Here is a 230,686-nt window from a genome sequence, read left to right as displayed (position 1 = left end):
TCTTGAAAGGGGCACGAGAGGGGCTTGAGTTGGTTGCTGAGCTGTTCAAGCATAAAGTTGGTCGTAGAGGTGGCGAATTACTGACTGAGTATGGTAGAAATCGCAGCGAGAGAAATGCAAGAGCAGTATGTTGGCCTAAGCCCCTCCGTTTTAATGTCTGAAAGGGAATAAAATAGGGTAATTTCTTTACCCTATTTTATTTTTAAGCAATTATGGTGAAATTAAAAATAATAATAAGCGGAAAGAGAGGAATAAAATTGGTGATCATTTGATATAATGGGGGAGTTTTTAATCTCATTGCCATATAATACCCAAGAGGTTGAATTGATTATTTGCCACTTTGAGGAAAACTCATAAGAAAAATAATAAGAAAAATCTACTGCAATTTCACTGTCTGTGGAATAACGGGGGCGACTAATATTTTCCTCATTACTCTCTATCCCAAAATAATATTGAGTAAACTTTTTAGAAAAATAATGAAGGCTCATGGATGGAGTGAATGTAATTTTACCCATATCGATCGGAAAGAACTGAGTGAGTCCTAGATTATAAGATTTATATCGGCCCATAATGTCGTGAGCAATGTAGGCGGAAGACACGCCCCAAGGTGTGTAAAAGTCGCTCACCAAGCTCGCATCATAAGTAGCTTCTCGTTCTTGCATTCCTTTAAGAAATTCAGAGTCGTCAGCCTCATAACCACTGTGGCTTAGATTGACTTTGACACTTAGGTTAATAGGACTGGTGTCGCTACCGAGGAATCGATAGCCTAAACCCGACGAAGTTAAAGAGAAATCGTTGCCAAGATATCCAATATCTACCTCAGGTATCCATTCATTCTCAGTGCCACGATACAATTCTTGGCCAAAAGACAGTCCCGCTCCTATGAGCCACGTATTCTCGTTCGTATACACGTTGCCATGCTTGATGTGCACAGTTGCATGGCTCGATGCACTCACCAGCAAAGCGCAACCGCCTAGTATGATTGGAGTGTAATTCATCATCGTTAATTCCCTTGGTTCATGAAGATGCGGGGACTCATGCTACGTTGTTTTTGTTGCCTGTTTTGGCCCAATGTCGTGCAAAAAAGGACAGAACAGTTTGACCACCTTTAGGCTGGAGGGTTTGCTGAGTGGGGAGGCTTAGGGAGAAACGAGTTCGGTTCCACTGGCGGATAGGAGAGGAACCCTTGATAGAGATGCACTCCAAGTTTTTGAATCAATGTTTTGTCTTCGGCGTTTTCAATACCAACTGCGATAACCTCAATGTCGCGATCGACGCTGAACTCAATCAGAATCTGCAGTACCTGATAACACGTTGGATCGTGCTGGGCACTTGCCACCAACCCTGGGGCGATTTTGATGTGTGATACGGGGAGTTTAATAAGGTGGGTTAATGATTGCAAACTGGTGCCAAATTGGTCAATTGCTAAGCGGAATCCGTGGCGGTGCAGTTGGCTCAACTGATGGAGGATTTGAGTATCAAAATCCTCCAACTGAAGTTCTGATAACTCCAGAACAATATAGTGGGGCTGGAGATTAAACCGCTCTACTGTATGCCTGAGCAGGAGCGCAAACTGTGGGTTGAGCAACTCAAGGATAGAGATGTTCAAATGGACAGAGAATAGTTCAAAATGATGTACTTCCAATGTAGAAAAGTATCGGCAGGCTTGCTGGAAAATAGAGTTTCCTAATGACTGTATGAGGCCTAATTGTTCAGCGACGATGACAAATTCGTCTGGTTCGAGCAAGCCCAGCTCAGGATGAACCCAACGGGCGAAGACTTCATAGCCAGTGACCTGAGTCGTTTCAAGACTGAATATTGGTTGAACTTGGAATGATATGGCTTGAGTCTGGATGGCTTGAGGCAATGTGGCCCGAATGACAAAATAGCGTTCAATATTCGTTTGAATTTTTCCGGTATACAGTGCGACACGGTCGACCGGAAATGACTGGGCGTGCTCACAGAGTTTACTCAAGGTATCGAGTAGCCGATCTGGTGGCATCTTGATGTTCGCAGTCATAATGCCGATGGCAATGTCCTGAGAAGTTAGCCATTTCTGTTCATGGTCTTTGACAAAGTATGACGCAAGCAACTTCGAGGTAATATTTTCCAGTTTACTTCGAGAGTAGTCTCCCGCGGCGCGTACGACAAACATATCGAGAGTACAGCGGTAGATTCGATAGGGTGCATGACCGAAGGTGTCCTTGAGTCTTGAGATAAGATCGTAAGCGATTTCCGAGACGATATGATGGCCCCAGCGACGGATAAGTTCGCCCATTTTAGGTATGCGAAGGGCAAAAACGGTATGGGCGTTGACGTCAAAGTCACTGTCATCCAGTAACTTACGCCGATTGTATACTCCAGTTTCTTCATCGTGGTAGGCAGCGTGAGTCAGGTAATCTTCAACCCACATTTTTTCAGAGACATCGCGATGGTTACCGACTAAATAGTGTTCCCCGTCGGCGTCATAGACGACCAAACTGGTGGCCTCAATCCAAACAAAACGTTGCTGACGATTTTGAACGCGATAATGCACCGTGATCTTGTCGAAACCGTATCGAATTTGTTCATCCAATGTACGAGAGAAGTGTTGAAGATCGGCAGGGTGGATCAGTGATTTCCAATGTGCCAGCGTTACTCGGCCAAAGGGTAGAGAGAATTGTTGATAGAACGTATGATTGTAAAACGAGAGTTCGTTGTCGCCAGACATGGACCACAGGCCTTCTTTGGTCGTGTTGAAAATCTGGCATAGGTTAGTGTTGCTGTATACGTCGCGCGATTCTTTGCTCATGTGTCATCCAAGTTTGCGTCGACGATTGTATTGTGAGTGAGCCTTCTGCCGACGATATCACTTCAGCACATCGCCTTCGGCAATGCTACCTCACCTCTTGTCGCTGACCGAAAATGCGCATTTGTTGTCAGGAAAGGCGCTTTACACTGGCGTTGTAACCATCGCTTTAATCTACATAGTGTTGGTGAAACCAATGGTAAATACAGCGCCGCCGTGTTGATGATTGTTCGCCTCTATCTGCCACCCATGCCGCTCGATTATCCCTTGAGCGATGTACAGTCCAAGCCCATAGCCGGGTTGAAGACCACTTTTTGGGGCACGGAAGAAGGGTTGAAAAATCTGCTCTTGTATCGGTTTGGCGATGCCTGGACCATCATCTCGAACCGAAATAGATAAATGAGCTGAGGAGAGGGACCACGAGACTTCAACGTAGCTGTGGGCATGTCTAAGCGCGTTGTGGAGTAAGTTATCCAACGCTCGAGCTAACAGATGCCCATCAATAAGGAACTCTGTTTCCAAGCCTGATGACTGGCGCAAAATCGGAATAGTCCGGACTTGAGGCAAAGGTTTGAAATTGTCCAACCACTGGTGTAAGAAAGTGGAAGTGAGAAATTCTGTGGGCTCGTGAGTATCGTAAGTCATATGTTTAGCGTAGAGGAGAGACTCATCCACTAAGGCCTCGAGTTCGTTAAAATCGTCTTCAATGCTGATGAGTGACTGACTACAATCGCTGTCCGTGACTGGTTGACGGGCGTGTTCCAGCTCAAATTGAATACGAGCTAGGGGGGCTCTCAGTTCGTGTGATACGCCTATTGCTAAGCGCTGATTCGTTGTAATGGCATCTTCTAGACGTGATGCCATGGTATTAAAGTGGGCATTGAGTGTTCCGAGTCGTAATCCATCTTTTGTTGATGCTCTAGCACTTAACTTTCCACTTGAGAAAGTTTCTAGGGCCTGCTTTAAGTGCTGTAGTTTTCGTTGCAGTGACCATGTCCAGATTACAACTCCCACAGCGAATAGTCCGGTGAGCCCGATCGCAGAAATGTACTGATGAATAACCAGCGTTTGGTGCGTGCTGACGGGGCCAAATTGAAGAGTTCGACCATCAGAAAGCAGTCGTTTGATGATGATGGCGTGTTCGACATCAGTGACGACGAGCTCGCCATTTAACCAGGCCATTTTCTGGCTCGCAGTCAGTGCCTGTGGAGTGACGATCTTTACTGGTATGTTCGGCGAGGAAATAGTGTTCAGAAGTGAGCCCCAATCTGCTTCAGGCGTTTGAAGCAGCAACTGTTCTGCCATGGCCATGCCCCCGGAAAAATCGTGCCGAATGTCACTGGCAACGGATTCAGGGAATAGCGTGATGACGGCTTCTTTGAGCAATAACCCACTGGAGAGCCAAGTCGAGAAAATACACAAATATATTGGGAAAAACAATTTAAACATAGTAGGGTGAGAGTCTTATTTACGTCCAGGCACTGGTGATCAATCGATAGCCTCTATTCCTGTGTGTCACAATTTTTTCTGGCTCATTTCCTTGGTCGCGAAACTGTTTACGTAGAGCAGCTACTTTGACGTCCACGGAACGGTCGAGTCCATTGTAGTCAATACCTCTAAGCGCTTGAATAATATGCTCGCGAGTGACTGTCTGATCGGCATGTTTTGCCAGAACAACAAGGACCTCGTATTCCGCTGGGCGAAGGCTATGCAAGGTATTTCGGTAACTGACCGTTTTGGCATCTAGGTTGATAGTCAATTGATTCACAGTGAGTACATTGTGATGTTTGAATGACATGTAGCTCTGGGTAGTTGTCTGCGCCCCAAGCTGCCGTTCGAGTAGGCGGATATGAGCCAAAAGAACCTGCGGCTTGATCGGTTTCACAAGATATCCGTCAGCCCCCAATTCGAGTCCCGCTATCTGATCAAAGTCTTCGTCGCAACCCGTTAGTACCAAAATTTTACCTGTGAATGTAGGGCGGATGGAGCGACAGACCTCGAAGCCACTCATTCCAGGTAAGACTATATCCAGTAAAACAATATCCGGCTGCTGGTGGTTAATTACGGATAAGGCTTCCTTACCATTATTGATGACGTCGACATGATAGTGGTGGGTCATTAAAAAACGAGTGATTTGCTGCGCGTATTTAATATGGTCTTCAACGACAAGTATATTAGTTTTCATATAAACGCTCACCTAAATATAGACATAAATAACTTGTGATACATATCACGTACTAATATTACATACGATAACATATTTGTGAATGAAAACGTCCACACTAATTAATATTATCAATTTTATTGTTAATAACACACACCGTCGAATCTGTGGTAGTGATATTTAATAAAGTGATGTATGGCTAAGAAACTGATATTTTTTTGTGAAGAAAATTTTAATTTATTGGATTTGGCAGGACCTATAGATGTATTTTCCATTGCAAACCAAGTGATGCCAGAAAACTTGTCGCAATTTGGAATGATCATCTGCAGTGCAAATGGGGGTAAGATAACTTCACGCTCGGGAATTGCGTTTGATAGCGTGGCGTTAGATACGGTCGAAGTATTCGAGAACGACATTGTTTGGGTCGTCGGTAGTGAGGACCACCTGGCGCAGGTAGAGCCGAAATTGGAGCTTTTCATTCAACAAAGGTTTCGACAGGGAGTACTGATTTGTACCTCCTATACGGGCATCTTTTCGGTCGCCGCAGCCCTAATCAATGAACAGTTGACGGCGACGACTCACTGGCGTTTTACCAAAAACCTAGAAAGCCAATACGAAAACGTGCATGTAAAACATGATATCTCTTATTACGCTACCGGGCCCATTTGGTCATGTGCAGGCAGTTCCACAGCCATCGATATGAGTCTGCACCTCTTGAATCTTTTTGGTAGCCGGAAGCTATTCAATGTTGTTTCAAAAAAAATGGTGATGCCTGGGGTTCGTCGAGAAAAGGAACAACAATTGCCGCTTCAAATGCAGATTCAAACTTCTAGCAGCGAGGAACGATGGCAGCAATTGATCCCTTGGATCAGACAAAATATCTCACGAGCCTTGACGGTCGATGTATTAGCAAACCATATGGCAATGAGTCCCAGGAATTTCACTCGCCATTGTCATCAAAAGTTCGGTCAATCCCCAAAAAAATTGATCGACCAAGAGCGTTTCAATGTGGCGGTGAGCTTGGTAGAGCAGTCAGATCATTCTCTGAGCTATATCGCGTCTTCTTGCGGTTACTCAAGAGCTGAAAACATGAAGCGCGCTTTCATAAAATACGCAGGACGCTTACCCAGCGAATATAAGCAAGCTCCTGCGGCATAGAGTCTAACGATACACGTCCCCAAATGCTTGGGAGGCTATTGCTTGGAGTGACGAATACGTGTGCGTAGTGTTAACTCGACGGAGGTAATACAATAGTCATCCAATAAATATGATTGTCCAAAAGTCGATTAGTTCAACTACGTAAACTTCGTCAAACTAAACCGCCGTTGACTCGCAGGACCTGGCCATTGACCCATTCGCCTTCAGGGCCACAGAGGAAAGCCACGATCGAGGCGATGTCTTCTGGGGTACCAAGACGCTCCATCGGGGCCATGTTGGCCAACCGTGCAATCTGCGCCTCGGATTTGCCTTTCAAAAACAGCTCTGTGGCAGTAGGCCCAGGTGCGATCGCATTGACGGTCACCGACCGACCTCTGAACTCGTTGGCGCCGATGCGTGTCAGGCTCTCTACGGCCGCTTTCGTCGCGGCATACACGCCATACCCTTCCAGATTTAATCCCACCACCGACGTAGACAGGTTGATAATGCGCCCGCCAGAAGGCATGCGTTTGGCCGCCTCTCTCAACCCATAGACGGTTCCGTTCAAGTTGATGGCGATCTGCCGGCTGAGCGCTTCGTCATCGACTTCCGCTAACGGAGCGAGGTGCATGATCCCTGCGCTGTTGACCAAAATGTCGATCGGCCCATGTTGTTGTTCGATGTCATCAAACATCTGCGCCATGGCATGGGGATCGGAGACATCCGCTTGATGCAGGAAGGCGTGTCCGCCGTTAAATTGGATTTCTTGTGCGACCTCCTCAGCAGCGGTCTTATTGGTAGCGTAGTTAAGGATAACGGTCACCCCGTCCTTGGACAGGCGCTGAGCAATCGCGGTACCAATGCCACCAGAGGCACCAGTGATGAGAGCAAGAGAAGTGGGCTGAGTCATGATTGAGCTCCGTTGTTGAAAACAGTACGTGCACTCTACCATTGAGAATTAATCGGATAATGGGGTATAAATTGTTATCTGTGTTCGGAGAATACGAATAATCATGGACAGAATTGATGCCATGCGGGTGTTCACCCGCGTTTTGGAACGGCGAAGCTTTACTTTGGCCGCAACGGATTTGGGGTTGCCACGATCGACCGTCACGGACGCCGTCAAGAAGTGGGAGACCCGACTGGGAGTACGGCTGCTTGAACGCACCACCCGTCATGTGAGCCCGACCTTAGATGGGGACAATTTCTATGCGCGCTGCGTCCAAATTCTACGTGATATCGATGACGCCGAGTCTGCGTTTCAAGATGAAAATCCCAAAGGGGCGTTGCGAGTCGATGCCCACGGCTCTTTCAGTCGGCATTTTATTTTGCCAAGGCTTGGGGCGTTTTTACAACGCTATCCCGGTATTAACCTGTTTCTGAGCGAAGCAGACCGAAGAGTGGATCCACTCAGAGAAGGCATTGACTGCGTGGTGCGTATTGGCCACTTGCAGCAAGATGATGTGGTGGCGCGCCAGATTGGCCTGCTCGAAGAGGTGACCGTTGCTTCGCCAGCCTACCTGGCAAAGTTGGGTACCCCGAGATCGTTGAATGCGCTCAAGGATCACCAGATGGTGGGGTATTGCGCGTCCGGTCAGTCGGTGGCGATACCCCTTGAGTTTCAGGTGAACCGCAAAGTGACCACACAGCACTTAGCCGCGTCACTGTGGGTCAATTCGGCCGAGTCTCTCGTGGAGGCGGCCAAGCGCGATCTGGGGATCATTCAAGTGCCTCGCTATCACGTGGCGAACGCCTTATCACAGGGGGAGCTGGTGGCGTTACTCGAGGCGTATCCGCCTGAGCCCTCTCCTGTTTGGGTGTTGTTCCCGCCCCATCGTCAGGCGTCTTCACGCGTGCGGGTGTTCATCGAGTGGCTCCAACAGACGCTGGAGTTTTAGAAAAGATTGATAACGAGCGGCTGTGCACTGTGTGGTCTGTGGCGGTGACACGGTGGATCATCAAGCCCCAACGGAGGACGTATGAGCCATGCTCGAGAGATAGCGCCTTAGGCCGGGGTGTTGATGGTCTGGTGCCCATACGAGCGCCACGTGACTGAGTAGGCCGTGGCCTTGCAAAGGACGAATGCAAACTGAGTCGTCTAAGCGTTCGGTCAGAGAAGCGGGCGCAATGGCAATGCCAAGGCCTGCTTGGGCCATGGTGATTGCCGTCCGCAATTGAGGAGCGGTGTAGGCACGATCGATCCCCACTTGCGCCGCGGCAAAGGCCGCTTCAAGCTGATCACTCAGCGCCGGGCCGGTTTCTCGCGGAAACATCAACACCGGTTCTTGGTGCAAGTCGGACAAGGTGACGAAGGGGACGAGCGACAACGGATGTGCAGCTGGGATCACGGCAACAAACGGGTCATCAAATAAGTTCTGGTGTTGCAGCGTGGCACACGCGTAGCACGGCAGCCGCATCACGGCGACATCCAATTGGTGCGTGGTCAATCGCTGCGCCAGCTCGGGCATACTGTGTTCTTCGGCGTGTAGGACCAGGCCAGGATGCTGCTCACGAAGCTGTCGCAGAGCATCGAGGACGCGTCGACTGCAGGTAGTGGAAGACGCAAAGCCCAATCGCAGAGACCGATGTTCTCCTCGTGCGCGCTGCTGCAACGTATGGCTTAACTGCTCGACCTTTGCCAAGATCTCCCGGGCTTCGTCCAACAATAAGTGCCCAGCTTCAGTGAGTGTGACACCACGCGAACGTCGGACAAATAAGGTCACTCCCAGTTCGCGCTCCAGTTTTTTGATCTGCTGGCTTAGCGGCGGCTGAGCGATCCCTAATTGTTCTGCCGCACGGGTAAAATGGCGAGTTTCAGCGACAGTGACAAAATACTTGAGATAACGAAACTCCATCACAGACCTATATATTTTTCATATCAAAATAAATCTTTTTTATATTGGATTCCATCAAGGATAAAAGTCAATCTAAATACACACTTTGATGCATATTGGAGCAAAGGTATGGAGAAGGTGACGCACGGATCATCGGTGCCGCTGGCCAGTCAGATAGGCAGGGAAAATATAACCCCACCACACACCTGGGGTGAAGGCGTGATATACCAGACGTCGTTAATGAGTGCGCTGATCGCAGGTGTCTATCAAGGCAGCACATCGGTAGGGACTTTGTTGCAACAAGGCGATTTTGGCCTAGGCACGTTTCACGAGTTGGATGGGGAACTGGTGGCATTAGATGGGCAGATCTACCAACTTCGAGCGGATGGCTCCGCCTGCGTGGCGCCTCCTCATCAGCGTGTCCCCTTTGCGGTCATGACGCGTTTTACCCCTCATCAGCAGCTCGCCGTCAGGGAACCGATGTCGCGCCAGAAGCTGCATCAAGAGATCGATGCACTGGTGCCCAGTGATAACCTGTACTGTGCCATTCGTATCGAGGGCCGCTTTATACAGGTTCGCACTCGGACCGTGCCCAAGCAGGTGCGCCCTTATCCTCCTATGGTGGATGCCATCAAAGGCCAACCCACGTTCACATTCGAAGGGCAGGATGGGTCGATTGTCGCGTTCCGTAACCCTACCTATACGCAAGGTATCAACGTACCGGGGTATCATGAACATTTCGTGACGCACGATCGTACGGGTGGGGGACACGTTCAGGACTATGTGTTGCAGTCAGGGCAGGTTCAGATTGAGACCTTGTCACGCGTGGTGATCGAGACCCCGACTACGACGGATTTTCTTCACGCCAATTTGACACCAGAACACCTACACGCGGCCATTGAACACGCCGAACGTTGAGTTAACACGAGGAGAATGGTCATGATGAACACACCGCTTGAAGCGCGCACAGGCGCGCAACTGATGGCACAACAACTTGAAGCAACAGGAGTTCAATACGTCTTTGGCCTCCCCGGCGCCAAAATTGACCGATTGTTCGATGCCCTAAACGACACCAGCATTACAGTGATCCCCGTTCGTCATGAGGCCAACGCCGCCTTTATGGCGGGGTGTGTGGGCCGTCTGACAGGGCGTGCAGGTGTCGCGTTAGTCACGTCAGGTCCCGGGTGCGGCAACTTGGTCACTGGTGTGGCGACGGCGAACGCGGAAGGAGATGCGATGATCGCCATTGGAGGGGCCGTCAAACGGTGCGATCAACATAAACAAACGCATCAAAGCATGGCTTCGGTCAGTATTTTTCGCTCCATCACACAGTTCAGTGCCGAGATCAGCCATGTTGATGCCACCAATGAAGTACTGGCCAATGCGTTTCGTATCGCTGAATCCGGCCGTCAAGGCGCGTGTTTTGTCAGTGTGCCTCAAGATGTTCTCGACGCAAGAACCACTCGTACGCCTATCGTGCCCACGCCGCTGCGCCCCCAAGCCACACTTGATCGGGACCGTGCCTGCGCCGTAGCGGAGCGGATCGCCCAGGCGGAGCGAGCGGTGGTACTGGTAGGGTTAAATGCGAGTGTGCCGCGCGTCTCCCATGCACTGACTTCCTTTCTTCAACGAACCCAACTGCCCGTTGTCGGCACTTATCAGGCGGCTGGGGCGGTGAGTACGCATTACTATCACCGGTTTGCCGGTCGGGTAGGGCTGTTTAACAACCAACCTGGTGATGTGTTACTGCGCGAGGCGGATATGATAGTGGCAATTGGTTTCAACCCCATCGAGTACGATCCTGAATTGTGGATGCCAGCGCATCATGAGCTGATCCACATCGATATTGATCCCGCTGACTATCAAAATCACTATCGGCCCTGTTTAGAAATCGTCGGTGATCTGGCGCACAGTCTTGAGCAAATCAGTCAGCAGGTGAGCGCAGTCACTCCTTTATCCCAACGGGTCGGACAGGTGTTGGACATCGTCGCCGCGCAGCGCCAGCGGATCCAAACGTATCCCGTGACTTGGGGAGCGGGCGGTTTTCATCCCTTGACGTTGGTGAAAGCCTTACAACGTCTGATCACACCCGACACGACCTTGTGTTTGGACATGGGCAGTTTTCATATTTGGATCGCTCGCTACCTGAATTGCTGCCGGGCTCGACAGATGCTGGTGTCTAATGGTCAGCAAACCATGGGTGTCGCGTTGCCTTGGGCCATCACTGCGAGTTTGCTCAACCCCCATGAAAAAGTGGTGTCCGTGTCAGGCGATGGTGGTTTTTTGCAATCGAGTATGGAACTGGAAACGGCCGTTCGTCTTAAGAGTAACCTGTTGCATCTGGTGTGGGTAGATAATGCCTACAATATGGTCGAAATGCAGGCGTTGAAAAAATATCAGCGCAGCTCGTGCGTCAAGTTTGGTCCGCTGGATATTCAGGCTTATGCTGAGGCCTTTGGCGCGACAGCCTTTACCGTCACGTGCGCCGAAGCGCTGATGCCGACCTTGCAACGTGCGATGGCGACATCAGGTCCCGTGGTGGTCGCTCTGCCCGTGGACTATTCGCACAACCCTGAGCTCATGGCCCCGTACACCGCGTTGATGGAAAGAGGGGCTGAGCAAGGGGCTCCTGTCCTCTGACTATGGATTACCCCCTTCGCGGAGGGCGGCCGTTGCGATGGCGTCCTTCGCGCTTTTTGCGCCCCTCATACCAAAGCGCCGATTTGGCCATGATGACAAGAAAAGGCTGAGGGTAAGCACTACAAAAAGACCGATACCTCGGCGTCAGTTTTGTTCAAGGCGCGTCACAAGTTTGAGGATTGGTCACAAATGGTCACACGAGTTGGTATTTTCTAAAGGTATAGTTCGATGTGAAAACATTCACTAAAAGGTGATTATGAAAGTGCCAACGCCCTACCGAGTCCTGCTCGTTGAAGACGACCTGGAACTCGCCGAATTGATCCGAGACTTTCTCCAGAACTACGAATTTACCGTCACGATTGTGACCGACGGCCGAGAAGCGGTTGAACGTATTCTCACCGACTCCCCAGACTTGGTAGTGCTGGACATCATGTTACCCGGACAAAATGGGATGGAGGTATGCCGCGCCGTCCGGTCGCATTTTCAGGGCATGATCTTAATGCAAACCGCGCTGGACGACGATTTGGATCAGGTCATGGGTCTTGAGTTGGGCGCCGATGATTACATCGTTAAACAGGTGAAGCCGAGGCTACTCCTGTCTCGCATTCGCGCCTTACTCCGTCGTCACGAGCGCACTGTCGCGGGAGAAACGGCAGACGAACTCAGAGTGGGGTCATTGGTGATCAATCTGCACCATCGCAGTGTGGCACTCCACCAACAGGCACTGAAACTGACGACGTCCGAATTTGAACTGCTGCTGTTGCTTGCCCAACACGTCGGCCAAGTAGTATCGCGCGATGACATTGCTCAGCGACTCCGCGGCTTTGAGTATGATGGGCTTGACCGCTCGATTGACCGGCGTATCTCTCGCCTGCGGCGAACACTCCATGACGATCCCCACGACCCGGCTCTGATCAAGACCGTACGGGGCATAGGGTACCAATTGTGCCTTGCGACTCAAGGAGTCTAATATGATCCGTGCGTTTTCTGTGCTGTGGTTGGCGGTCTTTATGCCCATTATCTTACTCCTCCTCCCGACTCAGTGGAACCCCATTCAACGTCTCAACGAAACCTTTTCCGAAGACTTCTATCAGCAAATCTACGCCAACAACGTGTCGACGCTAACACAAACATTGCTGACTTATCCGCAAGCAGAATGGTCATCGGTGGTGCACCAATACGCCCAGCATTTTGCTTACCCCCTCCAGCTACAAGCGCTGGCGGATTACCAAGAAAACGACGTCAAGTACCTATCTCTTGTTAAGGGACAGATGACATTTCTCTATGACGATCCCATGGCGTTGCTGCAGCGTGTCGGAGACAGCGATCAACTGATCTATTTTGCCCTGAATGAATCCACGCAACAGGCGGCGCTGAATCAAGCCAAAGGCACCTTGTATCTAATGGCTGAGTCTTTGCGGGCACAGCCTACTTCGCTATGGGTGTCGCATCTGGCCGAACACACGGCCTCGATTCCGTTTGTGGTCACGCTGAAAAGCGATGAGCAATTATCGTCGCAGGCGAAGACAGCCATTGCGCTTGCTCCGGGCGAGGCGGTGAGTTATCTCAACGAAGAGGGACTGGTGGAACTCCTAGCCCCAGTAGGGCAAGGGACCTGGTTGCAGGTGGCAGACCACTTGTCTCAGACCACTCAAGTCAAACTCACCGGCGCTGTTGGAGGGTTGTTCTTCTTGTCGGTCTCTCTGGCTTTGGTAATTTGGGTCTATCCGCTGTGGCGCGATCTCAAGCGTTTGGTGATCACCGCGACGGCTTTCGGCCAGGGGCAGCTCTCCCAACGGGCCAGTGCCAGCCGATTATCTGTGGTGTCCCAGTTGAGCGTTTCCTTTAACGCCATGGCCGATAACATTGAAACACTGATCGCGGGCCAGCGAGAACTGACCAACGCCATTGCCCACGATTTGCGTACGCCCCTGTACCGTTTGCGCTTTGCGCTGGAAATGCTTGAGGATGAGACACTCTCGGCAGCACAAAAGAGCAAATATCAACGCTCGGTCCAAAACAGCATTGAGGATTTGGACCACTTGATCAACCAAAACCTGCTCTTGGCGCGCTATAGCCGCATGACTGACTGGCGCCAGTTTTCACACGCGCGCTTGGTGCCGGCCTTGCGTCAGGAAGTCGAAGAGTATCGCTTGGTGCACCCACACCTGACCGTGGAGTGGTTATCTCCGCATCCCCTCGACCAACACACGCTATTTCTCGACCACTCTGGGTTGATGCGAGCCGTGAAAAATATGCTCGCGAACGCGGGGCGGTACGCACGCCAATCCGTTCGTCTGACCTTTGAGCAACACGAGACCGAGTACGTGATCGGTGTGGAAGACGATGGGGTAGGCATTCCACCCGATGAAGTGGAGCGAGTATTTGAGCCCTTTGTGCAACTCGATAATCAAACGCGCACGAGCGGCAAAGGACACGGATTGGGGCTGGCGATCGTGAAACAAATCATGCTGTGGCATGAGGGCAGTGTTCAGGTGCACACCTCCTCACTGGGAGGCGCGAAATTTGAGTTACGCTGGCCCTGTCAAACGCCACCGCCGAGTAAAGGTGAGAGGATTGTGACCAAATCAGACACAATCAGTCCATAAAACGCCAACGATTTATCAATATTGTGAATGGTAGTTTTGAGAGACCGTTTATTCAGTGACTCAAAAGGACCTCACATGACACTAGGACGCTTGGCCCGACTGATAACCCTCGCTTGCAGATCCGTGACCTCAACAAGGGGCCAATTGGCCCACTTCCTGGCAGGTTTGTCTCTGCTGATGGTATTCCCCCTGTTGGTGGGCTGTGTGGACGATGCCAGCGATGGTGAAAAGTACACGAAGCCCACCGTAAACGCAGGCAGCGATCAAGCGCATACGCTGCCCGTCGAACGTCTGACCCTGAGCGGCTCTGCCAAAACGTATCCTGCTTACTTATACTCCATTAAAACCACGCATTGGCGGCAGGTTTCGGGACCTCAGCAGTTGGTGTTGCTGAATGAAGACGAGCTGACGGCGATGGCCCTCAACCCAACGGCAGCAGGCACCTACGAATTTGAACTGTATGCCAAAGATAGCCTGGGCCGAACAAACACCGATCGTGTGACGGTCGTTTTGCGTGAGGTGGCGGCGCAACAGAGGGCCGCAAGCACACAAGGTTATGCAGACGACTTTGACGTTATGTGGACGTCCGTGACCGAGCATTACGGCCAGTACGAGGTCATTCAAGATCAATGGCAGCAGATCTATCAGCCCTATTTGCTCAAAGCCAGTGCGATAGAATCAGAGACACAATGGGAGCAGCTATTGATCGATCTTCGGGCGCAGGTGCAGGCCGAGACGGTGGCATGGTCGAGTTCGGGAGTCTGGGTAGAGAGTCATATGACAAACGGTATTGTGACGCTGCGTATCTTAAGTGTTCCGAATGGGCAGCCACATGAGCTGGAACAGGCCATCCGCCATGAACTGCGGCGATACTCTAATGTTCAGGAATGGGTACTGACAGGGCTGACGGCGTCTGCCCGCGATCTGCAAACGGAGTTAACCCTTTTCAAGCTTTTTGCCTATCAAGACACGTCAGTGTGTCTGTGGCGTCGCTCCGCTGAGCCTGAATGTTATGCACTCCGGGCCAATGCACTGCTTGGAGGCAAGCCTGTCCGGATGGACAGGGAGGGTAATAAAGAGACCAAGTTAACGCGATTTTTGGCCGCGCAAGAGGCTGGAGGGCCTCCGGTCTTGCTCTACCCTGATTGGGCGTTGGGGCGTCACGGAGAGAGTCTAGAGACCAGACTATGGGGCGCAGCGCCGCTCAATTCTGAGCCACGATAATGCATTTTAAACGCTGGCATAGGTTAGCTCAAAGGGTGGACATGATATAAGCTTGGTTTCATAATAATAACCAAGCACTTGTGATAACCCGCGAGTCAACTCTGAGCAGAAGGAGGAGAGTGAGCATGAGCCAGGCGTTAAATGCGGACGTGTTGTATCGGACGATTGAGCCTTTGTTCACGTCACTAATCCACGCGCATCAGCACGAATCTCTCTATGCCTTGGTCATTGACCAAGGCGCTTTATTTATCCACACCGAAGCCGGTTGGCAACGGACGTGGAAGGCGTACCAGCGTTGGTGGGCTGAAGAGCATGCACACCTCGAAGACTGGGCGAGCTTTGAAGACAGTCAGGGGTGCAGTCTCAACTCCTGGAGTGACTTAGAAGCTCTGAGCGCACTGTTTCCGCTGCTGCCGTCAATCAGCGGGGATTCCGCGCATTTGAGGGCGTCGGACAAAGCCGCGGTGTTGGCTGCGGTCAATACCAGAAGGCAAGCGCTGCGCCAGCCTCAAAGTATTGAACGGCTCGCTCTCAAACAGCATCTTCGCCATTGCCCCGAGAGTTGGGAGGCGCAATACATGCTGCCGTTTTATGGATTGGATGGGTTCGAGGAAGCGGCTTATCAGCACCACTGCCAGCAAACCAATAGAATGCGATGGAAGAGCGAGTATTATTGTGCCATGGAGACACTGCTCACGCGCTTATTGAGTGCCCCTGTGCTGGCCAAGATTAAATCGTCCGAGGCTTTCTATGCCCTGGTAATGGAGGCGGAAGGTGTGTGAACGTCACCGAGCTTCCGACATGGTGCTGGGTGAGAAGCATTGTTGTGCAGCGGCGCTCGATGTGAGGTCATCTAATCCGCCAACGAGTGCTGTGTGGGCTTCAAAGGTGCCCCCAACGCCGTGACTCGGTATTCAACCTGCAATGGCATTTCTGGGTACACTGTTCGTTGCACCAGCCCCAAAGACTCAAAGGCTCGCAGTTGTTTGGTGAGTTCTTTTTGCGTGATGCTGCCCATTGATCGTTTTAACACGCCAAAGCGTACGTCCATGACGGTGACAATCAAGCGGTAGAGCACGGGGATGGCCCACTTACCTGAGACAAAGTTAACGAAATCGAATTGTTTAAAGGTCATGTGCGACATGATCCCTCTTGCTTAGACAATGTACAAGCGCTAAGCGGAAACAGGCGTCGACTCCGCGGTCGACGCCTTTTTTTCTGTGCGGATATTTCGGGAACAACGGAGTTAGAAATGGTAGCTCACACCCATTGATAGCACGCTGATTTCCGCGTCAATGCTTGCTGTAACACTGCCCACTTTTAGCACATCCAATTCCGGCTTCATATACTCCCACTCGGCCATCAAGCGGACATTTGGGGTGATCGCGTATTCGGCACCAAGGCCAAATTTACCCGTCACCGTCTCATCCGATACAGTAGTATAGAAGCTCGATTTAAACTCCGCCCCAAAGTATGCTACACCGCCTTTGGCAAATAGGTTGAACTGCTCGCCGATTGGCAACATGGCTTTCGCTTGTACCGCCGCAAACTTCATGTCGCCTACCGTTACTGACTGGCCATCTAACGCGTCGTAGCCGCCAATTGAACCCTCAATCGCGATGTACTGGTTGAACTCATAACCGCCAAACAGTTTGATCGCCGGGCTGTTGTCGTCAGAGATCTCAAAGGATTGACTGGCCGAGAAGTTCGGTGCAGATGCGTGACCTTGGATGTTGTCAAAGTTCGCTTGACCAGCTGACAAACCCAGATAGCCGTTGGCGCTGGCTGCGGTGCACGCGGTCAAAAGTGTTGCTGCAAGTATGGTTTTCTTTAACATTGTGAATAACTGCCTATCGTTTATTGTCATTTATCAAAAGTCCACGTCCTTGGGCAGCCAATGTTGTCCTTCTCATTGGGTTTCGAAACGCAGTGATAGTAATCAATCGATATCCGTTAAAACATGTAGAATTTGGATGATTTTTTGCCTTAATTCGTCACAATTTTTCATAAATCGTCATCAAAAGACTGGTTGGGAGTGAGGGAGTGCGGTGCGTAGCATTAGAATTTTTGATAGTATTGTCAGAGGGTTAGAGTTGAGCTCTGACGAAACAGACACCTCATAAATGAGGCGAATACCCGATAAGAGGACGAATGTACTTAAAACCAGCCACAGTGGAAGACGCCCCGCTATTCGTTCGCATGGAACGTGCCAGCGGCACGAAAGAGTTTGTGATCCCATATGACTTAGAGACACATCAGACCCTGATCGTCGATCAGGACGTGACCTATTTGTCTGTGATGGATCAGGATGAATTGGTCGGCTTTATGATCTTGCGCCAAGACGACACAAAGTCGGTCGAATTTCGCCGGATTGTGATCGAGAAACAGGGACGAGGGTATGGTCAACGAGCCCTGCAAGCGATGGAGCACTATTGCTTCCATCAATTGGGTTGCTCACGGATTTGGCTCGATGTGTTTGCTTCCAATGCACGAGGCGTACATATCTATCGCAAATGGGGCTATACCGAATTCGGCTGTGATGTCCATCAAGGGCAACGTCTGTTGCTAATGGACAAAACGCGCTCCCCCGCGCTCCCCCATAGCACCAATCATACAGGTAGGAATCGATGAGAGAATTTCACGACATACAAAGCGGCGCGACGCTGCGCTATCACGATCTCCCGGGTGACGAGACCCCGATTGTCTTTATTCATGGCTTAGGGTGCGCCTCTTCGCTTGATTACCCCCAAGTGGCGGCGGCCCGTGGTTTGGAGCGCCATCGTTGCATTCTTATCGATATGCTGGGCTCTGGGTTTAGCGATCACCCTGACACGTTCAGCTACACCATAGATGCTCACGCCGCGTTGCTGGCGCGCTTTATCCAAGACTTGGCGCTAGGTGGCTTTTTCCTCTTTGGCCACAGCATGGGCGGCGCTGTGGCGACCAACGTCGCGACTCGCCTCGAAGGACAAGGCTTACGGGGGCTCATTCTCAGTGAAGCGAACTTGGATGCGGGAGGTGGATTCTTTAGCCAACAAATTGCCGCGTATTCAGAGGCCGACTATCTCCAAGTCGGGCATGCGCGACTCATACAGAGCAGTCGAGCTGAGGGCAATGGCAATTGGGCAGCCGGTCTTGCCACCAGTGCACCACTGGCCATTCATCGCGTTGCGCAGTCGTTGATCGCCGGGCAATTGCCCAGTTGGCGCGAGCGTTTGTATGCGCTTTCTGTGAGCAAAACGTATCTGTTTGGCGAGCATTCACTGCCCGATCCCGACAAGGCCATCTTGGATGCCGCGGCCATTGATATCGGTATTGTCCCAGACGCCGGACATTCGATGGCGTGGGAAAATCCCCAAGGGGTGGCGGACGCTCTGCTGACGGCGATCCAGCGGGCTGATTGCAAACCTCAATAAACCGAGATTAGGAGAGTGCTACGTGTTTAGAGTGATCTACGAATGGCGTGTGGCTGCCGAGAAAATGGCCGATTTTCAACACGCCTGGCAAGCGGTGACGGACGCCATACATGAGTCGGTGCCAGGTGCGCTGGGCAGTGCCTTGTTCCGGTCGATGCAGAACCCAGATAAGGTGCTGACGATAGCCAAATGGCGGACTCAGAAAGATTGGGAGGTCTTTTGGGGACAAAGCGACCCGGTGCCCATGCGGCCCTTGCACCAGTTGGGTGAGCGCATCGGTGTGGAGACGTATGACGAAGTCGAGGATCGTACTCGATGAGGGCGAGCTACTGCGCAGGCCGACGTTTTCACTAAATGGTCAGTACTTATGCCTGTTTTATTGCGAATGAGAACAGGATCACTGAGTCAACAATTTCAATACTGCTAGGATTTCTGGCCTGCTGACGCGGGATCACTGTCGTCAGCTCAGCTTGAGGAGGACCTCAACGTGGCTGGGACCATTCGGTCGCCCACTCGGCCTCCAATCAGAGAGGACAGAGCGTGACGGTGACGAGAGTCACGGACCGCTGTTAACGTCGATCGTCAATTGGTATGTCTGTAAACCTATGTTGGATATGTTTGTTACTGCTCACAGTGAGCAAAGGGCTGTGCTCTACGCAGGCAGTGAAACGCTGTCTGATAAGACGGCCAGGATCATGCTGCGTCGCCTTGACACCGAGTATTACACGCGTTCAGAACACCGACGAGTGAAAGAAGTGCTCACCAAACTGGGGTATTTGGTCCCAGAGAAAAGTCGGGAAGCGGATCTGCTCGACAAAGCGAATGAGACGATCCGCAAAGCCAATGCCCGTATTCATGAGCTGAAGCAGCAACGCGATAAGGCCGAGCGCAGCGCCAGCGAATTAAAGTTACAAAACCAGGTGTTGCAAGGCCGTTTAATGTCAGCGGCGTGTTCCCTGTCAGATAAAGATATTTTGGGTTATGAGTCCCTGCCTTCTGGGCCGGAATTAAGGAAGCGCTACAAAAATCTCGCAGCGATCCATCACCCGGATAAAGGAGGCAGTAAGACCATGATGCAACGGTTAAACGATTCCTACGAAAAACTGAAAGCGCAAGTGGCTTAAAAGCAAGCGCCTCGTGGCTTTGCGAAGGGCAGACCACGGTGTTTGGTATAGGCCTCGTCAATGAAACGGGAGGGTGGTATTATGCGCCGCTTTAACGATAAGTGGATGTATTTTCATGGACGACCAACAACGTATCAAGAATGGCTCAGTACGCTCTCGCATTGTGCTTAGCGGGGTGTTGCTCTCATTGGCCGGCTGCGCCAATCACTACCAATTAAGCCCGGAAGCGGCGTACGCTGAGGTGATGGTAACGTCGACCAATGACTCAACACGGACGCTGCTGCGCGATAGTGATGTACTGATTTTCAGTCCGGAGTGCCAATTGATTGGGAACAGCCCTGTGATGGCTACACAAGGGGGAAACGACGAAAGCCATGTGTTTCCGGTCTTGCGAGTGCCGGTAGGTCAAGCCATTGCCTTAACATTGGCATACCGAGACGCACGACTTGGTGAGAATCGTGCTTGTGCCACCACCTTGATTTTTACGCCACAGAGCCACCATCGTTACACCCTCACACATACGGTCTCGAACCAGGTTAGGCAGTGCCGTGCCGACATGGTCGACGATACGACCGCTGCACAACCATCGTATGCGCTTGCGGATTATAGCTGCTCAATGCAAGGAAAAACCGCCGCGGGGACGAACTCCAAACCAATCAGGCATCGGATGAAAATGGAGAACGGCGTCGCCATCGCTGTCAAGGACGAGAATTGGTGAGACGCTTGCGCCCGCCTCCCCGCTGTTAGAAGTGACAGTTATTGCGTGCGTTTATATGCACTGTTTATCATATAAATTTCGCGAAAGCGTCTAGACTGTGACCGTCTTTCTAACGGTAACAGGATGAAAGTATGACGGTCGCAACAAGAGCCGCCAAGCGGGTGGAATGGATCGCGCAATGTCTGCCTTTGGTGTGGTTTGTGCTGCTCGTTCTGGTGCAGCATTCATAAGGGGCAGTGCAAGCCTAGGCAAAGCCTGCGTCAAAAGGCTTTGCCGGGTCTGTGAGGGCTCAATCAGACAGATAGTACTGCACGGTCGATACGACCCGTACTTTCTTTATGTAGGGCGTGTTGCTGTCGCGATCATAAATCGAAAATTGCCCTTGGGTGGCGCGTTTGATTTTCCCCAGCGAGCTGTCTGAATCCTTGGCAAATTTCTCTGCTACTTCACGCGCATTTTTGGTGGCTTCTTCAATCATGTCGGGCTTGATGTCATTTAATTGAGTAAAGCTGTAGTCAACCCGGTTAGTGTAGGGATCTTGATTGAGCAGCACGCCTTGCTTGCCCAACTCGCCGATTTCGTTGATGGCCGCTCTCACCACTTCAATATTCTGACTGTACACGGTGAGGGTTCGAGTGGCTAAGTACCGGTACTCGATGTTCGGTTCCCCACCGTATTGCTGGGCTTTGCGATCAGTGACCGCAGGCGATGAGAGAGAGACGCTGGATGGGGCTAAGCCTTTGCGACTCAGAAAGTGCTGGACCAGGGCCGTCTGTTTATCAATCTCGTCAAACAAGACAGCCATATCATTCCCTGCGACCGTAAACTGAATCGGCCAAATCACGGTGTCTGCAGGGTATTCGCGTTCCGAGAGTCCCTTGACGGTGACGACACGCTCGTACGCTTTATACTGGATGGCGGTTTGCTGGATAAAGAATCCCAGCACCCCCAAACCGATAATCAGACACAGGCCTAACCATATTGATGATTTCGTGGACATTCGCTCCATTTCTCCTCCTCGTCGCGTCGCTGTCAATCGATAGGATGGCGATCATAACCAGGGCATGTCAATGCTGTGGCATAGAAACGTTAAGATTGACCCCAATGATGGGTTGCAATCAGGGCTGCCAAGCAAACGATGTTTAACCGCTTTTCTTGGCAGTCGCATCAAGTTGATAGGCTCGGGAGAAAGCGCTGAAGCCTGTGGGGGTAAACGCGATGGCTCGCGAGTCCAAATCACGGATGGCCCACTCGCGTGTGAGGAGATCGTCCAATATCCATTGCCCCAAGCTGCCCGCAAGGTGGCTGCGGCGCTCACTCCAATCTAAGCAGGCCTTGCAAAGCGGACGCCGAGCTGAGGTGAGGGCGTCAACCTCAGCCCCCAAACGTTCGAACTGACGGCGCCCTTCATCCGTTAGGTGGGTGTGATTGCGGTCTTCTGTCAGCCATCCGTTCGCGATCAAGGCATCGAATAGGTGCACCCCCAGTTCCCCCGCCAAATGGTCGTAACACACGCGCGAGCGCCTCAGGCGTGCGTCCGTCGTCCCCCGTAAGCGAGGTATTGCAGCGGTGACGGTCAGCAACTGCTCTAACAGTTCGGCCACCTGTGCGTCTTTTATCTGAAAATATCGGTGCCGGCCTTGTTTGCGCACAACGAGCAGCTCACCCGAGACTAACTTGCTCAGATGGCTACTGGCGGTTTGAGCTGTGATGTCGGCTTCTAGCGCCAGTTCAGTAGCGGTTAGCGCTTGGCCACCCATCAGCGCGGTCAGCATCCTAGCGCGCGCTTGATCGCCGATGAGGCCAGCCACCAGGGCAATGTTCGGTTCCATGGTCGTCAATTCGATGTGCATCGAAGCATCAATGAGTGAGGGCAGTAGACTGCCTCAAAAACCATAAGGAGACAACCACCATGACCATTACCTGTTTTATTGAGTATCGCATCGACCCGTTTCAACGGGAGGCGTTTGCCCATTATGCCGAACAATGGGGTGACATCATTCCCCAATGCGGTGGCGATTTACTCGGCTACTTCCTCCCGCATGAAGGCACGAACGATAGAGCTTATGGCCTCATCAGTTTTCCCAATCTGGCCGCGTATGAACGCTATCGCGAGCGGCTCGTTCGATCCGAAGCTGGCCGGGATAATTTTCAGTTTGCCCATGCCGAACAGTTCATCAAGCAAGAAAAGCGTTCATTTCTGCGTGTGCTTCCGGCTACCTATATGCGCCGAGCAGAGGGGGATGTGCATGATTGCCGTAATATTTGAGGTGACGCCAAAAAGTGGGGCGGCGCCGCACTATTTTGATTTAGCCAACCAGCTTAAGGAGGCACTACACCACATGGAGGGGTTTGTATCAGTGGAGCGATTTCAAAGCCTCAGTCGGCCCGAGACTTTTCTCTCTCTGTCATTCTGGCGAGACGAGCAGGCGGTGGAAGCCTGGCGCACGCACTTCGCCCATCAACAGGCCCAGCAGCTTGGCCAAGCCTCGCTGTTTGCTGACTATCGCATTCGGGTCGCGCATGTCGTTCGTGACTACGGTGTAAAGGACGGGGCTGTTACTAGGAGGACTCAATAGCCTCAAGTCACTCAGAAATCGTCATTGTTGCCGCGGTAGTCTGGCTCTTTCCATTCCAAACCGGGAAAGAGCCAGGCTACGGATGTTGCGCTTAAAACAGAGGGAGTGTCAGTCTGCTGCCATCTGGATCACAGTTTGAAAAAGGAGTCGGGTCTATGCCCGAGCCTGCACTACGATTAAGCGGTCAACCTATCATTAATGATCAACGTCAAAGGGAAAGCGCATGAGTCGTTTCAACTTGAGGGGCGTCCAATGGCACTGGCTGCTGACTGTCTTGCTGATCAGTACGCTGGGCGCGCCGATAGCGAAGGGGGCACCCCAAGCGGCGGACGGCACCTTTGTCGCCAGCCAAGCTTGCCCGGCTTACCAGAGTAAGAATAAGCAGACCAATCCAGGTCAATGGCTGACCCAACCCCAGCGTCAGTATGCAATCCATGAGATCATTGGATCCCCGTCGCTCTCTTGGGTTCGGATCACAGTCCCCGGCGCAGAGCCGGCGTTACGTTGGGTAGCCGCCACCTGTGGAGAAGCGAACTATCAAGTGCGAGGAACGGAGGAGCGTGACGCTCTTAACGCCTTTTGCCGCACGCCCGGGATGGCGACGTCCTATGTGTTTGCGGTGTCTTGGCAGCCGGGGTTTTGTCAGACGGTGCCCCAGTACGATCCCAAGCAGAAACCGGAATGCGAAGTGCGCGATGACAGCGTTGGTTTTGCCCGTCATTTTGTTATCCATGGTCTATGGCCCAACCACCCTAAATGCGATGGACAGGGTCAGCGCCCCTGGTATGGCTATTGTGGCGAAGTCAAAGGTAAGCCCGCAAAGAACCCAAATGCGCCGACCTTTTGTGATTACCCGCCCATTGAGTTATCGGAAGACGTTCGTCGCCAACTAGGTCAAGCGATGCCAAGCGCAAAGTACGGTTCCTGCCTGCAACGACATGAATGGCACAACCATGGTACCTGTCAGACGGTTTGGTCGCCGGACGGTTATTACCACCAGTCCATGCGCCTGCTCGATCAGATTAACACATCGTCGTTTGCTCACTTTGTTCGATCCCACATCGGCCAAGAGGTGGCCGTCGTGGATCTCAGAGCAGCGTGGCAAGCGGCGTTTGGCCAAGACACTGATCAGCAGATAAGGCTCCAGTGTCGACCTCACGCCCAACGCTCCTATTTAACAGAACTTCAGATTGCCCTGCCGCTGGAGGTGGAAAGGGAGACTGATCTGGCGGCGTTGCTCCAGATGGTCACACAGGGGCAATTCGAGCAAGGGAAGTGCGGTAAAAAGGTGTACATCGACCCTATTGGGCGTTGATCTGACGCGCTTTGAAGACGGTCATGTCAGGCACTGCAACGCTAAGAAGGAGAAAGCGTATGCGGTTGATAGTCGGAGTACTGATCACTGTGGGGCTGATCTCTGTTTTGAGTTCTGAGCCTTGGTCTGCGTTATCTGCCGCCAAGAGCGTCACACCATCAGGCGAAGCGGATCTCGCGCCCGATGGCCTTCACGTGATCTCTTGGAACATCCAAGTATTTGGACGCAGCAAAGCGAGCAAGCCTCAAGTGATGGCCCACATTCTGGAGACTCTTCAACATTATGACCTGATAGCCATTCAGGAAATCCGTGACAAAAGCCAAACCGCGATTCAGTAACTGCTGGAGGCGCTGAACAACGCGAGCCAACACACCTACACCATGATTGTCGGTGAGCGGCTTGGGCGCAGTGCCAGCAAAGAACAATACGCGTATGTGTACCGCGTTGAGGTGCTCACGCCGCTGCGTTTCTATACGGCTGATGATCCCGACGATGTGTTTCTCCGCGAACCCTTGGTGGCGCATTTTCAGTGCCCAGCCTGTGTCTCACCAAACTTTATTGTGGTCAACGTGCACACCGACCCCGATGAGGCGCATGAAGAAGTGGATGCGCTGAGTGACATGGTCACGACTGCGATCCAAGCCTCCGCGATCCAAGACGTCTTGGTATTAGGGGATTTGAATGCCGACTGTGGCTACATGAACCAACATGAGCGCGAGACTTCTCCGTTGTTTGGAGATGGGTTCACTATGCTCATTGGTGATGACGTGGATACCACCACAGGTAAAACGCATTGTGCCTATGATCGGCTGGTGGTGACCAACAGCTTGCTTCCTCGCATTGAGCACGCTCGGGTGGTGGCATTTGATGACGATCTTGACTTGGATGAGGCACAGACCAAGGCCGTCAGTGATCATTACCCTGTGGCGCTCACACTGTACTGAGGCTCGGCGCTTGAAGACGATCACAGTTCCGTGTTGAGAACGCTGGTCAGGTTGCGCGTGTGGAGGAGAGCCGGCACAAAGTCAGCATCGGATTCAGAACTAGAATGATATTAAACATTATGCATATTTAAGTGGTCTACGCTTAAAGTGTCCGATGACAAAAAGCAAGTGACGTCTGTCACGTATGGATTGAGCTGGCTCTCCCTAAGCCAGCTCTTTTTTTCCCTAAGATCACGTTTCCCAAGGCGTCGAATTCCTTCGATATTGGGTGGATTGCAGACGAAGACGGTCGGCAAGCCCGTGACTTGGCCTGAAACTCTCGGCATTGGTGTACCAATGGTTCGATGGGCATCGAAGTATCATCTTATTTGATAGGTACACTGACTCAACGATGACTCAGCGATGACAACCAGGATGACGCCCTTGAAATCTCTCTCCCTGCAAGACTACTTAAATACCCACTTTCTTCGCCGCAGTGAACTGGCGAAGCGGCTCAGTGTCCGCTCTGACACGCTGAGCCAACTTATCGCGTCTGGTATGATCCCGTCGTGGTCATACAAAGTGAACCAAGGCGCTGTGTACACACAGGTGTTTGGCCAGCATGAAGCGCGCGATTGCCACAACGATGAGTACTTTTCGCCCAGCGTCCTTGACTGGTACCGCCACCACCGGGCGCAGTTCCCTGATCACAAGACCGTGCCGCCTCTGACCGACCAGCTGTGTGGTCAGTTTGTGGCGACGTTCGTAAAGACGGCACAAGCAAGCGAGACGTTTCGGTGGGCCTTTGCCGAGGCGATGAGTGAGCCCGGCGCCTTGCAAGCGATGGCAACCACCACTTGGCATCACCACCGACAAGGTACGTATGGCGTATGCGTGCGCCAACCGTCGAGTGTGGCTGCCATTATCGAAAAACAAGTCGCCGTGGCGGCGCTTACACGCATCACAAACCATGGTCAGAAAAGCCGCTACACCGAGCAAGAATGTGGTGAGTGGCGTCAATGGGCCGAGGTGTACGATAGGGTGGCCATGCCTTTTTCTCCCGTCGACTATGCGCAGTCCAGTCGAAAACGCCTGATCGATGACGTGCTGGACAGTTTACCGCCTGACTAAAGGGCAAGGAGGCTCGCAAGATGACGAGATCGGTTTTCTGAATCGCAAATAAGGGCATAACGGGCTTAACGTCTTGCTAAGGCTTCAAGACACCAACGAAACGGCGAGTTCAAACGCCCTGATGACAACGCTGCAGTGTCCAGAAAAAAACGCGTGGTCATGCTATTTCCGATGGTAGCCTTCGGCAGGAACGGGCTCGGTGAGGCAAGGTGTGATGGCGACGAGATTTCTATTAGGGCGAGATGACGGCGACGGCCATCTAAGGCTATGGTCATGACATCGGGCTCATGCGGGTTTTATGGGACGCTGGGCGTGATACCACGTAGGTAAGGACATCACACCAAAGGACGATGCGTTGACGATACTGATAGTTTGCCTGATCGGAGCTGCGTTGCTGCCCTATCTCGCCAAAATTCCTGTGGCGATCGCCATGCACCAAGCAGGGGGCTACGATAACCACCATCCCCGTGAACAACAGGCTCGGCTTAAAGGGTGGGGCGCAAGGGCCATGGCGGCTCATCAAAATGCGTTCGAATCCCTGTTGATCTTTGCCATCGCTATCCTGCTCGCTGTTAGCACATCGACCGTTCACGACACGGTTCAACTGTTGGCGATGACGCACATCGGGTTTCGAGTGGTGTACCATATCCTGTATTTGCTCAATATCGGAGTGTGGCGCTCCGTGGCTTGGGCGATCGCCATCGGATGTTCATTTGCCATTATGGGGTTATGTCTGGACTACTAACCTTCGGCGTTTCGACGTCATGGCAAGAGATAAGAGGGCGTCCACACGGTACCTGTCAGTGGCCACTGGGTCAATGAATCACGATCAGCACACGACACCAATGCGAAGAGGAGTGTATGGAACATATTATCAGTCAGGCGATTGAGCTTCGTCAAAGTGAGAAATATCGGGAATCAAGAGCGTTGCTTGGCACCTTGTTAAGCGATGAGTCTTACGCCGCTAAAGCGCACCTGCAGATCGCCTGGGCCTACGACAATGAAGGCAAAGAGCAAGACGCCATTACGCATTACCTGGCGTCGCTGTCCGGACCACTGTCCAGTCGTGAGCGACTGGACGCCTTGTTTGGTTTGGCCAGTACCTACCGAAGCCTAGGTGAGTACGACCAGGCCTTGACGTATTTTGAACAAACGCTGACGGAATACCCCGATGCGATAGAGGTACAGCCGTTTTATGCGATGTGTCTGTACAATGTGGGCCGCCCTAAAGAAGCCATTGCACTGTTATTGGAGTTGCTCGTCACGACCACCAATAGTGATGCCATTGCGGCTTATCAGCGCGCGATTCTGCTGTACAGCGAAGACTTGGACAGAACGTGGTGACAGCGAGTGCAGGCAACCGCCAATGGTGCAAAATCAGTAAACCTGGTGAATCAGAATAAGGAAGATTGACCTGATCAGAGAGGGGGCGCGTATACAGTAAAAAACTACTGAGGACGCGACCGATGCTTTCGCTTTTTAAACGTAATCCAATGAAAAAACTCAAGAAACGCCATTCAATATTGCTCGAACAAGCGATGCAAGCGCAGCGGCGAGGTGACATCCGTACCTACTCTCGTCTGACCGAAGAGGCGGAAGCGCTGTATGGTGAGATCCAAGCCTTGCGTTCAGAGCGCTAACCCTTCAAATGCCCTGCCCATCAGGGTTTAACGCGCGAGTAAGCTCGCCATCCCACGGCGTCAATGTCAACCAGAGACGCCCCGCGGCTTTTGCTTAACATTCCCTGGCTTGAGGGGCATAATTAGTCGCGGTGAATGACATGGAGCGCGCGATCGTGCAAACCCTCTTAATGATACTGGCTTTACTGACAAGTGTGTGGAGCGGCGCTCTTCTGGCGAACCCGCAGGTGAGTGAGGAAGTCACGACCTCATACCAACCCAAAGGCGCTGCCTGCGTGATTCGGGATGAGGGTGGGCGCATCGTGTTGGTTCAAGACTATTTAACGCGAAAGCTCTCTTTACCTGGGGGCTACATTGGCGATCACGAAGCGTTTCACGTCGCGGCGAAGCGCGAAACATGGGAAGAAACAGGCATTGATGTCCATGTTGGCCCACAGCTTGCGCTCAATGCCTATCGAGTGGTGTTTGCCTGCCAAGCCACGACGCCCGTCGGCGTCATGGTACCTGCTTGGGCAAACGCGTTTGACGCGCCCATTATTCCAGCCTTCAACGCTCCACATTTCGGTAAAGAGATCCGCCAAGTCTACCTGACCGCACTCGCCCCTTCGGTGAAGGCGGCGTATCGTTATCCTGACGACTGGGAGGCACTGAAGGGCTGGAGACGTGACAGCTCAGCCAGCCCGTTTTATCACCGTGATCTCCGACTGGAGCACGCGGATACGCGCCAGGCCTCTGAGCTGGCGATGATGACGGCGTTTCAATCGTGGGTGAAATTGCATTCACCGATGACAGGACTGCTGGCGTTTGGCAACGGATTGGGAGATGGCGCATTGGCAGTGGGAGTCTTGATCGTTTGTTTGCTGCTGTTTCCGCTGCGTGTTGGGCTGACACTGGCGTTTGTGCTGCTGGCGACGGCGTACTCGGTGAATTTACTCAAGATGGCGTGGGCGATCCCAAGGCCTTTTTATCTGTTGCCGGCCCTACAGCAGGCCGCCGCCAGTGGTTTTAGCTTCCCCAGTGGGCACACCACGCAAGCCGCCGCTCTTGTGGGCACGCTGTTCGGTTGGCTGGTCAGTCGGGGTCAAACCCGATCGCCGCTCACCATCACTGCGGCGTTGCTTGGGTGGCTGGTCCTGTCTGCTTTGGCGGGCGCGGCGCGAGTCTGGCTCGGCGTGCATTATCCCACCGATGTTTTGGCAGGGATGGGACTCGGCGGCTTGATTGCGCTGGTGGCGATGGGTCTTTATCACTGTCGGTATGCCGGTCGAAAGCGCGCCATTGAATCCAAGCGGTTATGGGGGCTGCTGCTCGTGCTGTGTTTGTATGGCACGCTGCAATTGCTCCAGCCCCTCTACCTCTTCGCGTGGTTCGCCTGCCTCGGGCTCGTCCTCGCGCTGTGCTTGGGTGAACCATCCCAAGAGGTGAAGGGTCTGAATCCTTGGCGACAGGTGCTGATCGCCGTCGCAGGACTGGTCGTAGTGGCCATGGCCGCTAAGATGTTGGTGACCCCTGCGACTACCAGCGTGGTGATCCTGACCACGTATTCGGTCGCGATCCTTGTGGGAATGCTTTGGATGGTTGTCGGGGCGCCGAAGCTGAGCCGAAAGAAAGGCACAATAGGTGTGCCCTGATCCCGATACGGGACCGAAGAAAAATGTTCGTATGTCCCTGCTTTAGCACCGCTGACGACCAAGGGCGCTAAACCCCTTGCTTGAGGTAGAGCCCCATTCGGATCAGCAGCTCTATCGTGTTGTTGTCACAGATGTAGGCCATGAACATTTTTTTGTTGCTGACGTTGAGCAACTCGAAGGCGCGCTTGAGGTGGGTTTGCACGGAACTGTCTTTGATGCTCAGCGTCGAGGCGACTTCTTTGACTGACAAACTCAGTGTCGAGAGCGACAAGCATTCGACTTGGCGGCGAGTCAAGAAAGGGGAAAGTAATTGCGGGATGATCGCATACAATTCTTCCGATGCACTGCTGGGCTTAACTGGTTCAGAGCTCGATGCATTGCGGCCTATGAGCTGGCTGAGCAGGCCTTGTGTGTCGACCACCGAGGCATAGTGACTGACTTTATTGTTGACGAACGTCAATTGGGAACGGCCCTGATAAATGACATCTTTACCTGTCGCGGACACCCCTAAAAACTCCCCCAAATGTGTGCCTTTAGCGCTCCATTCAATCTCGATGTTGTTGTGCCGAGTGGTCACCCGGTTTTCCTTGTATTCAAGCGTGGGAAAGGCGCGTTGCCACACTCTGAGTGTCTCACAGAAAGAGTCGGAACCGACCGACAGTTGCAGCGGACTTTCGATCACGGTGTGGGAAGTCATCACATCGGTCACGGCCGCTGTGACTTTATCATTCCAAATGCGATTCATGAGCTGACGTGCGGCCTGAACGCACGGTTGACGATGAGTGAAGATACGCACCTTCCTTTGTTGTACGCGTCGGCTTACGCTTTTCTCAGACGCAGAGCGAGCGTGGTGAACTTAGCGGCAGGCAAACTGCCAATCAACAGCCCTAAGGCAATCAGGGCACAGCTTACCACTTTTTGGGTAGTAATCCCTTCATGAAACCAAACACTTGAGCCCAACAAGGCAAAAATGGGCACCAGAAGTGTAAACGGTGCAACGTGTGACAAACGGTAAGCCATCACCAACTTGTTCCAGATCCAGTAGCCAAACAAGGTGGTGAAATACGCCTGATACACAATGGAAAAGGCCCCAGACAGCGTCATGTGCGCTATCAAGGCGTTTATCCCCTGAGTGTCGACCTGAAGATAGGAGAGGAGACACAGCGGCAGAGGCGCAAAAAGCATCGACCATACACTGAAGGCGAATACCTGTTTCGTTTGGGATCGCTTAAGTATCACCCCAGACAGCGACCAACATAAGGCCGCCACCAGGATCAGTCCCACCCCCGAAGCGGTGACAGAGCCGTCAGTGACCGTCAGACTGAGCGTCAAGCCACATAAGGCGATCGCGGCGCCGAGTGAGCGTCGAGGACTTACCGACTCTTTGAGTAACCACCAGCCCAGCCCCAAGCCGAACACTACGTTGGTTTGGATCAGTAAGGCTGCCATACCTGGGGATAAGCCCTCACCAATGGCCCAAGTGGACAGCCCCCAAACCCCCACGGCAAACGTCAGGCCATACGCCGCGAGGTATCCCCAGTGGACGTCAGGCTTCTTGACAAAAAAGATCGCGGGGATCGCTGCCAAAGCAAAGCGCAATGCGGTCAGCAACATGGGATCCAGCGCTTCTAACCCCAGTTTGACGACAGAAAAATTCACTCCCCAGATAGCCATGATGAGCACACATAAGGTGTAATCTTTTAAGCTCATGGTTTACTCCACGATTGGCATGGTGTCGGCTTGCTGCCAGATCGCGAACTGTTTGGCAAAGTAGGTGACGATGAGATCCGCGCCAGCTCGTTTAAAACCGGTGAGGGTTTCTAACACGGCTTCCTGCTCATTGACGATCCCCATTTCCGCCGAGCATTTGATGGCCGCGTATTCTCCACTGACCTGATAGGCCGCCAGAGGAAGTCGTGTTTGAGTGCGCAACTGAGTTAAGACGTCAAGGTAAGGCGTTCCGGGTTTGACCATCAAGATGTCGGCGCCTTCTTGCTCATCGAGTAAGGCTTCGCTGAGGGCTTGACGCCCGTTAGCGTAGTCAAGTTGATACGTGCGCCTATCGCCCTCTAGCTCACACTCCACCGCTTGACGAAATGGGCCGTAAAACGCTGAGGCAAATTTGGCGCTGTGGGCGAGGATCGCCACCTTAGTAAACCCAGCGGCATCCAACCCTCGGCGGATCGCTCCGACCTGGCCATCCATCATGGAGGAGGGGGCGAGCATATCGGCTCCAGCCTCGGCGGCATTAATGCATTGTTTGACTAAGTTCGCCACCGTTTGGTCATTGTCTACGTCATGTTTGGAGAGGGCCCCACAATGGCCATGTGTCGTGTACTCACAGAAACAGATATCAGGGATCACCAACATGTGTGGGCACGTTGATTTGATCGTGCGAATCATGCGACTGAGCAAGCCGTCTTGATGCCACGTATCACTGCCGATGTCGTCTTTGTGGTGGCTGACCCCAAATGGCATGACGGCGCGGATCCCCAACGCATCCAGTGCACGGATCTCATCGGTCAGTTGAGACTCCGGGATCCGCGTCAATCCGGGCAAGCCAGCGATGGGCACCGGTGATGCGAGGGCTTCTTCCACAAAGAGTGGATAGATTAAATCGTGCAATTGCACGTCATGCTCGCGAACCATCGTGCGCATGATGGGGGTGGTGCGTAAACGGCGAAGACGTTGGGTGATCCCCAGTTGTGGGGAAGGAATAGAGGACGATTCCACTGCGGCGACTCCTAAGTATGGGTAATGGAAAACAGCGACGAAAGGCTACGAGGCAAGACGCCGCCTGGAGAAGAGCACGAGTCAGACGCGCTCGATGATCATGGCCATGCCTTGGCCAACGCCAACGCACAGGCTACACAAGGCATACCTTCCCTGTTGTAAGGTCAACTGATTCATCGCGGTTCCGATCACCCGGGCCCCACTCATGCCTAGAGGGTGCCCGAGCGCAATCGCGCCACCATTGGGATTAAGGCGCGGGTCGTCGGGGACAATGCCTAAGTGGTTGACCACGGAGAGCACTTGAGAGGCGAAGGCTTCATTGAGCTCAATCACGTCCATCTGATCCAGTGACAGTCGAGTCAGTTCCAGAACCTTTTTTATCGCGGGTGTGGGACCAAACCCCATGAGGCTGGGCTCAACGCCTGCGCAGGCTGTCGCGACGATGCGCGCTTTCGGCACCAATTGGTGATCGCCCAATGCCGACTCTGATGCTAATAAGAGTGCCGCTGCCCCGTCGTTAATGCCCGATGCGTTGCCCGCTGTGACCGTACCTTGCGGCTGTACCACGGGCTTCAATTTGGCCAAGGTCTCGAGACTTGATAGCCTAGGATGTTCGTCAGTGTCGACCACCAATGGGTCCTGACGCCGACGCGCCACCTCGACTGGAACGATTTCATGGCGGAAAAAGCCGCGCTCTTGCGCCGCCACGTATTTGGTCTGGCTCCAGCGGGCAAACACATCCTGATCGTGTCGGCTGATACCAAATTTGACCGCTAGGTTTTCTGCCGTTTCAGGCATTGAACAGGCCCCGTATTGCGACTCCAGACTCGCGTTGATAAACCGCCAGCCCATAGTGGTGTCATAGAGTTCCGTATTGCGAGCAAACGGAGCGTCGGGTTTGCCCATCACGTAAGGCGCTCGTGACATCGACTCGACGCCTCCAGCAATGATCAGGTTGGCTTCGCCCGTTTTGATGGTACGAGCGGCAATGGACACGGCTTCCATGCCAGAGGCACACAGCCGGTTGACGGTGGAGCCCGGTACGTCAGTATCCAGTCCGGCGAGCAGCAAACTCATCCGTGCCACGTTGCGGTTGTCTTCGCCCGCTTGATTGGCACAGCCTAAAATGACATCGTCGACGCGACGCCAATCGACCGTGGTATGACGCTCTGTCAGAGCTTTTAACGGAATCGCCGCCAGATCATCCGCTCGGATCGAAGAGAGGGCACCAGCATATCGGCCAATGGGGGTTCTGACGAAGTCACACAGGTAGGCGTTAGACATGGGCGGCCTCCTCATGTGTAGGGGCGTAGCAAGCGGTGATCAAGGCTCTGGCCTGTTCGATTTCCGATTGACTCACGTGATGCGCGCGCTCGGCAGCAATCTCCAGATGGACGTGTGCCCCGAGTTGGTCAAAGTAGGCGGCCGTTTGCGTGATGCGCTTGGCCGGCACCCAGGTATCAGTGTGACTCCCTGATAGCCACAAAGGCATGCCTTCAAACACCGGCTTTTGAACGGGGGCCACTGGGCACTGAGGACCGAACAGGCCGCCGGTGAACACAATGACACCGCCCAGTGGTTGCAATGCGCGTCGGACAAACTCCGCGGCCATACACCCACCTTGAGAAAAGCCCATGAGCCAGATCCGCTGGCGGTTGACTCCTTGTGAGAGGAGGGCTTGAAGGATCTGGTCGATGACTTTCAGCCCCTGATCCAACTGGGGTTGGTTGTCGTCCAGCTCGCGAGTGAATCCACGTGGATACCAGGTTGCTTCCGGGGCTCTTGGCAGGCAGTAGGTGGCCTCTGGGATAGCCAGTTTGTCAATCAAGCTCGCCATGTCGTCGGCGGTTTGTCGGCGACCATGTAAAAGGATCACCACAGGGTTGTCGTCACTCAGCGGTGCGCCTTCTATGCACATTGTATACGGGTGAATGTCAGTTTGAAGAGGTAACACAGTCGTTATTCCTTGTCTTGAGGGGTTATATTGTCGCCGCTGCGATAGGGTTGGTTTGGGGTTGGGAGCGGCTGAGGCCTAACAGGGCTCTGGCTTCGTTCACGGTGGCTACGTCTCTGCCCAGCTCATGAGACAGTCGGACGACACGATCGACTAACTGGGCATTGCTGGTGGCGAGCTCACCTTTTCGGTAATAGATGTTGTCCTCGAGTCCGGTGCGCACATGCCCCCCGAGTAAAATCGAGTAAGTGTTGAGCGGCAATTGCGCCTGACCGATGCCGATGGCTGACCACAAACTGTTGGTGGGCAGACTGTCCACCAGGTGCAGCAGATCTTTGCAGGTTGGGCGGACCCCACCGTGAATGCCCATCGCAAAGGCAAACACCAGCCTTTCACCAAGGTAGCCTTGTTGCTGGAGCGTGACGGCTTCGTGAATGACACCGGAATGGTAGATCTCAATCTCCGGCATGACCTGATTGGCTTTAAGTGCCTGCGCGAGTTTTTTGGCGAGCGCGGGGCTGTTGATGAAGGGCTTATCACCGTGATTGACCGAGCCACAGTTGAAAGAGGCGATTTCTGGACGGTACTCGAGGTGGTTCCAAGCCTCCTCTTCCGGGCTATTTTTTGGCAGGTTTAGGCCCGAAGTGCTGAGGTTAAGAAGGATGTCGGAACGTTCGCGGATTCGCTCTATGATCTCGCGCCACACAGCTTGGTCATAGGAGGGCCGACCAGCGTCATCCCGAGCGTGAATGTGGGCGACGCTTGCACCAGCTTGGCTGCACTGGATGACGGCGTCAGCAATCTCTTTCGGTGTGTGTGGTATTGCCGGTTGCTTACTTCTTGGGGTGATCCCGCCGTTGACGGCGGCGGTGATAATTAATTTGTCCATAGGTTTCAATTGTTTATATTATTCAATCACCTTCATAATAAATGTATAAAATTAAAGTAATGTCCCCAAAAAATGGTGACGCAGAAGGGTTTATTGAATGAAAGCGGCAAGGCGCGGCGATTCGAAGCGCCTGAGGCAGGGGAAGCGCAAAAAGTTACGAGGAGAATGAAGACAATCCGTGTATGAGCGACGAAGCGGGCACAAGCGAGCCTTTTACGTCCGTGTTAATTGGAAGGGCAACAAGGTCATCAATAATTCGAGGGCCAATGTCGAGGATATGATTGTTCTGGATGAGCCATTCATAGATGGCCTGAGGTATGGCAAGGGAGCGAGCGCGGTGATACCTAGGCGCTCACCAACAACCCTGAGTGAAAGGCACTTGGCACCCTAGTTTAAAGGCGCGCCAAAGAGATGGGCAAATTTTTCGACATCGGTGATCACATTGTTTTCCATCCAGACAAAGTACTCACATTGCCAACGCTGTGTTCGCTTGGCCGACTCAGAAAACACTTGAGACTTCACCTCACCCCGACTCGAAGTCCAGGGAGGGAAGACCCGCAAGGCCATTTTCCCTTTCGCTTTCTCTGACCTGACCACCCCTTTCTTTAGCAGCACCGTTAAGGGAAAGATAAACATCCCTTGTTTGGAGGTTTGGTGATCATGGACCTCCACAAACAGATAATCCAAATCCGGCTTCTCAAAAGGCCTCGTCTTTTTCGAGTCGGGACCTTCCCCAGCAGAGCGCTTCCAGATGGTGAGGAAATGCCCCGGCCTATCGGGCGTAACGTGGCCCTTTCGATACAGGATTTGTTGGCCATCAATGGAGAACGCGAGCGCTTCATACTGACTATTCTGAGGGTAAGGGTCTAACGCGATGGGGCGGGTTAAGGTGTAGCCATTCGCCAAGATGTTGTGACGCAAAAACCAATCCAACGCCTGGACATACGAATTCTGTGACAAAAGTATTTCCCCTTGAAACACGCCCGTGGCGCACATTCATGATCAAAGGCGTGCCGGGCAAAGTGAATGGTAGAGCGCCCGCGAAAAGCGTGAGTGGGGCGCTCAGTTTGGTGACGTGACGGTCAACGCATTGACCTCACCTCCTTTTGCGTGTCTATGACACGGAGAGATCGCGCGATCGCTTGCGTTTATCTCGTGACCAATAATGCGCGAGTATTGAACCTGACAAGTTGTGCCAGATAGAAAAGAGCGCCGCAGGCAGTGCTGAGATGGGGGAGAAAAATTTGAGCGCCAATGCCGTAGCCAATCCAGAATTTTGTAAGCCAACCTCGATGGCAATCGTCTTACAGGTCACATAGTCAAACTTGAGCGCTCTGCAAACCCAGTAACCCAAAACAAGCCCCATGGCATTGTGCAAGATGACCGCCAGCGCGACCCCCAATCCGACGATGGCAATCTTATCATGGTTAAGGGCGACGATAATGGCGATGGCCATGACAATCGAGAGCATTGAGACAAGTGGCAACACAGGGGCTATAGCCGTCACTGGACGACGAAAGAAGTGGTTGAGGGCGATCCCAATGGTGATCGGGATAATGACGATTTTCACCAGATTGAGCACCATTGGTCCAACGGGGACGTCGACGTTCACGCCCAGAAGGGCATCGACTAAAAACGGGGTCATCACCACGCCTATCAAGGTGGAAAAAGCGGTCATGGTGATGGATAAGGCGACATTACCCTTAGCCAGATAACAGATCACATTTGAGGCGGTGCCTCCCGCGACACTGCCTACCAACACCATACCAATGGTGAGCGCCATATCCATATCAAAGACGTGAGCAACAAACAGAGCACTCAGTGGCATGACGGAGAACTGAAGAATGAGCCCGGCTGTTACCGCCTTCACACTGGATGTGACACGTTTAAAATCATCGAGTGTTAGCGTTAAGCCCATGGACAACATGATGAGCATCAACAAAGGGACGATTTGGGGTTTGAGTGGTGTAAATATCGCAGGTTGCAGGTAAGCGACAACGGAACCCAATACCACCCAGAGTGGAAACGCATTGATTATAACTCTAAGCATAAGTTGTTTATTCTGTTCTATTTTCGTCTCTCAATAGTACACGATTGCGTGTGCTAAATAAGCGCTAATTGGCATATTGATATCGGATGATTCACAATTGAATGATAGTCTTGGCGTGTTTTATCGTGCGAAATGAATCATGGTCCGTTCAACAACGCGAGCCTCTACCCCAATACCAAAATGGGGCGAAACTGGAGCGCCCCCTGCGTGTGAAACTAGCGTGGCTGCTAGTGTGAAGTTCGAGGTGTCTGTCTCTTACAGTTTTAGAATGAGCTTGCCAATGGTGTCGCCACTCTCGAGATCTTGATGAGCCTTGATGCCCTCTTCGAGTGAGTATACCTTGTGAATCGGTATATCCACCTTACCGTCTATGATCAAACGCTCTACGGATTTTATCGCGGAAATATTTTCTGCTTGGCTGTGGATGCCTCCGTTAAACAGTTCGAGCTTGATCGACTTCATAAAGGCGTTTTGTAACGCTGTTTCTATATCGGGGGCGTGATCGCTTTCAGCGAACCCATACCAAATCAAATGCCCATTTTTGGCGAGAAGGTTGATATCTCTTGCAATAGAGTGGCCGCCTGTGGCATTGAAAATCGCGTCTAAACCATCGGGATAGGCGTTTTTAATCACCTCTTGTACATCGTCCTGCTTATAGTTTATCACCTGAGCTGCGCCCAATGACCGCACATACTCTTCCTTTCTCGCAGATCCCACTAACGCAATAACGTCATGGTTTTGAGCGCTCAGCAGCTGAACAAGAACGCTGCCCACACTTCCTGCCGCGGCATGGACGAGGACGCGGCAGGAAGTATTGGACAAACGCTGCGTCAAGAGCATGGCCGTTCGCGCTGACATCCCAATGCTACTGGCTGTCAAAGGAGGCAGGGCGACTGGGACCGCAATTTCCCACTCCAATGAACTGGTCGTATCGACAACCACGTATTCAGCGTACGATTGACTGGCTGAAAAGGCGACGAGTTGCCCCTGCTCATAGCCACTGACATTGGACCCTATCTCCTCGATGATGCCTGAGCCTTCCATTCCTAACGTAAAAGGCGGCGTGGGCAACGCAGGGAAGGCGCCCTTGCGAATGTACGTATCGGCTAAGTTAACGCCGCTATATATCACTTTGATTAACAACTGATTATTACTGATCCGTGGTTTTTCAATGTGGTTGACGGCGAGCACGTCCGGATTTCCAAATTTGGTGACTTGTAGCGTCTTCACTGTCTTTCTCCTTTGTCATGTTTTGGCTGCGAGTTGAGCGCGTTCTTAGGTCCCGCCAACGGCAGCGCTTTGATCCTATTCCCGTCATGTTCAGGGTCTGTGGTGATGGTATTGAATCGAGTGACTGAAAGAAATTAGCGACTAAAAGGTAACTAGGTTCGCTATGGTAACTGGTTACCTCAAAGTGCCTGCTCAGTTGATGTACTGATGAGATGAAAGGAAGAGTGAACAAGGTAAACAAACCACCTGAGGGCTATTGCAGTATGGATCGATGTTCAACTTTCGGCTCTAAATTGTACATCGATTGTGTGCGCTAACTAAGCCATAATTCACCCTCTAGTATGCTGGGCTTCTTGCTTGATACCCGTGTAGCAAATTGGCTCATTGTCGAAAAGGCTGAAAGTTAACCACCAACAACACGGCGATGGTATCGGATCATTGTGACAGGGAGACAGAGATGTTGATTACGCTTGATATTCGTTCATCGTTTCAACTAAGTTATCCAATGAAAATCCACGATATTCAATGTCATACCCCTTTAGATTTAACTTTTTCAAAAGGTGATGAGATTTCTCTATTAATTTGGCCTCACTGTAACGCTTCTGTTGCCTCTTTACTTCGGCAATGAGTATTGTCTTATCTAAGTCATTGATCGCCACTATGTCGATCTCATTGTGGCCTTTGGCATCCCAGTATCCACCAATCTTTCCAAATTGCTTGGATTCAACCAAGATAGCTTTGAATAGGCTCGCTAATTCCAGACCGGAGTAAACGGTGAAGTCTCGTTCAATGTATCTTCGGATGTATTCGTAGTTCTCCATCTCAACAGCACTTTTGTTGGCATGAATGAATCGAAACCAGAAGTTTAGAAAGGGATCGGAAATGGCGTATCGAATATCTCGCGAGTTCTCTTTTGAGCTGATCGGACGCAGTTTGGTTATCACATCAAACACTTCATCCAGCTTTTCCAGATGAACGCCAACGCTCATATCTAAGAAGTTTTCAATTCGCGCACGGCTGGTGTTGCCTTTTGATATCGCACCGAGAATATCGAAGTAAATGCGATGTTCTGAACCAAAATCTTCAACGAGTCGATGCGTTCCTTCTTTTATGAGTGGTGAAAATTCGGAGATGACCGCCTCAAAGCGATCATCGCTCTCCGCAGAGAAGCGGGTTAACCACTCAAGGTATTTGGGTATCCCGCCAGATAGACACCACCATCGAAGCATGTTTTCAGCATCAAATTGATCGTGATCTTTCATGACCTCGGCAAGATAAGAAGGTTGCAAAGGCTGAATGTTAAAGAAGCGGTCATCGCGATTGAACAGAGGTTCATCTTTGCCTTTGAAAATCTTTGTCATCATGCTGTAGAGGGAGCCACAGCATACGAGGTGCATCATCGAGTCTCGCTTGTTTGCATCCCATAAATTTTGAATGTCGGAAAAGAGAGCAGGGTTGACGATGTCGATATCTTGAAACTCGTCCAGAATGATTGTCATCGGCTTTTGCTTGGTATAATCCAACAAGAACTCAATGATATCTCGCAGTGTTTGGGGCTGGAAGAACTTAACACCGAGCTCACTATGGATGATTTCTGCGAATTCAGCCACTAAGGCGCTTTCACTCTTTCGACTAATGAAAAGGTAAAGAAATGGGGTATTGTCTTGGTGAAAAGCTTCGTTTAAAAGACGGGTTTTACCGACGCGTCTTCTCCCAACCATCACGCTAAGTTGGCCTTTTGTATCGACTATCTGCTCCGAAACAGTTTGTAGAGCGTTTAGCTCCCTCTGACGGTTATACAATTTTTTCATGGCTGTCTACTTTAGCGTTCATGTATGAGCGATAAAATAGGGCATAAAGGTGTTACTGTAAAAATGATTACAGTAACTAATTTTACACTAATGAAAAGACCATGAAAGGGTCTTTAGGCACTAAGGGGTGTTGGTTTTATTGACCCCGTTGTTTGGTTTGACCTGTCTCTCTCGATAGATTGATTGGGCACCGAAATACGCCTCATCAAATTGAAAGAAACATTACTTACGCTAAGTGTGTGTTTAAGGATGAGGGCTGAGTTAAGCTTATCAAAGTACCTGTTCAATGGATGTAACTTCAGGCTCAGACGACGTTGTCAGGACTTTCACGTTTTCAAATCACCGACGGTCTCATAAAGCATGAGAAACTGGCGTAATGAGAGGTTGCCCGTTGACTCAAACTTTCTGATTGTGGCACACGGCACGCCAGAGAAGTCGGCCATTTTCTGAACACGGAGTTTGTCTTTTTTTTCCGAGCGGACTTGATGAACGCTTTGAGTTCCAACTGCAAATCATAAGCGGTATAAAGCGATCACATACAGGTCAATGAAGTTGCTACTATGGTAGCAATTTTACCCCTAAAAGATGGCTAAATTGCTATTATTGTAACAAACATAAGGTGCTGTTTATCGTCATGGTTTATTCACCGCAGTAAACAAGGCGACATAATGATCCCTAATTTTATGCTCGCCATACACGGGAGCGATAGAATCCTTGCCCATTACCGTTAAGAAAAACTCCGCAGGGCCTCCCCATTTTTCAGGTAGATGGTTCATTAGACGCAAAATGGCACGCCTCAGACAATCAGGCAGCCGGACAATACGCACGTTTTTACACTGCGCTTCAAAAGCCAATTGTGCAATCTCAGTCGTGGTGAGTATTTCAGGTCCCCCTACGTCGAGCTCTTTTTGATTCGACGGGATAGCTTCAAGGCAAAATGTCGCGAGATCTTCACCGTGAATGGGGTTTAATTTCATTGCTGACGCGCCAAACTGATAAACACGGCCTTTGGTGGCCATGTGATAGATGGCTTCCAAATCTGAAAAGAAGCCGTTGGGTCGAATCACGCAGGGTTGTAACTGTTCTGAGTCGAGCAGGCGGGAAGCAAATCTTTCTTTGGCTCTCAGCAGGCGAACATTGGAATAGGTTGGCGCATTGAACGCTGAAATATAAATAAATTTCTCGACGCCTGATTTTTCTGCTTCAAGTAAGATATTCAGGTTAGCTTGGTAATCGATATCCATGTACTTCAAACCATCTTGTTGACGAGTGATCCCCAAGCAAGAGATCACCACATCGACACCATCGCAAATCCCTTCAAGCTGTTGAGGGTCGGTCACTTGCGCCTCAAAAATCTGAGAGTCATGGACACCGTTCGCGAGTAACTTTTGTTTGTTGCGCGCCAGCGCAACAAAGTCCTGGCCGCGCTCCTGTAATTGCTTAACGATGTACAGGCCTAAGTAGCCTGTCGCCCCTACAACTAAAACCTTATTCGATGTTGTCATCATGCTTTCCTTACCATTACGGCGAATTACTCTGTGAGTGTAGGGCGGTACGGCTCTTCTCTGACGCCATGAGAGAGCACGAGCTTAATCATGAAAATAGGCGCCAACCACTCAAGACCCACAGGAGAGGGGATTATCTGAGCAACAATGATCGATAGCATGACGATCAACAACGCGACAGGGCGCTGTAGGTATAAAGGGGTAAAATGAACAATGACAATGGAGACCATCATCATGCCATACCAAAAGAAAGCATAGGACCATACGATGTCAAAACACAGCGGCACCAAAAATAATTGAAAATGGATTGCCGGGAAGAGAAATTTGCTTCCGACCAGTCTCCCAAGCCAATTCACATCTAAGTTTTGATTGGCATGAAGATACCGCTTCATAGAGCCGAGTGAGTTTGTGAGAACGCCACCAATCATATCTAAGGTCAAAATGGCGGCTACAACGATTTGTGATCCACTCCAATCCAACTCTTTCCATACCAAAACGTATAGGAGCACTGGCGCAATGAATGCGGCATAATTGGCTATGGCACTTTCTGCTTTCGTCGCGCCATAGCCTGTTGAGAAACGAAACTTCCCCTTGCACTGCCAGTTAATTGGTGCCTCTTTTAACGTGATTTGATCGTTTGTCATGGTGTCCCCCTTGCGTGGAATTCATTACCGACGAGCAATGAGATCTTTTTTAGTCCATTTGGTCTATATAAGGTTAACCGCTCAAATTTTGTCTTGTCAATTTTTTTAGTCCATGTGGTCTATAAAGTTTGATTTTTATCGACCAGTGGACTTTTAAAAGGTGTCAGCATATAGTCCAAGCGGACTTCAAAAGAGGGGGAAACCATGCCAAAAATCGTGGATCGAGAAGCATATCGCAACGAACTTATCGCCAAAGCCGTTGATATTTTTTCAGAACACGGCCTGAACGGTTTAGGCATGCGAGGCATTGCTGGCGCATTGGGTGTGTCCAAAACTGCGCTTTATCATTACTTTTCCAGCAAAGAAGAGCTATTTACCGCCTGTACTGAGTTCGTGCTAGAGCCACACTCACTTTATGGCATAGACAGTACTTCGCCCCTTCCTGAAGATAAGGAGCAAGCCATAGTCCAGTTGATCAAGACCCTAGATAGCCGCTTTAAGGGCGAAATGACGGTGGTTCTAGATTATGTCAAAAATAGGGACAGCCGAGACATAGCCAATGATGAGCTGCTAAAAATGGCGGACAATCAGTTCCTCGTCGAGCTAAGTAAAATTGTCGGGAGAGAGCATGCCAATCAAGCGTACGCTTTGCTACTGGGTGGTTTAATGACTCGACTACTAAATGGCAACCAAACTAAAGTTGAAGAGATAGCGTCTTGGATCCTCCAACTTTCAACGAGGGAGAGCAGCTAGATGAGATCCTTTTTGGCGTTGGAAAAGAGAAAGCAAAAAGAGTCACGTGTTTTTGCTCAGAATGATATCCTGCTTTTTCTCTAACTGGCATCAACAAGCACGACTTAACGCGTCCACGTTGAGCCTGTATGTTTATCGTATAGTCGCTTAAGAATATATAAACGAACGGTTTGAAAGCACTGGTGATGGCGGTACCAGTTGCGCTTTCAGTGATTTAATTGCCATAGTGAAGCAGGATTGAAGTATCGGGCGGCCGTTACAACACCATTTCGATGCGTTCACCACCAGGTAGAGTCGCTTGAATCGTCGTGTGATGCCCTCCACACGCAGCAATATAGCGCTCGACCGTTTCCACCTTCAAGTTAAGCCCGTTCGACTCCATGCTTGAAATAGTGGGTTGGGTGACCCCCATGATCTTCGCGACATCACTTTGCGTTAGCCCTAGACTTTCACGAAGTTGAGCCAGTTGCATTCCAAGAAGTATGTCTTTTGCTCTGTGCTTCGCCTTAGTAAGTGCTTCTGGTGACATAAGCGCATCTAATTCTGCTAAAGTGCCAGTTTTGCTCGTCATGTTACTCTCCTTTCAAATGGTCGCTGTATTCCTTGTCTGCGATCTTGATCTGTTCTTTATAAAACCGCTTCTGATTTGATTTATCCCCTCCACAGAGAAGGATGCCCGTTCGATTTGGGTCAAAGACAAAGAATATCCTTATTGGATTCCCCTGACTTTGAACAACTAATTCTTTCATATTCGGATGTGCAGACCCGTTTATCTTGCCAACACGAGGCCGTCGTAAAGTGGGTCCGTATTCCCTTAGGACGTCGATACAGGCGCGAACCTCTATTTGGTCCGTTTCATCTAATCCAGAAAACCATTCTTTGAAGATTTCCCTTGGTTTTATTTCATACATGGTAATTAGTTGCTCTTTCTTGGGTGGAGTATAGGTTGTGGTCTATATAGATTTCAACCTATGTTGTGATTGTTGGAGTCACTGAACAATCAACAGAAAACGGATATACCCAGAATCAACTTTATTGTTTATCAGTTCAAGAGTGTCGGAATCAGTAGTGATTCTATTGGGCACGAGTTGAACTTCTATAAAAGAAGATAAGTTACATAAAATCAATTGGTTATTAAGTTTTTTCAGTAAAGGACTTAACCAAAGGGGAGGAAAAAATGAGTCAGTTAGTCACAAATTTGTGACTAGGTTATGCTTAGCTCCGAGCGTACAGTGGTTTGGCCTTTTCTCCACCGCTTTGAATAAAATGAATCGACATGTCGCTTGATTTCTCCTCTGAATGTTATCCATCGAACACCCAACGCCAACATGGCGACAACAATTACAGTCACTCTCGCGAATCCCTGACTTTCTCCCATCAAGGGCCGCTCTTTACGAGCATGAATTATCGTCATATTCCATTCCGACATCCATAAATGGAACAATCTGATCATGAGCCAACAGCATTAAGGTGGACTATTATGGCGAACGCTATCGAGTCGAATGTCGTTACTCTGTCTGAATTTATTGGTAGTGAGGTGGACGCGATGTTGTTTACCGACCACATTTTGAAGTCTATGTCGTATCGTAATAGGTTGCTTACGCAGAATGAATGAGTAAAGATACGTATCTAAAAATTATTGATTTTCTTAATCAAAATTGAATCGTCCCTCGTCCGTTATCCCATCTTCTCGGTTTGCCATGAAGTCATCATTAGCCTCTTCTTGGTTACCAAATGAAAGCCAATCGGGCCGAACTGGACGCAAAGTAATCACATCTCCCTCTTTGTGTATTTCGAGCTCGTTAACTCCGTCAAACTCAAAGTCCTTTGGCAAGCGTATCGTTTGATTCTTGCCATTTCTAAAAATAGAAACTGTTCTCATAACACCCTCTCTGTTAGGCATATGTTTGTATTGGTCGCTCCAAGTATATGAATGAGTATCGCGGCGAAATGTCGGCCATGAACCGGTTTACTGACGTTCGATAACCGTTCAAGTGTCGATTGTGCTCTAAATTAGTTAATCACTCCTTATACCACAACGGTTTTAGCGAATAATCATCCCGATATGCCGGTCTGAAAAGAATTGGAATACAACCACAACTTATGCCGCTGGGAGGCCGACGCGCTCTATTCCTTTAGATGGCTCGCTGGAGCAGTCACGTTTTCTACTTTGGAGCGATGAGTAAATGTTCACTGAGCGCTTCCCATACACAGGTGACTGCGCGGCTACGCCCCTTCTTGCCTAAACACACCAAATGGATTGGCTGCTTATCTGGGTGCGTGTAGTCGGTTAAAACAGGGACTAACTCGTTTGAGCGTAGTTCTTGGTCGATGAAGGCAGGATCGACCATGATGATCCCTTGTCCTAAAGTAGCTAGCTGAACGAGGCCTCTCGCGTCGTCACTGATCATCGCCGGGGTGACATTGATCGCATTGACGCCACCGCTGGGATGCACAAAGACCCAATTATCCAGCGTCACCGCCTTATTTTTAAACACCAGACAGCGATGGTGAAGCAGTGACTCCGGCGACTCCGGTGCGCCGTTTTGAGCCAGATACGCCGGACTGGCATACCAACCAAAGGTTTTTTCACCAATCTGTCGCGCCAGCAGCGAGGAGTCCGGTAAATGGCCAATACGAATAGCAATATCAACGTGGTTATCGATGAGATCAACGACTTCGTCAGTGAGATTGAAGTCAAAGCAGATATCGGGATAGGTATCGCTAAGCGCATGAATGTGCGGGATCAAGAGGCGATGGGCCATCAGCGTTGAGCAGCCAATGCGGACTTTGCCCTGCGGCCGAGCATGAACTTGTTCGCTGAGCGTTTCCGTATGATGCAGTACCTGTTGAAGCGGCTCGGTGCTTTTGAGCAGTTCATGGCCACTTTGTGTTAACGATAGCTTTCGCGTGCTGCGTTCAAGCAAGCGAAGGTTCAGCGTTTGCTCAAGCTTCGCAATGCGTTTGCTGACCGATGAGCGTGGCAGTCCGACTTTGTCCGCCGCCCCTTGAAAACTGCCACTCAACGCGACCAGATGAAAGAGGTATAAGTTTTCTAACTGTTTATGAAAGGCCACAGATTGTTTCTCTTTGGGAACATATAAAGTTCATTTTTGGTATCTAATTAGATTTAATACGAATTGGTATTCTGAAGCAACCAAATAAATGGAGGGTAAGGAATACCATGTCTTTTCAAACGATTTTAATCACAGGCGCAACCTCAGGTATTGGTTTTGAAGCGGCAAAGCAGTACGTAAAACAAGGTTGGCGCGTGGTGTTTACCGGCCGTGATCAAGAGAGAATTGCCAGCGCCACCGCGAGGCTACGCGATGACGCCCATTCGCCGGATCAGATACTTGGCCTATTGTGTGACAATGCGAACGCCCAGCATTACCCGGCACTTGTGTCTGACATTCGCCACAACGTCGGCACACTCGACGCGGTGATTTTGAATGCGGGGGTGTTTCACCCCAGGCACTTTAGCGAAACCACACAGAGTGAGCTGATGACAACAATGTCGGTGAATTTCACCGGCCCAGCGATGCTTCTTCAAGCCTTACTGCCTGTCCTCAATGATCCCTGCAGCGTGGTCTATGTTTCAAGTATTGTCGTCGAGCGAGCCTTTCCAACCGCGTCGAGCTACAGCGCCAGTAAAGCGGCCTTCGAAGCGTACGCGAACGTTTTGAATCTGGAACTGGCTCCCCAAGGCGTCCGGATCAACTACCTCAGACCGGGCGTGACGGCCACCGAGATCCAAAGTAAGGCAGGTATGAGCGAGCATCAAATTGACGAGCTTAACGCAAGCTTAGCGAATTTGCCTTTAGGCCGAATGCTAGAGCCGACGGAAATGCTGTCGAGTCTTGAATTTCTCACCAGCTCAAGTTCACTCGCGCTGCGAGGGGCCCACATCACCGTTGACGGCGGTTATTGTTTGTAAATGGTGTGGTGCTGTCCATCCAGTGAGAGGGGACGGTCATTCGTCGAGGATGGTCAACTCCGCCGCTAAGAGATCAAACACGCGGCGAACCCGTCTGTTCGTTTTGAGTTCCTCATGACAGACGAGCCACAGTGGGAGCTGCATGGTTGGAAACAAACCGTCCGGCGCTCGCATCAACTGTGGCTCTTGTGCCGCAATGTCCTCTGGCAAATACATCACACCCAAATGTTGTTTGCACAGCGCGAGTTGTGCAGGCTGAAAGTCGGTAGAAAGCTTGAAGTTATCCTCGTTCAACGACCAGCCGTGATGGGAAAATTGCGTCATAATGGGCCCGTTGTTGCCAAAGCCGATGATTTGCAGTTCGGGGACATCCTCAATGGATTGGGCCTCGATGAACGGTGTCAGGTACGCTCTGGTGCCGTACAAAGACACCCGTTCATCGCCGAGCTTCTTTGCGATGAGACTTGGCTGAGTGGGTTGCGCGCTGCGGAGCGCGATATCGGCATCCCTGCGTTTGAGATCACTGACCTGGTTTGTGACGACCAGGTCAATGGACAGTTTGGGCTCGACACGTCTCAACTTGGCCAGGATCGAAGGCAGCCGATACATCGCATCAAGCTGACAAACGGATAGGACCACCACGCCGTTCAGATCTTCTGATTGACCACTGGCCACCATCGAAAACTTGTGCGCCACATCGCCCATTTCGCGCGCGATATGAAGCAATTCTATACCACTGCGCGTGAGAGTTAATTTCTGCGCTGAGCGCTCAAAAAGTGCCACACCAAGCTCATGTTCTAGGGCGGAAACCTGGCGGCTTAGGGTCGGTTGGGTCACATTCAAAGAGTGAGCGGCCGCCGACAAGCTGCCAAGCTCAGCTGTCGCCAAAAAGGCGCGGGTTCGATTCCAATCGAACGAAATGGCTGTCCAGTTCATACAAATTTGTATGCCTTTATGCATTTTTCAGTAATTACTATTAACTATATGCATGGATATAGTGTCAGCACAATGGTTTTATTCGAGGCAGGTTATGGCAGTGTTGGTTTTAGGTGCAACCGGGGCAACCGGACGGCTCGTGGTCAGAGAGCTACTCTCGCGGGGTGACCGCGTTAAAGTCGTCGTGCGCGCGCTAGAGCGCGTGGACAGGGACCTGATCGCTTGTGAGTCTTTGGACATCGTGGTGTCCAACGTATTGGATTTGTCAGAGGCACAACTCATGGGCCATCTGCGCGAGTGTGAAGCGGTCATTTGCTGTTTGGGACACAATTTGACGTTGAACGGCATTTACGGCCAGCCTAGAAAACTGGTCTCAGACACGATCAAACGGATATGCCAAGCGGCGGCCCAACTCAAACCGTCGCAGCCGATCAAGTTGGTGTTGATGAGTACGACGGGCTTTCAAAATCGACGAAGAGGGGAGGTCGTGTCGTGGCGACATCGCATGGTGATCCAGCTCATCAGACAACTCCTCCCGCCCCATGTGGACAATGAAGAGGCCGCCCGATACCTGCAAGACCAGGTGGGCGATACTTCCCCGTATTTGGAGTGGGTCGCCGTCAGGCCTGACAGCTTAGTGGATCACCCATTCAAGACCGAGTTTTCGGTTCATGCATCGCCCACGTGTGATCCGCTGTTTGCCCCAAGGAAGAGCAGCCGTATCAATGTAGCGCACTTTATGGTCGAATTGGTTGGTTCGCCTCAAACGTGGAGCCGATGGAAACAGGACATGCCCGTCTTGTATAACAACCCGTAACGCAGACGAATCACTCAAAGATAGTCAACATACTTAGCATCAGGAATATACCCGTATATTTTAAAGCCACTGTCTAGCTCATCGGCAGGCACATGGATTTTGCGTAACACGGTTTTGACGGACTGGTGCTGAGAGGGGGTGTCTGTCGTGATTTCTACCCATTCAATGGTGCGAAAACTGGATGCCCTAAAATGGTAAAACCAGTCTCTGTCCCAGTCGGAAACATAACCACTGTCTACCTCGCGCGTTCGCCATCTTGGACGCGGATGCAGGGTACACATCGCTGTCCATAGCTCATTCCATTTTGTCGTATTCATGACACCGTGCATCTTCAGGCTCCTGCTCGATAACGGACTGCTAAGTGGTGAGCAACGCCAGCCATAAGACTTGAGCATCCTGCTATCACAAGCCCAACATAATAGGGCTGAATGTCCTTTTCAGTCGATGGTTAGGCCAAAACGCGCCACTATTTTCTTGAGGGTTCGTGCCCTTCATACCTTGGTAACGTTGTGTCGAGCTCTTCCCAGTTGCCTTTTGAGGTGATGAAGTTGTGTGAAATGGGCCTTTCGGTGATGTCACTGTCGATAGCGCCGAGACGGATCCTCACTTTGTCCGGGGTGGCCGAATTTGAGCTGTAGATTGGCGCACCGCATGTCGAACAAAAGTACTTCCGTTTTCCAACACTGCTCTCGTAATAGGTCAGCGTGCCTTTTTCATCAGTCAGTTGGAGTTCCGACGTATTCACATACCCATTAGTGGCAAAGGCGCTACCACTCGCTTTTCGGCATCGAGAGCAGTGGCAATAGATGGGGTCGGTAATTCCACCGTGTAGCTCGAATTGGATTGAGCCACATAAACAACTTCCTTTGTACATTTTGGTTCCATGGTGTCTAAATCAAGATGTGGCTTTAGCCGCATTCAGTTAAGAGCAACCATTGTGCCTTAAACACGGGCGCCGATTCAAACGTTCAGTGCCCCACCAAATACACGGAAGAGAGAAATGGCGAGAATCACCCAACCTTTGTTCCCTATCCAGGTCAGTAAACCTAAAGATCGAAACTACTCACTAGGTGATGGCAACGGACTCCTGCTTCGAGTAAAGCCAAATGGAACTAAGTCATGGATATTCAACTACATACACCCAACCACAAAGAAGAGAAAAAACAGTGGGCTAGGCGTTTTACCTGATATGATATTAGCGTCAGCCCGCGAAAAAACCGTAATTTTCGTTAGTCTCCCACGAATGGGAGATGCCCCATCCCTACTAAGATTGAAATGTGTTCATTAATTTAAAGTGTTCATTTTATTTGAACGCTATGAAAAAACGAACAAAACGTTCATTTTTAAGGAGTTGACAGACATTGGCCCGATAGAGTGCACTCACGGGCCGTTGAACAAAGTGCGACCACACGTGCTGAAACACGGCATGCTGATTGGGAAAGGAGGCGAGCGTTAAGGCTTCGTCGAAACTGCACCACTTGTAGTCCGTATCCTCCTTATTGAGCACCACCACATTCGAACTCGACCCATGTCATGAAGACAACTTGTTAGCACGCCTCCGAGTGATTGACGCACTCAGCTATCTGGCGGAACATTCAGGCGATGCTCTTCTGCCCCAAGATTACAGCCGATAAAACCCATGCAATGCGTGCTTTGTGTCTACGCATTTTAACAACGCTAAGAAAGCGCTCGGTAGACAACGGATTGTACGTCAGCAGACTGGACTGGTCGCTGGTGAATCAGATTGGCCGTGGCGGCGGTGATTTCCCCTGATCCCTACCATACAAAAAGAGGCGTAATCCTACTCATTGCTCCCCTTTAGGTGCTCAGGTAAGTATTCGGTGTAGTACAGAGGCATCACAATATGTTTGGTCTCAGTAGCTGGCGAGCCTTGAGTCCCCGTAAGCTTAATCGTTTTGTGAGGGCGGCACTTCTCGATATACGATTGCAATGATTTGGCTCGTGTGCGTTTGCCACTTTTAACTTCAACGGGAATGACGCGGCCGAGATCATCAGTAACGATGAACTCGATTTCTGCGCGGGCATCCCCCCAAGAAAAGCTAGGCTCAATGCCGAGTGCTGCGATTTCTTGTTGAACATAATTTTCCGCGACATAGCCTTTATACTCATAACCTTGTTGCTTGATTTCACGATAACCAGTGCCCAGCATATGGTTAAGTAGCCCGACATCAAACAGGAAGAGTTTGACCGTGTTTTCCTTCTGATAGGCCGCCATTGGAGTTCTTGGTTGCCCTTCTATTGGGTGATTTTTTAAAGCGAGTCTGCATTTATGAAGCCAGGCGATGGCGCTTTCATATTCAGCATAACGCGATTTGCGTTCATGGACCCCTTTGAATTTAAAACGCTTCACGGAGTCGTCATAGACTGATGAAAGTTGGGCTGGAATGCTTCGAAAAACGGACTCAATTAACTGTGCATCGACTTTTCCAGAGTATTTTCCAAAGTCACGCATGTAACCTTCGATTAAGTTTTTATGTACCTCCGAGACCGCTTCAAGACGCTCAATGACGCTAAGTTCAGAATGTTCGAACCAGGAGCGAACGGCTTCAGGCATACCGCCAACGAAGTAGTAATCGGTAAGAAGATCGAACAGTTTGGTGTGTGCGGCTGGTGCGTTTAGCTGTCTTTCAAAGGCGTTCAGCAGTGCATTTTCACCTGATGCCCAGACAAATTCTTTAAAGGTCAAAGGCCTTAAGTTGTGCTGTTCGACTTTGCCCACAGGAAAAGACGTGAGTAAGCCGATGTTGAAGCCACTCGCTGCAACATAAGCTTCAGGGGCTTTTTCAGCAAAGTACTTAAGCGCCGTCACTGCTCTTGGACATTCTCCGATCTCATCAAGGATGAGCAGATCGGTGGAAGGATTGAAGACGTTTCCTGTGAGTAGTTCAATATTGGTGATAATGTCATCCGGAGATAGCGATCCGGAGAAAGCGTCCATGAACTCTGGGTTTTCCAAGAAGTCAATTCTTAGCACGTTTTCAAACGTTTTTCCGAGCAATTCTTGCAATAAGAACGTTTTCCCTGTTTGTCTAGCACCATCAATCAATAAAGGCTTTCTAATCTTCTTGCTCTTCCAAGCGAGCAGGTGGTCAAGCAGCGTACGTTTCATCCAATCACTCTTTCGGCAATGTATCGTCAATGTCACATTACTCTTTTATGCGCATTAAAAGGAAGATGAACCACTAAAGAGGTGCGAGTCGTCAGGTGAAAGGCTCATCACCATCAATGTGAAAGGGTCGTGTTCAAGCTAAAACGGTCTCTGATCTACTCTACAGATTTGGACACAGCATTCACAATCTCAAGGGATGTAATATGACTAACAATTGGTTCTCGTCAACTCATGCCACCGCTCTTAAAGCGAGAATTTCGACAACAACAGTTACTTTATATGGCCTGTGCCACCAGAAATATTGACGACAAGGGTATTTGAGTCTTGGTTCAGTGTGTTTTCTACAGAAACCACTTTGGCGTCTGGACGAGTGCGCCAGCAAAAACAGAATGGGAGCAAAGAATCGGCGTCATTGTGATGAGTCTCTTCGTGCTAACCCTTATTTACGTTTGAATGGGATTCTATACTTATCGAAAGTAACCTATTCATTCAATTAATATTTTATGGTTATTGTGCAAAAGCTTAGGATGGAGCTAATCGAGGCCACCGACACGGAGTCAGCACAGTACGCGCTGACTGACTTTGATACCGTGGGAATGGGTGATTTACTTGAGACTGGCTTGGATGATCAATAGCTCGATGTCATGGTTTGAGGTATTGACCAAACCATGGGTGCCAAAGCGTTGATTGACGATCATGTCCCCATCGGACACCGGTCTTTTCTCACCTTCAATGATCATAGTGCCTTCGCCTTTCAAAATGATGTACATTTCTTCATCATCGCCATGAGTATGTTCGCCCATCGAGCTCCCCGGTGGCATCACGACACGAATCGCGAAATCCCAAGCACCATCGAAATCTTTCCGCCTGAACGCACGATAGATGTCGATAGCCCCTTCTCCATCATGGCTATTTGTATCTACTTCTTTGTCGCAAGTGTAAAAGTTACGTATCACTTTCTCTGAATTCCTTTTTGATCATGGCCCCAAAGCGGTAAGGCCTCATCACGCCATGCACCACCAGAGGGAAGTGCGACCCTGGCAGGCGACGAATCTCAGCCTAAATGATCAGGGGTATGCAGGGAAGTGCCACACGCGGTACATTGATAATCGCCGGTAGCTTGCCCTTCCATCAGGGCACTGGCGATGGCCGCGAACAGGCCCGAGAAGAATCCGTTGACGCTCGTGTCCTTACGTTCGTGAGACGAAGAGAAGCCTTGATACTTGTGAAGCGTCACTTTTTTACAATGACAGCAGAAGGCTTTGGTTTCTTGAGAACCGTATATTTGAACCAATGTAATGAACTCCAAACTGTAGGGGCTACCCTGATGCCGATTCAGCGCGGGGAGCGATGTTTCTGCCGAGTACGTGAAACCAAGGCCAAGGGTCGTCATACTTATTGATTTTCCGCGTACATCTGTTTGTAGGATTTTGTCTGCAAGGCCGACTCTGTCAGTCCAAACTGGCAGGCGAGCGCTTCAAGCTGTGACTTATAAGTCACTAACATCGATTCCTCGTCTGTCATGATGGCAAACTCGGCAAAATCCCCAATGCCGTCTAACGTGTCGACCGTGATGTGAAACTGACCGACGAAATAAATGCTGCGAGTTTTGGTCGCCTTTAAGACTATTTCGTACCCCATGGTTTCAAGCATACTTCTTGCCTTGGTGGCATCGGTGATATTGGTGGCCTCGCATCGGTCTGCTTCTGGGCCTTTCACGATCCAAAGTTGGATGCCCGAGGGCTGCATGGTCCGAATACAGACACTTTTGTTCTGCTGGGACAAGGCTTGGTCTGGGGTATCAAAATACCAATCGGATTCCAGATTGTCCTCTATCATAACCTCATGGGGTATGTTTTCCAGGATGCCCAGGAAAGCTGCCTTCGACGCTAGGCGATACTTAAGCTCGACCTCGTATTGACCTTGAAAATGCTCATTGTTCATGTGGTGGTCCCCAAGCAAAATGAGAATGTTACCACAGGAGAGAAACAGGCGTTCAGGCAAAACAACGCATTAAGGTGTGGGTTAGGTTATCACGTCACCTCCATCTCTGCGTTGTAACGACGACACCCAAGGTGGAATGCAGAGTGCCCGTCGTTGGGTATCGACCTGACACGCCTCGTGCCGGGAATAGGGGTTAACGGTTGTACTTCACCTTGTTTAGTACTTCCTTGAGTTCATGAGTTTGCTCAAGATCCACCTCATAGATATTGGCCAACGCGCAAACATAATACAGGACATCATATAACTCTTCGGCAATGGAGCCCTTAAGATCCTCTAAACTGGGTTGACCCCGTTTTCCATGGCGAATCGATTCTGACAATTCCCCCATTTCTTCGACTAATTTGAGGAAGTAATGGTCTGGTAATTCCGGAGCATGGTCGAACATTTTGATATGACTTTGTAACTCAGATAACTTCATAATTTCCTATTTACGTTTTCCATTAGCTGCGTCTAACGCCACGTTAAGATGCAAGAGAGGTGACTTCAATTCTAACAATGAATTACAACAGACCAAACGTGTTACCGCTTGGCATGCACATTTCAGCGAAGGCGGACCTTGCCAATTTCATTGATACGGCTGTACCTGTATTTGGGATAATACACCCAAAAGATATGCCTATTGTCGGAATCTTCGGCAACGAGTAACTCGATTTCACCATGCTTACCCGCGATCCTGACTTTGCGCTTAGACAAGGGCCGTGTTCTATTGGTGGTGACATACCTTTTGTGGGTGAGCGCATCCAGTAATTGAGTGTCGTCAATATCGGCATCGGACTCGATAACAAAACTGGATGGATTGAGCTCTTCGGCCAGTATCGTTCTGATTTGGTACGTCTGGGAGAAAAACAGTATCCCGCTTAAAAATGCCACCCCGGTCAGTACGAATAAGGCGAGATTGCTTTTACCCCAGCACCCCATCCCCAGCGCCGATAACACGCTAAGAACAAAAACCGCTGCGGTAACCAAAAACCAAATATCTACGTAGTTATCCATCTGTTCTCTTTACATAACGTCAAGTTAAGGTGTGCCTATGGCTGACGCCGTATCTAAACCGTTGGGCTACCAACACAAGACAGGCTGAGCGAAGGGTGCCTATTGCAGTGGATCACGCGACCATGTCTTGTGAGGGGCAGGGTATTATCGCGGTTTATACTGGGTAGGACAATAACCTCTCATGATATCAGAGCGTCGCAATTTCTTGTGCTTGGTTTTACGACCCGACACACGCGCACGCCACAATTTAAAACTGCTCGGCTTGAGCCGTCCACGCATTAACAGAATCACTTTGGATTCATTCAAACCAAATTGCAATTCGATGGCCTCAAAGGGCGTGCGATCTTCCCAGGCCATTTCTATGATTCTGGACTCTATCTCCGGGCTCAGTTCCATGTCAAATCCCCTCTCGCTGAAAAGCATTCTTCTACGAGGGAATCGGCGGATCGGTTCAAAGACCACGTATCCCTGGTGCCCGTTAAGCGTTACCATGAATGGTAAAGGCCAAGTGTAGGGCGTCAGTTTTGCCGGTTCGCCTAGTAAGATTGTCTACACCTGCGTACGCATGGGAAGAGTTTGTCTACAATTGTAGACGGAGTTGCTATTTAGCTGCTCGTTTTTGAATTCAATTTTCAATACAAACTATGGGAGACAATGGATCGCGAAGTACCACCCTAATAAAGACATTAATGATGTCATTGTTGATGCTGTCAAAAATGGATGGGATTGGGTACCAAAAGGAACGCGTCATTGTAAAGGCGTATTGCGTTGCACTAAAACGGCAGCCAACCACCGGAACTGTTTATGCGAAGTTCGCATTGATTCGACACCGAAAGCCGCATAAATTTGCGGCTATCTTTTCAGCTTATCCCGTTGCAAACTAGCAGGAGTAACAATATGAAATATTACGAGTTTACCCTCGTAGCAAAGGGTATAGAAGAATACCAAGATCCCATTGTAGAGATTGGAGACGACTTGATTGATGCCGGTGTTGATGATTGTATCGTTGTCATGAGGAACAATGCAGTGCTTTTAGATTTTGATAGAGAGTCCATCAGTTATATGGAAGCTACTCTTTCAGCCATAAAGCAAATCGAAAAAATCACAAAATTGGTGGTGATTAGTATAGATGCAGGCCAGTATATAGGGCTATCAGATGCTGCAGAATTGTCTGATATGACTCGTTCTGCTCTATCAAAATACAGTACGGGTCGAAGAGGAGATGGTACTTTCCCCTGTCCTTATTTAAGAGTATCGGGCAAGACTCCGCTATATGATTGGGCTGAAGTCTCAGAGTGGTTAAGTTCTAAAAGGATTATTGAAAACGAATTAGCGCAGAATGCAAGAATTACATCTAAAATAAACACATCGCTAAAAATAAGAAACCGTAATGAACTGGAAGAGATAAAATCCATTACAAATCAATTATTGGCTAGTTAGCCGATGTACTTATAATAACAACCATAGGTTATTAAATTTGAACTCGCCGCCATGTCAATGGCGGTTTTTTTTTGCTTCACACGGTGTAAAGGTGTGTGCAACCCACCCATCATGCCTGAACTTGGGCGTCGCAGACACGAAACCCAAACTTGCACTGGCCTTACTCAATTGAAGGCTTGATTGGTAGTGTTCTACAGCATGGCACGATTACAATACGTCGCTTGTTCAAAGTCACTGATGTTCATCGCGATATTGGGAACCTTCGGAAACAAGGTGACCAGTGTGGACACGACTTGCTGAGAGAGCCTCGCCTTCTCCTCCGTCGTTCTCCCTTGCATGATAGACGCAAACACATGAATAAACGCTTCTCGCTTATTACCCACTGAGTATTGTTGGAAAGGGTTGATTCTGATCTTGATGTCATTGGCATCAAACAACCCTGTCGCGTGCGTCACCAAAAACATCTGTTCGAGAATATACGCTTCATCGTGAACAGCTAAAATACTGTCTGAACAATCGAGAACAAAATGGGGCATCATTCCTCCTTACTAGGGTGGTATGGCTCATCTTCTCTGAGCCGCGTTAGGCAAGCCGCCGCCGGCCACCTTGATATGCTCAACGCCTGATCATCATGCCACGTGTTGTGGGTCTGTGTCGCCCAGTTCTGCAATGATGTCGTCGGGGGTAACGATCTTGTCCAACAAATGCGTAATATCAGGGTCTGAAATCGGCTCTAGCGCGTAGACTGGCTTTCCCAGCCCAAGTGCATAGCCTATGTCCATAGCAACACTTTTGCCAAGGTAACCGTTGAAATTTAGAATGTAGGTGACGTCAGCTTCACGGATGCGCTGCAAGCAACCGTCGATACCATTGTGTGGCGAAGGCTCTGACATCGTTGTTTGAATACCTGCGTCGAGTAGCGTGTCGCGTACCGCCTGCATTTGTTCCAGGCTCTTGAAGCTCCCGGCCACATAAACGGATTTTCTCATCATATTCCTCTCAATGTATCGAGTGTGATTGTAAATACTGACACCCGGTTAACGGGTAAGTACGGGCATGTCGACGCCGTCGAAGCCCAGTTCAATGGTCAACCTTCGGACAACAAAAAAGCCACCCGCTTGCATCGTTTGTTGTCGATCAACGCCAAGAGAGCACCTGTATTGTCTGCCACCTAGCCTTATAGCCAGCGGTCATTTTGTCGTAGTTCGCTTCGGTCATAGCTTGCTTGTTCGGCTTAATCAACATAGCAAAGGCGTCTTCCAATCCGTAGGGCGCAAACAAGCGAGGGTGGCCTGACTTATCAAGAGTAAAGCCAATCGCGAAAGCGGATAGCCAAGATTCGATACCTTGCTCGACACACTCATATGGCTCGATGGCGCAACCAAACTTCTTCGCATAACGCTCATGTATGATGGCTTGGTTTTTGACATCAATGTCGATGTTATGCGTTAACCGCGAACGAATACGACGTTTAAACGCCGCTTCAGAGGTGAGCGCAGAGCGATCAAAGTAGACAACATCAACGTCTTTCACTTGAGCGAGAAGCGGCTCATTGATGAGGCTATTCCAGATGACTTGAGTAATGGCACCGCCCGCGATGTAGAAATGTGGTAACCCGACGTCACGACACGCTTCGGCGGTTTCCATTAACTCAGGAACTTGCTGGATCAGATGCCGGAGCTTTTGTTTAAGCATCTTGACTTACTAAACATTGTGGAGCGGTGTTCAACACCTTGATTTGGTATCGAGCGACGTCAAAACCATACATTTCTTGTCTATCGACAAACTCAAAACCAAATTGCTCATAAAAATGGCGCAGACGCACTCGGCCACCATGACAATCACACCGTAACCATTCGCAGTTCCATTGCTTCGCGAGTGACAAGATTTCAGATAACGCCAACGCTCCCAACCCTTGGGCGCTAGAAGCATCGATAAGCGCGAGTTTGTGAAAAAATAAACTGTTTGAATCGATGGGCAGCTCTTTCCAGAAGTCATCGGCGCCAAGGGAGAGAAATACACACCCCACATACTCGCCGCCATGTTTGAGAAAGTACAAGCTGTCTAACGAGTATGCGGTTTTTAAGGCGGTGATCTGCACTTGTTCGTGCGTCCACAGGGGGACTTGACGGGCATTACAACGCTCGACAACTTCGAGCAACATATTCGAAGCTAATTCCCAATGTGCTTCATCTGAAGCTTTGCATAATTCCATTTATTCTCCATTCAGAAGGCGAACGACCGATTAAGGGGTGAGCAAGGGCAATCCTTTCACCATAAACGCCATACACCGAGGATCGGCGTTAAGCGCCGTGTGCGGTGAACTCTTTATTAAACGCCACATAGGTACCTTGGAAAGTGGCCACGACCTCATCTCCACAAAGAATATCACTGCTGACGTTAATGCGTCCGCGGCCACGTCGAGCAAAAGCACGATGAAACGTCGACCAGTCCTTGCTGTCTTCATAAAAGCTGGTGGCCGTAAATGGGCCATGTGCTGGCTTCAAATAGGTCATGGCACTTTCCTGAATAACGATTTCATTATGAACACCATTTAAGCGCATATAAACCAATGACCAACCGGCTAAGATGGCGATGACAGAAAGGCTTCCGCCAAAGGCTGTATTCTTATGGTTAATATTGGGTTCAAGAGGCGCCAACAATTCTATCTTTTGTTGACTGCAACTCGTAACCCCTATCTTTAATGCCTTGGAAGCGGGGATTTGTGCATGCAAATAGGATTCTAGTTCGTGTTCTTTCAAGTTGTGATCTCCAGTTAAAGGGCGAACAACGCACTGCCGAAACTTCTGTATACCACCTTAAAGACAAAACGCAAAAGAGGAGGTCAATCGATGACCTCCAAAATGCATGTCATTCAGGCGTTTCAAGAGGGGGATGCTCTGAAAAGTTCCCCTCTTTAGGTTCCGTGATCTGACAGTCGAATAAATCGTAGAGTGCTACTGCCTTCATTTCGAGGTTGTCTGGAGCATTGTCAACCATGGCAAAAGTCGCGACAAAGTCCGTGTTGTGTCTCGGAGGCCTGTTTTGCTGACCGAGACAACGATTGATTTTCACGAACGGATAAACACTCGGGTTAAAATCCTCAATGGAGGATATCGATACAATCTCACCTTCGTCATGCGCAAACAAAGACACAACTTTTGCATACTCAAACGTACTCGTCGGTTGAGCAGGCGTCAAGCCTAAGTTGATTCGAACCATTTCACGGTTGAGATCGATGCCCAGTTGATATTTTATGGCTTCAACGATACCGCTTCCAACTGCTCTCAAACCAATTTCACAGAAACAACGGTGTCTTGGTAGTAAAAAAACTCAAAATGGAAAACTTCGCAAAGCAATTTCACTCAAAATAAGTGATAATTTTGCGAATAGTCTTTTTTACCAATGTGCCATAGCGGTCGCGTGATGAAACCGTTGAGTGGCTCAAAAAGCCCGCCTCTGACCCCCTGCGCCGATCAGAAAGGCATAAAGGCATTCGGGCTTGTATTTAGGAGATCCCGTATTTGTTTGAGTCCTTCAATCAGTTTACCTTCTTGACTGATTGAGGTAAGTGAAAGCCGGATGTGCTGCGTGCTGGAGCCATCTACACTGAAATAACTGCCGCTGGTGACAATTAATCCGCGGTTCTTGGCTTCCATCGTAAACCTATCTTGTTGCCAATGTTCGGGTAAAGATAACCAAACATGGTAGCCAGTAGAATGGACACCATTCAATGAAAAAATCTCGCGAGCGATTTTTTGTCGGCTCGACGCCATGTCTCTTTGATTCGAGGCAAGGGTGAAGGCTTCACCTGACTCGATAAGTAACGTTGCGGCAATGTAGTTGATAGGCGATGACAGCCAGATATTGGCTCGTATGTGAGCGTTTAACAAGGCAATCTGACTATCCGGTGCTTTAATGAACCCACACCGCATGGCCGGGCTAATGGCTTTAGACAACGCGGTGACATGAAAGGTGTAATCGGGTGCAAAGTTAGCAATGGGGGGAATGGGCCGTTCATCTAAGAAGCAATAGATGTCATCTTCCACCAACCAAACTTGATGCTGATTGATGATCTGAGCGATTTCTTTTTTTCTGACTTCGGGCATCGAAACGCCAGTGGGGTTCTGATGGCACGGAATGACAATGATGAGAGTCGGTGAGTATTGTTGAATCGCGCTGTCCAGCGCTGATGGACAGAGGCCATGTTCGTCTAAGTCAACGCCGACAACGTTGCGGTTAGATAAATTCGCAATGGCCAATATTCCTGGGTAAGTCAGGGATTCGACTAAAATGGTATCACCGGGCTCAGTTAACGTTTCTACGAGTAGAGAGAGGGCATGTTGAGCCCCATTGGTGAGTAGGGTGTTATCGATACTCCCGCCTTCCAACCCATACTGTTGGGCCCACTTTACGGCCGCTTCTCGGTGTTTTTCATGCCCCGAATCCTCACAGTACCCAATCAGCGTTTCAGTGAGGAGGTCAGACGCTTGTCGATAGGCGTTCTTTATCGCAGGAATGTTCTTATGCAAACAAGGCTGTAGAAGAGAGAAATTGTAATTGGCGTCTTCATTGACCACTTGAATGGCTTCATTCAGATCAGAGTGAGCAGCCACAAACGTGCCTTTGCCAACAAACGATTCAAGCCGGCCTTTGTCACTAAGCAACTTATAGGCCTTCGCGACCGTCGCTGGGGTCGTGTTAAGCTCATCGGCTAGCTGTCGATGGGTCGGTAGTTTAGTGTTGGCCGCGTATTCGCCACTATCAATTTTTTCCTCAATAGTGTCAGCAATACGCACAAATTTGTGGTTATTCAATCTACTTCTCCTTAATTATCCTCTTCAATTATAAAGCATAACGTATGTCTTTTCGCGATGAAATTAAGAAGTTCGTGATGTAATTTTAATATTGACATATGTCAATTTGATTAATAGCATGCGTCAAAATAATAAGGAAATTATATAACACACAGTAAAGGCTAAAAATAATGTTAAATCAGGAAGCTCAGATTCACTCATTACAAAGCGTAAAGGAGATGCATGTTTCTTATGAATCTGCCCAAAAAATAAAAAGTGCGATTCATCACTTAAGATTGTCTGAAGACCAGTCGTGGTTGGACGCTAAAGATTGGCTGGGAAACGCCATTAAACACAGCCTTCCTCAGGAGCAGATAAAGACGATCACCTCGTTTGCACGCGATGATTCCAAAAGCGCTTTAAGTATCCGAGGGTTTCCTGTTGACCACGACTTATGTGCCACGCCATACAAAGGGTATCTTTCGCCATCAAAAACGCCTTTGGTCAGTGGTATACATATTGGCATATATCAATTGGCGGGAATTGAACCAATATCTTATCAAAGTGAGAACAATGGGTTCCTATTTCGACATGTCGTGCCTGTTCAACATGCCCAAAACGAGAAGTCCTCACATGGCTCCATTCATACGTTTGGGCATCATGATGGATCATCCTGATTTGCCTCTGGTTTGCGAGGACATGATCGAACACAGTGGTTGCCCGGAGTTCTTGTCATTGATGGCATTGCGCTCGGATCTCAGAGTGAATTCGAATTTTATTCTAGTTGATGAACTGCTTGCCAATATTGGCCATGGGTGACAATGGGGTCGTTTACTGTCGATATGATAAGGAAAACACGACCCCTCTGACGGAAAGTGCTGCGGCAGCCTTAGTTATGCTGGAAGCTCAGCTCGCCAATGAATCCCTTGAACGCCATCAGGTCTACCAACCCGGTGACTTGCTCATGATCAAAAATCAACGTGTGGTACACAGCAGAGAAGAGTTTTACCCATGTCAAGATGGCGCTGATCGCTGGTTGGTAAGACTCTTTGGTATGAGCTCGCTTGATCAAATAGTGCCGCACGGAAATTCAAAACATATAGGAAAGGACTAAGGAGAACACGATGAAAAACAATGTTGCCTTTATTGGATTAGGTGTCATGGGCTATCCAATGGCAGGGCACCTCTCTCGCCACGGTTACCCAACCAAAGTGTACAATCGCACCACGAAAAAGGCTCATGATTGGGCGAAGGACCACCACGGTGAAGCGTGCTCCTCGCCTGGTGCTGCCGCTCAAGATTGCGATTTGGTCTTTGTGTGCGTTGGTAATGACGACGACGTTCGTAGCGTGGTTTATGGTGAAACGGGTCTTATCAACAATATGAAACCAGGAAGTATCTTGGTCGACCATACCACCACATCCGCTGAATTGGCGGTGGAACTCAGTGTGGCCTGCAAACAAAAAGGGATCGCATTCATTGACGCACCGGTGTCTGGTGGGCAAGCGGGGGCTGAAAATGGTGCGCTGACGATCATGTGTGGTGGTCAAAGTGATGCGTTTGAGCAGGCAGCACCTGTGATGAGCGCTTATGGCAAACAATCCAAGTTGATGGGAGAAAACGGTCAAGGTCAACGTTCGAAAATGGTCAATCAGATCTGTATTGCTGGCGTTTTGAAAGGCTTGAGTGAAGGACTGACGTTAGCAAAACGTTCTGGCTTAGATATCGATGATTTGGTGGAGGTCTTGAAGCATGGGGCGGCGGGCTCGTGGCAAATGGAGAATCGCTCCTCAACGATGTCGAGAGATGAATTTGATTTTGGTTTCGCAATTGACTGGATGCGTAAAGATTTAGGCATTTGCATCGATGAAAGTAAAAGGTTGGGGATAGATCTGCCCCTCACGACGAAAGTAGACGATGAATATCGTGAGCTACAGAACAGCGGTTACGGTCGTATGGATACGTCTGTACTCATCAAAACTTACCAAGAAGCCTCATAACCGGAGTAAGACAACATGGAATTTTTAGGAAGCGATATTACAGTGTGGATTCTCATTGCACTGATGGTGTCTGCATTTGCGGCGGGGTTTATCGATTCGGTTGCCGGTGGCGGGGGGCTGATCCTGGTGCCTTCTTTCATTCTTGCCGGTCTTCCGCCACACATCGCGTTGGGGCAAGAGAAGATAGTCAGCACCATTGGCACAATTGCGGCGATCCGTAATTTCGTCAGAAATAAGTGCGTTATCTGGACTGCGGTGGCGACGGGCATTCCGGCAGGCTTAGTGGGGGCCTATGCAGGGGCAGAAGCGATACTGTATTTCGACCCTGATACGATTGGCAAGATCATACTCGCCATGCTGCCGTTTGGTATTGTGCTATCGTTTATTCCCAAAAAGAGCAAAGCACACGATACGGATGCGCCCATCAATAGATACGTCATCTTGTTGGGTGTCCCTGCTGCCGTATTTGTGATTGGATTTTACGATGGTTTTTTCGGGCCGGGAACGGGCAGCTTTCTGATCCTCGCGCTGCATTACTTGTTAAAGTTCGATTTGGTTTCCGCTTCAGCGACGTCAAAGCTGTTTAATTTCGCCTCCAATATAGGTGCTCTGATCGCCTTCATGTTAGCAGGGAGTGTGATGTACGCGTTAGCGGTCCCATTAGTGATGATGAACTTATTAGGTAACCATGTCGGCAGCTCTTCAGCCATGAAGTATGGTCCAAAACTCATCCAACGAACGATCTCCATCTCTCTGAGCCTGTTGATGATCTCTTTGGGCTATAAGTTCATCTTTTAACGGGTACCCATATACCTTAGCCCTTTATGTCAATAGACGTCAGGGGCTTCTTAGGCGCATCAAGAAGTATCGACATTCGGGAAGGTCCTTTTTAACTTTTGACGTATGAGAGGTGGCGAACGGAGCGATCGCTTGTGGTGCTCAAGAGCGTTAAATCGCCCCTTGTTCGCGAGGGGCGCTGGCAAGGCGTGACGCCTGCCAGCCGGGTCTCAGTGGCGATATCGGCTGGCACGTCATTCCGCTTTGCCGCCACACCAGTGATAAAGTGGGCGATCCGCATAGTCAGATCTTGGCTCACATTGCCATGGGAGTGCCGCATTTGTGCACCCCCAACATCCCGCACCTAACGAGTTTCCATTTCTTAAAGGTCCGCTCACTTCTTATTATTAGAAAGCTTGGCTTGAAAAACGAGAGTATTGCAATGCATCAGCCACTTCTTCCGCTTTCGAGGGAGAGCTCATCAAATTTAATAATTTGAGAGCCGCTTGGTAGCTCACTAGACTGCCGTTCGACGTCAGTACCTTATCATCAATGACGTAGTTTTTGTCGCTCAGCACGTTAACTTTTGGGTAGTCACTTTGGAAATCACGCTCGCCCCCTGCCCATGTTGTGGCTTGTTTTCCATCCAATACGCCGGCTTCGGCTAACAGATAGGCACCAGAGCAATTGCTTGCCATCCATTCAGCCTGTTTTGCTGTGGAGGCGACGTATTCAATCAAGCTCCGATTGTTGATCAGGGGGTCCATGTCATAGCTTGATGTCAGTATCAGGACATCTAATGGGGGCGCTTCCCCGATCCAGGTATCTACACCGATTTTTAATCCTTCTTCGGTGGTGACGGTGTGCTTGTCCGTCACAGAAATCGTCACGACGTCATAATCACTAAACCAAGTTAATCGACTGGCGACGCCAAACACCTCGAGGGGAGCCGTCACATCGGAGGTAAGCACACCATCGTAAACCAGAATACCAATGGTCTTATCGGCAGCGGAGACGGTCGGCGTCAGAGTAACAAGCCCGAGAATAAGTGTTGATAGAGTAATAGTGCGGCGCTTCAGTTGACCATTAAACATTGTTTCACCTCGTGATTAGACTGAAAGAGTTCGCTCTATCTTATCGAACCTGATTCATGATTGAAGTGCTTTACTGGCTCATCTATAGTGAATTAAATTCATGAATTATGAGGGCATAGGAATGGATAAGATACGTACTTTACGCTTTTTTGTTGCGACGTTAGAGCGAGGAAGCTTTGCAGCAGCCGCGAAAAAGTATGGCACTGATCCATCCACGGTGAGTAAGGCGCTGCATCGGTTAGAGTCAGAGCTAGGGATCCAGCTATTTCAACGCTCCACACGTCAGCTCAATCTAACCTCTGCAGGTCATCAATACGCTCGGACGGCGCGATTGGTGCTCGATGAACTCAGTGCCTGTGAAGAAGCATTGCAACAATCTAATCGCCTTCCATCAGGGACATTAAAGGTGAACCTACCGGTGTCTTATGGGCGAAGGTACATCCAGCCCTTACTCGCAACATTTCGTCATTTGTACCCTAACATCGCCCTAGAGATTCAGTTTGATGACGCTTACCTAGATATGATCGAGCATGGCATTGATGTCTCGATTCGTTCAGGGTCAGTCCAAGACTCACAACTGATCGCTCGTCAACTGAGCCCTATCGACTATTTGATTTGTGCAAGTCAAGACTATCTCAATCAACACGGAGCCCCAAGGGGACCAGATGAATTTCATCACCATTCTTGGATACGCTTTCGTTTTAAACAAACAGGAAGATTGTTGGGGCTGAAACTGGCCTCGAGCGACGAAGCAAAACTACCTGAAATAGCCCAAAACATGGTGGTCAATGATGGAGAATCAATGGCTGAGCTTTGTGCTCAGGGCCTTGGCTTAACCCAAATTCCTCATTTCATCGCTCGTGACTGGATAAAAGCGGGGGAGATAATGCCCCTGTTTCCAAGCTTTCGTCCGCGAGATGAAGGTGTCTATATACTCTATCACCGCCGTGAACATGTACCTCTCAGGGTTAAGCTGTTTGTCGATTTTGTCATCGAATCTATACAAGCTCAAGGCGAGAGCCCTCGTCGCACTTGGGTCAGCGAACTTGCTACGATGTAATTTGGTTAGGTTATTGATGTCTATTAATAGATGTCACCTAGCATAAAGGGTGCCGCTTCAGAGGTAGGTAATTCACTGACCAGCAGAGAAAGGCGTCATTATGCCCACTGAAAAAAGAACGTCTTGTTAAGGGACGGAGCAACGCAATCTCGAATTAAACGGATTTTACCTAATCCTGAGCCATGAAATTCTTCATGCACCTCTAGCTGAGCTAATAAAAACGGGAATGGGATATCTAGCTAACCTTTTCGCTAATGTCGCAAGTAAAGCGTCTCGACGGATTGAACTAGGAGCAACACTGTAAAAAGCGCAAATAGTCTATTTTTGATTTAGCAGTGACTGAGAGCTTGGTAAAACCATCGTTCGGCTGATACCTACTAGTTTGCGTTTTAATAAACGTATTTAACTCTAACTCACCAGATAGCGCACTGACTAGCAAGGCGTCGACCATGGCCTATGAGAGCCGAGGAAAGCCGTCTGGTATCATGTTCCACTCGGATCAAGGTTGCCACTACAGGAGTAAGAAATATCGTCAGTTACTATGGAGATATCAAATGACTCAAAGTATGAGTCGTCGAGGTAACTGTTGGGATAACAGTCCTATGGAGCGAGTGTTCAGAAGCTTGAAGACGGAATGGGTACCAAGGGATGGCTATAGAAGTTTTACAGAGGCGTACCAAGCAGTAACGGATTATCTGGTGGGCTATTACAACCAGCATCGTCCACATCAATATAATGGAGGATTAACACCAAATGAATCAGAACTACAGTTCTGGTTCTCTCATAAAACTGTGGTCAGTTTTACTTGACCACTACATCTGTTTTCAGTTGACACAACTTTGCATATCTCTCGTTACTCATAAATCACCTGATCAAATTCCCTGTTGAATGTGTTTATGGAGGGATATTTGCCTCCTAACACCACATTATGCAAAGGGTTTTTATCACAGCTGGTTGATATGCAAGCAGTTTAATTGTTATGTGCTAAGAGGTGGTTCTGTGAGGCAGGTAACTGTAACAACGAGAAATAAAAAAGGCCGCTTGAGCGACCATTTATTATACAAGAGTGAAATGCTCTATGTGTTCAGAGTCAAATCTCGCAAACTGCTTAATCTTTTCACTATCGTTTGCATTGAAAACTTTAACGCCGAGATCTTCCATTTGAGATCTAATAGTTCTAAACGTGGAGATAAACTTCGTAGCGTTTGTTTCAGGTTCTTCAACAGCGAACAGAAAATTGTCTGGTTCAATAGCATTTTCATTAAGTAGATGTTTAACTCTAGCCATCCAAAACTCACCGTGATCAAACAACTTCAATGTGGTTTTTTGATTAAAGCTCATAGGTTTTATAGCTTTTGTTTCTTTTTGGTCAGTCGCGACTAAAGGAAATTCGACAGAAATGTTCTGCGTGTTTATTTTGGCAGATTTGAACTTGTACCTAGAATAAGCGTTAAGCTCCTGCTTTAGCTCTCTAACCAATAACTGCTCACGATGTTCTTTTGTATTGAAGTTTCTACCAACAAGCTTATCGAATAGCTTTTCTAGAGTTACGTCAATATCATCATGAGATAGAAGGGAAGCTGTATCGCTATAAACCAAGAAACCTTCTCTTGTTCTTGTTACTTCAGACATGAAGTCCGCAAGGCTTGAACCTTTAAGCCCAAGAGCCACGTTTTGGATTCTTGCCAATTCGTACTCAAACAAATTAATTGCACTTGTATAGAGTTTCCCATCCAAGTCATCGAAGAAGTTAGATACACGAGAAAAGCGTTTGGCGGCAAGCTTATATCTTACTTCTCCTGATTCAGGAGCGTAAGCGACTATGCCTACATTCGCAAATTCTTGTGTTTGCGCAAAAGGCATAAAACGGATTACTGCGAAACGTACGAGATGTTTCATTTTATACCCTCCCAAAATTCTTCTGTCTCATATCGGGACAATGTTAATCTAATGTCATCGATAATGCTATCATTGGGGCAGTTTTCGAGCCACTCATCAGGGTACTCTATCTTATCAAACTCCAACATGGCAGCTTCCATAAGCTCCATAAAATGCTGCTTATCATACAAATCTAGCTGCTCTTGGTACCATGCGCTAGCTCCGACATGGTAGATTTTTTTTTCTTCCCACTCGTCATCGAAAGTAGGGCAAAAAGCCAAATTATGGTCAAGAACAACAATTGAATGACCATCAGGTTTAATAAAAACGTTAGGGTTTCCGCCTTTTTCTGTGAGCGTTCGGTCATTGTTTTTGATCCAGTAGTCAAAGATAAAAAGCAACTTCATCATGTTTGGATCAAGGTTTGGAATTGCTGAGTAAACTAAGTCTTGTACGTTAGGCTCAAACTGAGAAGCGAACCAATCACCCTCTTCAAGAGAATAGTCGCCATATCTGACTAGCATTCTATCAATATAAGCAATATCAAAATTAGGTATAGGAAGTCCTACTGCCTTACCGATAGTGGCACATACAAGCTCATGCACTAGGCCTGTATACGTTGTTCTCGGGCCTTTAACTATATACTCTTTGTCATTTTCATCTGCACACAGATACGGGCCTGTCTGTCCTTGAGTCATCTCTTTGGAGATACTGCCGATTAATATCATATCAATCCAATAATGAAGTCCTACTAGCGGCACTTTACCATAAGGTTTATCGGGTTTTCTAATGTTCTGATTAAAATGGAGTTATCGCGTATAGGGCTATTTAGGGCTATTGGCGATATAGGAATGTACTACATATCACTTACATGTAATTTTTGAGTAGCTACGCTTACTTTTCCATCGCCAAGAATCTTGAAAGTACTTTGATTAGGTTATTAATGTCTATTAGTAGGCGTCACCTTGCATGTAGGGGGCCGCTTCAGAGGACTCTATCAGCGGTATAGAGGGCTTTTGGGCGACGTCATCGCTTTATTTAAGTCATAATTTGGATGTTTTTGTAAGCACATTCATCATGTGAATGGTACACTCCCGGCATGGTTATTTTTCATAACTGTCTGTTTTGTCAATAAATTGCCGCATGGCTAGCCCTGACTAAAAATAAAACTCGGTGTACATATGTTGGGTTCTGCACTGGAGAACTAAGCATAGGTATATGAGTGAAACAGCAACGTCAGGTTTTTAATTGAGGTTTTATGCTTACATCTATATTTGAAGCACTATTGAAGGGTGCAAGTGCTACAGTAATAACGGATCTATTTCTGATAACGTTAGCAACGATTTTTTTCATGTCGATGTGGTGGAGGAAGGCAGATAAACACCATGCTTTTACCAACTACACCCCAACTTTATTAACATCCTTAGGCATATTAGGGACCTTCACCGGGATAATTTCAGGCCTTTTGGACTTTAATACCACTGATATTGACAATAGCGTCGGCCCATTATTGGAAGGGTTGAAAACGGCATTTGTGACAAGTTTGGTGGGGATGCTGCTTTCAATAACCTATAAGGTGATTATTTCTTCGGGAATATTTAGTAAGGTCGTCGACGGCAGCGTTGTGGAAGAAGATGTTGATGTAGTCGATTTATACAAAGTAATGAACCTCCAGGTTGAGGGGATCAATCAATTACGTAAATCGATATCTGAAAATGACGAATCGAGTTTGGTGGGGCAGATTAAGCTCACTCGAGTCGACCTCAATGAAAATCATAAATCGGCTGAACAATTACTCACTCGCCTCTCGGCGACACAACAAGAAACCTTCACTCAGTTTGAAAAAGAACTTTGGAATAAGCTTGATGACTTTGCAGACATGATGTCCAAATCGGCGACAGAGCAAGTCGTTGAGGCCTTAAAACATGTCATACAAGATTTTAACAACAATCTGACAGAGCAGTTTGGTAGCAATTTCCAGAGACTCAACGATGCCGTAATTGAGTTGGTGACATGGCAAGAAAACTACAAGACTCAACTGATGGATATGAAGCATCAGTATGACCAAGGAGTCTTGGCAATATCCAAAACGGAAGAATCCGTAGCCAATATCAGTGAAGATGCCAAAGCTATACCAGATACAATGAACATTCTGAAAGACGTAATGCAGGTGAACCAGCACCAAATTCAAGAGCTGGATAGGCACTTAAATGCGTTTAAAGATGTGAGAGACAAAGCGGTAGAAGCTGTTCCTGAAATTCGAGAGCAAATTGAACATGCCATTGCGGGAGCGAAAGAAGCGAACGACAGACTCGCTGTCGGAATCGTTGAAAGCAGTGAGCACATCAGAACTGTCATATCAGAAGGTGCGGACAACTATCGCGACACTGTGGATCGAACGCGAGCGGCTTTGACTGAGTCAGCGCAAGCTACAGCAAGTTCAAGTGAGGAAATCAAGGACAGACTCGCGTCGGCACTAGAAGATATTAACACTCAGATGCATGGACTCATCATTGAGTTGCAACAGGGAAATCAGACTCTCACCAAGAATTATAAGGAAAGCAGTCAACAATTCATCTCTGATACAGACAGAGTGAGAGAAACGTTTACTGAGAGTATGGACTTAATGAAGCGGAGCTTAGCTTCCACCATTGAGGAGCAAGCGAAGGAACATAAGAGGCAAGCAGATAGAGTTTTTGCTGGTCTAGAAAAAACGATAGAAGAAACGCTCTCACAGACAGGAGAATCTGTCCAGAAACAGGTCAATATGATTGATCAGACTATGGGAGAAGAAATAGAAAAAGTGATGCAGTCTATGGGCACCGCTCTGGCTTCAATCAGTGGCCGTTTTACTGAGGACTATAGTCGACTAGTCAAAAGGATGTCGGACATAGTGACCCAGCAAGCTTAGGACAAAATGAATGAACTCAATTTTTGAACGTAAGCAAACGGAACAAGACGAGTCCCATTGGCTATCTGTGTCTGACTTGATGGCAGGCTTAATGATGGTGTTTCTCTTCATTGCCATTGCTCTTATGCAGAGTGCATTTAAAGAAAGAGACAAAATTAAAGAGGTTGCCGTCGCTTATCAGGAAAACCAAGTGGCTATTTATGATGCATTAATGTTGGAGTTTAACGATGATCTGAAAAGATGGAATGCGGATATCGACGAAGAAACGCTAACATTCACTTTTAAGGCCCCCGAGGTGTTATTTAGCGAAGGGAGCTCAGAATTGAGTTTGGCTTATAAGACGCTATTGGATGAGTTTTTTCCGAGATACATGGAAGTCTTAATGCCATTTAAAGCGTCTATCAATGAAGTTCGGATAGAAGGGCATACCAGTAGCGATTGGAAAGGACTTACAAAAGATCAGGCGTATTTTGAAAATATGCGATTATCTCAAGAAAGGACTCGAACCGTACTTAACTATGTCTACAAACTTGATACGACAAAAAGCTATGCTTCTTGGCTGAAAAGCCACTTTTCTGCTGTTGGCTTATCTTCGTCAAAGCTCCTTTACAACCAAGATGGTACCGAGAACAAATCAAAGTCAAGACGAGTCAGCTTGCGTGTGTTAACAAACGCCGATATTCAAATTAAGCAAATTCTACAAGGTGGAGCAACGTGAAACTGGATGTGGATTTGTCTCCACTGTGGGCGAAAGTGCAAGAAATGGGCGCAGAGGCGACCGACTTTGATATTGGGGTCGTATGGCAAGATGGGGATATTGAATTTGATGATGAGTTAGAAAGTGGGGTCGAGATTGACATCTTAGATCTTTCCTCTGAAGCAGGGCTTCTCAGTGTCAAAGGAAGACAAGTTATTCTCTTTATCCCAGATCATACTTTTAGAATAGAAAAAGTACTCAATGATGGTGCCGCTGGGAATAAATTTCATATTGCAGATTGCCAAAAGTTGGATGAGATGCGTCGAAAAAATCGTTTCGAGCAGAGGTATAAAATTACAAATAACCTATCAGGGAGTTTTCCCATTTATGGTGACTCCAATTATAAGGGGCGGTTGGAAGGTGAAGCTCAACTCAATGTGTGTAAATATTGCTTAAGCCAGCTTAATTACCAAGGTGCCGCTAATGTGAGCTCGAGAGAAAGGGACACTATAGTTAACCGATTTAGCATTGAAGAGTTTTTTAAAACTTACAGCTCACTGTTTAGAAAATTACCCAAGCAGTATGTTGAGCTCGCTAAAAAAGGTTACGCTGAAAACTGGGGAAATATCTCATCAGAAGTAAGAAAGAAAGCGGGCTATGTGTGTCAGTATTGTTCAGTCGATTTGAAATCGGCGAAAAGGTTGCTTCATGTCCATCACCGTAATGGAGAAAAAAGCGATAACTCACCGGACAACTTAATTGCTTTATGTGCAGATTGCCACAGAAAAGAACCATTTCACGGACATATGTTTGTAAAACATGAAGATATGGTAAAGATAAACCAACTGCGAAATGAACAAGCGGTTTATGCGTTGTGTGACTGGGATACAGTCAAAAGAAAAGCGGATCTATCGTTGCAAGGGGTTTTAGACCACTGTGAGAAGGGAGGCTATACGGCTCCAGAAGTAAGCTATCAACTCACAACAAATAATCACCTAGCCCCCGTGGTAATGGAGCTAGCTTGGCCCAAGCGTAAGCTTGGTGTTGCGCTTTCGGACCCGGTAGAAGTTGAAGGTTGGACCATTTTGTCGTTGAAGGAAGCACTGATATATTTTGGCAAAAGAAGCAGTCGCAAGCTCAAATAGCATCAGTAACAAGGCAAGGTTTGTTTAGGTATTTACCTGAGCTGTGGGCTTGGTATCGTGAGGCCATATGAAGGTATGGATTTAAACTCCTTTTTGGGCAGGTACGAGTCGATTCATAAAAGCTCTAAGGCACTTAATAAAATAGGCCTCCCAAGGGGCCTATTTTATAGATTATCGACGCTACCGTATCTTGTTTACTACTTAGCTCCAACCCCAGTGCCTAGATTTGAACGCACAAAATATGGGTCACATCATGGACACTAGAATTCCGTTTGGTATTGATGACGAAACGAAACGACTAGCTCAGCAACTGGCTGATCAGAAGAGAAAGGCTTTATTTCACGACGCTCGGTTAACGGAACAAGTTAACTTAGCTTTTGAGAAGTTTGACTCAAAAAAAGTCACTTTTGTCGACCACGAGTCAGCCAAGTCTTGCATGGCGGAACGCAAAGCTAAAATCTGTAACCGAGACAAATGATGATTTTGGGGGAATAAGAGTCTCTACCTATCGCGAAAATTCTTTGAGTTTCTTTACGACTTCAACCCCGAAGCAACCGAAAAAAACCGACGACATAATTGAGGCAAGAGTGGAGAACCTTCTAGAGCAACCACATATGGGAGTCCAACGAGACGGAATTAGAGGGCGATTGCTCAATACTCCTAAGATTTCAATGATGGTTTCCTACTGTGAAAGCGATACCATTCACATCATGCGTGTGCTGCACCAAAAACAAAAACTCCCAGCGGCTTGATGATGTCTACTGGAAAATGAACGCCTTGTTAAGGGGCGGAGCAACGCAATCTCGACGCTTCCGCCTCCCACCAAACAATACATAGCAAAAATACCAAGCGTTAAGGATCCTCCTGAAATGGCGAGGTTAGGCGATGTTGCTCCCTTACTCATACAGGTACTGTCATCCGACCTAGCCTAATACCTACCGTTAATCTGAGGTCAACAACCCATGTCTTCGATCGCATTACAGCGTGATGTTGGTGTTTGGATTGCGTCTTAACGCCGCCTGATCATTCCACCTTTCCATGGCTTCGAGAAATTGCGGCGTCACCTTCCCGGGTTTAAAGGTGCCCAATTTGAGCGGCGAGATAACGCCTCGGACAATTTTGTATCCCCAGGTCAGTGAGCCAAGGTGGCGCATGGATATTTTGCCTTCTCGTTCACGAATTTCGATGGCGGCCGTTTCAAATTCGTGGCTGATGGTGCCGTGAGCCGGCACGTAACGACAAGGCATGTCGTTTAAGCTTGCCAAGGCTTCGCCATAAGCGATCTCACAAGCACCCGTGGAAAGTGAGGCCATCAATGTGGACGTGTCATCAGCCAGATCTAGGGCGCCATAGATAGGGTTTTCCGCTGTACAGCGTCGGTCAAGATAATAGCCCATGGCCGTGTCTTGCGTCATACGGTTAAGTTGGCGTTCACCAGAGGACATGAAGGTGACTTTATTGTCTTCTATTCGGATAGGACGACTGGTTTGCACCAAAGCAATGCGGACCTGATCTTCATCGACAATGCTGTCGCGCTTGGGCGTAAAATTAATGGTCACTCTCAGTGATCCTCGTTTGATGTTTCGAGGATTGATCTGTGGGGTAATGTCACCTTCTTCTGTGAGTTGCTCGATGGTTGCTTTTGATAGCACCGTAGCGCTCACGTCTTCCCCTTCGTCGGCCTGACGACAATCTTCAATATTGGCCTCGTATTCCGTGACCTCAAAGGTGCCACTACCAACATCGAAACGGGTGGGGTCTCCGGCGAGCTGAGGCTCAGTTTGCAGCCGCAGTCGCCGGATTTCCGTTAATACCTGCGACAAGCCAGGGTTTGCGGATTTCTTACTAAAGGGTTTGTTGCTGATCAGATATTCATCCGCGGCGAGCTTCTTTATTTTGGTTGCGGTGATGGCCTGATCGCGGAACCAAACGAGGTTTCTATTCATCGATGTATTCTCCATGACGCAGCGACATTAAGGGTTGCTCAATACCACAAACAATGAGCTGTAAATGGGAACTAGCGTAAGGGGTAACACGCGCAGTGGCTCGGTGAAAACCATGGAAAATGTGGGGCATCTTAGGGAAGGCATGCGCCGCCACAAAAAGTCTCGCCGGCAAGGGCACGCAGACCCATCACATCAATATGGCTGGCCGAGAGTGCACTTAGGGCGCTGCCAAGGGTCCAGGCCGCCCAGTGTGAGAAGCCGAGTTGTTTCAACCGAAGGGCTAATGCAGGAGTGGTTTTTATATAAATATGAGTGCACATATCACTTAAAGCAATTCTTACTCTCAATGATATGTTGCGAATAAATGTTGTTGAATATGTTGATATTAAAATCAGAAAAGCCATCGCGAACAGCACACCTATTGAAAAAGGGTTTTGAACGCGATGGCTTAAACTGATAGTTGGCTAATTAATATTCAAATTGAATGCTAGCCATATAATTTCGACCCTCACCAATATCAACATCTTCAGCACCTAATTGAGTGCTTCTTGTATTGCCGCCTCCATCTAGATAATCAGTATCAAATAGATTTTCAATATTGAAGCGAGCTACGATGTTGAGGTCATTGTACTTCTGAGTATAAGAGATACCAGTATCAATACGCGTATATGCATCTTTCTTGAAAGTGTTACCTGAGTCACCGTAGCGGCTTCCGACATGGACAACGCCTAGATTTAGATTGGTGTCATCTCTAAGTTTGTAATTGGACCATATCGACGCTGAAAACTTAGGTGTATTCGCTGGTACATTGCCCTTGTAAGAAGCGCTATTTGTTATCTCAGCATCAAGATACGTAGCAGATCCTGAAAGACTTAACTGACTACTAATAAGACCCTGTGCTGCGAACTCAGCCCCTCGATGAACTTGTTCGCCATCTTGAGTCAAAATATCTTCATCTGCATTCGCTGGGTTTTCAACGCTTAGTTGAATGTTCGATAAAGTTGTCTCAAACAAAGCTCCAGTCAAGAATAAGCGACGATCAAATAGTTCCCATTTGGTGCCGACTTCATAAGATTTACCTAATTCAGCGTCGAGCTTTTCACCTTCGTTTACATAAGACGTGCCCACTTCACCTTGAGGAACGAAACTTTCTGAGTACTGGACATAAATAGAGCTATTGTCTGAAGGGTGATAAATAATCCCTGCTTTTGGTGAGACTTGACTTTCAGTTATATCATCATGTTTTTCGTCATAACGAATACCCACTAGCAGATGCCATTTATCATTAAATTTTGTGAAGTTTTGGAGGTAAGTACCCCAAAGATCATAAGAAGACGCTCTTATGCTGGTATTCAACGATACAGGGAAGTTGACCGACTCTCCAACACTTGCACTGACTGCATCACCTTTATGACTTATACGATCGAAAGAATACCTCAAGTAGTTCGCACCAATTAATAGAGTATTCTCAGTTCCAGCTAAATCGAAGTTATGGGTGAGATCAACATAAGCAGTATCATGGTTCCACTCGTCATACTGTTTGCCAGGGGTCAGAGTGACAGTCCCATTTTCCTCATAGTTGCTAAAGTTAGTCCAGGTGTAACGATAATCACGTTCATATCTTTGGACGTTGTAGCCCGTCTTTATGTTAGTGTCATAGCTTGGTGATAGGAGCAGGTCAAAACCGTAGTTTTGAACTTTAATATCAGTATTCGCCCAATCAGCGTCCCAAATATACTGGCTGCCTGCAACTGGCTTACCATCGATAATGTAAGAGCCAGTATCCACTCCACCTTCATAATCAAAATAGTCATAATGCAGAGATAACATCGCTTTTTCATTGATGTCATAATCAACCATTAGTGCGCCGATCATGCGTTCGGTTTGAGGGTTACTGCCATCTGCATATTCGCGCCAAGAGCTGTAGCTATCCTTTACTAGGATAGTTCTCGCGCGCAAAGATTGATCTTCGTTAAGTGAGCCACTGACATCGATCATAGTTTTAGATTTATCGTTAGAGCCAAGGTCTTGGCGCAAAATGAGTTGTGTCTCAGAGGTTGGTTTTTTTGTCACCATATTAATGAGACCACCAGGCTCTGATTGACCATAAAGTAAACTTGATGGACCTTTTAACACCTCGACTCGTTCTAGTAGCTCGGTCGGTTGTGGGTAATACGACCAGAGTTGATGACCATCTCTCATGATCCCGCTACCACTGCCAACATCAAAACCACGCATGGTAAAGTACTCAATGTTGTGCCCTTTGGTACTTCCTGTTGTTACACTTGACTCATACTCTAAAACTTCTCCAAGACTACTTGCCCCTTGCTCTTCGAACATTGAACTATCGATGATCGTAACTTGCCCCGGCGTTTCTAATTGAGTCATCTCCATACGCATGGCGGTATTGTTAGTATCATTCTTATAATGAGTAAACTCGCTACCCATAATGGTCATTGTCTCAGTTTGCACCACTGATTCTTCTTTCGTATGACTTTCTGCAAATGCTTGATTCGCTAATACGGCACTGATTAATAGCGATGCCTTTGTTTTGAAGAACACTCTAGTTTTAACTCCTATTGATTATCGTCGTTAGATTTTTTCGTCGCGTAACCAGTTTCGCTAATGCTAAAGACTGACCGTATTGGCTTCCGTAGCCCTGTCGTTGTTTAAGCGATAGAAGAAGCAAACTATCCGTAATCTGAACCGCGCTCATTCTTTGATGATGTCTAACGAGTCGTTTATTCCCCCGTAAATTAAATGACAATGATTTACATTTGCATTTAATTTGCGTTTTTTACATTCGCCTATATTTTTCTGTGCTTGAATCACAGCTTTTTGGTTGGTGTAAAATTGTCCAAAAAGACACAACGACGACTCAATCTGAAAGGCACGCGTTACTAATGTCGTATGGTTTAGAGGTAAACTAAGCAAGTGCAGGAATCGGAGACAGTAAACAACGCCACCTATAGTTCCTATTCATATTGATGGGCAGTTTGTAATTGCTCGGTGGGTTGGCCACATTTATTCAAATCGGCTTCGGTGTTTAGGGCACACATTTTAAGTTGGGTGGTATAGCGTTATCGTTCGTTAGCAAGGTGTTAGCTGGTAGGAGGTTATATGGAGTTTAATACCAACTTTGAGAAGATGAGCTTTCATGATGTATCTATCAAAGACGTTTCCAGAAATGACTCCAAGGTGGTGGCTGGTTAGCCTAATAATGTACTGGCAAAATCCAGTGCCGGGATCAACACCCCGTTGAATTGCATATAGCACATAGCGCATCGATTCAGATTAACCCTCTGACAATGTGTGGCTTAGGCACACCCGTAAGTCGTGAATGCATTCGAGATAATCACTTCACGCCCGTTTTATGGTGAGCTGGCCGTTACTATGTGGACGGTAGGTCCAACCTTGTTCAGTTCACCACCCTTTATTTAGGTTGAGGCCTTGGGTGGTTTGGGTTCTTCCACTGGGAGGTTGCTATGCCCCATGCGATACTCGAACACCTTGACCATATTTGTCATCAAGCCCTGCAACACACATCCACTCAGCCGCGCCAACTGCGCGACATTTCCAATGCCTTTGATACCCTTAAGCACCAAGAAAACACGCCGTGCCCCTGGCTAGAAACCGCCGTGGAGTATGGGGTGCTGTCCCGCTGGTTACAAAGGGAGCTGCCGAGCGCCCCCACGAAGCGGCCCCGGTTCGCGTCGGATTGCTCCACGGTTTGTCGCGCCAGGCTTACCAATTGTGCCTGAGTCGCGATATTGACCGGCGCATCATTCAGCTTCGCCGCCGCAGCGGTGAGAAGGTCGAGCTGGTGGCGGTTGGGCAGGCAGGAGAAAGGGCCGATCCGCTCAGTCAGACCTTAGTGCACATTGCCACGCGAGGCGAGAAGTGGTTTTCATTGTCGAACCACGAACGTCAACAGCTTATTGAGGCGTTAAATCGGAGTCGGTGAGGCGACTAGACATCATCTTTTGTGATATTCGTTGCCTTTAGACTAAAAAGCTGTTCTACCGTTTTCATTGGTAAAAACATACGTATACGCCCATTATGCTCACACAAAACCTCAAAGCCAAACTTAGTATAGAATGCTTGTGCGGAGTCGGTAAGGCAGTCCACAATAATGGCATAAGCTCTCATGTGGTGATTCACTTCCCAAAGATACTTTAACGCTCGAATTAAACTGATTTTGCCTAATCCTGAGCCATGAAATTCTTTATGCACCGCTAGCTGAGCTAATAAAAAAACCGGAATGGGATATCTAGGCAACTTTTTCGCTAACTTAGCAGGTAAAGTTTCACGACTGATTGAACTAGGAGCAACACTGTAAAATGCGCAAATAGCATACTTCTGATTAAGCAGTGGTTGAGAGCTTGGTAAAACCATCGTTCGGCTGATGCCTGCTTGCATGTGTTTTGCTGCTAGCGTTTTAATAAACGTATTTAACTCTGACTCACCACAATCAAATGAGCTGCGATCATGCATGGATTTACTAAGTTCAACGAACTCGTTTCCCCAACTCACTTGATGCCACTCTCATTGGTCAATTTCGCTGCATCAAGTAAAGCTTGATTGGGAGCCTTTGCTTTGTCACATGCCATCATGAATTCATCGAAGACACTCTCTTTGACTACGATACTTTCGTGCTGTTCAATTACCTGAGTGGCGTCTTCATCCATAAGTCTTACTACATACTCAGTAAGGCTTTTAAGACCCAGTAAAGCCGATGCTTTCTCCGCTTTTGCTTTGATCTCTTCGTCAAGGCGAATATCTAAACGTGCTGTTGCCATAAAATCTCCTTCGTACGGATAAGTTCCGTAATGATGAATATTGTATCGCAAAGTTTGGATTTACACAATTTGTACGGATAATTTACGGAAATTAAGTGACGCCGTATTAAAGTGCGAGCAACGCAATAATGACGTTCATGCAAACTACTTTAAACACTAACGCATAGCGAAAATACTAAGCGTTGGAAACCACTCTTCAATGGCAGCTATACCAATTTCTCGCGGCGCATTGTGGTTATCGAATAACCCATTTCACGATACTTTTCACAACGTTCTTGGAGAAACTCAGGATACTGATTTTCTTCAACTTCTTTGAATCCGATGTGTTTGTAGAAATCAGTCACGTGGGCGAGAGGCATACAATAGGCTGTGCGCGAGTTTAAAACCGGCTCAATGTGCTTTAGAAACTTGAGCCCTAAGCCTTGACCCTGAAAATCACTGGCAATGTACATACCTCTGAGGATGGTAACGTTGTTGATAAGCTCAACTTTGACAGAGCCGATAATCGCTCCATCGTTAAGGCATATAAAGGCTCTTTCTGTCTGAGACCACGCACTGTGATAGCCTTGCTCTTTGTAGAATTGACCGACCGCTGCTTTCATAGAACTATCGGCTTCAACTATTCTCATTTTAACTCCATTTTCATCCCCGCTGTGCTAAGGCATGAGCCGCGCCATCGCCTTACCTAACGTATTGTGCACATTCACTAAACTAACAGTCAGTGGGGCGAGGGGGTGAATCACGCTTAACTTGTGGTTAGGTCAGTTGTTGATGATGATGCAAAGCTGCTTTTATCTCCGGTACGACTAAATAGGTGATTGGCGTACACTTTTCTGGCAACTCGTTGACATTAAACCAACGTAATTCTCCACACAAGTGAGGCTCTGCGTTCTCGATTTGGCCTATCCAATCAGTGCAGAGGTAAAAGTAATGGCAGATCGGCAAGCTAGGGTCATCCAATTCAACCATTAAACTTAATGCTCTAGGGGTCACCGAAGTCTCCTCCAAAGCTTCACGCTCTGCCGCATTGATAGGAGACTCACCGTCTTCGATTCGTCCTGAAGGAAAGCCCCAGTGCTGATCAAACGCTTCGGTATTTTGTCGATAAGCCAGCAATAACTGATGCCCTGAAACAAAGACAATTTGCACGACGTTTTTCATCGATATTATAGTCTCTTTGGAGGTTGTAACGTTCTATTAAGTTGCGGATTTTGCCACCACCTAGCCGAATGCATGGCATCGTAAACACCAGCACTCAACCTAGGATTCAGAATGCCAAGCGTTGAGAATCACGCTGTCATGCTTGTTACAACGTAGCGCACCTCGCTCTGACAACTGAAAAACCATTACAGTGGATGCAATCGTTTCTGATAAACACTATAAGTTGCTGAGGACATAGATACGAAGCCAAATAGGAACACCGCAAACCAACGGTAGTGAAAATACTTGGTTACAGCGCTCATAGCGTCAACTGGCTCGGGAGAGCGCCATGCAATAATAAAACTGATACAACAAGCAATAAACAATATACAACTTAAAGCGGTTCCTAGCTTTACTTTCCAATCGAATAAATAGTACATAATTTCCCTATACTTAATACCGTCACGCTAAAAGCGCTCGTGATATGAATTGTCGCGTTGGTACTCTAACCAAGATTTAATGAGTAAAGCTCGGTGTTTAACGATTGGACTGATCGCTTGATCTGCATCACCTGCTCTCATCGCTATATACATCGTGCCCACTTTATCTTTGTATCTTTCATCCAGTAAAAAGCCATTAAACTCAATCGCTTTATCCCTCGTTTTCAACCATGATAACTGACTGTTTTTCAGGCGCTTTTGTCCATCGTCACTTAAACTTTTATAAAGAAGTTGATAATAGTTGTTCAGTTCTCGATCCCACATTTCGTAACTGACAAAGCACCTCACCGCAAGAGAGCCGCCATAGCTATGATCCAAACAATCTTGCACATAGGTATCAATATATTGTTCAAACTCAGCAACAGATGGAAATTCACTAAGGCTTAAGAAGTCATCCGTCGGTCTTTCTTCAAATGACTGAGCATAGGGTGAAAATGGAAACATCAATAAAAGAAAGAACAGTTTGAATATCTTCATATTTAGCTTTCCTACTATCACACCCGATTACGGGGTGAGTCATGCGATACCGAAGCCGCTGCATTCCGGCTTAACACTAAAACCAGCGCATAGTGAAAATGCCACGCGTAGCGAATCCCTTTGGAACAGTTTGTTAACTGGCTGTCTCAAAGTGGATAAAGTACATGACCAGATCCACGTCATTTGCCTTTGACAGCTCATAGTCTTCGCCTACGATACTGGAAACCGCCGACTTCCAGAAACTGAGTGCCCCTGAGTTTTCCAGAAGAATTCGAATTTGCCATTTGCCCGGAAAAGCGTTAACAACTTGCGCCAAAACACGCTTACCGACGCCTTGGCCTTTAAACTTGCGAAGCACAAAAAATTGGGCAACGTCATACCGTGTCAAGTCACTAGGGTAGCGACGAATCAGAACAAACCCTGCGAGTTGGTTATCCACCTTGATGAAATATGGAACATGGTCGTCTCGATTCCAATAAGGGTCGAACTTTGAAACATCGTACCCTCCAAACGTCCCATCTTCAGCTGGATTCCATTTCATATACTCTGACATGTCGTATACGTAGTAGCAGAACAAATTCTCAAGTACATGCCGCTCTTCTCGTGCAATTTTTACTAGCTGAACTTCCATGTTTCTCCTTGCCAGTGAACGCCCTAAACGCTGTGGGTTAAATGGTTTGTTATGTGCTTGGCTACGATGTACAGAGCCTCTTGATTAGGGCTTGCGTCAGTTCTTTAGAGAAATACTCCCCCGTTTCTTCTTTCGTCAATACAATCGAAGTGTACAGTAAGCCCGTTCCCTGAACTTCTAGTGTTGATGACCGACAGTCAAGCTCAATCGTGGCTTCAAATGAACCTGACTTACCTTCACGGTGAACGTGAATATTGTTCAACTGATTCAAGTTGCCCCTCACAAACCACTCGTCAACATACGGTCCACTGACCACCTCTTGATACACAAACACCTCATCTAGACTGGAAGAGGCTTCTTGTGCAAAGGCTGGCATTTGCAAGCCGCTAAGAAAGAGTGCGGCGATACCAAACCTAACTACTTTGTACATAGCTCATCTCTAACTTTGCCGATATATAAAGCCTTGATAAGGGGGGAGGCACGCACTACCTTAATCGTGAAAACCAACGCATGGTAAAACTGCCACGTGTTGCGAACCCCTCTGGACAGTTTGCGATGGTTACATTATGCCGACTAACCCGAAAACGCCGATGGGTAAAAGCAGTGTCCACTGAGGCAATGTTGTAAACGCTTTAAGGTTAAAAAAATACCAACCAACACTAAGAAACACGACAGAGAAAATGATAAAGGCAATAGAGATGCCAATGACAACATTTTCAAATGACGTTACGTTATGCCAGCCCACATAGGTCAATACCAGCCCGCAAATAATCAGAGTGGCTGACACCATATGCCAACAGGCTAACAAGGTGGCTTTAGGGATGTCTGGCAGATCTGACTTTAGAAATGGTCTAACCGGGTCCAGTTGGCCCGCAAAAACATGGACACAAGACGTAAACAAGCATATTAGGCCTGCAATCAAAACCCAAGTATTCATACAAACTCCTTGTAAAGATAACGCTCTATTAAGGTGTGAACAACGCTAATACCAGCTCTAACCCATTGTGCCGTAAACACTTAAGCTGAATCAAACTGAAAATACCAAGCGTTGAGAGTCCGTATTACACGTTTGTTATGCCGGCGCCAACGCTTTCAAGGAACTCGGGACGATGAGCTTATGAACGGGAGCAACAAAAAACATGTACACTTTGCCAAGCTGGTTATGGACATGCACCACCGTGGTGGCGTGTACTGTGATGTTATCGCCAACGACGTCCAGTAAAAACGACACTCTGACATCAAGATGTTTATCGCGGTCCTCTAAGACAATTTCCGTATCACTCTTGCTGTGTAACGTGAAAATACCGATCCTTTCACCAACGCGAATGTTTGCGGCCTTTTCTTTAGACACCGCATCCTGAAGTCGGCCTAAGTGCTTTAAACCAAGCCGTGAGACGATGCGATTTCTCGTTGCCATTAAGAATGAAACCCAGGCTGGCGTTTGCTTTGCGATTTCAAGATAAACATCGAGTGCGGTCTGATTATTGTTGGGAATTTCGCGTGAAAAGCTATCAGCGAAATAAGCCCCTTTGGCATAAGCAAACAACTTAGAATGTTTTGGAATTGACATAGTTTTCTCCTGAAAGGCACAACGCCCAAACCATACCACCGCAAAACCCAACGATGGCGTGAGAGAGGCCAAGCATGGCCAGTCACGCTTAAATGCCGGCTATGTGGTTCTGGGCGCAAACATTATGATTGCCATGCCCAACATCGCGACCGAAACCCCAACGATATCCCATAAACTAGGACGAATACCGTCAACAACCCACAGCCACAAAATGGCGACAAAAATGTAAACACCACCATAAGCGGCATAAACTCTCCCTGCTGCGGTAGGATGTAAAGATAACAACCAAGCGAACAGAGCAAGACAGAAAGCGGCAGGCACCAAAAGCCAAGCGGATTTATCTTCCTTTAACCAAAGGTAGGGTAAGTAACAACCGAGTATCTCCGCTACGGCTGTTACAAGGAAAAGCCCGATGGTTTTTAACTCTAGCAACTGAATTTCCTATTGTGACGAACACCGGATAACGTTGCGTTAAGGGCAACGCTACGACGGAACCTAACCATACCATTTTAAACACAAAACCCAACGATAGAAGGCGCAATACCAATCAGCGTGATGGAAACCTCGACACCACACCAGTTGCTCGTCAGTAAGATGAAGACTATGGAGCGCAGCATTCTACCTCTCTCGGACAGAAGGATGTAATGTCGAAAAAATCGGTTCTGCCAAGCATGTGAAGGGGGAAGGGCGTCTGTTTTAGGTACTTGGATGGTTTGGCCTGTGATATTGAAGGTTTTGCTGGTGGTTTTGACTGAATTTGCCGGCAGGAAAGCACGGGCTTTGTGATGACGACCTCAATCTCTGTCCGCCTCCTCGCTGGGGGCCGGCGCGGCGTAAACGCTGATGGGGCAGACAAAGGGAGAGGGGCGCTCAAGATGAACCGTCGGTTAGGTGCGAGAAATAGGGGGAGTGGCCCCCTTGTATCGGGTGGATAAGCGTCTAGCGTCTTACTGCCGTGACGGTAACCTCAATCAGCACATCCCCCTCTAACGCAACGCCAAGACACGCTCGTTGAGGCCAATGTTCCGGATTGTCCCCCAACCACTTACACCATACGCTGTCCATTTTGAGTTTATCGCCCATATTGGCAATATAGACTTGAGCGCTGACGATGTGAGTTTTACTGGAACCCAACTCCTCAAGATTTCGTTCAATCGTATCTAGTGTCAGTTGGGTTTGGCCAATGATATCTATGCTTGTGTCCGATGAGGTGGCGACCGTCCAAACCAAGTCTTTATACGCCGATGACTTATTTCGACCTTGATACAGGCCTCGACTGCGTTCTATCACTGTGTTCTCCATTCAGGCAAATTGCCAAGCGTGGGGCACCATGTTCCCACGCTTGGTATAATCGTGCCACGGTATCAAACCACTTCGCCAGTTTCATCCTCTTCAACCGTGTCTTCTTCTAAACTTGCGTCTTCCAACCATTGTTGCAGTGAAGCGCTTGCCAAGACCTTGTGTTGATAGGCCCTCGCGCCCTCAGACAACGCAATGCCGTACGTTTGAAAGCGCAGCGCGACCGGCGCATACATGGCATCGGCAATGGACCAGTCACCAAACAGCCAGCCACCTGGGTACTGCTCGGCTTGCTCTGACCATATTGCGTCAATACGCGCGATATCCTGCAAGGCGCCTTCACTTAACGCCACCTTTCGGCGAGCGCGAATGTTCATGGGGAGCTCGCTTCTTAAATCGAAAAAGCCCGAGTGCATTTCAGCCGCAATGGCACGGGCTTTGGCTCTCTCAACCGCCGCACTTGGCCAGGCTTTGCCTTGCAGGTATTGCTCATTCACAAATTCCAAAATGGCAAGTGAGTCCCACACGGTGACATCCTGATGCACCAAGGCGGGCACTTTAGCCGTTGGGGTGATGCCCTCTAACGTTTTGTAGAATTCCTGAGTGAACAAGGCCAATTTGGTCACTTTCACGTCCAAATTGTATTGAGAGAAGATCAGCCACGCGCGTAGTGACCAGCTTGAGTAATTTTGGTTGCCAATAAACAGTTCCATTGAAGTCTCCATACTGTGTGTGTTTGCGATTTTGTCCTGTTGGAAATCACAATAGCCGATTGCTTTTCAGCCGACTAACAGATAGTTTTGATGGATTAGTTCAACAAAAATGATGGATAGTTTTTATATGGATATCGACGCGCTACGAAGCTTTCTCGCCTTTGTGGAAACCGGCAGCTTCACGCGCGCCGCCAAGCAAATCAGCCGTACCCAGTCCGCGTTTAGCGCTCAAATGCGTAAGTTGGAAGGTGAGCTAAACGTGAGCTTATTTGAAAAGGATGGCCGTAACCTCATATTGAGTGAGGCCGGATTGGCACTGCGGTCTCATGCTGAGCAGCTCGTCAGCCTACACAACCAAGCCCTCAAGCAAGTCAAACGATACGAGAACAAACGCCCGCTGCGCCTAGGCTGCCCAGAAGATTACAACGACACTATTTTACCCAGCGTTATTCGTGTGCTTCAGCACGCCGAGCCCACATGCTCTATCCAGGTGTTTAGTGAGCCCAGCACCAGTCTGAGAGAGAAGCTCGATGAAGGCAAGCTGGACGCGGCCATCGTCACTCGTACGCCGGGTAGTGAAGAGGGCTACTGGCTCGCCAGCGACAAAGGGGTGTGGATCAGCCATCCAGATGGTGACGCAGAGGCCTTCCAGTCTGTACCGCTCGCCTTGTTTCATACCGACTGCCAATACCACGCAGCCGCCATTGATGGCTTAACCAAAAGAGGCTCGTCGTATCAATTGCTGGCCTGCTGTAATACCGCCTCAGCACAGCGCGCCATTGTTCGCTCTGGGATGGCCATTGGTGCAATGGGCAGGCTCAGTGTGACAAGCGATTTGAAGATCCTCGATAACATGCCACCATTGCCAGCCGTCGACATCGTGTTGCTTACCGGCATTGAGCCTCATCCCGTGTTAGATCAGGAATGCTTAACGCAGTTGCTTGAGATTGATGCCGGCAAAGGGCCATTGGGCTAACCACGGAGGCTAGCTCGGTCTAGGAGAGGAGCCGTGAGGACAATTCAGAAGACGTTTCTTGAACAATCCGACACTTGTGATGTGCATTGGGCTTGGATGACGTTCAGGGTGTCTTTTGTACTGGTATGCAAAAGGCTTTCAATCCCCAACGTCTTTGCCGCCTCCACATTTCTGGAAGTATCGTCAATAAAGAGGCACTGCTCCGCTTTGACGTTGAGGCGCTTCATGACTCGTTCAAAAAACGCCACATCAGGTTTGGCGACCCCGATTTCTGAAGAATTGACGATGTCATCAAATGCTTGCTCTAAACCTGCGTGAGCAAGGTCGCGATGTAGTCGGCTGGTCGCATTGGTGACCAAAACAAGCCTCCCGTCAGAAAGCAGGCTTCGGATGTTGTTCAGAAACTCATGGTCGATTTCTCCGTTGAGTGAGCGCCACTTGTTCACCAACTTTACCGCCGTATCGTCGCCATACACGCGCGATAAATCCAAGCACACATTGTCACACCATTCATCATGAGAAATCTGGCCCGTAATAGCGGGAAACAAGTGCTGCGCTGAAAAGGCGCAGGCGAACAAAGGATTGCTGACAAGCCCCAACGTCGCGGCGTACTCTTCCATTTCGATATTGGGCCAGTGACGGATGACACCGTCAAAATCTATCAAGACTGTTTTTCTCACTTCACTCTCCATGTACATAACGCCTTTAGTAAGGGGTTCGCTATGATTCCACAAAGCACACTGAGCTCAATACCCAAAATGCGAAGTAAAACGCATGGCTCTGATGGCCTTGTTAGGTCATTTCTAGCGCACAATTTATTTCTTCAATATGAGTGCTGAGCTTATTTAGTGCGATATTTATGTCATCACAGGTGAGCGTATTTCCGTCAGATAAAACCATACGTTCTTTGTCTAAGTTACGATTAGCAGAGACATAATATTTATCTTCCCATGACTTTACACTCTGGTTGGGGTAACAATCTAATTGCATACTAAGTGTTTTCACAGACTCTAAGTCTTTGGAAGTAATATATGGAAAAACTCCAAGCCAAAAGTGTTTGTATATCTTGACCCACAAACCAGTAGGCCATGAATTCAGTCTTACATCGATATCGCAAGCTATTAAGTATTTGCTGTTTTCTTCATAGACGGTTTTAATTTCGAGATCACTCCGATATTGAGAGAAGGCTGCATCACTTTGTATGCGAGCTTCAATGTCAGAAAAACTTTCCTCAATTTTACGGCGGATACAATAATCATGTGCCTCAACCATATGCTTATAAGCCTCTTCATGCTTGCTAAAAATTTGCCAGCACAACTCTTTTAGTTCACTACTACCTGACATGTAACCCTCGATATGGCTAATAAATTGATTAATAAAACTTCTAGCCGATACATTGGCTTGAGATTGCACTAAGCTCAACTGATTCGCTATTTCACCATAAGACATACAATAAACGGGTACACTCGAGTTGGAATCGAGTGTCTCTGGTTGGCGTCCATCCGTTGTTAAAAAAACTAAAGCAACTCTCTGATTTGGGTAGCGGGAATAGAGTGTTTCTTGGTACCTAGCTATTTGTTTTTCTTGTTCTTTTGCCCAAACTTTATTTTCAATCGCTATTACCAATCTACTACTAGGGAATTCGATAACTAAATCTATGTTCTCGAGTTCTCTGAATACTCTTACATTATTGTCAGTCGCTGAAATTAATGCTGACAAAGGTAGAGGTTTACCATGTGCAAGGTTTAACTTTGCAAGACCTTTTATGAAGCTGTTCAAGAACGAAAACTGTAAACCATGTGGATAGGTAGGCTGAAGTAATGCCGCTAAGATGTTTGAATGAACATGCTCCTTACTCCGAACACCCATCACCTTGAAAAGGTCAAAGTTAGTTGAGTACGACGTTATTTCTGAAAAATCTTTAGAAAGAAAAAGTCGCTCTATTTTTTCTAATTCTGTATTCATTTCCTCTACCTAGTCATCACGATGATATTATTCCCAACGAGGATGCAAGACACACAATACAGCTACATACCACATTAATCACTAACACTGGCGCAAAGTAAAAAATGTGTTGGGATTCACTCTCTAACACTTGGAAGTTCTCTTTTTTGGAAAAATAACCTTTCTACCTTTCGTGTGCCATCTCGAATAATATCTGAGCCTGATTCTGACCACTGCAGATAATACCCCCCGCCAACAGATTTAGAACAGAAATGATTCAAGTTATTCGAACGAGATACCTCTAGCTTTACGGAAGTACCATCAAACATCAAGACTGAATGCCTCGACTTCGAAGGAACTTCCCATGAGCCTAAATAAGCGTCAAAGCAATCAACTAACGTATTAAGATCGGTAGTCCAAGCCAATTTACCTACTTCGCTTTTTTGAACATTTTTGTTAGACAAAAATTTTTCAATGCTAAATCTAGATAACGGGCTATTTGAGTTAATTTCAGTAACTATTAAGGTTCGAAATTTCGTGTGAAAAGCCAAGGCTGGCAGCTTTAATATGTGAAAAACGCTCCCTTGTACTCGGTTATTTTCGCAATAGTCTTTAGCTGACGGTAGGTTTGGGTGCATACATCGATTAGTATATGTAGCGCTGTATGTTGAATGCCAAGCATTGAGGCCAGTGTAAACATAGTAAATGCTAATCTGCTTCACACCGTTAAGGCGACCATTCTTATTCAGATTTACATTCTTCACAAATTGTTCGAAATTCATTGCTACCTCTGAAAACTATCGCTCAATTAAAGTTTGAACCGAGCCACCACTGCACTCAATTTGGTAACGTAAACATTGAAATAAACCGAAAGTAAAAATGCCAAACGATTGTGAATCGCTTATAAATAGTTTGTTATGTTCGTAGCCACTTGTGCATGATGTAGCTATCAACGAACCCTAGATGAGCGTGCTGATATGCTTTCGGAATTGTACCTATGATTTGAAACCCCAGCTTCTCCCAAAGTTTCACCGCCACTTCATTGGTCGAAACCACGCTGTTAAATTGCATGGCATCAAAGCCAAGCGCTAGCGCCGTTTCCTGAGAATGTTCACACATAAGGCGTGCAATGCCTTTACCTCGAGCTTCGCTTGACACCATGTAACCACAATTGCATATATGGCTACTTGGCCCCATTGCATTGGGTTTAATGTAGTAAGAGCCCAGTACCACGTCATTTTCTACGAAAACAAAAGCTTTCAGTGGCGATTCACACCACAGAGCGAATGCTTGTTCTAGCGTCATATTGGGGTCAAAAGCATACGTTTCTTGGGCCTGGATTACCGCTGAAAAGGTAGGCCAAAACGACTCGAAATCGGCTTTGGTGATTTCCCTAATCATGAATTCCCTCCTATAACATAACGCCCAATTAAGGTGTGAGGCTCGCCATATCGATGCTTCCACCTTAACCACTACAACCGGCGCCTATCAACAATGCCCAGCGCGGCGAATCACTCTTAAATGGCGTATTCTGATTTTAACCTTAAGCGTTTAGCCAACTGACTCAGAGGCGCCTCTAAGGTTAAGACCCCATTAGTACGACTTAACTCTTGAAAGCCAGCAGCATAATACAAACTTTCAGCAGGGTTATTTTCAAACACACAGCATCTAACATTTTTTACTTTAGATAGCGACTGAGTGTGTAGAAGCGAAGCTTTAAGTAAACGACTACCCAGAAGTCCATTTTGATGTTGTTTAACCACTTGTAAGGAGTCGATGAAGTGGAAATCATCACTTTGATGGAAAGCAATGAAACCAAGAATATTGTGGTCTTGCTCTATAACGATAACGGACTTTCGTTTGTAGAATTTCAGGATGGCTTCTCCATCCCATTTCAGCCCTAGTTCAAGCTGCATTTCGAGCATATTATCTTCCATGAGTTGATACACCTGATCCCAGTCTGACTCATGAATTTCTCGTATTTCCATTATCTCTCCCAAACACAACGCCACTTTAAGGTGTGAGCAACGGCAACACCGACGCCTCTGCAAACCACCTTAACCTCTTAAAGCCGCGCCTGGCGAAAATGCCACGCGTTGCGAATCTCTATCAAACCGATGGTAATGTTTATTTTGCCAAATCTACCCACTGGCCTTGTGTTAGTTCACCTAATTTCTGCGGATTCAGTTTAAACACTGAGTTAGGTGTGCCCGCTGCTGCCCAGATTTCAGAATACTGATTCAGATCGTTGTCCAAAATGGTGTGGACTGATGAGTGGTGAGCGACTGGGGGGACACCGCCTATCGCGTAACCCACTTTTTCACGGACAAAAGAAGCGTCTGCTTTGGTAAGAACAATTCCTGTCGCTTCTTTGACTTTGTCAGCGCACACCATATTAGCGCCAGACGCAACAACCAGCACTGGCTCACCGGTTTCTCCATGCTTAAAGATGACCGACTTCGCTATCTGAGAAACCGTACATCCGATAGATTCAGCGGCATCAGATGCGGTACGAGTAGAGCTCGGCATTTCCTGCACGACAAAATCTTGGCCGTTTCGGGACAAAAACTCTTGTACTTTCAATGACGAAGACTTCAATTCCATTGACATATATCCTCCTGAATCTCGCTCATTCGACGATGAACATAACGCCGCCTTAAAGTGTGAGTAACACCACCCGAAAACGTAACCTTACCACCGCAAACACTAAACTCAACGGTGGAATGAAAAATGCCAAGCGTTAGGAGTCACTCTTAAACAGATTGTATGAGAAATTCTTCGATGCTAACGGGGTCTTTTAACAAATTAACCAAAGGCAGGAATAGTGGTTCAGGAAGTTGGTCTAATTCGAACCATTTCCACTGCTTACACTTATTTGGTTCCGTAACCTGAGGCTCTCCACTAGAGCAAGAAGCTATGACAAACAATGTGACATAGTGTTTGCCTTCTTTTTCAAAAATATCGTTAGTGAAACTTAGTTTCTTGAACGCCTCTACAACTAAGCCCGTTTCTTCTAGTGTTTCACGCCGAGCACATTCTTCGATGCTCTCACCCATTTCAAGATGTCCACCTGGAGTTGCCCAAGTATGGGCTCCATGAGACCCAATTCGCTCACCAAGTAAAATACGCCCTTCACGTAACACAACGGCTGCAACACCTACTCGTACTTCCTTATTCACTCTATACTCCTTCCGACCACTTGGTTATTTGGTTTTCCCACGTAGTCCTATTAAGTTTCCAAACGGGTCTTCAACTTGGCACATCGACAGCCCATCTTCAATTTCCATTGGTCCACGATAGAGATACGCACCTAGAGTTTTAAAATGAGCTAAAGCAACAGCTAAATTATCTACTGACCAGTAAACAACAGTGCCACTTTTACCATTACCAACCTTTTCGTCAGCTTGGACTATTTCTAGCGAGAAACCATTTAGGTCGAGTACCGTGAAGTCAAAGTCAGGGTGGTAAACCGGAACCGCTTCAGGAAAAGCTTTTTTGTACCATTCAAGCCCTTTAGTTACATCAGGGACATGGACAAGAACCGCTGATGGATTCATAGTTTTCTCCAACCACATAACGCCCTGTTAAGGTGTGAGCAACGCTACACCGAAGCTCCCGCATACCACCTTAAGCGCTAAACGCAACGTATAGCAAAAATGCCAAGCGTTGGGAATCACTCTTAAATGCTTTGTTAGGTTTCTTTTTCGATATCACTAATTAGGGCTTCTGGGGTAAGTGCACCGTTAAATAAGTGAATCAACAAAATATGTACTCGGAGTAAGAATGCAAAATTTTGTATATCTTCCACTTTAGGCTTAGCCGCCTTGTCCAGATTAACTTCTATGATTTCTGAACCTAGGGTAACTTCAATGCTAGGTTTGTTAAAGTCTACCCGTGAATTTAAACCTGTATTAATAGTCGAGCCACAAAACTCTACTTCGTAGGTGCTCATAAGATTGGAGACTAAATTTTCGCCAATAGTTACAAACGCACTAACTACATCAAAATATGCATCGACATCTTGAACTTCAGGAATTTCATAGTGATGCTCAAGACGGTTTCTAAATTTGTTTAATTTTTCAAGTGACCTGGCGTTGAATACTCCTGCTGCTTTAAAAAATCCAAGTTTTCGATCTACACCCAACCTTTTTTGGCGATATAGTTCATCAAGCCCCAAAAAGCTAAGAAGTACATCCAACTGGCAATCAACTGCTCTCTTCAAGTTCGATGTTGCATTTACTAATTGATAGGATGTAATTTGTTCATTCTCAGCCTCAAGGTCTTGCTCGGCAAAAGAGACAAAATCTCTTGGAGTAAGCTGAAATTTTGGTAAATGCGGATAGCCGCCACTTGTATGATCACGTACAAAATCAACAAGATTACTTCGTAAATATTCTACTACTTTATCTTTCACCGGAACCCCATATGAAACTTAACATTTGTATACTGAACAAGCACATTTTTCCTGTTATGTGTGAGTGCGTATTAACAATCTTATGCGGGATTTTAATCGATTGATATAGAAAGATTAATTATCGAAATCACACAAAAAATGAGACAGTGTATTTTATTGTCCATCATCCACTCCGGTTAGTGTGCTACCAGCCGTCAATATATGAAGAGTGTGTTGAGGAAGGTCTATGTTTTGCAGTTGAACGGCTTGGCTTTTGACGTAACGACTGATGCTTATTTAGACGTTAAGACGGTGTGAAGTCGCTGACTAAGGTAAAAAGGAGAGTGACGATGGCAGATGCAGAGTACTTTAATTGGGTGTTGAAGTGCGAAACAGATAAGTGATATTGATGAGTCAGTTACTAGTGATGACAGAAGAAGGAATAACAGTCACATTCTGGCGCATTACTGAGAACAAGTTGAGGTTATCAACCCTTCTCCCTCTATGGATTGAGTAGAATACGCCTCTTTTTAAAAGTGGCGGTAGAAATAACAGTGAGTTATAGAGTAGTACGGCTAACTGAACTGATGGCGCACGAGTTCGGCCAAGTCGAAGGGGATATAGAAAGGTTAACGGAAAGGGCACTTAGTTCCGCTCTTCCTTATGGGATGAGTTTTCCTCGTTTTAAGGACAAACTCAAAAGTGGTGAGTTGGCCCTGTTGACGGAGACGCCATCTAAGCCAGTGATGCTCAGAGACGGAATGAGCAAATCGTGGAGCTTGTCTATTGAAGGGCAAGAAGCATTATCACCAGAGGCTAAAAGTGCGTTCCTTGCTAAAGCAAAGATGCCTCGTGGGGCGGTAAGTGGATCTGCATCAAGTCAAGGTAGTGCGGCATACGCTCCCAGCATCGAAGAAACCTATGTCCCAGAGCCCGTTAAACCCGATACTTCGGATGCTCAGCCCCAAGTCAATTATGAATATTGCTTTGAGATAGCGTGCTCTGAGGACACATTCAAAAAAAGTGTGGGTTGTGCGTTTCAACTGGGTAAGACCAAACAGGAAACCATGATTGGTCGCTGGCAAACGGAGCCCACGGAACATGGCACTAAGTATATCGCTCATACGGCCTTCGATGAACCGAAGAAATTGGTTATTAAAGTGGCTGAAAGTTCAATGGGCATCAGTGTACCTGACCGCGTGCAAGTGAACTCAATAGGCTCAGGTGTCGTCGAAGAAGCGTTTATCCCAGTCGTCCCATCGGTACAGCTAGGAGAGCGTTTAGGATTGCCGACAGAAGGTTACTATTACCATTTTCATAACGACCGATTAGTGCAAGAGTACAAGCTGCTGGGTGAGGGCAAATGGGCATTTTACGCTACTTGTTCCACGCATGAGCAACTGAATGATGAGCAAGGCTACAATCGACTGCAAAGTGCTATCTTAGTGTACTGGAAACGGACAGGCCAAGACGTTGAAAACCAGAGCCTTGTTTACCTTGAACAGCAAATCACCCGAGAAGAGCTTGATAATCTCAATGATGACTGGGTGGCTCAGCACGGTATCAAGGTTGATATCAATGAACTGCTTTCGGTGTCGAAAGAAGCTCACGTCGAACGACAGCCGGACTCAGCGCAGGATAAGCCTAGTGCTGAAATAAAGATATACAACAAGCTTGCCAATTCAATTTATGATTACTCAAGGCCTTACCTCCTTGGTTCCACTGCAAAAGCTGTCAATTCGGAAGCTGTGGTTCATGAAGATCTCGCCATCGCTAACTTAAAAGAGGTTGAAGAGCAGATAGAGTTCCAATTGGGCTTTGCGAGGGTAGAAGAATCTCAGTCTCTCAGTGATTATTGGAAACAAGAGCTAAGTGGTGTCCCATCGAAAACGAAATCTCTGATCCAAGAACATAACCAACATCTGAATGATCCCTTAATTCCTGGAGAAATGGTTATCTTCCTAACGAAGGCGCCGTCTTCAAAAGAGGAAAAAGCCAAGCTAACATCATTAAAAGAGAATTCAGAGTTAGCCAGTGAAGAGCTGGGTAAGTTGAGTCCCGACCAAGTCGAATTGCATCAAGCTTACTTTGAAGTAATAGAAAATAAGCTGGTGGAATATTGGAATACAGGTCAGCCGTCGGACGCATTCGCATACATGGGAGCTGGTGTTGGAACAATCGCGCCTGCAATGCAGAAAAATCTGGAAAATGTATCTTCATCACTTAAAAAGATGGATCGTCTATACCTCGATCTTCTAGCCAAAAAAATCGATCGTTCAAGCTTTACTCGACAAAGGTTAGGTTTGAAGAAAATCCTCGATAAGCAGTTGGATAAACTTACGCAACAGACTCTGAAGATACCAATCGACCAAGGGTTTAAGGAAAGTTTAGGGATAAATTCTACTAAGTCACTCATTCACAATGCCGATGAGATATTAAAGACAGGCTCGGTTCCTGAGCTGGGAGCTCGTGTAGCGAATACTGCTAAGTGGATCACTTATGCGGAGAAAGCTGGAAAAGTTGGTATAGGACTCAGTGTAGCTAGTGGTGTGTATAACGTGTCTGAGAATTGTGGCAGTCTAAAAGCTTGTGCACGAAGCACAGTTAAAGAGACTGGCGGAGTAATTGGAGGCTGGGCTGGTGGTACCGCTGGTGCTGCGGCCGCTGGAGCTTTCGTTGCTTTTGTTGGGATAACTTCCGCACCAATTGTTATGGTTGTTGTTGGGGCAGCAGCTTTGGGTGGGGGTATTTTTGGCGGTGGTGCAGGTAAAGATTTCGCTACGAGAGTATATGATCTATCACCGATAGATGAACTTCTTGAACAATTTGAAAATAGTGTCGATGAGCAAGCTCAAGATAGGGTGAGTGAGTACATATTGAACTCAAGATTCAATAATTTTTCTGTAGGGCAGTCAATTAAAGGTTTTTAAATATGACAGATACGATAGTTTCTAGCGTAGCAATGTTTTCCCTTGTATGGATGTTTGTCTATTTTTATCATCTTGTCGTCTATTCCTTAGGCGACAAAAAACATATCAATCAATTAGTAGACAACTTGGCGAAAGAGCCTGAAAGCTTTAAGAGCAAAAACTACATTGCTATGAATAGTATGGGGGCGGGTGGTTTATTCTCATACTTCTGCTTGGTTTATCCTTTTGTAAGACATCGAAGAAGAGAAAAGAAGTGGTCTTCTGACATTTTTATGTGTTTAAACTGGTTGTTTTTTATGACCGTGCTTTACATCTTTGTTTTCGTATAAAAGCTTAATATCACTATCATTTTGGTAGGAATACACGCTTTTTACAGGGAGCACCTTTCTTCAAAAAGATTTGCTGAGACAAAAATGGGGAGCGTGGCTGCTCCCCATCGTCATTTTTAGCTTTGGTTGGTAGCACTACGTTTGTGTGATAGCTTCACAGCCTTATCGAGGGTAGAGTATGAAATAGCGGCTCCAATGAAATAGTTAGGTCATATCAGTCTGTAACGTCTTCATCGGGTACGCTAGGATAATCAAGTGGTATATCTATTAATAGATAAGGTGTTTTAAGGTATGACGAAGTGGATTGCTGTTTTATTTGTTGTGATTTTATTCCCTGCAGCGATGTTTGTGTCATTTACAGAAATACTTCTTTATTTGAAATACAACATGTCCCTCGAGTGTGACCCTGAGAACTATTTATCGGACATTGTAACGAGAACACTAGCAATATCATTCATTGGATACTTTGTGTCCATTGCTACGACGGTGTTTTTTACCCTTAAGATGAGACAATCAAAAACACAAAAATAAACTACTTCTATTACTTCTTCTCGTCACTCTGAGTGGGCGTTGTTGATCAAATCAATTTGAGGTTCAACGATGCCATATAAGACTGGCCATCAGCTTCTGACGGCATACAGAGCACTATGACCCTTTTGAGTGCTTTGATATTCGCCATGATTTTGCCCACTTGAGCGTTGCAATATTTCAGACACATTTCTGGACATAAATGAGTCAGTGATTTTGCTAAATTAACATTTAGAGTATTACCGCAGGTATTGTAAAACCTCTAACTAAGTAGCCAATTTCACTCTGCCACTACAGCTTAAGGGGCGCTAAAGCAACACCCATTAAGAAAATCAATAGATGGCATCTTGGTCAACAACTCTACTTTCCTTACTCTTGACCGTTTACTAACTCCTGTATGTCAGAATACAGCTGATACAAGCTATGAGCGGACATATCCAAGATTGGTTCATACATGAATGAGTTCAAATGAATGTTCTCTGGAGTCATCAAGTTAACTTGATCCAGCAAACTAATGGTGTCTTGCTCAGCTTGGTGTAGTTCAATGAACTTGTCGTAAAGTGCACGAGTTTGGTTCGAACTAATCTCCTCAACAAAAGCTGGGTCGGCTATTCTTGTGATCATAAAGTGCTCAGCTTGTAACCTGATAGCCATAGCCAAAATAACTTTACATTCAAGCTCGGGAGACTCTTGAGGCTCAGCTACGAGAGTATCACTATGCTCTATTATCTTATCAAACACCAATGACTCACTGTTTGGCAGATCTAGTGCAGGCTGATCAACAAAGATCTCACGATACATCGCTTGCAAATCGCTAACTTTGATGTCTTTGGTATCTGCTTTTAGGTGCAAAAGAGATGTCAAACTACTGTAGTGATTTTCATGACCACAATACTCTGCAAGATTTCGAGCAAATGGGATACTAGCTAACATGTAAGCTTCATTTGTAGCTAAGCTTTGCTTCCAAGTATTAAATACATCTTTTTGATATTTTTCTGGCTTTAGAGCAATTTCCGTTGATGACTTTGTTGCCATATGGCGATTCTGACGTTTCGCACCGAGTCGACTACTCACAATTCGATGAAAATCGAAGTTGTGAGTAAGCAATAGCAAGCTGAAATGAGCCACTTTTGCAATATCACGGAGATACTCAACAATGGCATACTTGTTCTTATAGTCAAAAGAATCGGCAATATCATCTATCACAACCAAGAGTGGCTGAATATTGTTTCGTTTCACTTCAATTTCAAAAAGTACGTTGAGGATATAAAGTGCACGCTTTTCGCCTTGACTCAAAGCGTCTACCAAACTTGACTGACTAACGACCTCTGACTCACCTCGTCCGTCATCAAATTCGAATTTTATAGCTGGAGCGGCGTTATTTAGAATCACCTCATCCTGATTTTCTACGCTAAGTTTAAATGGAACCTTGAAGCGTTTATTGAAAGTATCAACGACGGTTTCCCAAGTTGTTTTTTGTTGTTGTGCTTGATAGACAATATTCGCCACCAATTCCTGATTAGACTTGTATGTCGCAACTAAGTCAGCCCAAGCTGATTGATTAGATTGTAAGTACCCGATTAGAACCTTTCTTTTAAACTTATCAACATCGGTAAATTCACCTAGCAAGTCTTGATGTTCTGAAATTAGATCTCGAAAAGCTTGAGTTTCTTTGTTTTTCAACTTGTTATCAACACGGCTAAACTTTTCTTTTAATTCGGGATTTTGTAGTACTTTATCTTGCTCGGATTGTAGTAAGTCATTTAGTTCTTTTTTTGAAGACACCTCTTGCTTAGAACCATCGACTGAAATATTGACACTGTGAGAAGCATTAAAGAAGCCGTTATCTGTTAAACTTTTTGAAACGACATCAGCCTTTTGGTGATTAAAAGTTTTGGATAAAACTGTAGAATTTTCAATCAATTTGTCATAGGTGTCGACATAATCTGCAAGGTCTTTGCTTAAGTCTTCTGAGGCAATTAGCTGGAGAGCTTTTGGATTAAACAAGGTATCGTACTTATATTCTCCATATTGGGTATAGTCGGGGTGTGTCTGCTCAGAAAGTGTTACGAGTAACCCTAATAGTTCTTTTTGAGGAACCTCAAAAGCTTCCGTGAATAGACTCGGGACATCTCGTTTCCCCGACTTTTTAGCAACCCCGCTTATAAGAGTTGAACGTTTGCCATCAACTTCCTTTAGAGCCGTGTCATACTGCTGTTTCAGCTCTTCGTTAACCAATAAAGTTGAAAGTTGTTGAGAGCTATAGCTTTCATTATAAGAGTCAATCACCATCACTTGGGTTGACGCTATATCGGTACCATCAATTTTGATATTTCTTACCGTTGTACGACTTGGAAAGATAAGATCCTTTGTATGCTTGTTTTGTTCCACATCCTTAAAGGTCTTCGCTAGCGAAGTTTTTAATGTTCCGTTTGGAGCGTAGAGCGAATTAATACCATCGTTAGTAGCTGACTTTGTAAAGTCTAACTCTTTAGATAGTTGGTTGATGCCATAACAGTTAGCCAAATCAAGCTGAAGTTTCATGAATGATCCTCAATTTATCAGTTACTACTGAACATTTATTGTGGTGCCTTTGATATGATGAATGTGGCATATTGCCATGTAATGCTTTTTATAACCACAATAAAAGTAAGTTAATCGTTACTTTGGTTGAGCGGCTGTTGAATCAGTCGAAACAAGAAACGGGGGCAAATGCGAGTCAGAGTAGTTCGCCCTGACTCGTCGCTGAAAAGAAGTCATTTAGGCCTGCAGCTAGGAATATCTCCAAAAACATTAGTTTTTATCTATCCATTAGTCACTATTAGCCAAATATTCGTTGAGTTAATCATTGAATTCATATGGCATTGGGAAATAGACATTAATACCCCTCCAATTCTTCGACAGATCGAATAGTCATCATCCGTATGGCTCGAACGTCGCCGAGTAAGAAATTGTTCAAAGTTCTAGCAAAAAACACTTCATTGGTAATAGAGTATTCGACTAAAATCAAACGCTTAACGCAAAAATATCAAGGGCTGGGTATGAATAATCAGGGTTGGATTCACTATTGGCGTAATTCTCTTGCCGATGCCGATAGCGCGAAAGGTGCATTAAAAAAGCAAGAACTGAAGAATTATGTGCGAGTGACAACCGACGAGTTCAAAGAAGGTCAGCTTAAACCTGATTCTACATTGCTGAAAGATCTGTTTCGCAATGAGCCGGATACCCTAACCGCCGTACAAATTCATCATCGACCGGTCACCTATTATCTTCGGAAAGTTCATGGCAAAGATTACAGCGGTAATATGCCAGGGGTACTGACACCGATTATCTGCTCTTTGTGGGTCAATCGTGAAGGGCGACTATTTCCCAACATCACGCCATTCATACCTCGTGACTTGCTTGCTCCTCAAGGAAATGACACCTTTACTATCGCTGACGTCGACAAGCTCGATGAATTCCTGACAACAAATGAAATTCCAGCGCAGTCTACTGAAAGTATTCCAGCCAAATTCGAACAAGAAGAGCAGTATCAGAACCATCAAAAAGATTGGAATCACTACTACGGACTCACCCAAAAACTATTTGCTGATTACTGCGATAGAAAACGAATCGAGCAGTTCTACGAAGACATTGAAAGTCGTGGTTTAGTCAACAAAATCAGTGAGTGCTTGGGAGCTTCAAGGCATATTTTAAAACTGTACGATAACCTGAGCAATTCAAGCACAACCTTGCCTCTACTAGATAGTTACGCGGCAAAAACAGTGACCAACAACGATGAATGTATTGATGTATCTCAGACAGTGAATTTGCGTTTTGGCCACTCAAATAGTCAATTCCCGCTAGCTAAAGCGCAATGCGATGCCTTGGCCCATACGGTAGCCATGCAAGAAGGTGATATTCTTGCAGTAAATGGCCCTCCTGGCACAGGTAAAACAACATTTGTTCTATCTGTAGTCGCATCACTGTGGATTGAATCTGCACTAAAAGAGAGTCAGCCACCATTAATCATTGCGGCATCGACTAATAATCAAGCAGTAACCAACATCATTGATGCGTTTGGTAAAGACTTCGATGAAGGTGACGACGAGCTATCAGGCCGATGGATACCCGACATTTTTAGCTATGGTGGCTACCTGCCATCGGCGTATGGAGAATTGGAAGCTGCCAAAAGTTACCAAACTAAGCATTTCTATGAAAAAATCGAGCAGTTGGATTTTCTCGATCAAGCCCAAGCGCATTATTTGGATAGAGCAAAACAGGCGTTTCCACAACAGAATTTTGCTGATGTAACGCAAGTTAAAGCGTATCTCCTTGCCGAATTGCGCCAACATCAAAACCAGTTAGATCACATCCAAAACAATTGGCATCACTACAACCGCCAACTAAATGACATCCATTCTCGGCTGGGGGACAATCCCCAACAAACATTAGCAGATCAACAACAAGCCGTTTCGAATGCGCAAGTATTGAAAGATAACGCCAAAGAACGGTTAACTGCGTGGCGAAGCTACCTCGGTAATGAATCTACATGGTTAACTCTGTTTAAGTGGTTACCGCCCATCAAGAATAAACTTGAACTCCAGCGCAGGAGTTTCATGTTTAATCTTTTTGAGGACGATGAAGAGCAAATTGAAAGTCTGTCATCAGATCGATTTGATAGTGTACTCAAGCAACTATTTTCCAGTAAAAAAGACAATTTTGATGATCAAAAAAATCGCTATCAATCTTGGTTAAAGCAATATCAAGAGTTTGAGCAATCACAACTAAATTGGCTCGATTCTATCAACAGCTTTACTGAAGACTCTCCAAAGCAAACTATTCCACAACTGACCGACATCGATTCAGCTTTAGATATCACGACCCGTTTTCGAATGTTCCGCTTAGCTGTTCATTTCTGGGAAGCGTGCTGGCTGCTCAGTTGCCGAGGTTTGGGCCAAGAGCTAAACAAGCAGGCCCAGAAAACAGGCTTGAAAACGGTTCGTCCTCGCTGGCAACGTAGAATGATGCTCACTCCTTGCATTGTATCAACGTTCCATTCTCTGCCTTCTCATATGACTTACCAGTCTCACGTTGGAAATAACGAATTTGAAACTGACTATCTTCTCAAGGAAATCGACCTTTTGATCGTTGATGAAGCAGGCCAAGTAGCTCCAGAAGTTGCCGCAGCCTCGTTCTCACTGGCCAAAAAAGCGTTGGTGATTGGTGATATTTACCAAATCCCGCCGATTAGGAATGTGTGCTCATCAATTGACCGGGGCAATTTAAAGCGGCATAAGGTTATCAGCTCTGATGATGAATACACAGTCATTCAAGAGGAAGGTCGAAGTGCAGTGACTGGCAGTGTGATGCATGTAGCACAACAAGCTAGCCGCTTTCATTATATGCCAGAAGCTGAGCCTGGAATGTTTTTGCAAGAACATAGACGCTGCTATGATGAGTTAATCTCATACTGCAATGACCTTTGCTATCAAGGTATCCTGATCCCCAAGCGAGGACAAGCGACTAAAGATAGCCTCTACTCTCCTTTCAGTCATTTGCATGTCGACGGTATCGCGGAATCATTTAGTGGCAGTCGACGCAATAAGTTAGAAGCAGAAACTATCGCTGCATGGCTACATGCCAATAAAGTTGAAATAGAGAATTACTACGGCGAACCACTGGCCAAGTGTGTGGGTATCATTACTCCATTTTCAGCTCAAGTGAAGCAGATCGAGACCGCGTGTGCTGAGTTCGATATCGAAGCAGGCAAGGAAGATGACCAACTAACCGTTGGCACCGTTCACTCTCTTCAAGGTGCTGAACGCAAAATCGTTATTTTTTCCCAGGTGTACACCAGACACAACGATGGTGGGTTTATCGATATGGATCCGTCAATGCTCAACGTGGCTGTTTCTCGAGCCAAAGATGCATTCTTGGTGTTTGGTGATTTGGATATCATTGAAGCTGCGCCATCAGCTTCTCCACGAGGATTACTCGCCAAATATCTCTTCACTGACGAGCGAAATGAGCTTGAGTTTAGTGTTGGCCAACGCCCCGATTTATTACAAATATGCGGCCATCCTAAACTACTGACCAATGCCGAAGAGCACGATGCGTTCTTGTCAAAGCTGCTGAGGGAAGTGCAACGAAAAATAGATATCGTTTCGCCCTGGTTACTGCTCGAAAAACTGCAATCAACGGGGCAGTTAGAACTACTAAAAACAGCACTGCACAAAGGTATCCAGGTAACCATACACACCGACAGACATTTCAATACCACGGTCGCAAATCACCCGGACACCAATAAAGTAAAAGCGTTTCAACATTGCTGTGCGACCTTGGAACAGCTTGGTATCGTTATCAATGTGATAAATGGTGTTCATAGCAAAAGCGTTTTTGCTGATGATCGATATATGGCGGTGGGGTCGTTCAATTGGTTTAGTGCAAGCAGAAGCGGAAAATACGCCAATATCGAGACATCATTAATCTATGTTGGTGAGTTAGAGAAGGAGATCAAAACTCAACTTGATTTCTTAAATAGCCGAAGCTGTAACACAAACAAGCAGCCCGTGACGTAGACACAAGGTGTCACTCTTTTGTCCCGAAGTGAGTAGCATGCCATTCACATGATTCTTATTGTGGAAAATTTGAAGTTAGAAGAGCAGGCCATTTTATGAGGGAAAATGACAAAGGAGCAAAAATGTGTTGGTTACAAATTCAAAGGGATATGGGATCAGGTAGGCAAGCTAGGGCCAAAAATGAGCTAAGGTTCAAAAGAATCGTAAGGTGGGCGCGTTGACTCTAAGGTGGTGGCTGGTTAGCCTAGTAAAGCACTGGCAACATCCAGTGCCGGGATTAGCACCCCGTTTTTGCTACAGGTGCATAGCCATCAGCGGTCTCATGCTGCATGCTATGTGGTGTTTCGGCGCATCTGTAAGTCGAGAACGCTTTAATCGAGCGTTACGGACAGTCATTACGGTGAGCTGGGCAGGGCAGCTTCCGGGCTGGCCGATACCTGTGGGTCGGTAGTGCTAACCTTGTTCAGTTCACCACCCTTTAGTGGGGTTGAAGCCTCTGGGTGGTGTGGGTTCTTCCACTGGGAGGTTGCTATGCCCCATGCGCTACTCGAACACCTTGACCAAGTCTGTCATCAAGCCTTGCAACACACATCCACTCAGCCGCGCCAACTGCGCGACATTTCCAACGCCTTTGATACCCTTAAGCACCAAGAAAACACGCCGTGCCCCTGGCTAGAAACCGCCGTGGAGTATGGGGTGCTATCCCGGTGGTTACAAAGGGAGCTGCCGAGCGTCCCCACGAAGCGTCCCCCGGTTCGTGTGGGATTGCTGCACGGTTTGTCGCGCCAGGCCTACCAATTGTGCCTCAGTCGCGACATTGATCGGCGCATCATTCAGCTTCGCCGCCGCAGCGGCGAGAAGGTCGAACTGGTGGCGGTCGGGCAGGCTGGGGTTGTGGCCGATCCGCTCAGTCAGACTCTGGTGCACATTGCCACGCGAGGCGAGAAGTGGTTTTCATTGTCGAATCATGAATGTCAGCAGCTTATTGAGGCGTTAAAGCGAAGCGGGTGAGCATTCTCCGAGTTCGCCTCAGGGCTTGATTAAAATTGCCGGTGAGGCGACCTAAATGCTGGGTTTCTACAAGAGGTAGTGCCAGTGTCCCTAACCAGTTTTTGCCTGTTCGATTCCTTACTTGAGCAGGGGGACTTGGGCTTTGTGGCTTACCGATTCCATCCAATGTTTCACGGTGGGATCCCATTGGATGGCTGCGGCACTGAAGAACCCTCGCAATATAGAAAATACGATCGCTTCGTCTACCAAAGTTGCACGCTGGCAGGCCCCGAGATCCAACACACTTTTCGCCCGTTCGATGAGCACTTCGACCTCTTTGGCTATCTTGGGGGTGTCTTGCAAAAGCGCATCAAAATTGAGAGCGTCCGTTTCCTTTTTCACGCGCCAAGCATGTCGCGCAGACGCCGTCGTAAACTCTGGCAAATTCATAGTTGACCAACGCGGGTACCCCACCTTTTGCAGTGGCAGAAACGCGATGTTTTGCCAGTCCAGCACCGGCTGAGAGGGTTGATTGGTTTCTCCAGACTCAGCCAACTCAAGGAAGTAAGCGATGATATCTAGGCTTTCTGCCATTACTTCACGGCTGTCTTTGACAAGAAGGGGGACTTGCTTGGTGCCAATCAGATCTGTTGTGGTGGTGTTGTCGTCATAAGCAAGATTGATGACGTCGAGTTGGATATTCAGCATGCCTGCCACATAGCGGACACGAGCACTAAAAGGGCAATGTTCGTAAATGTAGAGTTTCATTGTGTTTTCCTCATTATTGTCTTGGTAAACCCAGTTGCGACTGGGGGAGTGGACAACTCATGATCTTGAAAGGAGGTGAATGCGTTGTTGATAATCATCGACAAGACTTGGCTCACCATCCGCAGCAAGGGCTTTGGTCAATGATTTCCACTGGTGTTAGCAAAGCAGTGCGCCCCCATCGACATCAATCACAGCGCCGGTCATGTAACGGTTTTCTATCAGAAGTCGGTAAGCTTTTGCTATGTCACTCGCTTCGCCCACTGTGCCGACGGGCAAACTGTTTTTTGTGCGTTGATACATGGCATTTCGGTCGTCCTCGCTCATGCCTTGATAAGCCTCAGTTTTGGTTAACCCTGGGCTGACGGCATTCACTCTGATCGGCGCCAATTCCTTCGCCAGTACTTTCGTGGTGGATTCAATCGCCGCGTTGATGGCGGTTTTGACGTAGGTGTTAGCCACCACTTTGCGCGCTAACATGCCAGACGTTAGCGTGATAGAGCCGCCTTTTTTGATGTAGCGTGCGCCATGTTTAGCCGCGTTGATGGCGCCCCAAAACTTCGTATCGAACGCGCATTTTGCTTGGGATACGTCCACGTCCACCACTTTGCCTGCCGGAGCATAAGATCCAGCGGTGACGATAAGGTGGTCAAAAGCACCAAGGGCTTCGAAGTAGTGGTAGACCGATTGTTCATCGCTGATGTCTAAACCGGTTTTACGGCTGGCGACGTGTACGACCGCATTGTCGCTGGCAAGTTGTTGACTCAGTTCAGCCCCAATACCTGATGTGCCCCCTATTACGACATAAATGGTTTTGTCTGTTTTCATGATTTGTTTCTCCAGTCTCGTGTCAATACAGCGGATGGGATCAGTATATTGATTGGAGTGAATCTGATAATTGAGTAATATTTAAATTCATTATTCGGTTTAGATAAACAATGAAGCGCAAGGAGGGAAGATGGATAAGTTTTCGGATATGACGCTGTTTGTCAGCATCGTGAAGAACCAAGGATTGGCCGCGGCCGGCAGAGAGCTTGGCTTATCACCGGCATCGGTAACGGCAAGATTGCAGTCGTTGGAAGCGCGTTATGGGGTGAAATTGCTCAATCGCAGTACCAGGCATATCTCGCTGACGGACTCGGGTGCGATGTACCATCAGGCCTGTCTGGACATCATTGACAGCGTTCAAGAGACGGAAAACTTACTCCAAACGGGCACCAATGAAGTGCGCGGGACACTGAAAATCTCAGCGCCTCGCGATATTGGCAAGCAATACATTTCGCCCATATTATCGGAATTTAGTCAGCGCTATCCTGATGTGATCCCTTATCTGTATTTGAATGATAACTTATCCAACTTGGCGGAGTCTGGTTTGGATATCGTGATCCGATATGGGGAGCTCGCCGACAGCAATCTTATCTCGCGCAAACTGGCATCCAGTCGCCGAGTCCTTTGCGCCTCGCCTCAGTATTTAGCCAGAAAAGGCACGCCGATCACGCCACAAGATTTAGCACAGCATGATTGTTTAGCCATGGTTCGCAGTAATGAAGAGTTGAAAACATGGCATTTTCAAGATCAAGACCAACATAACATCATCACCGTCGTGCCAAAGCGCTTTTCTGACGATGGGGAAGTGATCCGTCAATGGGCGTTAGATGGGGCGGGTATCGCGTTGAAATCGATGCTAGATGTACAAGAAGACATCAAACAGCAGCGTCTGGTGACGGTGCTAAATGGCTATATGAAAAACTTCAACGCATCGACCTCTTCATCCGGTTCTGATCTGAATGTGATTTACCTGAGCCGTCAGTATCAACCCAAGCGACTTCGTTTATTTTTGGAATTTTTGATGGAACATTTTCAAGAATAGGTTGCCGTCGACCGCTTTTCAGTTCCAGAGTTTGGGTTAAGTACCTCAGGCAACTAAGTGACGTTGTGGATCGTGAGAATAACGAGAGATAAGCAAGAAGAAAGAATGGCCTCCAACGTGGCCAGCAACAGGGCCTTTTGCCACCAGGCTGTGAACGCTGACATGGGGTTCGCAGGTACGCGCCCAGGTGTGGAAAACGTGCATGTGTTTTCGATTATTCGGCTGAGATAAATAGTTAATTCACAAATTACCCAATTATCAAATTTGGCGTAAGCCTTACACTGTTCTTATTCAAGGGCAGAAAACGGCACAGGATAAGAATACATAAAGCCATGTGGGGGAACTGGGAGTCATGGTTGTGATAGCGGATGGTTACCTGGCATCGGAAGGCACGCATTGTCTTGGGTGTCCTAGCGCTTATAAACCCTCTCTCTTATAATTAATTCATTATAAAGTTTAAGCGGTTTTCTTTCTTGATTAATTATAAAGTTTAGGATATTTAAATTAGTTCCTTTTTTAAATCATTATAAAGTTTAGAGTATTTAAATAATTGCCGTTTTTGATTTTTGTAGTGTAATCACTCAAGGTTAATTAGAACTTTCTTTATCAGGTTAATCTTAATAAATAACAAGGTTAATTAATCTTGATGTAGTTCAAATTTTTTTAAATATACCCATTTTTAATTCTTGTAATTATACGCATTTGCTGGTTATTTTTTATACACGCATTGCTTTGGTTAACTCATTCTATTGTTTTTGGTTTATTGAAGTTTCTTGTGTTGAGCGAGAGTAAATATAACTAGTCTTTTGCTCTACGTGTACAGATAACGGTTGGTTTTCTGTATACCCGCACCACTTAGGCTACAACCAGTCGTCTCATCGTACTCGATTGGCAGGCTTTTCGTGACATAAGGTCGTTGAGATATGGAAGTCTCGTTGAGTTAAGGTTCTGTGAGCTTAGTTCGCTGATAAAAGGGAGAAGCGTTCTACTCCGGATGGGGTCCGAGTACGTGTAAATGAGGAAGTCTAATAGACAATGGGATAGTATTGAGTGTGAATCGCTTATTACCTGTTTTAATTTACTTTTTAATTTAACAGGACAAGAAATTAATCAAAATAAGTCACAATTATCCGCATCGAATTGTCGCCAATTAATCACTGAATTTAATCAAGCTAATACCGTTAGTTTGACATTAAAGCGTGTTAGATTCTCTAATATTGAGAAAATACCTTTGCCCATTGTTTATTTCGATAAAAACTATGGCAGTGTGGTTCTGGCCAACCTATCGACAGAGAAAGCGTTAATTCAATCTCCTGATGCGGCTTCCCCAGAAATAATCTCGAGAGAAGAATTAAAAGCGCGTTGGTCAGGGGAAGTGATATTAAATACAACAGGCGGGAGCCGGTTTGATGTGTCCTGGTTTATCCCCGCTTTTGTTCACCATCGTCATCTTATTGGTGAAGTCCTCCTGTTTTCTTTGATGCTGCAGTTTCTTGCGCTAGCGACCCCGCTGTTTTTTCAAGTGGTGATGGATAAAGTCTTCGTGCATAAAGCGTTGTCCACACTGGATGTGTTGGTCGTGGTGTTAGTGGTGGTCGGTGTTTTTGAAGTGATCTTAAAAGGGCTGCGTGAATACCTGTTTGCGCATACCACTAACCGCATGGATGTGGTGCTGGGAGTGAAGCTATTTAAACACCTTCTAGGCTTGCCACTGGCCTACTTCAAACACCGTCAGGTGGGCGCCATCATCACCCGAGTACAAGAGCTGGACAGCATTCGTGATTTTTTAACCGGGTCGATGCTGACGTTATGCGTTGATATGGTGTTTACCGTCGTTTTCTTTGCGGTTATGGCTTGGCTATCTTTGCCATTGACGGCGTTAGTACTGGGTGTACTTCCCTTGTATTTTCTGCTGGCTTGGCTGAGTACTCGCCCTTTACAGCAGCGTATTGAAAAGCAATTTCAAACGGCCGCTCAGAATACCTCCTTTTTGAATGAGTCGGTCAGTGGCGCCGAAACGATCAAGAGCTTGGCGGTCGAGCCGAGAATGATGAGACGTTGGGAAGCGCAAACGGCCGATATGGTCGAAGCGGGCTTTCACACCCAAACCTTGAATAGCTTTGTCAGTCATTGCGTCATGGTGTTGCAAAAGACCACGAGCGTCGTCGTTATTTGGCTTGGCGCGAACATGGTGATTTCATTGGAGCTCACCATTGGTCAACTGATAGCGTTCAATATGATGGTGTCTCATGTGAGTCAGCCGATCGCGAAACTCATCGATCTATGGCAGCAGTTCGTTCAGACCCGAGTCGCTGTAGACAAGTTGGGCGATATCCTCAATCTCCCCGTCGAACAAGAAATGGGTAACCATCAACCCAACACCGCGATCAACGGTGAAATAGAAATGCGCAATCTGGTCTTTCGCTATCAACCCGATCAGGCGCCTGTACTTGATGGCGTGTCGCTGCACATTCAGCCGGGAGAAACACTGGGTATTGTCGGGCCATCAGGATCAGGCAAAAGTACGTTAACGCGCTTACTGCAAAAACTGTACGTGGCAGATGAAGGCGACATTCTTATTGATGGACACCCGTTGAGCCAGCTAGCGCCGGGTTATTTGCGGCGCAATATCGGGGTGGTACTCCAAGAAAACTATCTGTTTAACCTGAGCGTCCGTCAAAACATTGCTTTTAAACACCCAGCCGCCTCTTTGGAAGACGTCATTCATGCCGCCAAGCTGGCCGGAGCGCATGCCTTTATTTTGCAGCTCCCATTAGGCTATGACACTGTCTTGGCGGAGGCGGGAAGCTCATTGTCAGGAGGGCAGAAGCAGCGTCTGGCGATTGCCCGTGCCTTAATGGGGGATCCGCGTATTTTGATCTTTGACGAGGCGACCAGTGCGCTCGACGATGAATCTCAAGCCCTGATCCAAGCCAATATGGCGGAAATATCATCGGGGCGAACGGTGGTGACGGTGGCGCACCGACTGTCTACGGTCCGTCATTGTGATCGCATCATCACGCTCGAAAAAGGCCAAATCACGGAATCAGGCAAACATGAGCAATTGTTGGCCCTTGACGGTTGCTATTCGAAGCTGTGGCAGCTCCAACAAGAACTGCGTAAGGACGCGTTATGAGTCTACGTCAACACATTAAAACGGCGATGCGCGCTTGGCAACGAGAGCGGAAAAGCGCCCCCAAGGCCAGTTACACCCGAGACGAGCATGATTTCCAGCCCGGTTATTTGGAGATCGTTGAGCGACCCCCTGTGCCTTGGGCAAGACGTACCGCCCTGGCGTTAACCTTGCTGCTTGTGATTGGGCTGATATGGTCCATTGTCGGACGGTTGGACATTCATGCCAATGCCACGGGCAGATTGCTGGTGTCGAGTCATTCGAAAATCATTCAATCGCTGGAAGCGGGCGAAATCCAACGTATTCGAGTGCGAGATGGTCAGAGAGTCAAAGCGGGTGAGGTATTGATCGACCTCAACCCCATTGGTGTGGAAGCCGAATGGAAAGAGCTCGAAGCGCAGCTGAGGTATCGTCAGTTAGAGCGAGCCCGATTGGAAGCGCTTCTGACCGATACGCCGTTAGAGGAATATAAGCCACCCGCAAATATCTCGCCTAGCCAAGCGGAATTGGCCAAAGCGCATTTGCGAAGTGTGTGGAACGAAGTCTTAGCAAATTTGGCCAGTATTGATGGGGAAATGGCGGTCAATAGGGCGAATCAGCAGGCACGAAGTGACGATATTCAATCGTTAGAACGACTCTCGGCGAACATTCAGACTCGGTTGCAAGCCAGAACTGCCCTGGCTGAACATAAACTCTTACCCAAAATAGAACTGCTAGAGCAGGAAAAAGAGCGATTGGAGCTAGAACGCTCACTGTCACAACAACATGCCGATATGGCGGTGCTCAAAGCCGAATACCAGAGCTTGGTTGAACGTCGCGAAAGTTTCCTCGCGAAAACACGTCGTGAATATTACGACAAGTTGAACTCCGTTCGCTCAGAAATCGCGGTCATGAAGCAGCAGCTCATCAAAGTGGGCGAGAAGCAACGACTGCAGAGATTACGAGCCCCGGTTGATGGCGTGGTTCAGCAACTGGCTGTGCATACCAAAGGGGGCGTGGTGCAACCGGCTCAGCAACTGATGGTGATTGTCCCAGACGATGCCCTGCTCGAGGCCGACGTCATGGTGCTCAACAAAGACATTGGTTTTGTCCATGCCGGGCAATCCGTTGAAATCAAAATCGATTCCTTCCCTTACACGCGCTATGGGACGATCTCTGGCAAGGTCGGCCATGTGTCAAAAGATGCGGTCAAAGACGAGCAGCTCGGACTGGTGTTCCCCACCCGAATTCAACTGAGCCGTTCGACGATTGCCGTCGAAGATCAGGCCATCCCTCTCCAAGCGGGCATGAGCACAACCGCCGAAATTCGTACTGGCCAGCGCAGAGTGATCGAATATTTGCTAAGCCCACTTCAGCAATACCAATCTGAAGCGTTGAGGGAGAGATAATGTCTGTGACGGAATTGGCCGAAATGCCCCCAGAACCGGTCGTGCAAACCCAAGACAGTGGTATCAGCGCCTTAGTGCACGCCGCTCGTGGTTTCCAACTCGCGATCGAACCTAACCAATTGATTCATCGCCTGGCGCGGGCGGAAGGGGCCGCGGACAGTCAGGACCTGTGCCGCTGTGCGCGATGGATAGGCCTTCGGGCCAGACAGGCGACCGTGTCGGTGGAACGTCTCAGCGCCTTATCATTACCTGTACTGTTGGACACCACTCAGGGCTGGCTATGTTTGCAAGACGTTGATGACGCGTTCGTGACGGTTTATCAACCCCATAACGACAAAGTTCGCCGTTACCCGATCGAGGTATTAGCCCAGCACTGGCAAGGGCAAACGATTTTGCTGGCGGAAAATGTCGAGCCGCAAAAACGCCAAGCCTTCGGCTTATCATGGTTTTTCCCCTCTGTCCGCAAGCATGTGGGCCAATTTAGAAATGTCTTGTTGGTGTCGCTCATGCTGCAATTGATCGCCTTGGTCACGCCGATGCTGTTTGAAAATGTCATTGATAAAGTGTTGGTCAGTCGAAGTCTCTCAAGCTTACAAGTCTTGGGCTTTGCCATGCTGGTGTTGGCGGTGTTTGAGCCTTTGTATGGGTTCTTGCGTTCATGGCTGTTTGCCAACCTGGCCAGTAAGGTCAATTCAGAGCTGTCTAGCCGGTTGTATCAGCATTTGGTCGGGCTACCGCTCCAGTATTTTCAGCAGCGCCAAACCGGAGAGGTGATCGCGCGGATCCGGGAAATGGGGCAAATCCGCCAATTTTTAACGGGCTCGGCGTTAACGATGGTCATGGATCTGTCCTTTGTCGGCTTATTTATTGCGGTGATGTTTTCCTACGCGGTTGAATTGACGTGGCTGGTCTTAGGCTCACTGCTGATCTATTTCGTTTTTTGGCTGGCGATTGGACCAATATTGCGTGCCAGAGTGCTGCGCGAGTATGAAATCGGCGCGGATAACACGGCTTTTTTAACCGAATCGGTGACTGGGATTGAAACCATCAAAACCAGCGCAACCGAAGCGGATTTCCTCCATCGCTGGCAACGACAGTTGGCCGCTTTTGTTCGCGCGTCTTTTAAAGCCAAAATCGTCGGCATTTGGGCCGGGCAAGGGATTGGCCTTATCCAGAAAATGACGGCGGCCGCTTTGTTGTGGTGGGGCGTCAATCTGGTGATGGAAGGCAAACTCACACCAGGAGAACTGGTGGCATTTAATATGTTGTCAGGCCATGTAACGCAACCCATTTTACGCCTCGCTCAGGTCTGGCAGGACTTTCAACATACGCTGATTTCGTTGCGCAGAGTGGGCGACATTCTAGATGAAGAAAGTGAGAGCGGAACGGGAGGGTTGGCTTCGGTTCCCCATTTACAGGGCGGCGTGACCTTTACTGGTGTGCGGTTCCGCTATCACCAAGATAGCAAAGAGGTGTTAAGTAATCTCAATCTTGACATCAAACCTGGCGAATTCATTGGTATTACCGGCCCTTCTGGCTCTGGAAAGTCCACCGTCACCCGATTGTTGCAGCGTCTGTATATTCCCCAGCATGGGCAAGTCATGGTCGACGGTATTGACTTGGCGATCGCCGACCCTGCGGCGCTGCGGCGTAACATGAGTGTGGTGCTACAAGATAGCCTACTTTTCTCAGGGACGATTGCAGACAACATTCGCCTATGCCGACCAGAGGCTTCCGATGACGCCGTGATTGAGGCGGCGCGATTAGCCGGGGCAGAAGACTTCATTACTCAGTTACCTGAGGCCTATCAAACACAAGTCGGAGAAAAAGGCGCGCGTTTGTCTGGAGGACAAAGACAGCGCATCGCGCTCGCCCGTGCCTTGCTGACGGACCCTAATATCTTGCTTTTAGATGAAGCGACCAGCGCGTTGGACTATGAATCCGAAGCGGCGGTGATGGAAAACATGGATCAAATTACAAAGGGGCGTACGGTCATCAGTATCGCTCATCGTCTCAATACTCTGCGCTACGCAGACCGGATCCTGGTCATTGATGATGGCCAGATAGTGGAACAAGGAAGTCACGAAGAATTGCTTGCCGTTCATGGCACGTACGCTCGGTTATGGCAGTTACAGACCGATGCTTAATCGGCACGCCATCGGGGGGCAGGGGATCAGCACAACACGTGGCTCATCGCTGCGCCAATTATTCGAAATCGGAGAACAATAACAATGACAGACAGAATTATCCCTACACAAACTGGCGAGTTACTGAAAGTAAATTTCTCTCACCAGCCTTTGACGGTGTCTACCTACAATGCGGTAACAGGTCAGTATGAGACGCATGAGGAATACAGCCAATTGTTGGCCGCGGCTAGCCATGTTGATCGCGCTGACGGTCAAATCATGACGCATACGGATACCTTGCTCAGCATGAATGTGAACGTTGACAGTGACGGGAATAAAGTGGCTTCTTTTGTTTACCGCTCAGGGGTTGGTTTATCGGGGCGTGAATTGGTGATCCGTTCCTTCCGTATGGAAAATGGTCGAGCGATCCCCATCGCAGATGCCGTGACCTTACACCAGAGCAAAACGGCCCAGTGGCGGCAACTCATTGATGCCGGTCAACCAACCGCCATTCGAGAGCCTAACGGTATGTACGTTATGTACGATGCCCTAGATAAAGGCAAGGTGAAAGCGAGTAGCCGACGATATTGGGTCATTCAAACTCAACCTGAACAGTTTGAAAGCGTGATTAAAATGCCTCACCGAGTGAAAGACGTGAGAGTGCTGAGTCACGGTGGAGCCCGCCATGTTTGGTCTCTAGATAAATACGGCACCGTTGCAGTGACGGTGATCGACGCAGACAACAAGCTCGATCTTGCGGCTTCTAGGGCGATGACCGCGTTTTTCACTAAAGCGAATGTCAAATATGTTGCCATTCATACTGCCGAGGATGGGAGCGGTTTTGCGCTGGATACGCACGGTTACTTGCATGTATTTGAGCAGAAAAATGGCGTATCGGGCTACTACCGTAGCGCGAACCCTATTGAAGCATTCACCCAGCTTGGCGAGTTCAATACAGGGCGACTCACGGTCAATAGGGGTCAGGTGTTGTTACAGCGATATGATGAGCAGGGCGCCGCGTTGCCCGTGCTGTCTGCCGATATTAGTGATGTGCGCCAAAGTGGGACCTTTGATTTGTTGACTGGGACCGTCACAGTGGGAGACAGCGCCTACTTGGTTCGTGATGGCGTACTGTTTCAATACAGCAAAGAGAATGGCTGGTTCCAAACGAAATATACGGATGTTTCTGAACTGAGCCTAAGTCCCACGGGGAAAGCGGTCGCCGTCTTTGGTGCTGATCAGGTATTAACCATCAGCGAATCGGCAGATGGCAATGTCATTCAGGCAGAACCTGTTTCGATTGCCGCAGGGACGATCCAAACGGTCGTTCAAAATAGCCGCGCAACTTATGTCTTAGGCAGTGATGGCGTGATACGAACGCTAGGTGGCTTAGAAGGGTCGATAACCCTGAAAGGCCTGACGACACCATCGGGTGAACCAGAGACGTTACGTTCACTGAGCGTTGTCGACAATCTGGGCGTGGGTGTCACCGAAAGTGGCGCGGTGGTGAAATTTGACCTTCCTGTATCGGGCGGATCACATGAAGTTGCACCTCAGTCGCTCACCTTACAAGGCGAGAACCAAGCCGATGTGCTCAAAGTATTTCGTGATAATGATGATCGCTTGATTGTTTGGCAACAAGATAGCGACCAAAAGCAGACCTTCGGTGTTTTGAACCCAAGTACAGGCGCCGTTCAATCACTGGTGAGTGCTGACTACCGAGGTGTGTTCCCCGGTGGCGACATTGAAAGAAATGGGATTATTACCGCTGGTGATAAGCGACAGTACTGTTTGCTCAATGGCCAAGTCATGTATTACTCCTTTATTCAAAATGAATGGATGCCAACGCCAACCAAAGGGATCCGCCAACTTAAACTGGGTGCCGATGGGGCGATTTATGCCCTGAATGAACAGCGTGAATTAGTCCGTCTGAATCAATATGGCTTTGTTGAATCGACACTGGAAACCGACGTGGAAGATGGATTGCTGCGTACTCTGACTAAGTCGGTGCAGTTACCTGAGGGCGTTCAGCAGTTTGCGGTCTCTGCAACCGGGACCATCTGGTATGTCGATCAAGATGGCCAACTGCAGAGTGCATCAGTCAAAGAAGAAGATTTAGGCTCGGTGAGCTTAGGTATTCAACGTGCGGAGGGTGAGCGAGAACTGCAACCCATATCGGTATCACCAACAGAGGTATTTGACGCGTATGGCGAGGCGATATCAGGGATAAAAAAAGCAGTGACCGCGCCTGATGGGACGCAATGGTTACTGGATTCCAATGGGCAGGTCTATCGCAAGTTAGAGGGCAGCAGCGAATGGTCGCCTTTGGTGGAAGTCGACCCTGCAGGCGCCGATTTTTCGGTCTTGGCCGATGGACGAGTTGCCATTAAAGCCAGCGATGATAGCTTGCACATCTATGATACTCGCTGGAAGACAGTGGTCGAACCGAGCACGCTTTCATTACCGAAGGCGGGGATAGCCAGTCAAAGCCTCACGATTCATAACGATGGTAGCCTCTGGTTACTCGATAGCAGTGCCGGAGAGGTGCAGGTTTACCAACCTAAAGGGCAAAGTTGGGCAACAAAAGCGATTCCGCGAGGTGTTGAATTTCAGCGCTTGATGACGCTTCAGGATGGCAGTGTTGCCGGTAGAGCCACCGATGGCAAAGTCTATCGTTATCAAGGCATGGATGGTTGGCTTGAATACACCACGGCGCAAGGTAAACCAGAGTTTGATCTTCTGTATGATCAACTGAATTACTCGAGGCTGGAATCAAGCTATTCAGGCCTCCTGTTCAGTAGTGGCGAAAAAGCGCATAAAAAGCCCAATCAGCTGACAGGGGCACAGCGTTTAGAAGTGCCATCAAAACAGCGGGACCCAAGCTTAACGCAGCGTTTTACCAGTTGGTTTAAGGCGCACCTTAAGCCTTCGACGACACGGGGTAAGTTCTACCATCAAATCAATAACGCTCATAAAGAACTGGCTTCTGCGTGGTCGTTGCTTAATCAACCCAGATATAAGAAGTTTGGGGATGGTCAGCCAGAGAGAGAGGCGCTGTTCACCGACAGTAAAACGCTGATCCAGGATGAGCAAGCGAAGATATTGGAGCGAATCAATAAGCAGATAGGGTTATTGGATCGCACCGGTAAGTTGAATTCCTCCTTTGAGCACACCAGTGTATTTCGTCAAATACAGGCCTTTTTTGGTGGAGACAAGCACCTTTCTGACAAAAACCTCGTCAAGCGTCTTTACGACCGTCAGGTTTCTTTGTTTGGAGCGGAGGATTCGGTTGCCGAAACCTTGAAGACGATGCTGGATCACAAAGTCTATCTGCCTGCGGGAAGCGGTGATTTGAGCGCTTTGACCGCGCAGTTGGTGAATAACCAGTCTACCTTGCTGCAGATGCAGCAAAAAACCACAGCGGGCGATACGTCAACAGACTCGCTTACGCAACTGACAGAAACCCTCACTGATCTTGAAAACAAACGCCAAGAAAGCAGCATCAATAAGCTGTTTAAGAACAATTTTGATAGTTTAAATCAAGCCGATCGTTTCTACCGCACGTTTGATAAAGTCATTGCGGGGATGAAAGACGGTGATCATAAACTGCAACGCGCCTTAAATCGTCAAGGGGCGGTTCAAGGCGATGTGGTTGAGCAATACACTCGCTTGCTCCAATCGATGAGTGTGGGTGACAACGTCGATTTGAAAGCGGCTTGGGGACTGAAAGCCGGGATCAGCCATGGCGGTAATTTGGCGGAAAACCCGTTCGAGAGTTTGTTTACAGCCGGTATCACAGGCTCGGTTGGGGCAGGGGGCGGAAACGACTACAAGCTCAGTTTTGAGAAGACCGCGACAGGGGTCAAAATTAAAGTTGGCCATGTTAACAAAGGTAATGTCAGCCTATCGGTGGGTTTGGCCGCGGGAGGTGGCGCCAAAGTGGGCAAAGGCTATGCGATGGCCTCCGCTTCAGTCACCGCAACCGATAAGGTTGAATACAATGTGGAGAACGTGGCGACCTTCAGTATTGACCAAGATGACAATGGTAAACTGCAGCGTGTCCTTCGTGGCCTGTTAAGTGGAAGCATGACACCGGATCAACTGTTGGCCGATGCGGATAAAGGGGATGTTAGCCATAAACAGGGGCTTAAGCACGATCTCGATGTGGTCGGAGCGGCAGGGTTAGGCGTCGGTGCTGGAGTGACCAATCCAGACTACAAAGACAGTGGATTGAAAACGGGCTACGGATTCAGTCTTTCCATTCCGAGCATTAAAGTTACGGGTAACGTATTTAAGCACGAGGTGAGCGCGGAAACGAAGTTTTCTTCGACAGGGGGGTATAGCCATGGGATCAGCGAGAAAATTGGCCTATTCAATTCGTTAGGAATCGAAGCGAGTGTTGGGGCAAACCCTGGAAGCTTCAAATTGCAAGAGTACGATCAACCTGAGCTGCTGCGAAACAACGAATATGATACGCATATGCGGACCAATTATTCGCCGCTAAGCATAGGGACACTCGGTTACACTGCGAAGAAGAACTGGGACCGAGGGGGGATAAAACTCTATCCAGATAATCAAAAACTGCACCCACGAGACGGGTTCAAATTTGAGTACACTGAAAAAGGACTCTCTAAAGTCACTTGGGACCTGACGATAAATCGCACCGGCACATTGATGGAACTCTCTAAAGTCAAAGAGCTACTCGAACGCGTCCCTGCACTTAAGACGCAGTTGGAGAAACTGACCAGTTTTACGACGCCTGCGAACCGAGATGCACTGGCGACGAAACTGGCGCGACTCGAGGGAAGTCATCCGACCTTGAAGCCGGAGATCGACGCGTTGAAACAGCTGGCCGCGTTTACGTCCCCTGATGATAAAAAGCGTTTTGAAAAACAGCTTAAATCACTTGGCAAAGCCAACCCCCATCTTTCGCGTGATATACAAGAACTGAAAGCCCACCTTGGTTCCAATTTGTTTGTGCAAAAGAACAAACCGATCAAAGTCGCGATGCAGTTCACCGCGCAAGCCATGCATCAAGTGAGTAACTACGATCCTAAAACAGACGGTGATTACGTTACCTTCGTCAATAAGCTGGCTATGGACGGTGCTAACTTTGAAATTACCGGTTTTTCCGTGAATGAAGCACACAGCTATAAAACATCCGGTGGTTTGAACGCTCTATTGCTGAACTTTGATAGCAGTGCAGAGCTTTCGTTGTCGAGAAACACAGCGGATATTAAGCTCTTCTATTCCGATACTGAACGCTATTGGTACAAGTTAAAAGATCAGTTTAAAGCGTTGGCGAATTATCAGAATGCCGACGTTACGCCAGAGGAATTCAGTGCTGAATTGAAGAAAGAATATGACGCGTTACTGGAAAATATGGAACGCGGACTCGGCTTTGATGATGGATTGAACCCTGATATTGCCGAGCAAAAAGCACTGCTTGATTCGGTTCTGAGTTTGCTCAAACCGGATTTGGGGGCTTATTCGCAGGCCTATGCAGAGGCGTACCAAGCGCACTATGCAGCGCAGCATAAGGTGACACCAGAGCAAGCCCTCACCGCGCTTAAAGAGATGGCGAAAGACGAACTTGATTCGGAAGTGATACGTGATCTCTTTGAAGACCGAGCCGAAATCGTTAAGCAGTATTTACAAACGGCCAATGAGCATCTGGATGGCATTCGTGCGCTGGACTCGACGCCACGTCCATCCCAACTTGCGCCCGTGTTTACCTACAGTGGCTCAAGACTTACACAGACAGAGATGACTTCAGGGCTGAATTTAAGCGGATTCAACAGTGCCGTGCATGATGGGGTAAATAGTGTGTTACTGACACTCAGCAACCGCTTTGGAACACCGGATGCGGTAAGCAGTAGCCAAGGCGCAGAAGCATCCGTCAAATCATTGCTAGCCGATTTATATGCGAACAATGGTCCAGTGACGACCTTTGACGTTGATAATTTGATTGCTCAATTTAATCGATCCACCAAAGACGGCGCGCCTCGCTCCCTTTCCGCCGCGAATATTGCTGAAATTCGTCGCTTGTTCCATTTGAGTGGCAGTGGAGAGACGGGAACGGCAGATGAATTCGCCGCCTTACGTTCGCAATTGGAAAATAGTATTCACGCTGACACGCTCGCGAGTGCATTTGACCCTATGGTTGAGCGTCATTTATTGGCAACAGAGGAGTTGGTGTCGTCGGATATCTGGCAGTTGTTTGAGCCGAATGACGTTGATCATTTGATCGCTCGACTAAATCTAGCCACAAAAGACGGCGCGTCTCGCTCCCTTACCGCCGCGAATATTGCTGAAATTCGTCGTTTGTTCAATTTGAATGGCAGTGGAGAGACGGGAACGGCAGAGGAATTCGCCGCCTTACGTTCGCAACTGGAAAATAGTATTCACGCTGACGCGCTCGCGAATACATTCGATCCTATGGTTGAGCGTCATTTATTGGCGGCAGAGGAATTGGTGACGTCGGATATCCGGCCGTTGTTCGAGCCGGAAGGGGCGTTGGCGAACACACAGACCATCAATGTATGGAATGGCCAGTTGGTGTATATCTCAGAGCAAGCAGGCAAACAAAAAATCGTCCGTTTATCGAAGGCGCAGATCAGACAAGTGGTCCGAGCCGATAGCGAGCGAGTGCTGCAAGCAATGAGTGATGGCTACACAGGGACATTGTTATTACGTGAGACGGCATTGTCGCAAGGCGACATTGACAGTCTTAAAGCGCTGCCGGATCAAACGCCGTCGCTGAGGCGCCAAACGGGGGCCTCTTCGGAACGTTACCGCGGTCTCGCCATTGTGGGCTTAATGGAAGCTTACGCTCGTGGAGACGTAATTTCCTCAGAGTTCGATCCTGCTCAACGTTTTATTTTGAGTGAGTTTTTTGCCGATGCCAATGGCGAACTCGATCTGGCGGCGCTGCGAAAGACGGTCAATAACCCCGTCGAGTTTGCCAAGTTCAAAGATGGTATTACGCGTATTCGCGCAGGCTATACCGAGTCCGTCGATGTGAGCCAAATGAATGGTGCTCAGTTGGTTGAGAAGTTAGTCCGTTGGGAAGGGCTCCTTCAGTCTGGGGCGGTAGGCTTAAGTCAAGTGGTTGATAAGCACGCAAAGGGGGTCAAGGCACAACTGCATTTTGCCCCTCAATCCATGTATGTCGGTAATACGGACACCCAAGGAAAGTGTGCGGGATTAGGGCAGGCTTATCTTTACGCTTTGTCTCAGGGTGGTGACGCAGGATTCAAAAATACCTTTTTGGATGGCGTGTTCACCCATTCTGAGATTGTGCGCAATTCGGCGACAGATGGGACGGTTTCGCAGAAAGAAGCCGAACAAACGCTGGCATTCACTCAAGCCTTAGATCAGCTACAAGCGGATTCAGCGAATGGTCAAGGGCGCCTATTAGTCGGTGAAGGGAAGCAGAGTTTAACTCAGGTTATTCATCGGCTAGGACAAAATAGCAGCGACCGTTTTTATCAGCTCAATACCGGTAATCACGCGCTCGTATTAGCGAAAAAAACGATCGCGGGTAAAGCGAGTTACTTCTTCTACGATCCCAACTTTGCCGATGTGGTGGTTTCTTCTAAAAACTCGGTGAATAGCGCCGACGCATTGGGCAAAATAGTAAAAGCTCACCTTCAGCAGGCCGGCGATGGTTGGCAAGGGACGTTGGCAGACTATTATGCGGCGGATAAAGCCGGAAATGGAGAGCTTCAGTTTGAGCTGTATCGCTTTGAGCCTCATCAGGCAGAAAGCAATGCCTCATTACAGCAGTTAAAAACGCTGCTCTCTGAGGGGCATTACCTGACAGAATATCAGCGTTTGAGGCAAATGGCGGATATCGACTTGGCTGGGTTGAAAGTGTCGCCTGCATTGTTATACCAAATGGGGGCGTCGATCGATGGCCGACGCCTCAGTGCCGATATGGATCTGTCTGCCTCCGATTTGATCAGTAAGCTGAGTTATTCGGGGCGGGATCTCGTGGAGTTTATGGCGACTCAGGCGAAGCAGCCTGTGGCCGAAACGGCGCTGAAATTGCTCAAAACACAATTGAAAACCACCGATGTTGATAGTTTGCTGCAAGCTGGACTCGACGTAGATGTGGCGCGCAACGTGCTGCAATTGGTGGATAGCCACGTTAATTCGAGCTTAGAAGTTCAGCTTGATACGTGGTCCAAACTGAGTGAATTGGCCCCAAGCATTGAAGGGGCTATCCCGAGTCATTTGGCTAACGATAGTGCCAATGTGCAAGACATGTTTGGCTATTTAGGCCACGAAAGCGAAGTCGCGAAGTGGCGAGCGTATAATCGTCAACAGCTCCTTACCGCTGAGCCCGTCTCACTAGGTGGGACCGAGCTCTCCGCTGTGTTGTTGCATGATATGGGCGCGACCATTGAAGGTAAACCCGTCACGATGCCGCTTCTTGCTCAGTTAGAGGCAGGCGGTACCGTCGCCGTGCAGTTTGACCCCGCTCGTTTTGCGTACGTGTTATCTCAAGTACCCGCACAGCCAGAGCTGGAGAACATCGCCAGTCTGGTGAAAAAACAGTTGGAAATGCATGGCGGCGATGTCAATCAATTACTGGGTGACGGTATAGCAAGCGACGCGCCTGCCGCTCAGTTTGTTGAGACGTTGAGGCGATCTCCAACGGTTTCACTCGAAATTGAGGTCGCCAAACAAGCCGTAAATCTCTTGGGAGATAAGGCGGATGAGCGGGCTCAATGGTTGTCGATGAGCGAAGGGTTAGATGTGACTCAACGTCGCCAACTGCAAAACTTGTATGTGTTGGCCAAAGATACGACAGGGTTTGACTTAGAGAGTTTTAAAGCACTCAAAGCCGCTCATTCGGGCTTGTCAGAAACTGAAATCTTACAACAGATGGCGCTAGATGCGACCGAAAAACGGATTGCTCCGGGAAATGACACCGATGTGGTGATGCAACTGGCCAAGTGGTCAGAGACGGACGCTCGGCAGTTCTTACACGATAACAACTTGATCGGTTCCGATAGCGCTGGCGTGATCAGTGTCAATAGTCAGCACTTTGAGCAGTTTATCCATTCATGTGATGGCATGGATCGGGTGAGACTCGCTGCGGCGATGGTGAAATTATCGCCGGACGCTTACTACCGCATTAGCAACCATCTCGATACAGATAGCTCGACAACGCTGAAGACCTTCACTGACAATGTCGAGTTACAGCGTGCGAACAAAAAAGGAGCCATGCTCGGCGCGGTGGATAACTTTGGTTCGGCGCTGGATGTCTTTGAGACATTGAATTCAGTTCGTCAGCTTGTGGCAAGCTGGGATCAGATGTCGACCACAGATAAAGGTCTGACGATGACCGAAATCGTTGGTGGTGTCGCGATGTCACCTGTGAGTAGCGCAGTGTCCAAAGCGTTAAGTGCGGCGGGTAAAGCGTTGGGGGCGGCCAGTAAGTTTAGCAAAGCGGCCACGGTGGTGAAAGCCGGTGTGCTAGACGTGGCGCTTGCGCCAATTACGTTTGCCTCTATCGGTATGCAGTGGGAGTCTTTCTGGTCGGGGAATGGGGATACCAATAGCTTTGAGTACAAATCACTGGTGGCGAATACCGTTCTGACGACGGTGACGACAGCGGCGAGCTTAGCCTTGACGGGGGTTTCAATCGCCGCGTCACTGAGTTCTGCGGTGGCAGCGTCTGTGCTAGGCACCATTGCCGCATCGGCCGGCCCGATTGGGGTTGCTATTGCGGCGGCTGGCTTCATCATCAATGGGGTGGTGCAAGGCGCCTTACAGTTGGCAGAGTACGGTGACTATTTCTCTAGTACGGCAGACAAAGTCGAACAGTTCTTTGCCTCGTGGATCGGTGTGGAAACCGAGGCCCTTAAACTAGCTCGCGCTATAAAAACAGACGTTGAGAGCTTGCAGACGAGCCTCAATGAGGAGTGGGACGAGACGAAAGCCTACTTGTCAGATCTATTCTCTAAAGATGGCTACAAGTACCTCCAAGTTCGAGATCGAGAGAATAAGGTTTCGTATGGGAAATTTGCCTGGGGAGGCACTCATGATTATGTGCTGCAAAAACAGATAGAATATAAAGGGGTGGAAACCGTTACCTCAGATTATCTGACCAATGGCGACACTGTCTGGGCCCAGCTAGGCGACGCCGATCCTGACTATCGTGCTGATGGCCGCACAGGGAAGCGAAACTTGTTTAATTTGAGTGGCGCGGTGCTCGCAGCAGCAATGGGCGCTGAAAAAGAGGATGCGTTCAACCTCGATGCCTTGACAGAGATAAAAACCATTGATGGTCAAGGCGGGCAAGACAGCGTGCTCCTAGATGCAAGAGGATTAGCCGTCACACTGGCACCAAGTCAGGGGAGCCAGTCTGTGCTCAGCTATACCGGAGAGCTGGTGATCATGGACAATCTAGTGCATCGCTCTGGTGATCGGGGGGCCAATTCCTCAAGTAGTGCTGATGTCACGCGCCACGTTGATAAGCGGGTTGATGTGAACGGGATTGAGAGTTACATCATTAAAAACGTTGGTCGTGCAGAGATCACTGGTACAGAGCGGGATGAGTTTTTTGATGTGTCGGGGACCGATGTTGAAATAGCGGGTGGCGGAGGCCGTAATACCTACTCGTTGAACAACGATAACCGAGTAATGAGTACTTCCGATGATACCGTACTGTGGAATGGTAAGGGAGATGCTGAAATCACCTTGCAAGGTATTTCTGGCAAAGCGACCCAGACGTTGGTGATTAGCTTATCCTCTCGCTATGGCGATATCCATATCCGTCGTAGAGGGTACAACCTAGAGTTGATAGATGCAGGGCGAACTTTGACCGTAAAAGGAGTGTACAAATCTGACGGTAGCCTAGACACCAGTAAAGTCATTCAGCTGCTAGACCCTTATGGATACAGTTTCTCGTTACCAGGTCTTGGTTTAATCGATGGCCATGCGAAATCGTTGACTCAAGTGGCGAAAACATTCGTCTTTGATGAAAATACGGCATCGGAGCTTCGTTATATCACCAATGACAAAGCGGTGAATACCTATAACTTACAACAAGGCGCGGGCGTATTTGTGGCTGAGGCTCATACCAACCAGCTCATGCAATTTGTCCTTGAAGCGTCGCTGTCGTCGTTACAATACGGGATGGTGGATGACACCTTGGTGATCCAGTCGACCGATCCGCACTCTCAACTAGAGCTGCAAATCCGTGATTATACACAGGTGAGTCAGTCTGGTGTGGTTCAGTTATGGCTAAGTCCTCCACAGGGGGCAGAGCAAGGGCAGCAAATCGTTTCGATTGCGTTGCCTGAGGCTGACGGTGATAAGCAAGGCCGGTTGACGCCCGTCAATACGGATGCTGTAGAAAAGCAGGTGGAACAGGTAGGAGGAGAGCTAAAGCATAGCCAAACTCAAGACAGTGTCACTCAGCTCGATCTAAGCCAAGTCGAACACACGGTCACCGTGGAGGCAGCCAAACTGGCTGAACATCAGCAAGGTATTTCGCTTTTTCTGCCATCGGATGCGTTGGCCGACAAATTGGTGCAGGTGCGTGTGGCCGATGATTTGATCCTCTACTACGCCGATAAGGCTCAAGTGGGGCTGGCCAATACGCCTCATTTGAACATTAAGGGGTATTTCGGTCATGCCGTAGACGTGAAGTTGACCCACAATGGGGGCCAAAACAATGTCACGATTTCGCCGTCTAAGTATTTAGGGAATATCGGTGACAATCAGTTATCTGGAGCTCAAGCCAGTGAACTCGCGGGCTTGGATGGCCATGATCACTATGCTATCCCCGTTCGTTCTTCAGATAAAATACATTGGGTTATCAATAACGTCGCTGCGGATCAGAAGTTGGATACGTTGGATTTAGGCAGTGGTGTCACGGTGAACCAGTTAGCCTTTGTGAGACAGGGCGATGATCTAGAAATACAGATCTCAGGGCAACCAACGAAAACAGTGATGCTACAGAATTATGTCGCAGACGTTCGCGCGCAGCATCTTCAGTTAAAGCTGGGGGAGACGGTGATGCGTTTACCAGCGGTGGACCCTGTCAGCGGTTACTTTGTTCATTCCCAAGATAGTGATGCCGGTATTCTAGGCGGTGGAACACATATCTTGCGCAGTAACGCCCAAGGGGGCAGTACACAGACCCTGTACTTATCGGGGCCAGTTGATGGTTATCAACAAGAAGTACAAGGCCTCGATTTGAAGTTATCGAAAGGGGATCAGACGCTCTTTGTTCGAGACTACTACCGCAAACCAGATTCGGTTCGTTTTGCGTGGCAGGGCGGCTCCTATGACGAGGTGCTCATTCCAGCGGATTATCATCAAGCCGAACAGGCCTTGTTTACCGAACTCAACGTGGAGCGTGGAGACTGGGTGGCCTACATTCAGAATGGCGTTACAAGCCGAGAGCAAGTGACGTCATTATTGGCATTAGGGCAAGAGCGTGGCAGTGAGGCGTCAGATTTCTACACCATGCCAGACAGTACCGATTTCACGGTATACGTCAAACATTACCCAGCAAATTATAACGTGGGTGAACGTGCGCTGTTTAGTACGGGCTACCGGGGGCAAAATGGCTTTAAGTTTTACCTCGATGACGAGGGCTACCTTTGCTACAAATCCTACACGCGAGAGGGGTATTACAACGGTGTTGAACAAACCATCTACACTCAAACGCCTCGAATCAGTGGTCGCCCCGTCAGCCAGCCTAATGATGAGATAGTGATGAAGTTTGAGGGGAACCATACCTTGACAGTGATCGCCAAAGGCTGGGGAGGAAAACAGGTCACTACGATTAATTTGAACGATTACGGTTCATCACGAATTCGTTTTGGCTCGACTCGCTATCTAAACGATAGGGTTTACAGTAGTGGCTACAGCGAGCGTCGGATCACTGAAGGGCTAGCGAGCGATCGTCAAATTGATAGTATCTTCCAAACGGATGGCCAAACATGGGGAGCTAGGGATAGCGACGTGGCGACTTATCTTCAGGTTAAAGGCTTCTCAGCGCAGGGCGCACAAACCCTGATCGATGAAGGCCTAACCAGCCTAGGTCAGTTAGAGCGGGCGGTATCTGTGCTGAAGGCCGTCAATGGGCAGTTGTCCGAATCGTTCATTGCGGCGTATGTGAAATCGGGTCAGAGTTGGCTATACAAAGAGACGAGCATTGCTTATGCCGTCGCCTTGGAAAACATGGGAAGAACCCCACAGTTCATCTTTGATGCACACCGATATGGCTTATCAGTGCAGAATGTTGAAGCGTATAGCAAGGTGGAAAAGCAGTACCCAGGCGAAGACCGCTTAGCTGATTTTGCTCTGGCATTGCGCGGTGATGATAACGCTTTCTTTATGCAAGATCGCGCCTCAACGGGAACCCTAACTCACTCTCAAACACAGTTGCTTGATAGCTTACTGACCACGCTTGAGATCCCTGAGTGGGATAGAGAACGGATCCGTCACACCATCGCGGGTAACGCACCGGAGGAGCGTTTTGATGAGCTCGCGCGTCGAATGTACCAAAGCTATCCGACCAAAAGAGAAAAGGAGCTCAATCTATACAATTGGCTGGGCAACGCACTGGGAGGGGATTTTAGGCAGAAACATACCTTTGAACCGAGTTTACCTAACGATGTGAATCTCTTGACTCAAGCGCTGATCCAAAAAGGATTCTTAGCGAAACGAGCAAGTGAACTGGCGTGGAAACTTTCGGAGTTAGGCGTGTTGGACTACGAGCGTCTCGATAGTCTGATGAAAGTAGGGATTAGTGATAATTCTCAGCTACTTAGGTTGCTGGAAGCGAACGTGAATGGGGAAGATATTCTGGCCGCGAACACCCACCGGGAGCAATACGAAAGTGGTGCCAGAGGGAATCTCATTCAAGTCTCAACCAGCGGTATATTATCGTCCTACTCCCCCGTGGAGCAGACCGTTTATTATGCCAAAGAGTACTTAGGCATTGATGGGGACGGCAACGTCACCCGATTAGGAGCCAGTCCTTCAAGTGGTACATTGGCGGGATACGAACAGGTGATCAACCCTGGCCCAGTCTTAGGCTCAGGAGGAGGCTCTCCGACACCCATTCAGATTGCTCAAGGTCAAGTCGATGGTGTCGTTAAACTGTGGGAGCAAGGCTATATCGATCGAAGTGTACGTCAAGTGCCATCGGAACAAAGTTGGTTTGGTCGGAGTAATCCGAGTAATTTGGTGGATGGCTCTGACCGAGCGGGAGAGGCGTTTGCTTGGCGGGCGGCGAACAATGAGGTCGACGACAATATTTATGATGTGGTTATGCAGGCGCCTGATCTGACCAACCCTAACACAGACGATCGTGCAGCGTTTATTCGTTTTGATATGAAGCACAAGGTGGCGTTATCCTCACTGACATTGCGCACGGCTTATGCCGTGGCCGATGCAGATCAACCCGATACCACACGTTCCGGCAGCTACCGTGTTGAAGCATTGGATGCGAGAGGACAATGGATAAGCGTGTCCTCGCCATTAGCCTGGAGTGGGCAGCAAGATGACATGACTGTGGCCATTGATACGCGTGGTGTTCCTTACCAGAGTTATCGTCTGCGAGGAATATCGGGAAGCTATGACCGAGATCGTTGGATTAAGGAGGTCGACTTTACGACAGTCGCCATTGAGCGGGAAACTGCCGCGGTGGCCTCTATCGCGGTTGAGCCACCGAAAGAGGGCGACATGGTTCCAGCGGCCAGAGTGGAGATAGCGATAGAAAATGCGTCATTTGATAGTAAAAAGATCCCCGAAAACACCTTAGCTAGGGATGTGCCGGGGTGGACTTTAGCAGGCTATAATACGGCAATGCTACGGGAAGGGAGTTATATCTCCGCTGTAGATGGTAGCAACTTCATGCAGATTAGCTGGAGCGGTAGCTCGATAAGTCAGGAGTTGAGTGACACTTTTGATGCCACTGCTGACTATCAGTTGGCGATGGATTTAGGCAATAGCCAGTACGGTAATAGTGTCTCTGGCTTCGAAATTCGTCTATGGGCAGGCGATACCTTATTAGGCAATGCAGCATTGTCGGCCAATCAAGCGAGGGAGAGTTTGGGGTATGGCCGATGGAATACGCTGACGCTTAATGTCGATGGTCAAGTCCATCAGCAGGCCTCAGGGAAAAATCTCAAGGTTGAAGTGCTCAATACCGGTGACGAGAACCGAGACATTGTCTTTGTGGACAATATCCGTCTTGCGAAGCTCACCGGGGCGATGGCCACTTTTGGTGATGAGCCAGGGTCTATTGACAGTCGGACTTCGGAAGGGCGCTATACCATACAACCAGTACTGGCTCCGACCGTATCCTAACTAAGCGACGACGAAGGCGCGTCTCCAAGCGCCTAAGATTGCTGTCAAAGGTCTAGCTTGAAAGCTAGACCTTTTCTTTTACGGTGTAGGAGCCTTAAACTGGGAAACCAGAAAACAGCGTGGTGATCATCAAAGAACAGTGTGTTCAGGCGCAAGGTAAGGGAAAGGACAGAGCCGCTCAGTCAGGCGTTGGTGCACATTGCCACGCGAGGCGAGAAATGGTTTTCATTGTCGAACCACGAACGTCAACAGCTTATTGAGGCGTTAAGACGGAGCGGGTGAGCCCCCACCGCGTTCAAACCCGGGCGCTACACCTTGGATAAAACCGGATCGGCGGCGATGGTTGTTTCCATAAAGGCCAAAAACACTCTTACCTTGAGCGGTACGTATTGGTTGTTGGTGAAGACAGCACTGATGGGGTAGCGCTTAGCGTAGTCCGGCAGCAGGTGGACTAAGTCGCCCGTGCGCAGTTCTTTATCCACCATCCATCGGGGCATCAAGGCGATCCCGGCATGGGCCAGCAACATCTCCTTGAGCCCGATACCATTGTCACATTGAAAATTCCCCGATACTGGTATTTCGGAGGCGCCCGGCGTGCGGTTAAAGGTCCACACCGTGCCGCGCTTTGGCGACAAGCTGTAGATGAGGCAGTTGTGTGCATTCAATTCTTCCAGCCGAGTCGGCGCGGGGTGTCGCTCGAGGTACGTTGGGGACGCGACCATGATTAATTCATCATACCCCAGCGTCTTGGCCATCATCGATGAGTCTTGCAAATCGCCAAGGCGGATCGCCACATCAATCCCTTCTTTGACCAGAGCCACCAGGTTTTCATCAAACTTGATGTCCAAATCGATGTCCGGGTACGCGGCCAAAAATTCTGAGATGATCGGCGCCACGTACAGGCTGCCAAACATGGTAGGCACCGTGATTTTAAGATGGCCTTTCGGCGTCGCGGTTAATGACCGAGCCTCCGCTTCCGCTTCGTCGATGGCGGCAACGATGTGTGAGACGCGCTCAAAATAAGCCTGGCCAGCTTCGGTCAGGGTATGACGCCGACTGCCTCGCACCAGCAGCTTGGTACCGAGCTTCTTTTCTAAGCCCGCCACTCGCTTGCTGATCGTCGCCTGGTTGGTATTTTGCTCCTTCGCGACCGCGCTAAAGCTGCCTGTCTCCACTACCCGAATAAACGAGCGCATGGCCACAATCGAATCCATAGGTATTCCTTAAAGGCATATTAGGTATGCCAGTTAGCTTCTATTTATAACATTAAAGCATGCACTACACTGCCAAGCAATCCAGCTCACACACGAGTGTGAGATGGAGTTATGGCTTCAAGAGTAAGGGGAGACCGATGCACAACGACACCATTCGAATCATTGATAAAGCGACACTGCCCGAAGGCGGCTTTGCCGGCATTGTGGAAACTCGCATGGCCATGAGTCCCAGAGTGTGGCCCAGCGCCCAGTCCAATTCTGACATCAGCCACGGGTTGGACGATTTCATCTATCTCGCCTACGGCCATTTTAAACCCAATGATGGCGCGCCCCTTCATCCGCACCAGGACGTCGACATTGTCAGCCTGATCACCGATGGTCGCGTGGGCCATCAAGGCACCTTAGGGGATGGGACCCTCATTGAAGGGCCGGGCGTGCAAGTGCAGCGCGCCGGCACTGGCATGCAGCACGCCGAATTCAGCGTTGATGATGCGCAGGCAGGTATCGTTCAACTGTGGTTCTTGCCCCCGAAACCTGGCCTTGAGCCCGCCTATCACAATGTCTCACTGCCGGAAGGTCGCCTGACGACCGTACTCGGCGGTGCAGACGACGGCACGTTTGACAGCCACATGCACTGCCAGATTGGGTACTTGGACGATCACGAGACCGTAGAGGTGGCGACACCGTTTGTTGTCCTCATCACTCGGGGCACGGCGATCCTCAATGGCGAGAAGGTCAAACAAGGCCAGCTTATCGAAGGTCAGAAAATGACGCTCAATGCGGTAAGCGATCTGGGTCTAGTGTTAATCACGAAAGGAGAAAATCAATGAAAATCATCGCCCTAGGGGCCTCAACCAGTCAGCAGTCCATCAACAAAGCCTTAGCCACTTACGCCGCTCATTTAGTCGAGGGCGGCCGCGTTGAGGTATTAGATCTCAATGACTTTGAACTGCCCCTCTATAGCGAAGACCGCGAAAAAACCATGGGCCAGCCCGCAGCGGCGACGCAGTTCATTGATAAGCTCAAAGAGGCCGACGCGATCATCGTTTCGCTGGCCGAACACAACGGGACGTATACCGCCGCCTTCAAGAACCTCTTGGACTGGGCCAGCCGAGTTTCAAGAGAAGTATACCAACACAAACCCGTGGTTTTTTTAGCCACCTCGCCCGGTCCCGGCGGGGCCGCCAGCGTACTCGACGTGGCGGTGCAGTCCGCCCCATTTTTTAGCGCAAACGTCAAAGGCAGCTTGTCGATCCCAAGTTTCTATGACCACTTTGATGCGTCAACCCAACGACTCACTAATTCGCATATCCACAGTCAGCTCGAGGCTGTGGTCCACACACTGACCCGTTAACATTGGAGGTGAACATGTTACCCCTTAAACCCTTAATGAAAAGCGTCGTGATGGCGCTGTCAATGGGCGCCTTGTCGTCGCCCGTGAACGCCGATGCGTTGCCAATGTCGGCCACCGTCCTCGAGTTTGCCGAGTCCAATACGCTGTTTGTAGCCGATTCCGATTCGGGCCAAATCTTCGCCTACCAGTTGCCAGACGTCGCCCCCGCCACCCGTTCTGAAAGTTACAATCTTGAAGGCGCGGGCACGGCCATCGCTGCGCTGTTGAACGTGGCGCCAACCGATGTGAACTATCATGACATCGCCATACACCCTCGCAGCAAGGAAGCGTTCATTTCGGTGTCTTACCTTCAAGGCGAGCAAAAACGCGTCGCACTGATCAAAGCCAATCAAAAGGGGCACATTGAGAAGGTGAACTTAAGTCAGTTCAAACATACGGTGAAAGCCCTGACCAACACCGCAGAAGAGGCCGTAACGTTCTGGCGCGATATTCCAGCCACCACACTGGCCATTACGGACTTAGACTATGTCAACGGCACCTTGTATGTGTCGAGCTTGTCGACCGGAGAGTTTGCCTCCACCTTACGCAAGGTCGACTACCCGTTCACCGACAAAGACACACGCTCACAGATTGAAATCTATCACACCGTCCATAACCAAACCGAAACCCGAGCGCCGATCCGGGCCATGGAAGTGTTGAACCTCAATGGGGTAGAAACGGTTGTGGCCGCCTACACTTGTACGCCCTTGGTCACTATTCCTACGGCTCAGCTGTCAGACGGCGCCCACGTCAAAGGCAAAACGATCGCCGAGCTTGGCTATGGCAACACGCCACTCGATGTGATTCATTTTACCGCCACCGACCATACCCAGCAGCAAGAAGACTTCGTCCTGGTGATCAATAAAGAGCGCAGTGCCGACCTGATCCGCGTGGCCGATTTAACCGAAGCCAACAAAAAAGATGGCTTATCCACACCGGAGATGTGGGCGAAAGCTGGCGTGCCCACTCGACCCGTTCCACTGTCAGGGGTGATGCAAGCCGCGGATCAAGATGGCCAATTCATCGCAACACTGAAACGGAATATGCGCACCGGTGATGTTGACTTAGTGTCCTTCCGAAAAGGCGCGTATTTTCGTCTCAACGATTTCATCAGCGAGTATAACTTTGACGACTATCAGTACTACCCAGAGCAGGAAATGTTCCGACAGTTCCAAAATCTGCTCAAAACCGACGCGGGTTACCCTGATATGACGCGCGAACTGTCCAAAAAGGATGACACCTAATGAACCTGGCACATCGAGTCGCGATCGGTCTGATCTTCTCTGTGACGTCCGGCCTGGCTCAGTCTAAGGATTGCCGTGAGAACCCTCCGACCGAGCTTGTCTCAGCCGTCTACCCGACGGCTGAGGTGTTACCTGAAAACCTATTGAGGTTTTACGTCTACTTTGAACAGCCAATGAACACGGCTAATGCGTTGTCACACGTGTACCTGACCGATGCCTCTGGCACTCAACTGGACGGCGTCTTCATTGAAAACAAAGTCGATCTTTGGAGCCCTGATAGAACAAGACTGACCCTGCTGTTTGATCCCGGCCGGGTCAAAACCGGGTTGATCGCGCACAATACCCTAGGGCGGGCCCTTGAAGCGGGCGAAACGTATCATTTAGTGGTCGAGGCTGGTGACATGAGTGCGTCGGGCTGCGCCTCGACGTTTGTCAAAACCTTCAGCGTGAGCAAAGCCCATTTCATCAGGCCTGTGGTGTCCGATTGGACCATCAGCTCGCCTCCAAGCGGGACAACCATGCCTATCACCATGGGTTTCCCGTCGCCAATTGACCACACCTCATTGGCGTTTCGAATCAGGATCAAAGACAGCCGGGGCCAATCGGTTCCGGGCGCCATTGATGTCCGAGCGCATGAATCCCAGTGGGTGTTTAGCCCCAATAGTTCTTGGCAAGCGAGCGAATCTTATTCGGTGTTTGTCGATCCGATCCTAGAGGATATTGTGGGTAACCGGCCCACCGGTCTTTTTGATCAGCCGTCTCTCATTGACTCGTCTCTGGGTCAAAATCAGCTTATCCAGATCCCGATCAAGCTAAGTGAAGACTAGGCAGGGCTGTCCTTACGCCTTATCGACTTACACGTATGGCTTCGTCCACATAGTCAAATTATCACTCAAGATGATAACAGCGTGACAAGCAATGAGGACGGTTGGTATGAGTAAGTTACGACAGTTAGACGTGTTTATCGGTACGAATACCAAAATTGGTCGTTTGATTCTTCCTGTTGGAACTAAAACTGAGTTCTCATTCATCTATGAAGAGGATTGGAAACACACTGGTTTCCCGATTTCGCCACATATCCCTTTCGATGATCAGTCTTCCCCAGTATTTTGCTATGTCGATTGGCGATTGGGAAAGCGAAGACTTTCAAAACCCGCCGAAAGGGAACTTCCAATGCCCTATCACCAGCTATGATTTAGCTGAGTTTGGCGCTCTGCTGGGCTTTTCCGGCCCCAAAATGGCTTCCATACTGGTAGAAACCGTTGGGGCGATAAAGAGTGCTGTGAAGGAAACGATTAGACTTACCGAAGCTCAAGGAATCGATAAGGGAGAGCGGGAACACATAGAACTCTGTGCGTCACTCATCCGAACAGAATGTGATCATTTGTTAGCGCAAGCCGACAGTGTGCCAGAAATGAGTGAGCTGCTTTAAAGGCAAATACCGAGGCGATCATCAGCAATTAATAAACGATTTTTGGACAGAAACGTGTTTGAGCCTTCGGACGAAATCTATCCATCATATAACTTCTGGTATTGTAAAACGTCTACAACCACCGTTTTTGGCGGTGGTTGATGTGGAAGAAAATGGACAAAACAGTGCTAGCGTTACTTATGTGGTTTTCCCCATTTTTATATATTTCAGAATGACTCTTAAGCGATAGCCAGTCTCGTCAATGTTATGTATAACGCTAGGGAAATAAGAATGCCTCCCGCACATTGATGGACACGCTTGGATAGCTGATCACTTTCATTTAATCGCTCTCCAATGGCGCTAGCAAAGAATACCAATGGCAACTCAACCAGAATCATAATGATGACTAGTATCACCCCGAGTAACAGCATTTGCTCGCTAATCTGTCCTGAGTCTCTAGAGATAAACTGAGGGAAGAAAGACAAGGTGAAAATGATAGCTTTGGGATTCAGCAGGTTAGTCATTACCCCTTGCATATAAACTTTCTTCAGTGTGCGCTGAGGAACTTTATCGAGTGATGAGATTGCCCCATGATGAGTAAAAATGCTCCAACCAATCCACCCCATGTACAAAGCACCTACAAGCACAAGAGTGTTATAGATTGTTGGAGAAGTCGAAATGATGGCGGCCACACCAAGCGTTGCCAAAATTACATGAATATATGCTCCACTGGCTACACCCAAGATGGATGCTACTCCTGCTTTTCTACCACTAGACAGTGCATTTGACACAACAAAAACCATGTCTGTTCCAGGGGTTATCATCAGAACAAATGTTGTGATGGAGAATAGAATAATTAAATTAATGTCTATCATTTCTACGACTACCTTAAAGTCACCTATTTAGGGGCAGAATGACAAAGGTAAGAAGAGAGTTATATAACAGAATTGCTCACTTGAACTCGTCTGCATATTTTTTGGGAGAAACCCCGAATACAGCTTTAAAATGACGCCCCAAGTGAGACTGGTCAGAAAAACCACAAGTCGTTGCTATTTCAGCTACGGGGTAACCATCGCTAAGTAGCTGTTTTGCCTTGATCAACCTTAACTGTCGCAAATACTTATTAGGAGAAATGTTAAAAATACGGGAAAACTCACGGCAAAGGTGGAATTTGGAAAGGTTTGCCTCTTGAGCTAACTGGTCAAGTGTAATCATTTCGTAGTAATGATTATCAAGATAGTCACGCGCTATGGCGACCTTTTTAAAATCTTCGATCCGTGGAGGCAAGGAATTGATAACAACCGTTAGAGATAACTGCTCCACGATCAAAGCTAGACAACGTGCCCAGCTTACCTCGGTATCAAACAATGTTGTCGACGGGTCGGCAAGCTGCATCGCACAATGCGCCAACTCTTGGTGCAGTTCTGGTGACTCAAAGGTCAAGTTAGAAACTGAAGGAACACGCTGGTCTAGGTGTTCAAACGCTTTACGCAACTCCGCGTCTTGGATATAGAACATCACATATTTGCATCGATTAGGGCTGAGAACCCTTCCTGCATGCACTTCTCCAGGCGCAATCACTGTGACTTGCCCAGAGTTCACGATACCATTTCCTGTCGCTCTGGGGCTATTGTCATGAGCACCAGAAACAACCGTTCCGATAGACCACGTATCATGCCAATGGGCATCAAACTGATGGTTTGTAAAGTCGGCGATAAGCACTTCGACACCACCGAAAAAACTCGTCGTATAAATGTAGGCACTGTTTGTTAGCATGAATCAAATATATAGCAATTAATTTTGAAAGTCTTGACGGACTATTGAAGGCGCTAACAGTATACCTGTGCCAACGCTGACTCGCCTCGAATTGGAGTTTCAGGTATATACACATCGCATGTTTCAGAATCGATCTGATGCTAAATATGAAGCGCTTTCACTGTTTTCATTGTTGATACACTTGTAAGAGGGATGTGATATCTTTCTTATTCAAACCGTTACTTTCTGATCATTCCGCCAAGATCTAGTGATAGATAAGAGGAAACTCTTAGATAAGGTAACAGCAGTCAAAAGGAAATATCAATGGTACTAGAATATCGTTCAGCTCAATTTGAAGATCTAGAAAACCTCGTATCGCTACTCGCAAATGACCCTCTGGGTAGTAAGAGAGAGGACCCCAATATTCCAATAAACAAAGCCTATCACTCCGCATTAAAAGCCATCACTTGCGATCCAAACAATGAGTTGCTTGTTGTCGAACTTGAAGGTTTGTTAGTTGGTATGCTCCAAGTTACGTTTATTCCGTATTTGACGCACGTTGGTAGTTGGCGTTGTCTCATTGAAGGCGTCAGAATTCACGAAAAATTTCGTGGACGAGGCTTTGGAGAGCAAATGTTTCAACATGCGATTAAGCTGGCCAAGTCCAAGGGTTGCAACCTCGTTCAACTTACTAGCGATAAGCAACGTCCAGATGCCATAAGGTTTTATGAAAGGCTCGGTTTTAAGGCAACACACGAGGGATTCAAGTTAGCTCTATGAGTGATTGCTAACAATTGATAAAGGTATGCAAATAACGACTGGGTTTAAAATCAGCTAACAAGAATATCGCTAATGAATATTTATACTCATCCACTTTTGGGATACGGGAAAAAATCGGTTGGGAGATTGAGATCCCTTTCACCACTAAGCTAGCTATCAAAAACGAATCGAAGCCAATCCTAAATCAATACAATTGCTTACATTTAAAGCTCATGTTATTTGAAATGACTGATAATAAGTCTGGTTCTTATCCTTTGAAAAACCCATATACACTAACATTTAAAGGATTATCATGTCACAGCAACTCGAAACAAAGCTATCAATTAGTCTTCTTCTCCTGAGAGCCACCATATTCACCGTCTTTTTATTCTGGGGCTTGGACAAAATACTCGTTCCCGAACACGCCGTGAAAGTCATGCAAGGCTTTTATGGCCTAAGTGTATCAAGTAGCGCTATGATGGCCTTAGGCTTTCTTCAGATAGTCTTTCTGCTTGCGTTCTTGTTAGGCATATGGAAAAAAGTCACTTATGGCGCTATTTTGGCTTTACATGCAGCAAGCACGTTTGCGTCATTTGGAAAGTACATGGATCCGTTTAACAACCTACTCTTCTTTGCTGCATGGCCTATGTTAGCCGCCTGTTTCACACTGTTCATTTTAAGAGACTTTGATAATTACGTTTTTAAAACAAAGAGCAAAATCAAACCTAATGCAAATATCCATACAGCCTGATCAATTATTTGAGTGCGAGAATAGCGTTACCAACCATCTCAAAACCCTGTAACTGAACATCCGCTTTGAGTAAGTTCTGAATACGCTCAAGGCGGATGAATTCAGCTCATTGTCGTTTCGAATCAGGATCAAAGACAGCCGGGGCTAACCGGTTCCGGGCGCCATTGATGTCCGAGCACAATGAATCCCTGTGGGTGTTTAGCCCCACAACCTCTTGGCAAGCGAGCGAGTCTTATTCGGTGTTTGTCGATCCTGGAGGATATTGTGGACAACCGGCCCACTGGTCTTTTTGATCAGCCGTCTCTCATTGAAGCGTCCCTGGGGAAAAATCAGCCTATCCAGATCCCGATCAAGCTAAGTGGAGACTAGGTAGAGCAGGGGAGACCTAAGCCTGAGACACCACGAGCAAGGTCGACCTTCGTTAGCTGTCGACCTTTGCCTGTCGCAGCGTGGGCGGCTTGGGCTGGCGATGTCCCACGTCGGATAAGGTCATGGGGACAAAGCCGGGTAAGGCTTCGATTCGCGCAAGCCAACCGGTGAGGGCCGGGTAGTCTTGCAAATCCATGCCGGCTTCAGGCGCGAGCTTGGTGTAGGTGTACAAGGCCAGATCGGCCAGCGTGGGCGTCGGGCCCACCAGCCACTGCCGGCCAGCGAGGTATCCCTCAAGTTGTGTCAGCACCGTGAGCGCATCTTGCCTGAGGCTGTCATCCTTGATGGGGCGATGAAACACGTTGGCGGCGCGCAGTTTGGCCAGAGAGCCGGCCAATCGATGCGCCGCCAGAGACAGGAACTGCTCAATGTGGGCGCGCTTGATCGGGCAGGGCGGCAGCCATTGCTGCTGCGTATCGTAGACACTGGCCAAGTACACCAAAATCGCGTTGGAATCTGCAATTACGGTCTCGCCGTCCACCAGCACCGGAATTTGACCAAAGGGATTGAGGGCCAAAAAGGCCGGTTGCCGATGTTCACCTGCCGGCAAATCCACGGGGACGAGGGTGAACTCCACGTCGAGGAAGCTTAGCAGCAGGTGGGCGCGGTGAGCGTGTCCAGACAGAGGATGCCAATAGAGTGTCAGCATAGTACGGTTCCATAATCATCAAATCGACGCCATTAAAGAACACTTTGCACCAAAGAAAAACCGCACTACCATGGAATGATATTTTCTACTACGTTGATAATCTATGGATACTATTGATGGCATGAGAACAGTGGTGGCGGTGATTGAAACTGGCTCTTTTACGGCTGCCGCCGAACGCCTGGGCCTGTCCAAATCCCTGACGTCCAAATACGTTAATCAGGTGGAAGCGCAGCTCGGTGTGACACTGTTTCATCGTACCACCCGTAAACTGTCCGTCAGTCCACCCGGTTGGCACTACTATCGCCAAGCGCAGCAGGTCTTGACGCAGTTTGACAAGCTATACAGCCAGCTTGATGCTCACAACCAAACCGCATCGGGGCCACTTCGCGTGACGGCGTCACAAGGTTTCGCCGAAGAGCTGCTCAGTCCGCTCATTCCCGCGTTTCACGCCCAATACCCAGAGATCCAGATTGACTTGCTGGTGACCAATCAAAAGCTCGACTTGGTGGAGCAGGGGATCGACATTGCCTTTCGCGCCAGTACGCTTGATGATTCCGGTTTGCATTACCGCCCACTGATGTCGCTCAGCAGCGCCGTCTACGCCGCGCCCGAGCTCGCCGAGCAGTACGTCGACAGGCCAGCGGCTTTGCCATGCCTGATTGACAGCAACCTACATCCCACCGCGCGCTGGCCCGTGTCGAACACATCGCAGCGCAGCCGTGCCGTCAAGACGGTGTTCAAAAGCAATAGCCCTCGGCTCATTCGCCAGTTGACCCTGGCTGGTATGGGGGCCAGCTATCAACCGGATATTCTGGCGGCGCCTTATGTTCAGCGAGGAGAACTACAAAAACTCGACGAGGATTTCTCAGCCATGACGTTTCCGCTGGCGGCCCTGTACCGCGGCGGCGAGTATCAACCCGAACGGGTCAGGGTCTTTATTGATTTTGTGGCGCAACAATTCGGGACGTGAGGAGGGGCCGCGTAACACTTCTGAGGAGCCAAGATTGAAACGGGGCGGTGCTTGCTTTTATAGTGCAACTTTATCCATATCCACCGGTGAAAAAGAGCGCATGGGTAACAAAAAAATAGCGGTCCTGATTGATTCCGACAATACGCCCCATTCAAAACTGGCGGCGATCATTGAAGAACTTTCCAGTTTCGGCCACATCGTCGTCAAACGCGCCTATGGTGACTTTTCGTCTGAGCGTTTGAAAAACTGGAAGCAACCCTTGAATGAATTGGCGATCCAAGCCAAACAGCAGTTTGCCTACACGTCAGGCAAGAACGCCACCGACTCGCTGATGATCATTGATGCGATGGACCTGCTCTATAGCCAACGTTTTGATGCGTTCGCGCTCATCTCCAGTGACAGCGACTTTACCAGCCTGGCTACTCGGCTACGCGAGTCCGAGATACACGTCATCGGGGTCGGCAAGGCCATGACACCGAGCTCGTTTAAAAACGCTTGTGATGATTTCGTGGCCATCGAAAATTTGCAGGGGGCGACGGAGGTGGATGACGCTCAGCGCAGGCCCAACCAAAACGCGGAACGGGAGCTGTGGCGCCTCATGCACCAAACGTGGCAAAACTATCGAGATGAAAATGGTTGGGTGAAACTAGGGGAAGCGGGTCAGTACCTGAAACGGATCAAGCCAGACTTTGACCCTCGTAATTACGGATTAAAGAAACTGTCGGACTTCTTTGACCAATACCCCACACGCTATAAAACCCGTCACATCAAACGTTCGGGGCTGGAGTTTAAGTTGATCACCAAGGCCCGCCAACTCAAGCTCCAAGGGGCCAACGGCCACACGTAACCTTTTGATAAGTCGGGCTTTGGTGCACACCATCACTGATGAGGAAGGAGGGGAATTTTGTTTTGCATCAGCTTGCTCAAAACAGTAGATGAAGTACAACCAACCAGTTTATATCAAAGATAAACTGGTTGGTTGCTCATGCCAATCCTGACTTCTTAGTGCGACAGCAAAGGCTTCCATCAGACGCTAGATAGAAGCCTTACAGTGAGTTAGTTCTGTTCGACAACGGTGATAGTTTTACTGGCGCTGTCGAAAGACACCCGATAAGTCTTGTAGTCACTGACTACATAGTCTGAGCTTGGATAAGCATTAGTCCAACTGCCATTGTCAATCTTAAAGCGTGCGGGACTCTCTTCACCATTAAATGACTGGATCGTAAAGTATTGTTTGGTTGCAGCGTCATAGCTTAGCTGAGTGAGACCCCATTGGTTAGGTGTGCCTCGGAAATACCATACTTCGTTACCTTCATTATTACACTGGCTGAGCGGAGCCCAAACACCAGCGAGGTAACAAAATGCCCCTTGAGAGGCGATAAGATCAGCTGTCTGATGACTACCATTGTCACTAAAGATAACTTGGGCACTACTTATCTTACTCCCGAAGTCATGGCAGTAAACGCCGTTCTTAAGCTGCATTTGAACACCTGGCCAAGTGGCATTATCGATATTCGATTCGCTGGCGACGTTCCAATAGTACAGGGTTGGAGAATGGAAGTGTTGCTGATTATCAAAACAGATCTCTTGCTCGGTCGCTGGTTTTGGATCCGGGCCACAGTCTGTACAAGCATCACCCACCACCGCGCCAACATGAATGGCAGCAGCATGATCACCGGCAACAGAGAAATCCGCGTAGCCACCGCTGACGGTGATCGTCGATGGGCCTTGCGCTCCCGGCGCGCCAATACACTGCCCCGTCTGCTCATCATAGTTTGCCTCAATGACGTTGCAGTACACATTATCTGGCATGCCAGTGTACAAACGTTGAGATAGAGCGCTACCATAGCGTTTGTTGATCACCACATAACCGAGACCACCGCGGCCGAACGCGATTTGATCGTTTCCGTTTTGCCACCAGTCGGTGACCGTCCACTCTGAGGCGGTATGGTTTCTGAATGAGACCATGTTGGCGATGCCGCGCCATTGGTGCTCACACACCCAACTGCCGCCGTCAAAACCACACGCATCACCTGTATGAACACCGTTGCTCGGTGGCCCTGCATCGAAGTCACCACCAAAGAAATAACCCGACATGATTTTTGGATATCCATATGGGTACGCTAGGGTAAAGATATTGGCGAGATTATAACCATTCCCTGAGACACCATGCCAGATGGGTCCATTAGGGTTGTGTCTCTCTTCATCATGATTGGTCACGAACGTTACGGCATCGCTACTCGAAAGTTCGAGCTCGTGGCCGATGTTGCGAAGGCTCGCAATATCACTGTTTCTAAATGCAGGTCCCACACGTCGAGCGTAATCAAACTCAGTGACATCACCGATATGCTTGTACTCGGAAGGCTTGACCGGCTCTGAATAAGCCCCAATGACTTCTTGGAAGATATAAGGATTGCCGTTAAGTTTATTTTTGATCGCCTCAATATCGCCAGCAGGGATATGTTTGGCTGCATCAATACGGAAACCAGCGACCCCCATGCTGATCGCATCATTCATGTAGTCAGCGATCTTTTGGCGCACATACTCAGACTCAGTTTTTAGATCATTGAGCCCAACTAGGTCACAGTTTTGCACCTGCCAGCGGTTTCCATAATCAATCTCTTTACTGGTGCACGTGTGGAAGTCATTACTGCCATAAGGCACGTCAGGAAACGAACGGTTCCACGCTGCCATGTGGTTGATGACCGCATCAAGGTAGATGTCGACACCAGCTTCTTTACATCGCTGAACCATGCTTTGAAACTGGGCTCTATCACCACTTCGACTGTCAAACGCATAACTGACAGGTTGATAACGTGTCCACCACTGGTTGCCAGAGATGGTTTTATTCGGTGGCGAAACTTGTACTGCCGCGAAGCCTTTCGGCCCGAGAAAGGTTTCACATTCAGTCGCAATATCTTCCCACCCCCATTCAAATAGGTGTACAAAAGCCGTTTTTGGGGTGGCCGCGTGTGCGACAGTGCTGAAAGCTAGACCAGAGCTTACAGCGAGCGCAATTAACGTTGTTTTTTTCATCGATCTCTCATTCATAAAGTTAGACACAGGCTGTTGAATACACTGCACTTTGTAATATGGCCACTCCATCGGGGGTCGGTGTGCGCTTTGTTTGTTAGCGTTGCAGAGGTAAGGAACGTCAGACACAGAGGAGATGCCTCCTTATTCAACAGTGCACTTAATGTTGCACAAATAATAACCAACATGAATTTGTCTTGGTTATATCTTTAAGACTCATCACTAATGGTGTGGGTATTTGAGAGTGCGGTTAGATCCGGCTCACTTAATGTGGCGAAATAATGAGCACATTAAGTGCCTTAGTAGAGTGTTAAGCATGAACAGCGGAAAGTAATGGGATTAAGGCTTGGCTTTTGAGCAGTCACAAAAATAGACTCTCAAAGAGTGAATAGACTATTTGCAGTATCAGTTCGCATAAGGTTGCTGCGATAGTCTTAATATGTGAGCTCATCGACAATTTCTTTGGTTGTACAACGACTACACCAATACGACGTTAACTATCGCCATCGTAGTCGTCGTTAGGCCACGGCCTCTGGACAAAATTGAGCCAGACTTTTCTCTGGCTCGTTATCCTAGATTTGGGTTATTACAGGTCAACCCTAATCGTGAAGCTTTGCGCCTTTAACGATTTTATCCACGAGCTTTTGCTCTGCACATAGTGCAATCCCGACCAAGGGTAAGTGCTCCGTATCATAGGAACGAACGGTGCCTCGATTCGCTTCATCATGACCTGTTGCAAACATATCATCGATGAATATGGCCGTTTCTGTGCTTGCACGATGAGCGCGTTGGATAAAAGTTGGCAGTTTACTTCTCTTCACTTTAAGGACAATTGTTGGCTGAATACAAAGCGGTAGGTAGGTGTTGTCACTCCCATCCACATACCGTTCTCCAGTCTGAACCGCGGATGTTGAAGTGATGCCACCAGATAAAAAACTGACAACATTCAATTTCTGCCATACCGGTAAATCCTCCGCCACAACAATGACAAACTTGGAATTAAATTGCATATAACCTCTTATTAATCAGAACACTAAATCAATGACAGGCGACACGCCCATCTTTAAGCCAACAAACATTAACAACACGGCCATTAGCTTATTCATGACAACTAAGTAGTCAGTTTCGTTTATCTTTTTGCCTATAAGACGCCCTGCAATGTAGTAAACCGTAGGGGCACCAAACGCCAGTAGTGCCAAAATAGCGCACCACACAAAGATGTACCCGCCCGTAATCCCTACGGAGGGAAATTGAACGGTTGCAATAGGTAATGCAACCGTAATGCCTTTCGGATTAAGCAGTTGAAGCATCAAACCGTCTCGCAAATTCATGTTTTGGCTAGGCTTTAATTCAACCTTACCCACTTGGCTTACGAATATTTTGTATGCCAACCAAAGAATGTAGAGAGCCCCCAATATTGCGGTCCATTGTAAGAAAGCATCATTCATTAATGTTTCGCCAATCAGCGAAACCGCGCTGAATAATGCAAACATGGCGATTGAGACACCAAGGCTAAAGCCAAATATTGAACTTTGTTTTTGTATGCCACTGTTTAAGCAGATAGCGTTGACTGGCCCCGGGGTGTACATGACCCCTAGAGCATAAATAATTATGTCCAGCATAGCGTTGATCTTTTGGTCGATGCTTTAGTTGAGGCTAAAGCGAGAGTTGTTTTTGGTATTGGGTTGGCGTGATGCCAAACGTATTTTTGAAGTTACGATTTAGATGACTCAAATCAGAAAAGCCGTACTTAAACGCAATATTCGCGGCATTATCACCTAGCTCTAACTCGTGTTTTACTCGGTTGATTTTATAGCTAAGTACATACTGGTGTGGCGTCATACCAAACTGTTTGTTAAACAGTCGAATGAAATGATATTTAGACATATTGGCAGCGTTTGAAATCTCTTCAATCCCTAGCTTTCGATTTAGGTTGAAGTGAATAAACTCCTTGGCTTGCTGCAATAGTTTGTCTGTTCGCCCATACGCCTTCTCAATGAACGAGCCATCGCCAAGGCGAACAATCGAATGCGCAATGCCCAGCAAGAGGTGCTCTTCTTCTAGTGAAGAAAGCGGCTGTGCTAAGTTCATAGAGCGGGCAAGTGAGATGATCTGGCGTTGCAACACCGCATCGTGAAAGGATGACGCTTTCAATCGAGACTGATCCTTAGACACACTCCCTATGCTTTGCATCAAACTCATCATTGTTGACTCAGGGATGTAGAGCATTTCATACTCCATATCTTTTCCACCTCCAGCATGCCCATCATGAACCTGCTCTGGATTAAAAAAGACAACGTTTCCTGCCTGACTTTTGTGAAAAGCGCCATTGCTGAAAAAGTCCTGACGACCACGGCAAGTCACACCAATACTGAACTCTTCATGAGCATGTTTACTGTAACTAAAGTCTCTCATCTTTGCCGAAAATGAACACAATCCTAGAGTGTGCGCACTTTTTTGATAGCTAAACTGTTCTTGCATTCTGACAGACTCAATCTATTTGGTGGAAACATAAGGAAAGTATAGAGAGCAAGTGATGGTGAAGATAGAACAAAATTGCTCAATGCATAACCGTTACTTTTTCTTACCTAGCAAACGTTGGGGCAATTCTGAGTGACCAACTGTCAACGATAAAGCGTCTGGATCGTGGGAAGTGTTAAGTTGACTATTTATGAATGAAGTATGCGATGACGACTTTGGCAGTGTGGACGGGTGTGAAGAAGCAACCCTCTGTTGAATAGTTAGTGCTAAGCCTTAACTCGACTCTAAAGATTCAACAACAGAAATTGATTAAACCTGCCCGCCGCATCAGCTCAGGCTTTTCAAGCAAAGAGTGTTAGCGGCATTTGATCAGAGAACGTTGGTAAGTTAGACACCCATCAAATCTAAGTGGACTACCGCCTAATTCGATTCCCCAGTATTTCGATGTAACCAAAGGTGTCTGCGCGTGTTGTTTCACGTCATGGATAGAACAGACTTCTTGATTTTAAGGCGATGAATAAATGACTCGACGTCTAGGACTTTCACCGCCATCAAGCTCAGCACATTAAGAAAAACCCTCAATCGATGATTAAGGGCTTTCTCGTACTATGAATTGATAAAATGGCTTAACTTTGGCGTAACTGGGCTTTCGTCAGCGTCACATGCACCTTAGTGATATGACCATTTCGTGCAAAAATTGACTTTGAGACACTGTGAGGAATCGTTAGTTGATCATAGGTTTCGCTTGATCCTGTATTGCTAAAGCAAGTAATGCTTGCCTTATCGGCAATCCGATAGAAAAACGGGATCTGACAGTAGGTAAAGGCAAGTTGGCCTTTCTCAACGTTAAAGCTGCAGTTTTCACCTTGTACATTCTGACAATCAAACTGCGCCGCTTCTGTTAAGAACTCAGCGTGATTAAGGAGAGTCGGGTTGATGTGAATCGTTGCATCCTCAACCTCAAGACCCAGTTCAACAAAGCGTGTAATCACCTCTTCTTTTACCTGACCCGTCATCCCCGGTTGTTGCGCGCCTGCCTGTTTAGGCGTATGTGAATAAGGATCGGTTGGGAAAGCGCCGTAGTTCTGTGGAGTTTTGTTGAAGCCAATGCCTGCACGCACGCTATAGTAGTACTCAGCCAGCTTTAGGGTCTCTTCGCTTTGTGCGTCGAGTTTTCGAGCAACCAGATAGTTCTCTTGAACCGCTAGCAACAGCTTCGATACCATATGCCAGTAGATACAGCCAAGGCCTTCATAACCAAACATGGTGCCAGAGCGACCAGTAAAGGCTTTGTGATTAAATACCTCTTCATATAAAGCTTGGACCTGCTCTTTCACTTCAGCATTTATTGACTTAACGCCCTGTAAAGCCACGGCAAGGTAGCCTGCATTTTCAAAGTCTGGGTTAAAGTGAACGTTACCCTCTGCATCACTGTTGATAATGCGCTGATCACCTTGCTGCAACATCTCATTGAGCGCTGGGATGGCCTCGAGTTTGTCTTGAGGGATGTGGTTTTTATCTGCAAAGCGACTCAAGTCCCGGTCTGGGTAGAGCATAAAGCTGTGTTGATCCGGTCGGTACATGTCGCTGGCAAAGAGTTTGTCCAAAAGCCCAACCGCTTGTTTCGGCGATAACACGCCAGAGCTCAGTACCGCAACCTGACCTTCAAGCATTGGGTAGAGTTGTTCGATTTTGAGTGTTTCCGCCGAGTAAGTGACAATGTTGTATGCATTGTATAGACCGTCTTGGCGCAAGTTGCTGCCAATGCTTGAATCAAGCACCGCTAAGCTAGTAGTGAGCAATTGTTTGACTGTCGATAACTCGACATTGGTTTTACCAGAGAAGCCATTCATGCGGTAAACCTTAGCGCGGTATTGTTCAAATGCTTTCTCTAACTTAGTTAGAATGGCTTTGCGAGTCTGGCGAGTAACGGTTTCGTAGCGAATTTCTTTCTCGGCTTCACTCAGCGTCTTCTCAATCGCGAGCATCCACTCATACACTTCTTTAGAAATGGACACTGAGCTCGGAGCTGCATTGATGAGTTTTTGCATAAAGGCCACATAGCGGCGCATGTAGTACAAAGTCACCATCGACAATCCATTGCCGACAATCGCATTGTTCGCATCGTTCCATTCTGGACGTTGCGTATTGAGCCAGATACCGCCATCTAGCACTAGGTTGCTGAGCTTCGACAGTAGAGGAACCAACACTTTTTCCAGGAGGTTCACCGAGTAAACTTGATTTTCCCCTTCAACGAGCAGTCGGCCGTCGCTGCCTAGTCTGGCAACGCGTTGCTCGATAGTCGCTTGAAGCTCTTTGTCAAAAGCCACGGTGTCTTTTGGATTAGCAAATAACTGCTCAACATTGCACAGTTTGTAGGGCACGTTGGCATAGCTGTATACATCACTGACCAGCAGCGTTTTTAGCTCGTCACTTTGATACTTGTCAGCCAGCTCTAAGAACTTGAGTAGATAGATGATCTGATGATCGCCCCAGTAACCGATGTTGCTCCATGGATCGTCTGGTTCAAGCAGTTCCCAGTCAATTCCGTCTTTGGTAATGCGGTATGGGTTGTAGCCGTCAATGGTCGAAGCGTTAACAAACTTCGCAATAAACGAGGGGATAAACTCCGGGTAGCTCAGAGCAATGGCTTCCCAGTTTTGGAAGATATCGCGCCAGTTACCTTGATAAGAGAGCAAACGCTCACCATTCTCATCTTTAAGCTTAATTTCGTAGTGGTTCCAAGGACGGCTTGGATCACCGTGTCGACGGCCAAACGTTAATGGTAGGTATTCATAGGCTAGGCGGATCAATTGAACGTCTTGAGTTGCTTTGGCTTGGCAAACTAGCTCTCGATGGGTAAAAGTTTCTGGCAGATCGGCAAAGAAAGAGTCATGTTTGTCTGCAACCACTTTGTTGGCGTTAATGATGGTCTTAATCACGTCAGCTTTGTCGAGATCATAGTTGTTCTCAATCACGCCGCCACGCATATTATTAAACAGTACATTTGCGTAGTGGTGGACACTGGTAGTTTCTTCGGCGGTAATTTGCCAAGCATCGGCACCAGACATCAGTGTGATCAGGTCGTTTTGATTGTCAGCGATGCTCTGATCGACTTGTTGGCGTAGTTCTAAAGGCTTGGTGAGTAACTGATTGAGCTCAACGACTTCACGGTGACCTTTGTCGATATCGGCGACGAGCATCCAACCCTGTTGACCATGGGCCTTCAGGGAAAGGGTTTTATGAATGAGGTAACTGCCGCGAACGCCTTTGGTTAGTGTCTCTGGCACTATCTCACGGCCTCGACGGAAAGCGTTCAGTTGCTCACTGGAGAGCAGGGTAGAACACGCTCCCTGACCAAGCGCAAACACGGTACTAGCAAGGAGCGATTCTGCAGGTTCAGCACGGTCACTCAGCTTTGCATACATAGTATAAAGCGCCAGAGGCGAGTTTTCGGAACGCTCATTCCACTTGTAAGCGTCGACCAATGCGCTACGTGTTTGCAGCGCGCTGAGCGGCGCGCCAGAAGGCAATAGATTTTGTAAACCATCAAGCACTTCTAACTCGCGACCCTGACCTGAAAGGTCGCTAAACTCACAATGTCTGATAAAGCCAAAACGCTCACTGCTACTCCAGCTGTAAGTGAATTTAAGCTTTAACGTGTGGTTAAGCTCTTCGAATACGATCTTATCGCCAATGGTATTTTTGTATAAGTTGCGTTCTGTATGGTACAGCCCATCATGGTGGCGGTTGAAAGGTTCCCAAAGTGTCGCACCGTTTTCACTTTTTACTCGAACGATGGTTTTAGAACCTGTGTTCTCTGCGTTTTCATGGATATGATCGACTGAACGATAAGGGAATAGCGCATTTTCAGGACGAATACGACCCGCAGAAAGACAGCCGGTTGATGAGATAAATAACCAATGATCGCTGGCTGATACAACACTGATAAAGAAAGGGCTCATTCGATCAACGTTAGAGATTTTGTAGAATCGCTCGCCCATCAGGTCAACAAACTGACCGCTGATCGCCTGGTTTGCTTGATAGTTAAAGTTCATAGATTTGTTCCTTTTTTGAGCGCATTTGTATTTTTTGGCCGAGCGGGGGCCAAACCAAGCACCATCGGAGTATTTGATGGTCAGCTTGGCTGATAAAATGCACTATTTAGATTGTGTTAAATTCTATTGCTGTGGCTCAAGATGGTGGCAGCGTGCGTAATGATCTTCTCCGACCCTGGTTGGTTCGGGAATAGATTCAGTGCACGCTTCGGTCGCTTTTAAGCAGCGACTTGCGAACGGGCAACCAACACTATTGGGCTTCCAGAGTGGGATTTCCCCTTTTTTGGCTGACAGTTCACGTTTACCCGAGTTGCCCACCTCCGGAACCGCAGAAAGCAGTAGCTGCGAGTAAGGGTGTTGTGGATTTTGTGTCACGCTGTCGCTGTTACCCCATTCGACCATATGACCGACGTACATCACGGCGGTTTTTTCTGCGAAGTATCGAGCAGTGGCAATATCGTGAGTGATGTACATAAACGAAATGCCGTGCTTATCCTTTAAGTCAGACATTAGGTTCAAAATACCTAAGCGCACCGAGACATCGAGCATCGAGATGGGCTCATCGGCAAGAATCACTTCTGGAGAGACCGCGATGGCACGGGCAATGGCAACACGTTGACGTTGGCCACCACTAAGCTCATGCGGGTATTTCTCCGCGGTTTCTTTGACCGGAGAAAGCCCAACCATCTCTAGCAGCTCATACACAAGCTTTGGAATGGCATGCTTTCCTGCGCGATTGTGAATCATCAATGGGCGCGCAATATGGTGGTAGATCGTGTGAACAGGGTTGAGTGAACCAAACGGGTCTTGGAAGATCATCTGCACTTGGCGTGCATACTCTAACTCGCCATTTTCTTTGATGTACTTATCGAGCGGCTGGCCTTTAAACTCAACATCACCGGCGGTTTTGTCGTAGATACGTGTCAGTACGCGTGCGCCAGTACTTTTACCAGAGCCCGATTCGCCAACAATCGCCAGCGCTTCGCCTTTACGTAGGTCGAAGGACACGTCATTCACTGCGCGCATCATAGTGTCTTTGACTGACTGACCAATCGGGAAGTCTTTCACCAAGTTTTTGACTGAGAGAATGACCTCAGGATTTGTTGCATTTTCCATCTTTTTATCCTCTTAAACTAGGTGACAAGAAACGAGATTGCCGTTGTCGACTTTAACCAAAGTGGGCTCAACGTCTTTACACTTGTTGATACACTCAGTACAACGCGCTTGGAAATTACAACCTTGCGGGATCTGTAGCAGGTTAACGGGGTTGCCAGGGATGCCGTACAAGCGCTCTTTGGGACCATGGATGGTTGGGAACGACGAGATCAAACCTTTGGTGTATGGGTGTTGTGGGTTACCAAACACCTCTTTCGCATCCCCAAGTTCAATCAAGTTGCCTGCGTACATAACGCCGATACGGTCTGCGATCTCACCCATCAGGCTTAAGTCATGACTGATGAACAAGATAGAGAAGCCAAACTTGCTTTTCAGTTCATACAGCTCGTTGAGGATTTCACGCTCAACCACGACATCCAGTGCCGTGGTCGGTTCGTCCATGATGATCAATTGAGGCTCTAGCGCCAGCGCAACCGCGATAACCACACGCTGACGCATACCACCACTGAGCTGGTGCGGGAAGCTAGCCATACGATCACCGTGGATACCGACAATGTTAAGCAACTCGACTGCACGTTCATGGGCTTGCTTGTAATTGATTTTGCGGTGCGCAAGAATCACGTCAGTTAACTGCTCACCGATAGTAATTACCGGGTTGAGCGAGTTCATGGCACTTTGGAATACCACAGAGACATCATTCCAACGGAAATGACGCAATTGCTTGTCGTTCATCTTAAGCACGTCTTGGCCGTCGTAAATGATCTCACCCTCAGAGATAAGTGCAGGGGCTTTATGTAGACGAGAGATAGCAAAGGCCAGTGTACTCTTGCCACAGCCAGATTCGCCAGCGATGCCCAGTGTTTCCCCCGGAGCGATAGATAGACTCACGTTGTTTACCGCTCTTGCTACGCCGTTTGGCGATACGTAGTCAACACAAAGGTTGTTGATTTCTAATAGATTGCTCATCGTAGACCTCGGCGCTTATCTGCTTCTTTTTTAAGTTGATACCATAGTTTGATGTGTGGACCAGTACGTAGTTTAGGGTTGCTGACTTGGTCAATTGACATATTGATCAGGGCCAGTGCACCCCCCGTAATTGCGAGTGCCATCGCTGGTACCAGCATTTCCCACCATGCGCCTGTGTACAGTGATGAAGACGTTTGTGCCCAGTAGAGCATTGAGCCCCAGCTTACTTCTGTCGCATCGCCTAGACCAAGGATACCTAAGCCTGCTTCAGCGCCCATTGCGTAAATCACTGTGCCCAAGAAGCCTCCAAATACGATAGAGACAAGGTTTGGTAGAATCTCAACCAGAATGATACGAACCTTCGACTCGCCCATAACCTCTGCAGAGATGATGAATTCTTTGCTGCGAATCGCCATGGTTTGCGCGCGTATGACTCTTGCGCCCCAGGGCCATGAGGTTATTCCGAGTAACACGGTTATCACTAAGGAGCCCACTTGTCCTAAGAAGGCCGCGAGGACGATCAGCAAGGGTAACTGCGGAAAAACCAAGAATACGTTCGTCAAAAAGTTCAAGCGTTCATCAATTTTGCCACCGAAGTAACCTGCGGAAATACCGATGATGACCGCAATGCTCATCGCGATAATACCCGCAGAAATGGCGACGGTGAGCGACTTCTGTCCGCCGTGCAGCACTTGGCTGTAGACGTCACGACCGCTGCGAGTTGTGCCCAGGTAATGCTCAGCACTGATTGGTTGATGTGGACGAGCAACGCGCTTTTCTGGATTGTGTGTCGCTAATACTGGCGCAAAAAGGGCCCCCGCTAGAACGATGGTCAGTAGCAGTCCGCCGATGATCGCTGGAGGATTGCCGTAGAAAAATGCGTAGACTTTGCCTAGCGACTTTTTAATACGCTGCCAAGAAAATTGAGACTCACGAACCGTTAGCGCCGGGTCATTGGCTGGAGGCGTGGTGATTGATTTGTCCATGATGCACCTTAATTTGAGATTCGTGGGTCAAGCCAAACGTAAAGTAAGTCGGCGATAAAGTTTGCTGTCAGAACAGCAGTAACCAAAATAAGCAGAATGGCTTGAATAAGCGGGTAGTCACGCGCAACGATACCCTTAAGCAGGATGTTGCCAAGGCCTTGGTAGTTAAAGACCACCTCTGTCATGATAGAGCCCGCGAATGAGAAGCCAATGGCCATGGCGATAGCGGTTGCAACAGGAAGAATAGCGTTACGGCCTGCATAGCGAGACATCACTCGATAGCTGCTGAGACCTTTTGCTTCTGCCATGGTGACGTAGTCTTCACCGAGTACGTTAATCATGGCGTTACGCATGTTAAAAACCCAAGTAGAAATGCCGACGACCACCATTGACCCTACAGGTAGCACTGCGTGGAGGGCGACGCTTGAAATGAACTCCCAGGTAAATCCTGGCTCTAGTGACGGATCATAAGTGTAAGCAAGTGGCAGCAGCTCAAGCTTTAAGCCAAAGAAATAAAATAGTAACAGAGCGGTAACCACATAGGGGAAGTTACTGATGAACGCGAGTACAGGTGGTACCACCTGACCAAAAATGCCTTCGCGTCGGTAAGAGGCATAAGTACCAATACTCACACCGATAATGAGTGCCACAATCAGAGAGCCTAACGCGAGGAACATAGTCCAAGGTAGTGCCATTGCAATGACTTCAGATACGTTGACGGGGAACATCAACACTGATGGGCCCAAATCCAGAGTGAAGACACTCTTCATGTAAGCCAAGTATTGAACAAAGATGTTGCCATCGACAAATCCGTACATTTCACGAACCGCCTCCATTTGCGCAGGGTCCATGCGACCTTGAGCGGCAGCGAACAGGGCATCAACAGGGTCACCTGGCATTAAGCGAGGCAACATGAAATTGAACGAGATTGCAATGAGAAACGCGGTAAAATAAAAGCCAAATCGGCGAGCTAGAAACGACATAACGAACCTTTTTAATGAGGGAGCCATATTCAGCTCCCCTTTGTACATCGTAGATTGCTGGTAACTCACATATGAGCTACTAACGCAGCATTACTTCAGGTGTAGTTTGTTGAGGATGATGACGCGCTTACCACCGTCATACCATACAGGTTGCACGTATGGGTTGCTCGCACTTGGCCAACCGACAACGTTTTTAGTGCTGTACTGGAACCAAGTTGCATTGGAGAACAAAGGAATAAACGGCAAGTTTTTCGCTGTGTATTCCTGCAACTGAGAGATGATTTTTGCTTGTTCTGCTTCATCACCAATCCCACCAAAGCTATCAATCAGATCATCGATCTCCGCTGAGTTAACACCATGGCCAGCATGCCAGGTTTTACCAATACGAGAAGTATGGAAGTACTCTTGGTACGCCAAAATAGGGTGAGTGGCCACCAGTGACCAGTTGATTGACATGGTGTAGTCACCTTGTTTCAGATTGGCGTCATACACGGCCCAGTCAACGGTTTTAACGTTAGCCTTGATACCGACTTCGTCGAAGTACTCGGTGACCATCTGAACAACTTGAATCCAGTCTGTCCAACCGTTGACCACTTCGATATCAAAGCTGACGGTAGAGCCGTCTTCGTTGTCGCGGTAGCCATCGCCATTGCGATCTTTGATGCCAGCTTCATCAAGCAGTTGCTTGGCTTTTTCTGGGTTGTACTGCGCTAAATGACCGTATTTATCGTTCACGCCTTGGTCGATATGGGTGTTGTACAATTCAGCGATACCACCAACATTGTAGTTAGCGGTTGGGTAGCCATAGGCCGCAATGTCGACGATCATGTCGCGATCCAGTGCCATAGAAAGCGCTTGGCGTACTCGGATATCATCAAATGGTGCTTTCTTGGTGTTGACGTAGAGATGAATGGCGTCGTTCGCTGGGTACCAGAATTTGTGATTGGTTTTATCTGAAGCGACGAATGTCTCTTCAACGCTAGCAATAAAGTTTGAACCCCAATCGATCTCGCCTTTAATGAGTGCAGGCTGAATCTGAGAATTGTCGTTGTATGAACGGAAGTTCACGCAGTCTAGGTATGGACGTCCTTCAAGATAGTAGTTCGGGTTGCGACAGAGCTCCATTTGTTGCGGTTTCAGGAACTTAACTTCAGTCATCGGGCCGCTGCCAACGGGATTAGGATTGGTGAAGGTCGTCAAATCCTCCACTTTTGACCAAATATGCTTAGGTACAATGTGGTAACGCTCTAAGTTCCAAACAAAGGTTGAATCGGGTTCGTTAAGCTCGAAGACAATCGTTTTGGCATCCGGAGCGGTAATCGCTTTTAGGTTCTTACCTGACCAAATCCCTTTTTGGTCAAACGCAGGCGCTTCTTTGGTTAACATAAAACTAAACACAACGTCTTCGGCGGTTAATGGTATACCGTCAGACCATTTTAGATTGTCACGCATTTTTACCGTGATAGTTTTGAGATCATAAGAGTAAGAAAAAGACTCAGCCAAGCGGAAATCCGTTTTCCCCGTCATGTTATTGAATACAATCAAAGGCTCAAACATGATGCCATGGAGTAGGTCCTTGGTGGTGTAAGGGTTGTAGTTATCAACAAAACCCGTATTTACAATAGGGACGGTCAGTGTACCGCCTTGTTTGATGGTTTCGGCTTGAACAGCGCCAGAACACAGAATCCCAGTAGCGAGTGTAGCGATAAGAGTTTTATTCAGCATCTCAAGTTCCTTAGATAGCCATATTTTTAGTGTAGCGACAAAAAGAAAGCGCTTTCTTTGACACTATTGTTAGTGAATAAACTGTCAGCTTCAAACCCAAGTAGTAAAAATCATTCTTAGATCACAAATAGTGCAAAATCGAAGCTAGGCGATGATGGAAATGCTGATTCATTGTAAATACTTGTATATTAATAATATTATTGGAATTATGTGGGGCCGTTTTTAATATGTTGTTTTCATATGCTGCCCTACGTAATGCACAAATATAGTGCGTTGAAGTGTGTTTTTTTGAACAGGATCACCTCGTTTTACTGGATATTTTTGCTTAGTATCACAAAAACGTTAAACATATAAGAAAGCGCTTTCTTTGGCGGATTTGAAGAGTAAAGTAAGGCCGTTATTGGTAATCTCGGAGAAACCATGGATACGTTTTGGAATGGGAATAAGACGGCCGTCAGACAGCGCTATGAATGGGCACTCATCAATCTTTTGTTATCAAAATTCAACGAACACAAAAGCTTGAGTCGTGACCAAACCGATTACCCCAATGCCGAAGATGAAGGGAGGGTGCTCGAACGTGGAGCCAGTGCTCTGGTCACCGTTGCAGGCAATCGAAAGTTCGAAGGCCGCTCATTCATTGAAGTGAAAAAGCCATTATGCTTTGGCTTGTTGGGCCGCCGTGTATTGGTGGTTAAGGACAATCGGGTAAACGAATTTGAGCATTTAAATCAAGCCGCCCTTAAGAAAATGAAACTGGGCGTTCCTGCTACCTGGGTCGATGCAGAGTTGTTTCGTGCCAATGATTATCATGTTGTTGAGCAGGGCAGTTTGGAGCAAATGTTAGCATGGCTTAATGAAGAAAAAGTGGATTATTTATCGTTAGGGGTTGCTGAAGCGCAGGACGTATTAAATAGCTATCCTGAATACTCCCAAGATTTAACCATTGAAACTACTTTGCAGCTCAACTACCCGTTCCCGTTGGTTTTCTATGTCAATCAACGTCAACCTGAGTTGGCTGATATGCTGTCAAGAGCCATCGACGAGATACGACAAACAGGTGAGTTCGAAGCGCTTTACAAGCGCTATTTCGGCAAGGTGATTGAACAATTGGACTTGCCGAATCGGACACAAATTCATTTACATAACCCGCTGGTACCAGAAGGTTACTGAGCAAGTGGATGTAACGATGTAATACAAAGCAAAGTAGCAATAGGAGAGCTGCACTGGCCTTATTTCATCGTGTATACCGAGTCACGCTCGACCATTTCTGGGTTGAGGATATGCTTGGCTTGGTATGCAGCGTCTTTGACCATAGCCAACACGTATTTCGCGGCTTCTCGCCCCATCTCTTGTACAGGAAAATTGACGGTAGTGAGGCGCGGTCTGATATGGGCGCTGTGATAGTCGTTATCAAAACCAACAATAGATAAGTCTTTACCGATTTCGATACTGCGCTCAGCGGCCACATCATAAACAGAAATCGCAATGTTGTCGTTTTGACAGAAAATAGCGGTCAACTCAGGGGCTCTATCTAAAAGGCGGCGAGCACGTTCGTGGTTACCATCGTGATCAAAACGTCCTTCTATGACATAGCTGGTGTTGTACTGAATACCAAACTCATCCAGTGCCATTCGATAGCCTTGTAAGCGGTCTCGGCTATCTCCTTTACTCAATTGACCCGTGATACAGCCGACTTTTGTATGACCGCGGTCAAGCAGGTACTTGGTTGCGATGTACCCACCCAGCTCGTTATTGATGTATATACAATTATCGGCAATGTCAGGAATGTAGCGGTTCAAGATAATCGTAGCTGGATTCTGTTTAACCACATTGATCAGTTCATCGTCAGAGAGCATATCAGAGTGAAGAATAAAGCCATCCACACGCTTAGAACGCAGAAAATCAATCGACTCTCGCTCCTTTTGCAAAGACTCCTGACCACTAGTGACTATCAGGTGGTTGTTGTTGGCACGTACTGTATCTTCGGTGTGGTGCATTAATGGACCGTAAAAGGGACCATCAAGTGACCCCACTAACATACCGATACTGTTAGAGCGACTGGAAGCTAGGGCTTGGGCAAAAGTATTGGGTTGGTAACCGAGTTGCTCAATAGCTTCGAAGACTTTTTGCCGATTACTCTCTTTGACCGTTGGATGGCCGTTGATCGCGCGAGATACGGTTGACTGAGAGACTTTTGCTAATTCTGCGACTTCTTTAATTGTGATCAAGATACTTATCTCTGAATGAATGAAATTATGACCAATACGCCCAGTGCGAAAAACACGAACTCAGAACGGCTTATCGTAATGGCAATCTAGGCGGCAATTCATTGGTCGAAGCGTTAGTTTTACATCTCGCACAATGCCTGTATTGCGGAGTTTAAAAGTATAACCAGTATCTGTGATATAAATCCAAAGAAAGCGCTTTCTTTGAGAGTTGGATCAAGTATTTTTGTGAGGAAAAATGAGTAATATCAAGCGGATTTTTCATACAACGTAATTCTCAGTAAAACCTTTTTGTGGAGTAGGGGGACATGAATCGGTCTGAACCAAGTGTTACGTGCTTTTAGCATTAACAAAGGATCTACAATGTTCAAAACTATCCATATCAAGCCGCTCTTATGTTCTTTAGCTAGTGTTGTCGTTCTTTCTAGCTGCTCTAGTGCGGCTATGGCTTCATCTCAACACGGGGGGAAGATCACGCCTCGAAGTGATTGGCAGTTGGTTTGGGAAGATCAATTCGAAGGCAGCACTATTAGCAAGCGCAACTGGTCATTTGAAGAAAACTGTTGGGGAGGCGGCAATAACGAACTTCAATGTTACACTGCTAGATCAAACAATGCGTTCGTCAGCGATGGCTATTTGCATATAGTTGCTAAGGAAGAAACGTATACCGGCTCCGCTGATCCCCAAGGAAAACTAGATGGTCCGTATAAGACTCTCCCATATACCAGCGCTCGATTGAGCACATTGGGCAAGCGTGATTTTAAGTATGGCCGTGTAGAAGTGCGAGCTAAACTTCCTGCTGGGCAAGGGACTTGGCCTGCCATCTGGATGTTACCTTCAGAAAACAAGTACGGAAATTGGGCGGCATCTGGCGAAATTGATATTGTCGAGGCAGTGAATCTAAAAGCGCAATCTGATGCGCCAGACGCAAAGGAAGGTGACTTAGAGCAGCGTATACACGGTACCCTTCATTACGGTGCTCAATGGCCCAACAATGTAAGCAGTGGAGCAGAGTTCTCATTACCCAATGGTGTCAATCCGGCCGATGACTTTCACACCTACGCAATAGAGTGGGAAAAAGGTGAGATTCGCTGGTATGTCGATAATATCCACTATGCTACGCAAACCCATCATGGCTGGTACTCTCAATACGAGCAAGATGGGAAGATAGTTAATGCCCCGAGTTTTGCTCCTTTCAACGAGAAGTTCCACCTTATCTTGAACCTAGCGATTGGCGGTAGTTGGTCCGGACAAACCAATGAGACGGGTGTTGATGAGAGTATCTTCCCTGCTACGATGCTGGTTGATTCTGTCAAAGTCTATCGCTGCTCTGTGGATCGCTGGAAAGGTAAAGGATGCGCTGCATCAGCACAAGAAGCGACGTTGGTAAAAGGCCATCAAGCACCAGAAATTCTTACACAAGACACAAGCTATGCCGATGGCCCAAACCTAAATGTCTTTATTGATGATTTGAATGCAGCCTTAGCCTTTGACAGTTACGATCCTACCAACGTAGTCGAGCACCAAGTGATAGAAGAGCCGGAAAGAGGACGCGTACTATCGATCATCAAAACCGGGGACGTTGGCAACCTTTATTTCCGCTCGCCGGAAATCGATATTACACACTGGTTAGAGTCTGGTGTGTTGAGCTTCGAAATCCAAGTTGAGTCTAAACAGGATGATACCGAACTATTGGTTAAGGTCGATAGTGGCTGGCCATTGACTAGTGATATTGCGGTTAAACTGGATCAATCGAATCAGTGGCAGACGGTCAAGGTTCCTCTATCTGAATTGGTGGCGCAAGGTAATCGATATCAAGCTGGGAGCTCTGTTGACCCAACCCGAGTGACCAATTTGTTGGTCTTTGAGCCAACGGGCCCTATGTCTTTCAAGCTTAACAATATTATGTGGCGTAAGCACTGAGCTTGAGCTGCTGATACAAGAGCCATGCACCGGCATGGCTCTTTGTTTTTCAGATAGATAAATAGTTCCTGCAAATGCATAATTGTGATCAATATATAAAGAAAGCGCTTTCTATGTGATCTGTGTAACTTTTTGTAGTGACAAAATATCGCTAATATTTCTGACAGAACAAGTAAAAGCGCTCCATTAGCTGGAATTTGTCGCATATATTGCGCATGCATCGAGTTAATAGCCCCCTATAGCGCTCATGCTTGTTCATTTTTTAAAATAAAAAGAAAGCGCTTTCTTTGTGAGCGTACCCTATCAATAATGGAGTTAATATGAAACTGTCAAAGCTTACTCTTGCATGTTTAGCCGTCTCTGCTGGATTCACTTCTTTACCTACTTTTGCAGAAAAATCCGATGGTTTTGAGTTCCATGGCTATTTTCGTGCTGGTGCACTATTTAGCAAGAACGATGATTACAAGCGCTCAAAGTTCCCTGGCTCTAAAGAGAGACTAGGTCGTCTTGGTCTCGAATCAGACAATCATTTTGAGTTGGCATTACAGAAAAATTTTGAAAATGACGATGGTCAGAAAGTTCGCATTAAAACTCGTGCTGGTGCCGATAACGCTCAATATGCGACTAACCAATTAGGTGCCAATGCCGACGCCGCTAACAGCGAGATTGGTATGATTGAGACTTTCGTCGAGTTTGAAGGCGTGAGTGAAACCGGTGTCGTTTGGGGGGGCAAGCGCTTCTACGGTAAAGACAACTATATTTTTATGACAGATTTTTTCTATACCGACATGTCAGGTACGGGGTTCGGTATTGAAGGCGTTGAACTTGGTGGTCAGAAATGGGACTTTGCATATATAGCCAGTGATGATTCTGGTGACACAAGTTTTTACGGCGACAGTAACAACATCATGCATGCTTTGCATACTGGGGTGAACTTCGGTAGCGTTGAGTTACACGCCATGCTGAAATATATGCCAGACAACATCATTGAAGAAAATGGTGTTAATAATCAATACACAAGTAATGGTATGGACCTAACGGCGATTTACCACTCAGATAGTGTGTTCGGTCTTTCTGAAAAAGGCTTTACTAAATACATTGGACAAGTCGGTAAAGGTCTGGGGTCTGGTCAATTATTGGGTGGCACACTCACAACTTATAACACCTATAAACCGGGTAACAATGTCACGTCGTGGAAAATTACCAGTAGTGGATGTGGCAGCTCTTGTGTTAAAGCAGCCAATAATGGTGATGTTTCCGCCCGCGCATTGGTCTGGGGTGGGTATTTCTTTGAGAATGGCGTGAGTGTGTTCCACTCTATCCAAGGTCAATACAACGATATGGACGACGGTAGCACAGATAGCTGGGCATCGGCGATGGTTCGACCAACTTTCCCAATAAATCAGAACTTCTTCATCGCCACAGAAGCAGGTTACCAGTACAACCGGGGTGAAAGTGTCGCTGGCGTGACATCAACAAGTTATGATTACAAGTTTACGGTTGCGCCAACTATTAACGTCAACACAGGCTTCGGTCCTGTGCCAGAGCTACGGTTCTTAGCAACATACCTAGATGGCGATACTCGTGACAAGGCGGATCTTATCGTCGGTATTCAAGCCGATATGTGGTGGTAATTCTCCCACCTACATGGCCACACTTTGGAGCCTGATAGTGCGTCAGGCTCACCTCTTCGTTGAGCCTAAACAGTTTAGCTGACACAGGGATGTGATTTGCCGATGAACGTGGAAAGTGGGGGACGCTTCTTCGCGTTTATATTGCCGCTTATTTTAAGCGGCCTTTTTCTTTTTAGGTCCGCGCTTTATTAAAAGCTTTGCGCACTTAACCTGAGTTGTGCCGGTATTGGGCTCGAAACTGTTTTGGCGTGATGTCGAAAGTGTTTTTAAAACACTTAGAAAAATAGTTGCTATCGCCAAAACCACTCCGCTCGGCAATCGATTGGATCGAGCATTTATCTTCACTCAACAGCAAGGTTTGGGAAAAATTCAATTGTAGTGCTCTGACATACTTGGTCGGCGACGTGTTAAAGAACTGGCGAAACAGTCTTTCAAGCTGACGCTTGCTGATAAATGCGTGCTTGGCAATTTGTTCACTCGATATTTCAATGTTTTGAAAATTCAGCTCAATGTATGCAATGGCACGTCCTAAGGCTAAGGTGGTGGTGGGGAGAGCGCCTTGTTGGTTTTGATAGATTCTTGCCAAGTGAATGACCAATTGCTGCATCGCCCCACTGATCATAATCTCAAAGCCTGCCTCCGCGCGTTCATACTCGTTCCTGATTTGCTCTAACAAACGAATGATGGTCTTTAGCTCCTCTCTTTTGAGGGTGAGCTTGGCTTGATACTCTGAGGATTGACGTGCGAATGGCTCAATTTTGAATAAGGCTTGGTAACCTGCCAAACGTCGCATTGATGAAGACTCAAAAAAGGGGTTTTGGGCATCAAACATCAGATTGATCAGCTTTAACTCTTCTACATCTTGAAAGCCATGCTCAATATCGCCATTGATCACAAACACGTCGCCGGGTTGCAACGAATATTGATGTTTAGCAACGTTATGAATGCCTCTCCCACTGACGACGATGAATAGCTCAGAAAAATCGTGTCTGTGCATCGCAAAATCACTTTTATGATCGCCATCGACATAGGCAAAGCTAAGGTGAGGATGCTTTTGGTGTGTGGCAAGTTTATATTTCTCAATCATGTCGCGTTTTTACCAACTTATGTCGCATTTGTCGTCGTTTTGCGTAATTGGTGAGTTTACTATGGCTCTTATAGGTTGAAAACCACAACAACAACGCGATGTGCGTCTTAATCTACTCGAAATGGAGGGTCCCATGCACAACGAACACAAATCGCTTCCATATTACTCGGACTGGCCGCTATTGGTGTCTGACTTTACTTCGGATCCGGTAATCGAGTCAGCGATTGAAAAAATCGTACATCAAATGACACTGGAAGAAAAAATCGGTCAGATGATTCAGCCAGAAATTCGAGAAGTGACGATTGAAGAGTTTAAGCAGTATAAGTTTGGCTCGATCCTCAATGGTGGCGGGGCATGGCCGAACAACAATAAACGGGCGTCGGCGCAAGAATGGGCAGACAAAGCCGATGAGTTTTGGCACGCCACTCAAGAGATGTTTGCCGATCGCCCTTTTACTATTCCGTTTGTTTGGGCGACGGATGCCGTTCATGGGCACAACAACGCCTTTGGTGCGACTGTCTTCCCCCACAATATAGGCTTAGGCTGCGCTCGTGACCCTGAATTAATTGGTCGGATCGGGCGTATTACTGCGTTGGAAATTGTTGCGACAGGGCTAGACTGGACATTTGCTCCCACCGTGGCGACACCACGTGATTTACGTTGGGGTCGCGTGTACGAAGGTTACTCTGAAGATCCACACATTACTTATCAATATGCGCGAGAAATGGTCAAAGGCTTGCAAGGTACGCAAAATGAATTGAAAGGCCAAGCACACGTCATTTCCAATGTTAAGCACTGGGTCGGAGACGGTGGTACGGCAACTGGAGTGGATCGGGGGGTAAATAACTACAGCGAAGATCTACTACGTAACATTCATGCTGCAGGTTACTTCAGTGGTTTAGAAGCGGGGACGCAGGTGGTGATGTCTTCGTTCAATAGTTGGGCCAACAAGGCGAACTATGACCATGACACTGAACAAGGAAACATCTACAACGATAAAGTGCATGGCAGTCAGTACTTACTTGATGATGTGCTCAAAGAAAAAATGGGTTTTGACGGTTTGGTGATCACGGATTGGCATGGTCATGCCGAGGTAAGTAAGTGCAGCGACGGGAACGCAAACTACGCGATCAACGCGGGTAATGACGTGTTGATGATTCCAGTTCGTGAGCATTGGCTAGCGGCCTATCACAACGCGCTGGAAGGGGTGAAAACGGGTGAGATCCCAATGACACGTATCGACGATGCAGTAATGCGTATTTTGCGCGTGAAAATGCGTGCAGGTCTATGGGAAAAACCCACACCGACTCAGCGCAAGTATGCGGGTCAACAATCAATCTTAGGCGCAACCTCGCACAGAGACACTGCACGCGAAGCGGTGAGAAAGTCGTTAGTGTTGTTGAAGAACAAAGCAAACCTACTTCCGCTTAACCGCTCACAGAAGGTGCTATTGACGGGTAGCGCTGCCAATGACATTCAAAAGCAATCAGGGGGTTGGAACCTGACTTGGCAAGGGGATGAAAACAGCTTAGAGGACTTTCCGGGGGCGACCACACTTAAGATGGCGCTGGAGCAAGAGCTAGGTCCAGACAAGGTGACCTACGATCCAGAGCTCAACTCAGATTATCAGGCAGGGGATGTTGCTGTTGTGGCGTTTGGTGAAGACCCTTATGCAGAAATGATGGGGGATATCAAAGCGTGGCAAAGCTTAGACTTCTCTACTTTAAAGCGTAGCTATGGTGAAGATTGTCAGCGCATTGAGCAGCTCAATTGTGCAGGCGTTAAAGTCATCAGCATTTTCTTCAGTGGCAGACCACTTTATGTCAATGAACAAATTGCTCAATCAGACGCCTTTGTCGCGGCTTTCTTGCCTGGTAGTGAAGGGGAAGGAATGGTCGACGTATTGGTGGGCGATAGCAAAGGGCAACCAAGATTCGATTTCAAAGGAAAGCTTTCTTTTAGTTGGCCAAACAAAAAACTTAGCGCGACGGTGAATGTGGTTCCTGAACACATTCCTGATTATGTGGTGCCAGAGATAGAGCAGTCCCCATTTGGTGAGCACGCGCCTCTGTTTGAGTACGGCTATGGTTTGAATTACAGCACTCAAACGCAGAGCAGAGATCTGGACAACCTTGATTTCGATACCGTCAGCGAAAAGGAAACGACTGAGGCAACCCATGCGCAGCATCTGTTTGGCATTCAAGCTTGTGTTGGTGATTATCAGTTAAAAATTGCGGATAGTGGTCATTGGATGGGATTAGATGTATCGCGCAACAATACGATGTCGCTCAGCCATATTCACAGTCAGCCCTATAACTATCAGCAGCAGCAAGATGCCGTTAAGATTGCCACTGATTCGTCGGGTGGAGTGGTTTATATTCAACCAGCGAATGGTCTGGCTGAAGATTTGTCTCATTTTGAGGCTAATGGTGCCGTGAGCTTTGAAATTAAACCAGTGCAGAGCTCTACTGCTAGTATTTATTTTGGCTTGCAAAAAGCTGTAGGCGAAACGCTTAGACCTCATGGGCCGTGTGTTGATCTAACCCAAGCATTCAATGCCTCTGTGGGTGAATTTACTAGGGTTACGGTTCCGTGTTCTGCTTTAGTTACCGACGGGCGTGACTTAAACTGCATTGATACGCCATTTTTACTCGCGATAGAAGGGGAAATAGATGTTGTGATTGCCAATATTTGCTGGGATATCTTGCAATAATTGTATGACTATAAGCGGCATGGAATCAGTTTTGAGTACCTTTTCCGACTCGGCTCACCTTACTCTCTATTTAAAAGGCAGATCAGAGAAACGCCGAGACAGTATAGGAAAAATAAAGGCTAGATACCTATTCAAGACCTTTGGTGATATTGATTACCCAGTACTCTTTTATTTGTCGTTTTTCAAAACTAAGCGTCACCCTACAAAGGTTATGAGTACATAGCTCCAAAGGAAAGGGTTGGAGTTATGCGGTAGGGAAAGAGTTAACAATAACCTTTCAGGCTTCGGAGAACTTCTAGTATAAAATCGATCGACCACCACTAAAAAGCGATGGTCGATTGGCAAGGAAATCGACAGAGTTCATCAGCGACACGCGAATTTGGCGGTGTATAAATGAGTTCAGGAACGTCAAAAATGGGTGTCTTAATCTACAGTCTACACATATAGCTTAAACGTAAGCTTCATCACTAAGAGCAGATTGCCTAATACTTATTCCAGCTGGGGTATGCCATTCCATTTATTTAAGCTGCGTGTTTCCTTGCGACATAAGCTTATAATTATTGAATACGTTCCATATTTTTCTTTCATTAATTAACAATTAAAAAATCATTAGAATAAAAAAGTAACCCGCCTATTTATTTCTATTCTTTATTGTATTTTTGTTGTCGTATCTCTGTATACAAAAGAGACTTATACTGACGATATCGACTAAAGCACTGATTAATCAGTGTATTTCGATAAGGATATGGAGTTTTATTCCAATCCAACATGTGAGAAAACGTTTCTGTTGAAATGTTCGGAATAGTCACAAATCTGTAGCTCGAATAAAATCAGGGCTTTACATCCATTCCAATCAAAGTCAAATGTAGACTTATTAATAACGAGCACAATAGGCTAAGTCGCTCTTGTTATTAATTTAATTGTCAACAATATAATTATATTTTAATCATATTTCGTAAAACTGACCAAAAATAATGGATAATACATGTTTATAAGAAAACTGATTGCAACATCAATTCTTGCTTCTGCCTCTCTATCGGCTGCGTATGCTGGTGATATTGACGTTTATTTTAACCACCCAGTCAATGCGCCAGCGCAACAAGCGAACCTGGAAACAAAAATCATTGACTTCATTAATAGCGCTCAGACATCGGTTGATCTCGCTGTCTATGATCTCGATCTTCCGGGTATTGCAAACGTCCTAGTGGCGAAAAAAGCTCAGGGTTTAACGGTACGCTTTATTACCGATGAAGACAATATCGCTGGGGAAAATGAGGAAGCCATTAATATCTTAAATGCAGGCAATGTTCCTTGGATCGATGATACTGAAAACGGAAGTGCAGGCTCTAAAATCCAGCACAATAAATTTATTGTTGTCGATAATGCAAGAGTCTTGGTTGCGTCAGCTAACTTCACCCAGAGTGGTATCCACGGCGATCTGGATGGAGAAGGGAACCTGATCAGTGACGGTAACGCTAACCACCTAGTTACTGTTGAATCCTCACAGCTCGCGAATATTTACACCACCCAATTTCTGCAAATGTGGGGGGATGGGCCTGGAGGTGCAAAAGACTCTCTGTTCGGCTTGGGCAAAGTAGACCACCAAATTGAGACCGCTTACACCGACAACGAGAACATTCGACTGGATGTGCAATTCACGCCGCAGTCACCCAGCCTGTACACCGGTTCAACTCTGGAAAACTTGGAAAATTATGTTACTGCGGCCAACACGCGTATTCATACTGCCCAGTTTGTCTTCAGTGCTCAGGATGTTGCGGATAAAATGAAACTCCGCCATGACGCTGGTGTTGAAGTTCAAGGGGTGGGGGACCCGAGCTTCTTCAGCCGCTACTACAGCGAGTTTATGGATATGGCCAACACCCCTAAGCTAAACCCGAATGGCGCCTATGAAACCGACAGCTATACCGGCGCGCCTGACAACCCTTGGAGTAACCCAGCTGACGTCCGGATTGCGAACCTGAACGGTGGTGACAAGTTCCACCACAAATACTGGATTATTGACGATCTTGTCATCACCGGCTCACACAACGTATCCGGCTCTGCAGCCTTTGGTAACGATGAGAATGTTCTGGTCATCCACAGCGCAGAGGTGGCTGCCCAGTTTGAAGGTGAATTCAGCCGCCGCTACTGCGAAGCGGGGGGATCTGAAAACTGCGGCTCGGAGTCTTTGCCTGAAGGTGGTACATGGGAAGGCGTGAGCTTCACCGGTGACGAAGTCGCAACCGTGCTGGACATCGTCAACCAGGCAACACTTTCGGAGCTGGATGTTGAAGCAGCGATGAATGCCACGGCAGCCAACAACATCATCGCGGCGAGAACTATCGCGGATATGGATCAGCTCGCCGCCGTTCCTTACGTGGGTGCTGCTGCCATGCAGGATCTGAAGGACTACATTCCGACCTGGGAAGCAAAGTAACCAGTAAGCGTAATGCAGGACGACAAGAACTGAGGATGAACGTCACTTTTTACATCAACTTTCCGCTGAGCCGAGCGCTCACCTGAGCGGAATGTCCCCTGTCTTATCTCGATAGTAAATGGAGAGGTGGAGTCCTTATGGCCTCTTCCTCTCACCTAACGGCGCGAGTGATATGTTATACTGAGTAACCACCGATTTAATAGATGTCAGACAAGTATTAGAAAAAGTCGTCCCAAATGATGACCAGTAGGCATGCAGCTTAGTCAGCATATTAAGTTCAACAGTCCAATACTGTTACAGCACGTCTGCTCCGGATGTGACCTGGACATCACATCACCAGTGTATTCACGACTAGATGTAACACGTCTTTGGACAGAAGTGAGTTGGTGCTAGGGCAACGACCAGCCCTTCAAATAACTTTTAGTATTGCAAAACTTAATCAGGCAAGGCTCACAACAGTGCCTGAAGAAGATACCGTTAGAAAATTTAAACAAATAAGGTAACATCATCTTATTTTCTGAGTACCCTTAATAGAGCACGATATATAGAATAACCTGCTGAGGAGAACTAAGTTGAGGTATAACAAACTTACGTGATATTGAACTTGGCCCAAAGCGTTATTACGTATAGTTTCAGTTCCTCAGACGCGAGCACAGTCAACTGAACAGTACAATGCAAGTCCTCATCATCACCTGAAATTAGAATCCATTCCTCATCTTTTATTGACTCGATTCTGCGGCCTAGTAGCTCTGTAAGGGAGTTAGAGGAGTTAGTAATGTGTACAACCGCACCATACTGACCAAAATCAATATCCTTCAGGTTATCATGACGAATGTCCACGGAAAAATTATAGCTGTCGAACAGCCTAGCGAAACCTTCAGTACTTGTACTTGTTTTACAAATTAGAAGAACGTTGTTCAGCAATTTGTTATTGCAACTGTGATTGGTCATGCCCCTCCCTCCCGAGGATGAAATAGTAGTGGCTTAGATGCATATGTAAACTAACCACGCGTTGCCCTAGTTTATTGGGTTAATTGACGAAAAGGACTTGCCTCGAAGCTTATTCAAGACGAAATAGAGACACGTTTGATGCTGTTCCTTGCAGTTGTTTTTCTTGGGAGTTTAATGACCAGAAGACCGTTTTTCATCGTTGCTGAGATTGCATCTTGATCTACATCTTCAGGTAGAGACAAGGTACGTTGAAATGCACCCATACTACGTTCAACGCAGTAATACTGTTTACCTTTAGACTCTTTATCCTGCTTCATTTTCCCTTTCACAATTAATGTATTCGGACTCAATTCAATTTGAATATCGTTTTCTGAAAGTCCAGGGAGCTCAACTGAAATTTTATATTCATTCTCGCTGACGGATACATCAAGTTTTGATCGATTTGCAAAGAGCAATCTATCGCTCAGCGGGTTACTGATGAGCAATGAGCTGGCGCGGGACAAGTGTGAAGAACTTGGCATCCTTAGTGACTGCCATATGTCATCAAACATACGGCCCATTTCTTCGTGTAGTTGGAGAGGCGATCTTTGCTGTGGTGATACTAAAGTAGTGCCACTAGTACGAGCTTCAGAAAATGCTTCATTCTGAAATAGCGGGATTTGGTTACTTGAATCTTCTTTATGTTTAAACCAATTCCATGGATTTAGTTTCTCAATGTTCATAAAATACTCTCCCAATTTAGGCAACATTCATAACCAATAATACAGAGGGTGCGCTATACACCCTCTAATTAGTTATTTTTTATTAACTTTACGGTCATCATTACCTTCAGATTTATGCTCTAGAATATTACCACCTTGATTAATGGCGATAGATTTAGGCTTCATTTCTTCAGGAATTTCTTTAACCAAAGTTATAGTTAATAAACCATGGGAGAGATCTGCGTCGGTAACTTCAACATAATCTGCTAAGTTAAATTTACGCTCAAATGTACGGTTGGCTATACCTTGATAGAGATATTTGCTTTCCGGTTCAGAGCTCTTATTGCCGCGCACAGTCAGTACGCCTTTCTCAACTTGAATATCAAGTTCTTCTTGCACAAAGCCAGCTACAGCCAATGTAATGGCGTAACGGTTCTCGCTAAGAACTTCTATGTTGTATGGGGGGTAACCGCCAACAGTTGTTTCACTCGTTAACGCATGGTCTAGCAGTGATGCTAAGCGGTCAAATCCTACACTATTTCGATATAGTGGAGTAAGGTCGATTGAGTTCATAATATATCCTCCATAAGAAGCAATACAAAATAAAAACAATAGATATAAAAGTTTCTATCTAGACAACTTTTACAATGACTTTATAGTATTTTATAAATCCTTTTTCAAGCTGTAATTTATAAAAACTCCTTATAACTGGCATGATTTAAAGATCATTTAACAATAAAAATCTTTGAGTTTATATTATCTATACCTAATAATTAAGCGGACTTCCTTGCCCGCTTAGTTTCTTTACTAAATATGATCCATTGGTTGTTTATCTTTTACTTGTTCGGAAATCATAGCTTCAGTTGTAATCATTAATCCAGCTATAGACGCCGCATATTGAAGTGCCGAGCGCGTAACTTTTGTCGGATCAAGAATACCCATTTCAAACATGTCACCGTATTCTCCTGTAGCCGCGTTAAAGCCGTGGTTCACATCACCTGCTTTGACATTGTTCGCGACGACAGATGCTTCATCACCCGCATTGGTGGCAATTTGACGAAGTGGTTCCTCCATCGCCCGTAACGCTACTCTAATACCGACATTTTGGTCTTCGTTGTCTCCAGCAAGGTCAACCAACTCTTTGCTGATCTTAGCAAGAGCGACGCCTCCCCCGGCAACGATACCTTCTTCCACGGCAGCTCTTGTTGCGTGCAATGCATCATCGACACGATCTTTCTTCTCCTTCATTTCGACTTCTGTCGCAGCACCAATTTTAATCACTGCAACACCTCCTGAGAGTTTCGCTATTCGCTGTTGAAGCTTTTCTTTGTCGTATTGAGAAGTGGATGATGCGATTTGATTTTCTATCGATTTAACTCGGTCTTTGATAACCTGTTCATTCGCTACACCACCGACAATTGTGGTGGTATCTTTTGTTATCGTGACTTTCTTTGCGCTACCCAATTGCTCTAGCGTAGTCTTTTCAAGCTCATGCCCTAGGTCTTCGCAAATCAGAGTACCACCGGTTAGGACTGCAATATCTTCCATCATTGCTTTGCGATTATCACCAAACCCTGGGGCTTTGACCGCAGCAGTTCGGACAATACCACGCATATTGTTGACGACGAGTGTTGCTAAAGCTTCACCTTCAATATCTTCGGCCAAAATAAGCAGCGATCTGGACTGTTTGGCGACTTCTTCTAGTACAGGCAGTAACTCACGAATATTGCTTACCTTTTTATCCACCAAAAGCACATAAGGATTATCCAGTTCTACAGAGCCACTCTCCTGATTAGTGATGAAGTACGGAGAAAGATACCCGCGATCAAACTGCATACCCTCAACCACCGCAAGCTCATTGTCTAAGCCCTGACCTTCTTCAACCGTAATGACACCATTGCGACCAACCTTGTCCATCGCTTCCGCTATAATGTCACCAATCGATCTGTCGCTGTTTGCTGAAATGCTGCCAACTTGAGTAATCGATTCTTTGTCACTGCAAGGCTGAGATATCTCACGAAGTTTCTCTACAGCAGCTTCCGTTGCTTTATCTATACCTCGCTTTAAATCCATTGGATTCATGCCCGACGCGACGGCCTTTAATCCCTCATTGATCAAAGATTGCGCCAACACCGTTGCGGTTGTTGTTCCATCACCAGCTTCATCATTCGCTTTCGATGCGACTTGCTTTACCATTTGTGCGCCCATGTTCTCGAATTTATCTTCAAGCTCGATTTCTTTCGCGACAGAGACCCCATCTTTTGTGATGGTTGGAGCTCCAAATGACTTATCTAGTACAACATTTCGACCTTTAGGACCTAAAGTAACCTTAACGGCGTCAGCCAGCAGGTTTACCCCATTAAGCATCTTTTGACGCGATTCATCAGCAAATATAACTTCTTTTGCAGTCATGATTATCTCCTCAAAAAATAATGAAAACTCAATTACTCAACGATTGCTAACACATCAGATTCGGAGAGAATAAGGTACTCTGAACCATCGATTTTTTCTGTTTTGACACCATAGCCGTCATTAAAAATGACAATGTCATCGACTTTAACGTCCATAGAAACCCGATCTCCATTTTCCAGTCGTTGACCTAGACCAACAGCGACGACTTTCGCTCGATTTGATTTTTGTACTGACTGAGACGTAAGGACAATTCCTCCTTCAGATAGGGATTCTGCTTCGAGTCTTTCGACTATCAGCCGATCATTTAAAGGACGAATATTCATGAGGTTAGCCTCCTACAATTGTTAAACATAAAAGACATAATGGTGATGGGTAGAGCTATGTAGTACTCTCCCGATTAGGAAAATAGGGACAACGAAAAGTGAGTTCAAGGGACAAAAAGAAAATTTTATATTCGATTTTAAACAAAAATAGACACCTTAATATTCCTTATTGCTATATGCTATTTTATAGCAAGTTGTCTAGCTAGACAGCTTACAATCAATGCATTGCTTTGGTGCAAAGTTGATGATTGTCGCCCATGAACGAGCATGCCTTTCTTCTCGTAAGGTATTAGAAAAAGTTCGGGAATTCCTGACTGGATTTATCGGCCCCAAATTAAGCTAGCAAACTTTGGGGCAAATATGTGTTGGTTATGAGTTCAAAGAGATTTGAATCAGGTAGCCAAGCTAGGGCCAAAAATGAGCGAAGGCTCAAAAGAATCGCAGGGTGGGCGCGTTGACTCTGGGGTGGCGGCTGGTTAGCCTAGTAAAGCACTGACAAAATTCAGTGCCGGGATTGACACCCCGTTTTTGCTACAGGTGCATAGCCATCAGCGGTCTCATGCTGCATGCTATGTGGTGTTTCGGCGCATCTGTAAGTCGAGAACGCTTTAATCGAGCGTTACGGACAGTCATTACGGTGAGCTGGGCAGGGCAGCTTCCGGGCTGGCCGATACCTGTGGGTCGGTAGTGTCAACCTTGTTCAGTTCACCACCCTTTATTCGGGGTTGAGGCCTCTGGGTGGTGTGGGTTCTTCCACTGGGAGGTTGCTATGCCCCATGCGCTACTCGAACACCTTGACCAAGTCTGTCATCAAGCCTTGCAACACACATCCACTCAGCCGCGCCAACTGCGCGACATCTCCAACGCCTTTGATACCCTTAAGCACCAAGAAAACACGCCATGCCCTTGGCTAGAAACCGCCGTGGAGTATGGGGTGTTGTCCCGTTGGTTACAAAGGGATCTGCCGAGCGCCCCGACGAAGCGTCCCCCGGTTCGTGTGGGATTGCTCCACGGTTTGTCGCGCCAGGCCTACCAGTTGTGCCTGAGTCGTGATATCGACCGGCGCATCATTCAGCTTCGTCGCCGCAGCGGTGAGAAGGTCGAGCTGGTGGCGGTTGGGCAGGCAGGGGAAAGGGCCGATCCGCTCAGTCAGACTCTGGTGCACATTGCCACGCGAGGCGAGAAGTGGTTTTCATTGTCGAATCATGAACGTCAACAGCTTATTGAGGCGTTAAAGCGAAGCGGGTGAGCAATCACCGAGTTCGCCCCAAGGCTTGATTAAAATTGCCGGTGAGGCGACCCAAATGTTGGGCTTATAAGAGAAGTAGTACCAGTGTTCCCAACCAGCCCCATGTCCCTACAGTATTTGCCCACATAAAAAGTCGGAACTTAGTGGATTGATTTCTTGCTCGATGATGTATGAAAGGATACTTGATGCAGTAACCTATAAAACGACTGCCGATAGAGTATGACATTTGATAATCAGGGCGCATGAAGCCATTCTTGTCATAGTATTTGCCTAAGTCTTTAGCAAGATACTTATCAATAGTAATTATATACTTAAAGTCACCAAGTGAGACCGTTGCCAATACTATCGCAGCTGGTAGCGACCAAATTATTATGTATAACGAGATAAGACCTATGACAATAGTTTGTACTTCATCGAGGGTAGTGATCAAAATAGCTGCTCCAATGCGTCCTCTGACAATTCTTTGAGGTCCATAGTTTTTTCATACAATACATCACCAACGGCTTTACCTGCTGTCGCACCCGCGACACCTCCAGCAAAGCCCCCAGTTACATATCCCCCAATAGCAGCAATAGCTAGCACTGGCGCAGAGGCAGTCACTCCTAAAAGTATCGCGACACCACTTACTGCGGCAACAGCTCCGGTAGCCAGCACACTACCACCGATTGTTCCTCCACCTAGACTTCCTAAAAATCCTGAGGTCTCACGTGTTACGGTTTTACCACAATTGCCAGAGCTATCAACCTGACAGGCATCATAAATATTGTTCAAACCACTTGTCGCACCAACCATCACGCCAATGTAACCAATACCTCTGGCTGCCGACATACCCATAGATATATTGGCGATGCGTTTTCCAAGATTTGGTACAACTCCAGACTTCAGTATCTCATCAGCATTATGCACTACCGATTTGGTCGAGAGTTTTAAGTTTCTCTTTACTTGCACATATGCAGGTATTTGAACATTGCTTTTAGACAACATTGCAAATGATCCATCTAGTTTTTTAAACAAAGCAGCTCTTTCAGACACAAATGATCCGTAGTTAATACCGCCCGTTCGGCTTGCCATCGCTACTTGTGCGGTATAAAGATCATTTATCTCAAAGAGAACACCTTGAATGTTTTTAAGATTTTGCTCCACCAAAGCACTCGTTGCTCCAACACCTGCGGATACTTGAGCATAATAATCTGAAGGTAATCCATCAGCTTTAACACGTTCCTCAAGTTTATAAGCCAGCAAATCAAAGTGATGATTTAAGGCAGCAACTTCATTAGAAAGCAACTTTCCTAACTCGACACTTGCGGCTTTTGCTTCTTCCTTAAGAGCTTCTAGTTGCTTTATTTGGTCTTCTGTTTTGGGCTCAACCGTTGGAAGTACAACAATTTCGCCTTGATTCACATAAGAATTTAAGTGTTTGTTGTGCTTTTTTAATAACCTGACGGTTTTTTTAGGCGTCTCTGGTGTTAGTAAGTCGCCCCACATCAAATCGATAGCACCTGATTCTTTTACCTGGTACCAACCCAACATAAATTCTATTTCTGAACTCTCTTCTTTAGTTAGTGGCGTTTCCTCAGCGGGTTCTGCTGTGGTTCCTGATGAATTGTCTGTCGAAGCGGTAGAGTTAGGTGTGGATGATGGGGGAGGAGAGGTCATTTGGTTGTTCAATGAATCTGCAACCTCTGACTCTGTTTGTTGATTTAGGGTAGATCCCGTTTTTTAGTATTGACAGGGTTACGCATCATTTTCTTGTCTAAGTTATTTTGCGCATCGAACATGTCTACTGCATTGTCATATGAGGTAGTTTTATTATCTAACCAGTACGCAGAGCTTTTGGGAGGGAAAGGGAAGTCTTTAGCCATGTCATGTTATCCATATAAAGATGGCATCATATCGATAATTGATGTACTTGTTTATTTTTGTACGAAAATTTAACCAAAATACCTATAAAAAACATCATATTGCCAGGTTAATTGCTGGCGAACTGTAAACTGAAAGACTGTTTTGGGTGAAATCAACAACTATACAGAACAGAAAGTTGGCTCGGTCTGGTTATACGTTAAATCTTACAAATAGCTCAAAGAAGGGGTCATGAACGTCCATCATCTTAAGCCTTTGAACGCTTTAAAGGGCGTATTTCATTATGGTCTGGTGGGCAGGGATCTCTAAAGCAGGGAAGTATATTATTAGAACCGCTTTGCCCAAGTATGTTAACTTTATACGCTACCGAGAGCTGCTTCGTTAGTTCAAGCTGAAATCAGTGACCTATCCTGGAACCTCGTTTCTTGATCACCTTTTTGTTGCTAGGCTTTGATTTGAAGCGCGCTAGGCAAATGGTTTTAAGAAACTTTTGGACAAAAATGAGTTAGAGATTGGGAACGAAAAAGCCTTCTTCGGATAAGTTGAGCTTGGGCTAAAGCTAGCATGCTAAAGTCTAAACAATCGGCAGATATTCAGTAATTATCTTTGGATGAACTGTATTGCTCTGCTGATCGACAAAGCTTCTTGAATAGTTCTTTTTCGTACGGAATCTCTAGCTTATTAAGAAATAAACCTACTGATGCTTTGCTGTCTTTGTTGGATAACAAGGATGCAAAATAGCGTTGCAATGAGTATATGACCACACCTTTCTAGTATTCAGGAAACTTCTCTGTAAGTAACTCTTCTACCTTTGGGTCAAACTCGGGGGAGAATCGCCACTACTTCAGTAGGCGACTTTTAGCCTCATTAAAATACTGACGTTCATACTCTAACGGTGATAGCCTATCATTGGAATTATGCTGTCGTTTCAAGTTGTAAAACATCGCAATGCAATTAAATACATACATTTTGCGTCGTCCCTGGTCGCATAGATTTTTTTTCGCCTAATTCGTTCACGTTTCAGGAGTTGAAAGAAACTCACTCCAATCATGGCTCGTGTATTGGCTTACTTGATCTGAATGAACCAGCACTTTGCCAACAGGTTTACGACGCCATACCGCCATTAATAAAGCATCTAATGCAAGCTCTTTGGTGATACGACTACCCATTTACCAACCAATAATTCGTCGTGAGAACAAGTCCATTACAGCGCCAAGATAGAGCCAGCCTTCATGCGCTTTCATGTACGTAATATCCGTTACCCAAGACGTGTTGAGCGCTAATGGATCGAATTGCTGTTCTAAACGATTTGGCGTAATAACGTGTTGCTCACCACTAGGATCTCTCGGTTTCCGATAGCCAACAAGCGCTCGTAGCCCTGCCCGCTGCATCAGGCGATGCTTACGATTAATACCGCATTGTTCGCCAAAATCACGCAGATCCCGATGGAGTTTGCGGTATCCATAGACACCACCAGACTCAAGCCAACATTGTTTGAGTTGGCCTGTAAGTCGCTCGTCGCTTCGACTTTGCGCAGCTCCTCCACGTGTAATACTCGCTCGGGTGAACATCAAGCTACTGACACAGATGTCGCAGAGAGTGGCTGTGATAATGCTCTTGTATAAAGGCGTATCATACTCGGGGTGGCTTGCGAAGTACGCCGCAGCTTTTTTAGCAGGCCACGTTCTTCAGTAACACGCATAAGCTCTTTTTGTAATCGTCGAATTTCTGCGGACTCAGCAGACTGCTGAAGGTGTTCCTCAGAGTCAGGACCATAGCGCTTAATCCAGGCGTAAAGACTGTGTGTGGTGGTACCTAAACGCTGAGCGACATCAGCAACAGAATGGCCGGCAATAGTGACTTATTTCACTGCTTCGATTTTGAATTGTTCGGGGTAACGTTTATGGCTCATGAACACCTCTTTTTTAGCTAGTTTACCTAGCTAAAAGGCGTCTAGGAAATCAGTGGCGACTCAGTAAAATCTCTAATGTAGTGGCTGAGTTCATTCGACTACTACAATGCTATTAATCTAGCATTATATAAATATAGACATTTAATTAATCAACGCATAATTAATTATGATAATTGTTGTTAAATTTTTATTTTATGGTCTTTGGTTTAGTGTTAATAATTTAACCTCCCTATGGTAGATAAAGAGATAAATTAATGACAGTTCAATCAATATGCTTGATTCAAATAAGTAAAGAGATCACCTTTATGATAAAGACTATGATTCCAGAGGTTGTTGTAATCTCGAAAGATAGTATTGATGGTCACTATGCTTGTGATGAGTTTTTTTGATGCCCTATTAATTGGAGAGGGAATAAAATTTAATGATTTTTCAAAATATAATGGAATAATAATTAAAGAAATAGGACCGAACTCGTCAGTCAACGAAATGTTTACTGACTATATATCAAATAAATCCGATCCAAGTCATATTATCAATCGAATCAGAGCCTATTTAGCTATGGCTAATGAGCAAAAACGAACAGATTCGACAAATAAATCCCTGTCTATTCGTCTCAACAATCTAGTCAATGAAAACATCGAAAAAAACTTTAATGTTAAATCTCTAGCCAAAGACCTCTCTACCAACGTGAATACCTTGAATATTCACCTTAATAAGGTGACAGGAATGTCGACTATGCAGTATGTACTTGCGATTAAAGCTTCTTATGCTGCAAAACTACTTTCAAGCCAAAATTTATCACTTACACGAATTGCTTACGACCTTGGCTATAGCTCACCTTCTGCATTTTCAATTGCTTTCAAACGCCATTATGGAGTTAGCCCTAGGGCATATCGCAATAAATTAAGAATTGATAAGAACACATTAACATCTGAAAAGTTTTAGTTCTCGATTTTACAGAGAATAAAGATGCACGAGCAGAATCGTGTGCAACAAGGAAGAAAGTAAGATGAACGATCGAAAAGTCAAAAATGATCATCAATCCAGTCAATTGAAATGGGGGTAGATGACATGCAAACACGAAGTTGGATGAGCGATATTGCTGACGAGCGAGACGTCAGTCTAATCAACATTCCAGGAACCCATGACTCTTGCACATATCGCGCTTCGCAGCGTGAAGGTCTAGGTTTTGTTAAGACTCAGAATATGAGTCTAGATGAACAACTAGAGAATGGTTGCCGCTTTCTAGATATTAGAGTGAGACGATACAACAACAAATTTGTAATTCATCATGGTAAGTACTATTTACATTTGAACTTTGATGATGTGGTCAAGGCATGTACAAGTTTTCTAAATAAGAATCCTTCAGAATGCATAATGATGAGCATTAAGGAGGAGTGCTCTAGCCATAATAGTAGTAAATCGGTTCAAGAAGTTTTTGAAGATTATTATTACAGAAGTCCAAGTACCTGGTTTGTCGAAAACTATATACCAAAACTAAAAGATGTAAGAGGTAAAATATTATTACTAAGAAGATTCAAGATAACTGAAGGTTCACTCCCCTTAGGGATAGATTTTAAGTTTGAAGACAATACTTCATTTAAATACACATTCAACAAGCCTTTAAAGCACGAACTAGTGTGCGAGGACTATTACACACCATGGAGTGTTAATTTAAAGAAAAAGGCTATTATTAACAATCTATCATTATCCAACCATTCTAGTAACGAGAAGATACTATTTGTCACCTTCCTTAGTGGTACTAATTTTATCAAAATGATTACTCCATTAAAGCTCGCTAGAGAAATAAATCATTGGTTTCTTCATAAGTATGGTGAAACAAAAAGTCGTATGGGAGTTGTTATGTATGACTTTGCTGCTCCTAAATATTTACAAAATATAATTCGGAAAAATTTCAACAATAAATAGAGAGGTATCACTATGAGTGCTATATCTAAAACTTTAATTGCAACGTCTATCTCATGTGCACTTGGTCTAAGTTCAGTCGCTGTGCATGCGTTAGATTTTAGTCCAAATTACTCCCCTAAATATGTACCAGGGTTTGACTATCTAAAAGTCGGATACGGTATTGACCCTGCAAATAACATCATAAAGATTGAAACAAACTATGATCGGTCTAAGTTCATCAGTAGAGGAAATCTTATTCTAGATGTAGGTAGTAGCCTTAAGAAAGAATATTCAGACTTTAATGCTGGGGCACATGTAAATGCCGAAAAACATGCCTCAGCAATTTCCGGTGGGGTGGGACTATCATATGGCTTGTTGAGTGCTCAGGCCACAGCAGCATACTCAAGTTCTAGTTCAAATGAAGGTGGTTCAGTATCCATCGATAAACAAACCGGCCTCATGGGTTATTACAAAGAATCATTGCCTTTTGACCCAGCTAAAGACATGACACAGGGAACCACTGTTCAAGAAGATACAGCTAACGCAATCTTAAATGCGATGCCTGGAGTTAGAGAGGAAATCAACGATATTCGCTCGGCTTATGGTGAAAGACGTAAAGCATTAGTGAAGAAGTTCATAAGAAATCATGGTACACACGTCATCACTTCTGTTACTAAAGGATATTACGGTCAATACAGCGCAACTTTTTCAAGAGACCTAAACAGTGGCTCTGAAAGTGAAGGGTATCAAGCCTCTATCTCAGCAAAAGGTTGGGGTGCCGCACTTCACAGTGAGGGCAGCTCTGAGTCTGGCCAAAGCTTTAGCAAAGAAGGTTGGGACTTTAAAGCGGCAACTCAAGCGTATCCAGACTGGGATAAAGTAACCAATCGTTTAGAGGGCTTAAAGTCTGAACTTTCGAGTGAAATAAACAGCTCCAACGATTTTTACAACCTTTCTGAAGCGGCAAACAGTGCAGCAATTAAAACATCGCTAACCAATATGCCTGCTGTGCCAACAGACAAAATTACACCAGATGCTGAATTTGTCAGTCAGTATAAAGAACAGAAAACTACACGACTCACTGCTGAAAAAACAATTGATGAAATGTTAGTTAGAGTAGCAAGCATCGAAAGAAGCCTAGAAAACTCAAGTGAGCAATCTGGTAATCAGAAAGTCAAAAATGACCTGGCCTATATGGATGAAAACCTCAAGAAGTTTGAACCAGGAGAACAATTTTCAGAGGTTACTTTAGACAATAAGTACGAGATTAAACTTTCCACTGTTAAGCGTTCAAATACATACCTGCATTCGAAGCTTGACTCTGATGATGTCACTTCGGAAGGACTCGCTGAAGTCTCTGGTTTAGGAGAATCAGAGCGAAATGAAGTAGTGGATAACCAAGAAGAGTTTGTTTTTGAGTCTTGGTTAAAAGAACAGCTGAAGGATGAAGATAGTGAGTCTTTCTCTGATTTAAGCCAAGAGGAATTATCAAACTATAGAAATGCCTGGTTAGGTCAAGATGAACATGATTTTGACTTCGTCTCTGCTAATAGTGCTCCATCTAATATAAAACTGAACAGTACCCAATTACCTTTGCTAGCGTCTAGCGAAGATGAAACACCGCAAATGGTTGTACTTGATTTCAATACTGTACCTTGGGCTTTGATATTTCCCGAGTTAGGGGGTATCGGAATCGATAACTATCAGAATATGGCCTTCAATAACATCCTCATTCAAATTAACGATTATTTGAATATGCTTGAGTATCTTTCTCTTTGTATTACCTACGATGGTTTATTGAGTAGCACAGGCAAGCTATCAGTTGAAAGTGCAATGAATAAACTAAACACTCTGGTTGATGATTTAGTAAAAGTTCAAGAGGGCAAAGGTACAACTTACGCTATCAAGTTTGATGAAAAAGACTTTGTTTTTCCCGAACCTATTGCATTTATTGACCTATCTAAAGCGTTAGAGGCCTATATGCTTCGTTTTGAAAAGGAATCGAACGAAAATATTGATAAATGGGTCCCTTTATACCATGAGTTAAAAGACAAAGGTCTTCTGCTTCCAACTGGAAACGTGCTCTATAGTCAGGCTACTGGTCAAACTACAAAACACAAAGACCAAGATTTTGTTTTTTATGATTATCAAGAAAAAAATCGTCCCTCACTAATCGGTGTGCAAGGTCAAAACCAAGAAATTGGTACGATTATAAGCAAAGTTGCCAACCCAGATCCTAAGTACCCAGTCAATACGATTCTTCCGGTTATTACCTCAAAAACAAAGGTAGTGAAACATGAGAATGAAAGATTTCTTGAAGGCTTGAGCTTTAATCAGTTCTATGGCGACAAACAATCGATACGACAAATAACGCAAGCGCCAATCGGGGCAGAAAATTGTCGACTAGCTCTTGAGTCCAAAAACGTTGGAGAACTTGTTAACTGTTCCTTCATTCCTTACTTCTACAAGAGCAGTGAAGCCGGCTCTACGTACTCGCGGATCTCTGATGACCAATATGGTCGACCTTACGGTGACCTGGTATTGGCTCCCACAGATGATGCTTTGATAGACAAAATCAATAGTACAAAACCTTACAAGTCAGTTCAGCTTCCCCTTTACTACGGAGGCAGTAATTATGTCTCCACGATCAGTGCTTCTCTACAAAGAACATTCAAATAGGAGTTCATTATGAATCTGCTTAAGTTTATTTTCATGCTCTCACTCAGCTTTGATGTACTAGCTTCTCAAGCCTATACATTGAAGATTAATAATAACGTTAACGATAAGTTGGTTATTAAAAAAATATCAAGTGACTGCATCACAGGCCTGTCTTTTTCTGGTAAGAAAACAATTGATGCCTATTCCACGGGTACAATTAAATTTGATGATAAAAATGCGTTTTTAACACATTGTGATGGTGGGGAGAAATACCTGAAACTATCACTGGAAAATAAGTTTGAAAAGTCTACTGTTACAATTGATCATTATTTTTCAAATGGTTGGGGTACAAGTGTCAATCTAGAAGCAAAAGATAAAAATAACTTTGCCTCACCCCCAAAGAAAGTTAACTGTGGTTCAAAGAACTGTCTAAACAAATGGATAAAGCAGAATGGTTCGCTAAAAATTACACTTGATATGGCTAACCCAGAAAAAGTAAATAGTTGTAAGTCAGTTATGGATGATAAATATATTGCCGATTTCAAAACTACCGGCTCTGTTAATCAATATTACAACTGTGATACAGCAACCGAACATGGGCGCGTCGATATTATCAACATTCAACCAAACGTTGAGATACACAATTCAACATTGAAGTCTGCTAGTGAAGTGAAACATCCGAGTTACACAAATGTACTTGGGAACCAGAAGGGCTTCAATATGACGACTTTCCACTCTCAACAAATTAGCTGTCAATCAAATAATACAGAGATTAAAAAGGACAAAAATTGGGAGGGTCTTACTAACTGCAAATAATCACGACTCAGTTCAATTCGGTAATACATAAATACAACTTTAAAATGAGGAAACACTATGAAAAAAATGATTTTAGTAGCACATGGTAATGGGGGAGAGGGAACTTTCTCTATTCCCAAAGTTAAAACTATCACACCAGCAGGTAAATCGTTGTCTTTTGCTGATGCGATTAAATATATGAATTCGAGCAATCCATATCCGGAGTATTCTTCAACCAGCTTTTATGAGTTCGGCAAGCTAAGTGATTTAGATTGCAAAGCTTTATTCAGTAAAGTTCCAAGTGGCAAGGGAATCGTTCCTACCGGTAAGTGCAGGGGAAATGATCCTACTCTACCTATTTTCTGCTTACGTGGTGAAGATATTACCGTAGTTCAGTTGGAAGCTTATATTAATAAACATCAATACACTTCTGTTGTACTTTTGGCCTGCCGTAGTTAGCCAACTGGACAGACCATGTTATATGTAATCTAAGAAAAAACCCTCTCTATTTTAATTTGGAGAGGGTTTAATTTTTCGTTGGGATACAATTAAGCCGCTAGCAGAGATACATTGATGACTTTATCCTACGTCCTAAGATTTGTACATGCATCCTCAAACTTATCGGGAACATTAAATCACAGCACTTCTGAGCATCGGTTCGGGTCACAAGGGCACATAAGTTACTTTGTTGTGGCATAGTGAATTTGGCCACCTGATTAGAGGTGTTAGAATGCACCTCGTACACAACAGGTGGAACTATGACAAAGCGTACGAGAAGAACTTTCAGCCTAGAATTCAAACTTGAAGCAGCTAACGCTATAAATGTGAGGAAATCTGCTTTGGACAAGTGGGTAACGCAGCTTAAACTAGAGAGGCAGGGTATTACCCCAAAAGCCGCACCGCTTACTCCAGAACACCCTGTATCGACCAACGGCAAAGCCTTCTTCACGCGGATTCTTTGTCATTTCCCGATTACCATGATTCTGACGACTTTGTTTAAGTTGCAACTTCACTCGACGATTCATGTTCAGCGCTTCTGCAGTTACCACCTCCGCTGGCCATTTTAGCCAGTCGTAATAGGCTGAGCGGCATACTCTCATCGCCTGACACAGTCGAACTACCGGATATCAGGTGACTCAATTTTGATGAAATTAAACTTTACTTCATTTCTTTCACGAGGAGGCCTGTTTTAGGCTCTCTTTTTCTATACGCAACTCTTTAACTTCTTTACGGAGTCGTTTGAACTCATCACGTTCGTCATCGGATAGCTCAGTGCCTTCTAACTGGGCTTCGAGCTTTTACTTCAACTTGTAGAGAACTGTTGTTGTAACACCAACGGTTTCTGCTGCCTGAGCTACGCTATATTCTTGGTCCCTCAATAAGGCTGCCACTTTATCTTTTAATTCCTTGGGGTAACGTTTGTAAGCTCTTTTATTAGTCATGGTTCACCTCATTGATCTGACAGGTATTGTCTCTCAATTCAGTGGCTATTCACCCAATCAATTTCGTTCTCATCGTAGAGCTCACTCGTTAGGCAGCTTAGAGCTTCATTAATGGGTAAAGTCTGCGCATTATTTAGGAGACTTCAAACGTACGTTTTAGTCATAGCTTTTTTCATTTAAAAGTTATTTTTAATCAGTTACATAACACTATCCATACGATTTCGAGAGCCTCTGCCTCTTACCGTACAGTTGCTTTTAATTAGAGAGGGTATGAGATGCTTAGATTTAACTCAATGAAATCTAGCTATTTTATTTTGTGACTACACACAAATATACGCTAGTTTTATGGCTACTAGTTATTTAATTGTTTATGCATTAAATCTTTACGGTGCCTGTATAAATGATAAGTACCAAGACAATAGACTACAGCCATAGACACTTCTGGGCACTTAACAAATGCCGGTACAAAGATAATTTATAAATCAACCTATTTAGCGGCTTGTTGCACAAATTATTCTCATGATGGTTTCTTGCGTTCTAAACACATTTTGGGGCAAAAATGTGTTAGTTGTGAGTTCAAAGGGATGTAGAATCAAGTAGCCAAGCAGGGGCCAAAAATGAGCTAAGGTTCAAAAGAATCGCAGGGGTAGCGCGTTGACTCAGAGGTGATGGCTGGTTAGCCTAGTAGAGCACTGGCAAAATCCAGTGTCGGGATTGAGACCCCGTTTTTGTTGCAGGTGCATAGCCATCAGTGATTTTTTGCTGCATGGTGTGTGGTGTTTCGGCGCATCTGTAAGTCGAGTACGCTTTAATCGAGCGTTACGGACAGTCATTACGGTGAGCTGGGCAGGGCAGCCTCCGGGCTGGCCGGTGCCTGCAAATCGGTAGTCTCAACCTTGCTCAGTTCACCACCCTTTACTGAGACTGAAGCCTCCGGGTGGTGTGGGTTCTTCCACTGGGAGGTTGCTATGCCCCATGCGATACTCGAACACCTTGACCAAGTCTGTCATCAAGCCTTACAACACACATCCACTCAGCCCCGCCAACTGCGCGACATTTCCAACGCCTTTGATACCTTAAAGCACCAAGAAAACACGCCGTGCCCCTGGCTAGAAACCGCCGTGGAGTATGGAGTATTGTCCCGCTGGTTACAAAGGGAGCTGCCGAGCGCCCCCACGAAGCGGTCCCCAGTTCGTGTGGGATTGCTGCACGGTTTGTCGCGCCATGCCTACCAGCTGTGCCTGAGTCGCGATATCGACCGGCGCATCATTCAGCTTCGCCGCCGCAGTGGTGAGAAGGTCGAGTTGGTGGCGGTTGGGCAGGCAGGGCAAATGGCCGATCCGCTCAGTCAGACTTTAGTGCACATTGCCACGCGAGGCGAGAAATGGTTTACATTGTCAAACCATGAACGTCAACAGCTTATTGAGGCGTTAAAGCGAAGCGGGTGAACATCCGCCGGGTAGCCTTGCAAATCCCTGACGTCACAATACGTTAATCAGGTGGAAGCGCAGCAGGTCTTGGCACAGTTTGACAAGCTTTACAGCCAACTCGATGCCCACAACCAAACCGTATCGCAGCCACTTCGCGTGACGACGTCACAAGGATTCACTAAAGAACGGCTCAGTCCGCTCTTTCCCGCGTTTCATGCCCAATACCCAGAAATCCAGATTGACTTGCTGGTGACCAACCAAAAGCTCGATTTGGTGGAGCAGGCGATCGACATTGCCTTTCGCGCCAGTACGCTTGATGACACCGGCTTGTATTACAACCCACTGATGTCGCTCAGTAGCGCCGTCAAGACGATGTTTAAAAGCAAAAGCCCTCGATTAACCTGCCTGATATGGGCGCCAGCGATCAGCCGGATATTCTGGCGGCATCTTATGTTCAGCGAGGAGAGCTGCAAAAACTCGAGGGGGATTCTCAGACAGAACGTTTCCGCTGGCAGTCCTGTACCGCGGTGACGAATACCAACCCGAACGGGTCAGGGTCTCTATCGATTTTGTGGCGCAGCAACTGAGTACGTAAATCCGAGGCTGACGTCAGAGCGACAATCTGATGGTTACTCTTTTTTTTCCACGAACGTATTGAGGTGAAGATCATGCAAGACATCCTCTAAGGTGGCCGATGCAATGTCCGAGTTTGGCTCAACCAACTGCATCTTGTATTGATCGTAGATATCTTGCTTCTCGCGGAAGTAAACAAATCGATAAAAGCCAATCAACCTAAAATAGTTTTCGCAACACGTGGATGGTGAATCGCTAAATGAACTCCATCCGCTCATGTCATCAGTGGAGGGAAAATGCAGGCGCTTGATTTTGGTGGGCACTAATCCATCATCTTCGATGCGATCATAATATCCACCAATTAACTGTAACGAAAATCGCCGACTGTCAGAGGCGCCCCCCAGCCATTGTTCATCAATAGGAGAGGTGCCGGAAAGGCGGATTAGATAGATGTCATTGGGCGCATTTTCAATCATGTTGAACAACTGCATGGAACCTTGCGGGTTTAGAGTCAGAGAAAAGAGACTATTGCCTCCCGCAAATCCCTCTTCTAAAGCGTCCGCCGACACGATTGTGTTGTCGAAATGGATATCAATGACGGGATACCTGACCGGATAAAACACACTGATCATGCGTTCGTAGATGTCGGTGGTTTGTGTTACTAAGCCAGAGATAAACAAAATAATCAAAAGGATCGACGTGGCCTTGTTTCTTTTTAACCACGCTTCAAAGTGAGTAAATGTCATCGGTCTTCCATAAATTTATGCCGTTCAGCGACCAAGAACGCGATATAGGGCAGTGCGTCAGGATTTCTATCGATGTTATCCAGTTTATGACATTCCTAGCATAATGCCATTGCCCTTCCTGCAAGGTGGGCGTGCCTTAGTATGTGTGTCCAAGAAAACATCAGCGCAGGCACAGGTTCTTTACGCTTTTTCCCCGAGCTTTGTCACGGAGTCAGTGAAATCATCGACGGAACATTTTTCGCCCTGTGGATTCACCGGGGCCACACTGTCAGTTTAGGAGAGACGAAGCCATGTTTAACCCTATCGAACAAGTGATGATGAACGCATTGGAAGCCAGTCTGAAGCGCAGTGACTTTGAGAGAGCTGAAGACATGTTGGCGTATCGGTTTCGAGAATTGTCGGCCGCCGTGAACGGCCAGCCATGTGACAAACTGAACTGTAACTTGCTCAGTGTGATCATGGCGTGTGAGTCCGACGTATCAGACAAATTGGCCACGTTTGATGCGCTGTCGGAGTTGAAGCAGTTTGCGCAGAATACGGAACTCAGCATCTCCCAACTGTGGCAGGAAATTGAAAAAAATGAGCTAAAACATCTGCCTATCACTAACGAGTCAAAGCAAGCCATCATCGCGCGTTATTCGATGATTTTGCTGATCCATTGTGCGTCGACCTTTGTCTTTTTGCCCGTCGGTGGCTTGATCACTCAATTGGTGAATACCGCTTTCAATACTCACGGTGCGAGTGCGTTCGCGACGAAAGGGGGGTGGCATAACGACACGAGCCTCCAATGGGGAGACAGCAGTGATTGGATACGAGAATGCTCGGCCGCGTTGACCTTAGATGTGTGGGGAAAGCTTCAAGATTACCTTACGGGTGTGCCCCAAAGTTTAGCCGATTGCTTAAAGGACATTCAGTATGCCCAAAAAAACCAACAAGACCCCAAAAAGGTCAGTCACGCCGTCGAGCAGACGTTAGCAATGAAAACCAAGTGGTATGAACAAAAACTGCACATACAATGGCACATTTTACAGCGCACTTCAGAGTACATCTATAATGAACTTAAGCGCTATCCTTCCCAGTCAGAGATACACCGCACTCATTGGGTTGAGCTGACTAAAACCGTCAAATTTAAAGTCATGGATGGCATCAATACCGCGAACGCCAAAGTGACCAAACATCTGATCACTGATGGGGTGAAGAAGTGGAACCTTAAGCTGCAGGACACAAGGTATCAAGCGAACCAAAAGTTATACGGGGTAAGTTGCCTGCTGACAGGGCAAGACAGTAAAACCCTGCAAGGTTGGTCGAATGGCATGCATAGCGCTGCCAAGACGTTTCTCCAGTCGGAGGGCTTGATCAAGGTCGCTCAGTTGCCTACGTCTCGTGACGCCAGTGTGGACAAGCGTTTAAAGTCGATGACGGATCAATGGATATCCTATAAATACGAGAAAAACAAACAATCCATGAACAAGGCAAAGGATTGGGATAACGCTGTTCGTCACATGTCATACGCCCTCGAGTTATTGGTGGCACATTGTGATCAAGCCACTGCGACGCGCATTATTGCCGCCCTGCGGGGAAAATATAACGAGCCTGGGTTCGAGCAAATGAATAAGATCTCGATGATTTCAGCCTCCAATGAGTGGGCAAATGACGACACCCAGTTTTGCGCGCCAGTGACCCTTTACTGTTCCGATGGAAAGAACATCAACACCAGCTCAGGTTGGGCGGCCTTAGTGACCCTAGGACAGGTAAAACACACGTATGAACAAACCTTGAACCAAGAGTCGAAGGACGAAGTGAAGATGGTACGCTCATTATTGAATGACATTCCTCAGGATCTCAATCGCGTGTTGTTCCGAACAAACAGTGGGGAATTTTGAGACCGCACCTGGCTCGGTTGAGTCACGGGCGGTTATCTGGCGACGACATCATCGTCGCCAGAACTCGATTTACGCTCCCGTTTCCAGCCTTATCGTAGCGGCAAATACACCTCGGTGCGTAAGTCAGCTTCGGCCACGTCGTGGACGAAGTTTAAGTAGCGAAAGAAACACGGGAAGTCTCGCAGGACTTCGCCACTTGCTGGCAACCACTGTTGATACAGCGCATAAACAGTGTCTTCAATGCGGTCGTGACTGCCATGGTGGACGACTACGGCGCATCGTCCGCCTGGGATTTGACCCGCTTTGACCCCATAAGGGTTAGCGGGCACCTCACCTTGGTGTGTGCCAGCAATGTCAAATCGGAACGCATGGGCCGGTGTGTCGTTGGGATCACTGTGGGGAAGGCCAAAGGTGTCACTGGTGCAAAGGGGCGACAAGCCCGAGGCTTTTCGCCATTCAATAAACGCTGCGGCGGTCTCATACACTCGTTGCGGAGGGCCTTGGTGCGAGACGATTGCCACGGGAGTGGTGGGAAAGGTAACGAGATTGACCTGCATACATGGATCTTCTGAAATCGGTGGACGATAATCGTATTTTGAGTGCCAAACGGACCACTCAGGTTGATGTCTAAACTGAGAAGGTGTTTGACCAAAGACGCGAGAAAACGCACGGGAAAACGCTTCGAGACTGTCAAACTGTGCCTCGAAAGCAATCTCGGTGACACTTCGGTCAAGCTCAAACACGAGTCGAAAGGACGCCCGCTTGAGTCTCGCCATGCGTACATACTGCATCGCACTGATCCCCACCCACGACTTGAAAAGGCGGTGAAAATGGTACTTAGAGCAGATCGCAACCGCACTCAATTGGGCAAGTGAGAACTCCGAGTCGAGATGAGTGTCAATGTAGTCACACACACTTTTGATCTGCCGTGCTTGACGAGTCATTGTGGTCATCGTAGAGCCTTCTTTCTTGTAAACAACACCGCCATCATACCCACTTCCAAGGGGCGTTACCTGATTGAAATTGCGCAATGTTATCGCCTCTTAGTGAGTAGGATACTCACCACTTAGCCTCGGTGACAGAAGGTGCCTCAAGGCTTACGCTTCCGATACTGGCCAGTCTGCCCGCCACAACGCGCTATGCTACGGGCTGTTTTCCACCGCATGGAGCCCGTATGAAGACCGACTTTTTGATTGAACCCATCGCCCGACACCAGGTCGAGGAGTGGTTCCGATTAAGCGATGCCCGCTTAGCAGAACGACATGGACAATGGCTGATCGCCGACAGCCAACCCGGCTACCCTTGTCGGATCTCGCTCGAAGAGGCGCAACTCGGAGAGCGTGTGCTGCTCATTCCGTACCTCCACCATGATGTGGCGTCCCCTTATCGGGCGTCGGGGCCCATTTATCTGCGTGAACAGGCCCAAACGGCCACACTGGCCGTTAATGCCATTCCTCCCATTCTGGCCGAGCGACAGCTGTCGGTACGGGCTTACACCCAAGCGGGAATGATGCGTCAGGCCAGCACAACCCAAGGCGCTCCCCTGACTGGGGTCATTCAACAAGCGTTTCACGATCCCAAGGTCGCGTACCTGCAGATCCACAATGCCAATCCAGGCTGTTTCAATTGCACGGTGCGCCGTGTATAAGGCCGCCCTGCCGTCGTCGGTAGGGCAGCGGATCGTCACTGTGCGTCGAACGCGGTGCTGACACCACGCATCGCAATGCCGCGCACCTGCATTGAATCGACCGCCAAGGCGTGACCAATCGCATCGACCGTGCAGCACGCCGGTTCGACAACCGTGGGCTGGTAACGGGCCGCAGCAGGAGAGAGCGCCGTATGCGCCACGCAGTTGTGCGTCATCATGCCCGCCAGAACGATGCGCTCCACCCCCAATGCGTTAAGCTGTGCGTCGAGATCGGTACGCTCAAAACAGTCTGCGTGGCGTTTGATGACAATCGGAGCATCCGGGGCGGCGGCCAAGATCTCAGGGTGGATCGCCGCGCCCGGTGAGTCGTCATAGAAGAACAGTCCTTTGCCTAGCGACGGCGAGACCAAATGTTGAACGTGGATGATCGGGATGCCTTTTTCCTTGGCCTGAGCCATCAGCGATAGGGTTTGAGCGAGGGTGACCTCAGGTTGGTGCAATGGGTAGCGCCCCCCAGCAAAGTAATCATTTTGGACGTCGATAACGATCAAGGCTTGTGATGCCATAGTGTGTTCCTTTTGTTGGTGTGGAAGAGGTGTCCATTGTCAGGGATTGGCAGGTCGGCCACGAGAGTCTTAAATGACACATTAAAAGGCAAATGCGACAACATCACGACCATGACCCCCCTAACGATTGCGATCATTAATTACCCCACCGCAAGTCAGTCGGCCGTGCACGGGTTGGCCGAAGCCATCACGCTCGCTGATGCGTTTTGTCAAACCTATGCAATGCCGATTACCTTTATTCCGCGTGTGCTGACCCTAGAGACATTGGATCCGGGCGAGCCGGCGAACGTGGTGGTACTGCCGCCGTGCCTCAAGGACGATTTCTACACCAGCGACCAACCGGCGCTTCAGGATTACCTCGCACAGATGCAGCAACAGGGAGCGGTACTGGCCTCCGCATGTGTCGGCGCGTTTATTTTGGCCCGAGGTGGCTTTTTGGATCACAAAGGGTGCACCACTCACTGGCGCTTGGCGCCGGCGTTTCGTGCGGCGTTTCCGCTCGTCCACCTTCAAGAGGCGGCGATCATTGTTAATGAAGGCGACGTGATCACCGCCGGCGGACGCATGGCGTGGCTCGATTTGCTATTTGAAATCGTCTCGCAGTTTGCCTCGCCTGCGATAGCGCTGGCTTTGTCTAAGGAAATGGTCATTGATAACGGGTTTCGAGAGCAGCGCTTTTACCACCAATTCATCCCAAAACGCGATCATGGGGATGAACTGGTGCTGAGTGTCCAGCGTGCACTGGACCAGCAGTACGTTAACGCCCCCTCGGTCCGTGAATTGGCAGATCGCCACTTTGTCAGTGCTCGTACTTTGCAGCGACGGTTTATGAAGGCGCTGGCGATGAGCGTGGTGCACTATCTGCAGAAACTGCGTCTGCATCATGCCTGTCAATGGCTGGAGCTCAGCGACAAAGGCGTCAACGATATTGCTTATCGCGTCGGCTATCAGGACGTCAGTGCGTTTCGTAAAGTGTTCATGCGCGAGTACGGTCTGACCCCAACCGAATTTCGTCAGCGATTTCGGCCATCGTCAGGGGGGAATGAGGCATAGCCCGGTTAGGGCTTCACCGATACCATAGGCGGCTTGGAAGGGGGCGGGCGCAGTTGCCGCTCCTTGATGCTAGAGAGGACAAACATCATCAGATAACCCAGCCCCAACGCAGTAATGATGGCCACCACGTTGTCCGTCCAGACCCGCAGCAGATGGAACATCGCCACTAAGGTGACGATCCCCACCACCCGGATCGCCAGGCTGGTTTTGAAATCGCCATGAGCCTTGATGTAGGCGAGCTGATAAGCATTGAGCATCATGAAGATGAAAAACACCGAGAAATGCAGCAGCACCGGCACGGCGCTTAAGTAGGTCTCTGGGTAGAGCGCCCCAATCAGCGGTTGCCCAAACTGCCACACGATCACAAAAAATGCCCCGCTGACGAGCACTGCGAGCTTAAACACCCAGCGGCGTATCGCCTCAATGGCCTGATGGTCGCCGCTTCGCACCTTGACCGCCAGTTCCGGCAACACGAACCGATAGATAGGGAAGACAAACAGCAGGGTCATATAGGTAAAGAGCGGGCGCACCACCACCTGAAAATCGCCCAGTTCATCGACCGTGAAATACCGCACCGTCAGTAGCACCGCGAGGTAGATCATCAGGATGCTGGCGCCGGCTTCCAAAGTGGCGATCACGCTTTTCTTCATGTAACCCACCATCGCGCTGTCCAAGTGCACCGGTTGCAGTGGCAAGGTGGCGATCCGTTGGCGGCGACGCAGGAACATATACAGCGCCGTGCACAGCGACGACAGCGTCAGCGCAGAGAACAAGGCACTCAGCGCCTCCAAGCCTACCAGGTAATACGCCCCAAGAAACACCACAACGTTGAGCGCCGGATCCAGCCAGGTGGTTCGGTTGGTGAGGTCGTACAGCCGATACATCGCCAGCAGGTTAGTAAAATAGAGCTTGAGTCCCAGCGCCACAATGATCCCCACCAGTTGCAGGTAGGGCACGCTGATGCCGAGCGCGTGCTTCATATAGGGGACCACGCCGCCCCAGGTCAGCAGCACTACCGCGATCAACACAAAGCGGAACAGATTGATGATGCCAGATGCATTACGGGTTTGGGAGTAGCTCACCACCATGGAGGAGCGAAACCCGCTCATCAAAATGAGCGACAGCGATATCACATCCACCACGGTATGAAACAGCGCCAAATCGGCTTTGGCCACCCAACTGGCTAACCAGATCTTAAACGTCAGCCCAATGGCGATGCTGACCAAGGTGGCCCCCATCCCGGTAACGAAGGCCTGTTTCAGTGTGTGAATCGAATCGGTGGTCATAAAGGCGTGTGATTCAGGCAAGGAGATATTGAATGGATAATATTGAAAATGCGACGTATTTTCAAATGGGGTGTGCACCGTGCTACAAGACGCTGTCTAGCCTGGCCCAGTTGGACGCGTGACCGTTGGGATTTCTGTGCTAGGATGGGCACACAGGATTTCATCGAAGGAACGGCGTTGCTATGGCCCGCTTAAAACACACTCTGATCCACCATCTCACCCAGCTCAAAACGATGATGACCCGTATGCTGGCCTCGGCGCTGCCGTGCTCGTTAGCGCCTGACATGTTTTTTCTGGAAAAACACGCCAAGGTGGCGGCCAACTTTGCCTTGCGCGGGTATTGCCCGTTGCTCGGTGTGGCGACCGTGTCGTTCTACAACGACAAGGAAGGGAAACAGGCCGTATTGAGTCAGATTGAGGTGACCCTCGCGTATTTGGCAGCCGCGCCCGAGATAGAAGGTTATCAGGACCAGAGGCAGATCACCGACACCGCTGGGCTGATTGACGTGACTCTGTGTGAGTCCGAGTTCATCGAACGGTTCATTTTGCCTAACCTTTTGTTTCATATGGGCATGGTGTACGCGATCGGTAAAACGCAAGGTGTGTCGCTCAGCAAAGGCGACTTCGACGGGTTTCACCACTATCCCCCTGGCTTTTGCTTTAGCCAGGTCAGTCAAGCCTAGGGAGCGCGTCATCATGGAAGCAGAACACATGATATGGATGGGGTGGGTGATGCTGTGGACATTGCCCTATCTGGTGCAATTCGCTGGTGTGTGCATCGGACCGTTCAAGCACATCGCGTTTTTGGATCACCAATTGGCGCGATCGGCGCGCCCCGTTTTGTCGACACCTGACCGGCTGCCCGACCTGCCATACACCTTCTTGACCATTGGCCTTCGATTCCAGTGCTACTGCTTACTGTTTCCCGCTCTGTGCTGGCGAGCGACAACCCGTCGGGGCAGTTTTTGGCTGCTAATGGGGCTCAACTTCGTGTGGATTTGGAGCGTCATCGTCGGGGTCGTTTGGATCGGAGGGCGATAAGACGAGAAATGCCGTTAACTGAGCGCCTGACCCAAGGGGCCAAAATAGGCATGTAACGCCCGATAAATCGTCTGGCGATGTGCGATGTCAGGATACACTGGCCGCACATCTAGGCGCGTGGTTCCCGCCACCAGATAAGCATTGTCAATCTCCGCGCACGACTCGATCGCCGCCTCAAATGCCCGCGCCATCATCTCCGTGGGCGACGAAAAATACCGCTGCGCCAAGGCCTGATCGGCTCGCACACTGCGAGCCACATAATCGTGCTTGTCGAGGGTGTCGCCGCTCAATAAGGTGACCGCAAAGAGCGCCATCAGTCGCTCGTTCAGCGGGTGCGCGATCGGCGTGCAGTCTTCAAGCCAGCAGTCACTGGCAAATCGGGGGCGCAAGCTCGACGGCCCAGACGTGTCGAGGTCAAAGGCTTTATCCGCAATGTAATGATCGAAGGCGTGCCAGAATTCATGCGCCAGCGCGCCCGCTCCGGCATTCTTGGCTAAGGCCAGCTCTCGCCGACGAGGATCGTAATGCGCTTGCACGCCCTGACGTCCCCCGGTGCCAAAAGCGAAGTTGAGCGTGCCGCGCAGGCCCATAGCATGGGGCGGAAGGGCGAGCAGATAGGCTAGATCCGCTAACGAGTCGTAAATCAGGTTGGCCGCGAGCGCTTTTTCTTCTTGTGTCACCCAACGACCCACCCGCAAGTTACCCATGCCAAAGGTGCGTTGGATGTCCTGGAACGTCGCAGGCTCGCCATGCCGGTAGTCCGGACCGCGGCGCGTTTGGTGTTTGAAATGCGTCAGCTTCACTGTAGGGTATCTGGTCGATGTTCCATGAACCGATGATCGGTCGCCTCGTGTCTTAGCAGGGCAGTATACCCTGAACTGGGGGCTTGTCGATGCTCACCTTCGCATGATTTCAAGGACGCCCACATAGCCCCTCAACGCAAAGACGGGGCGCGCTGGGAATGGGGGGAGGCGAGGTTTCTCAGCGGGGAGACATGCGCATCGAACGCAACGTCACGACGTAAAAACCGCGGCTCGTCAGTGCACCGCGGGGCGCGGATCCGATCCATGCGAAAATGGCGAAAGTCGCCACGCTGTGGATCCCAGGCCACCAGATACCACAACGGCGGTAAAATGAGCAGGGCATGCGGCTCCACACAGCGATGCGTGTCTTGGCCTTGCGCATCCACGTAGTCAAAACGCAGCGGACGGCATTGCAAAAACGCCTGCTCAAACGCGGGCAATAAGTCGGGATCTTGCTCGGTGTGTCCGGTGATGTCCACCTCAGGTGCAAGCTGGCCGACAAACAAGCCGGCCAATAAGCGGCGCAAATCGTTCAGTTTGTCGCTTGGCAGGGCGGCTTCGAGTTGAGCCAGCGCGCGGTCCGCGGCTTCGGTAAACGGCAGCCCACCAATTGCTGAGAGGGTGGCGGTGCTGATCACCAGCGCAAACACCGCTTCGACAGACAGCGTTACGGTGGCTCGCATCGAACGCGGATCCAGTTGGATGCCGCCCCCACGCCCAGGTTCCGCATGGATAATCCAACCTTCATCGCGCAGAGCGTTGAGATCTCGCAGCACCGTCCGACGAGATGCCCCTACCGTCTGCGCCAAGGTGGCCAGGGTGGCGGTGCCATTGCGGCGCAGGTGACGCACGATGGCGTCTTGTCGAAGTCGAACGGTCATGGGCAGGCTGATAAAAGGTGACAAATTATGGCACTATTTAGCGATATTGTGTCCCGGACGTCAAGCGGACGTCGACAACTAGGAGACACAGTATGTTCAAATCGTCCTTTCCTCGCGCCAAGATGCTATTGTGCAACGGGATCACCCTTGAAGTCTTTGACGCCGGCCAATCGCCGGGTCGTGCGCCCATCGTACTATGCCACGGCTGGCCCGAGCTTGCCTTTTCCTGGCGCCATCAGATCCCAGCGCTGGTCAAGGCTGGATACCACGTTATCGTGCCCAATCAACGCGGTTATGGGGGCTCGTCTTGTCCCGATGCCGTCTCGAGCTACGACATCACCCACTTGACGGGCGACTTGGCCGCGTTGCTGGATCACTACGGGTACGAGGACGCCATCTTTGTCGGCCACGACTGGGGCGCCATGGTCGTTTGGGGCATGGCCCTGCTTCATCCACATCGAGTTCGCGCCCTGATCAACCTCAGCCTCCCTTATCAGGTGCGCACAGACTTGCCCTGGATTGACGCGATGGAACAGGGGATGGGCGCCGAACATTACATGGTGCACTTTTGCCGTCAGCCCGGCGTCGCAGACGCTATCCTCGACCAGCATCGGTCACAATTTTTGCGCAATGTGTACCGCACCCAACTGCCTCCGGCCTCGCCAGAGCCGGGCATGGCGATGATCGCGCTGGCCCAGCAGTCGACCCCACAAGGCCAGCCACTCATGAGTGACGACGAATGGCGCGTTTATGATGCGGCCTTCGCCCACACCGGCTTTACGCCCAGCATCAATTGGTATCGCAATCTGAACCGAAACTGGCACCAACTCGCCGATGTGCCCGCCTTGGTCCACCAGCCCGCCCTGATGATCTACGGGACTCAGGACAGCATTCCCGTGTTGGCATCGCTCAGCGACTATGTCCCGAACGTGACGGCTGTGCACCTAGACTGTGGCCACTGGATCCAGCAGGAGCAACCTGACGAAACCAACCGCGTGATGCTCGAGTGGCTACGCGATCTCGAACACGGGTGCTGAGGGTGGGGCCCTAAATGGTCTGACTAAGAAAAAATTACAAAAAACAGGGCGAAAAACGGCCCATTTCTGCATGGTTTTTTCCGCCCGCAATCACTACCCTTATCGCCCTTTAAATTCGAGAGAGTACAACGATGAAAGCTTGGTTCGCTGGCATACTGATGAGCGTGGCGTGGCACGCGGGCGCGCAGTGCTATCCGTCCACCGTGCAAAGTCCGACCCCATTTATGGGGCGCAGTGGTGAGGTCTTCCAACTCGCGGACGGGACGTTGTGGGAGATCCGTCAAGCCTACGAGTACCTGTATCACTATGCCCCGCGTGTGGAAGTGTGCCCGAACCTAGGCACCTTAACGGTGGCAGGGAAAACCCTGCCGATCACCGCCCTCGGCAGGGTGGCGCTTCATCGCGACCCTTTAGGACCGCACGAGATCCTCCACTCGGCGATCGCCGGCCAGTTTAATGGCTTTGAAGGCGATACCTTGTTTAAACTCGCCAATGGACAAGTCTGGAAGCAGCAGGAATACGCCTACTGGTACCACTACGCGTACGCGCCCGCGGTCCGCATCGAGCGCGTGAACGGCCAGTATCGGATGACCGTCAACGGCGTGGCGAAAAGTATCAGTGTCCTGCGCCTAAAATAAGAGCTCAATCCTAAGCTGGAGCACCGCGAAGCAGGTGTACACAGGCTGACCAATTCGACAGTAAGCATAGGAAGGGACTCAGGTGTGTCACGACGCAGTCTATGAGGTGGCCTGATCGGTGGTAGCCGCTATCACCGCCTGTAGCGTCGTCACACATCGCTGCGTGACCTGATCACTGCTTTCGCCCATCGAAACAGAGACAATCGCGCCTTCCATCAGCACCGACAGCGCCTCGAGTAGCCCTGGATGCGTCTCACTGAGTGACTCGCCAATCAACGCTCGGACCGCCTGTTTGTGATATTGGCAATACTGGGCAATGGCACTGTTGGGATCGCCAAACTCGCCCGCCGTGTGGATAAAGAAGCAACCACGAAATGGCCCAAGTGGGGCAGCGCCGCCTGTGAACCAGCGGTGTAAGGCGTCAAACACGCGCTCAACGGTCTCGGTATCATTGGTTGACCCCGACAGACATTGGCGTAGCCAGTCGATGAAGGCCTCGTGACGCTGGGCCAATGTGGCCAGTACCAATGCCTCTTTGCTATCAAAATGCGTGTACAGCGTGCGTTTGGCGACCCCGGAACTTGCGATCACCTCATTGATGCCGATGGCGTGAATGCCATGGCGATAGAATAAGGCCAAGGCCGTGTCGATCAAATGTTGACGTTTTTGACTCATCTCTCCCTCCTTTTCATGCATGTTGACAAAAGTAGACCAATTTGTCTACTTTAAGTGGGAGACAATTCTGTCTACTTATAAGAAAGGAGTACCCATGACACAAACACAATCCGCCCTAATGGCCGGAGTGGGGGCCTCGATCGCCATTGGGATGCTGGCGCAGCTCGATCGCTTCTCGCCCGGTATGGCCTGGTTGATGGCGCCGCTTGGCGCGACCGCTGTCCTCGTTTTCGGGGTCCCAGACAGCCCGCTCGCCAACGCCAAAAACGTCGTCCTCGGCCATCTCATTACCGCCCTCATTGGCGTGGCGTTTCTCCAATCCATTGGACCCTCTGCGCTCGGCCTAGCGCTGGCCACTGGCACCGCCGTCTCCGCGATGTTGCTAACCCGCACGACGCATCCCCCTGCTGGGGCCAACCCGCTGCTGATCATGTTGACAGGGCAGGGGTGGGACTTTGTCTTGACGCCCGTGCTGACCGGTGCCATCGTGATTGTGCTGCTGGCCCACCTTTGGCGCGCGTTCCAGCGCCATTGCGCCAAGGGGATTGGCTAGGATAAGGTTGGCGCCGACATCACTCGGCGCTATGATCACTGAGTGTGTGGCCGCCCCATAGGAGCCTAGTGTGAGCCTCAATTTTAATGCGCAAGACGCGAGCCAAATCTTTGTCGGGGCCTTTGCCCTTGCTGTTCCGATCGCGTTTTCTGAAGAAGCCTGGCGCCTGGGCGAAACCCTGCCAAGCGCCAAACTGTGGTGGCTGTTCGCCTTGTCTATGGTGTTTTTGGCGCTCTACACCTACGAAAGTGTGTTCCAACGAGACATCGCTCAGCGCCGCGCGGTGTTCGTGTTTCGCATTATCACCGCCTACGTCATGGCGGCGTGTGTTGTCGCCTTAGTGTTGTATTGCCTCGATAAGTTGCCCGTGCTTGAACAGCCCTGGGTGGCCTTCAAACGCGTCATCGTCATCACCATGCCCGCCTCGATGGGAGCGATCGTTGTCGACAGTTTCGACAAGGAGTGATCACGTGTCGGTCGGCGGTGGCGTCAAAGGCGCGGTCACCTTGATCACCCCTTTTTGCAGAAGTAAGGTATTGGGGTATGTGATGATGTTGCCACTTTCATGGCGGAGCAGAACGTGAAACATGGTGATGTCGATGATGACGCCACTGATGTCCTCGTCCTTCTCGCACACCTTGACTCGATCGCCAATTCGATAGGGAAAGACGAAAAAAATCAAGACGCTGGCCGAAATATTGCTGAGTATCGACCACTGGGCGAACAAGGCCACCCCCAACACCGCGAACAGCGAGGAGAGAAACAACGAAATGTCACCATAGCCAATGCCCAGTAACAGCACGAACAGCGCTGCAAACACACTGAACGTTGAGACATGAAACGCCTTAACCACAAACTGAGTGCGCGCCATTGTGACCTGTTTTTTCTCTGCGACCGCCAACACCGCGCGCCGACCAACCCGGCGCAGCAGGGCATAGACCAACACCAGCAGTACGCCCAAAGCGATCTGCTCAAACAACGGGTGCGCTTGCATCCAACTTACCATCAAATAAACCTCAGTATTTTTAAAATCACAATTTCGAGCCCGATCACCCCGATCAGCAGGGCACACAACACCCAAAACGCCAACGGATCCGCGCTGCCCGGCAATCCACCCACATTCACCCCCAGTAATCCGGTCACAAAACTGGCGGGAAGGAAAATCCCTGCGATGACCGAAAATAAATACGTGTTGCGGTTCATGAGTTGGGTTTGGCCTTGATGGACAAGCGCCAAGGCGTGCGCAATTTGATCGAGATAAAAATCGATCGATTCGTTGAGCCGAGCCACCGTGTCCTGCGCGTTGTTAAAATGGTGAACCTGTTGAGAGAGCGCGGGGACCTGCGCGTGCAACAAGTCTTCCAGCGCATACCGCTGTGGCTTCAGGTAGCGGCGTAGTCGCAAAAGACGCGTATGCAGTAGGTTCAACGGCTCCAGGTCCGAAACTTGTGGGACGTCAAACGTCGCGATTTGTTCTTCCACTGGCGTCAGAAAGTGGGCGATCGCGTCGTTGATGCGGCTCACCATCCACACTAAAAGTTCAGCGACCGAACTCGGTCCCTGATGGCGTTGTAATGCCTCGATCACCGTTGCGACGGCCCGTGACGGCAGTTTGCGTGTCGAAATCAAGGCACCGCGATACCACAAGAGACGCACGCTGAGCATGTCGTCCGGATCCGCCCCTTCATTGAGATTGATGTCCCGCAGGATGAACAGAAAACAATCCTCACCATACGTTTCAAATCGCGGACGCGTGTCGTCCGCCAATAACGACGCGATCAATGACTCCGGTAACGATTGGGATTGCAACCACACACGCAGTGTTGGGGTATCCCGTTGGCAGTGGTACCAATGTGCTGGGGCGAGCGTCTCGCCCAACGACGTCAGTGGCTGTGGGGTGCCCTGATCAAACCGCCATCCTGAAATTAAACCATCCCCCATGCTGATCCTCCTCTGTGCGGCGACCCCATGTGGCGCACGCGTAACTGTCATTTAGGCGACTTTGGCCAGGCTGTCAAACCATTTCGCTCGTGAACCTGGCTCTCTACCGACTAAAGGGGCGTAAAATAATTAGAGTACATAATAAAAATCATTAAACATGGAGGTGGTGCGCTTCTTGAATATTATGGTTTGGTTGATTTAATCTGAGATTTTGTCACAATGGTAGTCTGAAGAATCATTAGAGGACGAAACAATATCCTAACCCATTCCAGACGGAGTCATACCATGATGTCGACGCCCCATGTCAGTACACCAATGAGGGGAAACCTCCCCCTATTCTCACAATCGTTCACGCGAGCCAAAGGCTGCTGGCTTGAAACGCCACACGGAGAGCGATACTTGGATACCCAAGCCGGTCTCAACGACCTGATTTACGGTCACAATAACCCCCAGTTGAAACACGCCCTGTTGAACTACATCGAACGCGACGGTTTATCAATCGGTGTGGCGGGGCAGTCTGAAGCCGAAGCAAGGTTCATTCGTACCCTAACACGACGCATTCTCGCCCCCCGACAAATGACGTATCACGTGGCAATGACGGCGCCCAGCGAGGCGCAGGCCCTCAAACAAGCGGTGGCATTAGCCAAAGCCGATACAGGCCGTGACACCGTGGTGACGCTCCAGCCTAAAATCTCTAGGCGGCCCTCCGGCTGGCAGGATCAAGGTCCACGTCATCACAAAGACGATCACATCGTCGTCTCCGGGTTGGCAGATCTTCGCCGTTGGCTCGGCGGCTCGGCGTCAACCCCGCCTGCCGCTGTGATCATTGAAACTGTGCAGCGTCATGCTGGAATGCGTGTGCTGTCCGACCGCTGGCTGCGCGCCGCTCAGCAATTGTGCCACGCCCACGGCGTCTTGTTGGTGTTCAATGAGACCCTGGCCGGTTGTGGACGCACCGGACGCTTCTTCAGTTTTGAGGCCTCCGGAGTCCAGCCCGATCTGATCGTGCTGTCCCAAGCGCTTGGCGGATACGGATTGCCATTGGGACTCGTGTTGTACGCCCCCGACCTGGCCTGCGCGCCTCCATCGCCTGCTAACGCACCGACCCCCGACCATGCGCTGATCACCGCGGCGACGGCGCTCGACATCTACTGGTCAGACGGTCAGTTTGAGTCGCACGTACAGAAACAAAGCGCGCAACTGACCGCGGGACTCCGTGACTTGGTGCGTATGTGCCCTGAAGTGTTTCTCCGCCGAACAGGAAGTGGGATGGTGCAAGGCATGCAATGTCGGACCCCCGACGTGGCTCGTCGAGTTATCGAGGCCGGTTTTCGTGAAGGCGTGCTGCTGAACACCGTGGATGACGCCGGCACCGTGTTGGCACTGTGTTGCCCGCTGCCCCTGAACTCGCTGGAACGCGAGCAGTTGATCGCTCGACTGCGAGCGGCCGCCTACGCTGCCCGGCATGCAGAGCTAGGCGCGCAGACGTCACCGGCGTAATGGAGGGCACATCGATATGTCTACACACGCAATGCGCCATCGGGTGGAAAAAATTGGCGGCGCCTCTATGCTGGATATGGACGCGGTGTTAGACAACATCGTCCTGCGTCCCCCTGTCTCACAACGCTACAATCGTATCGTGGTGGTCTCGGCGTGCCAGGGGATCACCGATGCGCTGCTCGAATGTCCTCATACTCACACCCCAGGGGTTTTCCATCACCTCTTGGCATTCAGTAAAACGTGGGAGCGCGCCTTAGACACGGTACTTGAGCGTTTGTTGTTGATCAACGATAACGTGTTCGCCGATCCCATGCTGCGCCGGCGTGCGGATCAGTTCATTGAGCAGCGAGTCAGCCGGACCCGAGCCTGGGTTCGTACCCAGCTCTCCGTGTTACCGCATCGTCCTCACGCTGAGCACCGCGGGTGGCGTGCGATTCGGGCGCGCCTGGCCGCGATTGGTGAGGCTCACAGTGCCTTCAATACGGCACTTAAAGTGCAGCGACAGGGTGTTCGAACCCGACTGGTGGAGATCGCCGGTGAGCCGACCAGCGAGCGCCCATGTCTCACACATCAAATCACCGCGGCGATGCAGGAGTGGGACTTGCAGCGAGAACTGCCCATTGTAACCGGCGATCCGTCCTTGCCACCCACCGGGCCTGCTCACGCGGATCGCCGATACGCGGACGTAACCTTGGGTCGGGTCGCCGCGATCACCCGCGCCGATCACGCCGTGGTGTACAAAGCGCACCCCCTGAGCACCGCTGATCCGAACGTAGTGGAGGGCACGCGCCCCCTTGGACGTGTGTCTCACCAGACGGCCGAACAGTGGTCCTCCTGGACACAAGAGGCCCTGCACCCTGACGCCGTTAAACGGTGTCGGGAACACGACATTGATTTGCATGTGAAATGTACCTTTGCGCCGGAGGCCCCGAGCACTGTGTTTACCCATGATATTGACGAGGCGCATCGATCGCCCGTTGCCGTAACTGGGCAAGAAGGGGTGTACGCCATCTGGGTTGCCCCCCCTGTCAACCAGGCGCGACTGGCTAACCTGCAGGCCGGTTTGGATAGTGATACGACCATCGTTCACCAAGCGCAGGATGCCAATGGGCTCAGCCTATACCTGGCAGGACCCTCATCGGTTTCCAGTCGGTGTTTTGCTGAATTGCTGCGTCGCGCTCCGCAAGCGCGTATCACGCACGCTCGCGTGTCGCTGGTGACGGTGTTGAGTGACAGCGTAACGGGTTCGGCGCTTCTGGCGTCGGGCCTACGTGCACTCAAGGCCCAAGGCATAGAAGTGTTGAGACGTCACCATCGCGCCAACAGCGCTCAATTCAGCATCCGGTGCAGTCAATACCAAGCGGCGGTGTGCGCCTTGCACGGCGCGTTAAGTCAGCGCTGACGCCGTGATCGTCAGAGGACGGATGAACGCGGCTCTTGCGTCGTCGAAATGGCATTTCTGCCTTTGTCTTTTGACACATAGAGGGCAGCGTCTACTGCTTGGAGGTAGTCAGGGGGCAGACGATTGCTCTCTGGCACCATCGCCCCCACGCCCATGCTCAGAGTCACATGCGAGGCAATCGGGGAGTCGGGGTGGTCAATGTGCTCAAGAGTCATTGCCGTACGGATCTTTTCCGCCACGGCACACGCCTCCTCAAGCGCGGTGTTCGGCAACAACACGGCAAACTCCTCACCCCCATAGCGCGCCACCAAATCGCTGCCACGCTGCGCAGACCGTTCAAGAACAGCAGCGACTTGTTTGAGGCACGCATCGCCGGCGCCATGCCCTAGGGTGTCGTTGAATCGCTTGAAGTAATCAATGTCCATCATGATCAGCGCCAGTGGCGTCTGATCTCGATGGCATCGCTTCCATTCCGAATCGAGACGATGGTCAAACGCACGGCGATTAGCGATGTTGGTCAGGGCATCTTTCAGTGACAACAGCTCCAAGTCTCGATTCAGCTTGGCCAAGGTTTCATTAGCCTGAAACAGCTCTAAGGTTTTTTCGTTAACGCGCTGCTCGAGCACTTGATTGGCGTCGATGAGCTTGTCCGCCATCTGATTGAAGGCTTTGGCCAGCATACCGAGTTCATCCTTAGTAAAATGACGGATGCGCTGCGTCAAATCCCCATTGGCGATCATTGCCGCCACATAGGTCAAGTCGATGATGGGTTTGGTGATGGTGCGTGAAAGGAGCAGCACCGCTATTCCACCCAGCAAAGCGGTCACCAATGAGGCGACGGCCAAAAATTGTTTCTGTTCACCGATAATACCTAACGCGTCGGCGTAGTCGATTTTGTACACCAGCCCCAAGTTCAGATCTTTGAAGGTGTAGGCCACCGCCAGTACCTCTTTGCCTCGATGGTCACGATAAGTGCTGATGTCGTCGTCTTTGTCTCTGACCAAAACAAACGGGTTGACCCAAGTGTTGCGATCGTAGCCCAACGTCAACGATTCGGGATAAATAGGGGAAATCGAGCCCGTAGAGGGGCTTTTGTACACCAGAGTCGTTTCCTCCGTGCTGCCGAGACCGAATTGGGTGTTGGTGATCACCGCAAAGTCGTTCAAATTCATTTCCAACACCACGTACCCGATCGCCACCCCATCACGGATGTTTTTCATCGGCGCTTGTGCATCGGTAATGATGGTGTCGATGCGAGCGATCAGTTGATCACGCTCCTCGGGTGCTTGGATCTTGGCTAACGTTTGCACCGATAGACGCAATTGAGTGCGTGAGCCGATCAGAGACACCCGATCGTGGTACTTGCGCAGCACCTGGTAAACCAACATTTTTTTGTTGTTGGCCACCGTACGCAGGTGATTGACGACCACCTTTTCTATCGATTCTTGGCTCTTGTAGTGGTACAACGAGCCAGTGAACACCAACGAAATCATGATGATGCCCAGCAAGATGATGGTGATTTTTTGACGGATCCCAAACCCGCTTGGTGTCAAATTCATCGGTCCAGACATGGTGTGGGGTCCTTAGGCTTTCTCTATAGCTTAGAATGGCTGATCCAAATGACCAAATCGGGCAGCGGTGTCCCCAGCAAAACCGCGTGAGCTATACTCAAAGAAAACCCATCACATCGTCGATGCCTAGGTCAGTGCGTTAGGAGGCGGTGTCGTCAGCGCTCCGGTTGGCGACCCCCATATACGAAACGAAAGAGGGCCACCCATGGACAACGACAAGATTTTCCCCGATGTGCCGTTGAGCAGCCGCGAGCTCAGTGACGTGTTTGCGCACATCCAGCTCGCCTGCGTACTTGCGTCTACGGATCGGAAGATCTTGAGTATGAACGCCGCAGCCCAGCGTCTGTTTGGCTACGATGAGCGTGTGATTGGGCTAGGTACTGAGGTGCTGTATGCCCAGTTAGATGAGCACATCTTGCAAGGGCACGTTCGATGCAATCCCGATGCTGCCAACTCGGCGGAATCGGTGGTGATCGAATACCAAACCCAAGATGGGCACCGATTTCTGGGCAAGACGAGCAGTGGGGTCATCAAGGGCCCGAGCGGCGAGGTGCAGTGTTTCATCGCCTTCATCCAAGATGAGTCTGAACGTCTCAAAGCCGAGCGCACACTCAACAAATTACACTCCATCACCTCGTCACGACGTTTCGATTTTACCCAGCGCGTGCAAGCCATTCTTGAATTGGGGTGTGAGCAGTTTGGCCTGCCGATTGGTATCTTTAGCCACATTGAAGGTCGCCATTATGAGATCCGTCAAGCGATCCACCCTGAGAATTCGCTCGTCCCAGGCATGACGTACGAACTGGGAGAGACCTACTGCTGCCAAGTTTATCAAGCGAATGATGTACAAGGCTTTCACTGCGTGTCTCAAAGCCACATTGCGACGCATCCTTGTTTCGCGGCCTTTGGACTGGAAGCCTATTTGGGGGCACCGATCTTTGTCGACGGCGAGCGTTATGGGACCCTGAACTTCTCCAGCCCGACCTCTACACGCCCGTTTCGTCCTCAGGACAAAGAGTTAGTACGCCTGTTTGCCGAGTGGATCGGGCACGAATTGGCACGTCAACAAGATCTCGATGCCCTCAAACACGCGCGCAATCAACTCGAAGTCCTCGCCAGTACCGATCCGCTGACCGGACTCGCCAACCGCCGTTACATTGAATCCACGTTAGACAAACAACTTGATTTGCATCACCGCTATGGCCTCCCCCTCGTGGTGGCGCTGTTCGATTTTGACCACTTTAAGCGCGTCAACGACCAGTTTGGTCACCAGATGGGCGACGAGGCTTTGCAACGGTTTGGGGCCATTGTGGCCACACTGACGCGAAAAGAAGACGTCTACGCGCGTTGGGGGGGCGAAGAGTTTTTGGCCCTGTTGCCTAATACGTCACTAGACGGGGCGCTGACGCTGATTGAGCGCATCACGCATAGCGTCAAAGCCCAGCCACTGGAGTACAACGGCGCACCCATCGCTTTGAGTGTCAGTGTAGGGGTCACGGCGGTTCATGAGCAGGATACCGCGTCGAGCGTGCTCAAGCGCGCGGACGCGCTACTGTATCGAGCCAAAGCCAATGGCCGGGACCGGACCGAATCCGATCCGGTTGACGATCCAGCTCGCTGAGCGGAGGCTGGCGTGAGATGGGATCATGACCGTCGCGCGACAAGCACCTGAAGTAGGACAAACACCAACCACATCACCACACTGGGCATCAGTTTGAGATCCCACAGAGCCAGGCCGTGTTGCGACCACAGCGCCCGCACGTCAGGTGTCAGGGCGTCGGGCCACGGCACCGTTACGATAGCCACGCCAGCCAATGACACCATCAGCGCCATCCCCATCAAGCCCGCTGCGATGTAGGTTGAGAGATACCCTGCTCGATGCAGCAACCACACCAACAGAGCAGTGGCCGAGACGGTCAGTTCGAATGGGGCGTGCATACGTCAGCCTCCTAGGTAAGCGGGAGTTACAAGCCTAGACGCGATGGCCGGGTTTTGCGAGTTTCCCGCCCTAATCAGTGTCAGGCGTCTGGATCCACAAACGATGCAAATCCAAGTAGCCATTGGATTTCATGTGTAGGCCTGCGATTTGTGGGTGTCGGTTGATGATTTTTCGGCCATAAAAGAGGGGTAAAATGCGCCGCTCAGAAACAAAAGGGGCAATCAAGGCAAGCAAATCGTCGCGACCCGAGTACTGCGCCATCACACCCTGTACCTGCTGACGATGGCGCTCCAACGCTGGCTCAGCGAGGCAATAACGCAATACGCCCGAAGTGAGCAACCAGTCGTACAAACCATATTCCAACGGGGGCTCTAAGATCTCTTCAGTGAGCAAAAAATCCACGTGAGGGCGATAGGTGCTCAAATCGTCCAGGTTGTCCAATGTCAGGCACGTTACTTCCAACCCTGTACGCTCAAGCGTTGCCACCACCCAATCGACCAAGGCCTGCTTGTAGTGCAGGCGCCACGCAGGGTGGCCTAACACGACCCGACCCCTCAGCGACGGCCGGTTGGCAGTCTCAGGCCAGCAGCGATCGAAATGGTGGACCGTGCGCAGCTGTGTTCGCTCGGTGTGTTCGGGACGTTGGGCGGCCACGTACGCCATCAACGCCTGGATGTCGTCCGGATCCAACGGGCACGACGCGGTTGGGTTGGCCGCAAGAATGGAGTAAGCGTGAATGTCGATCTGCTCGCTGGTCTCCCCCTCGTGGTGCAGACTCATGACGCGATCCAGTTCACTGCCTTGATGGAACAGCGTGATGTCGCTGAGCAATGCGCTGTCGGCAAAGTAATGCGGATTGCGTTTAAGCGTCAATTGATGAGGTTCCCACGCCTCAAGCTGCAGTGGGCCTGTGCCAATGAAGCAGGTCCCCTGCGCATAGGTGCGCGGACGCTGACTGGTGATGCTGGCATTGGCGGTGGTCAAAGCGTAGATAAACAGGGGGTTGGGGCCCTCGAGTGTGATCACCACGGCTTGGCAGGCGGACTCCCATCGTACCGACACCACTTGCCGGAACAACCATTGAAATGGCCCGTTCGTGTCGCGAAGCCGACGCAAGCTCGACACCACATCTTCTGGTGTGAGCGGCAGACCATCGTGGCATTTAACGTTGGGTCGCAGCCAAAATCGGTAGATGGTGCCATCGTCATTAATGGCGTGATCGAACGCCAGATGGTCGACCAGAAAACCATGTTCATCGATGCGCAATAAGGTGTCATACAGTGCGCTCGACACTTGCAACTCGGCTGACCAATACGTGTCACTGGGTGTCAGGACTCGAACGTACGGGTAATGAGTCACGGTCAGCGCATTGTGTGCCCGTTGCCACTCATCCGTTTCCTGCATCGCGGCCCGCAGCAGCTGAGGGGCCAGCGACTGGTAACTTTGTACGTACTTGGCTAAGCGATCGAAGCGACCAGTGGCCAGATCGCCACGAATGGCCTCGGATAAGGCCGTTTCCAGAGAGACCCGCACCACCAATTGACTGGCTTTGCCTCGGCCCACACCCGGCGTCCAGTCAATCCAGCCTTTTTGCTGCAGCGTTTTGAGGATCGACGACGCATTGCGACGAATGGTAAAAAACACCTCCTCCAACTCGCCCAACGTCACCTCGTAAGACTGTCCGAGCTGATAATGGCTTAGCATCTGGTCGAGGCGTCGTAACGGCAGATCATTTTTCATAGCGACACTTGCTTTTCATGGTGGGCCGTCCCGGTCCCCGGCAGTACAGTGAGTCCTCGTCACACCTTGTGATTGAGGTTTCTCCTAGTATAGGAGACGATGGCGAGGGCCGCGCCTATTGGCTGAGCCCGCCCACGCAAACCGAATGGCTATGCGTCGCGAGAGTATAAAAATCCGTTTCTAGCCACAAGAGGGGCGAAAGAGGAGACTGAACCAACGTCTCATTTCTGGTGCCTTCGACCCTACAGATCCATGTCAACGTCTTATAACTGAGACCCTGATGTCGCTTGGCTTGCACGCCGGTATCCATCCCGCATAGTATGAACCTTAACCCCTTTGACCTTATCGTGGAGGTAACCGGTGACTATTCGTCCCGTCCTTCGTCACCATCGACGTGATTTGCTGGAGATCATGGCATTGCGCGCTACCGAAACCCAGCATCCCCAATCTCTTACCACCCTCGACGCCTATTTGGCGCGCGACGTCTACATCCCAGGCACGCACATCTGGGCGCACTACCAGGGAAACGGCGCTGTACTCGGGTTCATCAAGCTCCGACGCCAGGCGGCGACCTGGCGTGTGAAGGGCCTGTTTGTCGCGCCACACGTCCGGCAACAAGGCATCGCACGCCAACTGGTGCGTGCCGCGGCGAATGCAGTTTGTCAGCGCGGTGGAGACACAGTCGAGTGGTGCCCGCCCGCCATACCGATGCCTGAGGGGTTCATCTCGGCTTGGCCCCGCCCACACTGTGGTGCAGACGGAATGTGTCGGTACGATCGCTCGCAGCTCGACGCCTTGGCCTTTCTGCCGTGAATTACTCGTTACAGGACGTGCAATTCAATATGTGATCACATGCATAATAAAGGTCGCAGTTGTTCACTAGACTTCTGACGTTACGCCCTGAGTCCTCAGGGTAGGGCTATACTGAGCCCGTTTACGAAAGGAGTCTGATTATGTGTACCATTGGCGCCGTTTTCGACGGTAATCAATTGCATACGTTCAAACAGTGCGACCTTATCCCGGTCACGCACTTCCACCCACCCCAAGTTCGTAGGGGTCAAAACGGCGTCGAGTCTTACATCGCCATGACGCGTGAAGGCAGCGAGGGGATCTGGGCTGGAACCAATGACGCGGGCGTTAGCTTCGTGGCCGCCGATTCCTGCACCACCACCGCCGCAAATTACTCGCCCAGCGCGGGCGAAATGCACGCCTTGTTTGAGGCATACGAGGCCACGGTGCGTGGACATACCAACGCCACCCAAGCGGCGATGCATTTGACGCAGTTTTACTTGTCAATGGGCAGTGCGACGCCTTTTCCCGCGCCGGATATCGCCCTCGTGTCCGGCTGGGCGGACGATACGCGCAGCCGCAAGGTGGCGATTTTCATTGAGTATATGCCCAACCCCTACAATCAGCGTCCGGTGCGCACCATCTGTCGTGACGACGGCCATTTTGTCTCGACCAACCACTTCAGACTGCAACCGGACTCGGTGCATTATCCTGCCAATCACAGCACGTACTTGCGCCTACATCGGGCCGAGACACTGTTGCAACAGACGCCGAATCGAGCAGGGGTTGAACAGTTGCTGTCGGATCAATATTACGGCAGTACTGAATTGTCCATTTGCCGAGAGACCGACTTCATCGGCAGCGAGTTTTTCACCCAAGCCACCGCGCTCTTCTCCTTAGACAAAAGTCAGCCTGAATGCCGCTTCCAAGTCAATGGCAATCCCCGTAACCAACCACTGCAACGTTTTCATGAGACTTCCCTATGAAAATGCTGACGCTCTTTATCGAGCGCACGAACCTCTGCGATCTTGGGTGTTGACCTTCTGCGCCTCTACGACGGCGACGACATGATGGTGACTGACGAATTCCATACCCCTATGTGGGTTCCCATCCAGGGCGTCCAGATCTTATGAGCCTGCTTCCGCGATCCGCACACCGGGTCGCGGGTGTCTGTGAAGGTTCAGCTCGTTCAATTGGTTGTTTTTAATTGATTTTGATGATGGATTCGCTCGGACATATAAGTGATGAGCATCACAAAAACACGCGCTTTTGGTAAGGTTTTGTTACAATTTATCAGTGGTCGAATCTCAAAAATGAGAATCCTGCGGTAAAAAGCGCCTTGTTTCGATCAGACAAACCCGCCGCCCCCCCTCGAAGGCCGACAATCGGCTCGACGCGTCGTCTCTGATCGGACACCTGTTTCAATGACATGCCATTCGATGCTAATGCTCACGCGTTCGGCAGAACTCCTTGTCTCGATCGCTCAGTGCTGACCGCGGGTTCCCGTTCCTCGCGCACGGTATGGCTGTCAACGATTACCGTTCAAGATAACAATAATGAGGTCATAATGAACACACTTTCCGGATTCAAGAATCGGATCATAACGGTCGTGGTTGTGCTGCTGTTCAGCGCACTTTCCGTGGCAACCTATTTGTCATACAGTCAATTGTCTCGCGCCATCAGCGGGCACATCTATCAACAATCCATGCTTGAATTGGAGTTGGCGTCCAATTCAATTGAAAGGTGGGTCCATGGTGTTCAGCGCGGGATCGAAAATTCGGCCCCTGACTTCGCCATTCCCCACACGGACGAGCAAGTGGCTCTCATGGTCGAGCAGGTGACCCATTCGCTACAAGTCAGCAGTTTGTATGTGGTGTTTACCGACGGTCGTAGCTTCAGTGAACAAGGTTTGCAACACGATTTAAGTCATGTCTCTACAGATTGGTTTGCCCAGGCTCGACAGACAGGCCGAGCGTTCATGCGTCCTATCCACACCGACCAAAATGGTGCCCCTGAGTTGAGTCTTGTGGTGCCGTTTCACAGTCAAGGGCAGGTCAAGGGCGCGCTACTGGCCAATATTGATTTGACGTCGTTGAGTGAGTTCGTGGAATCACCACCGTTCGAGGGCGCGATGATGGGGATCTATACCGACGAAGCGCTGACCATCGCCTCAAACGGGGAAGTGGATGTCCCGGGCCAAACGCGTCTGTCCGATTTTTCCGAGTTGGTGCCGTTAACTCAAGCCATGCTGTCGCAACCCTCAGGCCAGTTGGATTACCAATTGGGTGGCATTGAAAAAGTGGCGTTTTTCCGGGCTTTGCCACTCAGTCCTGAACTCAAACTGCACCTGTTAGTGGGGGTCAATAAATCGCTCGCGTACGCCGACTTAGATCAGGCTACCCACCAGGCGCTTTGGACCGCGGGCGGCTTGCAGATCACCATGTTGGCAATCTTACTTGTGGTGTTGAATCTGTCCTATCGGCCGATCCTAGCCTTGAAAGCAACGGTTCAAGATCTCTCGCAGGGCGAGGCGGACCTCACCCGTCGGTTGCGCGTCGACAGTCAAGATGACTTGGGGCAGATCGCCGAAGCCGTCAATGCGTTCATCACCCGTCTGCAAACCTTGATGAAAGAAGTGGCGCGTTCAACCGACAGCATTTCTCATGAGATAGATACCCTCAAAAATCAAACCCAGCACAGCGATCGCATGTTGGCATCACACGCTCATGAGACCAGCCAGGTGGTCACCGCGATCAACGAGCTCAGTTCCACCGCCAACAGTGTCGCGAGTAGCGCGTCACAAACCGCGGCGTTTACCCGCACTACGCAAGAGCAGGCGGAGCAATCGCGAGACGTAGTGGGTGAGGCCGTGCTCAGCGTCGAAGCTCTGGTTGCCGATGTTGCCTCAATGGAAGCGCACATTCAGGCCATGAGTGAAGACTCTGTTATGATCGCGTCGGTGTTGTCGGTGATCGGTGAAATTGCCGAGCAAACTAACCTCTTGGCCCTCAATGCGGCGATTGAAGCAGCGCGAGCAGGGGAGCAAGGGCGAGGCTTTGCCGTCGTGGCGGACGAAGTCCGCGCACTCGCCGCGCGAACGCAGCAAAGTACGTCGGAGATCCGAGTGATGCTGGACAAGCTCAATGACGGCTCGCGGATCACAGTCGAGGCGATGACGCAAACGAAACAACGCTGTCAGGCGACTGCAGCCAATACTGCGAATGTGAATCAGCGCTTAGACTCCGTGTCTCTGTCGATTGATCAAATCAACGATTTAAGTGCGGAAATCTCAACTGCTGCTGAGCAGCAACATGTGGTGACCGAAGAAGTCAGTCACAACATGGTGACGATCCACGACATTATCCAAACCCTTACGCAAAGCAGCCAAGAGACGTTGACGCGCACTGGCAACCTAGACCGCACCAATCAACAACTGCGGGCGGTGGTCGGTCAGTTTAAAGTGGACTGATTCCCCTTGACTACCTAACGCTGCTTGAGGGGCCCGTTTCGTACTGAGGCGGTAACGCTGGCTAAGTCGGGGGCGAGACGGTCCCATGGTTATGGGGGGAGCAACTCTCCGTGTTCGCCATCGGTGGGGAGTGTTTCAAAAACGGGGGCAGAGAACAGGGTAAAGTGCACGCGCAGCGCCCTGGTCTCTGCCCCCGTTTTCGATCCCCATCCGCCAGGCGAAAACGGAAGTGATGTCCCCCGACATAGGAGAACCATGATGACCCGTCCTTTACCCCCTCCAAGCCAGCTTAACCGCCACAGCCCGACCAGCGTATCGTCGCTGGAGCGCTCAGGCTCCTCCAAAAATGATGCGCAAAATCTGGCCAACATTCGCTACGTGCAGCGCTTATACCAACTCAACTGGATTGATCGCTTGCGCCGTCGTTTCGGCTGGCGTCGAGCCCGTTCTTCAGGGCGCCGTGCTCGCCCGATGTGGTATCGTTGTACCGCCCAAGGCTGCTTTCCGGTCCGCCGTCAACGTGGAGGCCATCATGATGATTAAGGCCATGCCTTGGACGCAGAGCTCGTCTTTTAGCGCCCATGACCAAGCGGTGTTGCAGGAAGCCACCGACATCATCGCTCGCTACTGGGCAGCCCGTTCACCCAATGTGCTCAATGCGCCGAATTTGGTCAAAATGTATTGCCAATGTCATTTGGCCCATGTTGACCGAGAAGTGTTTGGCGCGTTGTGGCTCGACAATGGTTTGCGCGCACTGGGCACCGTCGACTTGTTTGCGGGTAGCCTTAACCACGCCGCTGTTCATACGCGTGAGGTGCTCCGTTCGGGGCTGCGTCTCAATGCTGCGGCGGTGATTTTTTACCACAATCATCCGTCCGGCGATCCATCGCCCAGTCAAGCCGACCGACAATTGACCAATCACTTGAAAGACGTGCTTGGGCAAATTGAGATCCGGGTTCTCGATCACATGGTGGTGTCTCTGTCCGGTGTCGTCTCGTTCGCAGAGCGCGGTTGGTGTTAATGCAATCAGCGCCCAAACTGGGCGCTTTTTCGGCAAGTGCCGACGCCATGATTATCGGCGTCGCGACGCCCAGATAGGATTGTTCAACGGCGAACCACTGACCGAAGACACACCCCTCGCTAAATGATTGACACTTTTTGAGAACATTTGAGATCAGCTAAGTCGTTCAAGCGTCGCCGTTTTTTTCCTTTGTTGGCCCAGAGTTCACCCGTGTGATGCAGCCTTAAGCAAGCGCCTCATTGAAAGGCCATTGAAATATCACTGCGTTCGCATTGCGCCCTTGACCTGCGGGGGAAACAGGCGTACACCATTGAGGCGTCAATCTTGTGTCCAACCCCGATGTCTAAGGAGAGGCCCATGTCGGATCGATACCCTTTGCAAACCACCCTTCAAGCGACACTGAAACGCGATTTTTTAACCTACAAGCAACGAGAACGCCTGAGTGATGCTGAGTCGGCGCGGCAATTGCTCACGCTTGCGCTGCGGATTGAACTGAGCGACGCCACGGAACCGGCCGTCAGCCACCGTGCGTTGCTTGAAGAGGTTTACCGAACGCAACGCTTGACGTCAGCCATGGTCGATGTGGTGTTTGGACAAACGTTTAATGACGCCCACCTGATGGCGCAGCAGGCGGCTTCACGTGCATTGAGACAGACAGTCAAAGCCGACATCGAGCGTCAAGTGCAGGCGTTCTTAGCTGGGCGCTCGGTCGAAAGCTAATGGTTGTTTCGCGTAGGTTCTGTGGGCAAGACTTCAAGAGCTGGGGGGCTTAACGCGCGCTGCAGCGTGTCGCGGTCAATGTCGTGCAGCAGATCGCGATCCACAGTAGGCACTGGTGCCCAGCACTCCCACCAGGGATCGTTTGGCTCAACGGCTTCCGATGTTTGTGCTGGTAAGCTCGGTGTCCAGCGGGGCCAAGCCGGGGTTGGTTGGTTAATGTAAGCGTCATGATTCGGGTGGGCAGTGATGGTCGGAGGCAGGCCACGACAGAAGGTGTCATGCATGTGGGCTAAAAACGCATCGTGAGGCAACCTTGCCCGCTGCGCGAGCGTCGACAGCAGACTGTGTGTACGACCTGTTTGGGTATCGGTGATGTGGCCACGTTTGGGGCCAGAAACGCAGACAAGTGTGGGTCGATCACGGGGGCCAAACACCAGCCATTGCGGTGTGGAACGTTCCGGGTCGGGGCAACCAAATAGCTGCGTGGCTAAGCTTTCGGTATAACGTGGCAGCGCATGGTTAAGATGGGCTTCCAAGCGTCGGACATCGTACTCACCAAGTGCCGTGTGAAATCGGGGATCGTCTGCCAAGTTAGGCTGCTCGTTAAAGTAAACGGTTCGAGCGGGGATAGTGCCGTCGATGGTGTCGAGCGCACTGAACGCCTCACAAGGCCGGCTAAGCCAAGTGTTGACCAAGGCCTCGGGGGCGTCGGTATACAGACAGACTCGATCCCGCGCTCGGCTTACGTCAACGTACGCACGGCGTAAACTTGTCAACGCGCCTTGCGATCGTACAACAGACAGGACGCAGTCGACGGTCATGCCTTGAGCCATGTCTGCCGTGCGAGTGTAATCGTAATCCCAATGTGCCTGGGCCAACTCAAAGGGGTTAAACGCTACACGTTGGCCTCTCTCCGAGCGAAGCTGTATTCCCGTTGTTGAGATTCGCTCCACGACGTAGCGTTCGTTGGAGCACCAGGGATCGCCACGCGTTGCCTGGCGAAAGACGATCCAATCATTGACCGACAAGGACGGATGGGACAGCGTGTACAACTGGGTGTGAGTATGGTCTCGCTCTAGAGGCAAAACCACCCGCGGGGCGTCTGGTGTTGAAGACGCCAAGGTCACAATGCCTGTGCTTGGGTCGACCTCGGCGATGGTCTCGTAATGATTCGGATGGAGGCTGAGCACTCGCCCGGGTTGGTAAGGCATCATGGTACCTCTCTCCGCGGGTGTGGTGTTGATGGCGCGCAGGCGAGGGGTAGGAACGGATTGATCGGGCAGCTCACCCCGCTCACGGCGTGCAGCGCGCATGACGGTAGCGATGGCATCACGCTCAACATGGGTATGAGCAATAATGAGCGTCTGACGGCGCGTGTCTGGCGTGCGCGACAGAAAGTCATCGACTAATTGTTGGTATAACGACGGATTTGCCTTGTCTTCAGAGGGCATTAGATCGTGTGTCGACACTATGGTTGGGGCTCTTGTCGCGGGATCGGGCGCTTGTTTACTGAGGCAGTGAATCGCACTGCCTGGTTGCCCATCGACGAAGTGCTGGACTGCCCGTCTCAGATTGGGGGTCCGCTGGCGAACAATATCATGCAGATAGGCAGTCTTGATCCAACCGCGTTCAATCGCCAGCGCAAACGGCTTACCGGCTTCCAATGCCAACAATTGGTGCCGATCACCCAACAAGACGGCTCGAGAGTTACTGTCTATGACCAAGCGCAGAAACGTCAACAACTGGGGGTTGCCAAGCATTGCACATTCATCAAGGAAAAACAGGCTTCGACAAAACGTGGCGGAAGAGGTTCGCCGATCTCGATAACGAGCGAGGCATTGCGCTAACGTCGTCGCAGGGAGGCCCTGACGTTTAAGCTCGCGGACTGCTGAGCGTGTTGGGGCTAAACCTAACAACTGCTTGGGCGGCCGGGTGATATCCGACTGTGCTTCCCGAACTAACTGAAGAACTTCTTTCAGCAAGGTCGACTTGCCGGTGCCTGCTAAGCCTTGTACCGCGACAAAGCGATCTCGGCTGGTTGTGATGAGGCTTAGCGCCTGTCGTTGGCCTGGCGTTAACTGAGGCCGGGTTGACAGTAGTGTCTCCAGCGCCGAAGGTGGCGTTAACGGCGGTTGTGTGTCCCTTTGGGTTTGCAGATGGCTGAGAATGGCCCGCTCTTGTGCCAATGCACGGTCTGTCGTCCAGCGAGTTCCGTCTTGAAACGCACGGCTCAATAGCGTGCGCTGGCCGTCAAGTTCCGCCAGGATATCGTTTAATGTTAGTCCTTCACGGGACTCCGCGAGGGCAAAACGGATCGACTCGATAACCAAAGTGCGCTGACGAAATGCAGCCTGCGTAGTGGCACAATGATGCAGGGCAAAAGCGACCGCCTGTTTTGCAACACTTGCGTTGGCAAGAGGAGCGACCAAGTGCAGTGCTTGCTTCACATCGCGTTCGATGTCTGTAGCCGCAGTTCTGTCTAGGTAACGATCGATGGTCGGGCGTGGAGATAGGAGCCGTTCGATGGCACATGGACGAACATCGGCATGCTCAAGACGCTGATGCGCGAGGGCCCGATCATCGGTGTGTAGGTCAATCCGGCGATAACGCGCACACAGGGGCTCGAGCAGAGTCTTGGACAACGTATAGGCAGGCGCAACGAACAGAAGGTAAGGCTTATGGTGACGATCCGATGGACCCGCAAGGTAATGGTAAGCCAATGGCCAAGATGAACGCGTGAGATCTGACAATCGATGTACGCCACCATCTGGTCCTTTGAGCACACAAACGGTCGGCGAACACTTCACGACTCGGTACGCTAAGCCCTCCTCTAGGCCAATGTTTGGCTCGTTTTGGGTTGCGATTAATCGCTCGCCCTTTGTGATGTTTAAGGGATGAGATACCCATACCTGAGCTGAGAGGGACGCCGCTTCGGAGGTCAGATCCAGGCGCACGGGCACCTTGCCTTTGCCCGTTAGCAGTTCTATGAAATTGTGTTGGCGATCGACGGTAAGAACATGCCCCTGTACCCAGCGATCACGGTATCGATAGCGCAGGCGCATGCCCGGTTGATAGTACTTGGTTAAGCGCTGCTCACTGGGTGAGAGCCATTGGCAAACGTCTGCCAGCAAAGTGACACTGGGTCCCGATAGGTGGCCGTGCACTTTTAACAACTCGCGCACACGGTGTGTTAAATCCGCGTGGGTACGGCGAGAGGCGGTGCGGATTTCCCACCGCGGATCCAATGCCGCGTCGAGCAACCTTGATGTCAACGACCGATCTTCTTCCCCAGTCAGAACAACTTTGGATGGACGTTGTTCTTGACTTTGCCAACCATACGTCGACACATGGCCACAACGAAACAGGGCGAGGGCATTACGCGCCCAAGCGCTGGGCTGTCGTGTGTGTCGGTTCAGCAATATCAGCTTGTTTTGGGATTGTGTGACAATGTCACATAACCGCCTGAGTTGTTCCACATTCAACTGACGAGCGTCGTCGACCACCACCACCTCGCCTCTACGTAATGGGGGAGGCGCCGCCAAAAACTGATGCAGGATGGTCGGTGTTATCGACGAAAGCCTCTGGAGCCATTGGCGACTGCGGGGCGACGCAGAATGGCGCGTCCACCATTGGCGAATGTCACGTCGGCGCGAGAATACCACGTGGCTGCCCAAGCCGCTGACCCTTAAGGCGTCCAATACATGGTCATTTAAAGCGCCCGGCTCACCCTGCACGTCAATCACATGGAAAGGGCGAGTCGAGCGGATCAGTGTGGTAAGGCACATCCTCTGAGCGGCGCTCAAATGTCGGCTCTCGAGTAGGTGGGGATGAGGCCGTTGCCCGGGCACTTTGTGACGACGGCGAGCGCAGGCCAATAACGATAACTCCTGATGCAGCAACTCTGCGGTGGTGTAGTGTCCTTGGGTCGGTAAGGGGATCAACTGCTTGTCTTTGATACGTTGTTCAACGGCGTTCTTGACGGCCTGAACGGTGAGCGATGGCTGGTCGTTGAATCGATCGAGGGCTACCTGCACTAAGTGTTCCATCGACATGGCGGTTTGATAGCGGGTTAAGTGGCCAATAGCCAATGTGACGGCTCGATTGGCTTCATTGATCATCGGAAGTGGTACGCGGGGCGGGCCACGACGCGCCGCATCCCGCAATTGCTCCGGTGTATACCCCAACGCAACCAGACGCGACTGCCATTCAGGGAGAGGATTGACACTGTGCTCCGTCACTTTCTCGACCCGCGTGCATAAGGCGGCTATGTCGCGTGCAGAAGGTGAATCCCACCCGCGTGCTCGCTGCCACTGCTGGATCTGAGCACGACGCACCGAAAAGGCCTCAATGACGCTGCGCGGTACACCGACGATATCGAAGGCGCCGCTGGGTTGAGGCTCCAGTCGGTAACCTAAGGCCGTCACCGATTTGGCTAAGTGGCCGTGATATAGTGCAGAGTAGTATTTCTGATGAGCAAACAGCCGCTCGAACGTGCCATTGAGCACGGAAGAGCGCTGACGGGTGCAACTGGCCAACGCGCGCAGTGGACCTTGTGCAACGCGTGTGAGATTGGTGATCACCGCGTGGGAGTGTAACTGAGGATCATGTGCCCGACTGGTGGTGTGCTCAAACACAGCGATCAGCAGTGAGCCGGTCTCCACGTACGACAGTTGACCCTGACTCTGAACGCGCGCCTGGGCTGCTTCGCGCTCTAGGGCTGTCAAGGCGTAATGTACTGCACGCTCATGAGCCTGTCTCAAACGTTGATCACCGCCTAACAAGGCGAGCAGACTCAACGACTTTGGGGCGGAGAATGTCACATCCAGACCCGGGGCATGTTGGCCGCGTCGCCCCACCGTTGCCTCTCCTTTAACCTGTCCCCTTAGCGCTTCAAGAAAGCACTTGGGTTCAACCTTTTGACGCCACAGTCCTGCTTCTTTGGCTAACTTGCCCAACCAATAGCCTGCGCGCGCCTGTCCCGTCTTTTCCTGCTCATCAACCAAGTAATACTGCGCCGCCCGGGCGGCGCCACTTAAGGGGGTAAGGGTCAACATGGTTCGTTCGACGTTGAATCCGGATCGCGGTCATCCAAATACGTCAGGGTATACCCTCGGTGTGGCCAGTGATCAATGCAGTGCTGCGCGGCCTTCAGGGTTAATGTCTGGTGACGCCAATCATTGCCAACGAGGATATCCAGCACTACTTTTTGGTGACGGCGTTTGGTTTGGCGTTTGCGTTCAGTCATATAAGGCTCCTAAATTTGAGTGGGTGGAGGAGGCCTCCTCTCGCGTTTGCACGGGGGAGGGCGGGATTTTTGGGGAGGGTGGACGCGGCACAAAATCGGGTTCCGCCTTCTCCACGGTCACATACGGCAAAACCAGTTTGGCGACCCAGTCCGTCCCGGGGGAACGAACAAAGCAGTGTAAGTCGGGCAGCGCTTGGATTTGTGTGGGCGTGATGATCGGGCGGGTCAACCGCTGCAGATTTCGTGAGCGAGCATCGCGACGCGCCCTCGGCGTTAGCGTTTGACCATGACGCACGACGTCTATGTCCTGCTCCCCGAGCTCCTGTGAGGCGACCTTCGCCATCGCATGCGACGGAGAGCGGAAGAAAAATCGGCTGTTGAGCAAATCGCAGATCGCCTGAGCATCATGGGCTCCATAGTTTTTGATCAGTTGCGCATGGGATTGCAAACTGATCACAAAGCAGCCCCCAAACTTACGCACTTCGGCCAAGGTACTGGCTAGCTCGGGTAATTGTTGCAAACTGGGGAGTTCGTCCAAAATCACCCATAAACGGCGTTCACGACTCTCCGATAATCCTAAGATCGCATTCGAGGCAATGGCGAGCCACAAGGAAATCAATGGCCTCAACGCGACATGATGACGGGCGTGACTGGTCAAAAACATGAAACCGGTGGCACTGTCATCGCGTACCCAATCGGTGATGGAAAAACGTTGCCTCAGATGCGCCGGCCGATCTTGACGATCTAACCCCTGCAAACAGCGCAGCGATCGGGCATAGGTGGTGAGGACCGTTTGGATCGACAGCGCGGTTTTTTTGATGTCCTTCGAAACGTACGTGGCCGCTTCCGTGTTTGCGAGAAAATTCGATAGCGTCGTGAGATCGGAGGTGGTCAATAGCGCCAATAGGCGTTCGGTCGTGGGTGGACGAGGTTCATTCCTAAGCTGGCGGGCGACCGACGCAAAGACACTTCGCGCTGATTCATTCCAAAAAGGGTCGCCCTGTGGTGACGCGGGAATGAGGGCGCTCGCCTGATGTTCAAAATCGGCGGCGTCGGTCGCGTCTGCCCACAGATCCCAGTTGACACTGCGTGCATCATAGGGGTTGAGCAGCACATCGGTTTCAGGGCGGTAAAAAGTTCCGACAAAACTGCACCCTTTATCGTAGACCACAGCCCGATCACCGCGTGCGCGGATCCAGGCGAGAAATTCCCGGATCAATACCGATTTTCCGCTGCCTGTTGTGCCTTCAATGCGCACATGCTGGCGCTCGAAATGGGGATGCAGTACATCAAATCCTCCCAAGCAAAGTGGTGCGCGGGAAGGCGAGCTGGTACCACGGTGCATCTCGCGCTCCAACTGGGCTGGTGGTACCTGTTTCCCCCCGCGGATCAGGCGGTCACGTGATGCTGTTACGCCGAGACGGATCATGATGATGACAAACGACATCATTGTTAGCAGACCGACTCCCACCGCTAACTCGAGTGCGGGTCCAAATTGGCGCCAAAAGCGGGTGTGGCCTAGTTCGATGAACGGGGAGCGCATCAGGGTCCCCAAAGTCCATGTGTGAGCTTGAGACGCGTCGCTTACGGCGACGATTTGCTGCGTTGATGCGCCCAGCCAGTAGAGAGCATGCACACGCCAATACCACCCTTCCAGCCTCCACAAATCGCCCGACACTGACGTCAAGGCATGGAATGCAACCACCATCGCCATTTCCACCCCGAGGGCGATAGTTAAAGTGGCGCCCAATTGCCCGTTGAATTGCACCGTGCGTAGTGCATAGAACAGATTAATCAGACGAGTCATCGGGTGTTTCTCCTTGTCGCTTGAGGCCACTTTGCCGCTGCAATTCGCCGCCCCATACTGTGGCGTTTACCTCCACCTGATGGTGGGTGTGTTCACTGAACAGCGATTGGCCCTCAAGTAGGGTAAATGCCTCAGCCCGCACCTCGTCGACGCGTTGTTGAGCTTGCTCGGATTGAGCGGTAAGGCGAGCGCGCTGCTGCTCGGTGAACGAAGGGGCGGAGGCTTGCTCATTGAGCGGCGCCGCCGCCAGCGTCTGACGAAAGTCTTCGCTGCGTAAATAGGCATCAAAGTGATGCTCTACCTCGCGTAAGGCTTCCGGTAAGCGAGCGGTCATTAAGCGTTGCACCCAGCCTTCGGGACGGTTTGGTTGGCGCTCCAAGTAGCGTTGGAATCCTGAAATGGTGCTTGATGTTAACGTGTTCCCGTCGCTGCTCAGCCATTGGTCCATCTTGCTGAGGCTCTCGACTTGTGTGTCTGTCTGGGTTGCCGATTGCGTCAACCCTTGCAAACGTTGGTAGTGAAGCGAAAAATCGCGTGCGTATTGTTCGAGGGCGCTGTGTTGGGTCTGGCTGTTGAGTTGAAGGCCCGCTTTGGCCATCTCACTGGCACCTTGTTGATACTGTGTCAGTGCTTGTGTCAGTGCCTGGCGTTGGCGGCCAGTCATAGTTTGATACTGATGGCGCTGTTCGGCGTTCCATTGCGCGTTGACGCCCGCAGAGACCCCTGTTAAGGCTCCCAACGAAGAGGGAACAGACATCCCCGCGTGGGCGGTCACGGCGGTGGCGAAGGCCGTGGCTTGTTGACGCGTCCAACCCATGGTGTCAGCGACGCCTGAAATCGCTGTCGCCATTGTGTTACTGCTGCGTAACACTTGCCCTTCGCTGGCGCTGTGTTCACTGTGACCATAGCTGCGTGTTAGCGCCGCTTGATCGGACCACCGATCGTGCCATTGCGCACTTTGCTGGTACGCGGCGCTGAGTTGTTCTTGCCATTGAGCTTGTTGGTGTTTGGCCTCTTGGAATTGCGATTGCACGGTGCGCTGTAGCGTCCGCTGTGCTTGCGATTGCCACAAAGGCTTGGACTCCGTTTCACGCGCGTCATAGGTGTGTCGCAAGTCATCGTGTAAGTAGGTCTGAGTCATAGCCCCTTGGGCATCTTGCGTGGAGGCGACCCCAGAGCGCAGCAGCACATTGTCGTCCCATTTATTGGCGTGGGTCGTGTTGTATTGGTGTGTTTGCATGTGCACTTGACCGAAATCCAAATTCCCGGTCGCTGAGGCCGCGGATGCCCGCGTATTGGTCGCATGGATCATGGAGGCAAATTGGTGATGGACGGCTTCGATTGCGCTGATCCCTCCTCGCAGTAGCTTGCTCGCCAAGACAGGGACGGACAGCATCAAGACGCCTGTCGCGGCACCAAAACGGGTATGCAACGCAGACAACCCATCGGCGTTGCTCAGCGACAGGCCAAGCAGACCTTGCGTCGCGAGCGGTGAGTAGGTTTCTAACGTCCACAACATCAGCGCGTTGATCAATGCAAACAATGTCGGCCACATGGCCAAATAGAGGTACACGCGGCAATATTGGCTCAGGACACTGTGCGTTAAGGTGGGGATCAAAGCGGCGGCGGCGACAAAGAACCCACAACCACTGAAGACGAAGAACATCAACGCATGCAGCATCGGCAAGTACTCCTGGGCCTGCAAGCCGATTGACCAACCCATGGTGGTTTGATGCAATTGATTTTGCGTGTAAGCGTAGGCCAGACCGCCAGCCGTGGAATCGAGCCGGTCGATCCCAAGACGGACAGCATTGATGGCGAGGTTCTGTCGCAGCAAACTAACGGCATGATCACTGATCCCCAAAAACGCTCGATAGCTGTTGGACAGCGCCTGTGCTAAATGCGCCTGCTTGGCGTTGGCCTCCGGCCCGTAGAGCTGCAAGGACAGGCTGCGAAGTGCGGTTTTGGCAGAACGGTCAAACTCGTCGCGAATGGTGGGGTAGATCTCCGCACAGGTGTGAAAATGCCCCTGTTGGTCAAACTGACCTCGGACAGGACTGAGGGCCGTCGCATCCAGCAAGCCGAGAATATCCACCGAACGGTACAGCGCGTCCCAGGTATACTTGCGGCTGACCTCAATGTCATCCACCACACAGTTGTTGAAAAAAGCCTGCCACTGGGATTGGGCGTCAATCGTGGGCAGTGTACTGTGTTGAGACAAACGATACAGCATCGATCCAAACAGCATGCCTGTGCGTCCGTAACGTCGGTCATCGGTGGTGTTGAAGGCGGTTTCAACGCCGTCTGCAACCCCTACCATGAGGGAGGAGAACGCCCACGTTGGCAGGGCAATCAAATAGGGCACATTGTCAACCGCGTAAGGAGGGTGGGCCGCGGTCAAATCGTGCACCCATACCCGCGCCGTTTGCTTGATAAGCAAGGTCGGCACCAAGGCAAACATGATCCCCCAGCGCCAGAGGTGTTGTGGATGGCGCGATACCATAAACCGTTGCAGGGTCATGACCGTTCCGAACATCAGAGCAATGGCCAGTAAATCCGCAAACGGCGAACTGTCGAAGAACGCCGCTACCGCGTTGAGCACACGCGCCAGTGTCGCCCCTTGCGTATAGGTATAGTAGTCGAGATTGATCACTGAGATCCTCCCACACGACTTGGCGTACTCAAGAGACGCCGCAAACGCTGACGTTGATGGGCGTCCTGATACTGATAGTGCTCGATGAATGCGTTTTGCCATTGCAACTGCTCGCGCGCCTGTTGGGTAAAGCGCGCGCTAAAGGCTTGAACTCGAATAATGGACTGCTCAATCTCGGTGAGTTCATCGCGATCAAGCGGTTGGCGCACGACAGCCTGGCGAACATTGGACAACATCGCTTGCATAAACGTTTCCAGCAAGTCCACCGCGATCACCCGCGCATGCGCCGCAAAGTTCGGAGTCGAGCCGGCACGATGTACGCTGTTAAACACTGCCAAGATCGGGCTGCGTGTCGCTTCCAGCAGGGCTCGCTGGTGGGTGGTTAAGGGGGTGTCCTCTCGGAGCGCGAGATCCAGTGAGATTAAGGTACGTTGAACCCGTTGTTGAAGGCCTTGAGCTGGTGATACGGTCCGCCATGCTCGCTGCGGGGCCAAGCACCCTTTGGCACTGCGATCCTGACAGTGATACAACTCGACACGTCCTCCAGTGAGCAAGGTTTCGACGAGTCGATTGGACTCCGTTACTAAGCTGGGGTACTGGTGACGATGTTGAGTGGTGTCGTAGATCACGGTCCCAGTCGTGCTCATCAGAAACTCAGCCAACGACGGATCGCTGGCTAGTTGTGGCACCGCCATCAGCGCTGACCAAACTAAATTATGGTGAAACTTGGTTAGCGCGCTCAGGTCCTCACTCTGACGTGCCTGCTTGAGTTGTGTTCGAGCCTGCCCGCCGACGCCACAGCCTTGTTGAGCGGCCACCCAGTCGGAAAAGGCGTTATTGCGCACTCCCATGGTTGCGCAGACGTGCTTTTGACTCTGAGGCACCGCAAAAGCGGCCAATCCACTGATCCCCGCTTCTGCGGCTTGGCATGAGCTGATGGACTGGTTGAGCCATCGGTCCGCAACGCTTTGTAAGTGATCACGGATCTGCTTGATTTGCGGCGCCCATGTTTGCAAGGCCAGATCCACCGCAAAGGGCAGGGCGTTGGCCACCACGGCTTTACCAAAATGCACCAACTCTTCAGAATTGATGTGAGAGAAGCCACCCATGAAGGCATCGATGCCCCCACAGCCTGCTTTAATGGATGGGAGCGTCACCGCGCCCAACGAGAGAGCGCGCGAAGGGGCACGGACATAGACTGACCCGCCGGTGTAGTAATGCGCCGCTTGGCCCTGATACGCATGCGCAGTGGACACGTTTTCTTGGTAGTCTAATCCGTCATAAAACGCCTCTAACGCGCCTTGTAAACCGGCGGCGTCCGCCGGGCTCGCAGCCAACGTCAGCAACAGGGCAAGAGCTCGACCGTTAGCGCGTAACATGACGATATTCCGTGGCGACATGATACAAACGCCGCGTCAACTCAGACGTCGACAGAAAGCCATACGCCACTGGCTCTATGCGACCCGTCGCTGGCTGGACCAACATGAGTGCGGGCGTAGTGTTCACGTTGAGTTGCCCTCGATGACGACGATTGCGGCGCACGGCCGGGGCTAGAATGCCATCTTCGCTGATGCCTAATAACGCCAATTCGTACCTATCGGCTAACGTTTGCAGACTGGGCGCCAGGGCTTGCGTGTAGGGATCCGCACCACGATAAAGCCAGAACAAGCCCCAACCTTGCTGTGAGAGCGTCGCCAACGCGCGGGTCTGTGTCTGTGCTTGGCGTTCGTAGTATATCTTACGTGCGGTGTGGGCCATGGGGTGGGCGATCACAGTCGACAGTTCAGGGTGGTGAGTCAGGACTCGCAGGAAGGTGGCGGCGGTATGTTCAGTCTTGGTCAAAATGAAATGGTGCAGACGCATCAACGTCAGGGCGTGTTCTAGGTTGTCTGGGGCTAACGTCGCTTGCGCCAACGCCGTCTTATAGTACTGGTGAAACCAGCGCAACTGTGCTCGTGGGCTTAAACTAGGCGCAGGCTTTGGCGCAGGGAGTTCGGAAGTGACACGAGGGCCATTATACCAGCGCCAACCTAGGGGCTCGGCGCCGAGTCGTGGGGAACAGAGTAAGATAAGACAAACCAGAATACGCATGATCAGGGACTTCTAGGCACGAGGTGCTCAGGCTTCGGTAAGCGCATCCGCGCCTTGAGCGTACGGTAATAGGATGAGAAATCAATCCGATTGAAGTTGATACGCTGCAGCTGCTGAGCCGTGAGGGGCGGACACACGGGATGGGCGGCGGTACCTAAGGTTATCCCGAGTTGTTGTGCGGCCCCCTGCTGTTGGATGATTTTGGCCAGCACGCTGTCATACAAGCAATATCCCTGTTTATAGCGCGTGCATACCCCCAAGACCGAGTGCGCGCAGTAGCGTCCCAAATACACCGATGTTCCTAACTGCTTCGCCCGTCCAATGGCCTGTGCCTCACGACTGCACTGCGTCAAACCGCTCTTTGTCCCCCATCCGCCGTCTTGGCAACAATTAGCAAAGCCGATCGGTTTTTCAGAGCAGTGCGCTGCCTGACCAGCGAAGATCCGCGGAGGTTGACCCAACCGGCGGCCCGCCCGCGCCAGCGCAGACAGCGCTGAGGCCGTTTTGGCGAAGGACGCCGATTGTGACGGGGTTGCACGATAGCACTCGCCATCAAGACAAAATGAAGGGCTACCGCAAACCAAGCGAGTTGGACTGCATTGTTTGAATGGGCAGCGCAGATCCCTTTCCCGCCGAGTGCAAATGCCATGACGGCGCTCAGCGCAACGGCTACCCCCGATTTGGCAATGGCCGTAAGCGCGGCATTCATCCTCCGATCGGCATTGGTAAATATGACGGTATGCCCAGCATGACAGGTGCGTGGGGATCCCATTGACGGTACGTGTGCCTGGCCCTTCACTGCATGTCTTTGACGTCAACTGGCAATCACCCAAGTCATCGCACGTCGAGCGCCATTGGATCCGATTGTGAACACAATCGCCCGCGACCAGCGTGTCCCCAGGCTCGCAAAAAGGATCGGCAGGGCGTGTTTCTTTTGACGGCCCGCATATCTCAAATCGGCGGCGCCAACGTGAGCCGTGGCAGCTGGCCCCACTCGTTTGTCGCTTGAGGGCCCCTTTGGCATACCCTTGCTCGGGCGAGACGGCTTGACCGTGCCATCGAAACCATTGTCCACGACTGGCACACCAGCCCGTACCGCCTTTTTCTAATACATAATCCGCGCCACTGTACAAACACTGTGTTTTTGTTCGATGACACGCGGAACCATTCCGTTGCCATCCGGTAGGGCAGGTGTAGTGGACCGGACCCCGTTCGATGGTCGCGATCGGTTTTTGCAGACAGGCCACCGATTGATGAGTCGGTTGCCGACACACTCGCGATTGATAACGGGTCGTGCACTGCGTTTGTTGGCGACAATCGATCTGAGCATCCTTGGTCCCATGTACGATCGCATTGGCGTGTTCCTGGCCCACGGTCGCGTATTGATAGGCGGGATCTTGAGCGGGATCTGGTGTGGTTTTGCGTGCTGTGTTCAACACCGACCGAGATTGCGGATCCTGTTTGACCCGCGCTTCACTAGAGCGGCGCAGTTGGTCTTCGTCCGCTTTCGGCAAGGTTTGGCGAGCGCGTTGGCATTCGGCACTCTCGCAATACTGATACGGTGTCCACGCTTTGGGCAAACGGGTGTGGATGTTTTGCTGCGCTTGCTGTGCAGAAGGGACTGCCGCGTCGTAATTCTGCTTCGTATTGGTCGCTCCGCACGTCGCGGAGATCACGAACATCCCGAACAGCCACGCCTTAGTGGTCATCGCGTTGTGCCTCAAGCAGGGTTTCGGCGACGTCGGCCAACGGGCTGGTTGACAGCGCCTCCAAAGCCGTCCGTATCGAGACGTTTCCTTTTATTCTGGCATGATCATCGGGTCCACACGGCAATCGTGCTTGGCAACGGTTGGACTTGATGAGTACAAACGTTGGTACGTCGCGAACGTGAAATCGATGAAACGCGTCAGGATCGATGGCGACCCCGGCCCTGATGGGTAACGCGCCCTTGGCATTGAGCAACCCCATTAGGCGTTGTGCTGTGGCGGTAAAGCCTGCTGGTAAGGGCCCGCGTATCAGCAATGGCGCCTGCCATTCTGTACTTTGCTTGAGTAGGCTGCGCAGCGAAGCATCTGGCATGGTCAATGAAACAAACACCAGCAATAGGCCGGGCTTCGATGTCGGATCGGTAACAGGTGTGGCGGGCCAAGGGGAGCGTCGCTTTTCATTGAGGTAGGCGGTCACGGGATCAAAGGCTGGCCACGGGTCCGAGTTCGCCACCGCAGCATTGATCTGGGTACATAAAATGACCAGCATCCAAACGCTTTTGCGATACTTCATGTCTTGTCTCCTATAACAGCACACAATTGCGCTTTCGCCATTGCACAAAGCCAAAATTGTCCCCCGTCGTGGGGTTGTCATGACCCATCTCCCACACCGTGGTACTGGTGGTATAAGGGTGGCACCAAGCGGCATCCGCGATGGGGGCACTCATTTGATAGCGGTAACGAGATTTGGGGAGAAACGGGGATATTTTCGGTTGGCAGACTGCGCCATCTCGACCTTGGCTATCAAACACCATTCCCTGGCGGTGCAATTTGTAGTTGAGGCGTTCCATGATCAAAGTGGCGGCTTGGATCGGCGAATCGCGATAATTGGTGTTCCCCGTTAGTGGGTACGCGCTCCCCTGTGCCCCTAAACACCAGAACAGTCGATCCATCGGTAATTGACGACGGCTGTGCGTCGCGATGGCTTCAGAGGCGCACGCCAACTGAGCGGCTGGGTGCCCAAACAACACGGCCTCTGGGTTGAGCGCAAACGCAAGAGCATCATCGTGCCAAAGAGGGTCGAGTTCGGAGAAATACCCGACGTCGAATGGGCGTGTCTCCATACACAATCCCGACTCAAGCAAGTGAAGCCAAGCGATGAGGGGGTATCGATACCAGTGAGCGTGATAAAAACCGCCATCGCTGCTGTTCCCTTCTCGGGATGTGGAGCGCCCTCCGATCCGCTGTGCATGCGCCCCGTGCAGACGAACGCCCAAGTTGACCATACAAAAGGGCACTCGGGTCACGTCCGTTAGGGCGTAAGGCTCCCAATATCCGATATTTAGCCCTAACCGAACCATCACAGGAGGCGGAGCTGGGCATAACGATAGAGGCGATGACGGATTTGAGGTATCGGGCAGCGGACCCGTGAACACAGGTACCGAACCTAATGTGATCGGCAGTAAACATCGCCAGCAGACATCGCGTAGCGGATTGATAAAATGACCGCTGCACACGGCCCCCGCGTCAACGCTGATTGGCACCATGAGGACCGTTAATAGCAGGGCTAAGTGTTGTAATCGTCGAGTGGGGATCATGGCTGATTCTCCCAGAACGAAACGTCGTGCTCAGTCACCTCCCAATAGCGATGCGCCTGAACGACCACACTTGGCACCGAACGAAGGCGTAACTTTCGAGACAGGTATCCGCCTTGGTCAAAGTACACTGGAGCATTGAGTGTACGGGCTAAGGTTTGCGGTCGTCCTCCTGTTAAAATCCAGGTAATGGGCCGATCAGCCGTAAATTGCGTTGCCCAGCGTCGTTGCTTGCGATCCCGTCCATCGAAAAAGACCAACGCCCGGGGGTAATGATACGTCATGCCGAGTGGGGGGCTCGGCCAAGTCGACGCGTCAAATGGGTTGACCCATCGTCCTGGGGGCTGGCCATCATAGGTGGCGGGCAAACGCACGCTCGGATCGACAAGAAACGTTGTTGGCGACTGCGTAGCGCTCAGGGAGACGGGCATTGGTTGTTCAAATTGATCACGGATCCGGTCTCGTTGGGTTTGTTGCCACTGGGCTAACGTGCCGTCGTGTTCAAGCACCCGTAGGCGCTGGCCTATCCACTCCCACAAATCCACTTCGCCGATAGAGAATGTGGCACCCAGTTTCTTCGGCTCTGCCGCGGACAGTGAACACACCGCCCCAACCAGCACAAGTACACACCATCGGCTCATGGTGCGGTCTCCGTGTCGAGAGCCTGCTCAACGGCACGTTGAACAGGGAGCGTGATGTCTTCGGCGCCGGCCATGACGGCCGATGGTCTGAGGATCAGTGTGTGATGATCTCGTTGATAGTCACCGACGACCCGGTTCAGTATGGTATGAAAGTGTGTCCAGCGCTGGTATTGCTGGTCGACCGTCAGCGACTCGTCCACTAAGGTACGTTGGTACTCGGCATAAATGGGACCGAGGTTGAGCGTCGTTACAGCGCAAGGGGACTCGCTGACGTGCCAAAACATTGCCACTCCCAGCCCCTGCACAACGAAAGCGAGCGCCCAAATCTTGACCGCGTTCATGGTGTTCTCCTTGGGTCATTGGTATCCGATGCCATCGCGTGCTCAAATCGGTCTAATTCGTCGCCGTAAAAATGTTTTGCTGTGGCCGCTATAGCCGTTTTAAGCGGCACGCCAGCCGCCATCTGTTGTTCACACCAGGC

General features: G+C 49.1%; 207 protein-coding genes and 10 pseudogenes (1 of these 217 running past the window's edge). 93 read left to right on the top strand and 124 right to left on the bottom strand.

Annotated elements, in window-relative coordinates:
• Window positions 1-221: 221 nt before the first annotated feature.
• The 4 genes from FIU99_RS26200 to FIU99_RS26185 form a co-directional block, all read right to left on the bottom strand.
• Entirely contained in the window at window positions 222-1,001 is a 780-nt protein-coding gene (locus tag FIU99_RS26200) for a MipA/OmpV family protein (RefSeq protein WP_152472813.1), read from the bottom strand.
• 107 nt (window positions 1,002-1,108) lie between these two features.
• Window positions 1,109-2,791 carry an EAL domain-containing protein gene (locus tag FIU99_RS26195; protein ID WP_152472811.1) on the bottom strand — a complete coding sequence of 561 codons (1,683 nt, stop codon included), beginning with the start codon at window positions 2,789-2,791 and terminating at the stop codon, window positions 1,109-1,111.
• Window positions 2,792-2,962: 171 nt separating this feature from the next.
• Window positions 2,963-4,237, bottom strand: a complete 1,275-nt coding sequence (locus FIU99_RS26190) for an ATP-binding protein (RefSeq protein WP_152472810.1) — start codon at window positions 4,235-4,237, stop codon at window positions 2,963-2,965.
• 19 nt (window positions 4,238-4,256) lie between these two features.
• Window positions 4,257-4,973, bottom strand: coding sequence for a response regulator transcription factor (locus FIU99_RS26185; RefSeq protein ID WP_152472808.1), 717 nt, complete (start codon window positions 4,971-4,973; stop codon window positions 4,257-4,259).
• Window positions 4,974-5,147: 174 nt separating this feature from the next.
• Here FIU99_RS26185 and FIU99_RS26180 point away from each other — a divergent pair, with 174 nt between their 5' ends.
• Window positions 5,148-6,110 (top strand): GlxA family transcriptional regulator, encoded by a 963-nt coding sequence (locus FIU99_RS26180; RefSeq protein ID WP_152472807.1) that lies wholly within the window; start codon window positions 5,148-5,150, stop codon window positions 6,108-6,110.
• Between the two features lie 151 nt (window positions 6,111-6,261).
• Here FIU99_RS26180 and FIU99_RS26175 read toward each other — a convergent pair whose 3' ends face one another.
• Window positions 6,262-6,999, bottom strand: a complete 738-nt coding sequence (locus FIU99_RS26175) for an SDR family oxidoreductase (RefSeq protein ID WP_152472805.1) — start codon at window positions 6,997-6,999, stop codon at window positions 6,262-6,264.
• A 103-nt stretch (window positions 7,000-7,102) separates the two neighbouring features.
• Here FIU99_RS26175 and FIU99_RS26170 point away from each other — a divergent pair, with 103 nt between their 5' ends.
• Window positions 7,103-7,987 carry a LysR family transcriptional regulator gene (locus FIU99_RS26170; protein ID WP_152472803.1) on the top strand — a complete coding sequence of 295 codons (885 nt, stop codon included), beginning with the start codon at window positions 7,103-7,105 and terminating at the stop codon, window positions 7,985-7,987.
• A 60-nt stretch (window positions 7,988-8,047) separates the two neighbouring features.
• Here FIU99_RS26170 and FIU99_RS26165 read toward each other — a convergent pair whose 3' ends face one another.
• Window positions 8,048-8,944: a LysR family transcriptional regulator gene (locus FIU99_RS26165; protein ID WP_043011644.1), complete on the bottom strand. Its 897-nt coding sequence runs from the start codon at window positions 8,942-8,944 to the stop codon at window positions 8,048-8,050.
• 108 nt (window positions 8,945-9,052) lie between these two features.
• Here FIU99_RS26165 and budA point away from each other — a divergent pair, with 108 nt between their 5' ends.
• From budA to FIU99_RS26135, 6 genes are all read left to right on the top strand, one after another.
• A complete protein-coding gene (budA, locus tag FIU99_RS26160; RefSeq protein WP_152472801.1) occupies window positions 9,053-9,841 on the top strand; it encodes an acetolactate decarboxylase in 789 nt (262 codons plus the stop codon).
• A 21-nt stretch (window positions 9,842-9,862) separates the two neighbouring features.
• Window positions 9,863-11,563 (top strand): acetolactate synthase AlsS, encoded by a 1,701-nt coding sequence (alsS, locus tag FIU99_RS26155; RefSeq protein ID WP_152472799.1) that lies wholly within the window; start codon window positions 9,863-9,865, stop codon window positions 11,561-11,563.
• Window positions 11,564-11,819: 256 nt separating this feature from the next.
• Complete coding sequence (locus FIU99_RS26150; RefSeq protein ID WP_043011646.1) at window positions 11,820-12,533, top strand: winged helix-turn-helix domain-containing protein; 714 nt, start codon at window positions 11,820-11,822, stop codon at window positions 12,531-12,533.
• Between the two features lies 1 nt (window position 12,534).
• The gene (locus FIU99_RS26145; protein ID WP_043011647.1) at window positions 12,535-14,172 is read left to right on the top strand and encodes an ATP-binding protein; all 1,638 of its coding nucleotides are present in this window, start codon (window positions 12,535-12,537) and stop codon (window positions 14,170-14,172) included.
• 144 nt (window positions 14,173-14,316) lie between these two features.
• Window positions 14,317-15,396 (top strand): hypothetical protein, encoded by a 1,080-nt coding sequence (locus FIU99_RS26140; RefSeq protein ID WP_253899467.1) that lies wholly within the window; start codon window positions 14,317-14,319, stop codon window positions 15,394-15,396.
• Window positions 15,397-15,521: 125 nt separating this feature from the next.
• Window positions 15,522-16,178, top strand: a complete 657-nt coding sequence (locus tag FIU99_RS26135) for a hypothetical protein (RefSeq protein ID WP_152472796.1) — start codon at window positions 15,522-15,524, stop codon at window positions 16,176-16,178.
• A 71-nt stretch (window positions 16,179-16,249) separates the two neighbouring features.
• On the opposite strand, the gene FIU99_RS26130 is transcribed toward FIU99_RS26135, so the two are convergent.
• A complete protein-coding gene (locus tag FIU99_RS26130; RefSeq protein ID WP_080748942.1) occupies window positions 16,250-16,540 on the bottom strand; it encodes a helix-turn-helix domain-containing protein in 291 nt (96 codons plus the stop codon).
• A 102-nt stretch (window positions 16,541-16,642) separates the two neighbouring features.
• A complete protein-coding gene (locus FIU99_RS26125) occupies window positions 16,643-17,233 on the bottom strand; it encodes an outer membrane beta-barrel protein (RefSeq protein ID WP_043011651.1) in 591 nt (196 codons plus the stop codon).
• A gap of 314 nt (window positions 17,234-17,547) precedes the next feature.
• Between FIU99_RS26125 and FIU99_RS26120 the strand changes: the two genes are divergently transcribed.
• The 5 genes from FIU99_RS26120 (at window position 17,548) to FIU99_RS26100 (ending at window position 20,654) form a co-directional block, all read left to right on the top strand.
• A complete protein-coding gene (locus FIU99_RS26120; RefSeq protein WP_152472794.1) occupies window positions 17,548-18,027 on the top strand; it encodes a GNAT family N-acetyltransferase in 480 nt (159 codons plus the stop codon).
• Window positions 18,024-18,812, top strand: coding sequence for an alpha/beta fold hydrolase (locus FIU99_RS26115; protein WP_043011653.1), 789 nt, complete (start codon window positions 18,024-18,026; stop codon window positions 18,810-18,812). The genes FIU99_RS26120 and FIU99_RS26115 overlap by 4 nt, the downstream gene beginning before the upstream one ends.
• 22 nt (window positions 18,813-18,834) lie before the next feature.
• Window positions 18,835-19,131 (top strand): antibiotic biosynthesis monooxygenase, encoded by a 297-nt coding sequence (locus tag FIU99_RS26110; protein WP_043011655.1) that lies wholly within the window; start codon window positions 18,835-18,837, stop codon window positions 19,129-19,131.
• Between the two features lie 286 nt (window positions 19,132-19,417).
• Entirely contained in the window at window positions 19,418-19,936 is a 519-nt protein-coding gene (locus FIU99_RS26105; protein ID WP_152472792.1) for a J domain-containing protein, read from the top strand.
• A gap of 115 nt (window positions 19,937-20,051) precedes the next feature.
• Window positions 20,052-20,654: a hypothetical protein gene (locus FIU99_RS26100; RefSeq protein ID WP_040122650.1), complete on the top strand. Its 603-nt coding sequence runs from the start codon at window positions 20,052-20,054 to the stop codon at window positions 20,652-20,654.
• A 289-nt stretch (window positions 20,655-20,943) separates the two neighbouring features.
• Here the strand turns inward: FIU99_RS26100 and FIU99_RS26095 are convergent, their stop codons facing one another.
• Both FIU99_RS26095 and FIU99_RS26090 read right to left on the bottom strand, forming a co-directional pair.
• Window positions 20,944-21,663: an SIMPL domain-containing protein gene (locus FIU99_RS26095; RefSeq protein WP_021455631.1), complete on the bottom strand. Its 720-nt coding sequence runs from the start codon at window positions 21,661-21,663 to the stop codon at window positions 20,944-20,946.
• A gap of 133 nt (window positions 21,664-21,796) precedes the next feature.
• Window positions 21,797-22,507, bottom strand: a complete 711-nt coding sequence (locus FIU99_RS26090) for a helix-turn-helix transcriptional regulator (RefSeq protein ID WP_152472791.1) — start codon at window positions 22,505-22,507, stop codon at window positions 21,797-21,799.
• A 59-nt stretch (window positions 22,508-22,566) separates the two neighbouring features.
• Here FIU99_RS26090 and FIU99_RS26085 point away from each other — a divergent pair, with 59 nt between their 5' ends.
• Both FIU99_RS26085 and FIU99_RS26080 read left to right on the top strand, forming a co-directional pair.
• Window positions 22,567-22,923, top strand: a complete 357-nt coding sequence (locus tag FIU99_RS26085) for an NIPSNAP family protein (protein ID WP_095664897.1) — start codon at window positions 22,567-22,569, stop codon at window positions 22,921-22,923.
• Window positions 22,904-23,233, top strand: a complete 330-nt coding sequence (locus FIU99_RS26080) for an antibiotic biosynthesis monooxygenase (RefSeq protein ID WP_043011659.1) — start codon at window positions 22,904-22,906, stop codon at window positions 23,231-23,233. Before FIU99_RS26085 ends, FIU99_RS26080 begins: the two co-directional genes overlap by 20 nt.
• A gap of 208 nt (window positions 23,234-23,441) precedes the next feature.
• Here the strand turns inward: FIU99_RS26080 and FIU99_RS27645 are convergent, their stop codons facing one another.
• Window positions 23,442-23,669 carry a hypothetical protein gene (locus FIU99_RS27645; RefSeq protein ID WP_241762543.1) on the bottom strand — a complete coding sequence of 76 codons (228 nt, stop codon included), beginning with the start codon at window positions 23,667-23,669 and terminating at the stop codon, window positions 23,442-23,444.
• Window positions 23,670-23,828: 159 nt separating this feature from the next.
• On the opposite strand from FIU99_RS27645, the gene FIU99_RS26075 reads away from it, so the two are divergent.
• The 7 genes and pseudogenes from FIU99_RS26075 to FIU99_RS27715 all read left to right on the top strand — a co-directional run bounded on the left by FIU99_RS26075 (window position 23,829) and on the right by FIU99_RS27715 (window position 29,873).
• Entirely contained in the window at window positions 23,829-24,548 is a 720-nt protein-coding gene (locus tag FIU99_RS26075) for a hypothetical protein (RefSeq protein ID WP_253899466.1), read from the top strand.
• A gap of 23 nt (window positions 24,549-24,571) precedes the next feature.
• Window positions 24,572-25,492: pseudogene (locus tag FIU99_RS27785) on the top strand (endonuclease/exonuclease/phosphatase family protein).
• A gap of 402 nt (window positions 25,493-25,894) precedes the next feature.
• Window positions 25,895-26,602 carry a DUF6058 family natural product biosynthesis protein gene (locus FIU99_RS26065; protein WP_152472787.1) on the top strand — a complete coding sequence of 236 codons (708 nt, stop codon included), beginning with the start codon at window positions 25,895-25,897 and terminating at the stop codon, window positions 26,600-26,602.
• A 355-nt stretch (window positions 26,603-26,957) separates the two neighbouring features.
• Window positions 26,958-27,347 carry an MAPEG family protein gene (locus FIU99_RS26060; protein WP_019278060.1) on the top strand — a complete coding sequence of 130 codons (390 nt, stop codon included), beginning with the start codon at window positions 26,958-26,960 and terminating at the stop codon, window positions 27,345-27,347.
• A 116-nt stretch (window positions 27,348-27,463) separates the two neighbouring features.
• The gene (locus FIU99_RS26055; protein ID WP_019278061.1) at window positions 27,464-27,946 is read left to right on the top strand and encodes a tetratricopeptide repeat protein; all 483 of its coding nucleotides are present in this window, start codon (window positions 27,464-27,466) and stop codon (window positions 27,944-27,946) included.
• A 122-nt stretch (window positions 27,947-28,068) separates the two neighbouring features.
• On the top strand, window positions 28,069-28,242 hold the full coding sequence (locus FIU99_RS26050; protein WP_006958517.1) for a DUF6435 family protein: 174 nt from the start codon (window positions 28,069-28,071) through the stop codon (window positions 28,240-28,242).
• Between the two features lie 140 nt (window positions 28,243-28,382).
• Entirely contained in the window at window positions 28,383-29,873 is a 1,491-nt protein-coding gene (locus FIU99_RS27715) for a phosphatase PAP2 family protein (protein WP_152472785.1), read from the top strand.
• Window positions 29,874-29,940: 67 nt separating this feature from the next.
• On the opposite strand, the gene FIU99_RS26040 is transcribed toward FIU99_RS27715, so the two are convergent.
• From FIU99_RS26040 to FIU99_RS25980, 13 genes and pseudogenes are all read right to left on the bottom strand, one after another.
• Entirely contained in the window at window positions 29,941-30,570 is a 630-nt protein-coding gene (locus FIU99_RS26040) for an ester cyclase (protein ID WP_253899482.1), read from the bottom strand.
• A 122-nt stretch (window positions 30,571-30,692) separates the two neighbouring features.
• Window positions 30,693-31,583: an EamA family transporter gene (locus tag FIU99_RS26035; protein WP_152472781.1), complete on the bottom strand. Its 891-nt coding sequence runs from the start codon at window positions 31,581-31,583 to the stop codon at window positions 30,693-30,695.
• A gap of 3 nt (window positions 31,584-31,586) precedes the next feature.
• Window positions 31,587-32,531 (bottom strand): porphobilinogen synthase, encoded by a 945-nt coding sequence (hemB, locus tag FIU99_RS26030; RefSeq protein WP_152472933.1) that lies wholly within the window; start codon window positions 32,529-32,531, stop codon window positions 31,587-31,589.
• Window positions 32,532-32,687: 156 nt separating this feature from the next.
• Complete coding sequence (gene pcaF / locus FIU99_RS26025; protein WP_152472780.1) at window positions 32,688-33,890, bottom strand: 3-oxoadipyl-CoA thiolase; 1,203 nt, start codon at window positions 33,888-33,890, stop codon at window positions 32,688-32,690.
• Complete coding sequence (locus FIU99_RS26020; RefSeq protein ID WP_043011670.1) at window positions 33,883-34,560, bottom strand: alpha/beta hydrolase; 678 nt, start codon at window positions 34,558-34,560, stop codon at window positions 33,883-33,885. The genes pcaF and FIU99_RS26020 overlap by 8 nt, the downstream gene beginning before the upstream one ends.
• Window positions 34,561-34,585: 25 nt before the next feature.
• On the bottom strand, window positions 34,586-35,449 hold the full coding sequence (locus FIU99_RS26015; RefSeq protein WP_052126644.1) for a 3-keto-5-aminohexanoate cleavage protein: 864 nt from the start codon (window positions 35,447-35,449) through the stop codon (window positions 34,586-34,588).
• Window positions 35,450-35,836: 387 nt separating this feature from the next.
• On the bottom strand, window positions 35,837-36,409 hold the full coding sequence (locus FIU99_RS26010) for a MepB family protein (protein ID WP_235284549.1): 573 nt from the start codon (window positions 36,407-36,409) through the stop codon (window positions 35,837-35,839).
• 154 nt (window positions 36,410-36,563) lie between these two features.
• Complete coding sequence (locus tag FIU99_RS26005; RefSeq protein WP_006958523.1) at window positions 36,564-37,499, bottom strand: bile acid:sodium symporter family protein; 936 nt, start codon at window positions 37,497-37,499, stop codon at window positions 36,564-36,566.
• 255 nt (window positions 37,500-37,754) lie between these two features.
• Entirely contained in the window at window positions 37,755-38,729 is a 975-nt protein-coding gene (locus tag FIU99_RS26000) for a zinc-binding alcohol dehydrogenase family protein (protein ID WP_152472779.1), read from the bottom strand.
• Between the two features lie 464 nt (window positions 38,730-39,193).
• Window positions 39,194-40,540, bottom strand: a complete 1,347-nt coding sequence (locus FIU99_RS25995) for a DUF234 domain-containing protein (protein WP_152472777.1) — start codon at window positions 40,538-40,540, stop codon at window positions 39,194-39,196.
• Window positions 40,541-40,810: 270 nt separating this feature from the next.
• Window positions 40,811-41,051 (bottom strand): annotated as a pseudogene (locus FIU99_RS27620) (transcriptional regulator).
• Window positions 41,052-41,172: 121 nt separating this feature from the next.
• The gene (locus FIU99_RS25985) at window positions 41,173-42,045 is read right to left on the bottom strand and encodes an SDR family oxidoreductase (protein WP_152472931.1); all 873 of its coding nucleotides are present in this window, start codon (window positions 42,043-42,045) and stop codon (window positions 41,173-41,175) included.
• Window positions 42,046-42,071: 26 nt separating this feature from the next.
• Complete coding sequence (locus FIU99_RS25980) at window positions 42,072-42,689, bottom strand: hypothetical protein (protein ID WP_152472775.1); 618 nt, start codon at window positions 42,687-42,689, stop codon at window positions 42,072-42,074.
• Window positions 42,690-42,893: 204 nt separating this feature from the next.
• Between FIU99_RS25980 and FIU99_RS25975 the strand changes: the two genes are divergently transcribed.
• Window positions 42,894-43,442, top strand: a complete 549-nt coding sequence (locus FIU99_RS25975) for a TetR/AcrR family transcriptional regulator (RefSeq protein WP_040122413.1) — start codon at window positions 42,894-42,896, stop codon at window positions 43,440-43,442.
• 256 nt (window positions 43,443-43,698) lie between these two features.
• On the opposite strand, the gene FIU99_RS25970 is transcribed toward FIU99_RS25975, so the two are convergent.
• Window positions 43,699-44,013 (bottom strand): helix-turn-helix domain-containing protein, encoded by a 315-nt coding sequence (locus tag FIU99_RS25970; RefSeq protein ID WP_040122414.1) that lies wholly within the window; start codon window positions 44,011-44,013, stop codon window positions 43,699-43,701.
• Window position 44,014: 1 nt separating this feature from the next.
• A complete protein-coding gene (locus FIU99_RS25965) occupies window positions 44,015-44,353 on the bottom strand; it encodes a type II toxin-antitoxin system RelE/ParE family toxin (protein ID WP_040122415.1) in 339 nt (112 codons plus the stop codon).
• Window positions 44,354-44,922: 569 nt separating this feature from the next.
• Here FIU99_RS25965 and FIU99_RS27710 point away from each other — a divergent pair.
• Window positions 44,923-45,057 (top strand): hypothetical protein, encoded by a 135-nt coding sequence (locus tag FIU99_RS27710; RefSeq protein WP_285897114.1) that lies wholly within the window; start codon window positions 44,923-44,925, stop codon window positions 45,055-45,057.
• Between the two features lie 33 nt (window positions 45,058-45,090).
• Here the strand turns inward: FIU99_RS27710 and vapB are convergent, their stop codons facing one another.
• Window positions 45,091-45,324 carry a type II toxin-antitoxin system VapB family antitoxin gene (gene vapB, locus FIU99_RS25960; RefSeq protein WP_039951375.1) on the bottom strand — a complete coding sequence of 78 codons (234 nt, stop codon included), beginning with the start codon at window positions 45,322-45,324 and terminating at the stop codon, window positions 45,091-45,093.
• A 283-nt stretch (window positions 45,325-45,607) separates the two neighbouring features.
• Window positions 45,608-46,519, bottom strand: coding sequence for a LysR family transcriptional regulator (locus FIU99_RS25955; protein ID WP_040122417.1), 912 nt, complete (start codon window positions 46,517-46,519; stop codon window positions 45,608-45,610).
• Window positions 46,520-46,626: 107 nt separating this feature from the next.
• On the opposite strand from FIU99_RS25955, the gene FIU99_RS25950 reads away from it, so the two are divergent.
• On the top strand, window positions 46,627-47,379 hold the full coding sequence (locus FIU99_RS25950; RefSeq protein ID WP_019274892.1) for an SDR family oxidoreductase: 753 nt from the start codon (window positions 46,627-46,629) through the stop codon (window positions 47,377-47,379).
• 36 nt (window positions 47,380-47,415) lie between these two features.
• Here FIU99_RS25950 and FIU99_RS25945 read toward each other — a convergent pair whose 3' ends face one another.
• Window positions 47,416-48,315, bottom strand: coding sequence for a LysR family transcriptional regulator (locus tag FIU99_RS25945; RefSeq protein WP_152472773.1), 900 nt, complete (start codon window positions 48,313-48,315; stop codon window positions 47,416-47,418).
• Between the two features lie 94 nt (window positions 48,316-48,409).
• On the opposite strand from FIU99_RS25945, the gene FIU99_RS25940 reads away from it, so the two are divergent.
• Window positions 48,410-49,132 (top strand): NAD(P)-dependent oxidoreductase, encoded by a 723-nt coding sequence (locus FIU99_RS25940; RefSeq protein WP_152472772.1) that lies wholly within the window; start codon window positions 48,410-48,412, stop codon window positions 49,130-49,132.
• A gap of 14 nt (window positions 49,133-49,146) precedes the next feature.
• Here FIU99_RS25940 and FIU99_RS25935 read toward each other — a convergent pair whose 3' ends face one another.
• Both FIU99_RS25935 and FIU99_RS25930 read right to left on the bottom strand, forming a co-directional pair.
• Window positions 49,147-49,461 carry a DUF6678 family protein gene (locus tag FIU99_RS25935; RefSeq protein WP_154741313.1) on the bottom strand — a complete coding sequence of 105 codons (315 nt, stop codon included), beginning with the start codon at window positions 49,459-49,461 and terminating at the stop codon, window positions 49,147-49,149.
• Between the two features lie 137 nt (window positions 49,462-49,598).
• Window positions 49,599-50,006: a GFA family protein gene (locus FIU99_RS25930; protein WP_080568975.1), complete on the bottom strand. Its 408-nt coding sequence runs from the start codon at window positions 50,004-50,006 to the stop codon at window positions 49,599-49,601.
• 126 nt (window positions 50,007-50,132) lie between these two features.
• On the opposite strand from FIU99_RS25930, the gene FIU99_RS25925 reads away from it, so the two are divergent.
• Window positions 50,133-50,420: an integrase arm-type DNA-binding domain-containing protein gene (locus tag FIU99_RS25925; protein ID WP_152472768.1), complete on the top strand. Its 288-nt coding sequence runs from the start codon at window positions 50,133-50,135 to the stop codon at window positions 50,418-50,420.
• 15 nt (window positions 50,421-50,435) lie between these two features.
• Here the strand turns inward: FIU99_RS25925 and FIU99_RS27615 are convergent.
• From FIU99_RS27615 to FIU99_RS25885, 8 genes and pseudogenes are all read right to left on the bottom strand, one after another.
• Window positions 50,436-50,642: pseudogene (locus tag FIU99_RS27615) on the bottom strand (hypothetical protein); the annotation flags it as partial.
• 291 nt (window positions 50,643-50,933) lie between these two features.
• Entirely contained in the window at window positions 50,934-52,262 is a 1,329-nt protein-coding gene (locus FIU99_RS25915) for an ATP-binding protein (protein ID WP_152472766.1), read from the bottom strand.
• A gap of 605 nt (window positions 52,263-52,867) precedes the next feature.
• Window positions 52,868-53,218, bottom strand: a complete 351-nt coding sequence (locus FIU99_RS25910; RefSeq protein WP_152472765.1) for a cupin domain-containing protein — start codon at window positions 53,216-53,218, stop codon at window positions 52,868-52,870.
• 98 nt (window positions 53,219-53,316) lie between these two features.
• A complete protein-coding gene (locus tag FIU99_RS25905; RefSeq protein ID WP_029236019.1) occupies window positions 53,317-53,547 on the bottom strand; it encodes a hypothetical protein in 231 nt (76 codons plus the stop codon).
• A gap of 110 nt (window positions 53,548-53,657) precedes the next feature.
• Complete coding sequence (gene cyaB / locus FIU99_RS25900; protein ID WP_152472763.1) at window positions 53,658-54,206, bottom strand: class IV adenylate cyclase; 549 nt, start codon at window positions 54,204-54,206, stop codon at window positions 53,658-53,660.
• Window positions 54,207-54,399: 193 nt separating this feature from the next.
• Window positions 54,400-54,684, bottom strand: coding sequence for a MazG nucleotide pyrophosphohydrolase domain-containing protein (locus FIU99_RS25895; protein ID WP_006958545.1), 285 nt, complete (start codon window positions 54,682-54,684; stop codon window positions 54,400-54,402).
• Between the two features lie 122 nt (window positions 54,685-54,806).
• The gene (locus FIU99_RS25890; protein WP_152472761.1) at window positions 54,807-55,259 is read right to left on the bottom strand and encodes a hypothetical protein; all 453 of its coding nucleotides are present in this window, start codon (window positions 55,257-55,259) and stop codon (window positions 54,807-54,809) included.
• Window positions 55,260-55,403: 144 nt separating this feature from the next.
• The gene (locus FIU99_RS25885) at window positions 55,404-55,655 is read right to left on the bottom strand and encodes a TIGR03643 family protein (protein WP_152472758.1); all 252 of its coding nucleotides are present in this window, start codon (window positions 55,653-55,655) and stop codon (window positions 55,404-55,406) included.
• A gap of 501 nt (window positions 55,656-56,156) precedes the next feature.
• Here FIU99_RS25885 and FIU99_RS25880 point away from each other — a divergent pair.
• Window positions 56,157-56,699 carry an AlpA family transcriptional regulator gene (locus tag FIU99_RS25880; protein WP_152472756.1) on the top strand — a complete coding sequence of 181 codons (543 nt, stop codon included), beginning with the start codon at window positions 56,157-56,159 and terminating at the stop codon, window positions 56,697-56,699.
• 191 nt (window positions 56,700-56,890) lie between these two features.
• Here FIU99_RS25880 and FIU99_RS25875 read toward each other — a convergent pair whose 3' ends face one another.
• The 7 genes from FIU99_RS25875 to FIU99_RS25845 form a co-directional block, all read right to left on the bottom strand.
• Window positions 56,891-57,235 (bottom strand): 5-carboxymethyl-2-hydroxymuconate Delta-isomerase, encoded by a 345-nt coding sequence (locus FIU99_RS25875; RefSeq protein WP_095572746.1) that lies wholly within the window; start codon window positions 57,233-57,235, stop codon window positions 56,891-56,893.
• A gap of 93 nt (window positions 57,236-57,328) precedes the next feature.
• Entirely contained in the window at window positions 57,329-57,688 is a 360-nt protein-coding gene (locus tag FIU99_RS25870; protein WP_039951518.1) for a nucleotide pyrophosphohydrolase, read from the bottom strand.
• 148 nt (window positions 57,689-57,836) lie between these two features.
• Window positions 57,837-58,394, bottom strand: coding sequence for a nucleotidyltransferase family protein (locus FIU99_RS25865; protein ID WP_043011698.1), 558 nt, complete (start codon window positions 58,392-58,394; stop codon window positions 57,837-57,839).
• Window positions 58,387-58,914 (bottom strand): GNAT family N-acetyltransferase, encoded by a 528-nt coding sequence (locus FIU99_RS25860; protein WP_152472754.1) that lies wholly within the window; start codon window positions 58,912-58,914, stop codon window positions 58,387-58,389. The genes FIU99_RS25865 and FIU99_RS25860 overlap by 8 nt, the downstream gene beginning before the upstream one ends.
• Before the next feature lie 88 nt (window positions 58,915-59,002).
• A complete protein-coding gene (locus FIU99_RS25855; protein ID WP_253899463.1) occupies window positions 59,003-59,461 on the bottom strand; it encodes a YiiD C-terminal domain-containing protein in 459 nt (152 codons plus the stop codon).
• 109 nt (window positions 59,462-59,570) lie between these two features.
• Window positions 59,571-59,990: a hypothetical protein gene (locus FIU99_RS25850; RefSeq protein ID WP_152472752.1), complete on the bottom strand. Its 420-nt coding sequence runs from the start codon at window positions 59,988-59,990 to the stop codon at window positions 59,571-59,573.
• Between the two features lie 185 nt (window positions 59,991-60,175).
• Entirely contained in the window at window positions 60,176-61,516 is a 1,341-nt protein-coding gene (locus tag FIU99_RS25845; protein WP_152472750.1) for a PLP-dependent aminotransferase family protein, read from the bottom strand.
• A gap of 170 nt (window positions 61,517-61,686) precedes the next feature.
• Between FIU99_RS25845 and FIU99_RS27610 the strand changes: the two genes are divergently transcribed.
• The 4 genes from FIU99_RS27610 (at window position 61,687) to FIU99_RS25830 (ending at window position 64,293) form a co-directional block, all read left to right on the top strand.
• Window positions 61,687-62,172: a hypothetical protein gene (locus FIU99_RS27610; RefSeq protein WP_253899462.1), complete on the top strand. Its 486-nt coding sequence runs from the start codon at window positions 61,687-61,689 to the stop codon at window positions 62,170-62,172.
• 119 nt (window positions 62,173-62,291) lie between these two features.
• Window positions 62,292-62,609 (top strand): TauD/TfdA family dioxygenase, encoded by a 318-nt coding sequence (locus FIU99_RS27605; RefSeq protein ID WP_253899461.1) that lies wholly within the window; start codon window positions 62,292-62,294, stop codon window positions 62,607-62,609.
• Window positions 62,610-62,619: 10 nt separating this feature from the next.
• A complete protein-coding gene (locus FIU99_RS25835; protein ID WP_152472748.1) occupies window positions 62,620-63,495 on the top strand; it encodes an NAD(P)-dependent oxidoreductase in 876 nt (291 codons plus the stop codon).
• 15 nt (window positions 63,496-63,510) lie between these two features.
• On the top strand, window positions 63,511-64,293 hold the full coding sequence (locus FIU99_RS25830) for a TSUP family transporter (RefSeq protein WP_040122433.1): 783 nt from the start codon (window positions 63,511-63,513) through the stop codon (window positions 64,291-64,293).
• A 386-nt stretch (window positions 64,294-64,679) separates the two neighbouring features.
• Here FIU99_RS25830 and FIU99_RS25825 read toward each other — a convergent pair whose 3' ends face one another.
• Window positions 64,680-65,366, bottom strand: coding sequence for a DJ-1/PfpI family protein (locus FIU99_RS25825; RefSeq protein WP_152472746.1), 687 nt, complete (start codon window positions 65,364-65,366; stop codon window positions 64,680-64,682).
• Between the two features lie 121 nt (window positions 65,367-65,487).
• On the opposite strand from FIU99_RS25825, the gene FIU99_RS25820 reads away from it, so the two are divergent.
• Window positions 65,488-66,426, top strand: a complete 939-nt coding sequence (locus FIU99_RS25820) for a LysR family transcriptional regulator (protein WP_152472744.1) — start codon at window positions 65,488-65,490, stop codon at window positions 66,424-66,426.
• A gap of 149 nt (window positions 66,427-66,575) precedes the next feature.
• On the opposite strand, the pseudogene FIU99_RS25815 reads toward FIU99_RS25820, so the two are convergent.
• Window positions 66,576-66,877, bottom strand: a pseudogene (locus tag FIU99_RS25815) (hypothetical protein); the annotation flags it as partial.
• On the opposite strand from FIU99_RS25815, the pseudogene FIU99_RS25810 reads away from it, so the two are divergent.
• A pseudogene (locus FIU99_RS25810) lies at window positions 66,834-67,235 on the top strand (integrase core domain-containing protein); the annotation flags it as partial. The pseudogenes FIU99_RS25815 and FIU99_RS25810 overlap by 44 nt on opposite strands.
• 247 nt (window positions 67,236-67,482) lie before the next feature.
• Here the strand turns inward: FIU99_RS25810 and FIU99_RS25805 are convergent.
• On the bottom strand, window positions 67,483-68,325 hold the full coding sequence (locus FIU99_RS25805) for a DUF3037 domain-containing protein (protein ID WP_040122436.1): 843 nt from the start codon (window positions 68,323-68,325) through the stop codon (window positions 67,483-67,485).
• Window positions 68,322-69,032 carry a HipA family kinase gene (locus FIU99_RS25800; RefSeq protein WP_253899460.1) on the bottom strand — a complete coding sequence of 237 codons (711 nt, stop codon included), beginning with the start codon at window positions 69,030-69,032 and terminating at the stop codon, window positions 68,322-68,324. The genes FIU99_RS25805 and FIU99_RS25800 overlap by 4 nt, the downstream gene beginning before the upstream one ends.
• 530 nt (window positions 69,033-69,562) lie before the next feature.
• On the opposite strand from FIU99_RS25800, the gene FIU99_RS25795 reads away from it, so the two are divergent.
• The 5 genes and pseudogenes from FIU99_RS25795 to FIU99_RS25775 form a co-directional block, all read left to right on the top strand.
• Window positions 69,563-71,215: a hypothetical protein gene (locus FIU99_RS25795; protein WP_152472742.1), complete on the top strand. Its 1,653-nt coding sequence runs from the start codon at window positions 69,563-69,565 to the stop codon at window positions 71,213-71,215.
• 10 nt (window positions 71,216-71,225) lie between these two features.
• Window positions 71,226-71,933: an OmpA family protein gene (locus tag FIU99_RS25790; protein ID WP_152472740.1), complete on the top strand. Its 708-nt coding sequence runs from the start codon at window positions 71,226-71,228 to the stop codon at window positions 71,931-71,933.
• 44 nt (window positions 71,934-71,977) lie between these two features.
• On the top strand, window positions 71,978-73,057 hold the full coding sequence (locus tag FIU99_RS25785) for an HNH endonuclease (protein WP_152472738.1): 1,080 nt from the start codon (window positions 71,978-71,980) through the stop codon (window positions 73,055-73,057).
• Window positions 73,058-73,310: 253 nt separating this feature from the next.
• Window positions 73,311-73,535: a damage-inducible protein J gene (locus FIU99_RS25780; RefSeq protein WP_152472736.1), complete on the top strand. Its 225-nt coding sequence runs from the start codon at window positions 73,311-73,313 to the stop codon at window positions 73,533-73,535.
• A 36-nt stretch (window positions 73,536-73,571) separates the two neighbouring features.
• Window positions 73,572-73,809: pseudogene (locus tag FIU99_RS25775) on the top strand (type II toxin-antitoxin system RelE/ParE family toxin); the annotation flags it as partial.
• A gap of 225 nt (window positions 73,810-74,034) precedes the next feature.
• Here the strand turns inward: FIU99_RS25775 and FIU99_RS25770 are convergent.
• The 15 genes from FIU99_RS25770 to FIU99_RS25680 all read right to left on the bottom strand — a co-directional run bounded on the left by FIU99_RS25770 (window position 74,035) and on the right by FIU99_RS25680 (window position 86,132).
• Entirely contained in the window at window positions 74,035-75,003 is a 969-nt protein-coding gene (locus FIU99_RS25770) for a hypothetical protein (RefSeq protein ID WP_152472734.1), read from the bottom strand.
• 131 nt (window positions 75,004-75,134) lie between these two features.
• Window positions 75,135-75,407: a hypothetical protein gene (locus FIU99_RS25765; RefSeq protein WP_152472733.1), complete on the bottom strand. Its 273-nt coding sequence runs from the start codon at window positions 75,405-75,407 to the stop codon at window positions 75,135-75,137.
• Between the two features lie 64 nt (window positions 75,408-75,471).
• On the bottom strand, window positions 75,472-77,565 hold the full coding sequence (locus tag FIU99_RS25760; RefSeq protein WP_152472732.1) for a TonB-dependent siderophore receptor: 2,094 nt from the start codon (window positions 77,563-77,565) through the stop codon (window positions 75,472-75,474).
• 1,407 nt (window positions 77,566-78,972) lie between these two features.
• Window positions 78,973-79,536: a GNAT family N-acetyltransferase gene (locus tag FIU99_RS25750; RefSeq protein WP_152472731.1), complete on the bottom strand. Its 564-nt coding sequence runs from the start codon at window positions 79,534-79,536 to the stop codon at window positions 78,973-78,975.
• Window positions 79,533-79,802, bottom strand: a complete 270-nt coding sequence (locus tag FIU99_RS25745; RefSeq protein ID WP_040122444.1) for a DUF1778 domain-containing protein — start codon at window positions 79,800-79,802, stop codon at window positions 79,533-79,535. The genes FIU99_RS25750 and FIU99_RS25745 overlap by 4 nt, the downstream gene beginning before the upstream one ends.
• Before the next feature lie 206 nt (window positions 79,803-80,008).
• On the bottom strand, window positions 80,009-80,431 hold the full coding sequence (locus FIU99_RS25740; protein WP_152472730.1) for a GNAT family N-acetyltransferase: 423 nt from the start codon (window positions 80,429-80,431) through the stop codon (window positions 80,009-80,011).
• Window positions 80,432-80,558: 127 nt separating this feature from the next.
• On the bottom strand, window positions 80,559-80,963 hold the full coding sequence (locus FIU99_RS25735; protein WP_152472729.1) for an NUDIX domain-containing protein: 405 nt from the start codon (window positions 80,961-80,963) through the stop codon (window positions 80,559-80,561).
• Window positions 80,964-81,409: 446 nt separating this feature from the next.
• Entirely contained in the window at window positions 81,410-81,919 is a 510-nt protein-coding gene (locus tag FIU99_RS25725) for a lysozyme inhibitor LprI family protein (protein WP_253899459.1), read from the bottom strand.
• A 133-nt stretch (window positions 81,920-82,052) separates the two neighbouring features.
• A complete protein-coding gene (locus FIU99_RS25715) occupies window positions 82,053-82,550 on the bottom strand; it encodes a GNAT family N-acetyltransferase (RefSeq protein ID WP_152472728.1) in 498 nt (165 codons plus the stop codon).
• 61 nt (window positions 82,551-82,611) lie between these two features.
• Window positions 82,612-82,980, bottom strand: a complete 369-nt coding sequence (locus FIU99_RS25710; RefSeq protein WP_152472727.1) for a hypothetical protein — start codon at window positions 82,978-82,980, stop codon at window positions 82,612-82,614.
• Between the two features lie 129 nt (window positions 82,981-83,109).
• Window positions 83,110-83,487 (bottom strand): hypothetical protein, encoded by a 378-nt coding sequence (locus tag FIU99_RS25700; protein ID WP_152472726.1) that lies wholly within the window; start codon window positions 83,485-83,487, stop codon window positions 83,110-83,112.
• Window positions 83,488-83,622: 135 nt separating this feature from the next.
• Window positions 83,623-84,120, bottom strand: a complete 498-nt coding sequence (locus FIU99_RS25695; RefSeq protein ID WP_152472725.1) for a DUF2867 domain-containing protein — start codon at window positions 84,118-84,120, stop codon at window positions 83,623-83,625.
• A 99-nt stretch (window positions 84,121-84,219) separates the two neighbouring features.
• Window positions 84,220-84,552 carry a YnfA family protein gene (locus FIU99_RS25690; protein ID WP_040122455.1) on the bottom strand — a complete coding sequence of 111 codons (333 nt, stop codon included), beginning with the start codon at window positions 84,550-84,552 and terminating at the stop codon, window positions 84,220-84,222.
• Window positions 84,553-85,059: 507 nt separating this feature from the next.
• Entirely contained in the window at window positions 85,060-85,410 is a 351-nt protein-coding gene (locus FIU99_RS25685) for a RidA family protein (protein WP_152472724.1), read from the bottom strand.
• Window positions 85,411-85,484: 74 nt separating this feature from the next.
• Window positions 85,485-86,132: a glutathione S-transferase gene (locus tag FIU99_RS25680; RefSeq protein ID WP_152472723.1), complete on the bottom strand. Its 648-nt coding sequence runs from the start codon at window positions 86,130-86,132 to the stop codon at window positions 85,485-85,487.
• A 127-nt stretch (window positions 86,133-86,259) separates the two neighbouring features.
• Between FIU99_RS25680 and FIU99_RS25675 the strand changes: the two genes are divergently transcribed.
• The gene (locus tag FIU99_RS25675; protein ID WP_152472722.1) at window positions 86,260-87,108 is read left to right on the top strand and encodes a LysR family transcriptional regulator; all 849 of its coding nucleotides are present in this window, start codon (window positions 86,260-86,262) and stop codon (window positions 87,106-87,108) included.
• A 44-nt stretch (window positions 87,109-87,152) separates the two neighbouring features.
• Here FIU99_RS25675 and FIU99_RS25670 read toward each other — a convergent pair whose 3' ends face one another.
• From FIU99_RS25670 to FIU99_RS25625, 9 genes are all read right to left on the bottom strand, one after another.
• The gene (locus FIU99_RS25670; RefSeq protein ID WP_172974098.1) at window positions 87,153-87,788 is read right to left on the bottom strand and encodes an HAD family hydrolase; all 636 of its coding nucleotides are present in this window, start codon (window positions 87,786-87,788) and stop codon (window positions 87,153-87,155) included.
• A gap of 112 nt (window positions 87,789-87,900) precedes the next feature.
• Complete coding sequence (locus FIU99_RS25665) at window positions 87,901-89,073, bottom strand: PD-(D/E)XK nuclease family protein (RefSeq protein WP_152472720.1); 1,173 nt, start codon at window positions 89,071-89,073, stop codon at window positions 87,901-87,903.
• 116 nt (window positions 89,074-89,189) lie between these two features.
• Window positions 89,190-89,834, bottom strand: coding sequence for a hypothetical protein (locus tag FIU99_RS25660; RefSeq protein ID WP_152472719.1), 645 nt, complete (start codon window positions 89,832-89,834; stop codon window positions 89,190-89,192).
• A 133-nt stretch (window positions 89,835-89,967) separates the two neighbouring features.
• Entirely contained in the window at window positions 89,968-90,453 is a 486-nt protein-coding gene (locus FIU99_RS25655; protein ID WP_152472718.1) for a GNAT family N-acetyltransferase, read from the bottom strand.
• Between the two features lie 116 nt (window positions 90,454-90,569).
• A complete protein-coding gene (locus tag FIU99_RS25650) occupies window positions 90,570-91,040 on the bottom strand; it encodes a GNAT family N-acetyltransferase (RefSeq protein ID WP_152472717.1) in 471 nt (156 codons plus the stop codon).
• A gap of 139 nt (window positions 91,041-91,179) precedes the next feature.
• Window positions 91,180-91,662 carry a YbaK/EbsC family protein gene (locus tag FIU99_RS25645; RefSeq protein WP_152472716.1) on the bottom strand — a complete coding sequence of 161 codons (483 nt, stop codon included), beginning with the start codon at window positions 91,660-91,662 and terminating at the stop codon, window positions 91,180-91,182.
• 143 nt (window positions 91,663-91,805) lie between these two features.
• Window positions 91,806-92,231 carry an NUDIX hydrolase gene (locus tag FIU99_RS25640; RefSeq protein WP_152472715.1) on the bottom strand — a complete coding sequence of 142 codons (426 nt, stop codon included), beginning with the start codon at window positions 92,229-92,231 and terminating at the stop codon, window positions 91,806-91,808.
• A gap of 24 nt (window positions 92,232-92,255) precedes the next feature.
• Window positions 92,256-92,609, bottom strand: a complete 354-nt coding sequence (locus FIU99_RS25635) for a VOC family protein (RefSeq protein ID WP_152472714.1) — start codon at window positions 92,607-92,609, stop codon at window positions 92,256-92,258.
• 134 nt (window positions 92,610-92,743) lie between these two features.
• Complete coding sequence (locus FIU99_RS25625) at window positions 92,744-93,466, bottom strand: hypothetical protein (RefSeq protein ID WP_152472712.1); 723 nt, start codon at window positions 93,464-93,466, stop codon at window positions 92,744-92,746.
• Between the two features lie 566 nt (window positions 93,467-94,032).
• On the opposite strand from FIU99_RS25625, the gene FIU99_RS25620 reads away from it, so the two are divergent.
• Complete coding sequence (locus FIU99_RS25620; protein WP_152472922.1) at window positions 94,033-96,375, top strand: LysM peptidoglycan-binding domain-containing protein; 2,343 nt, start codon at window positions 94,033-94,035, stop codon at window positions 96,373-96,375.
• 2 nt (window positions 96,376-96,377) lie between these two features.
• Complete coding sequence (locus FIU99_RS25615; protein ID WP_043011756.1) at window positions 96,378-96,704, top strand: hypothetical protein; 327 nt, start codon at window positions 96,378-96,380, stop codon at window positions 96,702-96,704.
• Window positions 96,705-97,601: 897 nt separating this feature from the next.
• Here the strand turns inward: FIU99_RS25615 and FIU99_RS25610 are convergent.
• Entirely contained in the window at window positions 97,602-99,776 is a 2,175-nt protein-coding gene (locus tag FIU99_RS25610; RefSeq protein WP_043011758.1) for a hypothetical protein, read from the bottom strand.
• A gap of 497 nt (window positions 99,777-100,273) precedes the next feature.
• Between FIU99_RS25610 and FIU99_RS25605 the strand changes: the two genes are divergently transcribed.
• Both FIU99_RS25605 and FIU99_RS25600 read left to right on the top strand, forming a co-directional pair.
• Window positions 100,274-103,792, top strand: coding sequence for an AAA domain-containing protein (locus FIU99_RS25605; RefSeq protein ID WP_043011939.1), 3,519 nt, complete (start codon window positions 100,274-100,276; stop codon window positions 103,790-103,792).
• A 531-nt stretch (window positions 103,793-104,323) separates the two neighbouring features.
• A complete protein-coding gene (locus FIU99_RS25600) occupies window positions 104,324-104,803 on the top strand; it encodes a hypothetical protein (protein WP_043011760.1) in 480 nt (159 codons plus the stop codon).
• Between the two features lie 117 nt (window positions 104,804-104,920).
• On the opposite strand, the gene FIU99_RS25595 is transcribed toward FIU99_RS25600, so the two are convergent.
• Both FIU99_RS25595 and FIU99_RS25590 read right to left on the bottom strand, forming a co-directional pair.
• Complete coding sequence (locus tag FIU99_RS25595) at window positions 104,921-105,550, bottom strand: GrxB family glutaredoxin (protein ID WP_043011761.1); 630 nt, start codon at window positions 105,548-105,550, stop codon at window positions 104,921-104,923.
• A 156-nt stretch (window positions 105,551-105,706) separates the two neighbouring features.
• Window positions 105,707-106,375, bottom strand: a complete 669-nt coding sequence (locus FIU99_RS25590) for an SDR family oxidoreductase (RefSeq protein ID WP_043011762.1) — start codon at window positions 106,373-106,375, stop codon at window positions 105,707-105,709.
• Window positions 106,376-106,505: 130 nt separating this feature from the next.
• Here FIU99_RS25590 and FIU99_RS25585 point away from each other — a divergent pair, with 130 nt between their 5' ends.
• From FIU99_RS25585 to FIU99_RS25565, 5 genes are all read left to right on the top strand, one after another.
• Window positions 106,506-107,417, top strand: a complete 912-nt coding sequence (locus FIU99_RS25585; protein ID WP_152472711.1) for a LysR family transcriptional regulator — start codon at window positions 106,506-106,508, stop codon at window positions 107,415-107,417.
• A 1,015-nt stretch (window positions 107,418-108,432) separates the two neighbouring features.
• Window positions 108,433-110,553: a type I secretion system permease/ATPase gene (locus FIU99_RS25580; RefSeq protein ID WP_152472710.1), complete on the top strand. Its 2,121-nt coding sequence runs from the start codon at window positions 108,433-108,435 to the stop codon at window positions 110,551-110,553.
• Window positions 110,550-111,938 (top strand): HlyD family type I secretion periplasmic adaptor subunit, encoded by a 1,389-nt coding sequence (locus FIU99_RS25575; protein WP_152472709.1) that lies wholly within the window; start codon window positions 110,550-110,552, stop codon window positions 111,936-111,938. Before FIU99_RS25580 ends, FIU99_RS25575 begins: the two co-directional genes overlap by 4 nt.
• Window positions 111,938-114,085 (top strand): type I secretion system permease/ATPase, encoded by a 2,148-nt coding sequence (locus FIU99_RS25570; protein WP_152472708.1) that lies wholly within the window; start codon window positions 111,938-111,940, stop codon window positions 114,083-114,085. Before FIU99_RS25575 ends, FIU99_RS25570 begins: the two co-directional genes overlap by 1 nt.
• 84 nt (window positions 114,086-114,169) lie before the next feature.
• The gene (locus FIU99_RS25565) at window positions 114,170-129,409 is read left to right on the top strand and encodes a hypothetical protein (protein ID WP_152472707.1); all 15,240 of its coding nucleotides are present in this window, start codon (window positions 114,170-114,172) and stop codon (window positions 129,407-129,409) included.
• 308 nt (window positions 129,410-129,717) lie between these two features.
• Here the strand turns inward: FIU99_RS25565 and FIU99_RS25560 are convergent, their stop codons facing one another.
• Complete coding sequence (locus tag FIU99_RS25560; protein ID WP_152472706.1) at window positions 129,718-130,623, bottom strand: LysR family transcriptional regulator; 906 nt, start codon at window positions 130,621-130,623, stop codon at window positions 129,718-129,720.
• 137 nt (window positions 130,624-130,760) lie between these two features.
• Between FIU99_RS25560 and FIU99_RS25555 the strand changes: the two genes are divergently transcribed.
• The 6 genes and pseudogenes from FIU99_RS25555 to FIU99_RS25530 form a co-directional block, all read left to right on the top strand.
• A complete protein-coding gene (locus FIU99_RS25555) occupies window positions 130,761-131,453 on the top strand; it encodes a pirin family protein (protein WP_043011769.1) in 693 nt (230 codons plus the stop codon).
• Window positions 131,450-131,977: an NADPH-dependent FMN reductase gene (locus FIU99_RS25550; RefSeq protein ID WP_021457249.1), complete on the top strand. Its 528-nt coding sequence runs from the start codon at window positions 131,450-131,452 to the stop codon at window positions 131,975-131,977. Before FIU99_RS25555 ends, FIU99_RS25550 begins: the two co-directional genes overlap by 4 nt.
• Before the next feature lie 14 nt (window positions 131,978-131,991).
• Window positions 131,992-133,260 (top strand): hypothetical protein, encoded by a 1,269-nt coding sequence (locus FIU99_RS25545; RefSeq protein WP_152472705.1) that lies wholly within the window; start codon window positions 131,992-131,994, stop codon window positions 133,258-133,260.
• Window positions 133,260-134,087, top strand: coding sequence for an Ig-like domain-containing protein (locus FIU99_RS25540; RefSeq protein ID WP_152472704.1), 828 nt, complete (start codon window positions 133,260-133,262; stop codon window positions 134,085-134,087). The genes FIU99_RS25545 and FIU99_RS25540 overlap by 1 nt, the downstream gene beginning before the upstream one ends.
• A 3-nt stretch (window positions 134,088-134,090) precedes the next feature.
• A pseudogene (locus FIU99_RS27780) lies at window positions 134,091-134,201 on the top strand (transcriptional regulator); the annotation flags it as partial.
• Window positions 134,202-134,353: 152 nt separating this feature from the next.
• Window positions 134,354-134,692: pseudogene (locus FIU99_RS25530) on the top strand (type II toxin-antitoxin system HipA family toxin); the annotation flags it as partial.
• A 218-nt stretch (window positions 134,693-134,910) separates the two neighbouring features.
• Here the strand turns inward: FIU99_RS25530 and FIU99_RS25525 are convergent.
• Together FIU99_RS25525 and FIU99_RS25520 are read right to left on the bottom strand one after the other, a co-directional pair.
• On the bottom strand, window positions 134,911-135,546 hold the full coding sequence (locus tag FIU99_RS25525; protein ID WP_152472703.1) for a LysE family translocator: 636 nt from the start codon (window positions 135,544-135,546) through the stop codon (window positions 134,911-134,913).
• A gap of 76 nt (window positions 135,547-135,622) precedes the next feature.
• A complete protein-coding gene (locus FIU99_RS25520) occupies window positions 135,623-136,447 on the bottom strand; it encodes an AraC family transcriptional regulator (RefSeq protein WP_152472702.1) in 825 nt (274 codons plus the stop codon).
• Window positions 136,448-136,750: 303 nt separating this feature from the next.
• Here FIU99_RS25520 and FIU99_RS25515 point away from each other — a divergent pair, with 303 nt between their 5' ends.
• Together FIU99_RS25515 and FIU99_RS25510 are read left to right on the top strand one after the other, a co-directional pair.
• A complete protein-coding gene (locus FIU99_RS25515) occupies window positions 136,751-137,206 on the top strand; it encodes a GNAT family N-acetyltransferase (protein ID WP_043011783.1) in 456 nt (151 codons plus the stop codon).
• Window positions 137,207-137,498: 292 nt separating this feature from the next.
• Window positions 137,499-137,936: a hypothetical protein gene (locus tag FIU99_RS25510; RefSeq protein WP_152472701.1), complete on the top strand. Its 438-nt coding sequence runs from the start codon at window positions 137,499-137,501 to the stop codon at window positions 137,934-137,936.
• A gap of 421 nt (window positions 137,937-138,357) precedes the next feature.
• On the opposite strand, the gene FIU99_RS25500 is transcribed toward FIU99_RS25510, so the two are convergent.
• A complete protein-coding gene (locus FIU99_RS25500; protein WP_152472700.1) occupies window positions 138,358-139,014 on the bottom strand; it encodes a glutathione S-transferase family protein in 657 nt (218 codons plus the stop codon).
• Window positions 139,015-139,117: 103 nt separating this feature from the next.
• Between FIU99_RS25500 and FIU99_RS25495 the strand changes: the two genes are divergently transcribed.
• Entirely contained in the window at window positions 139,118-139,984 is an 867-nt protein-coding gene (locus tag FIU99_RS25495; protein ID WP_235284539.1) for a LysR family transcriptional regulator, read from the top strand.
• Window positions 139,985-140,084: 100 nt separating this feature from the next.
• Complete coding sequence (locus tag FIU99_RS25490) at window positions 140,085-140,831, top strand: NYN domain-containing protein (RefSeq protein ID WP_152472921.1); 747 nt, start codon at window positions 140,085-140,087, stop codon at window positions 140,829-140,831.
• A 209-nt stretch (window positions 140,832-141,040) separates the two neighbouring features.
• On the opposite strand, the gene FIU99_RS25485 is transcribed toward FIU99_RS25490, so the two are convergent.
• The 10 genes from FIU99_RS25485 to FIU99_RS25440 form a co-directional block, all read right to left on the bottom strand.
• Window positions 141,041-143,020 carry a starch-binding protein gene (locus FIU99_RS25485; protein ID WP_152472699.1) on the bottom strand — a complete coding sequence of 660 codons (1,980 nt, stop codon included), beginning with the start codon at window positions 143,018-143,020 and terminating at the stop codon, window positions 141,041-141,043.
• A 596-nt stretch (window positions 143,021-143,616) separates the two neighbouring features.
• Window positions 143,617-144,027 carry a DUF2000 family protein gene (locus tag FIU99_RS25480; RefSeq protein ID WP_152472698.1) on the bottom strand — a complete coding sequence of 137 codons (411 nt, stop codon included), beginning with the start codon at window positions 144,025-144,027 and terminating at the stop codon, window positions 143,617-143,619.
• 15 nt (window positions 144,028-144,042) lie between these two features.
• Window positions 144,043-144,639 (bottom strand): LysE family translocator, encoded by a 597-nt coding sequence (locus FIU99_RS25475; RefSeq protein WP_152472697.1) that lies wholly within the window; start codon window positions 144,637-144,639, stop codon window positions 144,043-144,045.
• 34 nt (window positions 144,640-144,673) lie between these two features.
• Window positions 144,674-145,498 carry an AraC family transcriptional regulator gene (locus FIU99_RS25470; RefSeq protein ID WP_152472696.1) on the bottom strand — a complete coding sequence of 275 codons (825 nt, stop codon included), beginning with the start codon at window positions 145,496-145,498 and terminating at the stop codon, window positions 144,674-144,676.
• A gap of 626 nt (window positions 145,499-146,124) precedes the next feature.
• Complete coding sequence (locus tag FIU99_RS25465; protein ID WP_152472695.1) at window positions 146,125-149,556, bottom strand: hypothetical protein; 3,432 nt, start codon at window positions 149,554-149,556, stop codon at window positions 146,125-146,127.
• 123 nt (window positions 149,557-149,679) lie between these two features.
• Entirely contained in the window at window positions 149,680-150,672 is a 993-nt protein-coding gene (locus tag FIU99_RS25460) for an ABC transporter ATP-binding protein (RefSeq protein ID WP_152472694.1), read from the bottom strand.
• A gap of 12 nt (window positions 150,673-150,684) precedes the next feature.
• Window positions 150,685-151,638, bottom strand: a complete 954-nt coding sequence (locus tag FIU99_RS25455) for an ABC transporter ATP-binding protein (protein WP_152472693.1) — start codon at window positions 151,636-151,638, stop codon at window positions 150,685-150,687.
• A complete protein-coding gene (locus FIU99_RS25450; protein ID WP_152472692.1) occupies window positions 151,635-152,624 on the bottom strand; it encodes an ABC transporter permease in 990 nt (329 codons plus the stop codon). The genes FIU99_RS25455 and FIU99_RS25450 overlap by 4 nt, the downstream gene beginning before the upstream one ends.
• 8 nt (window positions 152,625-152,632) lie before the next feature.
• Complete coding sequence (locus tag FIU99_RS25445) at window positions 152,633-153,607, bottom strand: ABC transporter permease (protein WP_021456977.1); 975 nt, start codon at window positions 153,605-153,607, stop codon at window positions 152,633-152,635.
• 90 nt (window positions 153,608-153,697) lie between these two features.
• Window positions 153,698-155,332 carry an ABC transporter substrate-binding protein gene (locus FIU99_RS25440; RefSeq protein ID WP_152472691.1) on the bottom strand — a complete coding sequence of 545 codons (1,635 nt, stop codon included), beginning with the start codon at window positions 155,330-155,332 and terminating at the stop codon, window positions 153,698-153,700.
• 420 nt (window positions 155,333-155,752) lie between these two features.
• Here FIU99_RS25440 and FIU99_RS25435 point away from each other — a divergent pair, with 420 nt between their 5' ends.
• Window positions 155,753-156,502 carry an ABC transporter substrate-binding protein gene (locus FIU99_RS25435; RefSeq protein ID WP_021456975.1) on the top strand — a complete coding sequence of 250 codons (750 nt, stop codon included), beginning with the start codon at window positions 155,753-155,755 and terminating at the stop codon, window positions 156,500-156,502.
• 59 nt (window positions 156,503-156,561) lie between these two features.
• Here the strand turns inward: FIU99_RS25435 and FIU99_RS25430 are convergent, their stop codons facing one another.
• Window positions 156,562-157,560, bottom strand: a complete 999-nt coding sequence (locus FIU99_RS25430) for a LacI family DNA-binding transcriptional regulator (protein ID WP_021456974.1) — start codon at window positions 157,558-157,560, stop codon at window positions 156,562-156,564.
• A 360-nt stretch (window positions 157,561-157,920) separates the two neighbouring features.
• Between FIU99_RS25430 and FIU99_RS25425 the strand changes: the two genes are divergently transcribed.
• Window positions 157,921-159,480, top strand: a complete 1,560-nt coding sequence (locus FIU99_RS25425; protein ID WP_043011799.1) for a glycoside hydrolase family 16 protein — start codon at window positions 157,921-157,923, stop codon at window positions 159,478-159,480.
• A 320-nt stretch (window positions 159,481-159,800) separates the two neighbouring features.
• Window positions 159,801-161,114, top strand: coding sequence for a carbohydrate porin (locus FIU99_RS25420; RefSeq protein WP_021456972.1), 1,314 nt, complete (start codon window positions 159,801-159,803; stop codon window positions 161,112-161,114).
• 205 nt (window positions 161,115-161,319) lie between these two features.
• Here FIU99_RS25420 and FIU99_RS25415 read toward each other — a convergent pair whose 3' ends face one another.
• Window positions 161,320-162,201, bottom strand: coding sequence for a helix-turn-helix domain-containing protein (locus FIU99_RS25415; protein WP_152472690.1), 882 nt, complete (start codon window positions 162,199-162,201; stop codon window positions 161,320-161,322).
• A gap of 133 nt (window positions 162,202-162,334) precedes the next feature.
• On the opposite strand from FIU99_RS25415, the gene FIU99_RS25410 reads away from it, so the two are divergent.
• Together FIU99_RS25410 and FIU99_RS25405 are read left to right on the top strand one after the other, a co-directional pair.
• Window positions 162,335-164,914: a glycoside hydrolase family 3 protein gene (locus FIU99_RS25410; RefSeq protein WP_253899479.1), complete on the top strand. Its 2,580-nt coding sequence runs from the start codon at window positions 162,335-162,337 to the stop codon at window positions 164,912-164,914.
• Between the two features lie 985 nt (window positions 164,915-165,899).
• Window positions 165,900-167,351: a phospholipase D-like domain-containing protein gene (locus FIU99_RS25405; RefSeq protein ID WP_152472689.1), complete on the top strand. Its 1,452-nt coding sequence runs from the start codon at window positions 165,900-165,902 to the stop codon at window positions 167,349-167,351.
• Between the two features lie 588 nt (window positions 167,352-167,939).
• Here the strand turns inward: FIU99_RS25405 and FIU99_RS25400 are convergent.
• From FIU99_RS25400 to FIU99_RS25380, 5 genes are all read right to left on the bottom strand, one after another.
• Window positions 167,940-168,302 carry a hypothetical protein gene (locus FIU99_RS25400; protein WP_152472688.1) on the bottom strand — a complete coding sequence of 121 codons (363 nt, stop codon included), beginning with the start codon at window positions 168,300-168,302 and terminating at the stop codon, window positions 167,940-167,942.
• Between the two features lie 113 nt (window positions 168,303-168,415).
• Complete coding sequence (locus FIU99_RS25395) at window positions 168,416-169,024, bottom strand: Hsp20/alpha crystallin family protein (protein WP_172974096.1); 609 nt, start codon at window positions 169,022-169,024, stop codon at window positions 168,416-168,418.
• Window positions 169,025-169,096: 72 nt separating this feature from the next.
• On the bottom strand, window positions 169,097-169,576 hold the full coding sequence (locus FIU99_RS25390) for an Hsp20 family protein (RefSeq protein WP_172400947.1): 480 nt from the start codon (window positions 169,574-169,576) through the stop codon (window positions 169,097-169,099).
• Between the two features lie 234 nt (window positions 169,577-169,810).
• Window positions 169,811-171,415 carry a chaperonin GroEL gene (gene groL, locus FIU99_RS25385; RefSeq protein WP_152472686.1) on the bottom strand — a complete coding sequence of 535 codons (1,605 nt, stop codon included), beginning with the start codon at window positions 171,413-171,415 and terminating at the stop codon, window positions 169,811-169,813.
• 32 nt (window positions 171,416-171,447) lie between these two features.
• Window positions 171,448-171,738, bottom strand: a complete 291-nt coding sequence (locus FIU99_RS25380) for a co-chaperone GroES (protein WP_049537218.1) — start codon at window positions 171,736-171,738, stop codon at window positions 171,448-171,450.
• Between the two features lie 769 nt (window positions 171,739-172,507).
• Here FIU99_RS25380 and FIU99_RS25375 point away from each other — a divergent pair.
• The gene (locus FIU99_RS25375; protein WP_152472685.1) at window positions 172,508-172,987 is read left to right on the top strand and encodes a hypothetical protein; all 480 of its coding nucleotides are present in this window, start codon (window positions 172,508-172,510) and stop codon (window positions 172,985-172,987) included.
• Between the two features lie 426 nt (window positions 172,988-173,413).
• Here the strand turns inward: FIU99_RS25375 and FIU99_RS27445 are convergent, their stop codons facing one another.
• Window positions 173,414-174,643 (bottom strand): hypothetical protein, encoded by a 1,230-nt coding sequence (locus FIU99_RS27445; RefSeq protein ID WP_253899478.1) that lies wholly within the window; start codon window positions 174,641-174,643, stop codon window positions 173,414-173,416.
• A gap of 1,043 nt (window positions 174,644-175,686) precedes the next feature.
• Window positions 175,687-176,702 (bottom strand): annotated as a pseudogene (locus tag FIU99_RS25355) (IS3 family transposase).
• Window positions 176,703-177,116: 414 nt separating this feature from the next.
• Here FIU99_RS25355 and FIU99_RS25350 point away from each other — a divergent pair.
• The 6 genes and pseudogenes from FIU99_RS25350 to FIU99_RS25325 form a co-directional block, all read left to right on the top strand.
• On the top strand, window positions 177,117-177,704 hold the full coding sequence (locus tag FIU99_RS25350) for an AraC family transcriptional regulator (protein WP_152472684.1): 588 nt from the start codon (window positions 177,117-177,119) through the stop codon (window positions 177,702-177,704).
• Between the two features lie 126 nt (window positions 177,705-177,830).
• On the top strand, window positions 177,831-178,688 hold the full coding sequence (locus FIU99_RS25345; protein WP_172974095.1) for a phosphatidylinositol-specific phospholipase C: 858 nt from the start codon (window positions 177,831-177,833) through the stop codon (window positions 178,686-178,688).
• A 12-nt stretch (window positions 178,689-178,700) separates the two neighbouring features.
• On the top strand, window positions 178,701-181,346 hold the full coding sequence (locus FIU99_RS25340; RefSeq protein ID WP_152472682.1) for a hypothetical protein: 2,646 nt from the start codon (window positions 178,701-178,703) through the stop codon (window positions 181,344-181,346).
• A gap of 9 nt (window positions 181,347-181,355) precedes the next feature.
• Window positions 181,356-182,141 carry a hypothetical protein gene (locus FIU99_RS25335; RefSeq protein WP_152472681.1) on the top strand — a complete coding sequence of 262 codons (786 nt, stop codon included), beginning with the start codon at window positions 181,356-181,358 and terminating at the stop codon, window positions 182,139-182,141.
• Window positions 182,142-182,198: 57 nt separating this feature from the next.
• Window positions 182,199-182,579, top strand: coding sequence for a hypothetical protein (locus tag FIU99_RS25330; RefSeq protein ID WP_152472680.1), 381 nt, complete (start codon window positions 182,199-182,201; stop codon window positions 182,577-182,579).
• A gap of 299 nt (window positions 182,580-182,878) precedes the next feature.
• Window positions 182,879-183,034, top strand: a pseudogene (locus FIU99_RS25325) (IS3 family transposase); the annotation flags it as partial.
• 384 nt (window positions 183,035-183,418) lie between these two features.
• Here FIU99_RS25325 and FIU99_RS27440 read toward each other — a convergent pair.
• Window positions 183,419-183,562 (bottom strand): hypothetical protein, encoded by a 144-nt coding sequence (locus FIU99_RS27440; RefSeq protein ID WP_154351838.1) that lies wholly within the window; start codon window positions 183,560-183,562, stop codon window positions 183,419-183,421.
• Between the two features lie 1,214 nt (window positions 183,563-184,776).
• Between FIU99_RS27440 and FIU99_RS27590 the strand changes: the two genes are divergently transcribed.
• Window positions 184,777-185,010: a hypothetical protein gene (locus FIU99_RS27590; protein ID WP_253899477.1), complete on the top strand. Its 234-nt coding sequence runs from the start codon at window positions 184,777-184,779 to the stop codon at window positions 185,008-185,010.
• Window positions 185,011-185,061: 51 nt separating this feature from the next.
• Window positions 185,062-185,523, top strand: a complete 462-nt coding sequence (locus FIU99_RS25315; protein WP_253899476.1) for a LysR substrate-binding domain-containing protein — start codon at window positions 185,062-185,064, stop codon at window positions 185,521-185,523.
• Window positions 185,524-185,621: 98 nt separating this feature from the next.
• On the opposite strand, the gene FIU99_RS25310 is transcribed toward FIU99_RS25315, so the two are convergent.
• On the bottom strand, window positions 185,622-186,311 hold the full coding sequence (locus tag FIU99_RS25310) for a hypothetical protein (protein ID WP_095664980.1): 690 nt from the start codon (window positions 186,309-186,311) through the stop codon (window positions 185,622-185,624).
• A gap of 290 nt (window positions 186,312-186,601) precedes the next feature.
• On the opposite strand from FIU99_RS25310, the gene FIU99_RS25305 reads away from it, so the two are divergent.
• Window positions 186,602-188,194: a hypothetical protein gene (locus FIU99_RS25305; protein ID WP_152472678.1), complete on the top strand. Its 1,593-nt coding sequence runs from the start codon at window positions 186,602-186,604 to the stop codon at window positions 188,192-188,194.
• A gap of 89 nt (window positions 188,195-188,283) precedes the next feature.
• On the opposite strand, the gene FIU99_RS25300 is transcribed toward FIU99_RS25305, so the two are convergent.
• Window positions 188,284-189,147: a GyrI-like domain-containing protein gene (locus FIU99_RS25300; RefSeq protein ID WP_095665036.1), complete on the bottom strand. Its 864-nt coding sequence runs from the start codon at window positions 189,145-189,147 to the stop codon at window positions 188,284-188,286.
• A 221-nt stretch (window positions 189,148-189,368) separates the two neighbouring features.
• Between FIU99_RS25300 and FIU99_RS25295 the strand changes: the two genes are divergently transcribed.
• Complete coding sequence (locus FIU99_RS25295) at window positions 189,369-189,842, top strand: DUF1203 domain-containing protein (RefSeq protein ID WP_152472677.1); 474 nt, start codon at window positions 189,369-189,371, stop codon at window positions 189,840-189,842.
• 35 nt (window positions 189,843-189,877) lie between these two features.
• Here FIU99_RS25295 and FIU99_RS25290 read toward each other — a convergent pair whose 3' ends face one another.
• Window positions 189,878-190,408 carry a cysteine hydrolase family protein gene (locus FIU99_RS25290; RefSeq protein WP_152472676.1) on the bottom strand — a complete coding sequence of 177 codons (531 nt, stop codon included), beginning with the start codon at window positions 190,406-190,408 and terminating at the stop codon, window positions 189,878-189,880.
• Window positions 190,409-190,444: 36 nt separating this feature from the next.
• Between FIU99_RS25290 and FIU99_RS25285 the strand changes: the two genes are divergently transcribed.
• Window positions 190,445-191,461 carry a GlxA family transcriptional regulator gene (locus FIU99_RS25285; protein WP_253899475.1) on the top strand — a complete coding sequence of 339 codons (1,017 nt, stop codon included), beginning with the start codon at window positions 190,445-190,447 and terminating at the stop codon, window positions 191,459-191,461.
• Window positions 191,462-191,466: 5 nt separating this feature from the next.
• Here FIU99_RS25285 and FIU99_RS25280 read toward each other — a convergent pair whose 3' ends face one another.
• Entirely contained in the window at window positions 191,467-192,747 is a 1,281-nt protein-coding gene (locus FIU99_RS25280; protein WP_152472912.1) for a lipopolysaccharide biosynthesis protein, read from the bottom strand.
• Between the two features lie 182 nt (window positions 192,748-192,929).
• Here FIU99_RS25280 and FIU99_RS25275 point away from each other — a divergent pair, with 182 nt between their 5' ends.
• Both FIU99_RS25275 and FIU99_RS27435 read left to right on the top strand, forming a co-directional pair.
• Window positions 192,930-193,430, top strand: a complete 501-nt coding sequence (locus FIU99_RS25275; RefSeq protein WP_152472675.1) for a DUF1993 family protein — start codon at window positions 192,930-192,932, stop codon at window positions 193,428-193,430.
• 13 nt (window positions 193,431-193,443) lie between these two features.
• The gene (locus FIU99_RS27435; RefSeq protein ID WP_172974094.1) at window positions 193,444-193,788 is read left to right on the top strand and encodes a hypothetical protein; all 345 of its coding nucleotides are present in this window, start codon (window positions 193,444-193,446) and stop codon (window positions 193,786-193,788) included.
• A gap of 14 nt (window positions 193,789-193,802) precedes the next feature.
• Here the strand turns inward: FIU99_RS27435 and FIU99_RS25270 are convergent, their stop codons facing one another.
• Both FIU99_RS25270 and FIU99_RS25265 read right to left on the bottom strand, forming a co-directional pair.
• The gene (locus FIU99_RS25270) at window positions 193,803-194,591 is read right to left on the bottom strand and encodes a CLCA_X family protein (protein WP_152472674.1); all 789 of its coding nucleotides are present in this window, start codon (window positions 194,589-194,591) and stop codon (window positions 193,803-193,805) included.
• A 131-nt stretch (window positions 194,592-194,722) separates the two neighbouring features.
• A complete protein-coding gene (locus FIU99_RS25265; RefSeq protein ID WP_152472910.1) occupies window positions 194,723-195,472 on the bottom strand; it encodes a YafY family protein in 750 nt (249 codons plus the stop codon).
• Between the two features lie 92 nt (window positions 195,473-195,564).
• Here FIU99_RS25265 and FIU99_RS25260 point away from each other — a divergent pair, with 92 nt between their 5' ends.
• Window positions 195,565-196,509: an alpha/beta fold hydrolase gene (locus FIU99_RS25260; RefSeq protein WP_043011812.1), complete on the top strand. Its 945-nt coding sequence runs from the start codon at window positions 195,565-195,567 to the stop codon at window positions 196,507-196,509.
• Window positions 196,510-196,640: 131 nt separating this feature from the next.
• Window positions 196,641-197,147 carry a hypothetical protein gene (locus FIU99_RS25255; protein WP_152472673.1) on the top strand — a complete coding sequence of 169 codons (507 nt, stop codon included), beginning with the start codon at window positions 196,641-196,643 and terminating at the stop codon, window positions 197,145-197,147.
• Between the two features lie 99 nt (window positions 197,148-197,246).
• On the opposite strand, the gene FIU99_RS25250 is transcribed toward FIU99_RS25255, so the two are convergent.
• Window positions 197,247-197,822 carry a TetR/AcrR family transcriptional regulator gene (locus tag FIU99_RS25250; RefSeq protein WP_152472672.1) on the bottom strand — a complete coding sequence of 192 codons (576 nt, stop codon included), beginning with the start codon at window positions 197,820-197,822 and terminating at the stop codon, window positions 197,247-197,249.
• A 94-nt stretch (window positions 197,823-197,916) separates the two neighbouring features.
• Between FIU99_RS25250 and FIU99_RS25245 the strand changes: the two genes are divergently transcribed.
• Together FIU99_RS25245 and FIU99_RS25240 are read left to right on the top strand one after the other, a co-directional pair.
• Window positions 197,917-198,375 carry an HPP family protein gene (locus FIU99_RS25245; RefSeq protein ID WP_095573343.1) on the top strand — a complete coding sequence of 153 codons (459 nt, stop codon included), beginning with the start codon at window positions 197,917-197,919 and terminating at the stop codon, window positions 198,373-198,375.
• A gap of 70 nt (window positions 198,376-198,445) precedes the next feature.
• The gene (locus FIU99_RS25240; protein WP_006958675.1) at window positions 198,446-198,841 is read left to right on the top strand and encodes a DUF2391 family protein; all 396 of its coding nucleotides are present in this window, start codon (window positions 198,446-198,448) and stop codon (window positions 198,839-198,841) included.
• Here the strand turns inward: FIU99_RS25240 and FIU99_RS25235 are convergent, their stop codons facing one another.
• Window positions 198,842-199,381 (bottom strand): mechanosensitive ion channel family protein, encoded by a 540-nt coding sequence (locus FIU99_RS25235; protein ID WP_019277158.1) that lies wholly within the window; start codon window positions 199,379-199,381, stop codon window positions 198,842-198,844.
• Window positions 199,381-200,316, bottom strand: coding sequence for a CorA family divalent cation transporter (locus FIU99_RS25230; protein WP_040122531.1), 936 nt, complete (start codon window positions 200,314-200,316; stop codon window positions 199,381-199,383). The genes FIU99_RS25235 and FIU99_RS25230 overlap by 1 nt, the downstream gene beginning before the upstream one ends.
• Before the next feature lie 399 nt (window positions 200,317-200,715).
• Between FIU99_RS25230 and FIU99_RS25225 the strand changes: the two genes are divergently transcribed.
• Window positions 200,716-201,816 carry an aminotransferase class III-fold pyridoxal phosphate-dependent enzyme gene (locus FIU99_RS25225; protein ID WP_216651104.1) on the top strand — a complete coding sequence of 367 codons (1,101 nt, stop codon included), beginning with the start codon at window positions 200,716-200,718 and terminating at the stop codon, window positions 201,814-201,816.
• Window positions 201,817-201,832: 16 nt separating this feature from the next.
• A complete protein-coding gene (locus FIU99_RS25220) occupies window positions 201,833-203,218 on the top strand; it encodes an aspartate kinase (protein WP_152472671.1) in 1,386 nt (461 codons plus the stop codon).
• A gap of 11 nt (window positions 203,219-203,229) precedes the next feature.
• Here FIU99_RS25220 and FIU99_RS25215 read toward each other — a convergent pair whose 3' ends face one another.
• Window positions 203,230-204,789: a diguanylate cyclase gene (locus FIU99_RS25215; protein ID WP_152472670.1), complete on the bottom strand. Its 1,560-nt coding sequence runs from the start codon at window positions 204,787-204,789 to the stop codon at window positions 203,230-203,232.
• A gap of 205 nt (window positions 204,790-204,994) precedes the next feature.
• Between FIU99_RS25215 and FIU99_RS25210 the strand changes: the two genes are divergently transcribed.
• On the top strand, window positions 204,995-206,410 hold the full coding sequence (locus FIU99_RS25210; RefSeq protein ID WP_043011821.1) for a diguanylate cyclase: 1,416 nt from the start codon (window positions 204,995-204,997) through the stop codon (window positions 206,408-206,410).
• Window positions 206,411-206,433: 23 nt separating this feature from the next.
• Here FIU99_RS25210 and FIU99_RS25205 read toward each other — a convergent pair whose 3' ends face one another.
• Window positions 206,434-206,727, bottom strand: coding sequence for a hypothetical protein (locus FIU99_RS25205; RefSeq protein ID WP_152472669.1), 294 nt, complete (start codon window positions 206,725-206,727; stop codon window positions 206,434-206,436).
• A 70-nt stretch (window positions 206,728-206,797) separates the two neighbouring features.
• Entirely contained in the window at window positions 206,798-208,468 is a 1,671-nt protein-coding gene (locus tag FIU99_RS25200) for an ABC transporter substrate-binding protein (RefSeq protein ID WP_099608864.1), read from the bottom strand.
• A 360-nt stretch (window positions 208,469-208,828) separates the two neighbouring features.
• On the opposite strand from FIU99_RS25200, the gene FIU99_RS25195 reads away from it, so the two are divergent.
• The 6 genes from FIU99_RS25195 (at window position 208,829) to FIU99_RS25170 (ending at window position 214,467) form a co-directional block, all read left to right on the top strand.
• Window positions 208,829-209,281 carry a GNAT family N-acetyltransferase gene (locus FIU99_RS25195; RefSeq protein WP_152472668.1) on the top strand — a complete coding sequence of 151 codons (453 nt, stop codon included), beginning with the start codon at window positions 208,829-208,831 and terminating at the stop codon, window positions 209,279-209,281.
• A gap of 140 nt (window positions 209,282-209,421) precedes the next feature.
• Window positions 209,422-210,243: a carcinine hydrolase/isopenicillin-N N-acyltransferase family protein gene (locus FIU99_RS25190; RefSeq protein WP_095573336.1), complete on the top strand. Its 822-nt coding sequence runs from the start codon at window positions 209,422-209,424 to the stop codon at window positions 210,241-210,243.
• Window positions 210,244-210,824: 581 nt separating this feature from the next.
• Complete coding sequence (locus FIU99_RS25185; protein WP_152472667.1) at window positions 210,825-212,726, top strand: methyl-accepting chemotaxis protein; 1,902 nt, start codon at window positions 210,825-210,827, stop codon at window positions 212,724-212,726.
• A gap of 255 nt (window positions 212,727-212,981) precedes the next feature.
• A complete protein-coding gene (locus FIU99_RS25180) occupies window positions 212,982-213,269 on the top strand; it encodes a hypothetical protein (protein ID WP_152472666.1) in 288 nt (95 codons plus the stop codon).
• Window positions 213,259-213,747 carry a JAB domain-containing protein gene (locus FIU99_RS25175; RefSeq protein ID WP_235284763.1) on the top strand — a complete coding sequence of 163 codons (489 nt, stop codon included), beginning with the start codon at window positions 213,259-213,261 and terminating at the stop codon, window positions 213,745-213,747. The genes FIU99_RS25180 and FIU99_RS25175 overlap by 11 nt, the downstream gene beginning before the upstream one ends.
• A gap of 357 nt (window positions 213,748-214,104) precedes the next feature.
• Window positions 214,105-214,467 (top strand): hypothetical protein, encoded by a 363-nt coding sequence (locus tag FIU99_RS25170; RefSeq protein WP_040122539.1) that lies wholly within the window; start codon window positions 214,105-214,107, stop codon window positions 214,465-214,467.
• Here the strand turns inward: FIU99_RS25170 and traI are convergent.
• The 9 genes from traI to traU are packed head-to-tail and all read right to left on the bottom strand — an operon-like array spanning window position 214,464 to window position 229,567.
• A complete protein-coding gene (gene traI, locus FIU99_RS25165) occupies window positions 214,464-219,521 on the bottom strand; it encodes a conjugative transfer relaxase/helicase TraI (RefSeq protein WP_152472665.1) in 5,058 nt (1,685 codons plus the stop codon). The two genes, FIU99_RS25170 and traI, sit on opposite strands and share 4 nt — an antisense overlap.
• Window positions 219,515-219,712, bottom strand: coding sequence for a hypothetical protein (locus tag FIU99_RS25160; RefSeq protein WP_040122541.1), 198 nt, complete (start codon window positions 219,710-219,712; stop codon window positions 219,515-219,517). Before FIU99_RS25160 ends, traI begins: the two co-directional genes overlap by 7 nt.
• Window positions 219,705-221,519: a type IV conjugative transfer system coupling protein TraD gene (traD, locus tag FIU99_RS25155; RefSeq protein ID WP_152472664.1), complete on the bottom strand. Its 1,815-nt coding sequence runs from the start codon at window positions 221,517-221,519 to the stop codon at window positions 219,705-219,707. The genes FIU99_RS25160 and traD overlap by 8 nt, the downstream gene beginning before the upstream one ends.
• Complete coding sequence (locus FIU99_RS25150; protein ID WP_152472663.1) at window positions 221,503-224,172, bottom strand: conjugal transfer protein TraG N-terminal domain-containing protein; 2,670 nt, start codon at window positions 224,170-224,172, stop codon at window positions 221,503-221,505. Before FIU99_RS25150 ends, traD begins: the two co-directional genes overlap by 17 nt.
• The gene (locus tag FIU99_RS25145) at window positions 224,169-225,551 is read right to left on the bottom strand and encodes a conjugal transfer protein TraH (protein WP_152472662.1); all 1,383 of its coding nucleotides are present in this window, start codon (window positions 225,549-225,551) and stop codon (window positions 224,169-224,171) included. The genes FIU99_RS25150 and FIU99_RS25145 overlap by 4 nt, the downstream gene beginning before the upstream one ends.
• Window positions 225,538-226,263, bottom strand: a complete 726-nt coding sequence (gene traF, locus FIU99_RS25140) for a conjugal transfer protein TraF (protein ID WP_152472661.1) — start codon at window positions 226,261-226,263, stop codon at window positions 225,538-225,540. Before traF ends, FIU99_RS25145 begins: the two co-directional genes overlap by 14 nt.
• Before the next feature lie 2 nt (window positions 226,264-226,265).
• Window positions 226,266-227,945 (bottom strand): type-F conjugative transfer system mating-pair stabilization protein TraN, encoded by a 1,680-nt coding sequence (gene traN, locus FIU99_RS27775; protein ID WP_367618135.1) that lies wholly within the window; start codon window positions 227,943-227,945, stop codon window positions 226,266-226,268.
• 16 nt (window positions 227,946-227,961) lie between these two features.
• Window positions 227,962-228,543 carry a type-F conjugative transfer system pilin assembly protein TrbC gene (trbC, locus tag FIU99_RS25130; RefSeq protein WP_043011842.1) on the bottom strand — a complete coding sequence of 194 codons (582 nt, stop codon included), beginning with the start codon at window positions 228,541-228,543 and terminating at the stop codon, window positions 227,962-227,964.
• A gap of 10 nt (window positions 228,544-228,553) precedes the next feature.
• Window positions 228,554-229,567 (bottom strand): conjugal transfer pilus assembly protein TraU, encoded by a 1,014-nt coding sequence (traU, locus tag FIU99_RS25125; RefSeq protein ID WP_152472659.1) that lies wholly within the window; start codon window positions 229,565-229,567, stop codon window positions 228,554-228,556.
• Between traU and FIU99_RS27430 the strand changes: the two genes are divergently transcribed.
• Both FIU99_RS27430 and FIU99_RS27425 read left to right on the top strand, forming a co-directional pair.
• Entirely contained in the window at window positions 229,566-229,706 is a 141-nt protein-coding gene (locus FIU99_RS27430) for a hypothetical protein (RefSeq protein ID WP_154351839.1), read from the top strand. The genes traU and FIU99_RS27430 overlap by 2 nt on opposite strands.
• Before the next feature lie 130 nt (window positions 229,707-229,836).
• The gene (locus tag FIU99_RS27425; protein ID WP_154351840.1) at window positions 229,837-230,052 is read left to right on the top strand and encodes a hypothetical protein; all 216 of its coding nucleotides are present in this window, start codon (window positions 229,837-229,839) and stop codon (window positions 230,050-230,052) included.
• 149 nt (window positions 230,053-230,201) lie between these two features.
• Here FIU99_RS27425 and FIU99_RS25115 read toward each other — a convergent pair whose 3' ends face one another.
• Together FIU99_RS25115 and traC are read right to left on the bottom strand one after the other, a co-directional pair.
• On the bottom strand, window positions 230,202-230,546 hold the full coding sequence (locus FIU99_RS25115) for a TrbI F-type domain-containing protein (RefSeq protein ID WP_040122546.1): 345 nt from the start codon (window positions 230,544-230,546) through the stop codon (window positions 230,202-230,204).
• Window positions 230,543-230,686, bottom strand: partial view of a type IV secretion system protein TraC gene (traC, locus tag FIU99_RS25110; RefSeq protein ID WP_152472658.1) — the final stretch only. 2,448 nt of this gene lie beyond the right edge of the window; the window shows 144 of its 2,592 coding nt (coding positions 2,449-2,592); the start codon falls outside the window, past its right edge; its stop codon occupies window positions 230,543-230,545. The genes FIU99_RS25115 and traC overlap by 4 nt, the downstream gene beginning before the upstream one ends.

This window comes from Vibrio sp. THAF64 (genome assembly GCF_009363455.1).
Lineage (GTDB): Bacteria > Pseudomonadota > Gammaproteobacteria > Enterobacterales > Vibrionaceae > Vibrio > Vibrio coralliilyticus.
The sequence above is the reverse complement of the archived record's forward strand: the minus strand, read 5'-3'. Positions and strand labels throughout refer to the sequence as shown.

What these genes read in the sequence shown, in the direction of transcription:
- FIU99_RS26200 (WP_152472813.1), bottom strand. Translation starts at nt 1,001, where the DNA reads ATGATGAATTACACTCCAATCATACTAGGCGGTTGCGCTTTGCTGGTG.
- FIU99_RS26195 (WP_152472811.1), bottom strand. Translation starts at nt 2,791, where the DNA reads ATGAGCAAAGAATCGCGCGACGTATACAGCAACACTAACCTATGCCAG.
- FIU99_RS26190 (WP_152472810.1), bottom strand. Translation starts at nt 4,237, where the DNA reads ATGTTTAAATTGTTTTTCCCAATATATTTGTGTATTTTCTCGACTTGG.
- FIU99_RS26185 (WP_152472808.1), bottom strand. Translation starts at nt 4,973, where the DNA reads ATGAAAACTAATATACTTGTCGTTGAAGACCATATTAAATACGCGCAG.
- FIU99_RS26180 (WP_152472807.1), top strand. Translation starts at nt 5,148, where the DNA reads ATGGCTAAGAAACTGATATTTTTTTGTGAAGAAAATTTTAATTTATTG.
- FIU99_RS26175 (WP_152472805.1), bottom strand. Translation starts at nt 6,999, where the DNA reads ATGACTCAGCCCACTTCTCTTGCTCTCATCACTGGTGCCTCTGGTGGC.
- FIU99_RS26170 (WP_152472803.1), top strand. Translation starts at nt 7,103, where the DNA reads ATGGACAGAATTGATGCCATGCGGGTGTTCACCCGCGTTTTGGAACGG.
- FIU99_RS26165 (WP_043011644.1), bottom strand. Translation starts at nt 8,944, where the DNA reads ATGGAGTTTCGTTATCTCAAGTATTTTGTCACTGTCGCTGAAACTCGC.
- budA (WP_152472801.1), top strand. Translation starts at nt 9,053, where the DNA reads ATGGAGAAGGTGACGCACGGATCATCGGTGCCGCTGGCCAGTCAGATA.
- alsS (WP_152472799.1), top strand. Translation starts at nt 9,863, where the DNA reads ATGATGAACACACCGCTTGAAGCGCGCACAGGCGCGCAACTGATGGCA.
- FIU99_RS26150 (WP_043011646.1), top strand. Translation starts at nt 11,820, where the DNA reads ATGAAAGTGCCAACGCCCTACCGAGTCCTGCTCGTTGAAGACGACCTG.
- FIU99_RS26145 (WP_043011647.1), top strand. Translation starts at nt 12,535, where the DNA reads ATGATCCGTGCGTTTTCTGTGCTGTGGTTGGCGGTCTTTATGCCCATT.
- FIU99_RS26135 (WP_152472796.1), top strand. Translation starts at nt 15,522, where the DNA reads ATGAGCCAGGCGTTAAATGCGGACGTGTTGTATCGGACGATTGAGCCT.
- FIU99_RS26130 (WP_080748942.1), bottom strand. Translation starts at nt 16,540, where the DNA reads ATGTCGCACATGACCTTTAAACAATTCGATTTCGTTAACTTTGTCTCA.
- FIU99_RS26125 (WP_043011651.1), bottom strand. Translation starts at nt 17,233, where the DNA reads ATGTTAAAGAAAACCATACTTGCAGCAACACTTTTGACCGCGTGCACC.
- FIU99_RS26120 (WP_152472794.1), top strand. Translation starts at nt 17,548, where the DNA reads ATGTACTTAAAACCAGCCACAGTGGAAGACGCCCCGCTATTCGTTCGC.
- FIU99_RS26115 (WP_043011653.1), top strand. Translation starts at nt 18,024, where the DNA reads ATGAGAGAATTTCACGACATACAAAGCGGCGCGACGCTGCGCTATCAC.
- FIU99_RS26105 (WP_152472792.1), top strand. Translation starts at nt 19,418, where the DNA reads ATGTTGGATATGTTTGTTACTGCTCACAGTGAGCAAAGGGCTGTGCTC.
- FIU99_RS26100 (WP_040122650.1), top strand. Translation starts at nt 20,052, where the DNA reads ATGGACGACCAACAACGTATCAAGAATGGCTCAGTACGCTCTCGCATT.
- FIU99_RS26095 (WP_021455631.1), bottom strand. Translation starts at nt 21,663, where the DNA reads ATGGAGCGAATGTCCACGAAATCATCAATATGGTTAGGCCTGTGTCTG.
- FIU99_RS26090 (WP_152472791.1), bottom strand. Translation starts at nt 22,507, where the DNA reads ATGCACATCGAATTGACGACCATGGAACCGAACATTGCCCTGGTGGCT.
- FIU99_RS26085 (WP_095664897.1), top strand. Translation starts at nt 22,567, where the DNA reads ATGACCATTACCTGTTTTATTGAGTATCGCATCGACCCGTTTCAACGG.
- FIU99_RS26080 (WP_043011659.1), top strand. Translation starts at nt 22,904, where the DNA reads ATGATTGCCGTAATATTTGAGGTGACGCCAAAAAGTGGGGCGGCGCCG.
- FIU99_RS27645 (WP_241762543.1), bottom strand. Translation starts at nt 23,669, where the DNA reads ATGGATTGCATACTGACGCTGGGGTTGGGTCAGCCATTGACCTGGATT.
- FIU99_RS26075 (WP_253899466.1), top strand. Translation starts at nt 23,829, where the DNA reads ATGGCGACGTCCTATGTGTTTGCGGTGTCTTGGCAGCCGGGGTTTTGT.
- FIU99_RS26065 (WP_152472787.1), top strand. Translation starts at nt 25,895, where the DNA reads ATGACAACCAGGATGACGCCCTTGAAATCTCTCTCCCTGCAAGACTAC.
- FIU99_RS26055 (WP_019278061.1), top strand. Translation starts at nt 27,464, where the DNA reads ATGGAACATATTATCAGTCAGGCGATTGAGCTTCGTCAAAGTGAGAAA.
- FIU99_RS26050 (WP_006958517.1), top strand. Translation starts at nt 28,069, where the DNA reads ATGCTTTCGCTTTTTAAACGTAATCCAATGAAAAAACTCAAGAAACGC.
- FIU99_RS27715 (WP_152472785.1), top strand. Translation starts at nt 28,383, where the DNA reads ATGGAGCGCGCGATCGTGCAAACCCTCTTAATGATACTGGCTTTACTG.
- FIU99_RS26040 (WP_253899482.1), bottom strand. Translation starts at nt 30,570, where the DNA reads ATGACTTCCCACACCGTGATCGAAAGTCCGCTGCAACTGTCGGTCGGT.
- FIU99_RS26035 (WP_152472781.1), bottom strand. Translation starts at nt 31,583, where the DNA reads ATGAGCTTAAAAGATTACACCTTATGTGTGCTCATCATGGCTATCTGG.
- hemB (WP_152472933.1), bottom strand. Translation starts at nt 32,531, where the DNA reads ATGCGCACGATGGTTCGCGAGCATGACGTGCAATTGCACGATTTAATC.
- pcaF (WP_152472780.1), bottom strand. Translation starts at nt 33,890, where the DNA reads ATGTCTAACGCCTACCTGTGTGACTTCGTCAGAACCCCCATTGGCCGA.
- FIU99_RS26015 (WP_052126644.1), bottom strand. Translation starts at nt 35,449, where the DNA reads ATGGACAAATTAATTATCACCGCCGCCGTCAACGGCGGGATCACCCCA.
- FIU99_RS26005 (WP_006958523.1), bottom strand. Translation starts at nt 37,499, where the DNA reads ATGCTTAGAGTTATAATCAATGCGTTTCCACTCTGGGTGGTATTGGGT.
- FIU99_RS25995 (WP_152472777.1), bottom strand. Translation starts at nt 40,540, where the DNA reads ATGAAAAAATTGTATAACCGTCAGAGGGAGCTAAACGCTCTACAAACT.
- FIU99_RS25985 (WP_152472931.1), bottom strand. Translation starts at nt 42,045, where the DNA reads ATGACAACATCGAATAAGGTTTTAGTTGTAGGGGCGACAGGCTACTTA.
- FIU99_RS25980 (WP_152472775.1), bottom strand. Translation starts at nt 42,689, where the DNA reads ATGACAAACGATCAAATCACGTTAAAAGAGGCACCAATTAACTGGCAG.
- FIU99_RS25975 (WP_040122413.1), top strand. Translation starts at nt 42,894, where the DNA reads ATGCCAAAAATCGTGGATCGAGAAGCATATCGCAACGAACTTATCGCC.
- FIU99_RS25970 (WP_040122414.1), bottom strand. Translation starts at nt 44,013, where the DNA reads ATGACGAGCAAAACTGGCACTTTAGCAGAATTAGATGCGCTTATGTCA.
- FIU99_RS25965 (WP_040122415.1), bottom strand. Translation starts at nt 44,353, where the DNA reads ATGTATGAAATAAAACCAAGGGAAATCTTCAAAGAATGGTTTTCTGGA.
- FIU99_RS27710 (WP_285897114.1), top strand. Translation starts at nt 44,923, where the DNA reads ATGGCGAACGCTATCGAGTCGAATGTCGTTACTCTGTCTGAATTTATT.
- vapB (WP_039951375.1), bottom strand. Translation starts at nt 45,324, where the DNA reads ATGAGAACAGTTTCTATTTTTAGAAATGGCAAGAATCAAACGATACGC.
- FIU99_RS25950 (WP_019274892.1), top strand. Translation starts at nt 46,627, where the DNA reads ATGTCTTTTCAAACGATTTTAATCACAGGCGCAACCTCAGGTATTGGT.
- FIU99_RS25945 (WP_152472773.1), bottom strand. Translation starts at nt 48,315, where the DNA reads ATGAACTGGACAGCCATTTCGTTCGATTGGAATCGAACCCGCGCCTTT.
- FIU99_RS25940 (WP_152472772.1), top strand. Translation starts at nt 48,410, where the DNA reads ATGGCAGTGTTGGTTTTAGGTGCAACCGGGGCAACCGGACGGCTCGTG.
- FIU99_RS25935 (WP_154741313.1), bottom strand. Translation starts at nt 49,461, where the DNA reads ATGCACGGTGTCATGAATACGACAAAATGGAATGAGCTATGGACAGCG.
- FIU99_RS25930 (WP_080568975.1), bottom strand. Translation starts at nt 50,006, where the DNA reads ATGTACAAAGGAAGTTGTTTATGTGGCTCAATCCAATTCGAGCTACAC.
- FIU99_RS25925 (WP_152472768.1), top strand. Translation starts at nt 50,133, where the DNA reads ATGGCGAGAATCACCCAACCTTTGTTCCCTATCCAGGTCAGTAAACCT.
- FIU99_RS25915 (WP_152472766.1), bottom strand. Translation starts at nt 52,262, where the DNA reads ATGAAACGTACGCTGCTTGACCACCTGCTCGCTTGGAAGAGCAAGAAG.
- cyaB (WP_152472763.1), bottom strand. Translation starts at nt 54,206, where the DNA reads ATGAACAATGAGCATTTTCAAGGTCAATACGAGGTCGAGCTTAAGTAT.
- FIU99_RS25895 (WP_006958545.1), bottom strand. Translation starts at nt 54,684, where the DNA reads ATGAAGTTATCTGAGTTACAAAGTCATATCAAAATGTTCGACCATGCT.
- FIU99_RS25890 (WP_152472761.1), bottom strand. Translation starts at nt 55,259, where the DNA reads ATGGATAACTACGTAGATATTTGGTTTTTGGTTACCGCAGCGGTTTTT.
- FIU99_RS25885 (WP_152472758.1), bottom strand. Translation starts at nt 55,655, where the DNA reads ATGGAACTGAGCCCGGAGATAGAGTCCAGAATCATAGAAATGGCCTGG.
- FIU99_RS25880 (WP_152472756.1), top strand. Translation starts at nt 56,157, where the DNA reads ATGAAATATTACGAGTTTACCCTCGTAGCAAAGGGTATAGAAGAATAC.
- FIU99_RS25875 (WP_095572746.1), bottom strand. Translation starts at nt 57,235, where the DNA reads ATGCCCCATTTTGTTCTCGATTGTTCAGACAGTATTTTAGCTGTTCAC.
- FIU99_RS25870 (WP_039951518.1), bottom strand. Translation starts at nt 57,688, where the DNA reads ATGAGAAAATCCGTTTATGTGGCCGGGAGCTTCAAGAGCCTGGAACAA.
- FIU99_RS25865 (WP_043011698.1), bottom strand. Translation starts at nt 58,394, where the DNA reads ATGCTTAAACAAAAGCTCCGGCATCTGATCCAGCAAGTTCCTGAGTTA.
- FIU99_RS25860 (WP_152472754.1), bottom strand. Translation starts at nt 58,914, where the DNA reads ATGGAATTATGCAAAGCTTCAGATGAAGCACATTGGGAATTAGCTTCG.
- FIU99_RS27610 (WP_253899462.1), top strand. Translation starts at nt 61,687, where the DNA reads ATGTTAAATCAGGAAGCTCAGATTCACTCATTACAAAGCGTAAAGGAG.
- FIU99_RS25835 (WP_152472748.1), top strand. Translation starts at nt 62,620, where the DNA reads ATGAAAAACAATGTTGCCTTTATTGGATTAGGTGTCATGGGCTATCCA.
- FIU99_RS25830 (WP_040122433.1), top strand. Translation starts at nt 63,511, where the DNA reads ATGGAATTTTTAGGAAGCGATATTACAGTGTGGATTCTCATTGCACTG.
- FIU99_RS25825 (WP_152472746.1), bottom strand. Translation starts at nt 65,366, where the DNA reads ATGTTTAATGGTCAACTGAAGCGCCGCACTATTACTCTATCAACACTT.
- FIU99_RS25820 (WP_152472744.1), top strand. Translation starts at nt 65,488, where the DNA reads ATGGATAAGATACGTACTTTACGCTTTTTTGTTGCGACGTTAGAGCGA.
- FIU99_RS25805 (WP_040122436.1), bottom strand. Translation starts at nt 68,325, where the DNA reads ATGAAACATCTCGTACGTTTCGCAGTAATCCGTTTTATGCCTTTTGCG.
- FIU99_RS25800 (WP_253899460.1), bottom strand. Translation starts at nt 69,032, where the DNA reads ATGATATTAATCGGCAGTATCTCCAAAGAGATGACTCAAGGACAGACA.
- FIU99_RS25795 (WP_152472742.1), top strand. Translation starts at nt 69,563, where the DNA reads ATGCTTACATCTATATTTGAAGCACTATTGAAGGGTGCAAGTGCTACA.
- FIU99_RS25790 (WP_152472740.1), top strand. Translation starts at nt 71,226, where the DNA reads ATGAACTCAATTTTTGAACGTAAGCAAACGGAACAAGACGAGTCCCAT.
- FIU99_RS25785 (WP_152472738.1), top strand. Translation starts at nt 71,978, where the DNA reads ATGGGCGCAGAGGCGACCGACTTTGATATTGGGGTCGTATGGCAAGAT.
- FIU99_RS25780 (WP_152472736.1), top strand. Translation starts at nt 73,311, where the DNA reads ATGGACACTAGAATTCCGTTTGGTATTGATGACGAAACGAAACGACTA.
- FIU99_RS25770 (WP_152472734.1), bottom strand. Translation starts at nt 75,003, where the DNA reads ATGAATAGAAACCTCGTTTGGTTCCGCGATCAGGCCATCACCGCAACC.
- FIU99_RS25765 (WP_152472733.1), bottom strand. Translation starts at nt 75,407, where the DNA reads ATGGCTTTTCTGATTTTAATATCAACATATTCAACAACATTTATTCGC.
- FIU99_RS25745 (WP_040122444.1), bottom strand. Translation starts at nt 79,802, where the DNA reads ATGGCAACAGCACGTTTAGATATTCGCCTTGACGAAGAGATCAAAGCA.
- FIU99_RS25740 (WP_152472730.1), bottom strand. Translation starts at nt 80,431, where the DNA reads ATGAGAATAGTTGAAGCCGATAGTTCTATGAAAGCAGCGGTCGGTCAA.
- FIU99_RS25735 (WP_152472729.1), bottom strand. Translation starts at nt 80,963, where the DNA reads ATGAAAAACGTCGTGCAAATTGTCTTTGTTTCAGGGCATCAGTTATTG.
- FIU99_RS25725 (WP_253899459.1), bottom strand. Translation starts at nt 81,919, where the DNA reads ATGAAGATATTCAAACTGTTCTTTCTTTTATTGATGTTTCCATTTTCA.
- FIU99_RS25715 (WP_152472728.1), bottom strand. Translation starts at nt 82,550, where the DNA reads ATGGAAGTTCAGCTAGTAAAAATTGCACGAGAAGAGCGGCATGTACTT.
- FIU99_RS25710 (WP_152472727.1), bottom strand. Translation starts at nt 82,980, where the DNA reads ATGTACAAAGTAGTTAGGTTTGGTATCGCCGCACTCTTTCTTAGCGGC.
- FIU99_RS25700 (WP_152472726.1), bottom strand. Translation starts at nt 83,487, where the DNA reads ATGAATACTTGGGTTTTGATTGCAGGCCTAATATGCTTGTTTACGTCT.
- FIU99_RS25695 (WP_152472725.1), bottom strand. Translation starts at nt 84,120, where the DNA reads ATGTCAATTCCAAAACATTCTAAGTTGTTTGCTTATGCCAAAGGGGCT.
- FIU99_RS25680 (WP_152472723.1), bottom strand. Translation starts at nt 86,132, where the DNA reads ATGGAACTGTTTATTGGCAACCAAAATTACTCAAGCTGGTCACTACGC.
- FIU99_RS25675 (WP_152472722.1), top strand. Translation starts at nt 86,260, where the DNA reads ATGGATATCGACGCGCTACGAAGCTTTCTCGCCTTTGTGGAAACCGGC.
- FIU99_RS25665 (WP_152472720.1), bottom strand. Translation starts at nt 89,073, where the DNA reads ATGAATACAGAATTAGAAAAAATAGAGCGACTTTTTCTTTCTAAAGAT.
- FIU99_RS25660 (WP_152472719.1), bottom strand. Translation starts at nt 89,834, where the DNA reads ATGAATTTCGAACAATTTGTGAAGAATGTAAATCTGAATAAGAATGGT.
- FIU99_RS25655 (WP_152472718.1), bottom strand. Translation starts at nt 90,453, where the DNA reads ATGATTAGGGAAATCACCAAAGCCGATTTCGAGTCGTTTTGGCCTACC.
- FIU99_RS25650 (WP_152472717.1), bottom strand. Translation starts at nt 91,040, where the DNA reads ATGGAAATACGAGAAATTCATGAGTCAGACTGGGATCAGGTGTATCAA.
- FIU99_RS25645 (WP_152472716.1), bottom strand. Translation starts at nt 91,662, where the DNA reads ATGTCAATGGAATTGAAGTCTTCGTCATTGAAAGTACAAGAGTTTTTG.
- FIU99_RS25635 (WP_152472714.1), bottom strand. Translation starts at nt 92,609, where the DNA reads ATGAATCCATCAGCGGTTCTTGTCCATGTCCCTGATGTAACTAAAGGG.
- FIU99_RS25620 (WP_152472922.1), top strand. Translation starts at nt 94,033, where the DNA reads ATGGCGCACGAGTTCGGCCAAGTCGAAGGGGATATAGAAAGGTTAACG.
- FIU99_RS25615 (WP_043011756.1), top strand. Translation starts at nt 96,378, where the DNA reads ATGACAGATACGATAGTTTCTAGCGTAGCAATGTTTTCCCTTGTATGG.
- FIU99_RS25610 (WP_043011758.1), bottom strand. Translation starts at nt 99,776, where the DNA reads ATGAAACTTCAGCTTGATTTGGCTAACTGTTATGGCATCAACCAACTA.
- FIU99_RS25605 (WP_043011939.1), top strand. Translation starts at nt 100,274, where the DNA reads ATGAATAATCAGGGTTGGATTCACTATTGGCGTAATTCTCTTGCCGAT.
- FIU99_RS25600 (WP_043011760.1), top strand. Translation starts at nt 104,324, where the DNA reads ATGCCCCATGCGCTACTCGAACACCTTGACCAAGTCTGTCATCAAGCC.
- FIU99_RS25595 (WP_043011761.1), bottom strand. Translation starts at nt 105,550, where the DNA reads ATGAAACTCTACATTTACGAACATTGCCCTTTTAGTGCTCGTGTCCGC.
- FIU99_RS25590 (WP_043011762.1), bottom strand. Translation starts at nt 106,375, where the DNA reads ATGAAAACAGACAAAACCATTTATGTCGTAATAGGGGGCACATCAGGT.
- FIU99_RS25585 (WP_152472711.1), top strand. Translation starts at nt 106,506, where the DNA reads ATGGATAAGTTTTCGGATATGACGCTGTTTGTCAGCATCGTGAAGAAC.
- FIU99_RS25580 (WP_152472710.1), top strand. Translation starts at nt 108,433, where the DNA reads ATGAGGAAGTCTAATAGACAATGGGATAGTATTGAGTGTGAATCGCTT.
- FIU99_RS25575 (WP_152472709.1), top strand. Translation starts at nt 110,550, where the DNA reads ATGAGTCTACGTCAACACATTAAAACGGCGATGCGCGCTTGGCAACGA.
- FIU99_RS25570 (WP_152472708.1), top strand. Translation starts at nt 111,938, where the DNA reads ATGTCTGTGACGGAATTGGCCGAAATGCCCCCAGAACCGGTCGTGCAA.
- FIU99_RS25565 (WP_152472707.1), top strand. Translation starts at nt 114,170, where the DNA reads ATGACAGACAGAATTATCCCTACACAAACTGGCGAGTTACTGAAAGTA.
- FIU99_RS25560 (WP_152472706.1), bottom strand. Translation starts at nt 130,623, where the DNA reads ATGGATTCGATTGTGGCCATGCGCTCGTTTATTCGGGTAGTGGAGACA.
- FIU99_RS25555 (WP_043011769.1), top strand. Translation starts at nt 130,761, where the DNA reads ATGCACAACGACACCATTCGAATCATTGATAAAGCGACACTGCCCGAA.
- FIU99_RS25550 (WP_021457249.1), top strand. Translation starts at nt 131,450, where the DNA reads ATGAAAATCATCGCCCTAGGGGCCTCAACCAGTCAGCAGTCCATCAAC.
- FIU99_RS25545 (WP_152472705.1), top strand. Translation starts at nt 131,992, where the DNA reads ATGTTACCCCTTAAACCCTTAATGAAAAGCGTCGTGATGGCGCTGTCA.
- FIU99_RS25540 (WP_152472704.1), top strand. Translation starts at nt 133,260, where the DNA reads ATGAACCTGGCACATCGAGTCGCGATCGGTCTGATCTTCTCTGTGACG.
- FIU99_RS25525 (WP_152472703.1), bottom strand. Translation starts at nt 135,546, where the DNA reads ATGATAGACATTAATTTAATTATTCTATTCTCCATCACAACATTTGTT.
- FIU99_RS25520 (WP_152472702.1), bottom strand. Translation starts at nt 136,447, where the DNA reads ATGCTAACAAACAGTGCCTACATTTATACGACGAGTTTTTTCGGTGGT.
- FIU99_RS25515 (WP_043011783.1), top strand. Translation starts at nt 136,751, where the DNA reads ATGGTACTAGAATATCGTTCAGCTCAATTTGAAGATCTAGAAAACCTC.
- FIU99_RS25510 (WP_152472701.1), top strand. Translation starts at nt 137,499, where the DNA reads ATGTCACAGCAACTCGAAACAAAGCTATCAATTAGTCTTCTTCTCCTG.
- FIU99_RS25500 (WP_152472700.1), bottom strand. Translation starts at nt 139,014, where the DNA reads ATGCTGACACTCTATTGGCATCCTCTGTCTGGACACGCTCACCGCGCC.
- FIU99_RS25495 (WP_235284539.1), top strand. Translation starts at nt 139,118, where the DNA reads ATGGATACTATTGATGGCATGAGAACAGTGGTGGCGGTGATTGAAACT.
- FIU99_RS25490 (WP_152472921.1), top strand. Translation starts at nt 140,085, where the DNA reads ATGGGTAACAAAAAAATAGCGGTCCTGATTGATTCCGACAATACGCCC.
- FIU99_RS25485 (WP_152472699.1), bottom strand. Translation starts at nt 143,020, where the DNA reads ATGAAAAAAACAACGTTAATTGCGCTCGCTGTAAGCTCTGGTCTAGCT.
- FIU99_RS25480 (WP_152472698.1), bottom strand. Translation starts at nt 144,027, where the DNA reads ATGCAATTTAATTCCAAGTTTGTCATTGTTGTGGCGGAGGATTTACCG.
- FIU99_RS25475 (WP_152472697.1), bottom strand. Translation starts at nt 144,639, where the DNA reads ATGCTGGACATAATTATTTATGCTCTAGGGGTCATGTACACCCCGGGG.
- FIU99_RS25470 (WP_152472696.1), bottom strand. Translation starts at nt 145,498, where the DNA reads ATGCAAGAACAGTTTAGCTATCAAAAAAGTGCGCACACTCTAGGATTG.
- FIU99_RS25465 (WP_152472695.1), bottom strand. Translation starts at nt 149,556, where the DNA reads ATGAACTTTAACTATCAAGCAAACCAGGCGATCAGCGGTCAGTTTGTT.
- FIU99_RS25460 (WP_152472694.1), bottom strand. Translation starts at nt 150,672, where the DNA reads ATGGAAAATGCAACAAATCCTGAGGTCATTCTCTCAGTCAAAAACTTG.
- FIU99_RS25455 (WP_152472693.1), bottom strand. Translation starts at nt 151,638, where the DNA reads ATGAGCAATCTATTAGAAATCAACAACCTTTGTGTTGACTACGTATCG.
- FIU99_RS25450 (WP_152472692.1), bottom strand. Translation starts at nt 152,624, where the DNA reads ATGGACAAATCAATCACCACGCCTCCAGCCAATGACCCGGCGCTAACG.
- FIU99_RS25445 (WP_021456977.1), bottom strand. Translation starts at nt 153,607, where the DNA reads ATGTCGTTTCTAGCTCGCCGATTTGGCTTTTATTTTACCGCGTTTCTC.
- FIU99_RS25440 (WP_152472691.1), bottom strand. Translation starts at nt 155,332, where the DNA reads ATGCTGAATAAAACTCTTATCGCTACACTCGCTACTGGGATTCTGTGT.
- FIU99_RS25435 (WP_021456975.1), top strand. Translation starts at nt 155,753, where the DNA reads ATGGATACGTTTTGGAATGGGAATAAGACGGCCGTCAGACAGCGCTAT.
- FIU99_RS25425 (WP_043011799.1), top strand. Translation starts at nt 157,921, where the DNA reads ATGTTCAAAACTATCCATATCAAGCCGCTCTTATGTTCTTTAGCTAGT.
- FIU99_RS25420 (WP_021456972.1), top strand. Translation starts at nt 159,801, where the DNA reads ATGAAACTGTCAAAGCTTACTCTTGCATGTTTAGCCGTCTCTGCTGGA.
- FIU99_RS25415 (WP_152472690.1), bottom strand. Translation starts at nt 162,201, where the DNA reads ATGATTGAGAAATATAAACTTGCCACACACCAAAAGCATCCTCACCTT.
- FIU99_RS25410 (WP_253899479.1), top strand. Translation starts at nt 162,335, where the DNA reads ATGCACAACGAACACAAATCGCTTCCATATTACTCGGACTGGCCGCTA.
- FIU99_RS25405 (WP_152472689.1), top strand. Translation starts at nt 165,900, where the DNA reads ATGTTTATAAGAAAACTGATTGCAACATCAATTCTTGCTTCTGCCTCT.
- FIU99_RS25400 (WP_152472688.1), bottom strand. Translation starts at nt 168,302, where the DNA reads ATGACCAATCACAGTTGCAATAACAAATTGCTGAACAACGTTCTTCTA.
- FIU99_RS25395 (WP_172974096.1), bottom strand. Translation starts at nt 169,024, where the DNA reads ATGAACATTGAGAAACTAAATCCATGGAATTGGTTTAAACATAAAGAA.
- FIU99_RS25390 (WP_172400947.1), bottom strand. Translation starts at nt 169,576, where the DNA reads ATGAACTCAATCGACCTTACTCCACTATATCGAAATAGTGTAGGATTT.
- groL (WP_152472686.1), bottom strand. Translation starts at nt 171,415, where the DNA reads ATGACTGCAAAAGAAGTTATATTTGCTGATGAATCGCGTCAAAAGATG.
- FIU99_RS25380 (WP_049537218.1), bottom strand. Translation starts at nt 171,738, where the DNA reads ATGAATATTCGTCCTTTAAATGATCGGCTGATAGTCGAAAGACTCGAA.
- FIU99_RS25375 (WP_152472685.1), top strand. Translation starts at nt 172,508, where the DNA reads ATGCCCCATGCGCTACTCGAACACCTTGACCAAGTCTGTCATCAAGCC.
- FIU99_RS27445 (WP_253899478.1), bottom strand. Translation starts at nt 174,643, where the DNA reads ATGACCTCTCCTCCCCCATCATCCACACCTAACTCTACCGCTTCGACA.
- FIU99_RS25350 (WP_152472684.1), top strand. Translation starts at nt 177,117, where the DNA reads ATGGTCACTATGCTTGTGATGAGTTTTTTTGATGCCCTATTAATTGGA.
- FIU99_RS25345 (WP_172974095.1), top strand. Translation starts at nt 177,831, where the DNA reads ATGCAAACACGAAGTTGGATGAGCGATATTGCTGACGAGCGAGACGTC.
- FIU99_RS25340 (WP_152472682.1), top strand. Translation starts at nt 178,701, where the DNA reads ATGAGTGCTATATCTAAAACTTTAATTGCAACGTCTATCTCATGTGCA.
- FIU99_RS25335 (WP_152472681.1), top strand. Translation starts at nt 181,356, where the DNA reads ATGAATCTGCTTAAGTTTATTTTCATGCTCTCACTCAGCTTTGATGTA.
- FIU99_RS25330 (WP_152472680.1), top strand. Translation starts at nt 182,199, where the DNA reads ATGAAAAAAATGATTTTAGTAGCACATGGTAATGGGGGAGAGGGAACT.
- FIU99_RS27440 (WP_154351838.1), bottom strand. Translation starts at nt 183,562, where the DNA reads ATGACTAATAAAAGAGCTTACAAACGTTACCCCAAGGAATTAAAAGAT.
- FIU99_RS25310 (WP_095664980.1), bottom strand. Translation starts at nt 186,311, where the DNA reads ATGACATTTACTCACTTTGAAGCGTGGTTAAAAAGAAACAAGGCCACG.
- FIU99_RS25305 (WP_152472678.1), top strand. Translation starts at nt 186,602, where the DNA reads ATGTTTAACCCTATCGAACAAGTGATGATGAACGCATTGGAAGCCAGT.
- FIU99_RS25300 (WP_095665036.1), bottom strand. Translation starts at nt 189,147, where the DNA reads ATGACCACAATGACTCGTCAAGCACGGCAGATCAAAAGTGTGTGTGAC.
- FIU99_RS25295 (WP_152472677.1), top strand. Translation starts at nt 189,369, where the DNA reads ATGAAGACCGACTTTTTGATTGAACCCATCGCCCGACACCAGGTCGAG.
- FIU99_RS25290 (WP_152472676.1), bottom strand. Translation starts at nt 190,408, where the DNA reads ATGGCATCACAAGCCTTGATCGTTATCGACGTCCAAAATGATTACTTT.
- FIU99_RS25280 (WP_152472912.1), bottom strand. Translation starts at nt 192,747, where the DNA reads ATGACCACCGATTCGATTCACACACTGAAACAGGCCTTCGTTACCGGG.
- FIU99_RS25275 (WP_152472675.1), top strand. Translation starts at nt 192,930, where the DNA reads ATGGCCCGCTTAAAACACACTCTGATCCACCATCTCACCCAGCTCAAA.
- FIU99_RS27435 (WP_172974094.1), top strand. Translation starts at nt 193,444, where the DNA reads ATGGAAGCAGAACACATGATATGGATGGGGTGGGTGATGCTGTGGACA.
- FIU99_RS25265 (WP_152472910.1), bottom strand. Translation starts at nt 195,472, where the DNA reads ATGACCGTTCGACTTCGACAAGACGCCATCGTGCGTCACCTGCGCCGC.
- FIU99_RS25260 (WP_043011812.1), top strand. Translation starts at nt 195,565, where the DNA reads ATGTTCAAATCGTCCTTTCCTCGCGCCAAGATGCTATTGTGCAACGGG.
- FIU99_RS25255 (WP_152472673.1), top strand. Translation starts at nt 196,641, where the DNA reads ATGAAAGCTTGGTTCGCTGGCATACTGATGAGCGTGGCGTGGCACGCG.
- FIU99_RS25250 (WP_152472672.1), bottom strand. Translation starts at nt 197,822, where the DNA reads ATGAGTCAAAAACGTCAACATTTGATCGACACGGCCTTGGCCTTATTC.
- FIU99_RS25245 (WP_095573343.1), top strand. Translation starts at nt 197,917, where the DNA reads ATGACACAAACACAATCCGCCCTAATGGCCGGAGTGGGGGCCTCGATC.
- FIU99_RS25235 (WP_019277158.1), bottom strand. Translation starts at nt 199,381, where the DNA reads ATGGTAAGTTGGATGCAAGCGCACCCGTTGTTTGAGCAGATCGCTTTG.
- FIU99_RS25230 (WP_040122531.1), bottom strand. Translation starts at nt 200,316, where the DNA reads ATGGGGGATGGTTTAATTTCAGGATGGCGGTTTGATCAGGGCACCCCA.
- FIU99_RS25220 (WP_152472671.1), top strand. Translation starts at nt 201,833, where the DNA reads ATGTCTACACACGCAATGCGCCATCGGGTGGAAAAAATTGGCGGCGCC.
- FIU99_RS25215 (WP_152472670.1), bottom strand. Translation starts at nt 204,789, where the DNA reads ATGTCTGGACCGATGAATTTGACACCAAGCGGGTTTGGGATCCGTCAA.
- FIU99_RS25210 (WP_043011821.1), top strand. Translation starts at nt 204,995, where the DNA reads ATGGACAACGACAAGATTTTCCCCGATGTGCCGTTGAGCAGCCGCGAG.
- FIU99_RS25205 (WP_152472669.1), bottom strand. Translation starts at nt 206,727, where the DNA reads ATGCACGCCCCATTCGAACTGACCGTCTCGGCCACTGCTCTGTTGGTG.
- FIU99_RS25200 (WP_099608864.1), bottom strand. Translation starts at nt 208,468, where the DNA reads ATGAAAAATGATCTGCCGTTACGACGCCTCGACCAGATGCTAAGCCAT.
- FIU99_RS25190 (WP_095573336.1), top strand. Translation starts at nt 209,422, where the DNA reads ATGTGTACCATTGGCGCCGTTTTCGACGGTAATCAATTGCATACGTTC.
- FIU99_RS25185 (WP_152472667.1), top strand. Translation starts at nt 210,825, where the DNA reads ATGAACACACTTTCCGGATTCAAGAATCGGATCATAACGGTCGTGGTT.
- FIU99_RS25180 (WP_152472666.1), top strand. Translation starts at nt 212,982, where the DNA reads ATGATGACCCGTCCTTTACCCCCTCCAAGCCAGCTTAACCGCCACAGC.
- FIU99_RS25175 (WP_235284763.1), top strand. Translation starts at nt 213,259, where the DNA reads ATGATGATTAAGGCCATGCCTTGGACGCAGAGCTCGTCTTTTAGCGCC.
- FIU99_RS25170 (WP_040122539.1), top strand. Translation starts at nt 214,105, where the DNA reads ATGTCGGATCGATACCCTTTGCAAACCACCCTTCAAGCGACACTGAAA.
- traI (WP_152472665.1), bottom strand. Translation starts at nt 219,521, where the DNA reads ATGTTGACCCTTACCCCCTTAAGTGGCGCCGCCCGGGCGGCGCAGTAT.
- FIU99_RS25160 (WP_040122541.1), bottom strand. Translation starts at nt 219,712, where the DNA reads ATGACTGAACGCAAACGCCAAACCAAACGCCGTCACCAAAAAGTAGTG.
- traD (WP_152472664.1), bottom strand. Translation starts at nt 221,519, where the DNA reads ATGACTCGTCTGATTAATCTGTTCTATGCACTACGCACGGTGCAATTC.
- FIU99_RS25145 (WP_152472662.1), bottom strand. Translation starts at nt 225,551, where the DNA reads ATGTTACGCGCTAACGGTCGAGCTCTTGCCCTGTTGCTGACGTTGGCT.
- traF (WP_152472661.1), bottom strand. Translation starts at nt 226,263, where the DNA reads ATGCGTATTCTGGTTTGTCTTATCTTACTCTGTTCCCCACGACTCGGC.
- traN (WP_367618135.1), bottom strand. Translation starts at nt 227,945, where the DNA reads ATGTTCGTGATCTCCGCGACGTGCGGAGCGACCAATACGAAGCAGAAT.
- trbC (WP_043011842.1), bottom strand. Translation starts at nt 228,543, where the DNA reads ATGAAGTATCGCAAAAGCGTTTGGATGCTGGTCATTTTATGTACCCAG.
- FIU99_RS27430 (WP_154351839.1), top strand. Translation starts at nt 229,566, where the DNA reads ATGGCTGATTCTCCCAGAACGAAACGTCGTGCTCAGTCACCTCCCAAT.
- traU (WP_152472659.1), bottom strand. Translation starts at nt 229,567, where the DNA reads ATGATCCCCACTCGACGATTACAACACTTAGCCCTGCTATTAACGGTC.
- FIU99_RS27425 (WP_154351840.1), top strand. Translation starts at nt 229,837, where the DNA reads ATGATACGTCATGCCGAGTGGGGGGCTCGGCCAAGTCGACGCGTCAAA.
- FIU99_RS25115 (WP_040122546.1), bottom strand. Translation starts at nt 230,546, where the DNA reads ATGAACGCGGTCAAGATTTGGGCGCTCGCTTTCGTTGTGCAGGGGCTG.